At 70.8% G+C, this 227593-nt stretch carries 217 protein-coding genes, 1 tRNA gene, 3 rRNA genes and 2 pseudogenes (2 of these 223 cut by a window edge); 73 read left to right on the forward strand and 150 right to left on the reverse strand.

Going from position 1 to position 227593, the window contains the following annotated elements:
• The 4 genes from FHX45_RS11950 to FHX45_RS11965 form a co-directional block, all read left to right on the forward strand.
• On the forward strand, positions 1 to 1371 hold the 3' portion of the coding sequence (locus FHX45_RS11950) for an ATP-binding protein (protein ID WP_167100118.1). 432 nt of this gene lie to the left of the window's left edge; the window shows 1371 of its 1803 coding nt (coding positions 433–1803); the start codon falls outside the window, past its left edge; its stop codon occupies positions 1369 to 1371.
• Between the two features lie 9 nt (positions 1372 to 1380).
• Positions 1381 to 1869: a DUF1707 domain-containing protein gene (locus FHX45_RS11955; RefSeq protein WP_167100121.1), complete on the forward strand. Its 489-nt coding sequence runs from the start codon at positions 1381 to 1383 to the stop codon at positions 1867 to 1869.
• Positions 1866 to 2228, forward strand: a complete 363-nt coding sequence (locus tag FHX45_RS11960; protein WP_167100124.1) for a DUF1707 SHOCT-like domain-containing protein — start codon at positions 1866 to 1868, stop codon at positions 2226 to 2228. Before FHX45_RS11955 ends, FHX45_RS11960 begins: the two co-directional genes overlap by 4 nt.
• Positions 2229 to 2509: 281 nt before the next feature.
• A complete protein-coding gene (locus FHX45_RS11965; RefSeq protein ID WP_208405897.1) occupies positions 2510 to 3148 on the forward strand; it encodes an AMP-binding protein in 639 nt (212 codons plus the stop codon).
• 57 nt (positions 3149 to 3205) lie between these two features.
• On the opposite strand, the gene FHX45_RS11970 is transcribed toward FHX45_RS11965, so the two are convergent.
• A complete protein-coding gene (locus tag FHX45_RS11970) occupies positions 3206 to 4918 on the reverse strand; it encodes an FAD-dependent oxidoreductase (protein ID WP_167100127.1) in 1713 nt (570 codons plus the stop codon).
• Positions 4919 to 5064: 146 nt separating this feature from the next.
• Here FHX45_RS11970 and FHX45_RS11975 point away from each other — a divergent pair, with 146 nt between their 5' ends.
• On the forward strand, positions 5065 to 6063 hold the full coding sequence (locus tag FHX45_RS11975) for an MIP/aquaporin family protein (RefSeq protein WP_167100130.1): 999 nt from the start codon (positions 5065 to 5067) through the stop codon (positions 6061 to 6063).
• Positions 6064 to 6099: 36 nt separating this feature from the next.
• Positions 6100 to 7605 (forward strand): glycerol kinase GlpK, encoded by a 1506-nt coding sequence (glpK, locus tag FHX45_RS11980; RefSeq protein WP_167100133.1) that lies wholly within the window; start codon positions 6100 to 6102, stop codon positions 7603 to 7605.
• An 82-nt stretch (positions 7606 to 7687) separates the two neighbouring features.
• Here the strand turns inward: glpK and FHX45_RS11985 are convergent, their stop codons facing one another.
• Positions 7688 to 9091, reverse strand: coding sequence for an NAD(P)H-quinone dehydrogenase (locus FHX45_RS11985; RefSeq protein ID WP_167100136.1), 1404 nt, complete (start codon positions 9089 to 9091; stop codon positions 7688 to 7690).
• Positions 9092 to 9191: 100 nt separating this feature from the next.
• Between FHX45_RS11985 and FHX45_RS11990 the strand changes: the two genes are divergently transcribed.
• On the forward strand, positions 9192 to 9644 hold the full coding sequence (locus tag FHX45_RS11990; RefSeq protein ID WP_167100139.1) for a gamma-glutamylcyclotransferase: 453 nt from the start codon (positions 9192 to 9194) through the stop codon (positions 9642 to 9644).
• 448 nt (positions 9645 to 10092) lie between these two features.
• Here FHX45_RS11990 and FHX45_RS11995 read toward each other — a convergent pair whose 3' ends face one another.
• The 5 genes from FHX45_RS11995 to FHX45_RS12015 all read right to left on the reverse strand — a co-directional run bounded on the left by FHX45_RS11995 (position 10093) and on the right by FHX45_RS12015 (position 16942).
• Positions 10093 to 11388 (reverse strand): amidohydrolase, encoded by a 1296-nt coding sequence (locus FHX45_RS11995; RefSeq protein WP_167100142.1) that lies wholly within the window; start codon positions 11386 to 11388, stop codon positions 10093 to 10095.
• A 164-nt stretch (positions 11389 to 11552) separates the two neighbouring features.
• Positions 11553 to 11846 (reverse strand): hypothetical protein, encoded by a 294-nt coding sequence (locus FHX45_RS12000; protein ID WP_167100145.1) that lies wholly within the window; start codon positions 11844 to 11846, stop codon positions 11553 to 11555.
• Positions 11847 to 11896: 50 nt separating this feature from the next.
• Complete coding sequence (gene meaB, locus FHX45_RS12005) at positions 11897 to 12880, reverse strand: methylmalonyl Co-A mutase-associated GTPase MeaB (RefSeq protein ID WP_167100148.1); 984 nt, start codon at positions 12878 to 12880, stop codon at positions 11897 to 11899.
• 4 nt (positions 12881 to 12884) lie between these two features.
• Positions 12885 to 15053 carry a methylmalonyl-CoA mutase gene (scpA, locus tag FHX45_RS12010; RefSeq protein ID WP_167100151.1) on the reverse strand — a complete coding sequence of 723 codons (2169 nt, stop codon included), beginning with the start codon at positions 15051 to 15053 and terminating at the stop codon, positions 12885 to 12887.
• A complete protein-coding gene (locus FHX45_RS12015) occupies positions 15053 to 16942 on the reverse strand; it encodes a methylmalonyl-CoA mutase family protein (protein WP_167100154.1) in 1890 nt (629 codons plus the stop codon). The genes scpA and FHX45_RS12015 overlap by 1 nt, the downstream gene beginning before the upstream one ends.
• A 121-nt stretch (positions 16943 to 17063) precedes the next feature.
• Here FHX45_RS12015 and FHX45_RS12020 point away from each other — a divergent pair, with 121 nt between their 5' ends.
• Genes FHX45_RS12020 through FHX45_RS12030 form a run of 3 tightly spaced genes read left to right on the forward strand, consistent with a single transcriptional unit; the run spans position 17064 to position 21283 of the window.
• Positions 17064 to 18794, forward strand: a complete 1731-nt coding sequence (locus tag FHX45_RS12020; RefSeq protein ID WP_167108800.1) for a protein kinase domain-containing protein — start codon at positions 17064 to 17066, stop codon at positions 18792 to 18794.
• 60 nt (positions 18795 to 18854) lie between these two features.
• On the forward strand, positions 18855 to 19646 hold the full coding sequence (locus tag FHX45_RS12025; RefSeq protein WP_208405899.1) for a purine-nucleoside phosphorylase: 792 nt from the start codon (positions 18855 to 18857) through the stop codon (positions 19644 to 19646).
• Positions 19643 to 21283, forward strand: a complete 1641-nt coding sequence (locus FHX45_RS12030; protein ID WP_167100160.1) for a phospho-sugar mutase — start codon at positions 19643 to 19645, stop codon at positions 21281 to 21283. The genes FHX45_RS12025 and FHX45_RS12030 overlap by 4 nt, the downstream gene beginning before the upstream one ends.
• A gap of 102 nt (positions 21284 to 21385) precedes the next feature.
• On the opposite strand, the gene rrf is transcribed toward FHX45_RS12030, so the two are convergent.
• From rrf to FHX45_RS12045, 3 genes are all read right to left on the reverse strand, one after another.
• Positions 21386 to 21502: ribosomal RNA gene (gene rrf / locus FHX45_RS12035) — 5S ribosomal RNA — on the reverse strand.
• Between the two features lie 70 nt (positions 21503 to 21572).
• A 23S ribosomal RNA gene (locus tag FHX45_RS12040) occupies positions 21573 to 24691 on the reverse strand.
• A 286-nt stretch (positions 24692 to 24977) separates the two neighbouring features.
• A 16S ribosomal RNA gene (locus tag FHX45_RS12045) occupies positions 24978 to 26502 on the reverse strand.
• The 16S, 23S and 5S rRNA genes sit together here, the layout of an rRNA operon.
• A gap of 456 nt (positions 26503 to 26958) precedes the next feature.
• Here FHX45_RS12045 and FHX45_RS12050 point away from each other — a divergent pair.
• Both FHX45_RS12050 and FHX45_RS12055 read left to right on the forward strand, forming a co-directional pair.
• A complete protein-coding gene (locus FHX45_RS12050; protein ID WP_167100163.1) occupies positions 26959 to 27411 on the forward strand; it encodes a flavodoxin family protein in 453 nt (150 codons plus the stop codon).
• Positions 27412 to 27475: 64 nt separating this feature from the next.
• Positions 27476 to 27865, forward strand: coding sequence for a hypothetical protein (locus FHX45_RS12055; RefSeq protein WP_167108803.1), 390 nt, complete (start codon positions 27476 to 27478; stop codon positions 27863 to 27865).
• A 24-nt stretch (positions 27866 to 27889) separates the two neighbouring features.
• Here FHX45_RS12055 and FHX45_RS12060 read toward each other — a convergent pair whose 3' ends face one another.
• Complete coding sequence (locus FHX45_RS12060) at positions 27890 to 28870, reverse strand: aldo/keto reductase (RefSeq protein ID WP_167100166.1); 981 nt, start codon at positions 28868 to 28870, stop codon at positions 27890 to 27892.
• On the reverse strand, positions 28867 to 29268 hold the full coding sequence (locus tag FHX45_RS12065) for a MerR family transcriptional regulator (RefSeq protein ID WP_167100169.1): 402 nt from the start codon (positions 29266 to 29268) through the stop codon (positions 28867 to 28869). Before FHX45_RS12065 ends, FHX45_RS12060 begins: the two co-directional genes overlap by 4 nt.
• Before the next feature lie 82 nt (positions 29269 to 29350).
• Here FHX45_RS12065 and FHX45_RS12070 point away from each other — a divergent pair, with 82 nt between their 5' ends.
• On the forward strand, positions 29351 to 29941 hold the full coding sequence (locus FHX45_RS12070) for a TetR/AcrR family transcriptional regulator (RefSeq protein ID WP_167100172.1): 591 nt from the start codon (positions 29351 to 29353) through the stop codon (positions 29939 to 29941).
• Here FHX45_RS12070 and FHX45_RS12075 read toward each other — a convergent pair.
• Positions 29938 to 30519: a methyltransferase domain-containing protein gene (locus tag FHX45_RS12075; protein ID WP_167100175.1), complete on the reverse strand. Its 582-nt coding sequence runs from the start codon at positions 30517 to 30519 to the stop codon at positions 29938 to 29940. The genes FHX45_RS12070 and FHX45_RS12075 overlap by 4 nt on opposite strands.
• Complete coding sequence (gene upp / locus FHX45_RS12080; protein ID WP_167100178.1) at positions 30520 to 31143, reverse strand: uracil phosphoribosyltransferase; 624 nt, start codon at positions 31141 to 31143, stop codon at positions 30520 to 30522.
• A gap of 105 nt (positions 31144 to 31248) precedes the next feature.
• On the opposite strand from upp, the gene FHX45_RS12085 reads away from it, so the two are divergent.
• From FHX45_RS12085 to FHX45_RS12100, 4 genes are all read left to right on the forward strand, one after another.
• Positions 31249 to 31839 (forward strand): DUF1707 SHOCT-like domain-containing protein, encoded by a 591-nt coding sequence (locus FHX45_RS12085; RefSeq protein ID WP_167108806.1) that lies wholly within the window; start codon positions 31249 to 31251, stop codon positions 31837 to 31839.
• Between the two features lie 61 nt (positions 31840 to 31900).
• Positions 31901 to 32854 carry a deoxyribose-phosphate aldolase gene (gene deoC / locus FHX45_RS12090; RefSeq protein ID WP_167100182.1) on the forward strand — a complete coding sequence of 318 codons (954 nt, stop codon included), beginning with the start codon at positions 31901 to 31903 and terminating at the stop codon, positions 32852 to 32854.
• On the forward strand, positions 32854 to 34287 hold the full coding sequence (locus tag FHX45_RS12095) for an aldehyde dehydrogenase family protein (protein ID WP_167100185.1): 1434 nt from the start codon (positions 32854 to 32856) through the stop codon (positions 34285 to 34287). The genes deoC and FHX45_RS12095 overlap by 1 nt, the downstream gene beginning before the upstream one ends.
• On the forward strand, positions 34280 to 35146 hold the full coding sequence (locus FHX45_RS12100) for an aldehyde dehydrogenase family protein (RefSeq protein ID WP_167100188.1): 867 nt from the start codon (positions 34280 to 34282) through the stop codon (positions 35144 to 35146). The genes FHX45_RS12095 and FHX45_RS12100 overlap by 8 nt, the downstream gene beginning before the upstream one ends.
• Here FHX45_RS12100 and FHX45_RS12105 read toward each other — a convergent pair.
• On the reverse strand, positions 35143 to 35772 hold the full coding sequence (locus FHX45_RS12105; protein WP_167100191.1) for a GNAT family N-acetyltransferase: 630 nt from the start codon (positions 35770 to 35772) through the stop codon (positions 35143 to 35145). The two genes, FHX45_RS12100 and FHX45_RS12105, sit on opposite strands and share 4 nt — an antisense overlap.
• A gap of 122 nt (positions 35773 to 35894) precedes the next feature.
• On the opposite strand from FHX45_RS12105, the gene FHX45_RS12110 reads away from it, so the two are divergent.
• Both FHX45_RS12110 and FHX45_RS27790 read left to right on the forward strand, forming a co-directional pair.
• Positions 35895 to 36086, forward strand: a complete 192-nt coding sequence (locus tag FHX45_RS12110; RefSeq protein ID WP_167100194.1) for a ferredoxin — start codon at positions 35895 to 35897, stop codon at positions 36084 to 36086.
• A gap of 84 nt (positions 36087 to 36170) precedes the next feature.
• The gene (locus tag FHX45_RS27790; RefSeq protein WP_208405900.1) at positions 36171 to 36296 is read left to right on the forward strand and encodes a nucleotidyltransferase domain-containing protein; all 126 of its coding nucleotides are present in this window, start codon (positions 36171 to 36173) and stop codon (positions 36294 to 36296) included.
• A 187-nt stretch (positions 36297 to 36483) separates the two neighbouring features.
• On the opposite strand, the gene FHX45_RS12120 is transcribed toward FHX45_RS27790, so the two are convergent.
• Positions 36484 to 37746, reverse strand: coding sequence for a cytochrome P450 (locus FHX45_RS12120; RefSeq protein ID WP_167100197.1), 1263 nt, complete (start codon positions 37744 to 37746; stop codon positions 36484 to 36486).
• A gap of 142 nt (positions 37747 to 37888) precedes the next feature.
• On the opposite strand from FHX45_RS12120, the gene FHX45_RS12125 reads away from it, so the two are divergent.
• Positions 37889 to 39085 (forward strand): hypothetical protein, encoded by a 1197-nt coding sequence (locus FHX45_RS12125; RefSeq protein WP_167100200.1) that lies wholly within the window; start codon positions 37889 to 37891, stop codon positions 39083 to 39085.
• Between the two features lie 67 nt (positions 39086 to 39152).
• Here FHX45_RS12125 and FHX45_RS12130 read toward each other — a convergent pair whose 3' ends face one another.
• The gene (locus tag FHX45_RS12130; RefSeq protein WP_167100203.1) at positions 39153 to 41657 is read right to left on the reverse strand and encodes a DEAD/DEAH box helicase; all 2505 of its coding nucleotides are present in this window, start codon (positions 41655 to 41657) and stop codon (positions 39153 to 39155) included.
• 108 nt (positions 41658 to 41765) lie between these two features.
• Between FHX45_RS12130 and FHX45_RS12135 the strand changes: the two genes are divergently transcribed.
• Positions 41766 to 43034 (forward strand): primosomal protein, encoded by a 1269-nt coding sequence (locus tag FHX45_RS12135; protein ID WP_167100206.1) that lies wholly within the window; start codon positions 41766 to 41768, stop codon positions 43032 to 43034.
• A 146-nt stretch (positions 43035 to 43180) separates the two neighbouring features.
• Positions 43181 to 43543 carry a MerR family transcriptional regulator gene (locus FHX45_RS12140; RefSeq protein WP_167100210.1) on the forward strand — a complete coding sequence of 121 codons (363 nt, stop codon included), beginning with the start codon at positions 43181 to 43183 and terminating at the stop codon, positions 43541 to 43543.
• Here FHX45_RS12140 and FHX45_RS12145 read toward each other — a convergent pair.
• Positions 43509 to 44702, reverse strand: a complete 1194-nt coding sequence (locus FHX45_RS12145; protein WP_167100212.1) for an MFS transporter — start codon at positions 44700 to 44702, stop codon at positions 43509 to 43511. The two genes, FHX45_RS12140 and FHX45_RS12145, sit on opposite strands and share 35 nt — an antisense overlap.
• Positions 44703 to 44780: 78 nt before the next feature.
• Positions 44781 to 45881, reverse strand: coding sequence for an adenosine deaminase (locus FHX45_RS12150; RefSeq protein ID WP_167100215.1), 1101 nt, complete (start codon positions 45879 to 45881; stop codon positions 44781 to 44783).
• 205 nt (positions 45882 to 46086) lie between these two features.
• Here FHX45_RS12150 and FHX45_RS12155 point away from each other — a divergent pair, with 205 nt between their 5' ends.
• Both FHX45_RS12155 and FHX45_RS12160 read left to right on the forward strand, forming a co-directional pair.
• Positions 46087 to 47235 (forward strand): PA containing protein, encoded by a 1149-nt coding sequence (locus FHX45_RS12155; RefSeq protein WP_341771436.1) that lies wholly within the window; start codon positions 46087 to 46089, stop codon positions 47233 to 47235.
• 73 nt (positions 47236 to 47308) lie between these two features.
• Positions 47309 to 47683 carry a VOC family protein gene (locus FHX45_RS12160; protein WP_167100218.1) on the forward strand — a complete coding sequence of 125 codons (375 nt, stop codon included), beginning with the start codon at positions 47309 to 47311 and terminating at the stop codon, positions 47681 to 47683.
• A 108-nt stretch (positions 47684 to 47791) separates the two neighbouring features.
• Here FHX45_RS12160 and FHX45_RS12165 read toward each other — a convergent pair whose 3' ends face one another.
• The 6 genes from FHX45_RS12165 to FHX45_RS12190 all read right to left on the reverse strand — a co-directional run bounded on the left by FHX45_RS12165 (position 47792) and on the right by FHX45_RS12190 (position 54531).
• The gene (locus tag FHX45_RS12165) at positions 47792 to 49072 is read right to left on the reverse strand and encodes a thymidine phosphorylase (RefSeq protein WP_167100221.1); all 1281 of its coding nucleotides are present in this window, start codon (positions 49070 to 49072) and stop codon (positions 47792 to 47794) included.
• Positions 49069 to 49458 carry a cytidine deaminase gene (locus FHX45_RS12170; RefSeq protein WP_167100224.1) on the reverse strand — a complete coding sequence of 130 codons (390 nt, stop codon included), beginning with the start codon at positions 49456 to 49458 and terminating at the stop codon, positions 49069 to 49071. The genes FHX45_RS12165 and FHX45_RS12170 overlap by 4 nt, the downstream gene beginning before the upstream one ends.
• The gene (locus FHX45_RS12175; RefSeq protein ID WP_167100227.1) at positions 49455 to 50726 is read right to left on the reverse strand and encodes an ABC transporter permease; all 1272 of its coding nucleotides are present in this window, start codon (positions 50724 to 50726) and stop codon (positions 49455 to 49457) included. Before FHX45_RS12175 ends, FHX45_RS12170 begins: the two co-directional genes overlap by 4 nt.
• Positions 50723 to 51814, reverse strand: coding sequence for an ABC transporter permease subunit (locus FHX45_RS12180; RefSeq protein ID WP_167100229.1), 1092 nt, complete (start codon positions 51812 to 51814; stop codon positions 50723 to 50725). Before FHX45_RS12180 ends, FHX45_RS12175 begins: the two co-directional genes overlap by 4 nt.
• On the reverse strand, positions 51811 to 53352 hold the full coding sequence (locus tag FHX45_RS12185) for an ABC transporter ATP-binding protein (RefSeq protein WP_167100232.1): 1542 nt from the start codon (positions 53350 to 53352) through the stop codon (positions 51811 to 51813). The genes FHX45_RS12180 and FHX45_RS12185 overlap by 4 nt, the downstream gene beginning before the upstream one ends.
• 75 nt (positions 53353 to 53427) lie before the next feature.
• Complete coding sequence (locus FHX45_RS12190) at positions 53428 to 54531, reverse strand: BMP family lipoprotein (RefSeq protein ID WP_167108812.1); 1104 nt, start codon at positions 54529 to 54531, stop codon at positions 53428 to 53430.
• Between the two features lie 505 nt (positions 54532 to 55036).
• On the opposite strand from FHX45_RS12190, the gene sdhC reads away from it, so the two are divergent.
• From sdhC to FHX45_RS12210, 4 genes are read left to right on the forward strand one after another with little or no spacing between them, the layout of a single operon-like run.
• Positions 55037 to 55486: a succinate dehydrogenase, cytochrome b556 subunit gene (gene sdhC, locus FHX45_RS12195; RefSeq protein ID WP_167100234.1), complete on the forward strand. Its 450-nt coding sequence runs from the start codon at positions 55037 to 55039 to the stop codon at positions 55484 to 55486.
• Positions 55487 to 55493: 7 nt separating this feature from the next.
• Complete coding sequence (locus tag FHX45_RS12200) at positions 55494 to 55913, forward strand: succinate dehydrogenase hydrophobic membrane anchor subunit (RefSeq protein ID WP_167100237.1); 420 nt, start codon at positions 55494 to 55496, stop codon at positions 55911 to 55913.
• Positions 55914 to 55941: 28 nt separating this feature from the next.
• Complete coding sequence (gene sdhA / locus FHX45_RS12205; protein WP_167100239.1) at positions 55942 to 57729, forward strand: succinate dehydrogenase flavoprotein subunit; 1788 nt, start codon at positions 55942 to 55944, stop codon at positions 57727 to 57729.
• Between the two features lie 49 nt (positions 57730 to 57778).
• A complete protein-coding gene (locus FHX45_RS12210; RefSeq protein WP_167100242.1) occupies positions 57779 to 58552 on the forward strand; it encodes a succinate dehydrogenase iron-sulfur subunit in 774 nt (257 codons plus the stop codon).
• A 55-nt stretch (positions 58553 to 58607) separates the two neighbouring features.
• Here FHX45_RS12210 and FHX45_RS12215 read toward each other — a convergent pair whose 3' ends face one another.
• Entirely contained in the window at positions 58608 to 60467 is a 1860-nt protein-coding gene (locus FHX45_RS12215) for a vWA domain-containing protein (protein WP_167100245.1), read from the reverse strand.
• A gap of 106 nt (positions 60468 to 60573) precedes the next feature.
• Entirely contained in the window at positions 60574 to 60813 is a 240-nt protein-coding gene (locus FHX45_RS12220) for an SCO4848 family membrane protein (RefSeq protein ID WP_167100247.1), read from the reverse strand.
• A 73-nt stretch (positions 60814 to 60886) separates the two neighbouring features.
• On the opposite strand from FHX45_RS12220, the gene FHX45_RS12225 reads away from it, so the two are divergent.
• Positions 60887 to 62083 (forward strand): D-alanyl-D-alanine carboxypeptidase family protein, encoded by a 1197-nt coding sequence (locus tag FHX45_RS12225; RefSeq protein WP_167100249.1) that lies wholly within the window; start codon positions 60887 to 60889, stop codon positions 62081 to 62083.
• 30 nt (positions 62084 to 62113) lie between these two features.
• Here FHX45_RS12225 and yhjD read toward each other — a convergent pair whose 3' ends face one another.
• The 7 genes from yhjD to FHX45_RS12260 all read right to left on the reverse strand — a co-directional run bounded on the left by yhjD (position 62114) and on the right by FHX45_RS12260 (position 67746).
• Entirely contained in the window at positions 62114 to 63118 is a 1005-nt protein-coding gene (yhjD, locus tag FHX45_RS12230) for an inner membrane protein YhjD (protein ID WP_167100252.1), read from the reverse strand.
• 65 nt (positions 63119 to 63183) lie between these two features.
• Positions 63184 to 64212 (reverse strand): tryptophan--tRNA ligase, encoded by a 1029-nt coding sequence (gene trpS, locus FHX45_RS12235; protein WP_167100254.1) that lies wholly within the window; start codon positions 64210 to 64212, stop codon positions 63184 to 63186.
• A gap of 86 nt (positions 64213 to 64298) precedes the next feature.
• Positions 64299 to 64598 (reverse strand): hypothetical protein, encoded by a 300-nt coding sequence (locus FHX45_RS12240; RefSeq protein WP_424923802.1) that lies wholly within the window; start codon positions 64596 to 64598, stop codon positions 64299 to 64301.
• Positions 64599 to 64874: 276 nt separating this feature from the next.
• On the reverse strand, positions 64875 to 65033 hold the full coding sequence (locus tag FHX45_RS28055) for a hypothetical protein (protein WP_243869015.1): 159 nt from the start codon (positions 65031 to 65033) through the stop codon (positions 64875 to 64877).
• A 131-nt stretch (positions 65034 to 65164) separates the two neighbouring features.
• Entirely contained in the window at positions 65165 to 65980 is an 816-nt protein-coding gene (locus FHX45_RS12250; protein WP_167100256.1) for an exodeoxyribonuclease III, read from the reverse strand.
• A 29-nt stretch (positions 65981 to 66009) separates the two neighbouring features.
• Entirely contained in the window at positions 66010 to 66330 is a 321-nt protein-coding gene (locus FHX45_RS12255; RefSeq protein ID WP_167100259.1) for an SH3 domain-containing protein, read from the reverse strand.
• A gap of 192 nt (positions 66331 to 66522) precedes the next feature.
• Positions 66523 to 67746, reverse strand: a complete 1224-nt coding sequence (locus FHX45_RS12260) for an NADP-dependent isocitrate dehydrogenase (protein WP_167100261.1) — start codon at positions 67744 to 67746, stop codon at positions 66523 to 66525.
• Between the two features lie 200 nt (positions 67747 to 67946).
• On the opposite strand from FHX45_RS12260, the gene FHX45_RS12265 reads away from it, so the two are divergent.
• Complete coding sequence (locus FHX45_RS12265; RefSeq protein WP_167100263.1) at positions 67947 to 68519, forward strand: HhH-GPD-type base excision DNA repair protein; 573 nt, start codon at positions 67947 to 67949, stop codon at positions 68517 to 68519.
• Here FHX45_RS12265 and FHX45_RS12270 read toward each other — a convergent pair whose 3' ends face one another.
• The gene (locus FHX45_RS12270) at positions 68520 to 68780 is read right to left on the reverse strand and encodes a Prokaryotic metallothionein (protein WP_167100266.1); all 261 of its coding nucleotides are present in this window, start codon (positions 68778 to 68780) and stop codon (positions 68520 to 68522) included.
• 133 nt (positions 68781 to 68913) lie between these two features.
• Here FHX45_RS12270 and FHX45_RS12275 point away from each other — a divergent pair, with 133 nt between their 5' ends.
• Together FHX45_RS12275 and FHX45_RS12280 are read left to right on the forward strand one after the other, a co-directional pair.
• Positions 68914 to 69114, forward strand: a complete 201-nt coding sequence (locus FHX45_RS12275) for a DUF1918 domain-containing protein (RefSeq protein ID WP_167100269.1) — start codon at positions 68914 to 68916, stop codon at positions 69112 to 69114.
• 155 nt (positions 69115 to 69269) lie between these two features.
• Positions 69270 to 70445, forward strand: a complete 1176-nt coding sequence (locus FHX45_RS12280; protein ID WP_167100271.1) for an MFS transporter — start codon at positions 69270 to 69272, stop codon at positions 70443 to 70445.
• Positions 70446 to 70449: 4 nt separating this feature from the next.
• Here FHX45_RS12280 and FHX45_RS12285 read toward each other — a convergent pair whose 3' ends face one another.
• Together FHX45_RS12285 and FHX45_RS12290 are read right to left on the reverse strand one after the other, a co-directional pair.
• Positions 70450 to 70746 carry a DUF3017 domain-containing protein gene (locus FHX45_RS12285; protein WP_167100274.1) on the reverse strand — a complete coding sequence of 99 codons (297 nt, stop codon included), beginning with the start codon at positions 70744 to 70746 and terminating at the stop codon, positions 70450 to 70452.
• Positions 70727 to 71593, reverse strand: a complete 867-nt coding sequence (locus tag FHX45_RS12290; RefSeq protein ID WP_208405901.1) for a bifunctional methylenetetrahydrofolate dehydrogenase/methenyltetrahydrofolate cyclohydrolase — start codon at positions 71591 to 71593, stop codon at positions 70727 to 70729. Before FHX45_RS12290 ends, FHX45_RS12285 begins: the two co-directional genes overlap by 20 nt.
• Positions 71594 to 71755: 162 nt before the next feature.
• Here FHX45_RS12290 and FHX45_RS12295 point away from each other — a divergent pair, with 162 nt between their 5' ends.
• Positions 71756 to 74962, forward strand: coding sequence for a glycohydrolase toxin TNT-related protein (locus FHX45_RS12295; protein WP_341771437.1), 3207 nt, complete (start codon positions 71756 to 71758; stop codon positions 74960 to 74962).
• 21 nt (positions 74963 to 74983) lie between these two features.
• Here the strand turns inward: FHX45_RS12295 and FHX45_RS12300 are convergent.
• The 5 genes and pseudogenes from FHX45_RS12300 to FHX45_RS12315 form a co-directional block, all read right to left on the reverse strand.
• Positions 74984 to 75567, reverse strand: a pseudogene (locus tag FHX45_RS12300) (pentapeptide repeat-containing protein).
• A gap of 76 nt (positions 75568 to 75643) precedes the next feature.
• Positions 75644 to 78985, reverse strand: coding sequence for an error-prone DNA polymerase (locus tag FHX45_RS12305; protein ID WP_167100280.1), 3342 nt, complete (start codon positions 78983 to 78985; stop codon positions 75644 to 75646).
• Positions 78985 to 79116, reverse strand: a complete 132-nt coding sequence (locus FHX45_RS28390; RefSeq protein WP_279588860.1) for a hypothetical protein — start codon at positions 79114 to 79116, stop codon at positions 78985 to 78987. Before FHX45_RS28390 ends, FHX45_RS12305 begins: the two co-directional genes overlap by 1 nt.
• Positions 79116 to 80687 carry a DNA polymerase Y family protein gene (locus tag FHX45_RS12310; RefSeq protein ID WP_167108821.1) on the reverse strand — a complete coding sequence of 524 codons (1572 nt, stop codon included), beginning with the start codon at positions 80685 to 80687 and terminating at the stop codon, positions 79116 to 79118. The genes FHX45_RS28390 and FHX45_RS12310 overlap by 1 nt, the downstream gene beginning before the upstream one ends.
• Before the next feature lie 250 nt (positions 80688 to 80937).
• Positions 80938 to 81627 carry a hypothetical protein gene (locus tag FHX45_RS12315; RefSeq protein ID WP_167100282.1) on the reverse strand — a complete coding sequence of 230 codons (690 nt, stop codon included), beginning with the start codon at positions 81625 to 81627 and terminating at the stop codon, positions 80938 to 80940.
• Positions 81628 to 81789: 162 nt separating this feature from the next.
• Here FHX45_RS12315 and FHX45_RS12320 point away from each other — a divergent pair, with 162 nt between their 5' ends.
• The gene (locus tag FHX45_RS12320; RefSeq protein ID WP_167100285.1) at positions 81790 to 82620 is read left to right on the forward strand and encodes a PhzF family phenazine biosynthesis protein; all 831 of its coding nucleotides are present in this window, start codon (positions 81790 to 81792) and stop codon (positions 82618 to 82620) included.
• 4 nt (positions 82621 to 82624) lie between these two features.
• On the opposite strand, the gene purH is transcribed toward FHX45_RS12320, so the two are convergent.
• The 7 genes from purH to FHX45_RS12355 all read right to left on the reverse strand — a co-directional run bounded on the left by purH (position 82625) and on the right by FHX45_RS12355 (position 92050).
• Positions 82625 to 84193, reverse strand: a complete 1569-nt coding sequence (gene purH / locus FHX45_RS12325) for a bifunctional phosphoribosylaminoimidazolecarboxamide formyltransferase/IMP cyclohydrolase (RefSeq protein WP_167100288.1) — start codon at positions 84191 to 84193, stop codon at positions 82625 to 82627.
• Positions 84190 to 84807, reverse strand: a complete 618-nt coding sequence (gene purN, locus FHX45_RS12330; protein WP_167108823.1) for a phosphoribosylglycinamide formyltransferase — start codon at positions 84805 to 84807, stop codon at positions 84190 to 84192. The genes purH and purN overlap by 4 nt, the downstream gene beginning before the upstream one ends.
• 94 nt (positions 84808 to 84901) lie before the next feature.
• Entirely contained in the window at positions 84902 to 86452 is a 1551-nt protein-coding gene (locus FHX45_RS12335) for a cell division protein PerM (RefSeq protein ID WP_167100291.1), read from the reverse strand.
• A gap of 140 nt (positions 86453 to 86592) precedes the next feature.
• Positions 86593 to 87321: a DUF5336 domain-containing protein gene (locus FHX45_RS12340; protein ID WP_167100294.1), complete on the reverse strand. Its 729-nt coding sequence runs from the start codon at positions 87319 to 87321 to the stop codon at positions 86593 to 86595.
• A 201-nt stretch (positions 87322 to 87522) separates the two neighbouring features.
• Positions 87523 to 88413, reverse strand: a complete 891-nt coding sequence (sucD, locus tag FHX45_RS12345; protein WP_167100297.1) for a succinate--CoA ligase subunit alpha — start codon at positions 88411 to 88413, stop codon at positions 87523 to 87525.
• Positions 88414 to 88418: 5 nt separating this feature from the next.
• The gene (gene sucC, locus FHX45_RS12350) at positions 88419 to 89588 is read right to left on the reverse strand and encodes an ADP-forming succinate--CoA ligase subunit beta (protein ID WP_167100299.1); all 1170 of its coding nucleotides are present in this window, start codon (positions 89586 to 89588) and stop codon (positions 88419 to 88421) included.
• 155 nt (positions 89589 to 89743) lie between these two features.
• A complete protein-coding gene (locus FHX45_RS12355) occupies positions 89744 to 92050 on the reverse strand; it encodes a hypothetical protein (protein WP_167100302.1) in 2307 nt (768 codons plus the stop codon).
• A gap of 638 nt (positions 92051 to 92688) precedes the next feature.
• Between FHX45_RS12355 and FHX45_RS12360 the strand changes: the two genes are divergently transcribed.
• Entirely contained in the window at positions 92689 to 93369 is a 681-nt protein-coding gene (locus FHX45_RS12360) for a peptidoglycan DD-metalloendopeptidase family protein (protein ID WP_167100305.1), read from the forward strand.
• 19 nt (positions 93370 to 93388) lie between these two features.
• Here the strand turns inward: FHX45_RS12360 and FHX45_RS12365 are convergent, their stop codons facing one another.
• Together FHX45_RS12365 and pcrA are read right to left on the reverse strand one after the other, a co-directional pair.
• Positions 93389 to 93640: a hypothetical protein gene (locus FHX45_RS12365; RefSeq protein ID WP_167100308.1), complete on the reverse strand. Its 252-nt coding sequence runs from the start codon at positions 93638 to 93640 to the stop codon at positions 93389 to 93391.
• A 161-nt stretch (positions 93641 to 93801) separates the two neighbouring features.
• On the reverse strand, positions 93802 to 96207 hold the full coding sequence (gene pcrA, locus FHX45_RS12370) for a DNA helicase PcrA (protein WP_167100311.1): 2406 nt from the start codon (positions 96205 to 96207) through the stop codon (positions 93802 to 93804).
• Positions 96208 to 96317: 110 nt separating this feature from the next.
• Between pcrA and FHX45_RS12375 the strand changes: the two genes are divergently transcribed.
• From FHX45_RS12375 to FHX45_RS12405, 7 genes are all read left to right on the forward strand, one after another.
• A complete protein-coding gene (locus tag FHX45_RS12375; protein WP_167100314.1) occupies positions 96318 to 96713 on the forward strand; it encodes a DUF1707 SHOCT-like domain-containing protein in 396 nt (131 codons plus the stop codon).
• A gap of 164 nt (positions 96714 to 96877) precedes the next feature.
• On the forward strand, positions 96878 to 97183 hold the full coding sequence (locus FHX45_RS12380; RefSeq protein WP_167100317.1) for a chorismate mutase: 306 nt from the start codon (positions 96878 to 96880) through the stop codon (positions 97181 to 97183).
• A 63-nt stretch (positions 97184 to 97246) separates the two neighbouring features.
• Entirely contained in the window at positions 97247 to 97552 is a 306-nt protein-coding gene (locus FHX45_RS12385; RefSeq protein ID WP_167100319.1) for a hypothetical protein, read from the forward strand.
• A 227-nt stretch (positions 97553 to 97779) separates the two neighbouring features.
• Positions 97780 to 98949 carry a hypothetical protein gene (locus FHX45_RS12390; RefSeq protein WP_243869017.1) on the forward strand — a complete coding sequence of 390 codons (1170 nt, stop codon included), beginning with the start codon at positions 97780 to 97782 and terminating at the stop codon, positions 98947 to 98949.
• A 163-nt stretch (positions 98950 to 99112) separates the two neighbouring features.
• Positions 99113 to 99955 (forward strand): hypothetical protein, encoded by an 843-nt coding sequence (locus tag FHX45_RS12395; protein ID WP_167100322.1) that lies wholly within the window; start codon positions 99113 to 99115, stop codon positions 99953 to 99955.
• Between the two features lie 183 nt (positions 99956 to 100138).
• Positions 100139 to 101668, forward strand: a complete 1530-nt coding sequence (locus FHX45_RS12400; protein WP_167100325.1) for a protein kinase domain-containing protein — start codon at positions 100139 to 100141, stop codon at positions 101666 to 101668.
• Between the two features lie 81 nt (positions 101669 to 101749).
• Positions 101750 to 102691, forward strand: coding sequence for a protein kinase domain-containing protein (locus tag FHX45_RS12405; protein WP_167100330.1), 942 nt, complete (start codon positions 101750 to 101752; stop codon positions 102689 to 102691).
• Here the strand turns inward: FHX45_RS12405 and FHX45_RS12410 are convergent.
• Positions 102669 to 103580, reverse strand: coding sequence for a LysR family transcriptional regulator (locus FHX45_RS12410; protein WP_167100333.1), 912 nt, complete (start codon positions 103578 to 103580; stop codon positions 102669 to 102671). The genes FHX45_RS12405 and FHX45_RS12410 overlap by 23 nt on opposite strands.
• An 83-nt stretch (positions 103581 to 103663) precedes the next feature.
• Here FHX45_RS12410 and FHX45_RS12415 point away from each other — a divergent pair, with 83 nt between their 5' ends.
• Positions 103664 to 104584, forward strand: a complete 921-nt coding sequence (locus FHX45_RS12415; RefSeq protein ID WP_167100336.1) for an EamA family transporter — start codon at positions 103664 to 103666, stop codon at positions 104582 to 104584.
• Here FHX45_RS12415 and FHX45_RS12420 read toward each other — a convergent pair.
• Together FHX45_RS12420 and FHX45_RS12425 are read right to left on the reverse strand one after the other, a co-directional pair.
• Positions 104542 to 105216 (reverse strand): response regulator, encoded by a 675-nt coding sequence (locus FHX45_RS12420; protein ID WP_167100339.1) that lies wholly within the window; start codon positions 105214 to 105216, stop codon positions 104542 to 104544. The two genes, FHX45_RS12415 and FHX45_RS12420, sit on opposite strands and share 43 nt — an antisense overlap.
• Positions 105213 to 106553, reverse strand: coding sequence for an ATP-binding protein (locus FHX45_RS12425; RefSeq protein WP_167100342.1), 1341 nt, complete (start codon positions 106551 to 106553; stop codon positions 105213 to 105215). The genes FHX45_RS12420 and FHX45_RS12425 overlap by 4 nt, the downstream gene beginning before the upstream one ends.
• A 115-nt stretch (positions 106554 to 106668) precedes the next feature.
• Here FHX45_RS12425 and FHX45_RS12430 point away from each other — a divergent pair, with 115 nt between their 5' ends.
• Both FHX45_RS12430 and FHX45_RS12435 read left to right on the forward strand, forming a co-directional pair.
• Complete coding sequence (locus FHX45_RS12430; protein ID WP_208405903.1) at positions 106669 to 107901, forward strand: PspC domain-containing protein; 1233 nt, start codon at positions 106669 to 106671, stop codon at positions 107899 to 107901.
• Positions 107894 to 108133 carry a hypothetical protein gene (locus FHX45_RS12435; RefSeq protein WP_167100345.1) on the forward strand — a complete coding sequence of 80 codons (240 nt, stop codon included), beginning with the start codon at positions 107894 to 107896 and terminating at the stop codon, positions 108131 to 108133. The genes FHX45_RS12430 and FHX45_RS12435 overlap by 8 nt, the downstream gene beginning before the upstream one ends.
• Before the next feature lie 44 nt (positions 108134 to 108177).
• On the opposite strand, the gene guaA is transcribed toward FHX45_RS12435, so the two are convergent.
• Positions 108178 to 109737, reverse strand: a complete 1560-nt coding sequence (gene guaA, locus FHX45_RS12440) for a glutamine-hydrolyzing GMP synthase (RefSeq protein WP_167100348.1) — start codon at positions 109735 to 109737, stop codon at positions 108178 to 108180.
• 461 nt (positions 109738 to 110198) lie between these two features.
• Between guaA and FHX45_RS12445 the strand changes: the two genes are divergently transcribed.
• Positions 110199 to 111644 carry an aldehyde dehydrogenase family protein gene (locus tag FHX45_RS12445; protein WP_167100351.1) on the forward strand — a complete coding sequence of 482 codons (1446 nt, stop codon included), beginning with the start codon at positions 110199 to 110201 and terminating at the stop codon, positions 111642 to 111644.
• Here FHX45_RS12445 and FHX45_RS12450 read toward each other — a convergent pair.
• Positions 111616 to 113349 carry a GMC family oxidoreductase N-terminal domain-containing protein gene (locus FHX45_RS12450; protein WP_167100354.1) on the reverse strand — a complete coding sequence of 578 codons (1734 nt, stop codon included), beginning with the start codon at positions 113347 to 113349 and terminating at the stop codon, positions 111616 to 111618. The genes FHX45_RS12445 and FHX45_RS12450 overlap by 29 nt on opposite strands.
• Before the next feature lie 140 nt (positions 113350 to 113489).
• Between FHX45_RS12450 and FHX45_RS12455 the strand changes: the two genes are divergently transcribed.
• Positions 113490 to 116102 (forward strand): HAD family hydrolase, encoded by a 2613-nt coding sequence (locus FHX45_RS12455; protein ID WP_167100357.1) that lies wholly within the window; start codon positions 113490 to 113492, stop codon positions 116100 to 116102.
• The gene (locus FHX45_RS12460) at positions 116099 to 117097 is read left to right on the forward strand and encodes a class I SAM-dependent methyltransferase (protein WP_167100360.1); all 999 of its coding nucleotides are present in this window, start codon (positions 116099 to 116101) and stop codon (positions 117095 to 117097) included. Before FHX45_RS12455 ends, FHX45_RS12460 begins: the two co-directional genes overlap by 4 nt.
• A gap of 68 nt (positions 117098 to 117165) precedes the next feature.
• Here FHX45_RS12460 and FHX45_RS12465 read toward each other — a convergent pair whose 3' ends face one another.
• Positions 117166 to 118299 carry a GuaB3 family IMP dehydrogenase-related protein gene (locus FHX45_RS12465; RefSeq protein ID WP_167100363.1) on the reverse strand — a complete coding sequence of 378 codons (1134 nt, stop codon included), beginning with the start codon at positions 118297 to 118299 and terminating at the stop codon, positions 117166 to 117168.
• Positions 118300 to 118372: 73 nt separating this feature from the next.
• Entirely contained in the window at positions 118373 to 119875 is a 1503-nt protein-coding gene (guaB, locus tag FHX45_RS12470; protein WP_167100366.1) for an IMP dehydrogenase, read from the reverse strand.
• 173 nt (positions 119876 to 120048) lie between these two features.
• On the opposite strand from guaB, the gene FHX45_RS12475 reads away from it, so the two are divergent.
• Entirely contained in the window at positions 120049 to 120438 is a 390-nt protein-coding gene (locus FHX45_RS12475) for a DUF5319 domain-containing protein (protein ID WP_341771439.1), read from the forward strand.
• 77 nt (positions 120439 to 120515) lie between these two features.
• Here the strand turns inward: FHX45_RS12475 and FHX45_RS12480 are convergent, their stop codons facing one another.
• The 5 genes from FHX45_RS12480 to FHX45_RS12500 form a co-directional block, all read right to left on the reverse strand.
• Positions 120516 to 121463 (reverse strand): anti-sigma-D factor RsdA, encoded by a 948-nt coding sequence (locus FHX45_RS12480; protein WP_167100372.1) that lies wholly within the window; start codon positions 121461 to 121463, stop codon positions 120516 to 120518.
• Positions 121464 to 122036, reverse strand: coding sequence for a sigma-70 family RNA polymerase sigma factor (locus tag FHX45_RS12485; protein ID WP_167100375.1), 573 nt, complete (start codon positions 122034 to 122036; stop codon positions 121464 to 121466).
• Between the two features lie 251 nt (positions 122037 to 122287).
• Complete coding sequence (locus FHX45_RS12490) at positions 122288 to 122884, reverse strand: response regulator transcription factor (RefSeq protein WP_017986686.1); 597 nt, start codon at positions 122882 to 122884, stop codon at positions 122288 to 122290.
• Positions 122885 to 123025: 141 nt separating this feature from the next.
• The gene (locus tag FHX45_RS12495) at positions 123026 to 123865 is read right to left on the reverse strand and encodes a hypothetical protein (protein WP_167100378.1); all 840 of its coding nucleotides are present in this window, start codon (positions 123863 to 123865) and stop codon (positions 123026 to 123028) included.
• A gap of 1 nt (position 123866) precedes the next feature.
• The gene (locus FHX45_RS12500) at positions 123867 to 124772 is read right to left on the reverse strand and encodes a MerR family transcriptional regulator (RefSeq protein ID WP_208406972.1); all 906 of its coding nucleotides are present in this window, start codon (positions 124770 to 124772) and stop codon (positions 123867 to 123869) included.
• A gap of 267 nt (positions 124773 to 125039) precedes the next feature.
• Between FHX45_RS12500 and FHX45_RS12505 the strand changes: the two genes are divergently transcribed.
• Positions 125040 to 125342: a WhiB family transcriptional regulator gene (locus FHX45_RS12505; protein WP_167100381.1), complete on the forward strand. Its 303-nt coding sequence runs from the start codon at positions 125040 to 125042 to the stop codon at positions 125340 to 125342.
• 39 nt (positions 125343 to 125381) lie between these two features.
• On the opposite strand, the gene FHX45_RS12510 is transcribed toward FHX45_RS12505, so the two are convergent.
• Complete coding sequence (locus FHX45_RS12510; RefSeq protein WP_167100384.1) at positions 125382 to 125933, reverse strand: TetR/AcrR family transcriptional regulator; 552 nt, start codon at positions 125931 to 125933, stop codon at positions 125382 to 125384.
• Between the two features lie 72 nt (positions 125934 to 126005).
• On the opposite strand from FHX45_RS12510, the pseudogene FHX45_RS12515 reads away from it, so the two are divergent.
• Positions 126006 to 126745, forward strand: a pseudogene (locus FHX45_RS12515) (SDR family NAD(P)-dependent oxidoreductase).
• A gap of 89 nt (positions 126746 to 126834) precedes the next feature.
• Here FHX45_RS12515 and groL read toward each other — a convergent pair.
• The 3 genes from groL to FHX45_RS12530 form a co-directional block, all read right to left on the reverse strand.
• Positions 126835 to 128454, reverse strand: a complete 1620-nt coding sequence (groL, locus tag FHX45_RS12520) for a chaperonin GroEL (protein ID WP_167100387.1) — start codon at positions 128452 to 128454, stop codon at positions 126835 to 126837.
• A 77-nt stretch (positions 128455 to 128531) separates the two neighbouring features.
• Entirely contained in the window at positions 128532 to 128825 is a 294-nt protein-coding gene (gene groES, locus FHX45_RS12525) for a co-chaperone GroES (protein WP_026153773.1), read from the reverse strand.
• 436 nt (positions 128826 to 129261) lie between these two features.
• Positions 129262 to 130116 (reverse strand): NADP-dependent oxidoreductase, encoded by an 855-nt coding sequence (locus FHX45_RS12530; RefSeq protein ID WP_167100389.1) that lies wholly within the window; start codon positions 130114 to 130116, stop codon positions 129262 to 129264.
• Between the two features lie 67 nt (positions 130117 to 130183).
• Between FHX45_RS12530 and FHX45_RS12535 the strand changes: the two genes are divergently transcribed.
• On the forward strand, positions 130184 to 130567 hold the full coding sequence (locus tag FHX45_RS12535) for a winged helix-turn-helix transcriptional regulator (RefSeq protein WP_167100392.1): 384 nt from the start codon (positions 130184 to 130186) through the stop codon (positions 130565 to 130567).
• Positions 130568 to 130622: 55 nt separating this feature from the next.
• On the forward strand, positions 130623 to 132542 hold the full coding sequence (locus FHX45_RS12540) for an N-acetylmuramoyl-L-alanine amidase (RefSeq protein WP_167100395.1): 1920 nt from the start codon (positions 130623 to 130625) through the stop codon (positions 132540 to 132542).
• A gap of 23 nt (positions 132543 to 132565) precedes the next feature.
• Here the strand turns inward: FHX45_RS12540 and tsaD are convergent, their stop codons facing one another.
• The 4 genes from tsaD to FHX45_RS12560 all read right to left on the reverse strand — a co-directional run bounded on the left by tsaD (position 132566) and on the right by FHX45_RS12560 (position 135512).
• Positions 132566 to 133618 carry a tRNA (adenosine(37)-N6)-threonylcarbamoyltransferase complex transferase subunit TsaD gene (gene tsaD / locus FHX45_RS12545; protein WP_167100398.1) on the reverse strand — a complete coding sequence of 351 codons (1053 nt, stop codon included), beginning with the start codon at positions 133616 to 133618 and terminating at the stop codon, positions 132566 to 132568.
• Entirely contained in the window at positions 133618 to 134088 is a 471-nt protein-coding gene (gene rimI / locus FHX45_RS12550) for a ribosomal protein S18-alanine N-acetyltransferase (protein WP_167100401.1), read from the reverse strand. The genes tsaD and rimI overlap by 1 nt, the downstream gene beginning before the upstream one ends.
• A complete protein-coding gene (tsaB, locus tag FHX45_RS12555) occupies positions 134085 to 134738 on the reverse strand; it encodes a tRNA (adenosine(37)-N6)-threonylcarbamoyltransferase complex dimerization subunit type 1 TsaB (RefSeq protein WP_167100404.1) in 654 nt (217 codons plus the stop codon). The genes rimI and tsaB overlap by 4 nt, the downstream gene beginning before the upstream one ends.
• A gap of 66 nt (positions 134739 to 134804) precedes the next feature.
• Positions 134805 to 135512, reverse strand: a complete 708-nt coding sequence (locus FHX45_RS12560) for an FCD domain-containing protein (RefSeq protein WP_167100407.1) — start codon at positions 135510 to 135512, stop codon at positions 134805 to 134807.
• Between the two features lie 206 nt (positions 135513 to 135718).
• Between FHX45_RS12560 and FHX45_RS12565 the strand changes: the two genes are divergently transcribed.
• Positions 135719 to 137158, forward strand: a complete 1440-nt coding sequence (locus FHX45_RS12565) for an AMP-binding protein (protein ID WP_167100409.1) — start codon at positions 135719 to 135721, stop codon at positions 137156 to 137158.
• Entirely contained in the window at positions 137151 to 138473 is a 1323-nt protein-coding gene (locus FHX45_RS12570) for a carboxyl transferase domain-containing protein (RefSeq protein ID WP_167100411.1), read from the forward strand. Before FHX45_RS12565 ends, FHX45_RS12570 begins: the two co-directional genes overlap by 8 nt.
• Before the next feature lie 32 nt (positions 138474 to 138505).
• Here FHX45_RS12570 and tsaE read toward each other — a convergent pair whose 3' ends face one another.
• From tsaE to glmS, 6 genes are all read right to left on the reverse strand, one after another.
• On the reverse strand, positions 138506 to 138964 hold the full coding sequence (gene tsaE / locus FHX45_RS12575; protein ID WP_167100413.1) for a tRNA (adenosine(37)-N6)-threonylcarbamoyltransferase complex ATPase subunit type 1 TsaE: 459 nt from the start codon (positions 138962 to 138964) through the stop codon (positions 138506 to 138508).
• Positions 138961 to 140058, reverse strand: coding sequence for an alpha/beta fold hydrolase (locus FHX45_RS12580; protein ID WP_167100416.1), 1098 nt, complete (start codon positions 140056 to 140058; stop codon positions 138961 to 138963). The genes tsaE and FHX45_RS12580 overlap by 4 nt, the downstream gene beginning before the upstream one ends.
• Positions 140058 to 141182, reverse strand: a complete 1125-nt coding sequence (gene alr, locus FHX45_RS12585) for an alanine racemase (RefSeq protein ID WP_167100419.1) — start codon at positions 141180 to 141182, stop codon at positions 140058 to 140060. Before alr ends, FHX45_RS12580 begins: the two co-directional genes overlap by 1 nt.
• Positions 141183 to 141283: 101 nt before the next feature.
• Positions 141284 to 142702 carry a xylulokinase gene (gene xylB, locus FHX45_RS12590; RefSeq protein WP_167100423.1) on the reverse strand — a complete coding sequence of 473 codons (1419 nt, stop codon included), beginning with the start codon at positions 142700 to 142702 and terminating at the stop codon, positions 141284 to 141286.
• A gap of 57 nt (positions 142703 to 142759) precedes the next feature.
• Positions 142760 to 144193 carry an NAD(P)H-hydrate dehydratase gene (locus tag FHX45_RS12595; RefSeq protein ID WP_167100426.1) on the reverse strand — a complete coding sequence of 478 codons (1434 nt, stop codon included), beginning with the start codon at positions 144191 to 144193 and terminating at the stop codon, positions 142760 to 142762.
• 41 nt (positions 144194 to 144234) lie between these two features.
• The gene (gene glmS, locus FHX45_RS12600; RefSeq protein WP_167100429.1) at positions 144235 to 146097 is read right to left on the reverse strand and encodes a glutamine--fructose-6-phosphate transaminase (isomerizing); all 1863 of its coding nucleotides are present in this window, start codon (positions 146095 to 146097) and stop codon (positions 144235 to 144237) included.
• A 121-nt stretch (positions 146098 to 146218) separates the two neighbouring features.
• Between glmS and FHX45_RS12605 the strand changes: the two genes are divergently transcribed.
• Positions 146219 to 147031, forward strand: coding sequence for a dienelactone hydrolase family protein (locus FHX45_RS12605; protein ID WP_167100432.1), 813 nt, complete (start codon positions 146219 to 146221; stop codon positions 147029 to 147031).
• A 240-nt stretch (positions 147032 to 147271) separates the two neighbouring features.
• Here the strand turns inward: FHX45_RS12605 and FHX45_RS12610 are convergent, their stop codons facing one another.
• The 6 genes from FHX45_RS12610 to rplM all read right to left on the reverse strand — a co-directional run bounded on the left by FHX45_RS12610 (position 147272) and on the right by rplM (position 153194).
• Positions 147272 to 147643, reverse strand: coding sequence for a hypothetical protein (locus tag FHX45_RS12610; RefSeq protein ID WP_167100435.1), 372 nt, complete (start codon positions 147641 to 147643; stop codon positions 147272 to 147274).
• The gene (locus tag FHX45_RS12615) at positions 147640 to 150303 is read right to left on the reverse strand and encodes a WXG100 family type VII secretion target (RefSeq protein WP_167100438.1); all 2664 of its coding nucleotides are present in this window, start codon (positions 150301 to 150303) and stop codon (positions 147640 to 147642) included. The genes FHX45_RS12610 and FHX45_RS12615 overlap by 4 nt, the downstream gene beginning before the upstream one ends.
• Positions 150303 to 150611, reverse strand: a complete 309-nt coding sequence (locus FHX45_RS12620; RefSeq protein ID WP_243869019.1) for a hypothetical protein — start codon at positions 150609 to 150611, stop codon at positions 150303 to 150305. The genes FHX45_RS12615 and FHX45_RS12620 overlap by 1 nt, the downstream gene beginning before the upstream one ends.
• Positions 150612 to 150678: 67 nt before the next feature.
• A complete protein-coding gene (gene glmM / locus FHX45_RS12625; RefSeq protein ID WP_167100441.1) occupies positions 150679 to 152013 on the reverse strand; it encodes a phosphoglucosamine mutase in 1335 nt (444 codons plus the stop codon).
• Positions 152014 to 152223: 210 nt separating this feature from the next.
• A complete protein-coding gene (gene rpsI, locus FHX45_RS12630; RefSeq protein ID WP_341771441.1) occupies positions 152224 to 152727 on the reverse strand; it encodes a 30S ribosomal protein S9 in 504 nt (167 codons plus the stop codon).
• Positions 152728 to 152741: 14 nt separating this feature from the next.
• Positions 152742 to 153194 carry a 50S ribosomal protein L13 gene (gene rplM, locus FHX45_RS12635; RefSeq protein ID WP_017986650.1) on the reverse strand — a complete coding sequence of 151 codons (453 nt, stop codon included), beginning with the start codon at positions 153192 to 153194 and terminating at the stop codon, positions 152742 to 152744.
• A gap of 241 nt (positions 153195 to 153435) precedes the next feature.
• On the opposite strand from rplM, the gene FHX45_RS12640 reads away from it, so the two are divergent.
• Both FHX45_RS12640 and FHX45_RS28605 read left to right on the forward strand, forming a co-directional pair.
• On the forward strand, positions 153436 to 154293 hold the full coding sequence (locus FHX45_RS12640; protein ID WP_167100444.1) for a hypothetical protein: 858 nt from the start codon (positions 153436 to 153438) through the stop codon (positions 154291 to 154293).
• A gap of 382 nt (positions 154294 to 154675) precedes the next feature.
• Positions 154676 to 155248, forward strand: coding sequence for a DUF4333 domain-containing protein (locus FHX45_RS28605; RefSeq protein ID WP_341771442.1), 573 nt, complete (start codon positions 154676 to 154678; stop codon positions 155246 to 155248).
• Between the two features lie 50 nt (positions 155249 to 155298).
• On the opposite strand, the gene FHX45_RS12650 is transcribed toward FHX45_RS28605, so the two are convergent.
• The 4 genes from FHX45_RS12650 to eccCa all read right to left on the reverse strand — a co-directional run bounded on the left by FHX45_RS12650 (position 155299) and on the right by eccCa (position 162133).
• Positions 155299 to 155592 (reverse strand): WXG100 family type VII secretion target, encoded by a 294-nt coding sequence (locus tag FHX45_RS12650; RefSeq protein ID WP_167100447.1) that lies wholly within the window; start codon positions 155590 to 155592, stop codon positions 155299 to 155301.
• A 56-nt stretch (positions 155593 to 155648) separates the two neighbouring features.
• Positions 155649 to 155963 carry a WXG100 family type VII secretion target gene (locus tag FHX45_RS12655; protein ID WP_243869021.1) on the reverse strand — a complete coding sequence of 105 codons (315 nt, stop codon included), beginning with the start codon at positions 155961 to 155963 and terminating at the stop codon, positions 155649 to 155651.
• 163 nt (positions 155964 to 156126) lie between these two features.
• Positions 156127 to 158037 (reverse strand): type VII secretion-associated protein, encoded by a 1911-nt coding sequence (locus FHX45_RS12660; RefSeq protein WP_167100450.1) that lies wholly within the window; start codon positions 158035 to 158037, stop codon positions 156127 to 156129.
• Between the two features lie 85 nt (positions 158038 to 158122).
• A complete protein-coding gene (eccCa, locus tag FHX45_RS12665; protein WP_167100453.1) occupies positions 158123 to 162133 on the reverse strand; it encodes a type VII secretion protein EccCa in 4011 nt (1336 codons plus the stop codon).
• Positions 162134 to 162412: 279 nt separating this feature from the next.
• Here eccCa and eccD point away from each other — a divergent pair, with 279 nt between their 5' ends.
• Together eccD and mycP are read left to right on the forward strand one after the other, a co-directional pair.
• The gene (gene eccD / locus FHX45_RS12670) at positions 162413 to 163804 is read left to right on the forward strand and encodes a type VII secretion integral membrane protein EccD (protein WP_167100456.1); all 1392 of its coding nucleotides are present in this window, start codon (positions 162413 to 162415) and stop codon (positions 163802 to 163804) included.
• Between the two features lie 23 nt (positions 163805 to 163827).
• A complete protein-coding gene (mycP, locus tag FHX45_RS12675) occupies positions 163828 to 165294 on the forward strand; it encodes a type VII secretion-associated serine protease mycosin (RefSeq protein WP_341771443.1) in 1467 nt (488 codons plus the stop codon).
• A 56-nt stretch (positions 165295 to 165350) separates the two neighbouring features.
• On the opposite strand, the gene eccB is transcribed toward mycP, so the two are convergent.
• Positions 165351 to 166955: a type VII secretion protein EccB gene (gene eccB / locus FHX45_RS12680; RefSeq protein WP_167100462.1), complete on the reverse strand. Its 1605-nt coding sequence runs from the start codon at positions 166953 to 166955 to the stop codon at positions 165351 to 165353.
• Positions 166956 to 167138: 183 nt separating this feature from the next.
• On the opposite strand from eccB, the gene FHX45_RS27795 reads away from it, so the two are divergent.
• Genes FHX45_RS27795 through FHX45_RS12695 form a run of 3 tightly spaced genes read left to right on the forward strand, consistent with a single transcriptional unit; the run spans position 167139 to position 169344 of the window.
• The gene (locus tag FHX45_RS27795; protein ID WP_208405906.1) at positions 167139 to 167492 is read left to right on the forward strand and encodes a hypothetical protein; all 354 of its coding nucleotides are present in this window, start codon (positions 167139 to 167141) and stop codon (positions 167490 to 167492) included.
• The gene (eccE, locus tag FHX45_RS12690; protein ID WP_167108844.1) at positions 167447 to 168625 is read left to right on the forward strand and encodes a type VII secretion protein EccE; all 1179 of its coding nucleotides are present in this window, start codon (positions 167447 to 167449) and stop codon (positions 168623 to 168625) included. The genes FHX45_RS27795 and eccE overlap by 46 nt, the downstream gene beginning before the upstream one ends.
• Positions 168622 to 169344 carry a hypothetical protein gene (locus tag FHX45_RS12695; RefSeq protein ID WP_167100465.1) on the forward strand — a complete coding sequence of 241 codons (723 nt, stop codon included), beginning with the start codon at positions 168622 to 168624 and terminating at the stop codon, positions 169342 to 169344. Before eccE ends, FHX45_RS12695 begins: the two co-directional genes overlap by 4 nt.
• A 159-nt stretch (positions 169345 to 169503) precedes the next feature.
• On the opposite strand, the gene truA is transcribed toward FHX45_RS12695, so the two are convergent.
• From truA to rpsL, 38 genes are all read right to left on the reverse strand, one after another.
• On the reverse strand, positions 169504 to 170340 hold the full coding sequence (truA, locus tag FHX45_RS12700) for a tRNA pseudouridine(38-40) synthase TruA (protein WP_208406985.1): 837 nt from the start codon (positions 170338 to 170340) through the stop codon (positions 169504 to 169506).
• 68 nt (positions 170341 to 170408) lie between these two features.
• Positions 170409 to 170987, reverse strand: a complete 579-nt coding sequence (rplQ, locus tag FHX45_RS12705) for a 50S ribosomal protein L17 (protein WP_167100469.1) — start codon at positions 170985 to 170987, stop codon at positions 170409 to 170411.
• Between the two features lie 79 nt (positions 170988 to 171066).
• Entirely contained in the window at positions 171067 to 172134 is a 1068-nt protein-coding gene (locus tag FHX45_RS12710; protein ID WP_167100472.1) for a DNA-directed RNA polymerase subunit alpha, read from the reverse strand.
• 91 nt (positions 172135 to 172225) lie between these two features.
• Entirely contained in the window at positions 172226 to 172831 is a 606-nt protein-coding gene (gene rpsD / locus FHX45_RS12715) for a 30S ribosomal protein S4 (protein WP_017986634.1), read from the reverse strand.
• A 23-nt stretch (positions 172832 to 172854) separates the two neighbouring features.
• On the reverse strand, positions 172855 to 173256 hold the full coding sequence (gene rpsK / locus FHX45_RS12720) for a 30S ribosomal protein S11 (RefSeq protein WP_017986633.1): 402 nt from the start codon (positions 173254 to 173256) through the stop codon (positions 172855 to 172857).
• Between the two features lie 18 nt (positions 173257 to 173274).
• A complete protein-coding gene (locus tag FHX45_RS12725) occupies positions 173275 to 173481 on the reverse strand; it encodes a hypothetical protein (RefSeq protein ID WP_167100475.1) in 207 nt (68 codons plus the stop codon).
• Positions 173478 to 173858 carry a 30S ribosomal protein S13 gene (gene rpsM / locus FHX45_RS12730; RefSeq protein ID WP_017986631.1) on the reverse strand — a complete coding sequence of 127 codons (381 nt, stop codon included), beginning with the start codon at positions 173856 to 173858 and terminating at the stop codon, positions 173478 to 173480. Before rpsM ends, FHX45_RS12725 begins: the two co-directional genes overlap by 4 nt.
• Before the next feature lie 208 nt (positions 173859 to 174066).
• Positions 174067 to 174180, reverse strand: a complete 114-nt coding sequence (gene rpmJ / locus FHX45_RS12735; RefSeq protein WP_004558882.1) for a 50S ribosomal protein L36 — start codon at positions 174178 to 174180, stop codon at positions 174067 to 174069.
• A gap of 32 nt (positions 174181 to 174212) precedes the next feature.
• A complete protein-coding gene (gene infA / locus FHX45_RS12740; RefSeq protein WP_005443304.1) occupies positions 174213 to 174434 on the reverse strand; it encodes a translation initiation factor IF-1 in 222 nt (73 codons plus the stop codon).
• Between the two features lie 237 nt (positions 174435 to 174671).
• Positions 174672 to 175484: a type I methionyl aminopeptidase gene (gene map / locus FHX45_RS12745; RefSeq protein ID WP_341771444.1), complete on the reverse strand. Its 813-nt coding sequence runs from the start codon at positions 175482 to 175484 to the stop codon at positions 174672 to 174674.
• Positions 175481 to 176035, reverse strand: a complete 555-nt coding sequence (locus FHX45_RS12750; RefSeq protein WP_167100478.1) for an adenylate kinase — start codon at positions 176033 to 176035, stop codon at positions 175481 to 175483. The genes map and FHX45_RS12750 overlap by 4 nt, the downstream gene beginning before the upstream one ends.
• Positions 176032 to 177339: a preprotein translocase subunit SecY gene (gene secY / locus FHX45_RS12755; RefSeq protein WP_167108853.1), complete on the reverse strand. Its 1308-nt coding sequence runs from the start codon at positions 177337 to 177339 to the stop codon at positions 176032 to 176034. The genes FHX45_RS12750 and secY overlap by 4 nt, the downstream gene beginning before the upstream one ends.
• Positions 177340 to 177633: 294 nt before the next feature.
• Positions 177634 to 178371 (reverse strand): hypothetical protein, encoded by a 738-nt coding sequence (locus FHX45_RS12760; RefSeq protein WP_167100481.1) that lies wholly within the window; start codon positions 178369 to 178371, stop codon positions 177634 to 177636.
• Positions 178372 to 178473: 102 nt separating this feature from the next.
• Positions 178474 to 178920, reverse strand: a complete 447-nt coding sequence (rplO, locus tag FHX45_RS12765; protein ID WP_167100484.1) for a 50S ribosomal protein L15 — start codon at positions 178918 to 178920, stop codon at positions 178474 to 178476.
• Complete coding sequence (rpmD, locus tag FHX45_RS12770) at positions 178917 to 179102, reverse strand: 50S ribosomal protein L30 (RefSeq protein WP_017986623.1); 186 nt, start codon at positions 179100 to 179102, stop codon at positions 178917 to 178919. The genes rplO and rpmD overlap by 4 nt, the downstream gene beginning before the upstream one ends.
• Before the next feature lies 1 nt (position 179103).
• Positions 179104 to 179733 (reverse strand): 30S ribosomal protein S5, encoded by a 630-nt coding sequence (rpsE, locus tag FHX45_RS12775; RefSeq protein ID WP_167100487.1) that lies wholly within the window; start codon positions 179731 to 179733, stop codon positions 179104 to 179106.
• Between the two features lie 37 nt (positions 179734 to 179770).
• A complete protein-coding gene (gene rplR, locus FHX45_RS12780; RefSeq protein WP_167100490.1) occupies positions 179771 to 180196 on the reverse strand; it encodes a 50S ribosomal protein L18 in 426 nt (141 codons plus the stop codon).
• Between the two features lie 2 nt (positions 180197 to 180198).
• Positions 180199 to 180738 (reverse strand): 50S ribosomal protein L6, encoded by a 540-nt coding sequence (rplF, locus tag FHX45_RS12785; RefSeq protein ID WP_167100493.1) that lies wholly within the window; start codon positions 180736 to 180738, stop codon positions 180199 to 180201.
• Between the two features lie 17 nt (positions 180739 to 180755).
• On the reverse strand, positions 180756 to 181154 hold the full coding sequence (gene rpsH, locus FHX45_RS12790; RefSeq protein ID WP_020417564.1) for a 30S ribosomal protein S8: 399 nt from the start codon (positions 181152 to 181154) through the stop codon (positions 180756 to 180758).
• A gap of 74 nt (positions 181155 to 181228) precedes the next feature.
• Positions 181229 to 181414, reverse strand: coding sequence for a type Z 30S ribosomal protein S14 (locus tag FHX45_RS12795; RefSeq protein ID WP_091505019.1), 186 nt, complete (start codon positions 181412 to 181414; stop codon positions 181229 to 181231).
• Entirely contained in the window at positions 181414 to 181977 is a 564-nt protein-coding gene (rplE, locus tag FHX45_RS12800; RefSeq protein WP_017986617.1) for a 50S ribosomal protein L5, read from the reverse strand. The genes FHX45_RS12795 and rplE overlap by 1 nt, the downstream gene beginning before the upstream one ends.
• On the reverse strand, positions 181977 to 182291 hold the full coding sequence (gene rplX, locus FHX45_RS12805) for a 50S ribosomal protein L24 (protein ID WP_017986616.1): 315 nt from the start codon (positions 182289 to 182291) through the stop codon (positions 181977 to 181979). The genes rplE and rplX overlap by 1 nt, the downstream gene beginning before the upstream one ends.
• On the reverse strand, positions 182291 to 182659 hold the full coding sequence (gene rplN, locus FHX45_RS12810; protein WP_017986615.1) for a 50S ribosomal protein L14: 369 nt from the start codon (positions 182657 to 182659) through the stop codon (positions 182291 to 182293). The genes rplX and rplN overlap by 1 nt, the downstream gene beginning before the upstream one ends.
• Before the next feature lie 77 nt (positions 182660 to 182736).
• A complete protein-coding gene (rpsQ, locus tag FHX45_RS12815; protein WP_208400287.1) occupies positions 182737 to 183048 on the reverse strand; it encodes a 30S ribosomal protein S17 in 312 nt (103 codons plus the stop codon).
• Positions 183048 to 183296 carry a 50S ribosomal protein L29 gene (rpmC, locus tag FHX45_RS12820; protein ID WP_017986613.1) on the reverse strand — a complete coding sequence of 83 codons (249 nt, stop codon included), beginning with the start codon at positions 183294 to 183296 and terminating at the stop codon, positions 183048 to 183050. Before rpmC ends, rpsQ begins: the two co-directional genes overlap by 1 nt.
• Complete coding sequence (gene rplP, locus FHX45_RS12825; RefSeq protein ID WP_017986612.1) at positions 183296 to 183715, reverse strand: 50S ribosomal protein L16; 420 nt, start codon at positions 183713 to 183715, stop codon at positions 183296 to 183298. The genes rpmC and rplP overlap by 1 nt, the downstream gene beginning before the upstream one ends.
• A 3-nt stretch (positions 183716 to 183718) precedes the next feature.
• Positions 183719 to 184564 (reverse strand): 30S ribosomal protein S3, encoded by an 846-nt coding sequence (gene rpsC / locus FHX45_RS12830; RefSeq protein WP_167100496.1) that lies wholly within the window; start codon positions 184562 to 184564, stop codon positions 183719 to 183721.
• Entirely contained in the window at positions 184564 to 184965 is a 402-nt protein-coding gene (gene rplV / locus FHX45_RS12835; RefSeq protein ID WP_026153758.1) for a 50S ribosomal protein L22, read from the reverse strand. Before rplV ends, rpsC begins: the two co-directional genes overlap by 1 nt.
• 31 nt (positions 184966 to 184996) lie before the next feature.
• Positions 184997 to 185278 (reverse strand): 30S ribosomal protein S19, encoded by a 282-nt coding sequence (gene rpsS / locus FHX45_RS12840; RefSeq protein WP_017986609.1) that lies wholly within the window; start codon positions 185276 to 185278, stop codon positions 184997 to 184999.
• 18 nt (positions 185279 to 185296) lie between these two features.
• Positions 185297 to 186130, reverse strand: a complete 834-nt coding sequence (gene rplB / locus FHX45_RS12845) for a 50S ribosomal protein L2 (RefSeq protein WP_167100499.1) — start codon at positions 186128 to 186130, stop codon at positions 185297 to 185299.
• A 15-nt stretch (positions 186131 to 186145) separates the two neighbouring features.
• On the reverse strand, positions 186146 to 186457 hold the full coding sequence (rplW, locus tag FHX45_RS12850; protein ID WP_167100502.1) for a 50S ribosomal protein L23: 312 nt from the start codon (positions 186455 to 186457) through the stop codon (positions 186146 to 186148).
• On the reverse strand, positions 186454 to 187149 hold the full coding sequence (gene rplD, locus FHX45_RS12855) for a 50S ribosomal protein L4 (protein ID WP_167100505.1): 696 nt from the start codon (positions 187147 to 187149) through the stop codon (positions 186454 to 186456). Before rplD ends, rplW begins: the two co-directional genes overlap by 4 nt.
• Positions 187146 to 187802, reverse strand: a complete 657-nt coding sequence (gene rplC, locus FHX45_RS12860) for a 50S ribosomal protein L3 (RefSeq protein WP_167100508.1) — start codon at positions 187800 to 187802, stop codon at positions 187146 to 187148. The genes rplD and rplC overlap by 4 nt, the downstream gene beginning before the upstream one ends.
• Before the next feature lie 31 nt (positions 187803 to 187833).
• Complete coding sequence (gene rpsJ / locus FHX45_RS12865; RefSeq protein ID WP_003883485.1) at positions 187834 to 188139, reverse strand: 30S ribosomal protein S10; 306 nt, start codon at positions 188137 to 188139, stop codon at positions 187834 to 187836.
• Positions 188140 to 188504: 365 nt separating this feature from the next.
• Complete coding sequence (tuf, locus tag FHX45_RS12870; protein ID WP_167100511.1) at positions 188505 to 189698, reverse strand: elongation factor Tu; 1194 nt, start codon at positions 189696 to 189698, stop codon at positions 188505 to 188507.
• Positions 189699 to 189828: 130 nt separating this feature from the next.
• On the reverse strand, positions 189829 to 191928 hold the full coding sequence (gene fusA / locus FHX45_RS12875) for an elongation factor G (RefSeq protein ID WP_167100514.1): 2100 nt from the start codon (positions 191926 to 191928) through the stop codon (positions 189829 to 189831).
• Between the two features lie 64 nt (positions 191929 to 191992).
• A complete protein-coding gene (gene rpsG, locus FHX45_RS12880) occupies positions 191993 to 192463 on the reverse strand; it encodes a 30S ribosomal protein S7 (protein ID WP_017986602.1) in 471 nt (156 codons plus the stop codon).
• Positions 192463 to 192837, reverse strand: a complete 375-nt coding sequence (gene rpsL, locus FHX45_RS12885) for a 30S ribosomal protein S12 (RefSeq protein ID WP_003102113.1) — start codon at positions 192835 to 192837, stop codon at positions 192463 to 192465. The genes rpsG and rpsL overlap by 1 nt, the downstream gene beginning before the upstream one ends.
• 507 nt (positions 192838 to 193344) lie before the next feature.
• On the opposite strand from rpsL, the gene FHX45_RS28065 reads away from it, so the two are divergent.
• The 6 genes from FHX45_RS28065 to FHX45_RS12915 all read left to right on the forward strand — a co-directional run bounded on the left by FHX45_RS28065 (position 193345) and on the right by FHX45_RS12915 (position 197796).
• On the forward strand, positions 193345 to 193953 hold the full coding sequence (locus FHX45_RS28065; RefSeq protein WP_167100517.1) for a YbaB/EbfC family nucleoid-associated protein: 609 nt from the start codon (positions 193345 to 193347) through the stop codon (positions 193951 to 193953).
• Positions 193950 to 194297, forward strand: coding sequence for a type VII secretion target (locus FHX45_RS12895; RefSeq protein ID WP_341771445.1), 348 nt, complete (start codon positions 193950 to 193952; stop codon positions 194295 to 194297). Before FHX45_RS28065 ends, FHX45_RS12895 begins: the two co-directional genes overlap by 4 nt.
• Positions 194290 to 195339 carry a WXG100 family type VII secretion target gene (locus FHX45_RS12900; RefSeq protein ID WP_167100520.1) on the forward strand — a complete coding sequence of 350 codons (1050 nt, stop codon included), beginning with the start codon at positions 194290 to 194292 and terminating at the stop codon, positions 195337 to 195339. The genes FHX45_RS12895 and FHX45_RS12900 overlap by 8 nt, the downstream gene beginning before the upstream one ends.
• 225 nt (positions 195340 to 195564) lie before the next feature.
• Positions 195565 to 196140 (forward strand): YbaB/EbfC family nucleoid-associated protein, encoded by a 576-nt coding sequence (locus FHX45_RS12905; RefSeq protein WP_167100523.1) that lies wholly within the window; start codon positions 195565 to 195567, stop codon positions 196138 to 196140.
• Positions 196140 to 196484, forward strand: a complete 345-nt coding sequence (locus FHX45_RS12910) for a WXG100 family type VII secretion target (protein WP_167100526.1) — start codon at positions 196140 to 196142, stop codon at positions 196482 to 196484. The genes FHX45_RS12905 and FHX45_RS12910 overlap by 1 nt, the downstream gene beginning before the upstream one ends.
• A gap of 1 nt (position 196485) precedes the next feature.
• Positions 196486 to 197796, forward strand: a complete 1311-nt coding sequence (locus tag FHX45_RS12915; protein ID WP_167100528.1) for a WXG100 family type VII secretion target — start codon at positions 196486 to 196488, stop codon at positions 197794 to 197796.
• Positions 197797 to 197851: 55 nt separating this feature from the next.
• On the opposite strand, the gene FHX45_RS12920 is transcribed toward FHX45_RS12915, so the two are convergent.
• The 16 genes from FHX45_RS12920 to rplJ all read right to left on the reverse strand — a co-directional run bounded on the left by FHX45_RS12920 (position 197852) and on the right by rplJ (position 218845).
• Positions 197852 to 197998: a hypothetical protein gene (locus FHX45_RS12920; RefSeq protein ID WP_167100531.1), complete on the reverse strand. Its 147-nt coding sequence runs from the start codon at positions 197996 to 197998 to the stop codon at positions 197852 to 197854.
• Positions 197999 to 198113: 115 nt separating this feature from the next.
• On the reverse strand, positions 198114 to 202025 hold the full coding sequence (locus tag FHX45_RS12925; protein ID WP_167100534.1) for a DNA-directed RNA polymerase subunit beta': 3912 nt from the start codon (positions 202023 to 202025) through the stop codon (positions 198114 to 198116).
• Between the two features lie 84 nt (positions 202026 to 202109).
• Positions 202110 to 205610, reverse strand: coding sequence for a DNA-directed RNA polymerase subunit beta (rpoB, locus tag FHX45_RS12930; RefSeq protein WP_167100536.1), 3501 nt, complete (start codon positions 205608 to 205610; stop codon positions 202110 to 202112).
• 605 nt (positions 205611 to 206215) lie between these two features.
• Positions 206216 to 207211: a hypothetical protein gene (locus FHX45_RS12935; protein WP_167100539.1), complete on the reverse strand. Its 996-nt coding sequence runs from the start codon at positions 207209 to 207211 to the stop codon at positions 206216 to 206218.
• Between the two features lie 17 nt (positions 207212 to 207228).
• On the reverse strand, positions 207229 to 207822 hold the full coding sequence (locus tag FHX45_RS12940; protein WP_167100542.1) for a hypothetical protein: 594 nt from the start codon (positions 207820 to 207822) through the stop codon (positions 207229 to 207231).
• 36 nt (positions 207823 to 207858) lie between these two features.
• Complete coding sequence (locus FHX45_RS12945; protein WP_167100544.1) at positions 207859 to 209118, reverse strand: MCE family protein; 1260 nt, start codon at positions 209116 to 209118, stop codon at positions 207859 to 207861.
• Positions 209118 to 210344, reverse strand: a complete 1227-nt coding sequence (locus tag FHX45_RS12950; protein WP_167100547.1) for an MCE family protein — start codon at positions 210342 to 210344, stop codon at positions 209118 to 209120. Before FHX45_RS12950 ends, FHX45_RS12945 begins: the two co-directional genes overlap by 1 nt.
• The gene (locus FHX45_RS12955; RefSeq protein WP_167100550.1) at positions 210341 to 211525 is read right to left on the reverse strand and encodes an MCE family protein; all 1185 of its coding nucleotides are present in this window, start codon (positions 211523 to 211525) and stop codon (positions 210341 to 210343) included. The genes FHX45_RS12950 and FHX45_RS12955 overlap by 4 nt, the downstream gene beginning before the upstream one ends.
• Positions 211522 to 212508, reverse strand: a complete 987-nt coding sequence (locus FHX45_RS12960) for an MCE family protein (RefSeq protein ID WP_167100553.1) — start codon at positions 212506 to 212508, stop codon at positions 211522 to 211524. Before FHX45_RS12960 ends, FHX45_RS12955 begins: the two co-directional genes overlap by 4 nt.
• The gene (locus tag FHX45_RS12965; RefSeq protein ID WP_167100556.1) at positions 212505 to 213536 is read right to left on the reverse strand and encodes an MCE family protein; all 1032 of its coding nucleotides are present in this window, start codon (positions 213534 to 213536) and stop codon (positions 212505 to 212507) included. Before FHX45_RS12965 ends, FHX45_RS12960 begins: the two co-directional genes overlap by 4 nt.
• Positions 213533 to 214867: an MCE family protein gene (locus FHX45_RS12970; RefSeq protein ID WP_167100557.1), complete on the reverse strand. Its 1335-nt coding sequence runs from the start codon at positions 214865 to 214867 to the stop codon at positions 213533 to 213535. The genes FHX45_RS12965 and FHX45_RS12970 overlap by 4 nt, the downstream gene beginning before the upstream one ends.
• Positions 214868 to 214874: 7 nt before the next feature.
• On the reverse strand, positions 214875 to 215714 hold the full coding sequence (locus FHX45_RS12975; RefSeq protein WP_167100560.1) for an MlaE family ABC transporter permease: 840 nt from the start codon (positions 215712 to 215714) through the stop codon (positions 214875 to 214877).
• A 2-nt stretch (positions 215715 to 215716) separates the two neighbouring features.
• Positions 215717 to 216511, reverse strand: coding sequence for an MlaE family ABC transporter permease (locus FHX45_RS12980; RefSeq protein WP_167100562.1), 795 nt, complete (start codon positions 216509 to 216511; stop codon positions 215717 to 215719).
• Entirely contained in the window at positions 216508 to 217683 is a 1176-nt protein-coding gene (locus FHX45_RS12985; protein ID WP_167100565.1) for an ABC transporter ATP-binding protein, read from the reverse strand. Before FHX45_RS12985 ends, FHX45_RS12980 begins: the two co-directional genes overlap by 4 nt.
• A gap of 187 nt (positions 217684 to 217870) precedes the next feature.
• The gene (rplL, locus tag FHX45_RS12990; protein ID WP_167100567.1) at positions 217871 to 218263 is read right to left on the reverse strand and encodes a 50S ribosomal protein L7/L12; all 393 of its coding nucleotides are present in this window, start codon (positions 218261 to 218263) and stop codon (positions 217871 to 217873) included.
• A gap of 45 nt (positions 218264 to 218308) precedes the next feature.
• The gene (rplJ, locus tag FHX45_RS12995; protein ID WP_167100570.1) at positions 218309 to 218845 is read right to left on the reverse strand and encodes a 50S ribosomal protein L10; all 537 of its coding nucleotides are present in this window, start codon (positions 218843 to 218845) and stop codon (positions 218309 to 218311) included.
• Positions 218846 to 219149: 304 nt separating this feature from the next.
• Between rplJ and FHX45_RS13000 the strand changes: the two genes are divergently transcribed.
• Positions 219150 to 220199, forward strand: coding sequence for a hypothetical protein (locus tag FHX45_RS13000; protein ID WP_167100572.1), 1050 nt, complete (start codon positions 219150 to 219152; stop codon positions 220197 to 220199).
• Between the two features lie 54 nt (positions 220200 to 220253).
• Here the strand turns inward: FHX45_RS13000 and rplA are convergent, their stop codons facing one another.
• From rplA to FHX45_RS13025, 5 genes are all read right to left on the reverse strand, one after another.
• Positions 220254 to 220973, reverse strand: coding sequence for a 50S ribosomal protein L1 (gene rplA / locus FHX45_RS13005; protein ID WP_167100575.1), 720 nt, complete (start codon positions 220971 to 220973; stop codon positions 220254 to 220256).
• Positions 220974 to 221050: 77 nt separating this feature from the next.
• Entirely contained in the window at positions 221051 to 221482 is a 432-nt protein-coding gene (rplK, locus tag FHX45_RS13010) for a 50S ribosomal protein L11 (RefSeq protein WP_167100578.1), read from the reverse strand.
• A gap of 77 nt (positions 221483 to 221559) precedes the next feature.
• On the reverse strand, positions 221560 to 222387 hold the full coding sequence (gene nusG / locus FHX45_RS13015; RefSeq protein ID WP_167100581.1) for a transcription termination/antitermination protein NusG: 828 nt from the start codon (positions 222385 to 222387) through the stop codon (positions 221560 to 221562).
• Between the two features lie 55 nt (positions 222388 to 222442).
• On the reverse strand, positions 222443 to 222895 hold the full coding sequence (gene secE, locus FHX45_RS13020; RefSeq protein ID WP_167100584.1) for a preprotein translocase subunit SecE: 453 nt from the start codon (positions 222893 to 222895) through the stop codon (positions 222443 to 222445).
• Between the two features lie 27 nt (positions 222896 to 222922).
• Positions 222923 to 222995, reverse strand: a tRNA-Trp gene (locus tag FHX45_RS13025).
• A gap of 179 nt (positions 222996 to 223174) precedes the next feature.
• Between FHX45_RS13025 and FHX45_RS13030 the strand changes: the two genes are divergently transcribed.
• Positions 223175 to 224401, forward strand: a complete 1227-nt coding sequence (locus FHX45_RS13030) for a pyridoxal phosphate-dependent aminotransferase (RefSeq protein ID WP_167100587.1) — start codon at positions 223175 to 223177, stop codon at positions 224399 to 224401.
• Positions 224402 to 224477: 76 nt separating this feature from the next.
• Positions 224478 to 225389, forward strand: a complete 912-nt coding sequence (locus FHX45_RS13035) for a GDSL-type esterase/lipase family protein (protein WP_167100590.1) — start codon at positions 224478 to 224480, stop codon at positions 225387 to 225389.
• Positions 225390 to 225505: 116 nt separating this feature from the next.
• On the opposite strand, the gene FHX45_RS13040 is transcribed toward FHX45_RS13035, so the two are convergent.
• From FHX45_RS13040 to FHX45_RS13050, 3 genes are read right to left on the reverse strand one after another with little or no spacing between them, the layout of a single operon-like run.
• Positions 225506 to 225901 carry a MaoC family dehydratase gene (locus tag FHX45_RS13040; RefSeq protein ID WP_167100593.1) on the reverse strand — a complete coding sequence of 132 codons (396 nt, stop codon included), beginning with the start codon at positions 225899 to 225901 and terminating at the stop codon, positions 225506 to 225508.
• The gene (locus FHX45_RS13045) at positions 225901 to 226350 is read right to left on the reverse strand and encodes an FAS1-like dehydratase domain-containing protein (protein WP_167100596.1); all 450 of its coding nucleotides are present in this window, start codon (positions 226348 to 226350) and stop codon (positions 225901 to 225903) included. Before FHX45_RS13045 ends, FHX45_RS13040 begins: the two co-directional genes overlap by 1 nt.
• 13 nt (positions 226351 to 226363) lie before the next feature.
• Entirely contained in the window at positions 226364 to 227188 is an 825-nt protein-coding gene (locus tag FHX45_RS13050) for a helix-turn-helix transcriptional regulator (RefSeq protein ID WP_243869023.1), read from the reverse strand.
• 50 nt (positions 227189 to 227238) lie between these two features.
• Here FHX45_RS13050 and FHX45_RS13055 point away from each other — a divergent pair, with 50 nt between their 5' ends.
• Positions 227239 to 227593, forward strand: the 5' portion of a protein-coding gene (locus FHX45_RS13055) for a hypothetical protein (RefSeq protein ID WP_167100599.1). 74 nt of this gene lie beyond the right edge of the window; the window shows 355 of its 429 coding nt (coding positions 1–355); its start codon is at positions 227239 to 227241; the stop codon falls past the right edge of the window.

The raw sequence follows: 227593 nt of genomic DNA on the forward strand, positions 1-227593 counted from the left end.
ACCAAGGACCCCGTGGCGAACGCGGACGAGATCGTCGCCTTCGCCGAGGAGCACGGCCTGCCGGTCGCCATCAAGGCCGCCTTCGGCGGTGGCGGCCGCGGCCTGAAGGTCGCGCGCACCAAGGAGGAGATCCCGGAGCTGTTCGAGTCGGCCACCCGCGAGGCGGTCGCCGCGTTCGGCCGGGGCGAGTGCTTCGTCGAGCGCTACCTGGACAAGCCGCGGCACGTCGAGGCCCAGGTGCTGGCCGACCTGCACGGCAACGTGGTGGTCGTCGGCACCCGTGACTGCTCGCTCCAGCGCCGTCACCAGAAACTCGTCGAGGAGGCGCCCGCGCCGTTCCTGAACGACGAGCAGCGCCGCACCATCCACGAGTCGGCCAAGGCGATCTGCCGCGAGGCGGGCTACTCCGGCGCCGGCACCGTCGAATACCTGGTCGGCGTGGACGGCACCATCTCGTTCCTGGAGGTCAACACCCGCCTGCAGGTCGAGCACCCGGTGTCGGAGGAGACCGCGGGGGTCGACCTGGTGCGCGAGATGTTCCGCATCGCGCAGGGCGAGAAGCTGCGCTTCACCGAGGACCCGACCCCGCGCGGCCACTCGATCGAGTTCCGCATCAACGGCGAGGACGCCGGCCGCAACTTCCTGCCGGCGCCGGGCACCGTCACCAAGCTGGTCTTCCCCGAGGGCCCGGGCGTGCGGGTCGACTCCGGCGTGGTCACCGGCAGCGTCATCGGCGGCCAGTTCGACTCGATGCTCGCCAAGGTCATCGTCACCGGCACCGACCGGCAGAACGCGCTGGAGCGCAGCCGCCGCGCGCTGGACGAGATGGTCGTCGAGGGCATGGCGACGGTTCTGCCGTTCCACCGCGTCATCGTGCGCGACCCGGCGTTCGTCGGCGACGAGGACGGGTTCTCCGTGCACACCCGGTGGATCGAAACCGAGTTCGACAACCAGATCGAGCCGTTCACCGCGGCTGCCGAGGCCGAGGACGAGGACGAGCCGCGGCAGACGGTGGTGGTCGAGGTCGGCGGCCGCCGTCTGGAGGTCTCGCTGCCGGGCGACCTCGCGCTCAGCGGTGGCGGTGGCGGCAAGGGCAACGGTGGAGCCAAGGGCAAGCCGCGCAAGCGGGGCGGCGGCACCAAGTCGGCGGTCAGCGGCGACGCCGTGACAGCACCCATGCAGGGCACCATCGTCAAGATCGCGGTCGAGGACGGCCAGCAGGTCGAGGCGGGCGAACTGCTCGTCGTACTCGAGGCGATGAAGATGGAAAACCCGGTCACCGCACACAAGTCGGGCACCGTGACCGGACTTTCCGTCGAGGTGGGCACGGCCGTGACACAAGGCGCTTCCCTGCTCGAAATCAAGGACTAACCTGACGGTGTGACCGAGGTTCCCTCCCCCGATCTGCGCATCGGCGACCACGACCGGGAGTCCGCGCTGAAGGTGCTCGGCGAGCACCTGAGCGCCGGGCGTCTGGACCTCGACGAGTACGGCGACCGTTCGGCGAAGGTCACCGCCGCCCGCACGCGGCGGGACCTCGCCGGGCTGTTCGCCGACCTGCCCGAACCGCACCCGGTGTTCGAAACCCCGGTGCAGCCGGTGGCGGCTCCCGTCGTGAAGAAGCCGGACCAGCCGGTGCAGTGGTCCGACCGGCCGCTGCCGCAGCGGGTGGCGGCCGCCGCCGTGCCCTTCCTGTGGGTGGCGGCGGTCGTGTTGTTCTTCGCCGTCGGCGGCTGGTGGTGGTTTGCCCTGCCGTTCGTGTTCACCGCCGCCGGCAGCGCGTTCTGGGGCAAGGACTGGGAACGGGACCGGCAGGCCGCCTACGACCGGCGCAGCTACCGCCGGGACCGGTGGGACCGGCGCCCATGACCGACCGGCCGGATCTGCGGCTCTCCGATGCCGAACGCACGGAGGCCATGGACGCCCTGTCCGAGCACGTCCGCACCGGCCGCCTGGACATCGACGAGTTCGGCATCCGGTCGGCGAAGGTGGCGGCTGCCCGGACCCGGGGGGACCTGGCGCCGCTGTTCACCGACCTGCCCGCGCCGCGGCCACGCGTGCTCGACGTCGAGCCGGCCCCGGCTCGTCCGCCCGCGCGGAAGCTCGGGATGGGTCTTCTTCCGCTGCTGATCGTCGCGGCCGTGGCGTTGTTCGTGCTGACGCGCGGGATGTGGCTGGTGTTCCTGGTCCCGGTGGTCGCCGGAGCGGCCCTGACCTGGCGCCGCTGACCCCCACCGCCAACACACCGCCACAACCGGCCAACACACCGCCACGAGCAGCCAACACGGCGCCGGGCGCCGTGTTCGCCGCTCCTGGCGGCGGGTTGGCTCCCGCGGGACAAGGCCGGCGCGCGCGGGGAGCCCCGGCCGGGACCTCGGGTCGCTGATACGCCGCCAATAGGCGGGTGTGGCCCAGTCCTCTTGTGCCGGGCGACACAAATCCTCGCGCACCTCGGTGACCTTGTGGTGATCTGGTTTCAGATTCCGATTCAGCGCTGAACGGGGGGACCGTGGGCGAGTCCAGCGTCTTTCTGACCCGCATCCTCGACATGCTGCTAGATGGCGGCGACCAGGTCGCCTTTGCCCATCGTAGCCGGTCGACAACGTATCGGGAGACCTTCGACACATTACGGCGGCTGCATGCGACCCTGAAATCGGAAGGGATCGCGCCCGGTCAGCTCGTCGCCATTACCGGAGAAAATGCGCCGGAAACAATTCTTCTCCAGTTCGCTTCCCAGTTGCTCGGCGCTCGGGTGGTGCATGTGGACGGTGCGCGCACCGATCTGGTGGAGCTGCTCGAAGTGGACCACGTGCTGACGACGGATCCGCAAGGCCCGTTGGTGACCTCGCGCGTCGCCCGGGGCCCGCGCCGGGGCGAGGACGTCCCGTTGCCGCGCACGATCGAGACGATGTTCTCCGGGGACGGCACGAACCTGGTCTGCTACCGCGACGTCTACGAGGAGATGGCCCGCACGACGCAGCCCCACCTCGGTGACCCCCAGCGGGTGCTGCTGATCGCGCCCCTGTCCCACCCGATCGGCAACCGCCTGACGTGCAAGGCGCTGCTGGCCGGTGACACGGTGGTGCTGCACGAACGCACAGCGGGCACCGGCACCTTCGCGACGGCCAACCTCGCCGGCGAAGCCTGAGCGACCGGGTGGTGGTGCCCGCCCGCACCACCACCCGTCAGCACGACAGCCAGCCGGTCAGCCCACCGGAGCGGTCAGCCGTGCCCGTGCCTCGGGCGCGCTGGAGCGCCGTTCATCAGCCGCCTCGTCGCTGGGCTGGGTCTGCGAATCCCGCTCCGCCGCGACCCGTGCGGTGTACACCTCGACCTCGTGCCGGATCGTGTCCTCGGACCAGCCCAGCGTGTCCGCCACCATCCGCGCCACCGCCTCGGCGCAGTCCACGCCGCGGTGCGGGTACTCGATCGAGATGCGCGTGCGCCGGGCGAGGATGTCCTCCAGGTGCAGCGCCCCTTCATGGCTGGCGGCGTACACGGCCTCGACCCCGAGGTAGTCCGGCGCGTGCTCGATCGGGCGCAGCAGCTCGGGCCGGTCGTCACCGAGCGCCAGCACCTCGTGCACCAGCGAGCCGTACCGGTCCAGCAGGTGCCGCACGCGGTACGGGTGCAGGCCGTGCTGGGTGGCCAGATGGTCGGCCTGGTTGACCAGCGCGTGGTAGCCGTCGGCGCCGAGCAGCGGCACCTTGTCGGTGATGGAGGACTGCAGCCGTCCCGGCAGGTCGGGCGCGGCCGCGTCCACCGCATCGGCCGCCATCACCCGGTAGGTGGTGTACTTGCCTCCCGCGATGGCGACCAGGCCGGGCGCCACCCGCGCCACCGCGTGCTCCCGCGACAGCTTCGAGGTCTCCTCGCTCTCCCCGGCCAGCAACGGGCGCAACCCGGCGTAGACGCCCTCGATGTCGTCGTGCGTGAGCGGTGTCGCGAGGACCTCGTTGACGTGCTCGAGGATGTAGTCGATGTCGTTCTTCGTGGCCGCCGGGTGCGCGAGGTCGAGGTTCCAGTCGGTGTCGGTGGTACCCACGATCCAGTGGTTGCGCCAGGGGATCACGAACAGCACCGACTTCTCGGTCCGCAGGATCAGCCCGGACTCGGACACGATCCGGTCACGCGGCACCACGATGTGCACGCCCTTGCTGGCGCGCACCCGGAACCGGCCGCGGCTGCCGGACAGCCGCTGCAGCTCGTCGGTCCACACCCCGGTGCAGTTGATGACCGCGTTGGCGTGGACCTCGGTCTCGCGCCCGTCCTCGACGTCACGCACCCGCACCCCGGAGATCCGGTCGGCCTCGCGCAGGAACCCGACGACCTGCGTGCTCATCCGCACCACGGCGCCGTAGTGGGCGGCGGTGCGCGCGACGGTCATGGTGTGCCGGGCGTCGTCGGCCTGCGAGTCGTAGTAGCGGATCCCCCCGATCAGGGCGTCCCGTTTGAGCGCGGGGACGAGCCGGAGCGCACCCGCCCGGGTGAGGTGCTTCTGCCCCGGGACCGACCGCGCGCCGCCCATCGTGTCGTAGAGGAACAGGCCGGCCGCGGTGTAGGGGCGCTCCCACACGCGGTGCTGCAGCGGGTACAGGAAGCTGACCGGTTTCACCAGGTGGGGCGCGATCCGGGTGAGCATCAGCTCGCGTTCGCGCAGCGCCTCGCGGACCAGACCGAACTCCAGCTGTTCGAGGTACCGCAGCCCGCCGTGGAACAGCTTGCTGGACCGGCTCGACGTGCCGGACGCCAGGTCACGGGCCTCGACCAGGGCGACCCGCAGGCCGCGGGTGGCCGCGTCGAGGGCGGTTCCGGCGCCCACCACGCCGCCACCGATCACCACGAGGTCGAACGTCTCGGCACCGAGCCGCCGCCAGGTCTCCTCCCTCGCCTCCGGCCCCAGCTTCGCCTCAGTCACTCCGGCTCCTCCCTCACGACGTCCGTCCACGCCTCCAGCATGACACGTTTGCGCACGTCTTCCCTCCGCAAGCGCTTGTCCGGTCCGCGTCAACGGCGCACCATGTGACCTTCGAGGCATTGTCGTCTCGCACAGGGAGGTGTGTCATGGCCGACCGCACGTCTCGTCCGTGGACGAGACTCCGGCAGACCACGGTGGGTGAACTGCTCGCCGAGTTCCTGGGTACCGCGATCCTGATCATCCTGGGCTGCGGCTCCGTCGCCGTGGCGGTGGCGGGCCTGCCCGGTTCGGGCCGCCAGACCGGCGACTTCGGACCCGCCAACTGGCTCATCATCGCCTGGGGCTGGGGCTTGGCGGTGACACTCGCCGTCTACGTGGCCGGCGGGGTCAGCGGCGCCCACATCAACCCGGCGGTGACCCTGGCCTTCGCGATCCGCCGCAAGTTCCCGTGGGCGAAGGTGCTGCCGTACTGGGTCGCGCAGGTCGTCGGCGCGTTCGCCGGTGCCGCCCTCGTGCTGGGCGTCTACCACAACGCGATCAACGCGTTCCTCGCCGCGCAGACCCCGCCGACGGACCGTCCGGGGTCACTGCCGACGTTCTCGATCTTCGCGACCTTCCCGGCGAAGTACTTCGGCAACGGCGTGTGGGGGCCGCTGGTGGACCAGATCGTGGGCACGGCGATCCTCGTCGCCATCCTCGCCGCGATCATCGACTCGCGGAACCAGGCGCCCGCGTCGAACCTGGCGCCGTTCGTCGTGGGTCTCATCGTGGTGGCGATCGGTCTCACCTACGGCACGAACGCCGGGTATGCGATCAACCCGGCCCGCGACCTCGGACCACGGCTGCTGGCCTTCGTGGCCGGATGGGGGTCCAAGGCGTTCCCGGGGAACGGGGACTGGTTCAGCGGGTACTGGTGGATACCCATAGTCGGTCCGCTCGTCGGCGGTGTGGTCGGCGTGCTGGTCTACGACTTCTTCATCGGCACCGTGCTGGCGGTCCGGCCGGCACCGGGAGCCGAGCCTACGCCGGAACCGGGGCGGGTCCCCGGGTCGGCCGACGGGGCCGGCGACGGTGCCAGGGCCGAGGGGGAGGCACTGTCCGACGCGGACCGTGCGGGGTCCACTCAGGCGCAGAGATCCGAATAGCACCAACAAGGCAGGCAACCCATTCGGAGGAAACCCATGCCCTCATACGTCGCCGCGATCGACCAGGGCACCACGTCCACCCGGGCGATGATCTTCGACCACTCGGGGCGGGTGGTCGCCGTCGACCAGCGCGAGCACGAACAGATCTTCCCGCAGGCCGGGTGGGTCGAGCACAACGCCGAGGAGATCTGGGAGAACACGCGCGCCGTCACCGCGGGCGCGCTCGCCAAGGCCGACCTGCAGGCGGGTGACATCGCCGCCGTCGGCGTCACGAACCAGCGCGAAACGACGCTGGTGTGGGACCGGAAGACGGGCAAGCCGGTCTACAACGCCATCGTCTGGCAGGACACCCGCACCGACCGGATCGTCGACGAGCTGGGCGAGCTCGGCGGCGGCCAGGAGCGGTACCGCCCGAAGACCGGTCTGCCGCTGGCGACGTACTTCTCGGGTCCGAAGGTCAAGTGGATCCTGGACAACGTCGAGGGTGCGCGGGAGCGGGCCGAGGCCGGTGACCTGGCGTTCGGCAACATGGACACCTGGACCGTGTGGAACATGACCGGCGGCCCGGAGGGCGGGTTGCACATCACCGACCCGACGAACGCCTCACGCACCCTGCTGATGGACCTGGACACGTTGAGCTGGGACGCCGACAACGCCGCCGACATGGGCATCCCGATGTCGATGCTGCCGGAGATCCGCTCGTCGTCCGAGGAGTACGGCAAGGTCCGGCCGCGCGGTGTGCTGTCCGGGGTGCCGATCGCCGGGATCCTCGGCGACCAGCAGGCAGCGACCTTCGGACAGGCGTGCCTGTCCCCCGGCGAGGCGAAGAACACCTACGGCACCGGCAACTTCGTGCTGCTGAACACCGGCACGGACAAGGTGATGTCGGAGAACGGCCTCCTCACCACGGTCTGCTACAAGATCGGGTCGAACGACACGGTCTACGCGCTGGAGGGTGCCATCGCGGTCACCGGTTCCCTGGTGCAGTGGCTGCGCGACAACCTCGGCATGATCAGCAACGCCGCCGAGATCGAGGCGCTGGCCCGCTCGGTCGAGGACAACGGCGGGGCGTACTTCGTGCCGGCGTTCTCCGGACTGTTCGCACCGTACTGGCGCTCGGACGCGCGCGGCGTGATCGCGGGCCTGACGCGGTACGTGAACAAGGGGCACATCGCCCGCGCGGTGCTGGAGGCGACGGCGTTCCAGACACGCGAGGTGATCGAGGCCATGAACGCCGATTCGGGTGTGCCGTTGAAGTCGCTGAAGGTCGACGGCGGAATGGTCGTGAACGAGCTGCTGATGCAGTTCCAGGCGGACATCCTGGACGTGCCGGTGATCCGCCCGGTCGTGGCCGAGACGACGGCGCTCGGCGCCGCGTACGCGGCCGGCCTGGCGACCGGGTTCTGGGCGAGCGAGGACGACATCCGCAACAACTGGGCCCAGGACAAGGAATGGACCCCGTCGATGGACGCCCAGCACCGCGAGACGCAGTACCGCAACTGGAAGAAGGCGGTGACCAAGACCTTCGACTGGGTGGAGTGACCGAGCGGCGTGTTTCTCTTGGCTGACGGGGGAAACACGCCGTCCACACCGGACCGGCCCGCTGGCGGCGGGCGACGTGACCTCAGTCCAGGTCGTCGTGACGCATGAGCTGCCGGGCAGCCTCGGTGATCGAGCCGGACAGCGACGGGTACACCGCGAACGTGAGCGCCAGGTGGTCCACCGTCAGCTGGTTCTGCACCGCCAGCGCGATCGGCAGGATCAGCTCGCTCGCGGTCGGCGCGACGACCACGCCACCGACGATCACCCCGGTCGCCGGGCGGCAGAACAGCTTCACGAACCCGCGCCGCAGACCCTCCATCTTGGCACGCGCGTTCGTGGCCAGCGGCAGCATGATCGTGCGGGCCGGCACCGCGCCGGAGTCGATCGCGCTCTGGCTGATGCCCACGGTCGCGATCTCCGGGTGGGTGAACACGTTCGCGGCGACGGTCTTGAGCTTGATCGGCGCGACACCCTCGCCGAGCGCGTGCCACATCGCGATGCGACCCTGCATGCTCGCCACGGACGCGAGCATCAGCACGCCCGTGCAGTCACCCGCCGCGTAGATCCCCGGGACGGTCGTGCGGGACACGCGGTCGACCGTGATGAAGCCGCCGGGTCCCGGCTCGATACCGACCTTCTCCAGGCCGATGTCCTTGGTGTTGGGCACCGAGCCGACGGTCATCAGCGCGTGGCTGGCCTCGATCACCCGGCCGTCCTGCAGGTGGACCTCGACGCCCTTCTCCGTCCGCTCGACGCGCTCGGCGCGCGCGTGCTTGACCACGGTGTTGCCGCGCTGGGCGAACACCTCCTCGAGCACGGCGGCGGCGTCGGCGTCCTCGTGCGGCAGGACGCGGTCCCGACTGGAGACGAGCGTGACCTTGACGCCCATCTCGGTGTAGGCGGAGGCGAACTCGGCACCGGTGACACCGGACCCGACCACCACCAGGTGCTCGGGCAGCTCCGGCAGGTCGTAAAGCTGGCGCCAGTCCAGGATGCGCTCGCCGTCGGGCACCGCGCCGGGCAGCACGCGCGGGGTGGCGCCGGTGGCGATGAGGACGACGTCGGCGTCGAGCACGTCGACGTCGCCGGTGTCCTTGGTGACACGGACCTTGTGCGCGGCCAGACCCGGCTCGTCGTCGTCGAAGCGGCCGGTCCCGGTGAGGATCTTCACACCTTCGCGTTGCACGCGGGCGCGGATGTCGGCGGACTGCGCGAGCGCCAGGCCCTTGACCCGGCCGTGCACGGTCCGGAGATCGACGCCGGTGTCGGCCATGTCGGTGATGATCCCCAGCTCACCGAGACCGTGCATGTTCGCGCGGGCGCCGGAGGAGGCGATGAACGTCTTCGACGGGACGCAGTCGTAGAGCACGCAGGCACCGCCGAGGCCGTCCTTCTCGACGATCGTGACGTCGGCGCCGTGCTGCGCGGCCACCAGGGCCGCCTCGTAACCCGCCGGTCCGCCGCCCATGATCACGATCCTGGTCACGTGGCTCTCCTCCTCCTTACGCGCACCTCGCCCACAACCTTAGGCGGCGACACCCGGAGTGCGTCCGGTTGGGTGAGAGACGGGCAGCTAGGCTGTGCGCGTGCCGTTGTATGCCGCCTACGGGTCCAACATGGATCCGAATCAGATGATGGAGCGAGCGCCGCATTCGCCCATGGCCGGCACCGGCTGGCTGGAGGGCTGGCGGCTGACCTTCGGGGGCGAGGACCTCGGCTGGGAAGGCGCGCTCGCGACCATCGTCGAAGACCCGGGCGCCCGGGTCTTCGTGGTGCTGTACGACGTGACGCCGCTCGACGAGGCGCTGCTCGACCGCTGGGAGGGCGGCGAGCTCGGCATGCACAACAAGATCCGGCTGCGGGTCCAGACCATGGACGGCTCCGCGCTCGCCTGGTTGTACGTCCTGGACGCCTACGAGGGCGGCCTGCCGTCCGCGCGGTACCTGGGCGTGCTCGCCGACGCCGCCGAAGCGGCCGGCGCCCCCACCGACTACGTGGACGACCTCCGCACCCGCCCCTGCCGCGGCATCACCTCCTGACCCGCTCCCGGCGCCGTGTTCACCCCTCCGCGCGCCGTGTTCACCACCCCGGGGCAGCGAGGTCGCCCTTCCGGACGCGGATGATGCACCAGCCCCTGCTGGTGAGCCGGGCGTCTCGCGCGGCGTCCTGGGCCTCCCGGGCCCTCGTGCGCTTCGTACCCGTCGTACCAAGCCCGCCTTCGACCGCACCCAGGCGGGAGAGGGCACGCTCGCCGAGAGCGGCGATCAGGTCGCTACGGCGCGCCGCGCCGTGCTCCGTGTCAGGTATCCCGAACAGGGAGCCAGGCTGCACCCGTTCAACGACGGGTAGTGACCGTCCGTGGAATCTGTGGACAACTCAACGGCATGTGGACAACTCCGGGCAGCGCTTCCGCGACCGGCGCGGCCAACACGGCGCGCTGCGCGGCGGACACACTACCCGGAGCGGCGAAGACGGCGTCGGGAGGAGTCAGGCCAGAGCGGCCAGTGCGGTGTGGACCAGGACCCGGACGCCGACGTGCAGGGCGCGTTCGTCCAGTTCGAAGGTGGGGCGGTGCAGGTCGCGCTGTTCACCTTCACCGGACCACACGCCCAGCCGGCAGAAGGCGCCGGGCACGTGCTCCAGGTACCAGGCGAAGTCCTCGCCGCCGGACGACTGTTCGGTGCCGGTCACCGCGCGGTCGCCGAGCGCGGCCCCGATCCCGGCGCGCAGCAGCGCGGTGCTGTCCTCGTCGCCGACGACCGGCGGCACGCCACGGCGGTAGTCCAGCTCGAACCCGACCCCGGTGGGCGCCAGCAGCGACTGCACCGACGACGCGACGAGCGGCTCCAGCTGCTTCCACACCTCGTGCTCGGCCGTACGGAGCGTGCCGCGCAGCACGCCCTCCTCCGGGACGGCGTTGGCGGCCTGCCCGGCGTGCACCGCGCCCCACACCAGCACGGTGCCGGACCGCGGGTCGACGCGCCGGGACAGCAGCGACGGCAGCGAGGTGATCACCACGCCGAGCGCGTGGACCAGGTCGGCGGTCAGGTGCGGCCGGGACGTGTGGCCCCCGGGCGAGGTCAGCCGCAGCTCGATGAGGTCGGCCGCCGAGGTCAGCGCGCCGTTGCGGGTGCCGATCTTGCCGACCTCGACGCGCGGGTCGCAGTGCAGCCCGAAGATCCGGTCGACACCGTCGAGCACGCCGGCGTCGATCAAGTCCAGCGCGCCGCCGGGCATGACCTCCTCGGCGGGCTGGAAGATCAGCCGGACGCGGCCGGGCAGTTCGGGCGCCGACGCGAGGGCGTTCGCCACACCGAGCAGGATCGCGGTGTGCGCGTCGTGCCCGCACGCGTGCGCGGCGCCCTCCACGGTCGACGAGTACGGCAGGCCGGTCGCCTCGGTCAGCGGCAGCGCGTCGATGTCCGCCCGGAGGGCCACGCAGCGGTCGCCGGTGCCGATGTCGCACACCACGCCGGTGCCGCCCGGCAGGACCTGCGGGGACAGCCCGGCCGAGCGCAGGATGCCGACGATCAGCTCCGTGGTCGCGAACTCGTGGCGCGCCAGCTCCGGGTTGGCGTGGATGTGACGGCGCCACGCGACCAGGTCGGTTCCGCCGCGGTCGAGCCACTCGTCCAGCCAGAAGGGGCCGCGCCCCGCACCGAGATCGGTCACGGGAGCCATGCTGACGCCGTCCTTCGTGATCAGCGCGTCCGGCGCCTCGAACGAGGTAGGGCGACCGCCGTGATCACCGGGAACCTCCGGGCGGGAGTCCAGCACGGTCACGCCGCACCTCCATGCACACCGAGAACTACGTAACCCATTTGACGCAATCCTGCACCATGCAAGGAGCAATCTTCGAACCAGATCTCACTCTGCGCGACAGCCGGTAGTGGATCTGCGTTGAGCGGCGCTACGGAATACGGCGTAACCGAACCCCGCCGAACGGCTCAGCCGGCGGCCTTCCGCTTCTTCTTCCGGACGCTGCGTCCCCAGAGGACGATCAACGCGAGCACCGCGGCGAGCACGCCGACGATGATCTTGTTCTTCGTCTTCTGCTGGTTCGCCTTGCTGTTCTGCTCCGGGTCGATCCGCGGCCCCGGATCGGTGGCCTGTTGCGGCACCACCGCCGCGGCGGTGACGTGCGCGGTGACCGGGGTGGCCAGCGCGGGCGCGGCCGGCGTGGCGAGCACCACGAGCGTCGACAGCATCAGACCCGCCAGCAGCGCACGCACCTTGACCATGAAGCCCAGTGTGCCCGGTCGGTTACCGGTCAACAAGCGGACTCACGGACTCACGCGGTGAAGGCGTCGAGGATCTTCTGCGCGCCCAGGGTCGCGGTGAGCCGTCCTTCCCGGACGTCCTGTTCGACCTGCGGGACCAGGGCGCGCACGCCCGGGTGTTCGGCGAGCCGCGCCTGGAGCTGTTCACGGACCATCGCCCAGGTCCAGTCGACCTGCTGCTGCTTGCGCTTGCGGTCCAGTTCTCCCGATCCGGACAGCGCTTCCCCGTGACGCTCGATCTGCTGCCACACGACGTCGAGTCCGATGTCGTTGAGCCCGCTGCAGGTCAGCACGGGTGGCGTCCACGCGGCGTCCGGTCCGTAGATCATCCGCAGGGCACCGGCGAGCTCGCGCGCGGCACGTTTGGCGTCGCGTTCGTGGTCACCGTCGGCCTTGTTCACCGCGATCACGTCGGCCAGCTCCAGGACGCCCTTCTTGATGCCCTGCAGCTGGTCGCCGGTGCGCGCCAGGGTGAGGAACAGGAAGCAGTCGACCATGTTGGCGACGGTCACCTCGGACTGCCCGACGCCGACGGTCTCGACCAGCACCACGTCGTACCCGGCGGCCTCCATCAGCACGATCGTCTCGCGGGTCGCGCGCGCGACGCCGCCGAGCGTGCCGGAGGTCGGGGACGGCCGGATGAACGCGGCCGGGTCGTTCGCCAGCCGCGCCATCCGGGTCTTGTCGCCGAGGATGCTGCCGCCGGTGCGGGTCGACGACGGGTCCACCGCCAGCACCGCGACCCGGTGACCGGCCTCGGTCAGGTCGGTGCCGAGCTGGTCGATGAAGGTCGACTTGCCGACCCCGGGCACCCCGGTGATGCCGACGCGCCGCGCGCCACCGGCGTGCGGCAGCAGCTCGACCAGCAGCTCCTGGGCTTGCTGCCGGTGGTCCGGCCGGTGGGACTCGACCAGTGTGATCGCCCGGGACAACGTGCCGCGGTCACCCGCGAGCACGCCCTTGGCGTAGGCACCGACGTCGATCTTGCGCGGCAACGGCTCAGGACTCCTGCTGCTCGAGCTGGTCGAGCAGGTCCAGCGCGGCGTCCGCGATGACCGTGCCCGGCCCGAAGATCGCCGACGCGCCGGCCGCGCGCAGCTCGTCGTAGTCCTGCGGCGGGATGACCCCGCCGCACACGATCATGATGTCCTCGCGGCCGAGCTGGGCCAGCTCCGCACGCAGCGCCGGCACCAGCGACAGGTGCCCGGCGGCCAGCGACGACACCCCGACGACGTGCACGTCCGCCTCGATCGCCTGGCGGGCCACCTCGGCCGGCGTGGAGAACAGCGGGCCGACGTCGACGTCGAAGCCGAGGTCGGCGAACGCGGTGGCGATCACCTTCTGGCCGCGGTCGTGCCCGTCCTGGCCCATCTTGGCGACGAGGATGCGCGGACGGCGCCCCTCGGCCTCGGCGAACGCCTCGACCCGCGCACGTGCCTTGTCCACGTTCTCGGATTTCCCGACCTCGTCGCGGTACACGCCGGAGATCGTACGAATCTGCCCGGAGTGGCGGCCCCACACCTTCTCCAGCGCGTCGGAGATCTCCCCGACGGTCGCCTTCGCGCGGGCGGCGTCCACCGCCAGCTCCAGCAGGTTGCCCTCGCCCCCGGCCGCGGCGGTGAGCCGCCGCAGCGCGTCCTGCGTGGCGTTCTCGTCGCGTTCCGCGCGCAGCCTCCTGAGCTTCTCCAGCTGCTGGGCCCGCACCCCGGCGTTGTCGACCTTGAGCACCTCGATCTGCTGGTCGTCGACCACCCGGTACTTGTTGACGCCGATCACCGGCTGACGGCCGGAATCGATCCGCGCCTGCGTGCGGGCCGCGGCTTCCTCGATGCGCATCTTGGGGATGCCGGCGTCGATCGCGCGGGCCATGCCGCCCGCCGACTCGACCTCGCTGATGTGGCCCCACGCCTTGCGCGCGAGGTCGTAGGTCAGCCGTTCGACGAACGCGCTGCCACCCCACGGGTCGATCACCCGGGTGGTGCCGGACTCCTGCTGCAGCAGCAGCTGGGTGTTGCGGGCGATGCGCGCCGAGAAGTCGGTCGGCAGGGCCAGCGCCTCGTCCAGGGCGTTGGTGTGCAGCGACTGCGTGTGCCCCTGGGTCGCGGCCATCGCCTCGACGCAGGTGCGGACGACGTTGTTGAACACGTCCTGCGCGGTCAGCGACCAGCCGCTCGTCTGGCTGTGGGTGCGCAGCGAGAGCGACTTGTCCGAGTTCGGCGAGAACTGCTTGACCAGCTTGGCCCACAGCAGCCGGGCCGCCCGCATCTTGGCGACCTCCATGAAGAAGTTCATGCCGATCGCCCAGAAGAAGGACAGGCGCGGCGCGAACTTGTCGACCTCGAGGCCGGCGTCCAGCCCCGCTCGGATGTACTCGACACCGTCGGCCAGCGTGTAGGCCAGCTCCAGGTCGGCGGTCGCCCCGGCCTCCTGCATGTGGTAGCCGGAGATGGAGATCGAGTTGAACCGCGGCATCCGCTGCGAGGTGTAGCCGAAGATGTCGGAGATGATCCGCATCGACGGCTGCGGCGGGTAGATGTAGGTGTTGCGGACCATGAACTCCTTGAGGATGTCGTTCTGGATGGTCCCGGCCAGCTGCTCGGGCCGCACCCCCTGCTCCTCGGCCGCCACGATGTACAGCGCCATGACGGGCAGCACCGCGCCGTTCATGGTCATCGACACGCTCATCTTGTCCAGCGGGATGCCGTCGAAGAGCTGGCGCATGTCGTAGATCGAGTCGATCGCCACGCCCGCCATGCCCACGTCACCCGCCACGCGCGGGTGGTCGGAGTCGTAACCGCGGTGGGTGGCCAGGTCGAAGGCCACCGACAGGCCCTTCTGACCGGCGGCGAGGTTGCGGCGGTAGAAGGCGTTGGACTCCGCGGCCGTGGAGAACCCGGCGTACTGCCGGATCGTCCACGGCTGGTTCACGTACATCGTCGGGTACGGGCCGCGCAGGAACGGCGCGATGCCCGGGTAGGTGTGCAGGAAGTCCAGGTCGGCGGTGTCCTCGGCGGTGTAGAGCGGCTTGATCCCGATGCCCTCGGGGGTCTCCCAGGTGAGGGCGTCGGGCCCCTTGCCGGTGCTCGAGTGCAGCGCCTCGGCCCAGTCGGTCTGGCTGCCCGGGTCCGGGATGCCGAGCTCGACGTCTGCGAAGTCCGGGATGGCCATCACTTCACTCCCAGCGTGTCGAGGAGGCCGGTCAGGGCGGCGAGTGCGTCGCAGCCCGCGTGGACGTACGTGTCGACGCCCGGGTACTCCGGCTTGCCGGCGAGGATCACCCGGCGGGCGCCGGCCTCGGTGAGCCGCTTCGCGGTGTCCGCGGCGTGTTCGGCGTAGAGCTTGTCGGTGCCGCACAGGCACGCGACCTTCGCACCGCTCTCCCGGAACGCGGCGACCAGCTTCTCGGTGTCCGCCACCGCGCCGGGGTTGACCGGCTCGATGCCGCCGGCCTGCAGGAGGTTCGCGGCGAAGGTGGCGCGTGCGGTGTGCGCGGCCACCGGTCCGAGTGTGGCGAGGAAGACCTTCGGCCGCTCGCCGGTTTCCGCGAGGTGGGCGTCGGAACGGTCGCGCAGCGCCTCGTACGCCTGCGCGTACCGCACGCGTGGCAGGCCACCCTCGTCCACCACGGACGGCGCCGGCGTCCGCTCCACCGGCTTCTCGTGCAAGTCCGGGAACTCGCTGACGCCGGTGATCGGGTCCGCGCGGGTCGCCAGGCGCTGCTGCCGCTTCTCCCACGTGTCCGCGAGCCGCGCGGCCAGGGCACGCGAGTCCAGCACCGCCTCGATGCCGCCCTCGCGCTCGATCCCGGTGAACACGCGCCACGCCGCGTTGGCGAGCGCGTCGGTCAGGTTCTCGACGTACCAGGAGCCACCCGCCGGGTCGATCACGCCGGCGAGCTTGGACTCCTCCAGCAGGATCGACTGGGTGTTGCGGGCGATCCGGCGGGAGAACGCGTCGGGCAGGCCGATCGCGAAATCGAACGGCAGCACGGTCACCGCGTCCGCGCCGCCGATGCCGGCGGCGAAGCAGGCGACCGTGGTGCGCAGCATGTTCACCCACGGGTCGCGGCGGGTGAACATCGCGGGCGAGGTGACGGCGTGCTGCCGCATGCCGCGCCCGGCGCCGGCGCCGGCCACCTCGCAGACCCGCGCCCAGAGGCGGCGGGCGGCACGCAGCTTGGCGATCGTGAGGAACTGGTCCGCGGTCGCGGCGAACCGGAACTCCAGCTGGTCGGCGGCCGCGTCGACGCTCAGCCCGGCATCGGTGAGGGCGCGCAGGTACGCCACCCCCGCCGCGATCGCGGCGCCGAGCTCCTGGGCGTCGGATCCGCCCGCCTCGTGGTACGGCAGCCCGTTGACGACGAGCGTGCGCAGCTTCGGGTGCTTGCCGGCCAGGCGCGCGGCCAGCGCGGCGGCCGGTGCGATGTCGTGCGGGCGGCCGGTGCGGGCGCGCAGCGCGATCGGGTCCGCGCCGATCGTGCCGGTGACCTCGCTGTCCGGGATGTTCTTGTCGGCGAACAAACTCAGGAGGGCGTCCGCGGCGGCTTCGTAGTCCGCGCCGGGATCCAGGACGATCGGCGCGAGGTCCAGGTAGACCTCGTTGAGCGCGTCGGCGAGCGCATCCGGTGGCAGAGCGTCACCACCCACGCGCAGCCACACCGAGGTGGCGCCGTTCTCCAGGTCCGCGAGGATGGCCTTGTTGGCCTGCGCCGGGTCCGCGCCGCCGTGCAGCACCCGCACGTCCCAGCCGGTGCCGACGTGGCCCTCCGGCCGCGCGCCGCGCACGTACGGCGGCAGCCCGGGGTAGCCGGCGGACGCCGCCGCGGTGTCCACGCTGTCGGCGGTGTAGAGCGGCTGGATCTCGATGCCGTCGTAGGTCTTGCTGGTCAGGAGGCTTTCCGGGGCGCCGTCGAAGTCCTCGGGCAGCACTCCGCTCTTCGTCAGCACCCCCGCGACGAGGCGTTGCCAGTCCGCCCGCCGCGGAGCCGTGAACTCGGCGGCGAGGGCGAGCTCGTCCGGCGAATCCGGGGTGGGCGCCGTTGTCCCAGCCTGAGTCATAGCTCTGATGGTAGGGCGCGGGCAAGGGGGACGATTGTGACTCTGCTCGCGGCCGGGCAGTAGTCGCGATCACGCAGCGCGCATCCGCAAGAATGATGACGTGGCGAGCGAGGAGACCAGGGTGGTGGCCGGGCGGTACCGGTTGCGCTCCGTTCTGGGTTCCGGCTCGATGGGCACCGTCTGGTCGGCCTACGACGAGTTCCTGCACCGGCCGGTCGCGGTGAAGGAGATCCTGCTGCCGCCTGGTGTCACCGCGGGCCAGGCCGATGAGCTGCGGGAGCGGACGCTGCGTGAGGCGCGCGCCATCGCCGTGCTGTCCCACCCGAACGTGATCACCCTGCACGACGTCGCCCGTCAGGACGGCGAGCCGTTCGTGGTGATGGAGCTGCTGCCCTCGCACAGCCTGGCGGAGCTGATCCGCGACCACGGCCCGCTGTCGGTCGAGCAGGCAGCGGCGGTCGGGGACGCGGTCGCCGCCGCGCTGGGCGCCGCGCACAACGCCGGCATCACGCACCGCGACGTCAAGCCGGGCAACGTGCTCGTCGCGGAGGACGGGCGGATCAAGCTCACCGACTTCGGCATCGCCCGCAACGTCTCCGACGCCTCGATGACCCGCACCGGCATGACGCTGGGTTCGCCGGCCTACATCGCCCCGGAGGTGGCTTCCGGCCGGGCGGTGACACCGGCCGCGGACCTGTGGGGGCTGGGCGCGACGCTGTTCTGCGCCGTGGAGGGCCACCCGCCCTACGACGCGGACGGAGATCCGCTGGAGACGATCGGGCGGGTCGTCAGGGGCGACGTGCCGCGGCCCTCGCCCGGCCCGCTGGCGCCGTTGATCAGCGCGTTGATGGCGAAGGAGCCGCGGGACCGGATGCCGCTCGCGCAGGTGCGGCGGGAGTTGCACCCGATCCTGGAGAAGGCGCCGCGGGTGCTGTTCGGGCCGGAGATGTTCGCCGCGGCCAGTGGTCAGCGTGAGGCGGCGACCGACACGCGGGAGATCTCGGCGAGCCCGCAGCCGCCGGAGGACCCGCCGGCCGGTCAGCTGGCGGCCGACCCAGGTCCGTTGCCGTTCGCCGGGCCCGCCGCCACCGGTGAGCTGGCTGCGGACCCGGGCCCGCTGCCGTTCCGGGCGGCGGGGTCGGGTGGCACGCTGACCGCGGATCCCGCTCCCGCCCGGCCGGTGGGCGCACCCGTCACCGGCGGCCGCGGCACGAGGGCGACGGTGGTGCTGGTCGCGGTGTCGATCGTGGTGTTCCTGGCCGCCGCGTTCGGTGGTTTCGCGGCGGCCCGGGTGATCGGGGCGCAGCCGGTGGTGCCGCCGTCGAAGGAGCAGACGTTCGAGCCGTCGGCCCCGCAGCCGACGGTGTTCGAGCGGCGGACGGGTGAGGCGTCGAACGTGAAGGGCGCCCAGGGCGGGGCGTTCACCGTGGACGTGCCGGCCGACTGGACGCGGTTCACGAGTTCGCAGGCCGGGGACGGGCTGCCGCTGTCCACGCTGGTGCAGTTCGTGTCGGCGGACGGTTCGCAGATGCTCGCGGTGAACCACTTCCCGAAGTACTTCCCGGCCAACAGTCTCGACGACTACCTCAACGCCGTGGAGCGGAGCCGGTCCAACACCGGGTTCACGCTGGTGTACGAGGCGAGGCTGACCGAGCAGGACGGCGTGACGATGATGTACCGGACGATCGACCGTTCCCCGGCGGGATCGGTGAGCCGCACGACCTACGCGAACGTGTTCCGGCAGGGCACCAGCCTGTGGGTGGTCGGCGTGACGGTGCCGACGGACCAGGAGGAGACGGCGAAGACCGCACTCTACGAGCGCATCGTGCCGACCTTCCAGGTAACCGGCTGACGGCCGGACCGGCGGCGGGCGCTCGCCCGGTTCTGGCGCGCCGCTGGGAAGATGGTCGCCATGACGGAAAAGGACGTGGCGGCCGCTGCTGCCGCCACCATCGCCGAGCGCACCGGGTTCGCCAGGCACGACATCGCGGTGGTTCTCGGGTCGGGGTGGCGTCCCGCGGCAGACGTGATCGGCGAGCCGGAGGCGGAGATCCCGCTGGGTGAGCTGCCCGGGTTCGAGACACCGACGGCGGTCGGGCACGGCGGGACCGTGCGGTCGGTGGACGTGGACGGCAAGCGCGCTCTGGTGCTGCTCGGCCGCACCCACCTGTACGAGGGCAAGGGCGTGGGTCGCGTGGTGCAGAACGTGCGCACCGCTGCCGCGACGGGCGTGAAGTCCGTGCTGCTCACCAACGCCGCCGGCGGGTTGCGCGAGGAGTACCACGTCGGCCAGCCCGTGCTGATCTGCGACCACCTCAACATGACCGCGACGTCCCCGATCACCGGCGCGAACTTCGTCGACCTGGTCGACCTGTACTCGCACCGGCTGCGTGACCTCGCCCGCGAGATCGACCCCGGGCTGACCGAAGGTGTGTACGCGGGTCTGCCCGGCCCCCACTTCGAAACCCCCGCCGAGATCCGCATGCTGCGCACCCTGGGTGCGGACCTGGTCGGCATGTCGACCGTCCTGGAGGCGATCGCCGCGCGGGCCGCCGGTGTCGAGGTGTTCGGGCTGTCCCTGGTCACCAATCTGGCCGCGGGTATGACCGGGGAACCGTTGAGCCACCAGGAGGTCCTGGCGGCCGGACGGGCGTCGGCCGAGAAGATGGGCACCCTGCTGCGTGAGCTCGTGGCCCGGGCATGACTCGTCTGCCACCCGAGCTCCGGGACCGGGCGATCCGCTGGATCGCCGACGACGTCGACCCCGCCGCCCGGCACGAGCTGCAAACCGTGCTGGCGGCCGCGATGAGCGGTTCCGCCGACGGGGTGGCCGGTCTGGCCGACCGGATGGCGGGGCCGCTCGCGTTCGGCACCGCCGGGCTGCGCGGCCCGGTCCGGGCGGGGCCGAACGGCATGAACACGGCCGTCGTCGTGCGCACCACGGCCGGCGTGGCGAGCTGGCTGACCGCGCACGGCAAGGCGGGGCAGATCGTGGTCATCGGCCGGGACGCCCGGCACGGGTCCGCGTCGTTCGCGGCCGCGGCGGCCGAGGTGCTGCACGCCGCCGGGTTCGACGTGCGGGTCCTGCCCCGGCCGCTGCCGACGCCGGTGCTGGCCTTCGCGGCGAAGCACCTCGGGGCGGCCGCTGCCATCCAGATCACCGCGTCGCACAACCCCCCGTCGGACAACGGCTACAAGCTCTACGACGACAGCGCCATCCAGATCGTGCCGCCGGCCGACACCGAGATCGAGGCCGCCATCGCCGAGGCGCCCGGCGCGGTGAGCGTGCCGCGTCAGCCCGGTGCGACCGTGCTCGGTGAGGACGTCCTGGACGCCTACCTGGACCGCGTCGCCCAGGTGCCGCGGTCCACGGTGCGGGGGTTGCGGGTGGCCGCGACGGCGCTGCACGGGGTCGGGGCGGAGGTGCTGCGTGAAGCCCTCTCCCGGGCCGGGTTCACCGACGTGCACCTGGTCGCCGAACAGTCCGGTCCGGACCCGGACTTCCCGACGGTGTCGTTTCCCAATCCGGAGGAGCCGGGTGCGACGGACCTGCTGCTCGCGCTGGCCGCCGAGGTCGGCGCCGACCTCGCCATCGCCCTCGACCCCGACGCCGACCGGTGCGCGGTGGGTGTGCCGGACGCCGGCGGGCGGTGGCGGATGCTGCGCGGGGACGAGACCGGGGTCCTGCTGGGCGAGTACGTCCTGTCCACGACGACGAACCCGGATCCGCTGGTGGCGACGACGATCGTGTCCGCCGCGATGCTGCGGGAGATAGCCCGGGCCCATGGCGCCCGGTACGCGGAGACGCTGACCGGGTTCAAGTGGCTGACTCGTGCCGGGAACGGCCTGGTGTTCGCCTACGAGGAGGCGCTGGGGCTGTGCGTGAACCCGGATTTCGTACGGGACAAGGACGGCATCGCCGCCGCGGCTTTGGCGTGTGACCTCGCGGCGAAGCTGAAGGCGGAGGACCGCTCGCTGCTGGACGAGCTGGATCGGCTGGCGGTCGCGCACGGTGTTCACGTGACCGACCAGGTGTCGTTGCGGGTGACGGATCTTGCGGTGCGCGGGCAGGTGATGACCCGGTTGCGGAAGGCACCGCCGGCCGAGCTGGCCGGTGTGCCGGTCGGAGTGGAAGATCTCCTGCCGGAGACGGACGCGTTGCGCATCGCCGGTGGTGGGGTGCGGGTGGTGATCCGCCCGTCGGGGACCGAGCCGAAGTTGAAGTGTTATCTGCAGGTGATGCGGCCGGTCGGGGACGCGGCCGCGCTGGCCGCAGTGCGAGTGGATGCGACGGGGACGATGGCGGCGCTGCGCCGCGACGTCGAGGCCCTGCTGGGCTGATCGGGTGCCGCCCGCGCCGTGGCGTGGGCGGCACCTGGAGACAGCTCGAGGCCCCGGGAGAACCGTGACGGTTCTCGACCGGGGCCTCGAGTATCAAGTTGTGTTCGGCGGTGTCCTACTCTCCCACACCCGCGGGGGTGCAGTACCATCGGCGCTGGCAGGCTTAGCTTCCGGGTTCGGAATGGGACCGGGCGTTTCCCTGCCGCCATGACCACCGAAACTCTCCGAAACAACACCCGTTGCCTGGGTGTGGTGTCTCAGAGTTGCAGAGCGGATGCGTAGCAGCTTTGTGGGCAAGTCCTCGGCCTATTAGTACCAGTCCACTCAAAAACACATTACTGTGCGTCCATGTCTGGCCTATCAACCCAATCGTCTCTTGGGGGCCTTAACCCACAAAGGGGTGGGAGACCTCATCTAGGAACAGGCTTCCCGCTTAGATGCCTTCAGCGGTTATCCCTTCCGAACGTAGCTAACCAGCCATGCCACTGGCGTGACAACTGGCATACCAGAGGTTCGTCCGTCCCGGTCCTCTCGTACTAGGGACAGCCTTCCTCAAGTCTCCTACGCGCGCGGCGGATAGGGACCGAACTGTCTCACGACGTTCTAAACCCAGCTCGCGTGCCGCTTTAATGGGCGAACAGCCCAACCCTTGGGACCTACTCCGGCCCCAGGATGCGACGAGCCGACATCGAGGTGCCAAACCATGCCGTCGATATGGACTCTTGGGCAAGATCAGCCTGTTATCCCCGGGGTACCTTTTATCCGTTGAGCGACATCCCTTCCACCAGGAGATGCCGGATCACTAGTCCCTGCTTTCGCACCTGCTCGACCCGTCAGTCTCACAGTCAAGCTCCCTTGTGCACTTACACTCAACACCTGATTGCCAACCAGGCTGAGGGAACCTTTGGGCGCCTCCGTTACCTTTTAGGAGGCAACCGCCCCAGTTAAACTACCCACCAGGCACTGTCCCTGAACCCGATCAGGGCCCTAGGTTAGATTCCCAATCCGACCAGAGTGGTATTTCAACAATGACTCCACCCGAACTAGCGTCCAAGCTTCACAGTCTCCCACCTATCCTACACAAGCCGAACCGAAAACCAATACCAAGCTATAGTAAAGGTCCCGGGGTCTTTCCGTCCTGCCGCGCGTAACGAGCATCTTTACTCGTAGTGCAATTTCACCGGGCCTGTGGTTGAGACAGCCGGAAAGTCGTTACGCCATTCGTGCAGGTCGGAACTTACCCGACAAGGAATTTCGCTACCTTAGGATGGTTATAGTTACCACCGCCGTTTACTGGCGCTTAAATTCTCAGCTTCGCCCCACAAGGAGACTAACCGGTCCTCTTAACGTTCCAGCACCGGGCAGGCGTCAGTCCATATACATCGTCTTACGACTTCGCATGGACCTGTGTTTTTAGTAAACAGTCGCTTTCCGCTGGTCTCTGCGGCCAACTCACCCTAGCCCGCAAAGGGGCTTCAAGTGCTTTGGCCCCCCTTCTCCCGAAGTTACGGGGGCATTTTGCCGAGTTCCTTAACCACAGTTCACCCGACCGCCTTAGTATTCTCTACCTGACCACCTGTGTCGGTTTGGGGTACGGGCCGCACATGTTCTCGCTAGAGGCTTTTCTCGGCAGCATAGGATCACCCTACTTCACCTCAACGGCTACGCATCACGTCTCAGACACATAAGCAGCGGATTTACCTACCACTCGTCCTACACGCTTACACCAGTACAACCACTCACTGGCGGAGCTACCTTCCTGCGTCACCCCATCGCTTGACTACTACCAGCTCAGGCCCCACGCAGACCAACCTCAACCCGAAAGTCTCAGCCAGCCCGGGTGGTTAGTATCACCAGCCTCGTCATGGGCGAACATACGCGGGTACGGGAATATCAACCCGTTGTCCATCGACTACGCCTGTCGGCCTCGCCTTAGGTCCCGACTTACCCTGGGCAGATTAACTTGACCCAGGAACCCTTGGTCATCCGGCGGCAGAGTTTCTCACTCTGCATTCGCTACTCATGCCTGCATTCTCACTCCCACACCCTCCACCACTCGCTTCCACGGTGGCTTCCCCGGATGCAGGACGCTCCCCTACCCAACAACACCACTACACAACACTCACAAGGAGCGAAGTGGATGTACATGTGTCATTGACACGGCTTCGGCGGTGTACTTCAGCCCCGCTACATTATCGGCGCAGGACCACTTGACCAGTGAGCTATTACGCACTCTTTCAAGGATGGCTGCTTCTAAGCCAACCTCCTGGTTGTCTCGGCGACCCCACATCCTTTCCCACTAAGCACACACTTAGGGGCCTTAGCCGGTGTTCTGGGCTGTTTCCCTCTCGACGACGAAGCTTATCCCCCGCCGTCTCACTGCCGCACTCTCACGTGATGGTATTCGGAGTTTGGTTGACTTCGGTAACCCGGTAAGGCCCCTAGGCCATCCAGTAGCTCTACCCCCACCACGAAACATGCGACGCTGCACCTAAATGCATTTCGGGGAGAACCAGCTATCACGGAGTTTGATTGGCCTTTCACCCCTACCCACAACTCATCCCCCAGGTTTTCAACCCTGGTGGGTTCGGCCCTCCACGAGGTCTTACCCTCGCTTCAGCCTGGCCATGGGTAGATCACTCCGCTTCGGGTCTAGACCACGCGACTCACACGCCCTATTCAGACTCGCTTTCGCTACGGCTACCCCACACGGGTTAACCTCGCCACGCAGCACTAACTCGCAGGCTCATTCTTCAAAAGGCACGCCATCACAATCTCACGATCGCTCTGACGGCTTGTAGGCACACGGTTTCAGGTACTCTTTCACTCCCCTCCCGGGGTACTTTTCATCTTTCCCTCACGGTACTAGTCCGCTATCGGTCACCAGGAAGTATTTAGGCTTACCGAGTGGTCCCGGCAGATTCACAGCAAATTCCACGAGCTCGCTGCTACTCGGGAACACCAACACACCACACCAACACAGCTTTCGCGTACGGGACTCTCACCCACTCCGGTCCACCATCCCAGGCGGTTCCACTAGCCATGCAGCACGATGCCAGAAGTGTCAGCTCCTGGAAGTCAGGTCCCACAACCCCGCACACACAACCCCTGACAGGTATCACATGCGCACGGTTTAGCCTCCTCCGCTTTCGCTCGCCACTACTCACGGAATCACTAAGTGTTTTCTCTTCCTACGGGTACTGAGATGTTTCACTTCCCCGCGTTCCCTCCACGCACCCTATATATTCAGATGCGGGTAACACCTCATAACAGGTGCTGGGTTTCCCCATTCGGACACCCTCGGATCACAGCTCGGTTGACAGCTCCCCGAGGCTTATCGCAGCCTCCCACGTCCTTCATCGGCTCCTGATGCCAAGACATCCACCATGTGCCCTTAACAACTTGACCACAAAGATGCTCGCATCCACTCTGCAATTCTCAAACACCACACCCAGAAACAACACACGTGTTGCCTCAGGACCCAACAGCGTACCCATGAGCACCCACCGATCCGGCCAGCCATGCCGTTCCACACTCCCCGAAAGAAGCAGTACTAAACCATCACCACACCATCACGATGAGCATCAGCCAGCCGTCCACAATTCCTCGAGCAACCAGACAGCGCCACAGGCGGACACTGAGCCTGGCCACCCCACTCACCGAAACCGGTGAGCGGATGTGTTGTGCTCCTTAGAAAGGAGGTGATCCAGCCGCACCTTCCGGTACGGCTACCTTGTTACGACTTCGTCCCAATCGCCAGTCCCACCTTCGACCACTCCCTCCCCGCAAGCGAGGTTGGGCCATGGGCTTCGGGTGTTACCGACTTTCATGACGTGACGGGCGGTGTGTACAAGGCCCGGGAACGTATTCACCGCAGCGTTGCTGATCTGCGATTACTAGCGACTCCGACTTCACGCAGTCGAGTTGCAGACTGCGATCCGAACTGAGACCGGCTTTAAGGGATTCGCTCCACCTCGCGGTATCGCAGCCCTCTGTACCAGCCATTGTAGCATGTGTGAAGCCCTGGACATAAGGGGCATGATGACTTGACGTCATCCCCACCTTCCTCCGAGTTGACCCCGGCAGTCTCCCGCGAGTCCCCGCCATTACGCGCTGGCAACACAGGACAAGGGTTGCGCTCGTTGCGGGACTTAACCCAACATCTCACGACACGAGCTGACGACAGCCATGCACCACCTGCACACCGGCCACAAGGGGGCCGACATCTCTGCCGGTTTCCAGTGCATGTCAAGCCCAGGTAAGGTTCTTCGCGTTGCATCGAATTAATCCACATGCTCCGCCGCTTGTGCGGGCCCCCGTCAATTCCTTTGAGTTTTAGCCTTGCGGCCGTACTCCCCAGGCGGGGCGCTTAATGCGTTAGCTACGGCACGGACAACGTGGAAGTCGCCCACACCTAGCGCCCAACGTTTACAGCGTGGACTACCAGGGTATCTAATCCTGTTCGCTCCCCACGCTTTCGCTCCTCAGCGTCAGTATCGGCCCAGAGACCCGCCTTCGCCACCGGTGTTCCTCCTGATATCTGCGCATTTCACCGCTACACCAGGAATTCCAGTCTCCCCTACCGAACTCAAGCCTGCCCGTATCCACTGCAGGTCCGGAGTTAAGCCCCGGATTTTCACAGCAGACGCAACAAGCCGCCTACGAGCTCTTTACGCCCAATAATTCCGGACAACGCTTGCACCCTACGTATTACCGCGGCTGCTGGCACGTAGTTAGCCGGTGCTTCTTCTCCAGGTACCGTCACTTACGCTTCGTCCCTGGCGAAAGAGGTTTACAACCCGAAGGCCGTCATCCCTCACGCGGCGTCGCTGCATCAGGCTTCCGCCCATTGTGCAATATTCCCCACTGCTGCCTCCCGTAGGAGTCTGGGCCGTGTCTCAGTCCCAGTGTGGCCGGACACCCTCTCAGGCCGGCTACCCGTCGTCGCCTTGGTAGGCCATCACCCCACCAACAAGCTGATAGGCCGCGGGCCCATCCCGTACCGCCGAAACTTTCCACCCACCACCATGCGGTGCCAGGTCATATCCGGTATTAGACCCCGTTTCCAGGGCTTATCCCAAAGTACAGGGCAGGTTACCCACGTGTTACTCACCCGTTCGCCACTCATCCACCCAGCAAGCTGGGCTTCAGCGTTCGACTTGCATGTGTTAAGCACGCCGCCAGCGTTCGTCCTGAGCCAGGATCAAACTCTCCAACAATGCTAGAAAATCGATCCGGCTATAATTCATAGCCTCAAAGGAACCCACAAAGGGTTCTAGCTAATCAAACTGGCTTTAGCTCATCAATACACTGTTGAGTTCTCAAACAACACGTCTTGTTGTGTCACCCGACGACCCGTTCAGCGGCACAGAGTCTCCCGACTCCATTTCGCTGTGGCTTCGTCCGGCGGCGGTCACCCACTCTACCACCCCCAGGTGGGAGCTTGGTTCGTGACCCCCCGCCCGGTTTCCCGTTCCCGTGGGGCTTTTCTTCCCCGCCGGCCCGGTCTTCCTGGCGACGAAGAGAAGATTACATGCCCGGAAATGGGGTCCGCACAGGGGGGTCCCTTAACGGTAAATGCGCTGATCAACTGCCTGCCGAGGGCGTGGCGCCGTCGGTACGCGGGACCTCCGGGCGGTTGCACCGGCGCGCCGACCACGGCACGCTCCTCAGGCGTGCCCACGTTGCTGATCGTGCACCACACGCCCTCGCCGAACGTGCAAGCCATGTTCGAAGCCGTGGTGGACGGCGCGACGACCGACGAGATCACAGGGGTGACCGTGGTGCGCCGGGCCGCTCTCGCGGCCACCGCCACCGACGTCCTCGAAGCCGACGGCTACCTGCTCGGCACCACGGCGAACCTCGGCTACATGGCGGGGGCGCTCAAGCACTTCTTCGACCAGGTCTACTACCCGTGCCTGGACTCGACGCGCGGCCGGCCGTTCGGGTGTTACGTGCACGGCGGCAGTGACGTCGCCGGGACGGTCCGGGGCATCGAGTCGATCACCACGGGTCTCGGCTGGGTGAAGGCGGCGGAGTTCGTGACCGTTACCGGTGCACCGTCGAAGGCCGACCTCGAGAAGTGCTGGGAGCTGGGGGCGACGGTGGCGGCGGGCCTGATGGAATAACGAAGTTATGTAACGGTGTTACGATCCTCGTAGGTCTCCCCGAAAGGAACTCGCGATGATCGTCCTGTCCGGTCCCACCCAGCTGTTCACCGTGATCGCGCTGGTCTCGCTGCCGACCGTGATGTTCGGCGGGTACTCACTGCTCGCCCTGCTCCGCAAACGCGCGCTCACCGAGCAGCAACGGGCCTACTTCCGCGCCGGCCACGCACACGCCGGCGTGCTGCTCGTGCTGGCGCTGGTCACCCTGCAGCTCGTCGCCGCCGGCGGGCTCGGCACCGCCGGCCAGTGGATCGTGTCCGTCCTGCTGCTGATCGGGATCCTCGGTCAGTCGGGCGGGTTGTTCCTGCACCTGCTGCCCGGGCGGAAGGCGCTCGCGCACGGGGTGACGGTCGGCGGCGCCGTGCTGCTCGCCGCGGCGATGATCACCACCGCCGTCGGCGTGGCGGTGGCCTGAGCGGGATGCCCAAACCGGCGGACCTCACCTGCCGACGGTGCGGGCCAGGGCCGCCGGGTAGCGCTCCCCCGCCACGGCGTCGGCCGGGACCGCCGCCTCGATCCGCTCGACGTCCTCGCCGGACAGTTCGAGGGTCGCGGCGGCGACGTTCTCCTCCAGGTACCGGCGGCGCTTCGTCCCGGGGATCGGCACCACGTCGGCGCCCTGGTGCTGCACCCAGGCCAGCGCCAGCTGCCCCGCGGTCACGCCCTTCTCCTCCGCCAGCTCCCGCAACGCCTCGACGATGCGCAGGTTCCGGTCGAGGTTGCCCCCGGCGAACCGCGGCAGGTTGCGGCGCATGTCGTCGGCGGGCAACTCGTCCACCGTGGTGATGCTGCCGGTCAGGAACCCGCGCCCGAGCGGCGAGAACGGCACGATCCCGATGCCCAGCTCGCGGCAGGCCGGCACCACCTCGTCCTCGATCCCCCGCGTCCACAGGCTCCATTCACTCTGCAGGGCGCTCACCGCGTGGACGGCGTGCGCCCGGCGGATCGTGTCCGCGGACGCCTCCGAAATGCCGAGGTAGCGGACCTTGCCCTCGGCGACCAGCTCGGACAGCGCGCCCCACGTCTCCTCGACCGGGACGTCCGGATCGACCCGGTGCTGGTAGTAGAGGTCGATGTGGTCCACGTTCAGGCGGCGCAGCGACCGCTCGGCGCACTGGCGCACGTAGGCCGCGTCCCCGCGCACCTGCTGCCCCTCGTCGTCGCGGCGGATGCCGAACTTGGTGGCGAGCACGACCCGGTCGCGGTTGCCCGCGATCGCGCGGCCGACCAGCTCCTCGTTCGCGCCGTCGCCGTAGACGTCGGCCGTGTCCAGCAGGGTCACGCCCAGCTCCAGGGCACGGTGGATGGTCGCGATCGACTCCGCCTCGTTGTCGCGCACGCCGTACGCCTGGCTCATGCCCATGCAGCCCAGGCCCTGCGCGCCGACTTCCAGCCCGCCCAGCCTCCTCGTGCCGATCACGCGGAGATCTCCTCCCTGACCACACCGGCATCCGGGATGCGGGCACAGATCCGGTCGTAGTTGTCGATCTTGTAGTCGAGGACGTCCAGGCACGCCTGGAGCTCCGCGATGCGCCCGGCGACCGAGTGGCGCTGTTCGACGAGGATCGCGCGGCGGCGGGCCACCCCCGCGTCACCGGCCTGCCGCAGCTGCGCGTACTCCCGCATCATCTTGATCGGCATGCCGGTCGTGCGGAGCTTGGTGAGGAACTCCAGCCACGCGAGGTCGTCGTCGGAGTAGACCCGCCTTCCCGCCGCGTCCCGGGCGGGCGGCTCGACGAGCTTGATGCGCTCGTAGTAGCGGAGGGTGTCGATCGACAGCCCGCTGCGACGTGCGGCTTCCGCTATCGAGTAGCTCATAAGGCGACAGTACGACCTGGAGTGCGCTCCAGGTCAAATCCGGACCCCGGGATCGGTAACAGCGTTGCGATATCCTGGGAGCATGCCGAGACCCCGGACACACGACGAAACGCTCCGGCTGAAACTGCTCGACCGCGCCGGTGAACTCCTGTCCCGGGACGGGCCCGCGGCGCTCAGCCTGCGCCGGCTCGCCGCCGACGCAGGCACCTCGACCACCGCGGTGTACTCGCTCTTCGGCGGCAAACCGGAGCTGGTCAACGCGGTCTACCTGGAGGGGTTCCGGCGGTTCGGGGCACGGCTGCGCGGGATCGAGCGGACCGGCGACCCGGTCGAGGACTTCGTGCGGCTCGGGCTGGCGTACCGGACGAGCGCGCTGGCCGACCCGCACCTGTACTCGATCATGTTCACCAAAGCGGTCCCCGGTTTCGAACCGGCCGCCGAGGCCACCCAGGTCGCCCAGGACTCACTGGCGCCGCTGGTGGACACCGTGCGCACGGCGATCGCGGCCGGGGCGTTCAAACCGGTGGCACCCGAGGTGATCGCGGTCAGCGCGTGGGGCATCGTGCACGGGCTGGTCTCCCTGGAGCTGGCCGGCAACCTGCCGCCGGACTTCGACGTGGCCGCCTCGTACGAAGCGGCGCTGCGGGCGCACGCGGCCGGGTGGCGCGCCTAGGGTTTCCGCCAGGTCAGGGAGTACCGGCGGAGCACGTGCCAGCGGTAGCGCACGCCGGGCAGGAGCCGCTGCGCCGCCTCCCGCACCTCCCGGTAGGTCATCCGCGGCGTGGCGACGGGCATGTTCTCCGGTTCGCTCGCGCGGCGCAGGACCTTCACCACCCGCACGGCCGGCGCGGCGGCGATCCTCGCGATCCAGTCGCCCACGCTCGCTTCCCGGGCCAATCCGACCACCACCAGCGTGCCGCCCGGCCGCAGCAGCTCCCGCATGCGGGCCAGCGCCGCCGCGAAGTCCATGTGGTGGATCGCGGACACCGAGCAGATGAAGTCGTAGCCCGCGGCCAGGTCGGCGGTGAGGAAGTCGCCCTCGACGAACGTCAGGTCACCCTCGGCGAGCTCGCGGGCACGGGCGATCATCTCCGGCGAGCTGTCGATCCCGGTGACCCGCTTCGCCCGCCCCGTCAGCTTCCGCGCGAGCAGCCCGTCCCCGCAGCCGACGTCCAGCGCGTCACCGCATCCGGCGGGGACGGCGCGAAGGATGTCACCGTGGCGGGCGACGTTGGTGTTCCAATACGACACCTACCGGGCCCCGTACTGCCGGTCCCCCGCGTCCCCGAGACCCGGGACGATGAACCCGGAGTCGTTGAGGCGCTCGTCGACGCTCGCGGTGACCACCCGCACCGGCAGGCCGGAATCCGCCAGGTGCTTGAGCCCCTCCGGCGCGGCGAGCGCGCAGATCGCGGTGACGTCGGTGGCGCCGCGGCCGCTCAGCAGCCGGATCGTGTACGCCATGGAACCGCCGGTGGCGAGCATCGGGTCCAGCACCAGCACCGGGCAGTCGGACAGGTCGTCGGGCAGCGACTCCATGTACGGCGTCGGCCGCAGGGTCTCCTCGTCGCGTGCCAGCCCGACGAACCCCATGCGCGCCTCGGGAATCAGCTTGTGCGCCTGGTCGGCCATCCCCAGCCCCGCCCGCAGCACGGGCACCAGCAGCGGCGGGTTCGCCAGCCGGAACGCGTCGGTCCGGGCGACCGGCGTGTGGATGCGCTCGGTGCGCACCGGCGCCTCGCGGGTGGCTTCGTAGATCAGCATGACGGTCAGCTCGTGCAGGGCCGCCCGGAAGGCCGCGCTGTCCGTGCGGGCGTCACGCATGGTCGACAGCCTGGCCTTGGCCAGCGGATGATCGACGACATGCACGTCCATGACGCGTCACGGTAGTCGATCGACTCGGCGAAACGGCCCCTGTACCGGGGCGAAGCTCGGTAGGCTCGCGCGGTGGAACATCCTGCCAGTCCCGAGCACCCGCCGATGCGGGCCTCCGACGCGGACCGGGAACGGGTCGCGCAAATCCTGCACGCCGCGCTGGCCGAAGGGCGGATCACCGTGCAGGAGCTCGAAGAACGGCTCGACACCGTGTACGCCGCGAAAACCCTCGCCGAGCTCGGACCGCCCATCGCTGACCTGCCCGGCGTCTCCGCCGGTGCCGTGCAGCCCGCCACGCCCCGGACGCCCGCCCTGGACGACCGGATCGGCGGCGTGCCCGGCTCGAAGATGTCCGTCGCCATCATGTCCGGCGCCGACCGCAAGGGCGCCTGGACCGTGCCGGCCGAGCACAACAGCTTCGCGTTCTGGGGCGGCGTCGAACTCGACCTGCGCGCCGCCCGCTTCGCCGAGCGGCACAGCACCATCACCGCGGTCGCCATCATGGGCGGCATCGACATCGTGGTCCCCGACGACGTCATCGTCGACGTCACCGGCATCGGGTTCATGGGCGCGTTCGAGAGCCAGGACCGGGCCGGCGCCTCCACGCAGCCCCCGCCGCCGGGCGCGCCGGTGGTCAAGGTCACCGGGCTGGCGTTCTGGGGCGCGGTGACGGTGATCCGGAAGCCGCGCCGGTAGTGGGGACCACGGCCGGCACGGTCTCCACCCGGGGGCACGGCCCGGTACTAGCCTCTACGAGGTGAGCGCACCCACTCTGCCGGCCGCTCTCGCCGACGCCACCCGCGACGACGCGAGCCTCCGGCGCTTCCTGCACGGGCTGCCCGGTGTGGACCAGGTCGGGGTCGAGGCCCGGGCCGCCGCGCTGGCCACCCGCAGCATCAAGAAGGCCAGCAAGCTGTGGGCCATCGACACCGCGATTTCGATGGTCGACCTGACCACCCTCGAGGGCGCCGACACGCACGGCAAGGTCCGCGCGCTGACCGCGAAGGCCCGGCGTCCGGACCCGGACCGGCCGGACACACCGCAGGTCGCCGCGGTGTGCGTGTACCCCGACCTGGTCGCGGCGGCCGTCGAAGGGCTCAGGGGCACCGGCATCGGCGTCGCGAGCGTCGCGACAGCTTTCCCGTCCGGCCGCTCGTCGCGGCAGGTGAAGCTGGCCGACGTGGCGCTGGCCGTGGACTCCGGTGCGACCGAGGTCGACATGGTGATCGACCGCGGCGCCTTCCTCGAAGGGCGCTACGGCGCGGTGTTCGAGGAGATCCAGGCCGTCAAGGCCGCCTGCGGGAACGCGCACCTGAAGGTCATCCTGGAGACCGGTGAGCTGGTCACCTACGACAACGTGCGCCGCGCGTCCTGGCTGGCCCTGCTGGCCGGCGGCGACTTCATCAAGACCTCCACCGGCAAGGTCTCCCCCGCCGCGACGCTGCCGGTCACGCACGTGATGCTGCAGGCGGTGCGTGACTGGTTCACCGCGACCGGCGAGCTGCGTGGCGTGAAACCGGCCGGCGGCATCCGGACCACCAAGGACGCGATCAAGTACCTGGTGGCCGTGCACGAGATCGCCGGTGAGCAGTGGCTCACCCCGGAGCTGTTCCGCTTCGGCGCGTCCAGCCTGCTCAACGACCTGCTGTTGCAGCGGCGCACCCAGCACGACGGCCACTACGGCGGCCCCGACTACGTGGCGGTGGACTGATGCCCGCGTTCGAGTACGCACCCGCGCCCGAGTCGCTCGAGCTGGCCAACCTGAAGCCGGGCTACCGGCCGTTCATCGACGGCGAGTTCGTCGACGGCGGCGGCGAACCGCTCAAGACCGTCAACCCGGCCACCGAGGAGGTGCTCGCCGAGGTGAGCACCGCGAGCGCCGCGGACGTCGACACGGCGGTGAAGGCCGCGCGCAAGGCGTTCGAGAAGACGTGGGGCCCGATGCCGGGCAGCGAGCGCGCCAAGTACCTGTTCCGCATCGCGCGGCTGATCCAGGAACGGTCGCGGGAGCTGGCGGTGCTGGAGACGCTGGACAACGGCAAACCGATCAGGGAGTCCCGGGACTCGGACCTGCCGCTGGTCGCCGCCCACTTCTTCTACCACGCGGGCTGGGCCGACAAGCTCGGCTACGCCGGGTTCGGGCCGGACCCGAAACCGCTGGGCGTGGCCGGGCAGATCATCCCGTGGAACTTCCCGCTGCTGATGCTGGCGTGGAAGATCGCGCCCGCCCTGGCCACCGGCAACACCGTGGTGCTGAAGCCGGCCGAAACGACCCCGCTGACCGCCCTCGTGTTCGGCGAGATCTGCCAGCAGGCCGGGCTGCCGCCGGGCGTGGTGAACATCCTGCCCGGCGCGGGTGACACCGGCGCGCGGCTGGTGGAGCACCCGGGCGTGGACAAGATCGCCTTCACCGGCTCGACCGAGGTCGGCAAGCTGATCCAGCGTCAGGTCGCGGGCACGCCCAAGCGGCTCACGCTGGAACTCGGCGGCAAGGCCGCGAACGTGGTCTTCGACGACGCCCCGCTGGACCAGGCCGTGGACGGCATCGTCAACGGCATCTTCTTCAACCAGGGCCACGTGTGCTGCGCCGGTTCCCGGCTGCTGGCGCAGGAGTCCGTGGTGGACGAGCTGCTGGACAAGCTGCGGTACCGGATTTCCACGCTGCGGCTGGGTGATCCGCTGGACAAGAACACCGACGTCGGCGCGATCAACTCGGCCGAACAACTGGGCAGGATCCGCGAGCTGGCCGACTCCGGCGAGGCCGAGGGCGCGCAGCGCTGGACCAGCCCGTGCCCGGTGCCCGAGCGCGGGTTCTTCTTCGCCCCCACCGTGTTCTCCGGGGTGCACCAGTCGATGCGGATCGCCCGCGAGGAGATCTTCGGCCCGGTGCTGTCCGTGCTCACCTTCCGCACGCCCGACGAGGCCGTCGCGAAGGCCAACAACACGCCCTACGGCCTGTCCGCCGGAATCTGGACCGAGAAGGGGTCACGGATCCTGTGGATGGCGAACCGGCTGCGGGCCGGCGTGGTCTGGGCCAACACGTTCAACCGCTTCGACCCGGCCGCCCCGTTCGGTGGCTACCAGGAGTCGGGCTTCGGCCGCGAAGGTGGCCGCACCGGTCTGGAGGGATACCTGGATGTCTGAGCGGGTCACCGTCGCGAAGACGTACAAACTGTTCATCGGCGGCAAGTTCCCGCGCTCGGAGTCCGGCCGGGTGTACCCGGTGACCGACCGCAAGGGACAGTTCCTCGCCAACGCCGCGCACGCCTCGCGCAAGGACGTGCGGGAGGCGGTGGTCGCCGCGCGCAAGGCGTTCGGCGGCTGGTCGGGCGCGACCGCCTACAACCGCGGGCAGGTGCTGTACCGGGTCGCGGAGGTGCTGGAGGGCCGCCGCGACCAGTTCGCCGCCGAGGTCGGCGCGGCCGAGGGTCTGCCGTCGCGGCGCGCGGAAACCGTGGTGGACGCGGCGATCGACCGCTGGGTCTGGTACGCGGGCTGGACGGACAAGGTGGCGAGCGTCCTCGGCGCCGCGAACCCGGTCGCCGGGCCGTACTTCTCGTTCACCGTCCCGGAACCGACCGGGGTGGCGGGCATCCTCGCGCCGCAGGAGTCGTCACTGCTCGGCCTGGTGAGCGTGCTCGCCCCGGCGCTGGCAGCCGGCTGCACCGCGGTCGTGGTGAGCAGCGCGGACCGGCCGCTGCCGGCCATCACCCTCTCGGAGGTGCTGGCGACGTCCGACCTGCCGGACGGAGTGGCGAACATCCTCACCGGCCGGGCGGGCGAGCTGGGGCCGTGGCTGGCCTCGCACGGCGACGTCAACGCCCTCGACCCGACGGGCGCCGATCCGGAGATCCGGGCGGACCTGGCGCGCGCGGCGGCGGGCACCGTCAAGCGCGTGCTCGCGGTGCCGGCCGCGGAACCGGACTGGACGCAGCCGCCGGACATCGCGCGGCTGCGCCGCTACCTCGAGGCGAAGACCGTTTGGCACCCGATGGGTGTCTAGCGGTCCCGGTGCCGACCGCGGGGCCGCCAGTGACGGCCCCGCGCCCGTTCGACCGGGAAGTCGGGATGGATCCCGGCGAACTCGGTGTCCGCGATGCCCATCAGCACCAGATACTTGACGCCGTCGCGGGACAGTTCGGTGTCACGCACCCGGCCTTCCTCACGGAAACCGAGCCGGGCGTGCAGCGACAGCGACGCGACGTTGCCGCCGTAGATGCTGACCTGGCATTTCCGGTAGCCCTGCACGCCGAACATGAACCGCAGCAGGGTGATCACCGCGTCACCGGCGTACCCGCAGCGGCGGTGCCGCGGCCCGATCCCGATGCCGTAGCTGAACCGGTCGGGCACGTCCGCCTCGGTCGCCGACAGCGAGCCGACGACCAGGCCACCACGTAGCGTCTCGATCGCGAAGTGGAAGTCGGCCTCGGCGCGGTGCGCGGCCCAGTGCCGGTACTCGCCGACCCGGCGGGTCTCGGCCGCGTCCCGGTCGAACCCGGCCAGCGTGCGCCGGTCGGCGACCGTGACCTCACGCAACCGCACCTTCCGCCCGGCCATGCCCTCAGCCACCGACGAGCGGTCGCGCGCCGGGCCGAGACGGGGCAGGGGCATCACCATCGCGAGCACCATACCGGTACTCGCCACCGGTTTTGGAGGTCCGGAACGGTGATCGGCCGCCCCGGCTCCTGCCGGCCGGGGACGCCGCCGGTCTACGGTGGGCACGAGTTCCCGGCTACCTGGTAGGAGGACCCATGCGCATCGCCGCCGACACCGACCTCTGCATCGGCGCGGGCCAGTGCGTGCTGACCGACCCGGAGCTGTTCGACCAGGACGACGACGGCACCGTGGTCGTCCTGGACGACCACCCCACCGGCGACAAGGAGGACACCGCCCGGGAAGCGGTCAACCTCTGCCCCGCCATGGCGCTGTCCCTGCGGGACTGACCGCCGCACCTCACCGCCTGACATCCTCCGCCTGCTCGGCTACATTTGTGCTCCACAGCACAGACGTCCTGGCGAGGAGGCGGTGTGACCACGGTCGACGAAGCCGCGCTCCGGGACATCTGCGCGCGCTACGGGATCGCCGAGCTGCTCGTGTTCGGTTCCGCCGCGCGTGGTGAGGTTCGCCCCTCCAGCGACATCGACATCGTGTAGGAACTCCGGCTCGGCTGGGAGATCGAGGATCTGAACGAGGAACTGGCTGCACTGTTCGGTCGCCCGGTCGACCTCGTGGCGAAGCGGTACCTGAACCTCTGCTGCGCGATGCCGTGCTCGCCGAATCAAGGCCGCTCTATGCGGCGTGAGCGCCTGCTGACGGCTCGCCGCGCGGTGCTCGGCGAGCTCACCTGACCCGGACCGGGAGGCTGTCCACGCCGTAGACGATCGACGTCCGGCGGTAGCTCAACCGTTCCGGCTCGACGTCCAGCCGCAGGCCCGGGAAGCGGCGGACGAGCGCCGGGTACGCCGCACGCAGCTCCATGCGCGCCAGCTCGGCCCCGATGCACCGGTGCACGCCCCAGCCGAAGGCCAGGTGCTGCGCCGGCGGTCGGGCGGGGTCGAACGACTCCATTTCGGACCCCAGCGCGCTGTCCCGGTTGGCCCCGCTGAGCGACACGAACACGATGTCGCCCTTGGCGATCTCCTGCCCGCCGACCGTGACGTCCTCCCGGGCGAACCGGGGGAACGCCACCTGCACCACCGTCAGGTACCGCAGCAGCTCCTCGACGAACCGGTGCGCGGCGTCGTCGGAGTCGCGCACCAGGTCGAACGTCGCGCGGTCACGCAGCAGCACGATCGCACCCAGCGCCAGCATGCTCGCCGTGGTCTCCAGGCCGCCGGTGAGCACGCCGTCGGCGAGCCCGGCGAGCTCACGGTCGGAGATGTCGTCGCCGTGTTCCTTCACCAGCATCCCGAGCAGGCCGTCCCCCGGCGACTCGCGTTGCTTCCGCACGATCTCCAGCAGGTAGGACAGGGACTCGGAGATGGCGCCGAACGAGGCACCCGCACCGGCGAACAGGTCGAACCGCACCGTGCTCAGCCGCTGGAAGTCGTCCCGGTCCTCGTAGGACACCCCGAGCAGCTCGCAGATCGTCAACGACGGGATCGGCAACGCGAACGACTGCATCAGGTCGACCGGACCGTCCGCCGCGTCCATCGCATCGAGCTGGGCGGCGATGATCTCGTCGATGCGCGGGGTGAGCCGGCTCAGCCGCCGCATCGTGAACTCCGGGGTCAGCAGCTTGCGCAGCCGCGTGTGGTCCGGCGGGTCGGCGAACCCGAGCCCGCCCGGGTTCTGCTCGGCGGACAGGCCGGCCTTGCCGACCAGGTTCGTGTAGTCGTTGCTGAACTTGTCGGTGGCCGCGAGGACTTCCTTCGCCTCGCCGTACCCGGTGACGAGCCACGCGGTGATGCCGAACGGCAGCGGCAACCGGCGCACCGGCGCCTCCCGCCGGGCCGCGCCCAGCTCCGGCACCGGGTCCAGCCCGTCGCGGCGCAGCGGCATCAACGCCGAGTCGGGCAGGACCGACAGGTCGAAGCCCTTCTTCTGCGCCCTCGCCAGGTAGCGCCGGCCCACCCACGAAACCACACGCGCGCGAAGCCCCATAGCCGCAGGTTACACGCGGCCACCGGCGGTTCCCGCGTCACTCGCGCAGGTGGTGCTGGTCACCCACTAGGTCGGCGTGCGGTCTGGACCAGAGGGTGGCGGGTACATCGTGGCGTCACCACAACAAGGGGAGTGTGCCCAGATGCCCGACAAGGCCCGCCTCGGGATGGCCGCCGCGCTCGGCGTCCTCCTGTCATCCGGCTCCGCGGTGGCCTCCGCCGCGCCCGCCGGGAACCAGTACGCCCTCTCGCAAGAGCAGCTCAGCCACCTACCCCCGGGACTGTGGGGCTTGCTGGGGCTGCTCGGCCTGTTCGGGCTGGTGGGCGTGTCCCGGCGGGGGCCGAAGCGCAACGGCAAGAACCCGCTGGCCGGCTACTCCGGTGAGGACGACCTGACACGCCCGCAAGGGCGTCACCACGCCGCGCCGGGGCAACGGCCGATGGAGTTCCAGTCCGGCGCCGACCGGAACCCGCAGGCTGAGCGCCCGCCGACGATCGGGACGGACCCGGCGGCCGCCCAGATGCGTCCCGAGGCGGCGCCGATGCCCGACCCGCGGCGGCCGGTCACCCGCACGCCGTCGGATGTGCCCATGCCGTCCTACGCCTCGTTCGACGCGCCCTCCGGGAGTCCGTACGGGATGGAAGCACCGCCGGGGAACCAGTACGGGAACCAGTACGGCAGCCAGTACGCGACACCGGCCGGCGGTCAACCGTGGACGGACGCGTCCTCCGGTGGCCGGCCCTACGCCGCCGCGGACACGCCGTCGGGCAGCCAGCCGATCCCCGGCTACGGCACGGAAACCTCGTCCACCGGGCCGCAGCCGTACCCGATGGCGGAACCCGGCGGCGGGCAGAGCTACGGCACCGACACGCCCGCCGGCGTCCCGTCGTACCCATCGGCGGAACCGTCGTCCAACGGCCAGCCCTACCCGACGACCGTGTCCTCCGGCGACCAGCCGTACCCGGCGGCGGAAACGTCCTCCGGCGACCAGAGCTACCCGGGGGAACTGCCGGGCGGCCACCAGTCCTACAGCGGCGAAGTGCCGACCCAGTCGCGGATCTACGCCTCGCCCGACGGGCCGTCCGGCGCACAGCAGGCGTACGCCGCGGACGTGACGCCCGGCATGCAGGCCGGCTCGCCGATGGACACGGCCCCGACCGCGCCGACCCCGGCGCTGTACCGCCGCAACCCGGAGCCGTTCCCGCAGACCGACCAGGACCAGCCGCCGGCCGTACCGCAGCAGCAGGGGACGGGCACGTTCGCGGGCCTGCCCCGCTACCCCGACGCCGCCGCACCGGACGGCGGCCCGGTCGACGCTGTGCCCCGACACCAGCGTTGACCAGCACTCCTCGCCGCGGCGTCCCAACCCCCAGGACGCCGCGGCGAGGAGATCCGCCGCACACCACTCAGAGCTGGTCGACCGCCGTGACCCGCAGGACCGCACTGCCGGCCTCGTCGGAGGCGGCCAGGTCCACCTCCGCGCTGATGCCCCAGTCGTGGTCGCCCGCCGGGTCGTCGAAGATCTGCCGCACGCGCCACACCTCCGGCTCCTTCGAGATCATCAGCATCGCCGGTCCGCGCGCGTCCGGGCCGATCCCGATCGAGTCGTGCTGCTCGTAGTAGGACTCCAGCGCGGCTTCCCACTCGATGTCGTTCCAGCCGGACGCCGCGTCCAGCTCCCCCAGCTCCGCGTACGCGCGCCGGGCCGCCAGCTCGACCCGCCGGAACATCTGGTTGCGCACCAGTACCCGGAACGCACGCTCGTTGGCGGTGACCGGCGGCGGTTTCTCCGGCAACGCGGCGGCCGCGACCGGCTCCTCCCCCGGGTGCCGCAGCGCCTCCCACTCGTCCAGCAGGCTCGAGTCGACCTGGCGCACCATCTCACCGAGCCACGCGATCAGGTCCTCCAGCGGCTCGGTCTTCGCCTCGTCCGGCACCGTCCGCCGCAGCGCGTCGTAGGTGTCGGCCAGGTACCGCAGCACCAGGCCCTCCGAGCGCGCCAGCGAGTAGAAGTTCACGTATTCGACGAAGTTCATCGCCCGCTCGTACATGTCGCGGACGACCGACTTCGGCTTCAGCTCGTAGTCCGCGACCCACGGGTGCCCGCGCCGGTACGTGTCGTACGCCGCCTCCAGCAGGTCCTGAAGCGGCTTCGGGTAGGTGACGTCGTCGAGCAGCGCCATCCGCTCCTCGTACTCGACCCCCTCGGCCTTGAGCGCCGCGACGGCTTCGCCGCGAGCCTTGAACTGCTGCTGCGACAGCACCGGCCGCGGATTCTCCACTGTGGACTCGATCACCGACACCACGTCCAGCGCGTACGCCGGGGACCCGCTGTCCAGCAGTTCGATCGCGGCCAGCGCGAACGGCGACAGCGGCTGGTTCAACGCGAAGTCCAGCTGCAGGTCCATGGTCAGCCGCACGGTCCGGCCCTGGTCGTCCGGTTCGGACAGCCGCTCCACCACACCCGCGGCGACCAGCGCCCGGTAGATCGCGATGGCGCGGCGGATGTGCTTGCGCTGCGACGGCCGGTCCTCGTGGTTGTCCTCCAGCAGGTGCCGCATGTGGGCGAACGCGTTGCCCGGCCGCGAGATCACGTTGAGCAGCATCGCGTGGCTGACCTGGAAGCTGGACGTCAGCGGCTCGGGCGGCGACGAGATCAGCCGCTCGAACGTGCTCTCGGTCCAGTTGACGAACCCCTCCGGCGCGCTCTTGCGGACGATCTTGCGCTTCTTCTTCGGGTCGTCGCCCGCCTTCTGCAGGGCCTTCGCGTTCTCGACCACGTGGTCCGGCGCCTGCACCACCACGTACCCGTCGGTGTCGTACCCGGCCCGTCCGGCGCGGCCGGCGATCTGGTGGAACTCGCGGGCCTTGAGGTGCCGCTGGCGCACCCCGTCGTACTTGGTCAGCGCGGAGAACACCACCGTGCGGATCGGGACGTTGATGCCCACCCCGAGCGTGTCGGTCCCGCAGATCACCTTCAGCAGCCCGGCCTGCGCGAGCTGCTCGACGAGCCGCCGGTACTTGGGCAGCATCCCGGCGTGGTGCACGCCGATGCCGTGCCGGACCAGCCGGGACAGGGACTTGCCGAACCCGGCGGAGAACCGGAAGTCGCCGATGGCCTCGGCCAGTGCGTCCTTCTCGGCGCGGGTGGTGACGTTGATGCTCATCAGCGCCTGCGCCCGCTCGATCGCCGCGGCCTGCGAGAAGTGCACCACGTACACCGGGGCCTGCCCGCCGGCGAGCAGCTCGGTCATCGTCTCGTGCAGCGGCGTGAGCGCGTAGCGGTAGGTCAGCGGCACCGGGCGCTGCGCCGAGGTGACCACCGCCGTCGGGCGGCCGGTGCGGCGGGTCAGGTCCTTCTCGAAGAACGTGACGTCACCCAGCGTGGCCGACATCAGCACGAACTGTGCGTGCGGCAGCTCCAGCAGCGGCACCTGCCAGGCCCAGCCGCGGTCGGGCTCGGAGTAGAAGTGGAACTCGTCGGCCACGACCTGGCCGACGGGCGCGTCGGCCCCGTAGCGCAACGCGATGTTCGCCAGGATTTCCGCGGTGCAGCAGATGATCGGGGCATCCGGGTTGACGGCGGAGTCACCGGTCATCATGCCGACGTTGTCGGCACCGAAGATCTCGATGAGCTGGAAGAACTTCTCCGAGACCAGTGCCTTGATGGGCGCGGTGTAGTAACTGCGCTTGCCGTGCGCGAGAGCGGTGAAGTGCGCGCCCACCGCGACCAGGCTCTTCCCCGATCCGGTGGGGGTGGACAGGATGACGTTCGCACCGGAGACGACCTCGATCAGCGCCTCTTCCTGCGCCGGGTACAGCTCGAGCCCGCGTCCGGCCGTCCAGGCCGAAAACGTCTCGAACAGCGTGTCTGGGTCGGGATCCGCAGGCAGGAGGTCTGAAAGGCTCATCGTGGGTACCATCGTGCCATTCGCGGCCGCAGAGCGGATGGGGCCCATCGCGGCCGGTCCCGTCAAGCCGTAGGCTTCCCACACACAGGTGTAATCCGGAGGGCTGGCATGGCACAGGACATCGTCCCGATCGAACTCGGGCTGCCGCAGGGGGACCTGGTGACCCTTTGGGCCCCGCGCTGGCGGGAGGACGGTGAGGAGTGGGAGGCGTTCCTCGGCGACGAGGACGACCTGTACGCCTTCCCCGACGCCGCGCACCTGGCCGCGTTCGTCCGGACGGCCGAACAGCACGACCTGATCGACCACCCGGCGTGGGCCGCGGTGCCCGCGCTGAACGTGCCGGAGCTGATCCCCGACGACGACCACTCCTACGACCTCGTCGGCGTCCCGGAGCTGGTGGCCGAGGACCCGGATTCGTGGACGATCAGCGAGCTGGCCGAGATCGTCGGCATCGTGCGGTCGCTGGCCGACGTCTGCGAGCTGGACGAGGTACACGAGATCCTGGACGCCACCGAGGGCTTCTCGCTGCTGGAGCAGGGCAGATTGCCGTTCACCGGCCGCGAGGGCGAGCGGCTGTGGAACGACCTGTCCGAGGCGGTGTCCGAGAAGTGGGACACCGTGCTGGACGCGATCGACGGCCTGGTCACGGTGCCCGATGTGGACGCCGGCGTGCTCGAGCAGACCGCGGAGGAGCTGGCCACGTTCCTGGAGGAGTCCGCGGAGGCCGAGGTCGAGTCCGAGCAGGCCGACGAGGACCTGGACACGGTCGAGACCACCGACGGCGACCAGGACGAGGAGGAGGACGAGGAGGACGTGCCGACCGGTTTCTGGGCCGAGGTCGGCATCGACCCGATCAAGATCATCACCGTCGGCCACGAGTACTACTCGCTGCGGTGCTACCTCGACGACGAGCCGGTCTTCCTCGGCAGTGCGGGCAAGATCGACGTGTTCAAGTCGGAGAAGGCGCTGGGCCGCGCGCTGGCCGACGGCAACGCCTTCGCCGACAACGACCTGGCCGAGGTGTCCACTTGGGACGCCGTGCTGTCCCGGGCGACCGCGGGCGAGCTGGAGGTCGAGGTCGATCCCGAGAACACCTACGTGCTGGCGGGCCTGGACGAGGACCTCGCCGCCGGGCCGGACGCGATCGACCCGACCCAGCTGGACCTGGCGGTCGAGCTGCTCACCGACGCGGCGGACTGGGCCGGTGACGACTCGACGGCCGCCGCACTGTCCACTTCGGAGAGCCTGGGCTGGCTGGTGTCGTTCGTGCTGAAGCCGGACCCCGGCCGGCTCGCGCCGAGCGCACCGTTCGACACCGAGCAGAGCGAGTGGCGCAAGCTGGTCGAGGCGTTCGAGAACCGGCTACGGGTCCACTGAGTCACCCGGGTCCGAGCAGGCGCGCCGCGTTCCCACCGAGGACCGCGGCGCGCGCTGTGTCCGTCCGGCACCGACAATCATGATTCCTCCGGGAATCGTGGGTTCCCGGCCGGTGTTGGTGCCTGACATGGTGGGAAGGTCACGCGATGCTGATCGGTGAGCTGGCCCGGCGCACGGGCACGAGCGACCGGCTGCTGCGGTACTACGAGCGCGTCGGCCTCCTCGCGGCCGACCGGCGGGACAACGGGTATCGCGAGTACGACGCGGGTGCCGTCGAGCGCGTGCAGCAGATCCGCGAACTGCTCGCCGCCGGCCTGCCGACGCGGGAGATCCGGCGGATCATCGACTGCGCCCACCCGGACGGCAGGCTCGACGCCTGTCCCGGCGTGCTGGACACGCTGCGCGCCCGGCTGACCGAGCTGGACGCCCGCGCCGCGGAGCTCACCGCCGCGCGGGCCGCCCTGCGTCAGGCCATCACGACGACCGAGTCTCAGCGCGAACGGGCGTGAGGCCGATGGCCAGCACCGGGAAGATCGCGGCCACGCAGAACGCCAGCGCGTAGCGCGAGTCGCCGATCACCAGGCCCAGCAGCGGCGGGGTCAGGGATGCCGCGACGTTCTGGGCGGTGTTCTGCGCGCCCATCGCCCGGCCCGCCCAGTCGATCCCGGCCAGTTCGGCCGAGGCGGTGAACCCCAGCCCGTTGTCCGCGACCGTGATCACCGCGGCCAGCGCCAGGGCGAGCAGCACCACCCACGACCAGCTCACGTCCCCGACGGCGACCAGCAGCATGACCGCCGCGCTCGCCACCGCCAGCTGCCGCATCGGCCGCAGCCTGCTGCCCACGCGGTCGGACCAGTAGCCGGAGACGAGCCGCCCCGCCGCGCCCAGCACCTGCACCACCGCCAGGAACCAGCCCGCGGACAGTGCGCTCCACCCGTGCTCGGACACCAGGTAGATCGGCGCGAACGCGGACACCGCGAACTGCGGGACCACCAGCAACGTGCTGGCGCCGTGCAGCCGCCACAGGGCCGGCCTCCGGTAGGGGGACGCGGGTTTCGGAGCGCCCGCCTTCTTCACCGGCCGCGGCGGGTCGATCACCAGCCAGGCGACCAGCGCGGCCACCACCAGCCCGAAAACCCCGGGGAACAGCACCGCCGCCGCAAAGCCCGCGTGCTCCGCCAGCGGCGGCAGGGCCAGCGCCGCGATCCCGACACCGAGCGGCTGCGCGGTCTGCCGGATGCCCATGGCGGTGCCGCGTTCGTCCGGCCCGAACCAGCCCATGACCGCCCGCCCGCTGGCCGCGTTCACCGACGCGGTGAGCGCCCCGGCGAGCAGGAACAACCCGAACAGCACCCCGGTGGACGGCATGACCAGCCCCGTGACCAGCAGCAGCACCGACGACGCGCCCAGGCCCAGCGCCATCACCACGCGCTCGCCGTAGCGGTCGGCCGCCGCGCCCCACGCGATCAGCGTGAACAGCAGGCCGATGCTGGGCGCGGCGACGATGGTGCCGGCCTGCGCGAGCGTCAGGCCGGCCGTCCGCATCGCGGGCACCAGGAACGGGATGCCGAAGAGGAACGAGCAGCTCGCGGTCTGGGCCGCGAGGCCGAGCGCGAGGATGCCCCACCGGCGCCTACTCCTCGTGTCCACCGCTGCTGCTCGGCTCATCGCGACCGTCCCAAGATATGAGAAGAACTTCCTACATCTTGGACTTTACTTGCTGCGGCTAACGATCACAAGCGGCTTTCACAGCAGCTCCGCGTAGCCGGGTTTGATCACGTTGTTGATCAAGTCGAGTCGTTGATCGAAATCGAGGAACGCCGACTTCATCGCGTTGATCGTGAACCACTGGAAGTCGGCCCAGCCGTAGCCGAACGCCTCCGCGAGTGCGGCGAACTCACTCGACATCGTGCAGCCGCTCATGAGCCGGTTGTCCGTGTTCACCGTCACCCGGAAGCGCAAGTCCGCCAGTAGCCCGATCGGATGGTCGGCGATCGACGCCGCCGCACCCGTCTGGACGTTGGATGACGGGCAGATCTCCAGCGGGATGCGGCGGTCGCGGACGTAGCTCGCGAGCCGGCCCAGGTGGACCGTCCCGTCCGGATCGCGCTTGATGTCGTCGACGATTCGCACGCCGTGCCCGAGCCGTTCCGCGCCACAATGCTGAATCGCCTCCCAAATCGACGCGAGCCCGAACGCCTCACCGGCGTGAATGGTGAAATGCGCATTGTTGGTGCGCAGGTATTCGAATGCGTCGAGATTGCGGGTGGGCGGGAATCCCGCTTCCGGTCCGGCGATGTCGAACCCGGCCACACCGGCGTCCCGGTAACGCACCGCGAGCTCGGCGATCTCCGCCGCGCGCGCGTGCTGACGCATCGCACACAACAAAGTACCCATTCGGATGACTTTTCCCTGCTGAGCGGCTCGGCGCTCACCCTCCGCAAACCCGGCCTGAACGGCCTCGACGACGGCGTCGAGCGACAGCCCGCGCTCGACGAACAGCTCCGGCGCGTACCGCACCTCGGCGTACGCGACACCGTCCGCGGCGAGGTCCTCCACGCACTCCCTGGCGACCCTGACCAGGGCTTCTTCGGTCTGCATGACGCCACAGGTGTGCGCGAAGGTCTCCAGGTAGGACTCCAGGGACCCGGAGTCGGCCGCCTCGCGGAACCAGCGGCCCAGCTCGGCCACGTCGGTGGTGGGCAGATCGCGGTACCCCAGCGCGTCGGCCAGTTCGGCGACGGTCCCCGGACGGAGTCCTCCGTCGAGGTGGTCATGGAGCAGGACCTTGGGCGCGCGGCGGATGTTTTCCGTGGTCAGGGGCGCGGGAGTGGAGTTTCCGGACATGCTCCGACGGTACCCCGGAAGCGGTCACCCACCCGGTCTCGCGCGCTACCAACTCTCAGCCTCCACTCAAGCTTCAGGCCGCTTGTTTCGGGCCCGGCGGGCCGGGCTGGACGCGCCCGCCTTTACGGGGGCGATACCCCGGGAATTTCGGCAATGGTTAAGCTTCGCCCACGTCCCTCTTTCCCCGCCGACGAAGGACATCGAAGTGACCACTGATAACCACATTGGAGCTCCGTCCTTCGACCGGATGCGCAACATGCTGGTGCGCGCGGCCGAAGTCCGCGAGAGCGAGCAGCAGCAGATCTTCGACGCGCTCGATGACATCTACGCGCGGCTGGCTCCGGTCGACTCGCTGGGCGCCGTGCGCAAGCGCCTGTCGGAGCTGCCCGACCGCACCGAGGTCGGCGTGCTCGCCGAGCGCCTGGACGAGGCGATGTCCCGCCTGGAGGCGCAGGACAACGCGCTGGCGGACCTGGCGCGCGCGGTGGAAAGCATCGTCGACAAGCTGGCGAAGCCGTTCGCCCAGCTCGACGGTCGTCTGGACGGCGTGGCCGCCCGGTTCGAGGGCGTGGCCGGCCGGATGGACGGGCTCGAGGACAAGCTGGAGAACATCCACCGCCGCCTGGACGACCTCAACGGTCACCTGGACAAGCAGGACGCGAAGCTCGACGCGCTGCCGCAGGCCGTGCACGGCCCGGTCAAGGAGCGCATCGAGATGGCCGAGTCCATCCTGCGCGACCGGGTCGACTCGGGGCTGGGCGAGCTGCGCGAGCGGGTGGAGAACGGTGCCGGCGAGCTGCGGGAGCGGGTCGACAACGGCCTGTCCGCGCTGCGCGGCCGCGTGGACGAGGCGGACGCCCAGCACCGGGAACGCGTCGAGGCGGCCACGCAGTCGCTGCGCGGCGCGATCGACGAGACCGCCGAGATGCTGGACCCGACCGAGCGGCTGGAAGCGCTGTCCGCACGGCTGGAAGAGATCACCGGCCGCCTGGACAACCTGGCCGGCCGGGTCGACAAGGTCGACGAGGGCGTGGCCGCGCAGTTCGGCGACCTCGGCGGCGCGGTGAAGAGCGGCTTCTCGCGGGTCGAGGGCACGCTGGCCAGCCGTCCGGACACCGAGTCGGTCGGTTCGCTGGTGCGGCGCAGCAACGAGGAGTCCGAGCGGCGCATCGGCGGTCAGCTCGACGAGGCGATGGCGACGTTCGCGGAACTGATGCTCGGCGGCGGCCCGTCCGTCCCGCAGATCGCTCCGCCGCCCCCGGTGCAGCGCCAGCCGCGCCGCGCCCGCAACGGCCGGGCGCCGAAGAACGCGGACGTGAAGACCAAGCCCGAGGGCGACGACTCCGACGCCTGAGTACCGCTTCCCCGGAAAGCCCCGGCACGCTGGTTCGTGTCCGGGGCTTTCCGCATGTTCTAGGGTGAGCGCCATGCTGCGACTGGGGATCACCGTGCTCGGAGTGGACGACCTCGAGCGTGCGACCGCGTTCTGGTCGGCGGCGCTCGGCCTGACCAGAAGCAGCGAGTGGGAGAACGAGAACTGGCGCACGCTCAGCGACCAGCGCGGCCCGGTCCTGGGCCTGATCCGCAGTGAGACGCCCGTGCAGCGGCATCCCCGGCTGCACCTGGACCTGTTCGCCGACAACCGTGCGGAGCAGGTGGCCGAGGTCGCGCGCCTGGTGTCGCTGGGCGCGACCGAGGTGGACTGGGACAGCTACCCGGCCGACCCGGACTTCGTGGTACTGGCCGACCCGGAGGGCAACATCTTCTGCGTGGTGGACCTCAGCCACCCGGCGTCAAGCTGACCCCCACCCCCACAACGGCGAACACCCCGCCCACACCAGCAAACACGCCGCGCCCAACGGGTGGTGAGTTGGCCGGTCCGGTGGCTGAGCGCCGCGTGACGGTGGGGATCAAGGGGCGTGGACCCGGTCCAGGATCAGCGGGCCCGGGGTGGGTGGCGTCGCGGTGATGTCCAGAGCGCCGGCGAGCGCTTCGCGGGCGGCGGGGACCGCGTCCGGGGTGTTGGTGTGCAGCTCCAGCAGGGGCTGGCCGGCCGAGACCCGCTCGCCCGGCTTCGCCAGGCACCGGACGCCGGCGGCGTGCTGGACCGGGTCCTCGCGGCGGGCGCGGCCGGCGCCGAGGCGCCAGGCGGCGACTCCGACCGCATAGGCGTCCAGCCGGGACAGGTAGCCCGATGAGGACGCTTCCACAACCGCGACGTGCGCGGGCTTCGGCAACGGCGCGGCCGGATCACCACCCTGGGCGGCGATCATCCGGCACCACGTTTCGTACGCTTCGCCGGAGGCCAGCACCTCGGCCGGGTCCACCCGGATGCCCGCGAGGGCCAGCATTTCCCGCGCCAGTGCCAGCGTCAGCTCGACCACGTCGGCCGGCCCCCCGCCTTGCAGGACCTCCACCGCCTCCGCGACCTCGATCGCGTTGCCGACCGCCGCGCCCAGCGGCGCGTTCATGTCCGTCAGCAACGCGGTCGTGGCCACGCCGTGCGCCGTCCCGATGTCGACCAGCGTCCGCGCCAGCTCCACCGCGTCCGCACGCGATTTCATGAACGCACCGGAGCCCGTCTTCACGTCCAGGACCAGCCCGGCCGAGCCTTCCGCGATCTTCTTGCTCATGATCGAGCTCGCGATCAACGGGATCGACTCGACCGTGCCCGTGACGTCCCGCAGCGCGTACAGCTTCCGGTCCGCCGGCGCCAGCCCCTCGGTCGCCGCGCAGATCACCGCGCCCACGTCGTTGAGCTGCCGGGTGATCTCGTCCACCGGCAACGACGCCCGCCAGCCCGGGATCGACTCCAGCTTGTCCAGCGTGCCGCCGGTGTGGCCGAGCCCGCGCCCGGACAGCTGTGGCACCGCCGCCCCGCACGTCGCGACCAGCGGGGCCAGCGGCAACGTGATCTTGTCACCGACCCCGCCGGTCGAGTGCTTGTCCACCGTGGGGCGGTCCACCCGCAACGACAACCGCGCACCGGAGTCGATCATCGCGCCGGTCCAGGTCGCCGTCTCCCGCGCGTCCATCCCGCGCAGGAACACGGCCATCGCGAGCGCGGCCATCTGCTCCTCGGCCACCTCGCCCCGGGTGTAGGCGTCGACCACCCAGCGGATCTGCTCGTCGGTCAGCGCTTCGCCGTCCCGTTTGGACCGGATGACGTCGACCGCGGCAAACGCTTTCACGGCAGGTCCGCCGGCCCGAACGCGTCGGGCAGCACCGAGGTCATCGGCAGGATCCCGGACGGCGTGTCGACCAGGCAGGCACCGCCGCCCAGCTCGAACAGGATCTGACGGCACCGGCCGCACGGCATCAGCAGGTCCCCGTCGCCGGATCGGCACGCCACCGCCACCAGGCGGCCGCCGCCGGACAGCCGCAGCTGCCCGGCCATCGTGCATTCGGCGCACAGGCCCAGGCCGTAGGAGGCGTTTTCCACGTTGCAGCCGACGACCACCCGGCCGTCGTCCACCAGCCCGGCCACGCCCACGTGCAGGCCCGAGTAGGGCGCGTACGCGCTCTTCGCCGCGACCACGGCCCGAGCGCGCAGCGCCTCCCAGTCGATCTCGCTCACTGGTCCCCCTCCCCGCGGCGGTACCGCGCACCGGCGGCCTTCGGCGGCCGCAACCGTTGCGAAGCCACCGCGAGCACGATCAGCGTCACCACGTGCGCGGTGTACGGGGTCAGCTCGCTCGGCAGCGAGTCGTTGGACCAGTAGATCCAGTACAGGACCCCGGCCCCGGCGACACCCAGGGCCGCGGCGATCCACTGCCGCCGGATCAGCTGCACGACGACGATGACCACGAGCAGCAGCACCACGCCGTACAGCAGCGCCAGCACCGCCTTCCCGCCACCGGAGAGCTGCAGTCCGTCCGCGTACCCGAACAGCGCGGCACCGCCGAGCAGGCCGCCCGGCCGCCAGTTGCCGAAGATCATCGCGGCCAGACCGATGTAGCCGCGGCCGTTGGTCTGGTTCTCCAGGTAACCGCCGCCGCCCTGCAGCAGCACCAGCGCGGCGCCACCCATGCCGGCCAGACCACCGGAGACGAGCACGCCGAGGTACCGGTGCGCGTACACGTTGACACCGAGCGATTCGGCCGCCACCGGGTTCTCGCCGCACGAGCGCAACCGCAGCCCGAGCCGCGTCCGCCACAGCACCAGGTAGCTCAGCGGCACCAGCAGGATCGCGATCATCGTCAGCGGCGCCACCCCGGTCACCAGCCCGTTGAGCAGGCCGGCCGCGTCCGAGACGAACACCCGCTGCTGGTTCTCCAGGCCGGTGAGCCAGTTCGACAGGAACGTCGCCGAGTAGGTGTCGAAGGTCGGCACGGTCGGCGACTGCCGTGGGTTGCCGGACAGCGGCTCGAAGATCAGCGTCGCCAGGTACTTGGCCACACCGAGCCCGAGCAGGTTGATCGCCACACCGGAGACGATGTGGTTGACGTTGAACGTGACCGTGGCGATGGCGTGCAGCAGGCCGCCCAGCGCGCCGAACACGATCGCCGCGCCCAGCCCCGCCCACGGGCCGCCGTGGTAGGCGCCCCACGCCGCCCCCCAGGTCCCGAGGATCATCATGCCCTCGAGACCGATGTTCACCACGCCACCGCGCTCGGACCACAGGCCGCCGAGCCCGCACAGCAGGATCGGCAACGCGAGCCGCAACGCGGTCTGCGCGGTGTTGGTCGAGGTGAGCGTGTTGACACCGGTGAAGTACGACGCGGTGGACAGCACCGCGACGATCCCGATCGCCCACAGGACACCCCGCGCCCACCCGGGAATCCGGCGACGCCGCGGTGCGGGCGGCACCGTCATCGGCGCCTCGGCCTCGGTCGCGAGACTCATACCGCGCCCCCTTCACTCACCGACGCGGGCCGTCCGCCGGACAGCGCGCGCCCGACACGGCGCTGCGCGGCGGCCAGGTCGGCCCGCTTCACGATCTCGTACGCCACGACGACCGACAGCACGATCGCGCCCTGCATGATCGTCGCGATCTCCTTCGGCACGTCGACCTGCTCCAGCGACACCGCCGACTTGTCCAGGAACGCCCACAGCAGCGCGCCGAGCGCGATCCCGCCGGGGTGGTTGCGGCCCAGCAGCGCGACCGCGATACCGGTGAAGCCGTAACCCTGGGTCGAGGTGATGGCGTAGCTGTAGTCGCGGCCGACCAGCTCCGGGATGGCGACCAGACCGGCGACCGCGCCCGAGAGCAGCATCGCGATCAGCGTCATCTTCTTCGCGTTGACCCCGCCGGCGGCCGCCGCCGTGGCCGACTCGCCGCCGGCCCGCAACTCGAAACCGAACCGGGTGCGGTTGAGCATGAACCAGTACGCGAACCCGATCACCGCCGTGATGACCACGAACCCGAACAGCTCGCCGCCGCCGACCGGGATGTCCGGCACCCGGCCGGACGGCGCGATCTCCTTGGTCTTGAGGTTGTTCCCGGTCAGCACACCGAACTGGTCGGGGTTGATCAGGAACGCGACGATGCCGCCGACGATCGCGTTGAGCATGATCGTCGAGATGACCTCGCTGACCCCGCGGGTCACCTTCAGGATCGCCGGCACCGCCGCGTACAGCGCGCCGGCCACCAGGGCGACCGCGATGATGAACACGACGTGGATGACCGGCGGCAGGGCCACGGCGCCGCCGACGATCGCGGCGACGACGCCGGCGAAGCGGTACTGGCCCTCGACACCGATGTTGAACAGGTTCATCTGGAAGCCGATGGCGACCGCGAGCCCGGACAGGTAGTACACCGTCGCCAGGTTCACCGTGTCCACGGCGGTCGTGCCCTTGCCGAGCTGACCGATCATGGTGCCGTAGGCCCGCAGCGGATCGGCTCCGGAGATCAGCAGCGCGATCGAGCAGATCAGCACCGAGAAGACGATCGCGAGCAGGGGCGGGAGCACCTTGGTGCGCCAGGAGGTCACGCGGCTTCCTCCGCTCCGGTCATGGCCGAACCCAGCTCGGTGGGGGTCACCGTGGCCGGGTCGGCCTCGCTCACCAGACGTCCGCGCAGCATGACGCGGATCGTGTCGGACAGGCCGATCAGCTCGTCGAGGTCGGCGGAGATCAGCAGCACCGCGAGCCCGTTGTGCCGCGCCCTGCGGATCTGCTCCCAGATCAGCGCCTGCGCGCCGACGTCGACCCCGCGGGTCGGGTGCGAGGCGATCAGCAGCACCGGCTCGCCGGACAGCTCGCGGCCGACCACCAGCTTCTGCTGGTTGCCACCGGAGAGGGCGGCCGCCGGGACGTCGATCCCGGGTGTGCGGACGTCGTAGTCGGTCACGATCCGCTCGGTGTCCCGGCGGGCGCCGGGGATGTCGAGCAGCTGCCCCTTCGACACCGGCCGCCGGGTCTGGTAGCCGAGGATCCGGTTGGCCCACAACGGCTGGGTGAGCAGCAGGCCGTGCCGGGTGCGGTCCTCGGGCACGTAGCCGATGCCGGCCTCGCGGCGGGCGAGTGTGCCCAGCCCGGTGAGCCCGCGGGCGGTGCCGTCGGCGCCGACCAGCTCGATCGTGCCGCCGGTGGCCTTCCGCATGCCCATGATCGTCTCGACCAGCTCGGTCTGCCCGTTGCCCTCCACACCGGCGATGCCGAGCACCTCGCCCGCGTGCACGGTGAAGGTGACGTCGTCGAGCACCGCCCGCGCCGTGTCGTTGCCACCGCCGGCGACCAGCCGCAGCCCGGACACGCGGAGCACGTCCCGGTCGGTCACCGTGGACTCGCGCGTCTCCGGGCTGGGCAGCTCGGAGCCGACCATCATCTCGGCCAGCTCGCGGGAGGAGATCCGCTTCGGATCGGCCGTGCCGACGGTCGTGCCGCGCCGGATCACCGTGACCGTGTCGGCGATGGCACGCACCTCGTCGAGCTTGTGCGAGATGAAGATGAACGTGAAGCCCTCGGCCTTCATCGCCCGCACGGTGTCGAACAGCGCGTCGACCTCCTGCGGCACGAGCACCGCGGTGGGCTCGTCGAGGATGACGATCCGTGCACCGCGGTAGAGCACCTTGATGATCTCCACGCGCTGCCGGTCCGCCACGCCCAGCGTCTCGACGAGCGCGTCCAGCGGCGCGGACAGGCCGACCTGCTTCTCCAGGTCGGCCAGCTTCGCCCGGGCCGCGCGCCCGATGCCGTGCAGGTTCTCGGCGCCGAGCAGGACGTTCTCCCGCACGGTGAGGTTGTCGGCGAGCATGAAGTGCTGGTGCACCATGCCGATCCCGGCGCGGATCGCGTCCTGCGGGTTGCGCAGCCGGATCTGCTCGCCGTTGATCGCGATGGTGCCCTCGTCCGGCGGCTGCATCCCGTAGAGGATCTTCATCAGGGTGGACTTGCCGGCCCCGTTCTCGCCGCAGATGGCGTGGACCTCGCCGGATGCGACGGTGAGGTTGATGTCGGAGTTGGCGACCACGCCGGGAAAGCGTTTGGTGATGCCGCGCAGTTCGACGGCCGGTGGTGAGCTGGTCATGAGACCCCCGGAAACGGCGTACGGGGCCCGGGAAGGGGTCACCCTCCCGAGCCCCGGACGCGGCTGGACGATCGGTTACTTCTGCGGCGTGGTCGGGACCTTGACGGTGCCCGAGATGATCGCCTGTTTGTAGCCGTCGAGCTGCGGTTTGATGTCGTCGACCTGGCCACCGGAGGTGGAGTAGCCGACGCCGTCGACCGCGAGGTCGAACCGCTTGGGCAGCGAGCTCAGCGTGTTGCCGGCCAGTGCCTGGATGTAGTCGAACACGGCCACGTCGACCCGCTTGAGCATGGAGGTCATGATGACGTTCTTGTACTCGGCGACGGTCGCCTGGTTGTACTGGTCGGAGTCGACGCCGATGGCCAGGCCCTTGGCCGCGCTCGCGGCCTGGAAGACACCCTTGCCGGAGGCGCCGGCGGCCTGGTAGACGACGTCGGCGCCGGCGGAGAACTCGGCGGCGGCCTTGATGTTGCCCTTGGCCGGGTCCTGGAAACCGGTGTTGTCACCGGCCGGGGTCAGGTAGTCGCTGCTGATCTGGACCTTGTTCGAGGCGGCCTTCGCGCCCGCGATGAACCCGGCCTCGAACTTCTGGATCAGCGGGGTGTTCACGCCGCCGACGAAGCCCACGTGGCAGTTCTTGCTCTTGTAGACCGCGGCGACACCCACCAGGAAGGAGCCCTGCTCCTCGGAGAAGACCAGCGGGGTGACGTTCGGCGCGGTCACCGAGTCGTCGTCGACGATGGCGAACTTGGTGTTCGGGAACTTCGGCGCCACGGCCTGCACAGCGCTCGCGTAGGCGAAGCCGACCGCCACGATCGGGTTGTACCCGTCGGTGGCCAGCTGGCTCAGCCGCTGCTCCTTGGCGGCTTCGTCCTCGGTCGGGGAGGCGGTGCTCTCCCGGACGTCCTTGACGCCCAGTTCGCTCTTGGCCTTGTCCACGCCCGCGGCGGCGGCGTCGTTGAACGACGCGTCGCCCCGGCCCCCGATGTCGAACGCGAGCCCGACCCGCAGCGCGCTGGCGTCGACCTTGGCGCCGGCGGCGCTCGAGCTGGTCGACGTCGCGCTGGCCGCGGGGGCCTGTGCCGTGACGCAGGATCCGGCTGCGGCGTTGTTGTTGTTGCTGCTCCCGCTGGTGCCGGAGTCCTTCGCACACCCCGCCAGCGCGAGCGCCGCCGCCATGGCGGTGGCGGCCAGTGTGGTGGCACGCGTCTTACGCACCCTGTCTCTCCCTCCCCGCTGGTGTACCAGCGGACCCGAGAACGACCCGGCTCAGCTGCCGGGCTCGACGGGCGAACCGTACCCGCCGGTGAGCAAATAGCCATGCCAGAGCCACGCCACGTAACCTAAATGTTTGCTTTGCCGCCCGGCACGGCGATAGTTCAATCACACCGGGTCACCCCCCGGTTCGAGCGGGCGAGATCCACCTCACTCCGGGACGTTCGCTCACCGTGTTAATGCGGGTGAGAGCTACGACACGCGTACGGTGTCTGGTCGATCACACACACCAACCACAGGTTGAGTGCGGTATGGCGAGCAGGTCTAGCATCCCCTTTATCCAAGCTCGATGGCCTTGAACACCCCCCGCCGGGGCGCCTGCGAAGTCCCAGGTGGACGCTCTGCGCGGCCGGTGGATTCGCAGGTCAGCCGGGCACAGTCCAACCACGACGTTGGAGGCCGTACACCGATGTCCACCACGGCGAGCACCGCCGCCGACCAGACGGCGGCGGAGGCGAGCGATCGGGCGGGTGCCTCACGCCGGAGCGGGACCTTCTACCGGGGTGACCCGGGCATGTGGTCCTGGGTCCTGCACCGGATCACGGGCGTGCTCACCTTCTTCTTCCTGTTCGTCCACGTCCTCGACACCGCGCTGGTCCGCGTGTCCCCCGACACCTACAACCAGGTCATCGAGACCTACAAGACCCCGCTGGTCAACCTCATGGAGGTCGGCCTGGTCGGCGCGGTGCTGTTCCACGCGCTCAACGGCATCCGGGTCCTGCTGGTCGACTTCTGGTCGAAGGGCACCAAGTACCAGAAGCACATGTTGTGGACGATCGCCGTCGTCTGGGTGGTCGTGATGATCCCCGGCGCCATCTCGATGCTGTGGCGCACGGCGTCGGAAATGTTCGGAGGCTGAGCGAGAGATGGCAACCGAGACCCTCGCACTCGACAAGCCGCGCTCGCCGCGGCGCCCTGCCGCCCGCCGCAGCAACTTCGAGCTGTACAGCTGGCTGTTCATGCGGATCTCCGGCCTCGCCCTGGTCGTCCTGGTGCTCGGCCACCTGTTCATCATGAACATCCTCGACGGCGGCGTGCACCGGATCAACTGGGGATTCGTGGCCGGCCGCTGGTCCTCGCCGTTCTGGCAGGTCTGGGACCTGCTCATGCTGTGGCTCGCCCAGCTGCACGGCGGCAACGGCCTGCGCACGATCATCGACGACTACGCCCGCAGGGACAGCACGCGCTTCTGGCTGAAGATGGTGCTCTACGTCGCGATGGTCATCATCCTGTTCGTGGGCACGCTGGTGATCTTCACCTTCGACCCGAACATGGCCGGCAGCTGACCCACCACCACCCGAGGAAGAAGCGGACATGCAGTTCCACAAGTACGACGTGGTGATCGTGGGCGCCGGTGGCGCCGGGATGCGCGCCGCCATCGAGGCGGGCCAGCGCGCCCGCACCGCGGTCCTCACCAAGCTCTACCCGACCCGCTCCCACACCGGCGCGGCCCAGGGCGGCATGTGCGCCGCGCTGGCGAACGTCGAAGAGGACAACTGGGAGTGGCACACCTTCGACACGGTCAAGGGCGGCGACTACCTGACCGACCAGGACGCGGCGGAGATCATGGCCAAGGAGGCCATCGACGCGGTGCTCGACCTGGAGAAGATGGGCCTGCCGTTCAACCGGACGCCGGAAGGCAAGATCGACCAGCGCCGGTTCGGCGGGCACACCCGTGACCACGGCAAGGCCGCGGTGCGCCGGGCCTGCTACGCGGCCGACCGCACCGGTCACATGATCCTGCAGACCTTGTACCAGAACTGCGTCAAGCACGGGATCGAGTTCTTCAACGAGTTCTACGTGCTCGACATGATCACCACCGAGACCGAGAACGGGCCCGTCGCCACCGGCGCCGTCGCCTACGAACTCGCGACCGGCGAGATCCACGTCTTCCAGGCCAAGGCGGTCATCTTCGCCACCGGCGGCTTCGGCAAGGTCTTCAAGACCACGTCGAACGCGCACACCCTCACCGGCGACGGCATGGGCATCTACTACCGCAAGGGCCTGCCGCTGGAGGACATCGAGTTCTACCAGTTCCACCCGACCGGCCTGGCCGGCCTGGGCATCCTGCTGACCGAGGGCGCCCGCGGCGAGGGCGCGATCCTGCGCAACGCCTCGGGTGAGCGGTTCATGGAGCGCTACGCGCCGACGATCAAGGACCTCGCGCCGCGCGACATCGTCGCCCGCTCGATGGTCCTGGAGGTCCTCGAAGGCCGCGGCGCCGGTCCGCACAAGGACTACGTGCTCCTGGACTGCACGCACCTCGGTGCCGAGGTCCTGGAGACCAAGCTGCCGGACATCACCGAGTTCGCCCGCACCTACCTGGGTGTGGACCCGGTGAAGGAGCCGGTTCCGGTGTACCCGACCGCGCACTACGCGATGGGTGGCATCCCGACGAACGTGCACGGTGAGGCGCTGCTCGACAACGACACCGTCCTGCCCGGCGCCTACGCCGCCGGTGAGGTCGCCTGCGTGTCGGTGCACGGCGCGAACCGGCTGGGCACCAACTCGCTGCTCGACATCAACGTGTTCGGCCGCCGCGCCGGCATCGCCGCCGCGGAGTACGCCACGAGCCACGACTTCGTCGAGCTGCCGGAGGACCCGGCCAAGATGGTCGAGGGGATGGTCGAGCACCTGCGCACCGCGCACGGTGGCGAGCGCGTCGCCGACATCCGCACCGAGCTGCAGCAGACGATGGACACCAACGCGGCGGTGTACCGCACCGAGGACACGCTGAAGACCGCGCTGACCGACGTCCAGCGGCTCAAGGAGCGCTACGGCCGGATCTCGATCCAGGACAAGGGCAAGCGGTACAACACCGACCTGCTGGAGGCCGTCGAGCTGGGCTTCCTGCTCGACCTGGCCGAGGCGCTGGTGAACGCGGCGCTGGCCCGCAAGGAGTCCCGCGGCGGCCACGCCCGCGAGGACTACCCGAACCGGGACGACGTCAACTTCATGCGGCACTCGATGTCGTACAAGATCCTGCCGGACAAGCCGGACCCGGACGCCCCGCTGGGCATCAGCGGCTTCATGGCCGACATCCGGCTGGACTACAAGCCGGTGACCTTCACCCGGTACGAGCCGATGGAGCGTAAGTACTGATGGGACAAGCACAGCCTTCCGGCATTCCGGTCCCCGCGGAGGAAGCGAAATGACAGCCGTAGCCGAACCTAAGACCGTCAACGGGATTCCCGCGCCGGAGGGCTCGGTCACCATCACGGTGAAGATCCAGCGGTACAACCCCGAGGTCGACGACGCGCCGCACTGGGAGTCCTACGACGTCCCGGCGCTGCCGACCGACCGGGTGCTGAACCTGCTGTTCAACATCAAGAACTACGTGGACGGCACGTTGTCGTTCCGCCGGTCGTGCGCGCACGGCATCTGCGGTTCGGACGCGATGCAGATCAACGGGATCAACCGGCTGGCCTGCAAGGTGCTGGTCAAGGACCTGCTCGCCAAGGACGGCAAGGAGACCACGGTCACCGTGGCTCCGATCAAGGGCCTGCCCACCCTGAAGGACCTCTACGTCGACATGGAGCCGTTCTTCGAGGCCTACCGTGCGGTGAAGCCGTACCTGATCACCTACGGCAACGAGCCCACCCGTGAGCGGATCCAGTCGCAGGCGGACCGGGAGCGGTTCGACGACACCACCAAGTGCATCCTGTGCGCGGCGTGCACCTCGTCGTGCCCGGTGTACTGGAACGACGGGTCGTACTTCGGCCCGGCGGCGATCGTCAACGCGCACCGGTTCATCTTCGACAGCCGGGACGAGGGTTCCGAGGAGCGCCTGGACATCCTCAACGACGCCGAGGGCGTGTGGCGCTGCCGCACGACCTTCAACTGCACCGACGCGTGCCCGCGTGGCATCCAGGTGACGAAGGCGATCCAGGAGGTCAAGCGCGCGCTGCTGTTCAAGCGCGTCTGAGCACCCCGGCCCGCGAAGGCCCCTCGCCGGTGCGGCGAGGGGCCTTCGTCGTCGGTCAGACCCGGCGCCGCGCGAGCAGGATCACGACCCCGGCCAGGACGACGGCGACGACGACGCCCACGCCGACCCAGATCGGCCAGGTCGTGGACCCCCCGGCGATGGCGGTGAGCGCGGGCGCGGACGGGACGGGTGTCCGGGCGGCACCGGCGTAGGACGGGCCGTCCTCGCGCTGCCCGCCGACGGTGACGTCCAGCGTGACCGGCACCGGGACGTCGTCACCGGCCTGGACGGTGGCCCCCAGCTTGACCGCGATGTAGTACCAGCCGGCAACGGCCTCGGCGCGCACGGACGAGTTGTCGCCGTCGCGGTTGCGGTAGCGGACCGGGACCGTCGCGATGGCGTCCTTGCCGGTGGGCAGCGTGTGCGGGGTGCCGGTGAAAACCGTGGTGTCGGAGCCGATCTCCGCCCGGTACGGGTCGTACAGGCTGGTGGCGATGTTGGACACGTTGTCCACGCCGTTGCCGCCCGCCTGTCCGAAGTGGACGCGGTAGGCCAGGCCCTGGCCCCAGTCCAGCTTGACCCGGTAGAAGACGTACTCACCGCGCTGCAGGGTGTCGGTGTAGCGGCCGCTGCCGGGCAGGGTGGCGGCGACGTTGAACGAGCCGCCGCCGGTGGTGTCCCGCGTAACGGACGGTTCCGCGAGGGTGACCGGGGGCAGCACGGCCTTCGGTCCGGGATCGGTGACCGGCGGTTCGACGAGGGCCAGCACCTCCACCGGCAGCCGCTCCGGGACACCGGTGGACACGCGGTCCCAGGTGAGGGCGAAGTAGTAGCGGCCACCACCCCGGCAGGTCCCGTCCGTGCTGTCCACGGTGCGCGCAACGGTCAGCGCGACGCCGTCGCTGGACATGGTGGCCTGCTCGGACTGGAAGATGTGGCAGTCCTTGCCGCCCTCGCCGTAGACGCGCAGCTGGAGGGTGTTGAAGTCCTGCGTGCTGGAGACGCCGGGCACGCGCGGGAACGACACGGTGCCGCTGAAGTGGGCGGTTCCGCCTTCGGGCACGTCGAGTGCGTAGTAGCGCGTTTCATGCCGGCCCAGGGTGTCCAGGTGCTGGCCGGGCTCGGCGACCGGCGCGTTCGTCCAGGCCGGGGTGCCGGTGATGGGGGTTCCGGCAGGCTCGTAGGTGCGCAGCGCGGTCGCGGAGACGCGCGGCAGGATCCGTTCGAGGGTCTTGCCGTCGGGCGCGTCGTTGTAGGTGCCGCCGGTGACCTGCGCGATGCAGGTGAGCTGGCGGCGGGACCGCTCGTCGACGTCGAAGCCGACCGTGTGCACGACGAGCTGGGTGCCCTGGACGGTCAGTTCCTTGGCCACCTCGCACGGGTCGGGCGGGGCGCAGGTGTCCTCCCCGTCGGAGACGAGCACGATCGCGCGCGGGCCGGTGCTGGGGAGGGCGCCGGCGGCGGTGCGCAGGGCCGTGCCGATGGGCGTGTACCCGCTGGGCCGGATGCCGTCGACGGCCGCGGTGAGGGCGGGTTTGTCGACGGTCCGCGGCGGGGTGAGGACCTGGACGTCCTGGCAGCCCGCGGCCTTCTCGGCGTCGGACGAGCCGGTGCGGGTGCCGTAGACGGTCAGCCCCACCTGGGCCTGCACGGGGGCCGACCCGATGAACCGGCGCAATGCGTTCTTCGCGGCGTCCATCTTGGTGCCGCTGCCCGGGTCGGCCTGCTTCATCGAGCCGGAGCCGTCGAGCACCAGCATGGTCGGCGCGTACTGCGGCTGCCCAGTCTGCTCGGCCTGCCCGGTTTGCTCGATTTGCTCGGTCCGCCCGGTCTGCTCGGCGTGCGCCACGGGCGCGAGCCCGGACACCAGCAGACCGGCGACGGCCGCCGCGAGAAGTTTCGAGAGCCGGAACATGGTCCCCCATCCGTGTGATCGATGGGGGTTGGATGCGGTCGTGAACCGCTGGGTTCCCGGACTTCGGCGTGCGGCCTCGCCCGGGTCCGCCGTCCGCGGACCGTCCCTAGGCGTCGACCTTCCCGGTGCGCCTCGCGCGCAGCCCGCGGTAGCCGATGACCCCGATGATGGTGCCGAGGACGAAGCTCACGATCGCCAGGACGAGGTGCACGACGAAGAAACCGGTGGCCGATCCGTCCGGCGCCCACGAGTTGTCACTGGCCCACAGGTTCTTCACGAACGTGATCCAGATGATCCACGACCAGACTCCGAAAGCCAGCAGGAACAGCGCCACACGACGAGACATGGCCCGAGTATCCCCCGATCGAATCAGGGCGCCGCTGCGGGGAACCCGTGCGCGCGTCCTCTAGCCTGCTTTGGTGCGACGCGGTCTTCTGCTCTCCCTCGTTCTGGTCGTGCTGTCCGGTCTGGTGCCGTTCGCCGGTACCGCGGCGGCCGCTCCCGCGGTGTGCCCGGACAGAACCGCGCCGCCCCCGCCGGTCGACACCTCGGAACAGCCCCAGCCCGGTGTGCCCGCGCCCGCTCCCCTGCCGGTGCCGACCGCCCCGGTCGGTGGCGCGCGCATGGGCGAGTGCGGCGTGATCTATCCGTCCGGCGCCGCCGTCCCGCCCGAGACCACCGCGGCCTCCTGGGTGCTGCAGGACCTCGACACCGGCGACGTGCTCGCGGCGAAGAACCCGCACGCCAGGGAGCGGCCCGCGTCGCTGATCAAGACGCTGCTGGCGCTCGTGGTGATCCGGGAGCTGAAACCGGACCAGGTTCTCGTCCCGACGGCCGAGGACGCGAGCCAGGAGTGCACCTGCGTCGGGCTGGTCGCCGGCGGCCGGTACACGGTGGACCTGCTGCTGCACGGCCTGCTGATGCACTCGGGCAACGACGTGGCGCACACGTTCGCCACCGCGCTCGGCGGGGTTCCGGCGACGGTGCAGAAGATGAACCGGCTGGCCGCGTCGCTCGGCGCGTCGGACACCCGCACGGCGACGCCGTCCGGCCTGGACGGCCCGGGCATGTCCGCGTCGGCCTACGACCTGAGCCTGATCTTCAACTACGCGATGAAGCAGCCCGAGTTCGCCGCCGCGATCGCGACGCGGGCCACCCAGATCCCGGACCAGCCGGGCAAGCCGGCGTTCTCGATCGTCAACGACAACAAACTGCTCGGCACCTACCCCGGTTTCCTCGGTGGGAAGACGGGCTTCACGGACGACGCGCGCCACACCTACGTCGGCGGCGCCGAACAGAACGGCCGGCGCGTCGCGGTGGTCATGATGCGCGCCGAGCAACGGCCCGCGCCGGTGGTGAACCAGGCCAGGGCGCTGCTGGACTACGGATTCACCCTGGCGAGGACGAAGACGGCCCCGGTCGGGCACCTCGTGTCGCCCATGGTGTCGGAGGAGACGGAGAACGGTGGCACGTCCGGCGTCACCGGCGCCACCGCCGGCGCGAAGGACCCGTTCGGGGTGACCGGGTGGATCCTCACCGTGGTCGTCGCCCTGATCATCGTGGCCGGTTTCGTGATCGGTCACTACCGGAAGAAAGCGCACGGCCCGCAGAACTGACGGGCACTTTCCGGTGCGGAGACCCCGCGGTCAGCGGCGCCGCAGGCCCAGCCAGGCCAGCATGGCGCCCGCGCTGAACGCACCGGCCACCGCTCCCGCACCGGGGCCGCGCCGGACCTCCACGGTCGGCCGGATGACGGCCGGCTCGGGTGGCGGCACCGTCCGCACCACGTTCTCCTTCGCGGTCGCCGTCCAGGCGGTCACGAACAGCAGGAACCGCGACACCAGGTTCGCGAACACCAGCAGGCCGATGATCGGCCCGAACAGCACGCCGCTGGGCGACTTCGTGACGCTCGCCAGGTAGATCGACCCGACCTGTTTGAGCACCTCGAACCCGACCGACGCGATCGCCGCGCCCTTGATGGCGCTGCGGACGGACACCTTCTCCCGCGGCAGCCGCGACAGCACCCACAGGAACACCAGCATGTTCGCCAGCAGCGCCAGCACGATCGTCGCCAGGCGCAGGAGGAACAGCGCCCAGCCCTGGTCCTCCAGCCCCACCAGCCGGAGCAGCAGACGGCCCACCCCGCCGCCGACCGCGGTCAGGCCGAACGACACCACCAGCGCCAGCCCCAGCCCGCCGAGCGCGAGCAGGTCCTTGACCGTCGTCGACACCAGCGGGCGGCTCTTCTTCTCCTGACCCCACTGGGCGGTGAGCGCGTCCCGCAGGTTGCTCATCCAGCCGATGCCGGAGTAGAGGGCCAGCAGCAGGCCGAAGATCCCGACGCCGCTCCGCGAGTCGAGCGCCGCGTTGACGATCCTCGCGACGAAGTCACCGATGCCCGGTGGCGTCGAGGAAACAATCCCGTCGCGCAGCTCGTTGAGCGCCGTCTCGTTCCCCGCCAGCACGAACCCGGCGATCGAGAAGCCCACCATGAGCAGCGGGAACAGCGACAGGACGCTGAAGTACGTGATCGCCGCCGCGTAGTGGTTGCCGTAGCGCTCGCCGAACGCCTCGTTGGCCCGTACCAGGTGGTCGAGCCACGGGTACTTCCGGCGCAGCCGCGGGACCAGCTTTTCCTTCTCTTCCGCCACGGGAAGACGCTAACGATCCCGCGTCGGCGTCGCAATTCGGGGGCGGAATCCCTCCACTGTGGACGTCAGCGGGCGGGCGGCAGGAACCCGACGCGGTCGAACACCAGCTCCAGCGTGCCGGCCGACACCGCGCGCGCCTTCTCCGCGCCGCGGGCCAGGACCTTGTCCAGTTCGGCAACGTCGTCCAAATAGGACTGGACGCGCTGCTGGATGGGGGTGACCCAGTCGATGAGGACCTCCGCGAGGTCCTTCTTCAGGTCGCCGTACCCCTTGCCCGCGTAAGCGGCTTCCAGGTCGGCGACGGTGCGGTCGGTCAGCGCCGAGTAGATCGACAGCAGGTTCGACACACCGGCCTTGTTCTCGCGGTCGAACACGATCTCCCGGCCGGTGTCGGTGACCGCGGACCGGATTTTCTTCGCCGAGCGCTTCGGATCGTCCAGCAGCTCGATGATGCCGTTCGGTGAGGACGCCGACTTGCTCATCTTCACCGTGGGGTCCTGCAGGTCGTAGATCTTCGCCGTGCCCTGGACGATGTGCGGCTCGGGCACGGTGAACGTCTTGCCGAAGCGCTGGTTGAACCGCTGCGCGAGGTTGCGGGTCAGCTCCAGGTGCTGGCGCTGGTCCTCACCGACGGGCACGGCGTCGGCCTGGTAGACCAGGATGTCCGCGGCCATCAGGACCGGGTAGGTGAACAGGCCGACGCTGGCGTGGTCGGTACCCTGCTTGGCCGCCTTGTCCTTGAACTGGGTCATCCGGCTGGCCTCGCCGAACCCGGTCAGGCACTCCAGGACCCAGGACAGCTGCGCGTGCTCGGGAACCTGGCTCTGCACGAACAGCGCGCTGCGTTCCGGGTCGACGCCCAGGGCGAGCAGCTGCGCGGCGGAGACCCGGGTGCGCTGCCGCAGCACCTTCGGGTCCTGCTCGACCGTGATCGCGTGCAGGTCGACGACCATGTAGAAGGTTTCGTGCGTGTCCTGCATGCGCACCCACTGCCGGAGGGCACCGAGGTAGTTGCCGAGGTGGAACGAGTCGGCGGTCGGCTGGATCCCGGACAGCACGCGCGGGCGGGCGGTGGTTTCTGGCGCTTCGGACACGACCTGGATTCTCTCAGGCGCCGCGGCGGCGGTGCGGTCCGGGTTTGGGCGACCGCGGCGCGGGGAACCAGGGTGGTGCGGGCGGCTCAGGGCTGCGGGCGCCCGTAGGGGGCGAGAACGGGACCAGTGGGCTCCTCGACGACGACCGGAGCCTGGGCGGGCGCCGGCTCCGCCTGGACCTTGCGGCGCTGGCGGACGATGCCCAGGACCATGCCGAGGATGCCGAGCAGCACCGCGGCGAGGCCCACCGGGCCGAGCAGCCCGAACGAGACGCCGGTCGGCTCGGCCTGCGTGGCCGGCGCCGCCGTGGCGACGCCGGTGGTCGTGGTCGCCATGACCGCCAGGACCAGACCGGCCCGCAGTACGTGCACGGTTCGGTTGCGCACGGGTGTGCCTCCTGAGACGAGACTGCCGTTCCAAGGATGCTGTCACCCTCTCGGGTGAAGGCTGCCACGTGAAAACTACCGAGCGTGTCAAGCCCTGTCGTTTTGATCACCAGCGGGCCAGAGACTAGCGCCCGTCGGAGTGCCGGGGACACGGGGGCCGGACCCCGGGCCACCCGTTGGCAGCGGTGCAGGTCAGGGCTCAGCCAGCCGGTCTGCTTCGCAGCCCGGGATCGGCGTACACCTCGGCGGTGTGCCGCCAGGACGCGATGACCTGTGCTACTGGCGCCGGGTTCCCCAGCGCGTCGGCGCCTCAAGAGTGTCGACGAGTCCGACGACGAAAGCCTGCACGTCAGCGCGCGGCAGGAAGCGCACCCGGGGAAACGCTTCGAGCGCGACCTCCGTGACCAGCGTCCGCGCCTGGTCGTTGTGCTTCATCAACGCCAGCAACTTGCCAACTCGGCCCCTGGCAACCCGCCCACGAACCGCTGTCCCCGCATGCAGCCCCGCCACGCGGCCACGTCATCGCCGAGGACATCCGGGTGGTGGCGGGCCAGGCGAACCTGGGGTCAGGCCGGGTCGAAGTCGAACGTCGCCGTGACCGGGGCGTGGTCGGACCAGCGCAGCTCGTAGCTCGGCGCCCGCTCGACCACCACCGAGGTGCACTTCTCCGCCAGCCCCGGAGTGGTGACCACGTAGTCGATGCGCCAGCCGGTGTCGTTGTCGAACGCCTTGCCGCGGTAGGACCACCAGGTGTACGGGCCGGGCCCCTCCGGGTCGAGCTTGCGCTGCACGTCCACGTACCCGGCCTCGCCGAAGACGCGGCTCATCCACGCCCGCTCCTCGGGCAGGAAACCGGAGTTCTTCCGGTTGCCCTTCCAGTTCTTCAGGTCGATCTCGGCGTGCGCGATGTTCCAGTCGCCCCCGACGACCACCTCGCACCCGGCCGCCTCGGCCTTGCCGCGCAACTCCACCAGATAGGGCAGGAACGCGGCCATGAACCGTTCCTTCTCGTCCTGCCGCGGCGTACCGACGTCCCCGCTCGGCAGGTACAGGCTCGCCACGATCACGCCCGGCAGGTGCACCTCGAGGTAGCGCCCGCTGTCCTCGAACTCGGCGTCGCCGAACCCGGTCCGCACCTGCGACGGCTCGGCCCGGCTGTACACGGAGACGCCGTTGCGGCCCTTCACGGCCGACGGCGCGTGGTGGGCGTGCCAGCCTTCCGGGGCGACGACGTGCCGGGGCAGCTGGCCGGCCTCGGCCCGCACCTCCTGGCAGAGGATCACGTCCGACCCGCTGCCGGCGAGCCACTCGACGAACCCCTTCTTGGCGGCCGCGCGCATCCCGTTGACGTTGATCGTGGAGACGGTGAACACGTCCCGCACGCTACCGCCCGCCGCAGCCGCCGGAGGAGTCAGCAGGTGGCCCCGTTGACCGGCTTGAGGAACTCCGCCTTCGCCCACTTGTTGTCGGCGATCTTGCGGAACCCGTTCTGCACGTCGACCTGCGCCGCGGTCTCGGCGTTCTGGTTGAACTTGCCCACGATCTCCGCGCGCGGATCGGGGGCGGCACGCACGTTGAGCACATCGGCGGTCACGGTCACGCGGCAACCGCTCGAACCGCCGCCGGTGGCGCCCTCGGAGGGCCGCTTGTCGGTGCCCATCACGTAGATCAGGCCGACGCCGGCCAGGATCGCGACGATGATCAGTGCCCGCTTAGGAATGCCCAGGAACACGGGTGCTCCTCACCAGCTCAGTGGGTTCCGGGTAAGGGTAGCCACACTTCAGCCCTCCTCGACAGGTCCGCGCGGGCGAACCACCCGAGCGGCGTCACCACCCGAGCACAGTGGGTGATCGAACGGTGGCCCGGAAAAGCCCGGTCACCCAGGGGTGACCGGGCTGTTCGCGGTGGCCGGTGAAACGCGGGCTCAGCCCCGGGCGATCTTCGCCGCCAGGTTCTCGTCCAGCGTGGCGAGGAACTCCTCCGTCGTCTGGTACGGCTGGTCCTTGCCGACGAGCAGCGCCAGGTCCTTGGTCATCTTGCCGCTCTCGACGGTCTCGATGACGACCTGCTCGAGCTTGTTGGCGAAGCCCACCAGCTCGGAGTTGCCGTCCAGCTTGCCGCGGTGCTCGAGACCCCGGGTCCACGCGAAGATCGACGCGATCGGGTTGGTCGAGGTCGGCTTGCCCTGCTGGTGCTGGCGGTAATGCCGGGTGACAGTGCCGTGCGCGGCCTCGGCCTCCACGGTCTTGCCGTCCGGCGTGCGCAGCACCGAGGTCATCAGGCCCAGCGAGCCGAAGCCCTGCGCGACGGTGTCGGACTGCACGTCACCGTCGTAGTTCTTGCACGCCCAGACGTACCCGCCCTCCCACTTCAGGGACGCGGCGACCATGTCGTCGATCAGGCGGTGCTCATAGGTCAGGCCCTTGGCGTCGAAGTCGGCCTTGAACTCCTTGTCGAAGATCTCCTGGAAGGTGTCCTTGAACATGCCGTCATAGGCCTTCAGGATGGTGTTCTTCGTCGACATGTAGACCGGCATGCCGCGGTCCAGGCCGTACTGCAGCGAGGCGCGCGCGAAGTCCTCGATCGACTTGCGGTAGTTGTACATGCCCATCGCCACGCCACCGCCCTCCGGGTAGCGGGCGACCTCGAACTCCATCGGCTCGGAGCCGTCCTCGGGCACGTAGGTCATGGTCACCGTGCCGGGGCCGGGAACCTTGAAGTCCGTGGCCTTGTACTGGTCGCCGTGTGCGTGACGGCCGATGATGATCGGCTTGGTCCAGCCCGACACCAGCCGCGGGATGTTGGAGATGATGATCGGCTCACGGAAGACGACGCCGCCGAGGATGTTGCGGATGGTGCCGTTCGGGCTCCGCCACATCTTCTTCAGGCCGAACTCCTCGACCCGGGCCTCGTCCGGGGTGATGGTGGCGCACTTGACGCCGACGCCGTGCTTCTTGATGGCGTTCGCGGAATCGATCGTGACCTGGTCGTCGGTCCGGTCCCGCTCCTCGATGCCGAGGTCGTAGTACTCGAGGTTGATGTCGAGATAGGGGTGGATCAGCTTGTCCTTGATGAACTTCCAGATGATGCGAGTCATCTCGTCGCCGTCGAGTTCTACGACGGTGCCCTCGACCTTGATCTTGGCCATGAGCCGCGGTGCTCCTCTCGCGGATCTGCGCGTGTCCGTGCAGCACGTCTATGCGGTACAAGCGTACTGCTATTAGGAGACGAACGCCTTAAGTGGTGACGTACCTCAGTCTCCCAGGCACGGGAAGTGGCCGACGTCACCGCCCCGGCCCCGGGCACGCGGGAGTGCGGGCCACCCCGCGCGGGTGCGACGATGGGCGCATGCCGAAGAAGCTCCGTCTCACCGGTGACGCCGACGCGGACAAGCTCCTCTCCGAGGACCCGTTCGCCCTCCTCACCGGGATGTTGCTGGATCAGCAGATCGCGATGGAGACGGCGTTCCTGGGCCCGAAGAAGATCGCCGACCGGATGGGCGGCTTCGACGTCCGCAAGATCGCGGAGTCCGGCCTGGAGGAGTTCGTGGAGCTGTGCGTGACCCCGCCGGCCATCCACCGCTACGGCGGGTCGATGGCCCGCCGTGTGCACGCCCTCGCCAACCACGTCGTCGAGCACTACGACGGCAAGGCCGACCGCATCTGGAAGCGGGGCACCCCGGACGGCAAGGAGGTCCTGCGCCGTCTCAAGGAGCTGCCCGGCTACGGCGACCAGAAGGCCCGGATCTTCCTCGCGCTGCTCGGCAAGCAGCGCGGCGTGCAGCCCGAGGGCTGGCGCGAGGCGGCGGGCGCCTACGGCGAGGAGGGCTCGCGCCGGTCGATCGCCGACGTCGTCAGCCCGGAGACCCTCGCCGAGGTCCGCGCGTTCAAGAAAGCCGCGAAGGCCGCCGCGAAGAACTGATCAGCCGGGATGGGCGCCGGCCGTGTCGCGGATTTCGGTGCCGAGGCCAGACCCGCTCGCCCGCGCGCAGTGCGCGCAGCAGAAGAACCGGCCTTCGACCTCCACCCCGTGACCGAGGATCCGGCACCCGCAGTGCTCACACGACGGTGCGATTTTCTGCGCCGCGCACTCGATGCTGTCGAACGTGTAGGTGTCCCCGCTGACCGTGCGGACCTCGAACGACATCCAGTAGTCGTTTCCGCACACCACGCAGCTCGCCATCGTCGTCCTCCTTTTCCACCCGGACGAATCGAAGCGTGCTCGTCACCCGCGAGCGGGGCAACTCGATCAATTCGCCTCGGTGTGACAATCGGCGCCGGGCCGAATTACCCTGGTTCCCGCGGAGGTGGTTCTGATGCACGCAGCCGTAGGAGACCGGATTCTCGTCCACGGTCGTACCGTCGGAGCGGCCGAGCAGTCCGGGGAGATCGTCGAGGTCCGCGGGGAGAACGGCGGGCCGCCCTACCTCGTCCGGTTCGCCGACGGCCACGAGGGCCTGATCTTCCCCGGGTCCGACTGCGAGGTCACCCACGAGCGGCAGCAGAACAACGCTTGAGCGCGTGGGGCTTGTCACCCCGCGCCCGGGATGACACCGGCACCCCGGCCCGTTGAGACTGAACGAGGGCAGCTCGTGCCGCCATGGACGGCGATGGGCTGTCCTTCTTCATGCCGCTCGACTGTATCGATGCAGACCACCTGGAAAGGAGTACCGTGCCCATCGCGCTCCTCGCGCTCGCCGTCGGTGCCTTCGGTATCGGCACCACGGAATTCGTCATGATGGGTGTCCTTCCGCAGACCGCCGCGACCTTCGGGGTGGACATCCCGGCCGCCGGCCACCTCATCTCCGCGTACGCGCTCGGCGTGGTCGTCGGCGCGCCACTGCTGACCGCGGTCGCCGTCCGGTTGCCGCGCAAGATCATGCTGCTGGCGATGATCGCGCTGTTCACCGCGGGCAACCTGCTCTTCGCGCTGGCACCGGACCAGCGGTTCGGCCTCGTGTTCCGCTTCCTCACCGGGCTGCCGCACGGCGCGTTCTTCGGCGCCGGTGCGGTCGTGGCCGCGAGTCTCGTCAAGCCGGGCGACCGCGCGAAGGCCGTGTCGATGATGTTCCTCGGCCTGACCCTGGCCAACGTCGTCGGCGTGCCGCTGGGCACGCTGCTCGGTCAGCAGGTCGGCTGGCGCTTCACCTTCGGCGTGGTGGCGATGATCGGCCTGCTCGCGGTCCTGGCCATCGCGAAGCTGGTGCCGCACCAGGGCCGCCCCGAGCAGCCGTCGCTGCGCGGTGAGCTGGGCGCGTTCCGCCGCCCGCAGGTGTGGCTGGCGCTGGGGATCGTCACGTTCGGGCTGGGCGGCGTGTTCGCCTGCCTGTCCTACGTGACGCCGCTGATGACCGACGTCGCCGGCTACCAGCCGGGAAGCGTGACCCTGCTGCTCGCCCTCGCCGGTGTCGGCATGACCATCGGCAACCTGCTCGGCGGCCGGCTGGCGGACAAGGCGCTGATGCCGAGCCTGTACGTGGCGCTGGTCTCGCTCGCGGCCGTGCTGGCGGTGCTCACCGCCACCGCGCACAGCAAGGTCGGCGCCGCGATCACGATCTTCCTGGTGGGCGTGGCCGGGTTCATGATCGGCCCGATGATGCAGACCCGCGTCATGCTCAAGGCCGGTGGCACGCCGTCGATGGTCTCGGCCGCGGTGCAGTCCGCGTTCAACATCGCCAACTCGATCGGCGCCTACCTCGGCGGCCTGGTGATCGCCGGCGGGCTCGGCCTGGTCGCGCCGAGCTGGGTCGGCGCCGGGCTCGCCGTCGTGGGTCTGGCGATCGCCGTGGTGTCCGGTTCGCTGGACCGCCGCGAAGCCGCCCGGACCCCGGCGATGGCCGAGGCCTGAGGAGTCAGGAGCCGAACGGTCCGTCGGTGATCGTGAAGGCCAGGAAGAGGATGAGCACGCCGAGCCCGGCGTAGCTCAGGACGTCCACCGGGCGGCCGCGGATGGCCAGCAGGCCGGCCCGCACGCCCGGCAGGACGGCCCGCAGGATCGCCGCCACGAGCAGGGCGCCACCGATGATCGCGGCGCCCTGCCGCCAGTGGTACTGCCAGATCCGCAGGCCGGCGATCGCCACCAGCAGCATCACCAGGGCGAACGGGACCTGCTCCAGGACGGCCGCGCGGTTACGCCGTGGCGAGTGCACGCTCGGCCGCCTCGACGACGTTGGTGACGAGCATCGCCCGGGTCATCGGGCCGACCCCGCCCGGGTTCGGCGACAGCCACCCGGCGACCTCCGCGACCGCCGGGTCGACGTCACCGGCGAGCTTGCCGTGCACGTGCGAAACGCCCACGTCGAGCACCGCCGCGCCGGGCTTGACCATGTCCGGCTTGATCAGGTGCGGCACCCCGGCGGCGGCGATCACGATGTCCGCGCGGCGGACCTCGGCGGCCAGGTCCCGGGTACCGGTGTGGCACAGCGTGACGGTCGCGTTCTCGCTGCGGCGGGTCAGCAGCAGACCCATCGTCCGCCCCACGGTGACACCGCGGCCCACGACGGTGACGTTCGCGCCCGCGATCGGCACGTCGTGGCGCCTGAGCAGCTCGAGGATGCCGTACGGGGTGCAGGGCAGTGGCCCGGTCTCGTTGAGCACCAGGCGGCCGAGGCTGACCGGGGCGAGGCCGTCGGCGTCCTTCTCCGGCGCGATGCGCTCCAGGATCCGGCCGGCGTCGAGGTGCCCCGGCAGCGGGAGCTGGACGATGTAGCCGTGGCAGGCCGGGTCGGCGTTGAGCTCGTCGATGACGGCCTCGAGCTTGGCCTGGCTGATGTCGCCGGGCAGGTCACGGCGGATGGAGTTGACGCCGATCTTCGCGCTGTCCGCGTGCTTCATCCGCACGTAGGAGTGCGAGCCGGGGTCGTCGCCGACCAGGACGGTTCCCAGCCCGGGCGTCACGCCCCGCTCGGCCAGGGCGGCCACCCGCGGCTCGAGCTCTTCGAAGATGGCGTTCTTGGTCGCTTTGCCGTCGAGAACCGTCGCAGTCACGGCTCCCATTCTGGCAAAGGAATGAACGTGGCCTCCCGCGAGGACGCCCGAGGCCACTACGGGTAGTTCCGCTGAAACCCTTCGTACCCTAATCGATGTATCTGCACTGGTCATTGCCCCTATTGGTGCGGGTGGTGTGCAATCGGATCAGTGACCAGTCAAAATGGCCTGGTGGCGCAACCGACGACCCAGCTGAACGCGACCGAGCAGGACACCCTGGTCAAGCAGATCGGACTGGCCCTGCTGCGGGCCGCTCCGCGGGACTGGCGGCGGGTGACCGCGCACTACCGGGCGGTCGGCCGGTACCACGAGCTGACCGGTGAGGTCGTGCTCGAGGACGGGTCGGCCCAGGAGTGGATGGCCACCCACGACATCGCCACACTGTTCGGCCGGCTGCGAGCCGGGATGTACCGCGAAGGCCGCGGCACCTGGTTCAACGCGCGCTACCAGCTCGACCACCCGTCGAGCTACAACCTGGAGTACGACCGCGACGAGCCGCGGTGGGACCTGATGCCGCCGCCGCAGGCGTACGCCGACGAGCTGCGGATGTTCCCCCGCTCCGAGGACAACGTCCCGGAGTGGCTGATGCGCCGCATGGCCGGCCTCGCCCCCGAGCAGCCCGGCCCGCGGTTCCGCATCGCGCGGATCTTCGACGGCCACGAGCCGAACGGCCGCCCGGTGCTCAACCGGCCGGAGCTGGATGCCGACGAGCAGCAGCGGGTGCTCGAATACCTGAACAACGCGCCGGTCGTGCATGCCGAACGCGGCTTCGACCTGGACCGGCTGGCGCAGCAGCCCGCGCCGACCGTGCCGGTGGCCTTCCACACCGACGGGTCGTGGATCTGGCCCGCGGCCATCAACTACTACCTACAGGAATACGGCGTCGCACCGGAGGCGGAGCTGGTCTCGCACATCGCCGGGACCGGGTACGCGCTGCCGGAGGTGCCGGAGCAGATGGTGCAGGCCGCCGCTGCGTACCTGGGCCGCGGCACGCAGCAGCCGCCGCGGCAGGCGCCGCCCGCCGAGCCCGTGTTCGAGGCGCGGCCGGAGCCTGCTCCGCCCGTCGACCAGCCGACGACGTTGACCCCGGCGATCGAGGCGGACGCCGGGCCGCCGACGATGCTCGTGCCACCCGCCGTGCCCGGCGACGAGCCCCGCAACGGGCGGGAAGCGGTGCCGTCGGTGCCGGCGGTGCCCTCCGCGCCGGCCGGTGCCCCGGAGCCCGCGTCCGCCGTCGAGGAGACCCAGACCTGGGACGCCCGGGAGGCGTTCAGCGACGAGCCACCTGGTGGGCCGGACGCCCGCGAGTGGACCGAGCCCGGAACCGGCGGCGCATCGGCGGCGCCCGGGGGACGTGGCGCGGAGGACACCCGCGGCTGGGAAGACGCGGAGAGCCACGGCGCCGGGGCGCACGCCGGACCGGAGGGTCACGGTGCGGAGCCCTGGACCGGGCCCGAGGGACACGACGCCGAAGGTGCCGCCTGGGGCGGGCCGGAGGGGCACGGCCAGGAGCCGCCCGGGTTCGTGGACGAGGAGCCCACGGCGTCCTGGGACGGCCGCGCGCCGGAACGCGGCCCGGATCCGGCGGGGCCGCGTGGTCTCGCCGGTCCGGCGGCCCAGGGCTGGGAGTCGCCGGAGCCCCGGGGCGCCGCGGAGCCGGACGCCCAGGGGCAGGAGGGCATCCCCGGACAGCACCGTCCGGAAGCCCAGGGCGACGCGACCGGACCGGAGCAGTTCGCGGAGGGCCGGGGCCGGCACGACTTCGCCGGCCAGGCCGGTGCCGCGGGCCTCGCCGCCGGAGGCCAGGAGCAGTTCGCGCAGGAAGCCCCGGACGCCGGGCGTGACCCGCGCCGCCAGGAGCGCGCCGAGGGCCCCGAGGGGCGCGGTGCGGAACCGTTCCGCCCGGAGGGGCGCGGCGGCCCCCAGGGGCTGGACCCGCGCGTCCAGGCCGCTTTCGGCCAGGAAGCCCCCGGGGAACGGGAGCCCGGCCGGGCCGAGTTCGCGCAGAACGGCGTTGCGCCGGGCGAAGTGGACCCCCGCGTCCAGGAACACGCGCCGGGTCAGGCGCCCGGGCTGGCTCCGCACACCCCGGAAGCGCCGGGTCAGCAAGCGCTCGACCCCCGCCACCATGAGCGTCCCGAGGCTCCCGCGGCCAGCGGTCCGGAGCGCTTCGGCCAGGACGTGCCGCAGACCCGCGATCCGCGTGGCCTCGCCGCGCCGGACGCGCCCGAGTTCCGTGGTCCCCGTGGGTTCGCCGGGCCGGAAGGCTTCGCCGGGCCGGAAGGGCAGGAGCCGCGCGGCGGCTGGGAGAGCCCGGGAAGCGGCTTCGCCGGTCAGGAGGCTCCGCCGGAACCCCCGCGCGTGCGCGGTCCGGAGCGCGGCGCCCCGGCGGAACCCCGCGGCGGTTTCGCCGGGCCGGATCCGCGTGCCCTCGCCGGGCAGCAGCGGAGCGGCCGGCCGGCACCCGAGGGGCCCCCGACCGTGCTGGCCCGACCGGTGGCCCCACCGAGCGGCCCCACCGAGCCGGCGCTGGACAACCTGCGCGCGAAGCTGTCGGACCTCGGTGTGCCCGAGGGCGCCTACCGCATCGGCGAGCCCGCCGAACACGGCTGGAGCCTGGAGAAGATCGAGGACGGCTGGCGGGTCGGCTGGTACGACGAGACCCTGACCAGCCCCGCGGTGTTCGGCGACGCCGACGACGCGGCCGCGTTCATGCTGGGCAAGCTCCTGCTCGGCCAGGGTGGCCGGCCCACGCCGCCGGCGCGCCCGGAGATGGACGTCAACGAGATCCCGCGCACCCCGGCGCAGGAACCGGTGGAGCCCCAGCGGCACGACCTGCCCCCGCGGGCGTTGTCGGACCGCCTCGGCGAACCCGACCCGGCCGGCGCGCCCACGATGCTGGCCGCCCCGGTCGCACCACCTCCGCCCGCTCCGCCACGCCGGGAGCCGCCGCCCCGGCGGGTCGAAGCCGCGGCGCCCGCGGCCACCGCGTCCGCCGGGTCCGCGTCGTCCGGGGGCAACCAGCAGTGGCCGATCCAGCCGCTGCCCGGTGAGCCGCCGCTGACCCTGTTCCGCGGCAAGGAGATGCGGGAACTGCCGGCGGGCAGCGAGCTCGACCGGTTCGGCGGCCCGAACGGCAACCTGACCTACGCGGCCGGCACCCCGTTCGCGGAGCGGTCGCTGGTGCCGGAGTGGATCAACCGCCCCTACCACGTGTACCGGGTGCAGCGGCCGCTGGAGGCGCTGGCCGGGATCGCGATCCCGTGGTTCAACCAGCCCGGCGGTGGCGCGGCGTACCTGCTGCCCGCCTCCATCGAGGACCTGCTGGCCTCGGGTGACCTGATCGAACTCGACCCGGGCGAGCCGCCGATCGATTGACGATCGCGCGCGGTCTGGCGGTCAGCGGACCACCAGGCCGTGCGCGGCGGCGAAGGCGACCGCGGTGTCAAGGTCCACCCGGGCGCCCCGCAGGTTCGCCTGCACCAGCCCGTGCGCGTCGAGCTGGGCGCCACGCAGGTCGGCGCCCGTCAGGTCCGCGCCGTGCAGCCGCGCCCCGCGCAGGTCGCTGTCGCGCAGGTCGGCCCCGGCCAGGTTCGCTTCGGAGAAGTTGGCCTCCCGGAACCGCAACCCGGACAGCGCGCGGCGCCGCAGGTTCGCGCGGCTGAAGTTCGCCAGCGAGAAGTCGCTGTCCCGCGCGGACATCCCCGCAGCCCACTGTCGGCAAAGGACGAGCCGAGCAGCGAGCAGCCGTGGAACCCGCTGTCGGCGAGCACGGTCCGCTCGAACACGCACGACCGGAACGCCGACGCCCGGTGCCGGGACTGCCCGAGGTCCGCGCCGGAGAAGTCGCACCCGTCGAACGTGCAGCCGTGCGTGACCAGCCGGCGCAGGTCGGCCTCGCGGAAGTCACACCCGCTGAACTGGCGGTTCTCCCACGTGGTCCCGGGCAGCACGGCGTCACGGTAGTCCTCGGCTATCTCCATCCGGCGAGCTAACCACACCCGGCGGACCCGGTCGTCCATCCCGAACACCGCGCGCGAACCGGGATCGGCAGGCCGGTCACCGGAAGTCCCGCGACTTCGACGGCACCCGCATGGACAGGTGCTGCAACTTCTCCGCCCGCACGCTCACCACCCCGTCGGCCCGCTCGATCACCCCGCGGATCAGCATCGCCGCGCTGCCCCGCGCCACCCGGTGGTAGCGGCGCCACAACCCGGCCGAGCACACGACGTTGACCATGCCGGTCTCGTCCTCGATGTTGAGGAACGTGACCCCGCCCGCGGTCGCCGGGCGCTGCCGATGGGTCACCGCTCCCCCGATCAGCACCCGGGCGCCGTCGGCGAGGTCCGGCAGTTTTCCGGCGGGCACCACGCCCAGCGCGTCCAGGCGCTCGCGGATGAACTCGGTAGGGAAGCTGTCCGGCGACAACCCGGTCGCCCACACGTCGGCGATCGCCTCGTCGATCTCGTCCATCCCGGGCAGCGCCGGTGCGTGTGCCCCGGCCAGTGCGACCGGGAGTTTCTCCGGCCGTTCCTGCGCCACCGCACCGGCCGCCCACAGCGCGCGGCGGCGGTCGCCGGCGATCTCGGCGAACCGGCCGAACGCGCCGGCCGTGGCGAGCGCCTCGATCTGCGGCGTGGTCAGCCGCACCCGCCGCGCCAGGTCCGCCATGTCCCGGAATTCTCCGCCCCGCTGCCGTTCCGCGACGATCTCCTCGGCGAGCTTCTGCCCGATCAACCGCACCCCGGCCAGCCCGATCCGCACCGCCAGGCCATCACCGTGGGGTTCGAGCGTGGCGTGCTGCAGGCTCGCGTTGACGTCCGGGCCGTGCACGGTGACGCCGTGCCGCCGGGCATCGGCGACCAGCGACTGCGGCGAGTAGAACCCCATCGGCTGGGCACGCAGCAGCGCGGCGCAGAACGCCTCCGGGTGGTAGCGCTTGAAGAACGCGCTGGCGAACACGAGGTAGGCGAAGCTCAGCGCGTGGCTCTCCGGGAAACCGAAGTTGGCGAACGCCATGAGTTTGTGGAAGATCCGCCCGATCAGCTCGTCGTCGAGCCCGTTGCGCCGGGCGCCCGCGTAGAACCGTTCCCGCAGCCGCTCCATCTTCCGGGTGGACCGCTTCGACCCCATCGCGTGCCGCAGCTCGTCGGCCTCGGCGGCGGTGAAGTCCGCGACGTCGAGGGCGATCTGCATCATCTGTTCCTGGAACAGCGGCACCCCCAGGGTCTTGTCCAGCGCCCCGGCCAGCAGCGGGTGGTCGTGTGCCCACTTCTCCTTCTTCGTCGCCCGCCGGATGTAGGGGTGCACGGAGCCACCCTGGATCGGGCCGGGCCGGATCAGCGCGACCTCGATCGCCAGGTCGTAGAACGTCTTCGGTTTCAGCCGCGGCAAGGTCGCCATCTGCGCCCGGCTCTCCACCTGGAACACTCCGATCGCGTCCGCGCGTTGCAGCATCTCGTACACCTCGGTGTCCTCCAGATCCAATCTGGACAGATCGACGTCGGTGCCCTGGAACTCACGCACCAGGTCCAGCATGTAGTGCAGCGCGGAGAGCATGCCGAGGCCGAGCAGATCGAACTTGACCAGCCCCACCGACGCGCAGTCGTCCTTCTCCCACTGCAGCACGCTGCGCTCGGCCATCCGCGCCCACTCGATCGGGCACACCTCGCTCACCGGCCGGTGGCAGATCACCATCCCGCCGGAGTGGATGCCCAGGTGCCGCGGGAAGTCCTCCAGTGCGGCGGCCACCTGCAGCACCGGCAGCGGGATGTCAGAAACGACGGAGTCGGTGTCTCCTTGCACTTCCCTCAGCGGGCCCCAGCGGTCGATCTGCTTGCTCCACGCGTCCTGCTGGCCGGGTGAGTACCCGAAGGCGCGGGCGGCGTCCCGGATCGCGGACTTGGCGCGGTAGGTGATCACGTTCGCCACCTGCGCGGTGCGCAGCCGCCCGTACTTGCGGTAGACGTACTGGATCACCTCCTCGCGCCGGTCGGACTCGATGTCCAGGTCGATGTCCGGGTAGCCGTCGCGGTCCGGCGCGAGGAACCGTTCGAACAGCAGCTTCCAGCGCACCGAATCGACCTTGGTGATGCCCAGCGCGTAGCAGACCGCGGAGTTCGCCGCCGAACCGCGGCCCTGGCACAGGATGTCGTTCTTGCGGCAGAACTCGACGATGTCCCAGACGATGAGGAAGTAGCCGGGGAAGCCCAGCTGCTCGATGATCCGCAGCTCGTGCTCGATCTGCCGCAACGCGTCCGGATCGTTGTCGTAGCGGTGCGCGGCGCCGCGGTAGACCTCCTCGCGCAGGAAGGACGCCTCGGTGTAGCCGGCCGGCACGTCGTAGGGCGGCAGCTCGGGGGCGACCAGCTTCAGGTCGAACGCGCACTCCAGCCCGAGCAGCGCCGCCCGCTGCACCGCGCCGGGGTACCGCGCGAACCGCTGCGCCATCTCCTCGCCGGAACGCAGGAACGCCATGCCGGACGCGGGCAGCCAGCCCGCCATGTCGTCGAGGCCGCGGCGGCCGCGGATCGCGGCCATCGCACCGGCCAGCCGCCCCCGGTCCGGGGTGGCGTAGTGCGCGGCGGTGGTGGCGACGGTCGGCAGCCCCTGCTCGGCGGCCAGCGCGGCCAGGATGTCGTTGTGCACCCCGTCCTCGGGGTAGCCGTGGTCGGTCAGTTCGACGTAGACCGCCCCGGCGCCGAACCGCTCGGTGAGCCGTCGCAGTTCCCGCCCGGCCGCGTCCGGGCCGCCGCGGGCCAGCGCCCGGCGCACCGCGCCCTTGCGGCAGCCGGTGAGCACCACGACCTGGCCGGCGACCTCGTGCACGACGGCGTCCAGGTCGTAGACCGGGCGGCCCTTCTCCGCCCGGTCGGTACCCACGGCGTGGTCGTGCCCGGCGAGCTGGCCGGCGGTGATCGCCCGGCACAGGGCGGCGTACCCGTCCTGCTGCTTGGCGAGCAGCAGCAGATGCTCGCCCTCCGGGTCGGCGACGCCGTTCTGCGGTGCGGGCAGGCCGAAGCTCAGCTCGGTGCCGAACACCGTGCGCACGCCGAGCTCGCGGGCCGCGTCGGCGAACCGCACCACCCCGTACATGCCGTCGTGGTCGGTGAGCGCGATCGCGTCGAGCCCCAGCCGCGACGCCTCCTCGACCAGCTCCTCCGGGTGGCTCGCGCCGTCGAGGAAGCTGAAGTTGGAGTGGCAGTGCAGCTCCGCGTAGGGCACGCGGAGCCGGCCGCCCGAGTGGTCGTCCCCGCGTGGCGGGCCGACCGCGCTGGGCCGCACGTAGCCCTCCCGTTTCCGGCTCCAGGCGGGGCTGTCCCCGCCGTCGGCCGACTCGGGTTTGCCGGACAGCCTGCGTTCCAGCTCCGGCCACGGAACGGGCGGGTTGTGGAAACCCATCAGTCCGCCGGGCGGCGTGGCACCGGGATGGGCAGCAGCATCTGCTCGGCCCCGGCCGGGTCCAGCGACTCCACCACCTCGCGCGGCAGGGCCAGCCAGTGCTGCAGGTCCCGGAAGTACTCGTCGTCCATCAGTCGTACACTCCCTCCACTGTCCATTGCGGACTCGATCCGCCCACTCTCGTCAGCAGGACCGCCGTTTCGCCTTCCCCGGCCAGCACGACCTGCACCCGGGTGCGCACACCGTCGCCACCCGGCGTCCACCAGTGCGCGTCGACCAGCCACGGACCCGCCCAGTCGAGGACGTCCCGCAGCGGGCCGTCGCCCACCGCGACCCGGTGCGGCGGCGCGGACAGTTCCCGTCGCCGGGTGATCCGCACCTCGTGGCCCGCCGCGTCGAGGACCCGCGCGGGCAGCGGCTGGGCGTAGACCGTGGCCGGGGACGGCGCGGGCAGCCGCCCCGGCCACGGCAGGTCCGCCGGGTGCCGCGGTGTCCGCGGGTCGCCCCACGGCACCAGCCGGACACGTTCGGCCGGCCCGCGGCCGCCGTCGAGCACCGCGGTGACGACGCTGTCCGGGCCGAGCAGGCCCTGCACCCGGACCAGCGCGCGGCCGGCCCGCTCGGCGGCCGGCCCGTGTTCGTCCGCCAGGCCACGCACACCCTCCTGCCACAGGCCCAGCTGCAGCGAATGCCCTTCGACGGTTTCCTCGGGCGCCAGCCGGAGCTGCTCCACACCGGCGGTGGGGCGCTCGTCCGGCGCGGCACGCAGCCAGCCCTCGAACTGCCAGCGCACCCGGTCCGCGATGCCTTGCGGCGTCAGCGGTTCGGCGCAACGCCACACCCGGCTGAGCTCCTGGCCGTGCTCGGTGATGGCGTAGATGCCCAGGCGGGTGCAGGCCAGGCCGTGCCGCGCGAGACCACCGTGGAACTGCTCGGCGAGGGTGCGTGCCATGAACGCGGCGGCGTCGACCCGGTCCAGCGGCGGGTCGAAGGTCTTGGTGACGGCGAGTTCGGGTGGCGGCCGCCTGCGGTGCGGTGGCCGTTCGTCCAGGCCGCGTGCGAGCCGGTGGGCGACCAGACCGGCGCGGCCGAACCGCGCGGCGACGTCCCGTTCGGCGAGTTCCGCGAACGCCCCGAGGGTGCGCAGTCCCAAGCGGCGCAACAGGTCCACCAGCTCGGTGCGGCCGGTGCCCGGCTGGTCCAGTTCGGTGACCGGCAGCGGCGCGAGGAATTCGCGGGTCCCGGCGCGCTCGACGATGGCCGAGCGGTGGGCGGCCAGGGTCGCGGCGAACAGTCCGCCGGCGATGCCGATCTGGCACTCCACCTGCCGGGAGACGTGCTCGACGAGCAGTTCCGCGAGGCGCAACTCGCCGCCGAAGTAGCCGGACGCGCCGTCGGCGGGCACCGCGACGAGACCGGGACGGACCACTTCGACCCCGACGACCAGCTCCTCCACCGCGGCGGCGACGGGTTCGAAGAGGCGTGCGTCGCGATCCTCGTCCGGGGCGGAGACGTGGAGATCGGGACAGCGGGACTGCGCGTCGCGGCGACGCATGCCCCGGCGGATGCCCGCCGCCCTGGCGACCGCGGTGCAGGAGACCACGCGGTTGGCGTGGAACACCGCGGCGGGCAGGTGCAGCGGCACGCCCTCGGCCAGGCACGCGGCCACCGCCGGCCAGTCCGGGCACCAGAGGACCAGCATGCGAGCCGGGCTGTCTACTGTGGACATGGAGCGCTCTTCCGCCCGGCCGCGCCGGGGTCCCGGGCCGGCACTGGCACATCCCCCACGGCCATCCCGGTGCACCTGGTTGGCGCGCTGCGCCGAACCGCAGCCCTGGCCCCGCCGGTAGCGCCGCGCCGCGCCACCGCCGGAACCTCGCTCGCCGCCGACGCCCCGCACATCCCGCACCGGGCCGCCGCCACTGTCCCCGACGTCGTTGGGGCCGGGTACATCAGCCCGCCTCCCGCGCCAGGCTCAGCACCGGCTCGGGGGGTGCTGCTGCCGGGGCCCCCGCAGACCCCGGCAGCAGCAGATCCGCCCGCCGGGGGCGCGTCGCCGCGCCCCGGCCGGCACCCTGGACACGGACCCGCCGCTCACGCAGGTACCCGTGCCCGCCATCGAGGCCGGTCCACCGGCCGGCCTCACACCTCAGCTCCACCTCGGCGCCGGGCCACGGCCCGAGGGAGAGCAGCACGGCACCCCGATGCCGTGCCCGCGCCGACAGGCGCCGAGCCTCCGGCGGCGCCGCACCCCGCGCGGCGACCGCCACCACGTCCATCCCGTCCAGCAGCGCGCCGGTGACCGTGACGAACTCCGCCCCTGGTCGCGGCACCAGCGCGAGGCGGCTCACCTCGACGCCGAGCTCCGCCGCGGCCACCAGACCGAGGTCCGGCATCCCCACCGCCGCCGCCCACGATCCGGTTGCTGTCGCCTCGGCCAGCAGCGCCAGCAGCAACGACACCGATCCGCGCACGGCGACCGTGCTCCCGCGGCGCAGGCCCGCCCACGGCAGCAGCGGGCGCAACTCCGGCCGCACCGGCAGCACCCGCCCGGTCAGCTGGGCGTGCTCCGCCGCGGCGGCCACCCCACTGGCCGTCTTCACGCCGGGCAGGGCGGCGAGTGTCGTGACCGGTGCCGTCACCGCATGCCACCTCCCCACGACGCGCCTGGAAGACCCTGTCGACGTCACCGTGGGGAAGACGGCGACTTGTCGAACGCGTGTTCGACAAACTCAGTGTGCCTCGAACACCTGTGCGATGTCAAGAGGGTGCCGAGCAGCCCCGCGAACGGCAGGATCGTTGCCATGACCGAGGTTCTTCGCTACACCGCGTTCAGCACGGACCCCGCCGGCGGCAACCCGGCCGGCGTCGTACTGGATGCGCACGAGCTCACCGACACCGACATGCAGAAGATCGCGGCGGAGGTCGGCTACTCCGAGACCGCGTTCGCCACCAGCACCGCGGACCGCCACTACCGCGTCCGCTACTTCAGCCCGCTGGCCGAGGTCGCCTTCTGCGGGCACGCGACGATCGCCACGGCGGTCGCCCTCGCCCAGCGCACCGGCACCGGCGACCTGCGCTTCGAGACACCCGCCGGCCCCATCACGCTCCAGACCAGTGGCCAGGAGACGATCACCGCCGGGTTCACCAGCGTCCCCACCCGGTCCCGGCCGGCCACCGACGACGAACTGCGCCGCACCCTCGATGCGCTCGGCTGGTCCGGCTCCGACCTCGACCCGGCCTGGCCGGCGCACGTCGCCTTCGCCGGCAACGATCACCTGGTGCTCGCCGCCGCCACCCGGGACCGGCTGGCGCGCCTGGACTACGACTTCGACCGGCTGGGCGACCTCATGCGCGAGTACGGCTGGACCACCGTGCACCTGTTCCGGCCGGAGAACGAAACCACCGTGCACGCCCGCGACCCGTTCCCGGTCGGCGGCGTGGTCGAGGACCCGGCCACGGGCGCGGCGGCCGCGGCTTTCGGCGGTTACCTGCGGGCCCTGGGCAAGGTCACCGAACCCCGGCGCATCACGATCATCCAGGGCGAGGACATGGGGCGGCGCAGCGAACTCCTGGTCGACGTCCGCCCGGACGACGAGCGGGTGACGATCACCGGGACCGCCACCCCGCTCTGAAGCGTCAGTGCGTGAAGTGCCGCGTCCCGGTCAGGTACATCGTCACGCCGGCCTCTTCGGCCGCGGCGATGACCTCCGGGTCGCGGATCGAGCCGCCCGGCTGGACCACCGCCCGCACACCGGCGTCGATCAGCACCTGCAGCCCGTCGGGGAACGGGAAGAACGCGTCCGACGCGGCCACCGAACCCTTGACCCGGTCGCCCGCACGCTGCACGGCCAGCCGCGCGGAGTCGACGCGGTTGACCTGGCCCATGCCCACGCCGACCGTCGCCTGCCCGCTGGCCAGCAGGATCGCGTTCGACTTCACCGCGCGGATCGCCCGCCACGCGAACACCAGGTCCGCGAGCGTGTCCGCGTCGACGGCCTCGCCGGTGGCCAGAGTCCAGTTCTCCGGCGAGTCACCCGGCGCGTCGATCCGGTCGGCCGTCTGGACGAGCATCCCGCCGGAGATCGGCCGGAACTCGATCGGGTCCGCATCGGTCAGCGCGGGCAGTGTCAGCAGGCGCACGTTCTTCTTGCGCTTGAGCACGTCCAGCGCCTCGTCCTCGAACCCGGGCGCGAGCACGACCTCGGTGAACACCTCGGCGATCTGCTCGGCGGCCTCACGGGTGATCGGCCGGTTCGCCGCGATCACGCCGCCGTAGGCCGACACCGGGTCGCAGGCGTGTGCCTTGCGGTGCGCCTCGGCGATGTCCGCGCCCACCGCGATGCCGCACGGGTTGGCGTGCTTGATGATCGCCACCGCGGGATCCGCGAAGTCGTAGGCGGCCCGGCGCGCGGCGTCGGTGTCGACGTAGTTGTTGTAGGACATGGCCTTGCCGTGCAGCTGCTCGGCGTGTGCCAGCCCACCGCGCCAGTGCCGGTACACCGCCGCGCGCTGGTGCGGGTTCTCGCCGTAGCGCAGCACGTCGCCGCGTTCCCAGGTGCCGCCGGTGAAGTCCGGGAAGCCGGAGTCGGCCGCAGTGCTGTCCGGGGCGTAGACGCTGGCGAACCAGGAGGCCACCGCCATGTCGTAGCTCGCGGTGTGCGCATACGCCTGCGCCGCGAGCCGCTTGCGATCGGCGAGGTCGAAACCGCCGGCCCGAACCTGCTCCAGCACCCAGCCGTAGCGGGCCGGGTCGACCACGACGGCCACGTTGTTGTGGTTCTTCGCCGCGGCGCGGACCATCGCCGGGCCACCGATGTCGATGTTCTCCACGCAGTCCTCGGGGCTCGCGCCCGAGGCGACCGTCTCGCGGAACGGGTAGAGGTTGACCACCAGCAGGTCGAACGGCGCGATGTCGAGCTCGCGCAGCTGCTCGACGTGCTCGGGCCGGTCGCGGTCGGCCAGCAGGCCCGCGTGCACCCGCGGGTGCAGGGTCTTGACCCGGCCGTCGAACGACTCCGGGAAACCGGTGACCTGCTCGACCGGCGTGACCGGCACCCCGGCGTCCGCCAGCGTCTTCGCCGTGCCGCCGGTGGAGACGATCTCCACACCGGCCGCGTGCAGCGCGGTGCCCAGCTCCAGCAGGCCCGTCTTGTCCGAAACGCCGATCAGGGCGCGCTTGACCGGACGCCGACCTTCCACCGTCACCGCAACCTCACCTTCCGTCCCTCGACCGTGGCACCGGCCCGGCCGAGTCGTTCCACCACGTCCACGAGCAGCCGTCGTTCCACGACCTTGATGCGCTCGTGCAGCCTGTCCTCGTCGTCGTCCGGTTCGACCGGCACCGCTTCCTGGGCGATGATCGGCCCGGTGTCCACCCCGCCGTCCACGAAGTGCACGGTGCACCCGGTCACCTTGACGCCCAGCTCCAGCGCATCGGCCACGGAGTGCATCCCCGGGAACGACGGCAGCAGGGCCGGGTGGGTGTTGATCACACGGTTCGGGAAGCGGGCGAGGAAGTTCGTCCCCAGGATCTTCAGGAACCCCGCCGACACCACGAGGTCGGGCTCGTAGGCGGCGACCGCCTCGGTGAGCGCCTTGTCCCACGCGTTGCGGTCCGGGTGGTCGCCCAGGCGGACGGTGAAGTGCGGCACGCGCGCGCGTTCGGCACGCGCCAGCGCTTCCACCCCGGGCCGGTCCGTGCCCACGGCCACGACCTTCGCCGGGAAGCCCATGCGCTGGGTCGCGTCCAGGAGCGACTGCAGCAGCGTGCCCGACCCGGAGGCGAGCACCACCAGCTTGACCGGGACGGGCAGTTCCAACCGGCTGGAGTTCAACGCCTCTCCTTCGCCCGTGCCAACGTCGGACCGAGTCTATGCTGCGCCGCCGAGCGGCTCCGTTGCGGGCGGGGGGTGGCTAGCTGGGCTCGTCCGGCTTCCCGTCGGTGGGCGGCGGTTCCTCTGCTTCCGGCTCGTCCGCGGGATCCTCGTCCGGCTCGTCCTCGACGTCCGCTCCGGGGTCGGCGGTGCTAGCGGGGTCGGCGGTGTGGTCGGCATCTGCTTCCGTGGCCTCGGCCCGGACCTCCGCTTCGAGCTCCTCCAGCTCCGCATCGAGGTCCTCCAGTTCGGCCTCGATCTCGGCCGCCACCCCGAATTCCTCGGACCCCGCAGAGTCCTCGGTGTTCTCGGTGTTCTCGGTGGTCTCAACGTCCTCGGTGGATTCGGTGGATTCGGTGGATTCGGTGGATTCCGCGCTTTCCGCGGTCTCCGCCGGTTCCGGTCCGGGGCGGGCACGCGGACCGGCGAACCACGCCACCAGAGCACCGGGCACGGCGATCCACCCGAACGCGGCCACCGACAGCAGCCCGACCGGGATCGTCACCGGATCGAACGCGCCACCGCCGAGCCGCCCGCCGGCGAGCGTGCCGAGCACCACGCAACCGAACCCGACCAGCGCACCCGCGATGGCGACGATCCGCAGCCGCGCGAGCGGGTTGTCGTCCGCGCGGCGCAGCGTCCAGCCGAGCATCGCGCCGACCGCGGCCGGCAGGAACATCAGCACCGGCCACCAGGGCGCGAAGTGTTCCGGGACACCGGCGAGCACCGGCAGGCCCGGCACCGGGCCGCCCGTGAAGGAGAACGCGCCGATCGAGAACGAGCCGATCGAGAAGCCCGGACCGGTGGCGAAGGCCAGGCCACCGATCACCGCGTTCGGGAGGTAGCCCAGCGACAGCAGCAGCATCCCGGCACCACTGCCGAAGCCTGGCGCGTTCGACGCGAACAGCTCGCGGATCGTGCCCGACGCGAGCACCAGCGCCACCGTGTGCACGAGCGCGCCCGCCGCGAGCAGCCCGGCCAGGCCCAGCGCCCCGGCCCGCAGACCGCGCACCGCCTGGGGGTCCAGGTAGTTGCGCAGGGTCGCCACCAGCCCGGAACGCGACGCCGCTCCCGCCGCCGCGGCCACACCGGCGACGGCGGCGGGCACCGTGAAGGCCGGCAACGGCTCGACCCGCACACCACCGCTGTCGTCGAACAACGCGATGCCCAGCCCGCCCAGGGCGTGCGCGCCGGCCATGGCGGCGACCAACGGCACCGCCGCACCCGGCTCGCGATAGCCGAGACGGGCAGTGGCGTTCGCCGCCGCCCGGACGACCAGCGCGACAGCTCCGATCGTCGCCAGCAGCGGCAGCACGCCCAGCGGGCGCCCGGCGATCGTGACGGGCACCTGGTAGGCGGCGAGCCAGCCCGGCCCGGCCGCGCGCAGCACACCGCCGATCGAGAACTGCGCCACCGAAGCCATGGCCGTGACCAGCCCGAACAGGGCGGCGACCACGACGTAACCGGTGACGACGGGGCCGAGGACCGCCGCGGCGAACACCCGCGCCCGGACCACCGGAGAGCGCTCGCCCCGGTGCTCCGGGTCCGTCACCCCATCCCCGGACCGGCCGTACGAGGTGAGCACCTGCATGCCTGGCACCCTCGCACCAACACTGGGCCGACCGGGTGAGCCACGCCGTTCGTCCCTCATGCGGGTTAAGCCACAAGCGGCTGGTCCCGGAACACGAAGAACGCCCCTTCCCAGGCCGGGAAGGGGCGTTCGGCACGAAATCAGCTCTGCGGGCTGCCGCCGGGCGGGGTACCCGGCTGCTGGCCCTGCCGGCCCTCGGACCCGGGCGGGCTGTAGAACTGGCCCTGCTGCGGGGCGTAGACCGTGGACTGCTGCTGCGGCGGGGACACCGGCGGACCGTACTGCGTGCCCGACGGGCCGCCCTTCGGCTCACCGTGACCCGGCTGACCCGGCTGACCGGGCTGGCCGAACTGCTGCCCCGGCTGACCGCCGTAGGGCTGACCGTACTGCGGCGCCTGCGGCTGCGGCATCTTCAGGACACCCGCGTCGAACAGCAGCGCCGCGATCGCGACCAGCATCTGCAGGATGCCCAGGATCAGGATCACCGTGTAGATACCCGGCGTCTCCGCCTGGGACGGGACGTGCACGACCACCAGGATCGCGGTGAGTGCGCCGAGCACGCTGAACAGCACCGCGAACGGGAGCGTGCGCGGGCCCCGCGGCAGCACCGCCAGCGCCGCCAGCAGACCACCGACGAGCAGGAAGAGCACCGGCTGGTCGGCGCCCTGCGCCTCCTCGGAGAATCCGATGAAGTAGTTCACCAGGCCCAGCAGGCCGATGAACAGCGTCAGGATCATGCTCAGGTTCGCCGGCGACAGACCCGCCCCGGACTGCGCCGGAGGCTGCTGCTGCGGCAACCCGCCGGTCCCCGGGGGCTGGCCACCGCCGCCCTGCTGCGGGTATCCCGGTCCACCACTGGGGAACGTCATTACGCGTGCTCTCCTGTCTTCGCCCGAACCGGGGTGCCGTCGGGTCCGGGAACGGTTTAGCGCATTCCGGGGCTCCCGGCCACCCCATCCGGCTATCCGACGTGTCATCGCGGCGAACGGTTGCGTCGGATTTCGGAGGCCGGGTCGCACACCGGCCGGGCACCGCGAACGGTGCCCGGCCGGTGAGTGGACCATACGGGGTCAGTGCAGGTTCTCGTACAGCTCCCGGGCCAGCGCGGCGGTCTCGGACGGCGTCTTGCCGACCTTCACGCCCGCGGCCTCGAGGGCCTCCTTCTTCGCCTGCGCGGTGCCGGCCGAGCCGGACACGATCGCGCCCGCGTGCCCCATGGTCTTGCCCTCGGGGGCGGTGAAGCCCGCGACGTAGCCGACGACCGGCTTGGTCACGTTCTCCTTGATGTAGGCCGCGGCCCGCTCCTCGGCGTCGCCACCGATCTCGCCGATCATGACGATGACCTCGGTCTCCGGGTCGGCCTGGAACGCCTCGAGCGCGTCGATGTGGGTGGTGCCGATGACCGGGTCACCACCGATGCCGACGGCCGTGGAGAAGCCGATGTCCCGCAGCTCGTACATCATCTGGTAGGTCAGCGTGCCCGACTTGGACACCAGGCCGATCTTGCCGGGGCCGGTGATGTTGGCCGGGATGATGCCCGCGTTGGACTTGCCCGGCGAGATGACGCCCGGGCAGTTCGGACCGATGATGCGGGTCTTGTTGCCCTTGGCGACGTTGTGCGCCCAGAAGTAGGCCGAGTCGTGCACCGGGATGCCCTCGGTGATCACCACGGCGAGCGGGATCTCCGCGTCGATGGCCTCGATCACGGCGTCCTTGGCGAACTTCGGCGGCACGAAGATGACCGACACGTCCGCGCCGGTCTCCTTCATCGCCTCTTCGACCGTGCCGAACACGGTCAGGTCCTTGCCGGCGATGGTGACCGTCTGGCCGGCCTTGCGCGCGTTCACGCCACCGACGATGTTCGAGCCGGCCTGCAGCATCTTGGTCGCGTGCTTGGTGCCCTCGGACCCGGTGATGCCCTGAACGATGATCTTGCTGCTGGAATCGAGGAAGATCGACATGTCTCTTACGCTCCTGCCGCGGCCAGCTCGGCAGCCTTGTCCGCTGCGTTGTCCATGGTGTCCACCTGCGTGACGAGCGGGTGGTTGGCCTCGTTGAGGATCCGGCGGCCTTCCTCGACGTTGTTGCCGTCGAGACGGACCACGAGCGGCTTGGAGGCCTCGTCGCCCAGGATCTTCAGCGCCTCGACGATGCCGGTGGCGACCGCGTCGCAGGCGGTGATGCCACCGAAGACGTTGACGAACACCGACTTGACGGCCGGGTCGTTCAGGATGACGTCCAGGCCGGCGGCCATGACCTCGGCCGAAGCGCCACCACCGATGTCGAGGAAGTTCGCGGGCTTGACGCCGCCGTGCTTCTCACCGGCGTAGGCGACCACGTCCAGCGTGGACATGACCAGGCCCGCGCCGTTGCCGATGATGCCGACCTCGCCGTCGAGCTTGACGTAGTTGAGGTCCTTGGCCTTGGCCTTGGCCTCCAGCGGGTCCTCGGTCTGCTTGTCGACGAGCTCCGCCTGCTTGGGCTGCCGGAAGCCGGCGTTCTCGTCGAGGGTGACCTTGCCGTCCAGCGCGACGATCTTGTCCTGCGGGTCGCGGACCAGCGGGTTGACCTCGACCAGCGTGGCGTCCTCGGCGACGAAGGTCTCCCACAGCTTGACGACCACGTCGGCCGCCTGGTCGCGGATGGCCTCGGGGAAGTTGCCCGCGGTCAGGATCTCCAGCGCCTTGGCCTTGTCCACCCCGGCGATCGGGTCGACCGGCACCTTGGCGAGCGCCTCGGGCCGCTCCACGGCCAGCTGCTCGATCTCCATGCCGCCCTCGGACGAGGCCATGGCGAGGAAGGTGCGGTTGGCGCGGTCCAGCAGGAAGGAGAAGTAGTACTCCTCCGCGATGTCGGACGCCTCGGTCACCAGCACGCGGTGCGTGATGTGGCCCTTGATGTCGAGGCCGAGGATGGCTTCAGCCTTCTCCTTGGCCTCGGCCGGGTCCTTGGCGAGCTTCACGCCGCCGGCCTTGCCGCGGCCACCGGTCTTGACCTGGGCCTTGACGACGACCTGGCCGCCGATCTTCTCGGCGGCGGCCTGGGCTTCTTCCGGGGTGCTCGCTACGGCGCCGGGCAGTACCGGCACGCCGTGGGCGGCGAAGAGGTCCTTCGCCTGGTATTCGTAGAGGTCCACTACTCCAGTCTCCTGACGACACACACCGCCTGAGTCACCGGTCGTCTCGCGAGGGGCGATCCGCAGGCGGGTGCTTGTTGCAAACCATGCTGCCGGACGGAGACGACCCTAGCGACCTGCGCTTTGGCTCGGGGCGGCGCATCTGGTGAACTCGGTCACCGTATGGATCCAGAGCGTGGTTTCGGAGTGTGAGTCGTCCCACGCGCGGCCAGCACGGCGGCGACGACGAGGGCCAGGGCAGCCGCCAGCGCCAGCCACCAGCCGGGTCCCGCGTGGGCGCCGGCGATCTCGTGGCGGGCGAGGGGCAGCTCGGCCGCCCGCAGCGCGGCGACGCAGGCGGCACCGGCGAGCAGCGCGGCGGCCCGGGCGGGGCGGCAGCGCGGGGCGAGGACGCACGCGCCGAGGACCGTGAGGAGCGCGACCAGCAGGCCCCACGAGGGTGTGCCGAAGCTGGTCCAGAGGGCGGGCTCGACGTAGTCGGTCGCGAGGATCGACGGGATGCCGAAGGCGGCGAGGGCGAGGATCCCGGCCGCGGCGAGCGGGGCGAGCAGGGCGGTGCCGGGGACGGCCGAGCCGTTGCCGAGCGCGGTGGCCGGGTCGGTGGTCTCGTCGCGTTCCACCATGCCCGCGACGACGGAACAGCAGGCGGTGATGGCCGAGCCGGCGATCGCGAGCGCGGTCCACAGCACACCCGGGCCGGGGGTGAGGCCGGCGCCGAGTTCGGTGGCGGTGACGGCCATGGTGAGGACCGCGGTGCCGGCGAGGGGGACGGTGACCCAGGCGACGGAGAGGACGGGACGGACGTAGGCGGCCGGGCCGGCGGTGAACAGGACGAGACCGAGGACGCCGACGAGCAGCCCGGCGGCGAGCAGGGCCCACCGGGACGGGCTGGGCGGCCCGTCGAAGTTGCCGGTGACGACCACCTGCGGGGTGAGCGCACCGGCGACTGCGGCGGCCGCGGTGAGCACGGCGAGGGCACCGGTGACGATGCGCAGCCGCCGGATGCCGGGCAGGGTGATCTCGCCGGCGCTGCCGTCCGGGCTGTCGTCCGGTGCGGCGTCCGCCGCGGCGGTGGGCAGGAAGGCGGCGGCGATCATCCCGGCGGCGCCGACGAGGACGAGGATCGGGCCCGCGGAGAGCCGCACCCCGGGCAGGCTGAGGCCGGCGACGAGGTTCGGCAGCCCGACGACGGCCGCGGTGACGCCGAGGCCGAGCAACCCGCCCCGCGCGACCGCGCTGCCGGACCCGGCGAGCAGCACGGTGGCGACGGGCAACGCGAACGCGAGCAGGAGGCTGCCGGCGAGCACCAGACCGGGGCCCTCGAACGCGCCGGCCGCCGGCAGGAAGGCATCACTGGACGCGAAGGGCGCCATCATGAGCCCCACCGCCGCCACGACGGCCGCCGCGAGGCCGAGGATCAGTCCGGACCGCCGGGCCGGTGCGGGCTGCGCGGCCTCCGGCCAAGCCGGGGTACCGGGACCGGGCTCCCCGGCGACGGTGGCCGCCGGGCCGCTGGACCCGGCGCGACTCCGGGCGCCGTCGCGCTCGGCGGGACCGTCGGTGGCCGCGCGCTCGCCGCCGTCAGCGTTGGTAGCCGCACGCCCGGCACCGCCGGCGGTGGGGGCCGCCGGGCCGCCATTGGTGCCGGTGGCTTCGCCGCGGCCGGCCGCCGTGGGCTCGCCACCGGCAGCTGACTCGGGACCGCCAGAGGTGGTGCGCTCGCTGCCGGCGGTACGGGGCTCGGTGGGGCTGCTCGAGGTCGCGGGTACGCCGGCGGAGGTTTCCGCGTCCGTCGCGTGCGCGAGGGACGCCGTGACACCGTGACGCGCCTTGCTCGCCGGCACTGCGCTGGCACCCGGCTCACCCAACACCTCGGCGGGAGCGGATCGGCCGGCCGCTGGTCGGTTCTCGTTCCACCGGGCCTTCGCGGCGACCGCCTCGGCGGCGGCGGACGGCGGCGGGGGCCACGAAGCGTCCGCGCTCGGGGCGACGGCGCGGATGGCCAGCACACCGGCCGCGATGGCGACCACGTGCCCTGCCAGCAGCAACCACAACCCGGCACCGGTGGCGGGCTCGGCCAGTGCGTGCAGGCGGAACAGCTCCGGGCGCGCCGCGCGCAGGGGGTCCGTGAGCAGGATCAGGTCGAGCACCAGCCGCCCGGGGGCGAGGGCCGCCACCGCTGCCAGCACGCCCGCGGCCGCCTGGTGGCGGCCCCGCACCGCGAGCACGGCCACCACGACCATCGGCGCCACGGCGAGCACCACCAGCAGCGGGACGCTGGCGTAACCCCGCGGCACGCCCTCCACCACCGGCGCCACGCCACCCGCGGCGAGCAGCACGGCCGACACCGCCCCGGCCACGTAGGCCGCCGGGGACGGCGACCGGCCGCCGGGGACGGTGTCGGCGTAGGAGGTGGCGTCGAGCTGCACGGCAGCCGCGCCACCGGTGCTGTCAGTGTCCATGTGATCTCACGTCGTCGAGGGTCGGAGGAGCGGTCAGGACAGCCGGCCTCGGCGTCCGGAGCCACGGGCCCAGAGCCGCTGACACAGAGCCGCTGGCTCAACAGACCCGTGCCTGGCACCGGCGCCCGGCGCGGACCGCCTCACCCAGGTGATCACGTCCCGCGCGGCGTCGCCACCCACACCGGCGCCCGACGCTAGCAAGCCGGGAAGGTTGCCCTGGAAACCCCACGATCTAACAAACCGTGTCGCACATCACACAAATGGCGGAATATCGCGTCTACCCAGTGTCATCGACACTGATCGGCCGCGAGCTCCCGCGCCACGTTCGGCCCAGCGGGCGTCCGCTCCTTGCCGCCGACCACATCCCTTCGTTACTGTCCCCCGGGTCCCCATCACGGTCAGGTCACGATGTGGGCGGCGGGCAGCCACCCCGAACGGTTGCCCTCCGGGATCCCCCGCCCGGAACCCGCCCGCTGACCCCCTGAGTAACGGAAGGCCCCGACTTGGCTCGATACCGCTCCCCCGGCGGCCAAGCTCCTTCCCCGGTACTCGATGACGACGCTGCGGACGGCGGCGTCGTCCGGGTCCGGGGCGCTCACCGGCTCCCCGCGCCTTCCTCGGCGCTGCGTGGCCGGGTCGTGGTCGCCGCCGTTGCGGCCGGCGCGTTCGCCGCTGCCGCCGCCGGGCAGACCCTCCAGTCCACGCAGACTTCCGACGCCGACATGACTCCCCTGGCCGACACCGGAGACGCGAGCGCGTCGTTCGCCTTCGGTGGTGACGCCCCCACCGGCGCGCCCGAGATCCTTCCCGCGGCCAACTTCACCGACGCGTCGGCTGAGGTGCAGCGCCTCACCGACAGCGAGAACGTCACGATGGCCCGGCAGGCCCACGACGCCGAAGCCGCCCGCGCCGCGGCCCGTGAGGCTGCCCGGCCCAAGACCTGCCTGCCCGCGAAGGGCACGTTCACCTCCGGCTTCGGCGCCCGCTGGGGAACCAGCCACCTCGGCGTCGACATCGCCAACTCGATCGGCACCCCGATCTACGCCGCGACCGACGGCGTGGTGATCGAGGCCGGCCCGGCGAGCGGCTTCGGCCTGTGGGTGCGGATCCAGATGGACGACGGCACCATCCAGGTCTACGGCCACGTCAACACCTACTCCGTGCGCGAGGGCCAGAAGGTCAAGTGCGGTCAGCAGATCGCCGAGATCGGCAACCGCGGCCAGAGCACCGGGCCACACCTGCATTTCGAGATCTGGCAGAACGGCACCCGCAAGATCGACCCGCGGCCCTGGCTCGCCGCCCGCGGCATCAACCTCTGACGGCCCTTCCCGGGCCCGGTCACGGATCCGGCCGCCGCAGGAAGTAGGCCACCGCGACCTGCCAGACCCCGCACAGCCGTCGCGACGTGCCCCGGCACCGCAGGCACCGGCCGTCCGGCCCGCCGTGCCGCTCCAGGAGAGCCTGCCAGGCGGCGAGGACCACGAGCGCCTCGCCGGCCGGTAATGCCCCATCGCGGACCGCACGCGCGACCATGCGCTCGGTCCGCTCCAGGACGCCTGCCCGCACGTACGGGAACCACTGCCTGCCCACACCACGACCTCCCCCGGTTCGAACTTCCGTTCGAGACAGGTATAGCGGAGGGGTCCGACAATTCCGGGGCGGCCGGTGAGCCGGGCCCGCTGATCACCCGATCGGACCAGGCAGCGAGAGCCGGGCCGCCGGCGCGAGGACATAGCGGCCCGGGCCGGGACCTACAGCTTCACCATGGGGACGCTGCCGATCAGCATCAGCTTCACCTTGCCGGCGCTGCCGAAATCGATGGTGGCCGTGGCACGCGGACCCTCACCGGAAGCTTCGACCACCGTGCCGAGACCGTACTTGTCGTGGTTGACGCGGTCACCCACCTCGAGCTTCAGCGCCACGGTGTTCTGCCAGCCCTTGAACGGCGTCGACCGCATGCCGCGGGCCGCGATGCCGGCCTGCGCGGAGTCCTCGCCGAAGCGGGAGCGCCGCCCCCAGGTGGTCGCCGCCCGGGGCGAGCCGAACGACGGCTCCGCGGCCGACGACGGCTCCTCCCGGCGCCAGTCGAGCAGCTCGGACGGCACCTCGTCGAAGAACCGGGACGCCGGGTTCGTCATCGGCTGTCCCCACGCGGAGCGCGTGATCGCCCGGCTCAGGTACAGCCGCTTGCGCGCCCGCGTGATGGCCACGTACGCCAGCCGCCGCTCCTCGGCCAGCTCGGCGGGCTCGCCCAGGGCCCGCAGGTGCGGGAAGACGCCGTCCTCCCAGCCCGTGCAGAACACCACCGGGTACTCCAGCCCCTTGGCGGTGTGCACGGTCATCAGCGTGACCACCCCGGAGTCCTCTTCCTCACCATCGGAGTCCGGTGTGGGCACCGAGTCCGCGTCGGCCACCAGCGAGACCCGCTCGAGGAACGCCGCCAGCGAGCCCGGCTCGGGCACGCCCGCGTCGTCCTCGGCGAGCGGCGGCATCTCGGCAGCCTGCTCGGCGAACTCCCGCGCTACGGTGACGAGCTCGGTCAGGTTGTCCACCCGGGAGGCGTCCTGCGGGTCGTCGGACTCCTCCAGCTCGGCCCGGTAACCCGTGCGCTCCAGCACGGCCTCGAGCACGTCGGCGACCTCCGCGCCCTCCTCGACCAGCGCGATCAGCCCGTCGAGCAGCTCGACGAAACCGGCGATCGCCTTCTGCGAACGCGGGTTGAGCAGCGGCACCTTGCCGGCCACCGCGTCCCGCAGCGCGGCCGCGAACGAGATCCGCTCCCGCTCGGCGTGGGTGGCCACGCACGCCTCCGCCCGCTCACCGATGCCCCGCTTGGGCACGTTGAGGATGCGCCGCAGGCTGACCGTGTCCTCCGGGTTGGCCAGCACCCGCAGGTAGGCCAGCGCGTCCCGCACCTCGCGGCGCTCGTAGAAGCGGACGCCGCCGACCACGCGGTAGGGCAGCCCGAGCCGGATGAAGATCTCCTCGAACACCCGCGACTGGTTGTTGGTGCGGTAGAACACCGCCACGTCGGAGTACTTCGCCTCGCCCTGGTCGACCAGCGCGTCGATCTCGCCCGCGACGAAGGCCGCCTCGTCGTGCTCGTTGTCGGCGACGTAGACGCCGATCTTCTCGCCGTCGCCGGAGTCGGTCCACAGCCGCTTGTCCCGCCGGTTCGGGTTGCGCGAGATGACCGCGTTGGCGGCGGACAGGATGGTCTGGGTGGAGCGGTAGTTCTGCTCCAGCAGGATGGTGCGGGCGTCCGGGAAGTCCCGCTCGAACTCCTCGATGTTGCGGATGGTGGCGCCGCGGAACGCGTAGATCGACTGGTCGGCGTCACCGACCACGCACAGCTCCGCCGGCTCGACACCGCCCTCGGTCCGAGTGGTCCCCACCAGCTCCCGGACCAGCGTGTACTGGGCGTGGTTGGTGTCCTGGTACTCGTCGACCAGGACGTGCCGGAACCGGCGGCGGTAGTGCTCGGCCACGTCGGGGAAGGCCTGGAACAGCTCGACCGTGCGCATGATCAGGTCGTCGAAGTCGAACGCGTTCGCCAGCCGCAGCCGCCGCTGGTACTCGGTGTAGACCTCGGCGACCCGGCGCTCCAGGTCGTTGGACGCCTTCGCCGTGGCGTCCTCCGGGTCGGTCAGCTCGTTCTTGTGGTTGGAGATGTGCACCGCGAGCGCGCGGGCCGGGTAGCGCTTGGGGTCGATGTCCAGGTCCCGCGCGACGAGGGTGACCAGGCGGCGCGTGTCGTCGGCGTCGTAGATCGAGAAGTTCGACGACATGTCGAGCGTCTTCGCCTCGCGCCGCAGCAGCCGCACGCACATCGAGTGGAACGTGGACACCCACATGGCGTTCGCGCGCCTGCCCACCAGCTCACCGACGCGCTCCCGCATCTCGGCCGCGGCCTTGTTGGTGAACGTGATCGCCATGATCTCGCCGGGGTGCACACCGCGCTCGGCCAGCAGGTAGGCGATGCGCCGGGTCAGCACCCGGGTCTTGCCGGAGCCCGCGCCGGCGACCACCAGCAGCGGCGCCCCGGTGTGCGTGACCGCTTCCCGCTGCGCGGGGTTGAGGTCGGCGAGCAGATCGGCGTGGCGGCCCGGCGCGGGACGCGCGGGCGGCTCGGCGGGGAGGTCGAACAGGGTGCTCATCGGTTGTCCACGCTACTCGGGGGCTCCGACGGTTTACCGCGGTGGACGTACGGCGAGGTGTCGTCACCGGATGGACGCGCGGCGCGCCGCCGGGGCGGACCATCGACGGCATGAACACACCATCGAAACGGATGCGGGCCGGTGACCAGGACCGGGAGCGCGTGGCGGGCCGGCTGCAGCAGGCCGGCGGCGAGGGCAGGCTCTCGCTCGCCGAAACCGAAGACCGGATGGGTGCCGCGTACGCGGCGACCTACCTCGACGAACTGGCCGCGCTCACGCAGGACCTGCCGCGGCCGGCGCCGCCGGAACCACCGAGGCCGCCGCGCTTCCCCGTGCCGCTGCGGGTGCACGCCGCGGTCGTGGCCGTGTTGTCGGCGCTGCTCATCGTCCGGTTCGTCGCGTCGGGCGCGCCGTTCTTCTGGCCGGCGGTGCCGTTGTTCTGGCTGGGTGTGAGCCTGCTCGCGCACGCGGCGATCCGTTACCGGCGGCGAGCTGTGCCATACTGATCCCGTGCAGCACCACGCGTACCGATTTTTCTACGGGATCCGGACTCCGGCTCCCGTGATCGCGTAGGTGCCCACACCACCGTCACTGCAAGCCCCGGAGTCCGCGGACCCGGGGCTTTCGTCGGCTTCGGGGCCGCGCGGTCCGGAACCGACCGGAGGGCCCGATGAACGCACAGACACATGAGAAGGACACCTCGCCGGAGTCCTCGGGGGAACCCGTGGCGACGGCCGAGGAGATCGCCGAGCTGCGCAAGGAGATCGACTGGCTGGACGCGGAGATCCTGCGGCTCGTCAAGCGCCGCGTCGAGGTCTCCCGCCGCATCGGTGCCGCGCGGATGGCCGCGGGCGGCACCCGCATCGTCTACAACCGCGAAATGGACGTGCTCGCCCGCTACCGCGAGCTCGGCCCGGACGGCCGTCAGCTCGCCATGGCCCTGCTGAATCTGGGGCGTGGACGGCTCGGCCGCTGAAAACATTGGAATCCGGGGGTTTCCCGGAGGCCGGACAGCGTGGCGGACGGGCACACTGGAGACATGATTAACGTCATCGCGGTGATCATCGCGATCGCCAGTGTGCTCGCCTCGCTGGCCCACGTGGGCTACCTGGCGCTGCTGAACAACGCGGCGAACAAGCGCGCCGGCGGTGCACCGGTGGCGCAGTACGTGCGCAGCCGGTGGGCGCTCGCCGGCGGCACCACCGCCGCGTCGCTCCTCGCGTGGCTGTTCACCTCGGGCAACACCGGGATGGACATTCTCGCGATCATCGTCGCCGCGGGTAGCGGCGCGGTCGCCACCAAAGCCCTGCAGTCCACCCAGGCGCGCTACCGAAACGGTGGCTGACGAAGCGCGAAAGCCCCGACTGAGTGAACTTGCGGGCTCACGCTTTGACAACTGCCGCCTGCTCTTACCCTGGATGGCGTGGAACGGCCTGGATTCGCCTCCACGCGCCCGGCGCAATGCCGCGCGCGTGCAGGTGAACGTGCACCAGCACTTGCACCGGCTGCTCCATCCGGTCGAATTGGCTCGGGTCCGGCGTCAGAGCGCGCGCAGGGCGGTGTCCACACGGCATGACGCGCGGGGCCGAATTCACGGACAGTTCTCGTTCCGGGACCGGCCGGCACCGACGTGGTGCCGGAACCTGGACCCCGGTCGTTCCGGCACACCGGGCGGGCGCCGGGCGCGCGCCCGAGCCGGCCGACCCGCCCGCCCACGGCTCGCTCGCGCTCACCGGTCTGATCCCGGACACCCGCCCCGCGACCGAGGTGTTCCCGCCCGCGCACGGTGAGCTGCCCGTCGCCGGGCCCGCGGCACCGTCCCGGCAAACGCCGGAGCAGCCGCCCCGGCGCACAAAGGTCAAGCTGACGCCGCCGCGCTGCCGGAACGACCCCGACCGCGTCGAGGACACGGATGTGCGGGTCTACGAGGTCGCCCCGGCGACCGGCCTCGGTTCGTTCGACCTCGGTAACGTGCCCGCGTCGGTGACCCCGCCGCGCAGCTGGCGCAAGGCCGCCTGGTTCGCCACCGCCTCGTCCGGTGGCGTGGTCGTGGCGCTGATGTTCGCCGGCTCGGCGTTCGTCGCCAAACCGGCGCCCGACCAGGCCGGCGGGGGCTGGATCCCCGGCCTCGGTGGCGGCGTGCCGACCCTCTCCGGCGAGCAGATCGCGCCGCCCGGCCCCGGCGGCGACGAGAGCCGCACCACGGCGAGCACACCCCACGGCGAAGCGACGTCCCCGGATCCCGAGCCGGTCTCCGCGGATGCCGGGCCGACCGGGAGCGCCGGCGTGCGCGCACCCGGCCGGAGCACGGTCGAGAGCACCTCGTCCACCGGCCCGGCGACCGAACCGGCCACCGCGCCGCCCGCTGCCACCACCCCGGCCGTCCCGCGCAAGCCGCCGCCGTCGCCCGCGCCCTACGACGCGGACCCGACCCGGTTCACGTTCACCCAGGAGGACCCGAAGAAGCTGGCGAGCACATCGCAGAGCTACCTCGACACGGTCACCGAGAACGCCGAGGCAGCGCAGGAGATGACCGGCGGTGAGCTGCGGCAGGAGGGCGCCGAGGGCCTCCAGCGCAAGTACGCGCAGGTGGCCTACTTCGAGGTCAAGCACATCCGGGTGCACCAGTACGACGGCAAGACGGTGTGCACCGTGCAGACCGTCTACAAGGACGGCCGGCAGGTCACCGAGGAACGCACGCTCGAGTTCGCCGGTGGCAAGATCACCAGCGACGATGCCTGAAGCCCGACTGCGCCAGGTGGGTGACGACCGCTACCGTTCGTCGTGCCGTGACTGCCCTCCACCGATCGTGGGTGGCCGGTAACGCGCGGCCGGGGTTCGCTGATGAACAGCACGACAAACCCCGGCCAGTCCCCGCGACACGGAAGATCCAGACGACAGGTCCATGAGAGTCGCACACGAACGGCGGCGCGAAACCCGCGCGCCGGAGGCCCTCCGCGTCGAGGAGCTGATCTCCCCCGAGATCCTCGACAACGAGATGGTCGACCGCGAGTACCTCACCCAGGTGTTCCGCGAACCGCGGAAGTACCTGCCGCCCCCGCGCGTCCGGAACAGGACCGAGCCGCAGCGGGAGCCGGAGAGCCGGGGCGCGAAGCTCGCCAAGCTCACCGGGCTGACCATGGCAGGCACGTTGCTCGTCGGCGCCGTCGTCGCGTCGTCGGTCCTCAGCCGCGGACGGGACCAGTCGGCGGCACCAGCCGCACCGGTTCCGCCGCAGATCACCGGAGTCGCAGCGCTGGGCGGGTTCGTGTCGACCGGGACGCCGCAGGCGCGCCGCGGCGGTAACGCCGCCGGTCACGCACCGGTCGGGACCAGCTCGGCCGCTCCGGCGCCGGTGGCCCAGACGCAGACACCGGCGGCCGGTGCCCTGGCCGCACCGGGTGACTCCGCCGCGCCGACGACCACGGCACCCGCGCCGACCGCGGGGCAGAAGCTCGCGGTGGTCCGCGAGTTCTACCGGCGGGTGGACAACGCGCCGGAGAAGGCGCTGGACCTGCTCAGCCCGGCACTGGCCGGGGAGGAGGCCGGGGACCTCGTGCGGGCGTGGAGCACCATGCGCCAGGTCGAGGTGACCGACGCGCACGTGCAGCCCGACGGGTCGGTGCTCGCGGTGGTGCTGATGCGCCGCGACGACGGCACCCGGCTGCGGGTGACGCAGCAATTCGGCCTGGACCGGACCGGCCGCAGCATCTCGGAGGCGGTCCTGCTGGCCGCCGAGGAGCTGTAGCGGCTGCTATACCAGGCGTGGTCTTCCCACGCCAGACAGTGCCGGATGCATGTGCGCAGAGTGAGCACCCTAGCCTTGACCGAAACGGATCTGGCCAAACCGGCCTACGGGCCGAGCTACGTGCAGAGGCTCCCAGGCGTGCGGCACTGCGTCACGCCCTGAAACAGCCCCGAAGGAGGTCGCGTGAGCGACGAGGGTCGCCTGGTCGCCGGCCGGTACCGGATCGAACGGCGAATCGGCACCGGCGCCATGGGTACGGTGTGGCAGGCGCACGACGAGCTGCTCGGACGAGCGGTCGCGATCAAGCAGCTGCTCCTGCAGCCGGGGCTGGACCCGCACGAGGCCGAGGACGCCAAGCAGCGCACCATGCGCGAGGGCCGGATCGCCGCGCGGTTGCACCACCCCAACGCGATCTCCGTGTTCGACGTGGTCACCGACGACAACGGCCACCCGTGCCTGGTCATGGAGTACCTGCCGTCGACCAGCCTCGCCGAGCTGCTGCGGGAGCGGAAGACCCTGCCGCCGCGTGAGGTCGCGCGCGTCGGCGCCCAGATCGCCGCAGCGCTCAAGGAGGCGCACGCCGTCGGCATCGTGCACCGCGACATCAAGCCGGGCAACATCCTGCTCGCCGACAACGGCGTGGTGAAGATCACCGACTTCGGTATCTCGCGGGCCAAGGACGACGTCACGGTCACCAAGACCGGGATGATCGCCGGCACCCCGGCCTACCTGGCGCCGGAGGTCGCGATCGGTGGCGACCCCGGCCCGGAGGCGGACGTCTTCTCGCTCGGCTCGACGCTGTACGCGGCGTGCGAGGGCCAGCCCCCGTTCGGGCTGAGCGAGAACACCCTGAGCCTGCTGCACGCGGTCGCCGCGGGGCAGATCAACCCCCCGCGGCAGTCCGGCCCGCTGGCGAGCGTGCTGGCCGTGCTGCTGCACCCCGAGACCCGGCACCGGCCGACCGCCGCGGAGGCGGAGGAGCTGCTCGCCGCGGTGGCCCGCGGTGAGACCCCGCTGGGCGGTCCGGCGGGCGAGACCCGGTTCGCGCCCTCGGGCGGGGCGCTGGCGGGCGGTGCGCTGGCCGCCGGAGCGCTCGGCGCGGCGGCGGGTGCCGGTACCACGCGAGCGTTTCGTGGTGACAACTTCGGCCAGCAGGCAGGCACTCTGGGTGCGGCGGGCAACCAGTTCTACGACGAGTACGACGACTACGCCCCCACCTCGGCCTACCCCGAGGAGGACTACGACCGCCAGGGCGCGACCCGTGCGGCCCCGGCCGGCTACGACGACGAGCCCGCTCCTGCCACGGACGAGGACGACGAGGCCAAGCCGGGCAAGTGGAAGGTCCCGGCGGCCATCGGTGCCGTGGTGGTGGCCGGGCTGGTGGCCCTCGGATTCTGGTTGTTCGGCGACTCGCACGGCAACACCGCCAACACCACCGGGACCCACCAGCCGGAGGTCCCGGCGCCCCTGACCAGCTCGTCGACGTGGAAGACGGAGGACTGGACGCCGACCGCGGGCAGGCCGAGCCAGTTCGATGACGTGCCGACGAAGTCCCCCGGTTCGCGCCGCAGCAGCTCGGAGGGGAGCGTCGAGGAGCGGCCCACCTCGCCGCCCAAGTCGAGCGCGTCGAAGACGGTGGTCCAGACCTCGACGCCGGAGAAGTCGTCGATCGAAGACGTGCCGGCGCCGTCGTCGTCGAACGGCAACCCGTAACAACGACCGCCGGAAACCTTCAGGGTCAGTCAGTAGGGTGGTGGGGAACCATCCGACACGCCGGGACGACGAGAGGGTGTAGTGGGTACTGAGGACGCACTCGTCGGCGGCCGGTACCGGCTGGATCAGCCGATCGGTCGCGGGCGGGCCGGGATTGTCTGGCTGGCGTACGACACACAGCTGAACCGCACCGTCGCCGCGAAGAAGATGTCCGTCGCGCCGGGGCACAGCGAGCAGGCCGTCGCCACCGCGATGGACGAGGGCCGCGCGGCGATGCGGATCCAGCACAATTGCGCGATCGGTGTCTACGACGTGTTCCGGGACGGGCCGGACCCGTGGCTGGTCATGGAGTACGTGCCGTCCCGCAACATGGCGGATTTCCTCACCGAGTACGGCACCCTGACCCCGGAGCAGACCGCGTTCCTGGGTATCCAGCTGGCGTCCGCGCTGGCCGCGGCCCACCAGGCCGGCGTCGTGCACCGCGGTCTCGAGCCGGGCAACGTGCTGCTCGCCGACGACGGCGGCGTCAAGGTCACCGACATCGGGTTCACCGGCGCGGGGTTCAACCCGGCCTACCGGGCGCCGGAGCTGTCCCGCGGAGCGACCGCGGCACCGGCCACCGACGTGTTCTCCCTGGGCGCGACGCTGTACACCGCTGTCGAGGGCGTGCCGCCGTACGGCGAGCACGGCAACGGGCCGCTGCGGCAACCCGAGAAGGCCGGTGTACTCGCCCCGGCCCTGATGAAGCTGCTGCGCGAGGACCCGCTGAGCCGCCCGACGCTGGGCGACAGCATCACCTCGTTCCAGGCCATCACCCAGGGACGGCAGACGGCCTTCATCCCGCCGACCGCGCCCGCGTTGCCTACGGTGCCCGCGTTCCGGGCCCAGCCGCCGCCCCCGCCGCCGCGGCAGCCGGTGGTCAACCTGTCCCCGGCGCGGGTGCGCCAGCTGATCCTCGCGACCATGGCGGTGCTGGCCGCCGCCGCGATCGGGATCGGGGTCACCCAGCTGCTGTTCCTCTAGGGGCCCCGCGGGTTTTGAGCACCTCGATGAGGTGCCGGACGGCCGGTTGGTCGCGCGACCGGGTCGCGACGACGGCGTGGATCGGGCGGATCGGTTCCGGGTTGCGGATCCGGCGGACCACCGCGCCCGGTTGCGGCGCGCCCAGGCCGAGCACGGGAACCAGGCTGATTCCCAGCCCGGCCGCGACGAAGCCCTGCGCCGTGGCGTAGTCCTCGCACTCCATCGCGAAGTTCGGCACGAAACCGGCGGCTCCGCAGGCCGCCATGAGCACGTCCCGGCAGGGGCCGGGGGTGACTTCGTTGTTGATCCACGGCTCGTCCGCCAGGTCGGTGAGGTCCACCACCTTCTTGCGCGCGAGCGGGTGCGTCTTCGGCAGCGTCACCCGGTACGGGTCGTCGAGCAGGTGGTACTGCTCGACCCCGGCCTTGCGGTACTCACCGTGGAACACCACGATCGCCACGTCGGCGTCACCGTTTTCCACCTGCGACAACGCCTCCCCGGGTTCGAGGAGCCGCAGGTCCAGCTGCACACCGGGATACTCGCTGCGCAGCGCCGCCACCGCCGGGGGCACCAGCGACGCACCGGCGGTCGCGAAGTAGCGGATCGCCAGGCGACCGGTGCGGCCCGCCTTCAGATCGGCCAGCTCCGCCTCGGCCTTGGACAGCTGGACGGACAACGCCTCGGCGTGCGCGGACAGCAACGCGCCCGCGGGCGTGGGTCGCACACCGCGGCCGACCCGTTCCAGCAGGAGCGCGCCCGCCTCGCGCTCCAAAGTGGACAGCTGCTGGCTGATCGCGGACGGGGTGTAGCCGAGGTTCCGGGCGGCGGCACTGATCGAGCCGCCCGCTATCACGGCCCGCAGCACCTGGAGTCGCCGGACGTCGAGCATGACCCGATCCTACAGTTTTGCTAACGCCGACGTGTAGCAATTTTCGCTTGTCCTTACGGGTCCCCGCCCGCGATGGTGGAGTCGTGGGTGAACTGAAGACTCTGCTGCGCCTGGGTGCGCTGGCGCTGATGTGGGGATCGAGCTTCCTCTGGATCAAGATCGGGCTGACCGCGTTCACGCCGGTGCAGCTCGTGCTCATCCGCACGGCGCTGGGCAGCGCGGTCCTGGTCGGGCTCTGCTACGGCGCGGGCGACCGGCTCCCGGCCGGCCGCCGGATCTGGCGGCACCTGCTCGTCGCGGCGTTGTTCCACAACGCGCTGCCGTTCCTGCTGATCGCGGTCGGCGAGCGGACCGTCAGCTCCGGCATCACCGGTGTGCTGAACGCGACCGTCCCGCTGTGGACGCTGGTCATGGCGCTGTTGGTGGGCACCGAGCGCCGGCTCGGCCCACCGAAGCTCGCCGGGCTGCTCGTCGGCCTGGCCGGCAGCGTGCTGATCTTCGCGCCGTGGCAGGAGTCCGGCCTGCTCAGCTGGGGCGCTCTGGCCTGCGTCGCCGCCGCGGTGAGCTACGGTTTCGTGAACGTCTACGAGGGCAAGTACCTGTCCGCCACGGGCTCGTCGCCGGTCGCGGTCGCGGGAGCCCAGATGAGCGCCGCCACCGGACTCACGGTGCTCACGATGCCGGTCGGCGGGACGGCACCGGTCCACTTGTCCCCCGCGCCGGTGATCGCCGTGGTCGTCCTCGGGGTGTTCTCGACCGGGGTCGCGTTCGCGCTGAACTACCGGCTGCTGGCGACCGAGAGCGCGGTCACGGTGTCCGTCGTCGGCTACCTGCTGCCCGTGGTGTCCCTGGTCCTCGGCACGCTCGTCCTCGGCGAATCCCTCAACCCGCGTGTGCTGACCGGAGTGGCCGTCGTGCTGGCCGGTGTCGCGCTCACCCGCGTGCGGCGCCGGGTCGTGGTTCAGACCAGCCTGCGGTCGGAGGCCCAGCGGGAGAGCTCGTAGCGGTTCGACATCTGGGTCTTGCGCAGGACGCTGGAGACGTGCGTTTCGACGGTCTTCACGGAGATGAACAGCTCCGAGGCGATCTCCTTGTAGGCGTAGCCGCGCGCGAGCAGGCGCAGGACGTCCCGCTCGCGCGGGGTCAGCAGATCCAGCTCCGGGTCGCTGATCGGCGCGGAACCCGGCCGGTCGGCGAACGCGTCCAGCACGAACCCGGCGAGCCGCGGCGAGAACACCGCGTCGCCCTCCGCGACGCGGGCGATCGCGCGGACCAGCTCCTTCGAGGAGATCGTCTTGGTGACGTACCCGCGCGCTCCGGCACGGATGACCGCGATGACGTCCTCGGCCGCGTCGGACACCGACAGCGCCAGGAACACGACGTCCGGCAGCTCTTTGCGCACCCGGCGGAGCACCTCGGCGCCGCCGCCCTCGGGCATGTGCACATCGAGCAGCACGACCTGCGGCTTCGTGCGGACGATGCCGGCGACCGCCTCGGCGACCGAACCGGCCTCACCCACCACCCGCACCTCGTCGGTGATCGAGTCCAGTTCGGTGCGCACCCCGGCCCGGAACAGCGCGTGGTCGTCCACCAGGAACACGCTGATAGGGGCTTTCGGCTGCGGTGTCTCGCTCAACGCGTCCCTCCGGATTCGGCTTTGATCGGCATTTCCAGCTGCACCTCTGTCCCGTCCCCCGGCGCCGTGCGCAGCCGTACCGTGCCGCCGTTGCGCTCCATCCTGCCCCGGATCGAATCGGCCAGGCCATGCCGGTCCTCCGACACGCTGTCCGGGTCGAAGCCCTTGCCCCGGTCGCGCACGAACACGGTCACCGCGGTGGGCTCCACCTCCGCGTACACGCTCACCTCGTCGACGCCCGCGTGCTTGGCCGCGTTGACCATCGCCTCGCGAGCGGCCAGCACCAGCGCGACGAGGCGGTCGTCCAGCTCGGCGTCACCCACCACGACCTGCGAAACCGAGATCGCGAAGGTGTCCTCGACCTCGCCGCACGCGGTCGCGACGGCCTCCGACAGGCGGCCGCCGCCGACGTTCTTCGGCGCGCCGTAGCCGGCCGGGCCGTACAGCCAGCCGCGCAGCTCGCGTTCCTGGCTGCGCGCCAGCCGGGCCACCTCCTTCGGCGCCTCGGCCTGCTTCTGGATCAGCGCGAGGGTTTGCAGCACCGAGTCGTGCAGGTGCGCCGCGATCTCCGCGCGCTCCTCGGTGCGGATCCGGGCGCGCCGCTCCTCCCCCAGGTCCCGCACCATCCGCAGCCAGAACGGCACGGTCAGCACGGCCACCCCGACCAGGGTCGCGAGCACCGAGATCAGTGCGAACTGCACCTGGCCGAGCGTGCCGCTGCGCAGCACCACGACGGCGATGCCGGCGATCACCAGCGCCACGCCGGCCAGGACGCGGATCGCGGCCGACCACCCGCCGCCACCCAGGACCACGCCCGCGACGCTGGAGCGCGCGCCTTCCCGCCAGCGGCGGCGCTGGGACTCGTCCGCCTCTCGCCAGACGACGGCGGCACCGACGAGGGCGAGCGCCAGCGGCACCGCGACCCACCCGTTGATCGCGCCGGTGATCGCACCACCGGCGACCAGCAGGCCGATGCCCAGGACGAGCAGGCCGATCGCCTGCTGCTTCTCCTTGGGCGTGGACGGCGCGTCGGCCTCCTCGCGGCGCTGCTGCGGCACGAACACCCACAGCAACCCGTAGGCCACCAGGCTGGCCCCGCCGAAGGCGGCCAGCACCGCGAAGACCGCGCGCACCCACAGCACCTTCACGCCGAGGTGGTCGGCGAGGCCGGAGGCCACGCCCGCGACGATGCGGCTCGACCGGCGGCGGTACAGCTTGGGCCGCTCGTCGGCCTCCGCCAGCTCCGTCCCGGCAGCCGCCGTCACGGCCGTCTCACCCGCGGGACGCGGTAGCGGCATGACGGTCTCGGTCCGGGACTCTTCCTGCACGTGATCCATGGTGGCACGGCGGCGAACACGATCCATCGGGGAATTCCCCCGGGATCGCCACCCGCGAAATCTCAGGGTCGTTCCCCGATGTGCGCGGGCGGCCCGCTGCACCATCCTCGTCACCATGAACGACACGGCAGAGGCTCCGAAACCGCACGGCCTGAGCGGTTTCGAGGAGACCGTGAAGGACTTCTGGGCCAGCCGCCCGCGCCGTCCCGCGCGGGGCGGCAAGATCGGCGGTGTGGCGGCGGCCATCGGCAACCGGTACGGCATCGACCCGGTGATCGTGCGGGTGGCGTTCGTGACGGCGACCGTCTTCGGCGGTGTCGGCGCCTCGCTCTACCTGCTGTGCTGGCTGCTGTTCCCGGCCGAGGGCGACGAGGTGTCGCCGGTCGAGTCGTTGTTCGGCCAGGGCCGCAGCTCGATGAGCAAGGCACTGACGATCGTGCTGGCGGTCCTGTTCTTCCCGCTGTCCAGCTGGGCGTTCGCCGGGGGCTGGTTCGACGGGGGCGGCATCATCGGGGCGGCGATGATGGTCACGGCGCTGTACCTGCTGCACCGCGGGCGCGGGCACCTCTACCGGCCGGTGCCGGTGACCCGCTCGGCCACGGCGGCGTTCTCGATGTCCGGCCCGGGCGCCACCCGGACGAGTGACTCAGGCTGGGATCCGCTGGCCGCGGACCCGATGGCCTGGGACCTCCCGGATCCCATCCCGGCGCCGGCCCCGCCGCCACCGCCGCGCGTGCCGCATCGGCGGAGCAAGATCGGCGTGACCGCGTTCGCGCTGGCTTTGCTGGTGGCCGGTGCGGGAACGGCGCTCGGCTCGACCGGCGCCACGTGGTTCTCCGCGCCGCACGTCATCGGCCTGGTGCTCGGTGTGCTGGGTGTCGGAATGGTGGCCGGCGCGTTCGCCGGCGCCGGGCGCAAGCTGGTGCTCCTGGCGGTGCCGCTGTCGATCGTGGGTGTCGTGCTGACGTCGACGTCGCTGAGCGGCTACTCGGGCGGGATGGGCGGCCTGACGGCCCGGCCCGCGACCGCGGCGCAGGTGCTGCCGAGCTACCAGCACACGGCCGGGACGATCGACCTGGACCTGACCGGCCTGCCCGCGGACGTGCCGGTGGCGACCGAGGTGCACCTCGGTGCGGGCGACACGACGGTCCGGGTGCCCGCCACGGCCGATGTGACCTACACGTGCCAGTCGCAGGCCGGGACCGTGGACTGCTTCGGCCGCGAGAGCTCCGGCCTCGGGGTCAGGTCGCTGACCGGCGTCGACTACGGCCCGGACGGCCCGGGCGGGTTGCAGCTCACCCTGAAGGTGGACCAGGGTGCGGGAACAGCGGAGGTGCGTCGTGGCTGACCAGGAAAACCCGTACTCCTACAGCACGGAGACCGCACCGGAGCGGCGGCGCGGCGTGGATGTGTTCACGCTGATCCTCGGCGTCGCGACGCTGCTGGTCTCGGCCTACGTCCTGTCCGACGGCGCGGGGTGGCTGCCGTCGTTCGACCTGAAGTGGGTGCTGGCCGGCGGCGCGGTGTTCGTCGGGGTAGTGATGCTGGCCGCCTCGATGCGCGGCGGCCGGCGCAAGTGACCAGAAACGGAAAAGGCGGGAGCCGCGGCTCCCGCCTTTTCCGGTCACTCCCACTCGATGGTGCCCGGTGGCTTGCTGGTCACGTCCAGCACGACCCGGTTGACCTCCGCGACCTCGTTGGTGATCCGGGTGGAGATGCGCTCCAGCACGTCGTAGGGCAGACGGGTCCAGTCGGCCGTCATCGCGTCCTCGCTGGACACCGGCCGCAGCACGACCGGGTGGCCGTAGGTGCGGCCGTCGCCCTGGACGCCGACGCTGCGGACGTCCGCGAGCAGCACCACGGGGCACTGCCAGATGTCCCGGTCCAGGCCGGCGGCGGTCAGCTCCTCGCGTGCGATGGCGTCGGCCGCCCGCAGCGTCTCCAGCCGGTCCGCGGTGACCTCACCGATGATCCGGATGCCCAGCCCGGGGCCGGGGAACGGCTGGCGGTGCACGATCGTCTCCGGCAGGCCCAGCTCCAGCCCGACGCGGCGGACCTCGTCCTTGAACAGCAGCCGTAGCGGCTCGACCAGCTCGAACTGCAGGTCCTCGGGCAGGCCGCCGACGTTGTGGTGGCTCTTGATGTTGGCCGCACCGGTGCCGCCACCGGATTCGACGACGTCGGGGTACAGCGTGCCCTGCACGAGGAACCGGTAGTCGCCCACGGCCTTGAGGTCGCGTTCGGCCTGCTCGAAGACGCGGATGAACTCGCGGCCGATGATCTTGCGCTTCTCCTCGGGATCGGTGACGCCGGCGAGGGCGTCCAGGAAGCGTTCCCGGGCGTCCACGGTCACCAGCTTCACCCCGGTGGCCGCGACGAAGTCCCGCTCGACCTGGGCCCGCTCGCCGGTGCGCAGCAGGCCGTGGTCGACGAAGACGCAGGTCAGCCGGTCGCCGATGGCCCGCTGGACCAGCGCGGCGGCCACCGCGGAGTCGACCCCGCCGGACAGCCCGCAGATCGCGCGGCCGTCCTCGCCGATCTGTTCGCGGATGCGGGCGATCTGCTCCTCGACGATGGAGGCCGTGGTCCACTCCGGCTTGAGGCCGGCGATGTCGTGCAGGAAGCGGCGCAGCACCTCCTGGCCGTGCGGCGAGTGCAGCACCTCCGGGTGGTACTGGACACCCGCGATGCGGTCCTCGACGTTCTCGTACGCGGCCACGGCCGCGCCCTCCGAGGTCGCGGTGACCTGCGCTCCGGCGGGCGGCTTCGTGACGCTGTCGCCGTGGCTCATCCACACCTGGTGCCGCTCGGGCAGCTCGCGGTGCAGGACGCCACCGTCGGCCGCGATGTGCACCTCGGTGCGGCCGTACTCGCGCCGGCCGGTCGCCTCGACCGTGCCGCCGAGCGCCTGGGCGAGGACCTGGAAGCCGTAGCAGATGCCGAAGATCGGCACCCCGGCCTTGGCCAGCTCCGGGTCCATCCCGGGCGCGTCGGGCGAGTAGGCGCTGGCCGGGCCGCCGGACAGGACGATCGCCGACGGGTTCTTCGCGAGGATCTCGTCGACCGGCGCCGTGTGCGGCACCACCTCGGAGTACACCTGCGCCTCGCGGACGCGGCGGGCGATCAGCTGCGCGTACTGCGCGCCGAAGTCGACGACGAGCACCGGACCGCTCGGATTGGACACCGGACCTCCATCAGGACGACGTGTGTCTTCCATCGTCCCAGGTGGGCTGAGTCACGTGCACCCCGGGACGGGGCCGGGGCGGCTTCCGCGCCAGCCAGAAGAACACCGGCGGCAGCCCGACCTCGATCCCGGTCAGGACCAGCCTCCAGGCCGGCGGCTGTAGCAGGCACGACGAAGGCCCCGGACGCGTGGTCCGGGGCCTTCGCGGCTTGGGTGGCCGGCACGGCGGTCGCCTCTCGGCGAAAGGTCCGAACAGGGCTCCGGCCGAACCGGTATTCCCTGACGGCTGAAATGGTGAGGCCCGGGGGACACGGACCGCACCGACCGCTCTGTACAACGGACCTGCCACCGAAGTTGTTCCCGGCTCCGCCGGTGCGGGCATCCCGGGCGCCGATTCACCCGATGCGGTGGACGCGGCGAGACCCGAACCACGCTCCGTCAGGCGTTCTAAGTTGTTCGGCATGGACACCATCACGCCGGAACCGCGGCCGGCCTGGATCGCCGGCCGGCCGGAGCAGGGCACGAGCACCTTGACCGTCCATCACCCGTTCGACGGGAGCGAGGTGGCGACCGTCGCGGTGCCCGGGGCGGACCAGGTCGAGCGCGCGGTGGCCGCGGCCGTCGCCGTCGCGCCGAAGCTCCGCGCGGCGCCCGCCCACCAGCGGGCCGCCGCGCTGGACCACACGTCGCGGCAGCTCGCCGAGCGCGCCGAGGAACTCGCCGAGCTGATCACCGCCGAGAACGGCAAGCCCCTGAAGTGGGCCGAGGCCGAGGTGCGCCGTGCGGTGTCGGTGTTCCGCATCGCCGCCGAGGAGGCCCGCCGCTTCTCCGGGGACCTGCAGCGGCTGGACACCGACAGCGCGGGCGAGGGGCGCCTCGCGCTGGTCCGCCGGGTGCCCCGCGGCCCGGTCCTGGGCATCGCGCCGTTCAACTTCCCGCTCAACCTCGTCGCCCACAAGGTCGCCCCCGCGCTCGCGGCCGGCGCACCGATCATCGTGAAGCCCGCGCCGCGCACGCCGCTGTCCGCGCTGGTCCTGGGCGAGATCCTGGCCGAGACGGGGCTGCCCGAGGGTGCCTTCTCGGTCCTCCCCCTCGGCAACGACGACACCGCGAAGCTCGTCACCGACCCCCGCCTGCCGGTCGTGTCGTTCACCGGTTCCGGCCCGGTCGGCTGGTCGCTGGCCGACGCCGCGCCACGCAAGCACGTCGTCCTCGAACTGGGCGGCAACGCCGCCGCGGTGGTGCTCGCCGACTGGCCGGATCTCGCCGGCGCGGCGCAGCGCATCGCGACCTTCGGCAACTACCAGGCCGGCCAGTCGTGCATCGCGGTGCAGCGCGTCATCGTCGAGCGGTCCATCGCCGGCGAGTTCGTCCCGGCGCTCACCGACGCCGTCCAGGCCCAGCGCACCGGCGACCCGTACGACTCCACAGTGGACGTCGGGCCGGTCGTCGACGAGGCCGCCGCGGCGCGGATCACGGCCTGGATCGACGAGGCCGTCACGGCCGGCGCCAAGCTCCTGACCGGCGGCGGCCGTGACGGCGCGACCGTCGAGCCGACCGTGCTCACCGACGTCCCAGCCGACGCGAAAGTCTGGTCGGAGGAGATCTTCGGGCCGGTCCTGGCCGTCTCGGTGGTCGACGACGCCGACGCGGCGTTCGCCGCGGTCAACGCCTCCGCCTACGGCTTGCAGGCCGGCGTCTTCACCCGCGACGTGCGGCTCGCCTTCCGCGCCTCCGCCGAGCTGGTGGTCGGCGGGGTGATCATCGGCGACGTGCCGTCCTACCGGGCCGACCAGATGCCCTACGGCGGGGTGAAGGGTTCCGGGGTGGGCCGCGAAGGCGTGCTCGCCGCCATGCACGACCTCACCGAGGAGCAGGTCACCGTGTTCGCCGGGATCGACTTGTAGCGGTCAGCGGCAGCCGCAGGGCGGCCGGGGCTCCGGCCGGCACCGCCGCGTGCTCCGGCGGGACCGGCTGGATCCGCCGGTAGCCCTGCGACTGGCCGGGCCGCGCGTCCGGCTCGCCCTTGTTCGGCCAGAACGAGAACGCGCGCTCGGCCTGCGCGGCGATCGTCAGCGACGGGTTGACGCCGAGGTTCGCGGTGATCGCCGTGCCGTCCACGATGGACAGTCCGGGGTAGCCGAACACCCGGTGGTAGGGGTCGATCACGCCGTCCTCGGCGCTGGTGCCGATCGGGGCGCCGCCGATGAAGTGCGCGGTGAGCGGGATGTCGAAGATCTCGCCCCAGGTGCCACCCGCGATGCCGTCGATGTGCTTCGCGGTCAGCTCGTTGGCCCGGTGCCCGGCCGGGATGAACGTCGGGTTCGGCTCGCCGTGCCCCTGCTTGGACGTGTACTTGCGCTGGCCGAACAGGCCGCGCCTGGTGTACGTGGTGATCGAGTTGTCCAGGCTCTGCATCACGAGCAGGATCACGGTCCGTTCGCTCCACCGGTACCCGTTGAGCAGCTTCGCGCTCTGCACGGGGTGCTTGGCGATGAACCGCACGGCCTGCAGCCACCGCGGCGCCGGCGCGGACCCGTCGGTGGCGATCGTCTGCAGCAGGCTCATCGCGTTGCTGCCCTTGCCGTAGCGCACCGGCTCGATGTGGGTGGACTCGTCAGGATGGAACGACGAGGTGATCGCGACACCCTTGCTGAAGTCGCGTGCCGGGTCCACCGCGGGACGGCCGGCGCCGATGATGGCCTCGGAGTTGGTGCGGGTCAGCTCGCCGAGGCGGGGCGAGAGGCGGGGCAGCACGCCGCGGTCGCGCATGTCGTGCAGCAGCCGCTGGGTGCCCCAGGTGCCCGCGGCGAGCACGACCTGCCCGGCGGTGAGGGTCGTCCGGAACCTCTTCGACCGCGTGCCGGTCTTGTGCACGTCGACCTCGAACGACCCGTCCCCGCGCGGGCGCACCGCGGTGACGGTGGTGAGCGGGATGACCTTCGCGCCGCCCTGCTCGGCGAGGTACAGGTAGTTCTTGACCAGCGTGTTCTTCGCGCCGACGCGGCACCCGGTCATGCACGAGCCGCATTCGGTGCAGCCCGTCCGCTCCGGCCCGGCGCCGCCGAAGAACGGATCGGGCACCCGCTCGCCCGGCTTGTCGAAGAACACCCCGACCGGTGTCGGGTGATAGCTGTCCGCGACTCCCATGTCGGCGGCGACCTTCTGGATGACCTCGTCGGACGGGGTCACGCTCGGGTTGGTGACCACCCCGAGCATCCGGCTCGCCTGGTCGTAGTACGGCGCGAGCTCGGACTCCCAGTCGGTGATGTGGGCCCACTGCTTGTCCTGGTAGAACGGCTTGAGCGGCCGGTACAGGGTGTTGGCGTAGACCAGCGACCCGCCGCCGACCCCGGCGCCGGCGAGGATCATCACGTCCCGCAGCAGGTGGATCCGCTGGATGCCGAAGCAGCCCAGCGCGGGCGCCCACAGGTAGCGCTTGAGGTCCCAGGACGTCTTGGCGAACTCGTCGTCGGCGAACCGGCGGCCCGCCTCGACGACGGCCACCCGGTAGCCCTTCTCGGTCAGCCGGAGCGCGGCGACGCTGCCGCCGAACCCCGATCCGACCACGATGACGTCATAGTCAGCCGCATTGCTGTTACGCGTGGTCACAGGTAAAGCGTAACCACGACCGGGCGGATGTGACCAGTAGTAAGTTACCGATCAGTTGGGGCAACCTCCGGGTGATTTGTGACGTCTCGTACGGGCTAGTGGTTATCGTGCAATGGCCACACCACCCTGGGGAGTCCCACTTGTCGCCACCGCCATCCCTCGAGCGGGTCCGCCGGCTGATCACCGACGGCTCGTGCGCGGCGCTCTCGCTCGATGTTTTCGACACCATCCTGTGGCGGCGGACGCCCCGCCCCACGGACGTGTTCGCCGTGCTCGGCGCCCGGCTCGTGCGCGACGGCCGCTGCCCGGAGTGGGTCACGCCCGCCGCGTTCCGGCGCATGCGGATCACCGCCGAACAGGACGCGCGGCGCAGTGACACGGCCCTGGGGCCCGAGGTGTCGTTGGCCGACATCTGGCAGCACATGCCGCTGGCGATCTTCGATGCCGGCCTGCCCGAGCTGGTGCGCGCCGAGGTGTCCTGCGAACGGGACTTCACCGTGCCCGACGCCGACATCGCCGAACTGGTCGAGCTGGCCGCGAAGCACCACGTGCCGACAGTGCTGGTGTCCGACACCTACTTCACCGAGGAGCACCTCGCCGAACTGCTGGACCGGCCCGGCCTGGGTGCCCTGCGCGACGCGCGGATCTTCCGCTCCCACCAGCACGGCCTCGACAAGGCGTCCGGGCTGTGGAAGATCGTGCTGGACAACTTGGGCGTGCGCCCCGAGCAGGTCGTGCACATCGGGGACAACGTGGTCGCCGACATCGAGGTGCCCGGGAAGCTGGGCATCCGGACCGTGCACTACGAGCGGCTCGACGAGCAGTTCCACGCGGTGCTCGAGCGGGAACGCGAACCACTCGGCCTGGAGGACCCGCTCGGCGAGCACCTGGACCTCGGCCACGGCGACTTCGGCCTGACGAGCCTGCGCGCGAAGGCGCTCCTGCGTGCGGATCCGGCAGCGCACACGCCGATCCGCACCGCGTGGCGCTACGGCGCATCCGTGCTCGGCCCGGTGCTGACCGGGTTCGCGGAATGGGTGGCGCGGCGTGCACACGAGTCCGGCATGCCGGTGGTGTGGTGCCCGATGCGCGAGGGCACGATGCTCTCCGCCCTGATCAACAACGCCGCGCAGGCCCGCGGATGGCAGGTGGAGGCCCGGCCGGTCTGGCTGTCCCGGCACGTCACCTCGCTGGCCGCGCTCGACCCGGCCGACCCGGGCTCGCTGCGCGAATTCATCCGGCCGCGGCACGCGTTCACCGTCCGCCACCTGCTCCAGGCCCTGCACCTGCGGCCGGGCGACGTGCCGCCGCTGGCCGAGATGCTGGACGCCGTCCTGGACAACGACCCGGCCATCGGCCTGGTCTGCGGCGTGCTCACCGAGACCGCCCACCTGCGGAACCGGCTGACCGTGACGGTGACCCGGATCCGCGAGCGCGTGCTGGCCGAGCTGCGCCGCGCCGGGATGCTGGACGCGCGGGAACCGGCGCTGGTCGACCTGGGCTGGGGCGGGACGATCCAGTACTTCCTCGGCCGGGTGCTCGACGTGTCCGGTACCGGCGTCCAGCCCGCCGGCTTCTACCTCGCCACCGACGACCGCTCCACCCGCGTGTTCCGGGCGGGGCTGCGCATCGAGGGCTATCTCAGCCAGGGCGGGCACCCACCGGAGATCGCGCGCACCATCAGCCGCAGCCCGGAGGTGCTGGAGCAGTCGGTGAACGACTTCTGCGGGTCCCTGCTGGACTTCACCGCCGACGGCTCACCCGTGCTCGGCCCGGCCTCGGACGGCGAGGCCCAGCTGGCGCAGCGGCGCGCGGTCCAGGACGGCATCCGCGAGTTCCAGGCCCAGTGGTACCGCTACGCCGACGACGGCCGGCCGGACCTGACCGGTACCGCCCGGCACCGGCTGGCGAACATCCTGGTGTCCGCGCTCAAGGCGCCGACCGCCGAGGAGGCCGCGGTGTTCGGCAACTGGGCGCACGAGGACAACTTCGGTTCCGCGCTGGTCACGCGGGTCGTCCCGGAGGACCTCGTGCCCGCGATCCCCTACCTGTCCCCCGCCGATCTGGGCGACCTGGCGATGCGCGACGCGTTCTGGCCGGCCCTGCTGGCCGCCTCGGACACGCGCCTGGCCGCCGGGGCGCGGGCGCTGGCTGAGCGGCGGGTGGACCCGGACCTCTTCGAGCCGTCCACTGCTCCGGCGCAGACGCGGCTGACCTTCCGCACGCGCGACGGGGAATGGCACGAGGGGCCGCGGCGGCCGGTGCGGATCAACCACAACGGACTCTCGTTCGCCAGGCTGGACTTCCGCTCGGCCGACATCACCGACCTCGCGGTCGCGATCCCCGGCCGGCCGGCGCTGGTGCGCATCGACTGGGTCGAGGTGCGGGCGCTCGTGCCCGGCCAGAGCGTGCCACGTGTCGAGCGATGGGAGCGACCCGAGGACTTCGCCGGGCTGATCCACGCGGCCTGCCGCTGGCTGGGCGGCACGCTGTTCGAGTTCGAGGCCGACGAGTCGGCGATCTGGTTCCCGGTCGCCGCGCGGATGGGCGCGCCGGTGACGTCCGGGCAGGTGAGCGTGGCGTTCGCGACGTTGCCGAAGTCGCGAACCGGGCTCGGCGGGCACCCGCCGTCGGCCTCGCGCGTGGCGCGGGTGACCAGCCGGGTGCGTGAGGAGATCCGGGTGCGTGGGACGGTCGGCCTGGCCACCTCGGCGGCCCGCATCGCCGTGCGGCAGTTGCGGAGCGGCAAGTGAACTACGGCACCCGCACCGACCCGCACGCCCAGGCCCGCGCCGCCCGGCAGGGGCCCCTGCTGCTGCATTCGCTGTCCTGTTTCCGGGAGATCTTCGAGATCGTCTACGCGAGCCGTCCAATCAGGACGGTAGTCGAGGTCGGTGTGGAATCCGGGCAGGTCAGCGGCATCTACACGGAGCTCGGCGCGACCGCGGTGTACTGCGTCGACCCGGAACCGACGGACCGCCTCCGCGCCGCGCTCGCTGGGAACCCGGCCCTGCACCTGGTCGAAGCACACTCCCCGGACGTGCTGCCGGAGCTGCCGGTCGCCGATCTGTACGTGCTCGACGGCGACCACAACTACGCCACCGTGCGCGCCGAGCTGGACTGGGTGCTGGCGAACGCGCCGGACGCCGTGGTCGTGCTGCACGACCTGCTGTGGCCGTGCTCGCGGCGGGACCAGTACTACCTGCCGTCCCGGCTCGCGCCCGAGGACCGCCATCCCTCCAGTGCGGACGGTCCGACGGTGTGGCACGACGAGCTGACGCCCGCCGGGTTCGTCGGCCTGGGCGCGTTCACCGCCGCCCAGGAGGCCGGTGGCGAGCGCAACGGCGTGCTCACCGCGGTCGAGGACGCGCTGACCGCGAACGACGGCTGGCACCTCGCGATGATCCCGGCGATCTTCGGCGTCGGTGTGGTGACCCGGCACGAGGCGCTGCTCGGCGCGCTGGCGCCGTACCGCGACTCGCGGTTGCTGTACACCATGGAGAACAACCGTCTCGCGCTCTACACGCGCCTGCTGCAACTCCAGTTCGAGGCCGTCGCGCACGCGGAGGACGCCGACACCATGGCGGAGACCGTCAACCGGCAGCGGCAGGAGATCGAGCGGCTCACGGCCGAAACCGCGGACCTGCGCGCCCAGGCCGACGACCTGCGCCGGCAGAACGAACGGCTGCGCGCGATGGTCGACGCGCGTTCCCCCTCGCTCGCCGACCGCGTCCTGCGGCGGCAGTGAGCCGGCCCCGCTGACGACCCGGGTGGTGGCGCGCCTCGTACGGCCACCGCCCGGGTACAGCCGTGGCCCTAACCGCGCACCGAGAGGCCGACGCGCTGGAACTCCTTCAGATCGGAGTACCCGGTCTTGGCCATCGCCCGCCGCAGCGCGCCGAACAGGTTCACCGCTCCCTCGGCATCCGACGACGGGCCGAACAGCAGCGTCCTGAGATCCACTTCGATGTCCGGGCCCGCGGCGACCCGCGAACGCGGCAGCGACGGGTGCGCGGCGGCCGCCGTCCAGTACAGGCCGTGGCCCGGGGCCTCGGTGGCCGCGGCCAGGGGCGAGCCGAGCACCACGGCGTCCGCACCGCAGGCGATCGCCTTCGCGATGTCACCCGAGCTGGTGATCCCGCCATCGGCGAGGACGTGCACGTACCGGCCGCCGGTCTCGTCCAGGTAGTCGCGGCGCGCGGCGGCGGCGTCGATGATCGCCGTCGCCATCGGCACGCCGATGCCCAGCACGCGGTCGGTGCTCGTGACGCCCGGCGTGTAGCCGTGGCCGACGATCACGCCGGCCGCGCCGGTGCGCATCAGGTGCATCGCCGTGCGGTAGTCGGACACGCCACCGGCGATCACCGGCACGTCCAGGCCACCGATGAAGTCCTTGAGGTCCAGCGGGTCGGCGTCGTCGTGGGCGACGTGCTCCGCGGAGATGATCGTGCCCTGCACGACGAGGATCTCGACGCCGGCGGCGATCAGGTGCGGGGTCAGCTCGGCCGCGCGCTGGGGGCTCACCCGCGCCGCGACCGTCACACCCGACTCGCGGACGCGGCCGATGGCCTCGGCCAGCAGCTCCGGCCGCACGGGTGCGGAGTGCAGCTCCTGCAACGTCCGGGTCAGCGCGGTGCGGTCCTCGTCCTTCGCGGCGTCCAGCAGGCGGAGCAGCGCCTGCTCCGTGTTCGCGTGACGGGCCCACAGACCCTCGGCGTTGAGCACGCCGAGGCCGCCCAGCTTGCCGACCTCGACCGCCGTGTCCGGCGACACCACCGCATCCGTCGGATGGGTGACCATCGGGATGTCGAACCGGTAGGCGTCGATCTGCCACGCGGTGGACACGACCGCCGAGGAGCGGGTCCGCCGGGACGGGACGATCTCCACGTCATCGAGGTCGTACGCCCGTCGCGCGGTGCGTCCCATGCCGATCTCGACCAGATCGCGCACGTCAGGTCCCTTCTCGCCGCCAGTAGTTGACGGCCCATTGTCGCTAGGCCACGAGTGTGACCTGCGCGCAGGGTCAGCGCGAGGTGTAGTTGGGCGCCTCGACGGTCATGGTGACGTCGTGCGGGTGGCTCTCCTTCAGGCCCGCGGCGGTGATCCGCACCAGCTGCGCCCGCTGCAGCTGCTCGATCGTCTCCGCGCCCGCGTACCCCATCCCCGAGCGCAGCCCGCCGACGAGCTGGTGCACGACGCTGGCCAGCGGCCCGCGGAAGCCGATGCGGCCCTCGATGCCCTCCGGCACCAGCTTGTCCTCGCTGAGCACATCGTCCTGCGAGTAGCGGTCCTTGGAGTACGACTTGCGCCCGTCGCGCGACTGCATCGCGCCCAGCGACCCCATGCCGCGGTAGGTCTTGTACTGCTTGCCGTTGACCAGGATCAGGTCGCCCGGCGACTCGGCGGTGCCGGCCAGCAGGCTGCCCAGCATGACGGTGGACGCGCCGGCGGTGATGGCCTTGGCGATGTCCCCGGAGTACTGGATGCCGCCGTCGCCGATCACCGGTACCCCGGCGGGGCGGCACGCCTTGTCCGCCTCGTAGATCGCGGAGATCTGCGGCACGCCGACACCGGCGACGATCCGGGTGGTGCAGATCGAGCCCGGGCCGACGCCCACCTTGACCGCGTCCGCGCCCGCGTCCACCAGCGCCTGAGCACCCGCCCGGGTGGCGACGTTGCCGCCGACGACGTCGACCGTGTCGCCCAGCTCCTTCTTCAGGGTGGCGACCATGTCGATGACCGCCCGCGAGTGGCCGTGCGCCGTGTCCACCATCAGCACGTCCACGCCCGCGTCGGCGAGCGCCATCGCGCGCTGGTGACCGGCCGCGCCGACGCCGACCGCGGCGCCGACGACGAGGCGGCCGTCCGGGTCCTTGGTCGCGTGCGGGTACTGCTCGGTCTTGACGAAGTCCTTCACGGTGATCAGCCCGCGCAGCTTGCCCGCGCCGTCGACGATCGGCAGCTTCTCGATCTTGTGCCGGCGCAGCAGGCCCAGCGCCGCGTCCGCGGTGACGCCGACCTGCGCGGTGATCAGGTTCTCCTTGGTCATCACCTCGCTGACCGGCCGGCTGTGGTCCAGCTCGAAGCGCATGTCGCGGTTGGTGATGATGCCGACGAGGGCGCCGGACGCGTCGGTGACCGGGAGGCCGGAGATGCGGAACCGGGCGCACAGGGCGTCGACCTCCGCGAGCGTGTCCTCCGGGGAGCAGGTGACCGGGTCGGTGACCATGCCGGCCTCGGAGCGCTTGACGACCTCGACGGCCGCGGCCTGCTCCTCGATCGGCAGGTTGCGGTGCAGGACGCCCACCCCGCCCTGCCGCGCCATGGCGATCGCCATGCGGGCCTCGGTGACGGTGTCCATGGCCGCGGAGACCAGCGGGATGCGCAGGGTGATGTTGCGGGAGAGCCGGGTCGACGTGTCGACGCTGCTGGGCACGACATCCGATTCGGCCGGCAGCAGCAGCACGTCGTCGAAGGTCAACCCGAGCATCGCGAACTTGTCTTCCGGGGCGAACTCGCTCGTCATCTGGGGGGCTGACCTTCCTGGTGGTGGCGGGTGAACCTGCACTCGATGGTATCTGGCCGCCGCCCGGATACGGCCCGGGCACGGGCCAGACGTGACCGGGGAAACTCGCTGCCCGCCCAGGGGACTGAAAGCCCCTGGACACGCAACCGGGTCGGACGGGTACGGTGCCACGCGTGCCGCACGAAGTGTTGCCCCCCGACCCGTTCGCCGACGACCCGGACGATCCCGCACGTGAGCTCGCCGGCTTCGGGGACGACGAGCTGGCCGAACCGATGGATGAGCAGGCGCGCGCGGAGCTCCTCGCGGACCTGTCCGACCTGGCCGTCTACCAGGCACTGCTGGAGCCGCGCGGGGTGCGCGGCATCGTGGTCGACTGCGGCGAGTGCGACCAGCCGCACTACCACGACTGGCACCTGTTGCGCGCGAGCCTCGAGCAACTGCTCGCCGACGGTCGGATGCGTCCGCACGAGCCGGCCTTCGACCCCGACCCGGCCGACTACGTCAGCTGGGACTACTGCCGCGGTTTCGCCGACGGCATCACGACCACCGAAAGCGCCTACTGAGCCTACTGACCACACGACGAAGGCCCGGCCGGAAGCGGCCGGGCCTTCGTCGTACGAGCCTGTTCTCGCGGATCCGGTCAGTTCGAGCTGGTGCTCGAGCCGGTGCCGGTGCCCACCCCGGAGGACTTCTGACCGGTGCCGTTCGTGGTGTCGGGCGGGTCGTACCGCACGCCGCCGGAGGTGCCGTCAGTCGCCGGCGGAGTTGTGCTGCTCGGTGACGTGGTGCTCGGCGGAGGCGTGCTGCTCTCCGACGGGGTCGTCGTCGTGGTGGGCAGCGGCGTGGTCGTGGTGGACGAGGCCGCCGGCTTGGTCGAGCTCGGCGGCGGCAGCGCGGCCGACGTGGGCAACGACACCGACGAGCCCGGCGTGGTCGTGGTGGAGCTCGGCAGCATCGAGGCGAGCTGCTGGTGCTCGGCCATCAGCTGGCTGAGGTTCTCCTCCTCGGTGACCTGGCTCAGCTTCGCGGCGGCCTGGGCAAGCGCCTGCTGCGCCTCGGCGATGCGGCCCTGCGACAAGGCGATGCTGGCCTGCTGCAGCTCGATCCGGGCCGCGGAGGCGGCCTCGACCGACCGCGCGTGGTCGGCGTAGAGGACCTTGGTGAGGCCCCAGAGCGTGTCACCGGGCTGCGCGTCGCGCGCGGCGACGCTGGTGCCGGTGAAGCCGATGGCGAGGACCGCGGCGGCCGCGGCGACCGGCACGAGCAGGCGGCGACGGCGCGCCTGCTGCCCGTGGCGGCGAGCCAGCGCGGCCGTCCTGATCGTGGTGACCGCGGTGTCGGTGTCGATGAGCTCGGCGAGCGGTTCGCTGTCGATGTCCCGCCGCCAGGACAGCAGCAGCGCGTTGAGTTCCTGGTCGCCCAGGTCGTCGGCGATGCCGGGGTCGGACCCGCCCAGCGCGTCGAGCAGAGCGTCGTCCGCCCGGATCGCCGTGAGGTCCGCCTCGAACTCCGCCTGTGACGAACTCAGCATGGTCGAGTCGAACTCGAGCTCGTCGAGCTCACGTCTACCGTCTTCGCGATCGGTCACTCAGGCCACCTCCTCGGACGCCAGCGCCTTGCGGAGCCGGGCCAGCGCACGGTGCTGGGCGACGCGGACGGCACCCGGCGTCGAGCCGACCGCGTCCGCGGTCTCCTCGGCCGACAGGCCGACCACCACGCGCAGCACCACGATCTCGCGCTGCTTGTCGGGCAGGACCCGCAGCAGTTGTGCCATGCGCTCGTTCAACTCCCCCTGCAGAGCACGCTGTTCCGGCCCGATGTCGCCCTCGATCTCGTCGGGGAGCTCGGCGACGGGCTCGGCTCGGTTGCGCGCGGCGGCCCGATGCGCGTCGGCCACCTTGTGCTGGGCGATGCCGTACACGAAGGCCAGGAACGGGCGCCCTTGGTCACGGTACGAAGGCAACGCCGTGAGCACCGCTAAACACACCTCCTGGGCCACATCGTCTGCCGAGGCGAACGACCGCTCCTGTCGTCCGACCCGGGCGCGGCAATACCGCACCACCAGGGGACGGATAGCGGCCAGCAGCCGCTCGACCGCCTGGGGATCCCCCTCGACAGCGGCGGCGACTGGCTCGTCCAGCCCGTCCCCCACATTGGCCATCGCAGACAACAGTCCCAGCGTTACGTGTAGGCGTGCAGAATCAACGGCGCGGCAACCCCCATATCGCTCACGCCGGTGATGCCTACCGTACCTGCCGACGCCGGCGCCGCGTGTGCGCGGTCGGCTATGACCCGTCGCGGCCCCGGAACGCCGAGGGCGCCCAGTATCGCACGAAGACGGCCTCTCGGAGTGCCCATGAGCGAAGCAACGCGCGGATTCGCGAAGAATTTTCGCTGGATCCGCGCGTCGCGTCAGGAGACCAGGCCGCGACGGAAGCCGTGGGCGACGGCCTGCGCACGGTCACGCACACCCAGCTTGCGGAACAGCCGGCGGGCGTGGGTCTTGACGGTGTCCTCGGACAGGTAGAGCTCACGGCCGATCTGACCGTTGCTCTTGCCCTGGCTCATGCCGCGCAGCACCTGCAGCTCGCGCTCGGTGAGCTGGACGCCCGGGTCGGCCGGCTGGCGCGGCGCGGGCACGGAGGTGCTGGCGAGGGTGTGCGCGAGGGCGGCGACCAGTTCCGGGCGGGACGCGTCCCAGCGCAGGTAGCCGCGAGCGCCGCCGGCGATGGCGGCGGCGATGCTGCCGGCGTCGTCCGGCGCGCCGAAGACGATCACGTTGGCCTGAGGGTTGGCGGACACCAGCCGCCGAGTCGCCTCCACCCCGGCCGGCATCGCGCGCTGGGTGCCGACGAGCACGACGTCGACCGGCTGCCGCGAGTACCGGGCCAGCAACTCGTCACCGTGCGCTACACAGTCGATGCGACTGACACCGGGGACAGCAGACATCACGCGGGTGAGCCCTTCGCGGACACTGCGTCGGTCGTCGCAGATCAAGACCGTCGTCACGGGTGTTCCTTCCTGCAGCCGGGTGACATTCCATATCCCCTATCGGACGCTTGAGGCCGTACCTTGACACGATCCGGTGGCTTTTTTTGGGAACTTCTTCGCCCGGATGTCGGTATGGCCGGCTGATGGCCGCGCCGGGGATCAGACAGGCACCCACGGTGATTCACGGGCGAGCCGCCTCCCCTCCGGATCGGACCCTAGTAACACTGCGTGTAACACCGCGGCGGTGCGCGATCGGTGGCGGTCCGCCTCGGCGGGCCACAGATCGGCCGCGATCAGCCCCGCGGGCCAGGACAACGAGGACAAATCATAGGCGTCCGCGTCCGCCTGCGCGCCGGAGACGAGCTCCCGGGCTCTTCGCTTCTGCCCGATGGTGCCGAGCGCGGCAGCGAGCACGAGCCGGGACTTGACGGTGTGCCGGACCGAGCCGGCGGCGATGGCCTCGGCCAGGGCCGCCTCGGCGGGCTCGACGGCCGCCGGGCCGTCACCCGAGGCGAGCGCGAGCTCGGCGGTGACCCAGCCGAGCCGGGTCCGGGTGCGCCAGCTCGCCGCGGCGGCGGCCGCCCGGCGAAGCACGCGCCGCGAGGCGGTGAGCCGACCGGTGCCGAGGTGATCGGCCGCCAGACCCAGCAGCGCATCGGCGAGCGCGCCGGGCGCGTCGAGGCCGTCCGGATCGGTGTCGGTGCCCAGCCCCTCCGCCGCGCAGGCGTGGCGGAGGGCGGTGCCGTCGAGGGCGCGCGCGGCGGTGTGCCCGCCGAGCTGCCGGCGGTGCGATGCGAGGGTGGTCAACGCGAGTGCGGCGATCACCGGGTCGCGGTCACGGGTGAGCGGGTCCAGCAGGGTGGCCGCGGCGGCGTAGCGGGCCCGTGCGCCGAGCACGATGGCGGCCAGCAGGCGGTGCACCGGTGGCCCGTCGGCCGGGAGCAGGCCCGGCGGCGGCCGGTCGCCGAAGGCCGCTTTTCGCAGTTCGATCTCGTGCACGTCACTTCCCCACCAGAACGTACTCGATGCGGTCCGCGGCGGTGCGCAGGCCGGGCAGCAGTTCGACCCGGTCCGGCAGTTGCACGTCCGCCCAGCCCGGCCCGGCCGCGAACAGGCGGCTGCGCAGCCCGCCGCGGGACACCTCGGGGAACAGCCCGGCGTCGGCCTCGGCGGGACGGCTCGCCCAGAGCACGACCGCCGCGGGCGAGCTGCGCCGCACGGCCGCGGCCAGCGCGGGCGCGGGCAGCGGCAGGCCGAACAGCTGCGTGCCGATGCGGCGGCCGGCCAGGCCGGCACCGAGCACGTGCAGCGGGAGCGGGTCCGGCTCGTCCGGCACCCGGACGAGCAGGACCGGGCGCTGGTTGCGCGGATGGCCGAGGACCGGGGTGGCCCGCACGACGGCGGCGAGCACGCACTCCGTCAGCAGCGCCTGCACCTCGACCCCGGCCGGAGTGCCGGGCCAGCCGTTGCCGCACGCGTCGAGGACCGGGGCGATCACGCCCTCCCAGGCCTCGAGCACCCCCGCGGCGCCGATCGCGTCCCCGAGCGTCTGCTGCACGGCCCGCCCGTCGAGCGCGACCGCCGCCGCCCGGAGCCGCCGCGCCGCGGCGCCGTTCCGCGCGGCCGCCGTGTGCTCGGCGGGCGGCGGCAGCGGCTGCGCCGGGGTCTGCGGAACCGCGGAGTACGACTTCGGCATCTGCTGGAGCGCGTAGCGGGCGGCTTCCGCCGTCGACGCCCCGCGCAGCAGCGCGCGTTGCATCAGTTCGAGGCGGCCGATGTCGGCCGCGCAGTAGCGGCGGTGCTTGCCGCCGGTGTGCCGGCTCGGGCCGAGCCCGTAGCGGCGGTCCCAGGTGCGCAGCGTCGAAGGCGCGACCCCGAGCCGCCGGGCGACGGCGGCCACGGGCATCGTCGGCTCGGTCTGACCGGCACCCCTCGGACGGCTCACCCGGTCCAATATCCCGGCGCCACTCGAACGGGGCAACTTGAATCGGTTTCGTTATTTTGCCTGTTTACGGCCCTGATCTCACGCATCCGGGGGAACCTGACGGCTGAATCACCCGGATTCCCTTGAACAACTATTGGCGCGCTTCTAACGTTACCGCCGTTGCGCCATTCGGAGTAATCGCCGGGCAACACAGCAGGGGTGGCACGACCGAATCGGAGGGCGGTCACGATGGCAGACACGCGCAGGCTCCCGGGCCCGAACGCCGATATCTGGGATTGGCAGCTACGGGGGTCGTGCAGGGGGATGGACAGCGGCGCGTTTTTCCACCCGGATGGGGAGCGGGGGCCGGCGAGAGCACGGCGGGAGGCCCGTGCGAAGGCGATCTGCCAATCCTGTCCGGTGCTGCGGCTGTGCCGGGAGCACGCGCTCGCGGTGCACGAACCGTACGGGATCTGGGGTGGGCTCTCGGAGGCCGAGCGGGAAACCATCATCCGCACCGGAAAACCACAGTTGACCCTTTCCGGGCACTAGCCGGACGGGAAAAACCGGACGGCACCCGGGGCGCACGCGTCAGCCGGGTGCCGTCTTTTTTCCGGCGAATCGCGGCCACAGCGACATCGCGGTGTCGATGACCGCCTCGAGGTCCGCGAGTTCCGCGCCATCGCGGGCCTGAATCGACATTCCGTGCAAAATCGTTCCGTAGAACCGGACGATCCCCGCGATGTCGGCATCCCCGGGCAGATCACCCTCGGCGACCGCATGGCGCAGCCGCTCCTCCAGCTCAGCCAGATTGCCCCGGCGCTTCTCCGCGAGGAAATCCTGCACCGGCCGGTTCTGCTCGGTGCAGTTGACCGCGGCGAGCACGACCATGCATCCGCGTGGATGGTCACTCGCCACGAACTCCCGCGCACTGTCCCGCAGCCACGTCTCCAGCGCCTCGCGCACCGCCGTTCCCTCCGGCAGGTGGTGGGCGAACCGCTCGCGGTACCGCTCGACCGCCTCCCGGAACAGGGGCTCCTTCCCGCGGAATGCCGCGTACAGGCTCGGCGACCCGATACCCATCGCGGCGGTCAGATCGGACAGCGAGGTGCCCTCGTAACCGCGCTCCCAGAAGACGTACATCGCCTGGTCCAGAGCCGCGTCCCGATCGAAGGCGCGTGGACGGCCGCGTGGTGACATGCTTCGCAACGGCGCATGGGTTCGCTGGACGGCAAGGTGGCACTGGTGACCGGGGGCAGCCGCGGCATCGGCGCCGCGATCGCGCGGAAGCTGGCCGCGGAACGGGCGGACATCGCGCTCACCTAGGAACGGGCGGCGTCGCCGGCCGCCGAGGTGGTGGCCTCGGTCGAGGGGCTGGGCCGGAAGACGCTCGCGATCCAGGCGGACGGCGCCGACGCGGACGCGCTCACCGCCGCCGTCGACCAGGCCGCCGAGGCGCTGGGCGGACTGGATGTGCTGGTCAACAACGCCGGCATCTTCCCGCTCGGCACGGTCGAAGACCTCAGCCTGGCCGACTTCGACCGCGCGCTCGCGGTGAACGTCCGGGCGGTGTTCGTGGCGACCCAGGCGGCGGTACGGCACCTCCCGGCCGGCGGCCGGATCATCACGATCGGCAGCACCCTGGGCGAGCGGGTGACCCGGCCGGGGCTGAGCGCGAACTCCGCGTCGAAGGCGGCCGTGGTCGGGATGAGCCGCGCGTTCGCACGGGACCTCGCTCCGCGGGGGATCACTTCGGTGGTGGTGCAGCCGGGACCGACGGACACGGACATGAACCCAGCCGACGGGCCGCACGCCGCGAGCATCCTCGCGTTGTCGGCCGCCGGGCGGCACGCGACGCCGGACGACATCGCGGCGACCGTCGCCCAGTCGCGGGGCCAGCGGGGGCGTTCATCACCGGGTCGACGATCACCGTGGACGGTGGCGTGAACGCGTGACACGCCACAACTGAACCGGAGCGGCACCGGCGGTTCCGCTCCGGGAAAAGAAGAAGGCCCCCGCTGGTGGCGGGGGCCTTCTGCCGTGGTCAGTGTGCGTGACCGTGACCGTGGCCGGTGTCCTCGGACTCCTCGGCCGGCTTGTCCACCACGGTGCTCTCCGTGGTCAGGACGAGACGGGCGATGGAGGCCGCGTTCGCGACCGCGGAGCGGGTGACCTTGACCGGGTCGACGATGCCGGCCTGCAGCAGGTCGGTGATCTCGCCGGTCGCGGCGTTGAAGCCGTAGCCCCAGCCCTGCTCCTGCACCTTGGACACGATGACCGGGCCCTCGTAGCCGGCGTTCGCGGCGATCCAGTTCAGCGGCGCGGTCAGGGCGTCCCGCACGATGCGGACACCCGTGGCCTCGTCACCGGAGAGTTCGGCCTCGAGCGTCGCCAGTTCCTTGACCGCGTGCACGATCGCCGAGCCACCGCCGGGCACGATGCCCTCCTCGACGGCCGCCTTGGTGGAAGCCACGGCGTCCTCGATGCGGTGCTTGCGCTCGTTCAGCTCGGTCTCGGTGGCCGCGCCGACCTTGATCACCGCCACGCCGCCGCCCAGCTTCGCGAGCCGCTCCTGCAGCTTCTCGCGGTCCCAGTCGGAGTCGGTGGTCTCGATCTCCTTGCGGATCTGCGCGATGCGGGCCTCGATGTCGGCCTTGGTGCCGGCACCGTCGACGATCGTCGTGTTGTCCTTGGTGATCTCGATGCGCCGGGCGGTGCCCAGCGAGTCGAGGCCGATCTCGGACAGCTTCAGGCCCACCTCGGAGGAGATGACCTGGGCGCCGGTGACGACGGCCAGGTCGTCCAGGAACGCCTTGCGGCGGTCACCGAAGAACGGCGCCTTCACCGCGACCGCGACGAGGGTCTTGCGCAGGGCGTTGACCACCAGGGTGGACAGCGCCTCGCCCTCGACGTCCTCAGCGATGATCAGCAGCGGCTTCTTGGACTCGGCGACCTTCTCCAGGACCGGCAGCAGGTCGGCCAGCGCCGAGATCTTCTCCCGGTGCAGCAGCACGTAGGCGTTCTCCAGGATCGCCCGCTGCTCCTCCGGATCGGTCGCGAAGTGCGCCGACAGGTAACCCTTGTCGAACTGCACACCTTCGGTGATCTCGAGCTCGGTGGCCAGCGTGGAGGACTCCTCCACGGTGATCACACCGTCCTCGCCGACCCGCTCCACGGCCTCGCCGAGCAGGGCGCCGATGGTGGCGTCACGCGAGGTGACCGTGCCGACCTGGGCGATGTTGTCGCGGCCCTTGACCGGGGTGGCCCTGGACTTGAGCACCTCGATGACCTTCTCCGCGGCCGCCTCGATGCCCTTGCCGAGGCCGGCCGGGTTGGCGCCGGCGGCCACGTTGCGGAGGCCGACCTTCACCAGCGACTGCGCCAGCACGGTGGCCGTGGTGGTGCCGTCGCCGGCGACGTCGTTGGTCTTGGTGGCCACGTTCTTGGCCAGCTGGGCACCCAGGTTCTCGAACGGGTCCTCCAGCTCGATCTCCCGCGCGACGGTGACCCCGTCGAGGGTGATGGTGGGGCCGCCGAACTTCTTGTCCAGCACGACGTGCCGGCCACGCGGGCCGAGGGTGACCTTGACCGCGTCGGCCAGCTTGTTCACGCCGCGCTCGAGCGCTCGACGAGCGTCCTCGTCGAAGTTGATCTGCTTGGGCATGGAAGTCCTCTCAGACAGCAGAACGCCCCGTCCCCGGCTTTCCAGCGGGGCCCGGGGCGTTCACCGCAGCGCCGATGTCAGTTGACGACAGCCAGCACGTCGCGAGCGGACAGGATCAGGTAGTCCTCACCGTTGTACTTGACCTCGGTGCCGCCGTACTTCGAGTAGATGACGACGTCCCCGACGTTCACGTCGACGGGGATGCGGTTGCCCTTGTCGTCGACACGGCCCGGGCCCACGGCCAGAACCTTGCCCTCCTGGGGCTTCTCCTTGGCGGTGTCGGGGATGACGAGGCCGGAGGCGGTCGTCTCCTCGGCCTCGCTCGTCTGGACAACGATCTTGTCCTCGAGCGGTTTGATGTTCACGCTCACCGGGTTGACCTCCACGGGTCGTCGAAAGCGTTGGCAGGTACTTACTTGGTTTCGGCGCCTACCACCCCCGCCGTCGCGGGTGCCGGGGCGTGTGCGGTGCCTTCGATTAGCACTCTAGCCACGGGAGTGCTAGCCGCGCAAGGAGGGTCCCCCGGTACGGCACGGACCGTCGGGCGAGGCGCCTGACCGGCGACTTTACCGGCGTGGTCACGGAGCGGGGTCACCATCTCACTCGTTGAGCGGTGTCGGCGTTCCGGGCCGCTCCCTACCGTGGGAACCGGCCCGGACGCGACTGGAAGGGATGGTGTTCCGATGGGTGGTTGCAGCTGTTGCAGCTCGTGCAGTGGCTCCGGATGCGGGTGCTGCGGAAGCTGCTAGCGCCGGCCTCGACCTGAGCGGCCCGGGAACCACGGTGTGGTCCCGGGCCGCTCGCCGTCTACACGGTCAGCACGATCTTCCCCCGCACCCGGCCGCTCTCGCTCAGCTCGTGGGCCTTCGCCGCGTCCTCCAGCGGCAGCACCTGCGACACGTGCACCCGGACGCCCTCCACCGCGCTCGCCAGCTCCGCGCCGGAGGGCTGCACGTAGAACCGCCGGTAGCGCGGGTCCTCCGTCGCGTCGTTGCCCTGCGCGTCGATGAGCACGCCGTCCGGCGTGAGGACCTCGAGCGAGCGTGACCCGTAGGAACCGCCCACCAGGTCGTACACCACGTCCACCCCGGCGACCGCCGTCGTGAAGTCCACCGCCGTGTGGTCGATCAGTTCGTCCGCCCCGAGCGCGCGCAGGAAGTCGTGGTTAGCCGACCGCGCCGTGCCGATCACGTACGCGCCCCGCGCCTTCGCCACCTGCACCGCGACGTGCCCGACCCCGCCGGCCGCCGCGTGGATCAGCACCCGTTGTCCCGGCCGCACGCCGGCAAGCGCTTGGGTCGCCGTCAGCACCGCTGTTGGCGACGCGGCGGCCGCGACGTGGTCCAGCTCAGCCGGCTTGGGCGCCAACGCCGACGACGGCACCGCCACGTACTCGGCGTACGCGCCCCACTGCGACATCACCAGCCCGAACACCTCCTCCCCCGTCTCCTCGACCACACCGGAGAAGTCCAGCCCGAGCCGGAACGGCGGCGCGAACGGCCACTGCTCGATGAGTCCACGGCGCAGCATCCAGTCCGCCGGGTTCACCCCCGCCGCGTGCACCCGCACCAGTACCTCGCCCGGTCCCGGCACCGGACGCGGCGCGTCCACGACCTCCAGCACCTCGGGCCCGCCCAGGGCCCGCACATCGACAGCTCTCATGCCGAAGATCGTCGACTCGCACGGTATCCGTTGTAAAGAAGGCACCTTCCTGATATCCAGGTACCTCATGGATACCGTCCAGTCCTACCTGAAGGCCTGCCCGGCCCGCACCGTGCTCGACACGCTCGCCAACAAGTGGAGCCTGCTGGTACTCAGCTCACTGCGCCGCCACGACGGCCCGATGCGGTTCAACGAGCTGCGCCGCCTGCTCGAGGGCATTACGCAGAAATCGCTCACCCAGACGCTGCGCGTCCTGGAGCGCGACGGCCTGGTCGACCGGGCCGTCTACCCGACCGTGCCGCCGCGGGTCGAATACGCGGTGACGGACCTGGGCGCGCAGGTCGGGGACATGTTCTCCGTCCTCGGCGACTGGGCCCAGGAGCACGTGGACGAGATCCTGGCGGCCCGGGAGGCGTTCGACAACCGGCCGACACCCGGACCGGTCCGGTAGTTCCCAACCGGGTTGACCGTCGGTAGTTTCCTCGCTACAGGACGAGGGAGGCTGCATGACGTCGATCACCCGCCGCCACGCGCTGCGCGCGTTCGCCGCCGGAACCGCGGGGGCCACCGTGGTCTCCGGCGCGTCGCTCAGCACGCCGCCCGGTGCGTTGGCCGCCACGGGCGGGGCGCGGCAGCGCGCCTTCGCCGCCGCGGCCGCGGAGTTCGGCGTCCCGGAACCCGTGCTGCTCGCCGTGTCGTACCTGAAGTCCCGCTGGGACTCGCACGGCGGCGCGCCGAGCACCGGTGCCGGTTTCGGCCCGCTGCACCTGACCGACCTGCGTGCCGTCGCCGCCGGCGGCAGCCATCACGACCACGGCGCCGAGGACCCGCGCGGGGACAGCGCGCGCCGGGTGCTCGCGCCGCACACGTCGCCGGCGTTGCAGACGGTCGACCTCGCCGCGTCGCTGACCGGGGTGGACGCCGAGACGCTGCGGACCGACCCGGTGCAGAACATCCGGGGCGGCGCCGCGGTGCTGGCCCACTACCAGCGCGAGCTGGGTGTGCGGGCGGACGGGCCGGACGGCTGGTACGGCGCGGTCGCCCGTTACAGCGGGGCGCCGGACACCGGGACAGCGACGTTCTTCGCCGACGAGGTGTACGCGACGATCATCTCCGGCGCGAGCCGCACCACCGACGACGGCCAGGTCGTCACGCTCCCCGCGACGCCGGTGTCGCCGCGCCGCGAGCAGGTGCTCACACTCGGGTTGACCACCATCGCCGAGGGTGCTCCGGAAGCGCCACCCGGGCTGCCCGTCGAGTGGATCCCGGCCCCGTACCAGGACCTCGGCAACGGCGACCACGGCAACTACGACCAGGCCGACCGGCCGAACTCCCAGCGCATCACGCACATCGTCATCCACGACACCGAATGCACCTACGACGAGGCGATCGGCCTGGTGCAGGACCCGACGTACGTGTCCTGGCACTACACGCTGCGCTCGACCGACGGGCACGTCGCGCAGCACGTGCTGACCAAGGACGTCGGCTGGCACGCAGGGAACTGGTACCTCAACGCGAAGTCGATCGGCATCGAGCACGAGGGGTTCGCCGCGCAGGGCACCTGGTTCACCGAGGCGATGTACCGGACCTCGGCCACGCTGGTGCGGTACCTGGCCGAGACGTACCAGATCCCGCTGGACCGCGAGCACATCGTGGGCCACGACAACGTGCCCGGCCCGACGCCGTCGAACGTGGCGGGGATGCACTGGGACCCGGCGCCGTACTGGGACTGGGCGCACTACTTCGACCTGCTCGGCGCACCGCTGAACCGGCGGCCGCTGCGGCAGCCGACCGGGATGGTCATGATCAAGCCGGACTTCGCGTCGAACACCACGGGCTACACGGGATGCGACACGTCGGCGCCCGCCGCCGCGTGCCCCGCACGCGGGTCCTCGGCGCTGTTCCTGCGCACCGAGCCGCGCGACGATGCACCGCTGTTGCCCGACCCCGGCCTGCACCCCGACGGCGGGCCCTCGACCACCGGGATTTCCGACGTGGGCAGCCGGGTGTCGACCGGCCAGCGGTACGCGGTGGCGGAGACGCGCGGCGAGTGGACCGCCATCTGGTTCCTCGGCCGGCAGGGGTGGTTGCGCTCCTCGGGCGTGGTGCCGGTGCTGGGTCAGGTGGTGACGCCGCGTCCTGGCCTCGACTCGGTGCCGGTGTACGGACGGGCGTATCCGGAGCCCGAGGCGTACCCGGCCGACATCCCGCCGCAGGAGATCGTGCCGCTGCAATACACGCTGCCCGCGGGCCAGAAGTACGCGGCGGGCCCGGCACTGCCCGGCGAGTACTTCTGGGCGGCGACCTTCGACCCGGCGCAGCACGTCGTGGTGCGCGGCACGACGCAGTACGTGCAGATCCAGTTCGGCCACCGCGTGGCCTTCGTCAAGCTGGACGATGTGCTGCTGTCACGCACGCGCCCCTGACCACCGCGTCCCGGCCGGGCGGTCTACGCCTCGATCGAGACGATCTCCACCGGCAGCGCCGGGTTCGCCGACAGGTCCAGCGCCGACGGCTTCCGGCCGGCGGCGACCACGTGCGCACCCAGCGCGGCGATCATCGCACCGTTGTCGGTGCACAGCCGGGGCCTCGGCACCCGCAGTTCGATCCCCGCGGCCGCGCACCGCTCACGCGCCAGGGCCGACAGCCGGGAGTTCGCGGCGACCCCGCCGGAGATCACCAGCGTGCCGATGCCCTCCTCCCGCGCCGCGCGGACCGCCTTCGCGGTCAGCACATCGGCCACCGCCTCCTGGAAGGACGCCGCGACGTCGTCGACCGGGATCTCCTCACCCCGGCGCTCGGCGTTCTCGACCCACCGCGCCACCGCGGTCTTCAGCCCGGAGAACGAGAAGTCGTACTTCGCGTCGCGCGGCCCGGTCATGCCACGCGGGAAGGCGATCGCCGACGGGTTGCCCGCCCGCGCCGCCTGGTCGATCGGCGGCCCGCCCGGGTACGGCAGGCCCAGCACGCGGGCGACCTTGTCGTACGCCTCACCGGCGGCGTCGTCCACAGTGGATCCCAGCTCGGTGATCCCGCCGGCGATGTCGTCCACCCGCAACAGTTGCGTGTGGCCACCGGACACCAGCAGTGCCAAGCACGGCTTCGGCAGCGGGCCGTGCTGCAACGTGTCCACCGCGATGTGCCCGGCCAGGTGGTTGACGCCGAAGAGCGGAACGTCCAGCGCCGCCGCGTACGCCTTCGCGGCCGAGACCCCGACCAGCAGTGCACCGGCCAGGCCCGGCCCGGCCGTCACCGCGATCGCGTCCACATCGGACAACCCGAGCCCGGCCGTGGCGAACGCGCGCTGCGCGGTCGGCACCATCGCCTCCAGGTGGGCGCGGCTGGCGACCTCCGGCACCACCCCGCCGAAGCGCGCGTGCTGCTCGACGCTGGACGCCACCTCGTCCGCGAGCAGCTCGACGGTGCCGTCGTCGTGCAACCGCACGAGACCGACACCGGTTTCGTCGCAGGAGCTCTCGATGCCGAGGACGACACGGGACATCAGCCCACCTCCTGCTCGCTCGCGCCGGGGCGCATCATCGTGTACGCGTCCGCCCCGGACGGGTGGTAGTAACGCTTGCGCAGGCCGATCCGCTCGAAACCGTGGCGCCGGTACAGCTCCTGCGCGCGGTGGTTGTCCGTGCGGACCTCCAGGAACACCGGCGCGCGCAGCTCGTCGGCCCGGTCCAGCAGGGCACGCAGCAGCGCGGTGCCGACACCCTGCCCCTGGTAACCCGGGTCGACGCCGATGGTGTGGATGCTCGCCTCGTAGTCGCCGCGGGGGCCGACGACCGCCAGGCCCGCGTAGCCGATCAGGACGTCCTCGGAGCTGTACGCGCCGAGGTAGTAGGCCCCGGACTCCAGCTCGCTGTGGAACGCCCGGGCACTCCACGGGTCGTCGACGGCGAACAGCACCTTCTCGATCTCCACGCAGCGCGGGACGTCCTTGCGGCGCAGCTTGCCGAGCTTCACGACGCGGTCACCCGCTTCCGCGCGCCGGGCTCGACCGCGTCCGGGCGACGCAGGTACAGCGGCGTCAGCGGGGCGGGCTCGGCCCCACCGAGCAGGGCGTCCCGGGCGGCTTCGGCCAAACCGGCGGTGCTGGGGTAGTACGGCTCGACCACACGCGCGCCGAGCTGCTCGGCGTACCGGCGGGCGCCGTCCCCGGCGGCGACGGAGAAGGACAGCTCAGCGGGCGCCTGGACGTGCGGGCCGTCGGTGCGGGTGCCGTCGGCGGCGTAGGCCGCCCAGTAGACCTCGCGGCGCCGCGCGTCGGTCACGACGTGGAAGGGCTCGCCCACGGTGACCTGCCGGGCGATCGCGTCGAGGCTGCACACCGGGTGGACCGGCACGCCGAGCGCGTGCCCGAGGGCGGCTGCGGTGGCGAGACCGGCGCGCAGCCCGGTGAACGGCCCGGGCCCGGCGCCGACGACGATCGCCGCGACGTCCGTCACCGCGGCACCCGCGTCCCGCGCGGCCTCCAGGGCGTGCGGCGTGATCAGTTCGCCGTGCGCCCGCGCGTCGAGCGTCACCCGCTCACCCAGCACGGCGACGCCCGCGCCGAGCTCGGCGACCCCGGCGGTCACCGCGGGCGTCGACGTGTCCAGAGCCAGTACCAGCACAGCTCTCCAGCGTACGGCGTGCGCGCCGACCTGCGGTTACCGGGTTGGCCGGGCTGGTGGAACACCTCAGGTGTCCTCGGGATCCCAGCTCAGCAGGCGCACCTCGGCGACCGTGCGCAGGTGCTGCCGCATCGCGGCGGAGGCGGTTGCCGGGTTGCAGTCGCGGATCGCCTCCGCGATCGCGATGTGCTGCTCCAGCGAGCGCGGTGGGCGGCCCGGCTGCCGCAGCGATTCGGTGCGGCTTTCGGTGATCTGGTCGGCCATCGCGTCCATGAACTCGGCCAGCAGGGCGCTGTGCGCGGCCGCCGTCACCGCGGCGTGGAACCGCCGGTCGCCCTCGACGCCGGCGCCGCCGTCCGCCAGTTCGGACGCCATCAGCTCCAGCGCCGACTCCAGCGCGCGCAGATCGTCCTCCGTCCGGCGCATCGCCGCCAGCTCGGCCAGCTTCGTCTCCAGCGCCTCGCGCGCGTCCAGCACGTCCGGCAGGCGCCGGCGGCGATCGACCAGCCGCTCCACCGGCTCGGTCGCGTCCAGGGTGTCCCGCACCAGGTACGTCCCGCCGCCGTGCCGGGTCTCGACCAGGCCCTGCACCTCCAGCACCACGATCGCCTGCTTCACCGACGCCCGGCTCACGCCCAGCCGCTGCGCCAGCTCCCGCTCGGCCGGCAACCGGTCGCCGGTGCGCAGCCCGGCTTCCGCGGCGTACGCCCGCACCCGCTCCAGGACCTGCTCGTACAGCCGCGGGCGGGCCATCGGACTCAGCGCATCGGACACGAACCGCAGCCTAGCCCTTGACAGGCTGAGGTGGCTGAGCCGCAAAGTGGTTCAGCCACTCAGCCAGTTGTCGGCCGCGGTGTGGGTCCAGCGGGTTTCCTTCTTCCGGCACCGCTCGTCCGCGGCGGATCATGGGCGCGTGGTACCCGCCGTCGTCCGGCTCGTGTGCATCGTGCCCGGGCGCGGCTGATCTGTGAGGAGTTGACGTGACCGAACGGCTGTTCCCGGCTCTGGCGGAGCCGCCCGAGAAGGAGGCCCTGCGCTTCGGCGAGGTCTCGCTCGACTACGCCGAACTGGCGGTGATCGCCGGTTCGCTCGCCCGGGAGATCCGCGCCCAGTCACCCACCCGCGTCGCGGTCTGGGCGACGCCGACCGTCCACACGAGTGTCGCGGTGGTCGCGGCGCTGCTCGCCGGGGTCGCGGCGGTTCCCGTCAACCCCAAGATCGGCGAACGCGAACTGGACCACATCGTGAGCGACAGCACTCCGTCGCTGGTGCTCACCGAACCCGGCGCGAAGCTGCCCGAGCGGCTCGCCGCCCTGCCGCGTCAGCAGGTCCCGCTGATCGGCAGCCCGGGCGACCTGCCCGAGGAGCCCGGAGACGAGGCGCCCGCCCTGATCGTCTACACCTCCGGGACCACCGGGCCGCCCAAGGGTGTGGTCCTCCCGCGCCGCGCGATCTCCAGCACCCTGGACGCGCTGGCGGACGCGTGGCAGTGGACCGCCGACGACGTGCTCGTCCACGCGCTGCCGCTGTTCCACGTGCACGGGCTGATCCTCGGCATCCTCGGCCCGCTGCGCCGCGGCGGCACCGTGCACCACACCGGGCGGTTCGCCACCGAGGTGATCGCCCGTGAGCTGGCCACCGAGGCCACGATGATGTTCGGCGTCCCCACCATGTACCACCGGATCGCCGAGGAGGTCGGCGGCAACCCCGAGCTGGCGCAGGCGCTGAGCGGGGCCCGGCTGCTCGTCTCCGGGTCGGCGGCCCTGCCGGTGCACGACCACGAGCGCATCCACGCGGCCACCGGACAGCGCGTGGTCGAGCGGTACGGCATGAGCGAGACGCTGATGAACACCAGCGTGCGCGCCGACGGCGAGCGCAAGCCGGGCACGGTGGGCGTGCCGCTGCGCGGGGTCGAGGTGCGGCTGGTCGACGAGTCGGGCGCGGTCATCGAAGCCGGTGACGGCGAGACGGTCGGCGAGATCCAGGTGCGCGGGCCGAACCTGTTCACCGAGTACCTCAACCGCCCGGACGCCACCGCCGAGGTGTTCACCGACGGCTGGTTCCGCACCGGCGACATGGCCACCCGGGACGCCGACGGCTACTACCGGATCGTCGGGCGCAAGGCCACCGACCTGATCAAGAGCGGCGGCTACAAGATCGGCGCCGGGGAGATCGAGAACGCATTGCTGGAGCACCCGGGCGTGGCCGAGGCCGCGGTGACCGGCGAGCCGGATCCGGATCTGGGTGAGCGGATCGTGGCGTGGATCGTGCCCGCCGGTGAGCGACCCGCGGAGCGGGAACTGGCCGACCACGTGGCCCGGCTGCTGTCGCCGCACAAGCGGCCGCGAGTGGTGCGGTTCCTGGATGCCCTGCCGCGCAACGACATGGGCAAGGTCATGAAACGGGCCCTGCATGCGTGAGGGTGCCCGCGCCGTGATCGGCGCGGTGTGCTCCGGGTTCACCGAGCTGCCCGCACCACCGGAGGGCGGGTCCGCCGCGGACGGCCCGATCGGCTGGCCCGGTTACGACGACGCGCGTGCCCGGGCGGCCGAGCGCACCGGTGAAGCGGAATCGGTGGTGTGCGGGGTCGGCGACTTCGGCGGCACCGCGGCCGTCGTGATCGCCTGGGAGTTCGGGTTCCTCGGCGGCTCCGTCGGGCGGCGCACCGGTGACCGGATCGAGGCCGCGTTCACCCGGGCGCGGGAGCTGCGCACGCCGGTCGTGTCGATGATCGCGACCGGCGGCAGCCGCATGCAGGAAGGCATGGCGGCACTGTCCCAGCTGCAGCGGATCGCGCGGCAGGCGGCATTGATGCGCGACGCCGGGTTGCCGCAGATCGCCGTGGCGCGCGACCCGACGACCGGCGGCGGCTGGGCGACGCTCGGCGCGGGTTCGGACGTGACGCTGGCCCTGCCGGGCGCGCAGATCGGGTTCGCCGGATCGCGCGTGCGACCGCCCGGCGACACCTCGGCGTACACGGCGGAGTCCCAGCTGGCGTCGGGACACGTGGACCAGATCGTGCCGGCCGCGGAGCTGGGCGAGCGGCTCGGCCGGTGGCTGTCGCTGCTCACCGGCGCGGACGGCCGGCCGGCTGCGCCTCCGGCGGCGCTGGGCTCGGTGGATCTGCCCGCGGACGGCTGGGCGGCGGTGCGGGCGGCCCGCGCTCCCACCCGACCACGCGCGGAGTCCTATTTGGACGCCTACTTCGACTGGCGGGAAGAACTCGGCGGCGACCGGTGTGGCGGCGTCGACCCGGGCGTGCGGTGCGGGTTCGGGATGCGTTCCGGTGCCGCGATCGCCTATGCGGCCCAGTGCGGGACCGCGACGTTGCCCTCCGGCTTCCGGACCGCGGCGCGGCTGATCCGGCTGGCGGACCGCCTCGGGATCCCGGTGCTGACCCTGGTGGACACCCCCGGCGCGGCGAACGACCCGGACGCCGAGCGGTCCGGGGCGGGCGCGGCCATCGCGGAGGTGTTCGCGGCGGTGGCCGGTGCGCGGGTACCGGTGACGACGCTGGTGATCGGCGAGGGCGGGTCGGGCGGCGCGCTGGCGTTCGCGCACCCGGGGCGGACGTGGGTGACGCCGGACAGCTACTTCTCGGTGACCTCACCGGAAGCGGCCACCTCCATCCTCAAGCGACCGTCCGAAGAGGTCCCGGCGACCGCGAACCAGCTGCGGTTGCGGCCGCAGGACCTCGTGGAACTGGGTGTCGCGCGGGGCATCGTGGGCCGCTGACCCCGCGCCGGACGCGGGACCCCGCGAGCCGGTCAGGCAGCCGGCCCGGGCACCCGTCCGACCCACGAACCGTGCGGCTCCAGGGTCAGCTCACGCACGTCGTCGGGCCGGCGTTCCAGCCGCACCACCAGGTGGTCCGCGGACAGCCGGCCGGCGGCACCCTCCCCCCATTCCACCACCACCGCGGCGGACTCGAGGTCGGTGTCCAGGTCGAGGTCGTCGAGCTGGGTCAGATCGCCGCCCAGGCGGTAGGCGTCCACGTGCACCAGCGGGACACCGCGCTCCCCCGCCGGGTGCACGCGCGCGAGCACGAAGGTCGGCGAGCTGACCCGCCCGGACACGCCGAGTCCGGCCGCGATCCCGCGCGTCAGCACGGTCTTGCCCGCGCCGAGCGGACCGGCGAGCAGAACCAGGTCACCCGCCCGCATCGTGCGGCCCAGCGATTCGCCGAACGCCACCGTGTCCTCGGCCGTCTTCAGTTCGACGCTCATGGGTTCAACCACCGCCACTTCCCCCGCGCGCCGGACTCCTCGGTCACGCCCGCGCATCGCTGTACCAGGTCGATGAGGTGGCTGTCGACCACCTCGGGCTGTTCGAGCTGCACCATGTGCCCGGCACCGCGCACCCGCACCAGCTCGGCGTCGGGCAGTTCGGCCGCGATCCGCTCGGCGTGCGAGTACGGCGTGAACCGGTCGGTGTCACCGCCGATCACGAGTACGTGCGCGTGCTTGAGACCGGCCAGCGCGGCGTACCGGTTGTGGCTGCCGAGCGTGTCGACGAACCCCACCAGCTCCTTCACCGACGTCACCGCCAGCATCTCCAGCATGAAGTCGACCAGCCGCGGGTCGACGTCACGGGAGCCGAACGCGAGCAGCCGCACCGCCTGCCGGGTCAGCTGCCCGCCGGCCGCGCGCACGAACTCGACCAGCCCCGGCTGCCACCCGGCGAGCTCGCCGACCCCGCGGGTGAGCGGGTTGTACTTGGAGAGCAGCCCCCGCGGCAGGCCCTTGCGGCCGACCTCGCCGGCGGCGGTGGCGATGAACGCGACACCGCAAATGCGGTCGGCGAACAGCTCCGGGTTCTGCTGGGCAAGCTCCATGATCACCATGCCACCCAGGGAGTGGCCCACGAGCACGATCGGCCCCTCGGGCGCGACCGCGCGCAACACCGCGTCCAGGTCCCTGGCGAGCTGTTCGATGGTGCTGGCGTTCTCGCTCGCCGGGCCGGACGTGCCGTGCCCGCGGTGGTCGTAGTAGACCTGACGGACGCGGGGCAGCGTGAGCGACGCCAGGTCGCGGCGCTGGAAGTGCCAGCTCAGCTGCGACAACGCGAACCCGTGCACCCCCACCACGGTCAGCTCCGGCTCACCGCCGTCCGCCGGGTCGATCTCGGACACCGACAGCGGGGTGCCGTCGTCGGCGGCGACGGTGGAGGTGCGGTCCGGGGCGAGGCTGCCCAGCGGTTCGGCGTCGAGCTGGTCGCGCTGACGCTGCTGCTGGGCGGTTACCGCGATGGTCGCCGCGGCGGTGCCGGTCACGAGCGCGACCGCGCCACCGAGCACGGTGAGCATCCGGCGGGACGCCATCAGGCGTCCTCCCCCACGTACCGCCGGTGGATCCGCGGCCGGTACATGCCGGTGACGATCTCGTAGTCGATGGTGCCGATCTTGTCGGCCCATTCGCGCGCGGTCGGCTCACCGCGGTCGCCGTTGCCGAACAGCACCACCTCCGCGCCCAGCGGCGGCTCGTCGTCACCGCAGTCGACGACGAGCTGGTCCATGCACACGCGCCCGGCGACCGGGCGGCGCTTGCCGTGCAGCCACACGTCCATGCGGCCGGACAACGTGCGCGGGACACCGTCGGCGTAGCCGGTGGGCACCAGAGCCAGGGTGGTGTCCCGCTCAGCGGTCCACGTGTGTCCATAGGAGACGGACTCGCCGGCGCGGATCCGTTTGGTGTGCACGACCGAGGACCGGAAGGTCATGACCGGCCGCAGGTCCTCGGGCTCCGGGTTGGGGTTGAGTCCGTACGCCGCGATGCCCGGCCGGACCAGGTCGAAGTGCAGGTCCGGCCGGTTCAGCGTCGCGGCCGAGTTCGCGATGTGCCGCAACGGGTCCAGACCCGCGTCGCGCGCGATCCGGTAGGCGGCGTGGAAACGTTCGGCCTGCCGGTCGATCGACGGGTGGCCCGGCTCGTCCGCGCACGCGAGGTGCGACCAGATCGCGACGACCTCGACGTGCGGCTCCGCGGCGGCTTCCTTGACCAGGGCGGGCCAGTCCTCGGCGGGACAGCCGTTGCGGGACAGGCCGGTGTCGATCTTCAGGTGGACGCGGGCACGGGTGCCGGTGCGGCGGGCGGCGTCGGCGATGCGAGACAGCTCGGTCAGCGAGCTGGCGGCGAGATCGACCCCGGCGGTGACGCCCGGCGCGAAGTCCATGGTGGGCAGGTCGAGCCAGCTCAGGATGGGCGCGGTGACACCGGCCTCGCGCAGCGCGAGGGCTTCGCCGAGGGAACACGCACCGAGCCAGGTCGCACCGGCCTGGAGCGCGGCGCGCGCGACGGGCACGGCGCCGTGACCGTAGCCGTCGGCCTTGACGACGACCATCGTGGCGGCGCCGGAAGCTGCCGCCCGGCTCGCGAGCAGGGTGACGTTGTGCCGCAGGGCAGTCAGGTCGACGACGACCTCGGCGCGGGGGAGGTGAGAGCTCATCGACCCCCATTTTCCCACGTCGGCGACAACACCGCGGCAGCGGCCGGGAACCGCCGTGAGCGGCCCGGGCGGCGGTCACCCAGCTGGTGCGGCACCCGAGGTCAGGCCCCTTGAACCGGCACGTCGTGCACCAGCTGCCGCACCGCCAGGTGCCGTCCCCTGATCTCCTCGCCCACCTCGGGCGAGGCGGGCCGCTCCAGGGTCACCTGGGTCTTCGCCTCCCACGCCGGCGGTTCGGCGCCGCCCGCGAGGGCCCATGCCGCCTGCCGCGCGGCGCCCAGCGCCACGTGCTCCGCCGGATCCGGCACCACCACCGGCGCCCCGAACACGATGGGCGCGACGGCCCGCACCGCTGCCGACTGGGCCGCACCGCCGATCAGCAGCACGCGCCGCACCGGCACACCCTGCGCCGCCACCGCGTCCAGGCCCGCCGACAACCCGCACAACATGCCCTCGACCGCGGCGCGGGCCAGGTTCTCCGGCGTCATGTTGCTCCGCCGCAACCCGTGCAGCGAACCGGCCGCAGACGGCAGGTTCGGGGTGCGTTCGCCGTCCAGGTACGGCAGCAACGTCAGGCCCCCGGCCCCCGGCGGCGCGGACAACGCCAGCCGGTCCAGACCCGCCAGGTCGGTGCCCAGCATGCCGGCCGTGGCGGTCAGCACACGCGCCGCGTTCAGCGTGCAGGCCAGCGGGAGGAACCGCCCCGTGGCGTCCGCGAACCCGGCGACCAGGCCGGACGGGTCCGCCGGTGCCGTCCCGCTCACACCGAACACCGTCCCGCTCGTGCCCAGCGACACCACCACGTCACCGTCACCGAGGCCCAGTGCCAGCGCCGCGGCCATGTTGTCGCCGGTGCCCGCCGACACCAGCACGCCGGTGGGAGTGCGTCCCGCCGCCTCCGCCGGACCCAGCACCCGCGGCAGCTCCGGGTCGCGGCCACCGAACGCGTGCTTGAGGATGTCCCGGCGGTACACCCCGCCGGCAGGTGAGAAGTAGCCGGTGCCCGACGCGTCACCGCGGTCGGTGACGGCATCGCCACCGGTCAGGCGCCAGGTCAGCCAGTCGTGCGGCAGCAGCACGCGCGCGACCCGGTCGGCCGGCCCGGGCTCGTGCTCCGCCAGCCACCGCAGCTTGGTGACCGTGAAGCTGGCGACGGGCACCGACCCGACCGCCTCCGTCCACGCGGCCGGCCCGCCCAGCTCCCGCACCAGGTCCCCGGCGGCCCGGCTGGACCGCGTGTCGTTCCACAGCAGCGCCGGGCGCACGACCTCGCCGTCCTCGTCGACGGTCACCATGCCGTGCTGCTGACCGCCGACCCCGAGCGCCACGACCCCGTCCAGCAACCCGTCGCTCGCCTCGGTGAACGCCCGCCACCACTCGCGCGGGTCGACCTCGGTCGCGTCGGGGTGGGCCGCCCGGCCGGTGCGGACCACGGCGCCGGTCCCGGCGTCGCAGACGACGACCTTCGTGGACTGCGTGGAGGAGTCGATCCCGGCCACGAGTGCGGGCTTGCCCGTCATGCGTCCTCCCGAAAGTTCGGCGACCAGCACTTCCACACTCAACACGAAATCCGGTGACTAGAGAGCCCGTATCCGCCGGATGGCGGCCGGGAGCGCGGCGACGATGCCGGACGCCGACACCGGCACCCCGCGCGCCGCGAACTCGCCGGCGAGCGAGTGCACGTGCGCGGCGCACCCCGCGGCGAGCCAGGGATCCAGGCCGCTCGCCAGGAGCGAACCGATCAGGCCGGACAGCACGTCGCCGGACCCGGCGGTGGCCAGCCACGATCCGCGCGCCACGTTCACCAGCACCCGCCCATCCGGGTCCGCGACGATGGTGACGTTGCCCTTGAGCAGCACCACCGCATCGAACTTCGCCGCGGCCTCGCGCACGGACGCCACGCGGTCCTCGCCCGGCGGGCGTCCCATCAGCCGTTCGAACTCGCCCGCGTGCGGGGTCAGCACCAGGGGCGTGCCCGGGTCGCGGGCGTCCAGCACGTCCGGCCGGTGAGCCATCAGCGTGGTCGCGTCGGCGTCCGCGCAGACCGGCACCCCGGCGCCGAGCACCTGGGCGAGCACGTCGAGCCCCTCGCGGCCGGTGCCGGTACCCGGCCCGACCACCCACGCCTGCACCCGTCCGGCGTCGGTCACCGAACCGGTGGCGATGACCTCCGGCCACCGGGACCGCACCACATCTGCCGCCGGGCCGGCGTAGCGCACCATGCCGGACGTAGCCAGCACCGCGGACCCGGTCGCGAGCACCGCGGCCCCCGGGTAGGTCGCCGAACCGGCGGCGATACCCGTCACGCCCTGGCTGTACTTGTTGTCCTCGGGACCGGGCACCGGCCAGGCGAGACCGACGTCGACGGCGTCCAGCTGACGCAGATCCGGGTCGTCGAGCTCCAGCCCGATGTCGACGAGCTCGACCCGCCCGCAGCGGGACGGGTTGAGCACGTGCACCGGCTTGCGTGCGCCGAACGTCACCGTCCGGGTGGCCGTGACCGCCTCGCCCGGCACCACTCCGGTGTCCGGTTCGACACCGCTGGGCAGGTCGACCGCCAGCACCGGCGCGGCGATGCGCGCGACCAGCTCCGCCGCGTCCGGACGCAGCCCACCGTGCGCGGACAGGCCGACGATGCCGTCGATCACCAGGTCGGCGGCCGCCAGCACGGCCGGACCGTCGTCGGCGGCCACCACCCGGCCCCGCGCGCGGCGCAACGCGGCCAGCCCCGCGGGGTGCGCCTTGCCGGGCTGGAGCAGGATCGCGGTGACGCTCACGTTGCGCCGTCGGAGGAACGCACCGGCCCACAACGCGTCACCGCCGTTGTTGCCCGCCCCGACCAGCAGCGCGACGCGGCGGCCGGACACCTTCCCGGTGTGCTCGGCCAGCATCTCGGCGGCGTGCACGGAGACCGCGAACGCGGCCTTGCGCATCAGCGCCCCGTCCGGGGTGACGGCCAGCAGCCGTTCCTCGGCCGCGCGGATCCGGTCGGTCTTCCAGAAGCCTCGCATCGCTCGAATCTAGCGGCGCGCGGCGCCGCGGGTGCGGTGATCTACTCGACCGTCACCGACTTCGCCAGGTTCCGCGGCTTGTCGACGTCGTACCCGCGGGAGCGCGCGATCTCGGCCGACAACACCTGCAGCGGCACCGTCGAGACCAGCGGCTGCAACAGGGTCGGCACCGCCGGCACCTCGATCAGCTCGTCGGCGAACGGGCGCACGGTGTCGTCGCCCTCCTCGGCGATGACGATGGTGCGCGCGCCACGGGCCTGGATCTCGCTGATGTTGGACACCAGCTTGGCGTGCAGCACCGCGCGGCCCTTCGGCGACGGCATGACGACGACGACCGGCAGGCCCTCCTCGATCAGCGCGATCGGGCCGTGCTTGAGCTCACCGGCGGCGAACGCCTCGGCGTGCATGTACGCCAGCTCCTTGAGCTTGAGCGCACCCTCCAGCGCGACCGGGTAACCGACGTGCCTGCCGAGGAACAGCACCGCCTTCGAGTCGGCGATACCGCGGCTCACCGCACGCACCTGGTCCACAGTGGACAGTACCTTGTGCACGGCGGCCGGCATGGCCTCCAGCTCGGCGAACTCACGCGCCACCTCGTCCGGGTACTTGGTGCCGCGCGCCTGCGCGAGCGCGAGGCCGACGAGGTAGTTCGCCGCGATCTGCGACAGGAACGTCTTCGTCGCCGCGACACCGACCTCCGGGCCGGCGTGCGTGTAGAGCACGGCGTCGGACTCGCGCGGGATCTGGGCGCCGTTGGTGTTGCAGACCGCCAGCACGCGGGCCTTCTGGTCGCGGGCGTGGCGGATCGCCTCCAGCGTGTCGGCGGTCTCCCCGGACTGCGACACGGCCACGACCAGCGTGTCGCGGTCCAGCACCGGGTCCCGGTAGCGGAACTCGCTGGCCAGCTCGACCTCGACCGGCAGGCGGCACCAGTGCTCGATCGCGTACTTCGCGACCAGCCCGGAGTGGTAGGCCGAACCACAGGCGACCACGAACACCTTGTCGACCTCACGCAGGTCCTGGTCGGAAAGGCGCTGCTCGTCGAGCACCACGCGGCCGCGGTCGAAGTGCCCGCGCAGCGTGTTCGCGAGCGCCTCCGGCTGCTCCTCGATCTCCTTGAGCATGAAGTAGTCGTGGCCGCCCTTTTCCGCGGCGGAGAGGTCCCAGTCGACCGTGAACGGCTTGCCCTGCGCGGGTTCGCCGGCGAAGTCGGAGATGTCGTAGCCGTCTCGCGTGATGACCACGACCTGGTCCTGTCCCAGCTCCACGGCCTCGCGGGTGTGCTCGATGAACGCCGACACGTCGGAGGCGACGAAGTGCTCACGCTCGCCGACACCCACGACCAGCGGGGACGACCGGCGGGCCGCGACGATCATGTCCGGCTCGTCGGCGTGGGTCACGACCAGCGTGAACGCACCCTCCAGTCGGCGGCAGACCGTGCGGACACTGGCGGGCAGGTCACCGGCGGTGGGGCCGTCGGCGTAGGCACGGGCCACCAGGTGGGCGGCGGTCTCGGTGTCGGTGTCGCTGGTCATCTCGACACCGTCGGACTCCAGCTCGGCGCGCAGGGCGGCGAAGTTCTCGATGATGCCGTTGTGCACCACGGCGACGCGCTGGGTGGCGTCCCGGTGCGGGTGCGAGTTGCGGTCGATCGGCGCGCCGTGCGTGGCCCACCGGGTGTGGCCCATGCCCGCGGTGCCGGCGAACCGGCCGAGCCCGGTTTCGGCGAGGGCGCCCTCCAGGTTTGCCAGGCGACCGGCCTTGCGTTCGACGGTCAGCGCTCCCGTGCCGTCCAGCACGGCCACACCGGCCGAGTCGTAGCCCCGGTACTCCATCCGGCGAAGCCCGCCGAGCACGACGTCCAGCGCCGGCCGGTGACCGACATATCCCACGATTCCGCACACACCACCAGCCTAACGAGGGATGCGCGGGACGCTCCCCCGGCTCATCTCCGCTCCGGTGAAACCGCGCTTCCGATGGATGTTGCGCGGCCGGGACGGGGTGGGCTGCCCTAAGCTGCCGACCATGGTCAGCAAGCCCAAGGAGCTGCTCGAAGAGCTGTCGCACGCGGGACCGCACGAGGTGCTGCGCGGCAACCTCGCGCTCGCCGGATTGCCGGGTGTGGTGTTCACCCCACGAACCGGCCTGAACCTGCCTGCGGTGGCGTTCGGCCACGGGTGGCTCCAGCCGCCCGGCCGGTACCGGGGGCTGCTGAGCCACCTGGCGAGCTGGGGTGTGATCGCGGCCGCACCGGCGACGCAGCAGGGACCGCTGCCGTCGCACCGCCTGCTGGCCGCCGACCTGCGCACGACCCTCGACGTGGTCACCGGCGTGCGCCTCGGGCAGGACGACATCAGCGTCGACGCCGAGCGGCTCGGGCTGGCGGGCCACTCCACCGGCGGCGGCGCGGCGGTGCTGGCCGCCGCTTCGGGAGGTGTCCGGGCAGTGGCCACCTTCGCCGCCGCGCAGACCCTGCCGTCGGCGAGCGCGGCGGCGGTGAAGATCACCGCGCCGGGGCTGCACCTGGCCGTCGACGGCGACCTGGTGGCCCCCGCGGGCGGCAACGCCGAGGCGATCGCCCAGGCATGGGGCGGACCGGTCCAGTTCCGCAAAGTCGGCAAGTCGACCCACCTCGGGTTGACCGAGGGCAGCCACTGGAGCCAGCGGCTGCTGCACGGCAAGCCGAACCACCGGACGCAGGTGCTGGTCCGCGCGCTGTTCACGGCGTTCTTCCTGACGCACCTCACCGGGACCGACAAGTACCGCCCCCTGCTGGAGTCGGATGTGAAACGCGCGTCGATCGGCTTCGAGCGCGGCCCGGAGCCGGTGGCCGCCTAGCCGGGGCGATCCCCTGACCGCTCACGTGCCGGCAGGGCGGCCCCGTCGCAGCTCGCCCGCAGACGCGGCGGCCCCGTGACCGCTCGACTCGTAGCCCGGCCCAGTCCGGCCCGGCCGTGCCCTAGCGTGGCCGGCGGGCCGGAAACCGCCCCTCCCGGCGAGCATCCGGTCCGGTTGTCGGCGAACGTGAGAGCACGGCCCCGCACCACCCGCTCCGGGTGGCGTCCGCCCGATCGGGCCTCAGCCGAGCCAGTCCTTGGTGGAGTAGTCGTCCTCGGCTTCCTCCGGGCGGGCGTGGCGGCCCCGGCGACCCGTCGGCCGGGGCGGGGACGCGTGGCGGTTGGTCGGCTCGGTGGACATCTCCGGATCTTCGAAGGCCATGCCGAGTGCGGCGTTGGGGTCGGGCTTCTCCCGCAGTTCCCAGCCCGCGGCGGTCTTCGCGCGAGCGGCCTGCTCGACGAGGCGCTGCACGGTGGCCGCGGCCGCCGCCGTCAGGTCGTCGGTGCGGGTCCGGCTGTCCGCGAGGCTCGCGGCGACGCGGCGGCTGATCAGGTCCTGGCGGGCGACCCGCTCGGCCGCGATCGCGTCGAGCCTGGCCTGGAACTCACTCACCTTCGGCTCTCCTCGTCGTCCAGGGAGCCGCTGATGCGGCCACCGGAGTGGGCGGTGTCGAAGATGCCGCCGTCGATGCGGTAGGCGCGGGACGTCCGTTCGTGGTCGTCGCTGTCCTGGTTGCCGCCGGCCGCGGGCAGGCCGCCGAGCATGCTCATCGCGCTCGGATCGCCGGGCACGCCGCTGCCGACCGGATCGAGCCCCGGCGCGGCACCGAGAGTGGCACCGGATTCCGCGGGCGCCGTGGAGTGGCTCAACGAGCCGGCGTGCCCGAGCCCCCCGCCGGCCGGGATCCCGTCCGCGACACCGCCGAGCTCGTGCACCGGGGCGGTCCGGTCGGAGCCGCCGCCGAGGCCGTGACCGGTGGGCGCCGGCCCGGCGGCAGCGGCAACCGAATCGGGCGGAGCGCCGGGACCACCGCTTCCAGCGGGAGATGGCCCGGGCGGGCTTGCGGCAGCCTCGCCACCAGCGTCCGCAGCTGCGACACCCCCAGCCCCGGCGGCACCACCAGCACCACCAGTGGCACCATCGCCCGAGTCCGCGGCACCAGCAGCACGCCGGGCGCCGACCGGGCCAGGCACGTCATACGAGTCGCCCGCTCCGCCACCACCAGCGGCACCGATCCCCGGATCCCCAGCGCCGGCAGCGCCTGCCCGGCCGGGCACGTCGTCCGGGCCACCACCCCCGGGGCCCGCGGCGCCGCCGGCATCCCAGGCCCCCACTCCGCCAGGCACGTCGAACGCACCACCGGCGGCGCCCCAAGCCCCCACCCGGTCGGCAACCCCGCCAGCGTCCACCGTCCCGGCCGCCCCATCGACGGCCGGGAAAGCGCCAGCGGCGCTGACGGCGTGCGCACCGCCGATGCCGAGCGCCGGCTGACCCGTGCCACCGCTCACGGCACCGCCCTGCCCGGCGCGGTAGGCAGCCTCCGTCAGGCGACCGCCACGCGTATCGGCCGGCCCGGCGGCGGGGTCCGGCTTCTCACCCAGGGTGTACGTGGTGGGGGCGGCCGTGCCGTCGTCGACGGTGACCACCGTGGGACCGGTCTCGCCTCCCGGGCGTTCCGCCGTGATGTGCAGCGCACCGTCGTCGACGTGGATCTTGCCGTCGGCGCCGGGGGTGTAGGCGGGGCGGGCCGGGTCGGCCGCGCCCCAGTCGAGCTGGTAGTCCTTCGCCGCGCCGGGACCGGAGTCGATCTTGATGTTCATCCGGCCGGTCCGGTCCGGCTCGGTCATCTCCAGCGTGCTGTCGCCGCGCTGAACCGTCAGCGTGTCCAGGTCATCCGCCGCCGGAGCGGTCACCGGTGGGATCACCGGGGGCACCGCGGCCGCCGGTACGGCCGATGGCGCAGCGACCGGCGGCACGACCGGTGGCGCACCAGCACCGCCGCCACCGGCGCCCCCGCCCGCCGCGCCACCGCCGTTGCCCTTCGCGGAACCCGGCCCGTGGGAATCCTGCCCGGAACCGCCGCCGGAGCGAGGCGGCACGGCCTCGCCGACTCCCGAGAACGGGTTGTCCGGCACCTTCTGCAGTTCGGCGTTCAGCGCCGCCCACTGGCTCGCCACGGCGACGCGGGTGTTTTCGCACATCGCCTGGAACTCGCCCATCAGCCCGGCGAACCAGCCGCAGAATTCGGCCAGCCAGCTCTTCGCCCAGGACTGCACCGCGTCCAGCAGCTCGTCCGACAACCCGAAGTAGGCAGAGCTGACCAGCTGAGCGGCCAGGGGCGACTGCTGACCGGCCAGGAACGGGATGAAGTGCTTGAAATCGTCCGCGCTCGCGTTCCGGCCCAGCTGGGCGATCCGCGCCAGCCGGTCCGTGTCCTGCGCCGTGAGGCCCTGCTGCTGCGGCCACGACTGGAACGAGTGCTGCAACACCCAGGAAGCCTTGTCGCGGCACGATCCGGCGATCGCGGCGATCGTCCGGTTGATCACGTCGGCCGCGTGGTCGAGCGCCTGCTCGACCACCTTGACCCCGTCCCCGAACTTCGCCCAGGACGCCGCCGCGGCGTTCTTCCCGTCGCCGTCCCACTGGCCGAACAGGCTTTGCACCGCCGAGTTCTGCGCCGGCGCGGCGTCGGCCACCGACTCCCGCACCTGCACGATCTCGCCGGCCCCGGCGGTGAACTTGTCGAACGGGATGTCGCGCTGCTCGTCGTACCGGTCGATCAGCTCCTGGAGCCGGAAGTCGGGCAGGCCCGGCGCGGCGACCGCCCGCGCCGCGCCGTACACCGGCAGCCAGGTGCGGAAACAGTCCAGCCCCGGCACTCCGGTGTCCAGGATCTCGTTGGAATTCCGCGCCCCCGGGCTCGTTTCCGACCCCTTGAGCGAGTCGAGCCGCGCCTTGCCGTCCTCGACCGCGCGCTGCTGCTCCTCGCGCAACGCGTTCATGTTCGCGTCGTGCCGGCCCTGCGCCCGGGAGTAGGCGTCGTAGGCGAGGTGGCCGTCCTTCAGGTCCCGCTCGGCGAAGCCGAACCTGTCCGCGAAGGACTTCAGCAGCTCCTGCTTCTCGTTCTTGTTCTGGAACCCGTAAACGACCGGGTCGACGTTGTCGATGGCATCGAAGTAGCGCACGAGGAGGGTCCGTTTGGTGTCGTCGTCGATCTTCGGATCGTCGACGAGCTGCTGGACCTCCTGGATCGTCGGCAGCCGCTCCGCCATCAGCTCGCCGCCTTCCGGACGTCCGACCCGGACTGATCGTCCGCCCCGTGGTAGGACTTGCCCGCGCCGGACAGCCGGTCGGCGAACTCACCCGACGCGCGCACGTAGCTGTCCACACAGGCCACCAGCCGCTGCACACCCGCCTGGTAGCCCGCGAAGGACTCGTGGTGCTTGCGGCCGAAGTCCTCGGCCCGGATCTGCACGTCCTTCAGGTTGGGCAGCGTGTACTTCAGCTGCGACCCGGGCTCGTCCCGGACCGTTCCCGCCGCGGCGGTCACCTGCTGCGGATCCACCTCGTACCCGGCCACGACCACTCCCCCTCGCTCAGCGTCGTGCACCGAATGTACCGAGCGGGTACGACAGTTCGCAGTCGGTTCAGGAGACGGACGACACGACTCCGGCAAGCCGGTCGGCCGCGGCCTGCGCGATCTCCTGCGCCGGCGCCTCGACCATCACGCGCACCAGCTGCTCGGTGCCGGAGGGCCGCAACAGGACGCGGCCCTCGTCGCCCAGCTCGGCCTCCACGGCCTCGACCGCCTCACGCACCACGTCGGACTTCGCGACCGTCGCCTTGTCCGACACACGCACGTTGACCAGCACCTGCGGCAGCTTCCGCATCACCCCGGCGAGCTCGGCCAGCGGCTTGCCGGTCGAGGCGACCCGGCTCATCACCCGCAGCGCCGTGAGCAGGCCGTCGCCGGTGGTGGCGAGCGCGGGGAACACGACGTGACCGGACTGCTCGCCGCCCAGCGCGTAACCACCGGAGCGGAGCTCCTCCAGCACGTACCGGTCGCCGACCGCGGTCGTGCGCAACGTGACGCGGTGGTCCCGCATGGCCAGGTGCAGGCCGAGGTTGCTCATCACCGTCGCGACCAGCGTGTCGTGCGCTAGCTCACCGGCCTCGGCCATCGCGAGCGCCAGGATCGCCATGATCTGGTCGCCGTCCACCAGCTCGCCCGAGGCGTCCACCGCCAGGCAGCGGTCGGCGTCGCCGTCGTGCGCGATGCCCAGGTCGGCGCCGTGCTCGACCACCATCGCCTGCAGCATCTCCGGGTGCGTGGACCCGCACCCGTCGTTGATGTTGATGCCGTCCGGCTCGGCGTGGATGGCGATGACCTCGGCCCCGGCCTTGCGGTAGACCTCGGGCGCGGCGAACGACGCCGCACCGTTGGCGCAGTCGACGACGATCCGCAGGCCGGTCAGCGGGTGCGGGGTGGCGGCCAGCAGGTGGTCGGTGTAGCGGTCGACGGCGTCCGGGACGTCGCTGACCCGGCCGATGCCGGCACCTGTCGGGCGGGGCGCGTCGCCGGTCAGTCCGGCTTCGATCTCGTCCTCGATACCGTCCGGCAGCTTGTGCCCGCCGGAGGCGAACAGCTTGATCCCGTTGTCCGGCATGGGGTTGTGCGACGCGGAGATCATCACGCCGAGGTCGGCCTCCAGCGCGCCCACCAGGTAGGCGACGGCGGGGGTCGGCTGGATCCCGGCGCGCAGCACATCCGCGCCGGCCGAGGCGAGTCCGGCCACCACGGCTGCCTCCAGCATCTCGCCGCTCGCGCGGGGGTCGCGGCCGACGACCGCGACGGGGCGGTGCGAGCGGTCGTGCGCGGCGAGCACGCGGGCCGCACTGGCCGCCACGGACAACGCCAGCTCGGGCGTCAGCTCCCCGTTGGCCAGACCACGAACCCCGTCGGTGCCGAAAAGGCGAGCCATGTCATCCTCTCCTCGAGCCGAGCAACCCCGACAACCTAGCGTCCTGGAGCGTCGACCGTAGCGCCCCCCACACGGTCGCCGGAGGGGTGCACAACGCTGGACGAACGCGGTTTTCGCACGTTACATAATGCGCCCGCCTGTCACTTGGCGGGAACGACGAAGGCGCCCATCCGGACCGGATGGGCGCCTTCGAAACAGCCTGGGCGCAGGTCAGCGCTTGCTGTACTGCGGAGCCTTGCGGGCCTTCTTGAGGCCGTACTTCTTGCGCTCGGTGGCCCGCGCGTCCCGGGTGAGGAACCCGGCCTTCTTCAGCGCGGGACGGTCGTCGGCGTCGACCTCGACCAGGGCGCGGGCGATCGCCAGGCGCAGCGCGCCGGCCTGACCCGAGATGCCACCACCGGTGAGGTTGCCGAAGATGTCGAACGAGTCCGGCTTCTCGACGGTCACCAGCGGCTCGCGGATGAGCTGCTGGTGGACCTTGTTCGGGAAGTACTCCTCGAGGCTGCGCCCGTTGAGCTTGAACTTGCCGGTGCCGGGGACGAGCCGCACGCGGACGACGGCCTCCTTGCGACGGCCGACGGTCTGGGCGGAGCCACCGGCAGCGCGCGACGGCCGCGGCGCGGCGGGCGTCTCGCTGGTCACGACCGCCTCGGTGGCCTCAGGGGCCTGGGAGGCCTCGGGGGCCGCGGGGGCCTCGGTCTCGGTGCTGGTCACAGACACTTCCTCACTCACTTGGCGACCTGCGCGATCTTGGTGATCTGGAACGGCTGCGGCTGCTGCGCGGCGTGCGGGTGCTGCGGGCCGGCATAGACCTTCAGCTTCTTCGCCTGAGCGCGACCGAGCTTGTTCTTCGGCAGCATGCCCTTGACGACCTTCTCCAGCAGCCGGTCCGGCCGGGTGTCGAGAAGCTCGCCGAAGGAGCGCTTGCGCAGACCGCCGGGGTAACCGCTGTGCCGGTACGCGAACTTCTGGTCGCGCTTGTTACCGGTCAGCCGGACCTTCTCGGCGTTCACGATGATGACGAAGTCACCGGTGTCCACGTGAGGTGCATACGTGGGCTTGTGCTTGCCGCGCAGCAGCGTAGCGACCTCGGTCGCGAGCCGGCCGAGCACGACATCCTCGGCATCGATCACATGCCAGGCACGGGTGACATCGCCAGGCTTAGGGCTGTACGTGGGCAAGGGTCTACCTCGTGGTCAACGGTGCGTTTGGGGTCGAGTGCGTACCCAGCGCGGACGCTTGCTGCACGCACAACGACATATAAAGATACCCGCCGGGTTCGGCGACCTTGTAGGCGGGGTGTCCCCGGCCTACATACTAGGGTTACGCGGAGTCGACGACGTCGACAACACGGGCAATCACCTGGAGGGGACCATCCGCGTGTCCGCGCGTGCGAAATCCAGCCTACCGAGGTTCATCGCCGTGCTCGCCACGGTGGGCCTGCTCACCGGGTGCGGCAGCGCCCGGGCCGGCAGCCCGGTCGCGAACGGCGAGGACGCGGCCGCCTACGTCAGCGCGAAGTTCGACGACACGCTGGACGCACTGTCCGACCAGTTCAGCGCCAACGACACCCGCAAGACACGGCTGGACCAGGTCGTGCGGTTCGACCAGAAGCGCATGAACTCGACGGTCACCGCGGTGCAGCTGGGACACCCACCGGCCCGGCTGAGCCGCAACCACTCGAACCTCGACTCGAACGAGTACCTGGACGTCTACCACCCCGCCAACAGCCCGGTCGAGTACATGCTGCTGGGACCGGTGTACGCGAGCCTCGCGCCGACGCCGTGGGTGCAGATGCCCTACACCGAGGGCGCGTACAACGAGTGCGTCTGGCCGGGCGCGCGCACAGTGTGCAAGATGCTGGGGGCCATGCAGGACTCGGCGCAGGCGGGGCGGGCCGCGAAGAGCGCCAACCGCAAGCCCGACGGCAGCGTCGAGCTCATCGCCGAGGTCACCCTGACGGCGTTCATCCACGCCGACGTGATGACCTTCCCGGCGGCGATCGGGAACGAGCTCACGCCCGAGATGCGCAACCAGACGCTGCGCACCCGGGTCGCGCTCGACCCACGCGGCAAGCTCACCGAGATCGAGATGTCAGGCAAGATCAGCGGCAACGGGCACGAACTGGAGATCGACTACCACTACCAGCTCGACGGCACCCCGAGCGACGTCGATCTGCCCAAGATCCCGGACCCGTCGCAGGTCACGGTGCTCTCGAACAGCGCCGCGGTGGACGACTTCTACGACCGCCTGGGCGACATCCAGAGGCAGGGCAAGTGAGCGCGTACGAACCGGGACGGGCTCCCCTGGCTGATCACCTGCGGTCGCGCACGGCGGGCGGGGATGGCGTGCGAGGCTGCCGTCGGCCTGGATCGCAGTTCTCGGCGAGCGGGGTGAGCGGTCGGTGAACCAGCCGGAGTGGCAGCGCCAGAGCGGGTGGGGCAGGCAGGGGGCTCCGCAGAACGAGGGGGCCCACGGGTCGCCGAACACACCCGGGCAGCAGGGTGGTGCGCCGCACGGCCCGGCCACACCGCCCGCGCAGCCCGGCACCCACCCGGCGTCGGGGCAGGCGGGGCCTGCCGGACCGCCGCCCGCCGGCCAGCCGGCCGCCTGGGGTCGACCGGTTCAGCCGATCGGCGCATCCGGCTCCGGGAGCGGACCGGTGCCCCAGCCGTGGAGCCAGACCGGCCGGCCGGGCACCACCAGCGGACCCGTGCCCCAGCCCTGGGGCCACGCGGGGCGTGCCCCTGGCCAGGTCGGCGACCCGCGGAGCGGGCCGATTCCCCAACCCTGGAACCAGGCGAGCCAGCAGACCTGGGCACCGCCCCCCACCTCGGCACGGCAGCATCCGGCCGGAGCGGGTGGGCAGCCGTGGCAATCGACCTACGGCGGGTTCGGCGCGTTCGACGAGCGGACGCCGAAGCGCTCGCGCAAGCCGCTCCTCGTCGGCGTCGTGGTCGTCGTTCTGCTCGCCCTGGGTGGCGTCGGCGCGTGGCTGCTCGGCGCCTTCCAGGGTGACACCCTCGACCAGGCCGCGGTGCAGGACGGGGTCGCGCGGATCCTGCACGAGGACTTCGGCGAAGGGGATGTCGCGAACGTCCAGTGCCCCGACGACCAGCCGGTGAAGACGGGCACCACCTTCGACTGCACGGTGACCGTCGCGGGGCAGCCGAAAAAGGTGACGGTTCGCGTGCTCAACGAACAGGCCCAGTACGAAGTGGGCATGCCGCGCTGACGACGAAGGGCCCCGGCGGGACAGCCGGGGCCCTTTCCGCACAACCGGAATCAGCCGCCGAACATCCTCGTGACACCCTTGTCCGTCTCCTGGTAGCCGTCCGCGATCTGCGGCAGTGCGGTGGCGATCCGAGCCAGCAGACCCTTCAGGTCCTCCAGCGCGCGGTTCCACTCGTCCTGACGCGCGTGCCACGCGTCCTTCGCTTCACCGGACCAGCCATCGGTCAGCGGCCTGATGTCCGACTTCAGCTTCTCGAACAGGTTCCCCAGCTCGCCACCGGTCTTGTTGCAGTCCTCCGCCGCCTGGTGGATGGTGGCGTAATCGACCTTCATCGGGCCCGACATGATTGTCCTTTCTGGTCAGGGAAGTCTCAACGGGAATGACGGCGCGCAGGCCGCGATCACAGACCCTCGAGAGCGGCCTGGAGCGGGCTCAGCGTCTGCTGAACGTCCTGGTCGTGCGTCTCGTACTTGATGCCAGAGGACTTCAGCAAATCGGCGATGTGGTCGAGCGCGTCGTTCAGCTTCTTCGACTTTTCCGCGAAAGCGTCCATTACCTGGGTGAAGACCGTCGCCGCCGGTCCGGTCCAGCCCGCACGGGTGGCGTCGATGTTGTTGGCCAGCTGCATCAGGTTCTGATCCATGGCGAGCTTGGTCTCGGTCACCTTCGAGTGCGCGTCCGCGAACTGTGCCGGGTCCCCGGTAAATCCGTCCATCAGGAGCTACCCCCTTCGTCGTGGTGTCGTCCGCAACGTTCCCAACCGCCTGCGGATCTCCGACGATGACCTTGCCACGGCCGGTTCCGCCTTGTCCTGGGCTACGTGGAAGTAGTTGCGAGAGTGAATGCCAAGCTCACCCGGTCGAGTGGGAAAGATCCACTCATCCGCTGATGTTCAGCGTGCCGATGACCTGGGTACAGGCCGCGTTCACCCGCTCGCGCACGGGTTCATTCGCGTACACGCATCCCACGTTCACCTGGACATTGCCCTGGGCGAGGGCATACCAGTCGATCGACGCGTTCCGGTCCGGCAGGGCCTGGTGGTAGAAGACCACCTTCCGGCCGGCGTAGGTCGCCGCCGGGTTGAACCCGGAGTACTGCGCGGGATTCTGCTGAACCTGCGCGCGCAACTCGGACACGAGCCGGCCCGGATCCGCGGACGCGTCGTAGGACAGCGGATGCTCCTGCACCGACACCGCATCGAACTGCTGCGGCGCATCGGCCGGCTTGATCAACGTCTCCCGCCACTCGGGAGAACCGCCCGTCTGCGTCCAGTCCTGCGGCGCGGTGAACTGGTAGTGGTACTGCGCGACGACCTTCCCGGGCGGGGGCTGCTGGTCCCCGTCGGCGTGCAGCGCCAGCAGCAGTCCGGCCACCGCCGCGGCGACGAGAACCACCACACCACCGGCGATCCACGGCAGTTTCCGCTTCCGCGCGGACGGCGGCGCGGGAATCCCTCCCGGCGGTGACGGCGGATGCGGCGGCCGCGGCGGCCCGGGCGGCGGACGGCGCACACCCTGCGGACCCTGGCGCGGCATGGCCGGACCGCTGAACCCGCCCGGCGGTGTCGGCGGGCGCGGCGCGAAACCGGGGCGCGGCGCGTTCGGGTTGCGCACCACCTCGGTGCGCTGGTCCGCGAGCTGCCGCGCCGGGACGCGCGGCGGCGGCGCGGACGGGCGCTCCGGCGGCTTCTGCACAGCCAGCAGCGCACCACGCGCCACCACCGTCTCCGGCTGGTCCAAAGTGGTCGGCACCACCCCGGTGCGCTCGTGGATCAGCCGCGAGATCATCGGGATCCGGCTCGACCCGCCGACCAGGAAGATCGCGGTGAGCTGCTTCGGACGGAGCCCGGCGTCCTCGATCGCGGCGCAGGTCAGCTCGACCGCCCGGCCCAGCGGGGCGGCCACCAGCCGCTCCAGGTCCTCGCGTGTGACGTGCGCGTCCGCGAACGGCGGCGGCATCGGGACGTCCGTGTAAGCGTGCCGGGAAAGCGTTTCCTTCGCCCCCCGGACGTCCTGACGCAGCACGCGCCGGCGGCGCCGGTCGGTCAGTTCCCGGCCCTCGACGAGCTGCCGCCACGCCGACTGATCCACAGAGGACACCAGACCACCGACGTGCTCCAGCAGCAACTGGTCGACGTCGGCACCGCCGAAGCTCGGGTCACCGCGCGTGGCGAGCACCTGGAAGCCGCGGTTGCCGGAGACCCGGCTCACCACACTCACGTCGACGGTGCCGCCGCCGAGGTCCAGCACGGCCAGCGTCGCGCCCGGACGGGTGCTGATCTCGACCGTGCGATCGGAGTTGATCTCCTCCGGCGCGAACGTGGCGGCGTGGAACACCGCGGCCGCGACCGGCTCCGGCACCAGCGTGACCTCGCGGGCCAGCCCGCTCGCGGCCTGACGCAGGAGCCGGGTGCGCACCGCACCCCACTCCGCCGGGTGCGTCAGCACGAGCAGGTCGACCTCCGCGTTGCTCGCCAGCCGCCGCGCCTCGGCGACGGCGCGGCCCAGCACCGTGCGCACCACGTCGGTGACCCGCAGGACGCGGTCACCGAGCAGCAGTTCGCCCTCGTCGATGCGGCGCTTCGGGTTCGGCTCGTACCGCGACGGGTCCATCGCCGCCTGCCGGTCCGCCTCCTGACCCACGAACACCGTGCCGTCCGGCGCGGCGTACACCGCCGACGACATCAACGGCTGCCCGTCGACCACCACCACCTGCGGCGGCCGGCCGTTCAACGCGGCCACCACACAGGTGCTCGAGGTGCCGAAATCCACGGCGACACGCAGAGTCACGAGACGCCCCCGCGGCGCGCGCGCACTCGAGCCGGGCCGTGGCCCTGGTACCCCTGACGGACCGGCCCTGGACGGACCCCTTCGATCACTCCGGCTGGATCCACGACACCTGCATCAACTGCTTGCCGACCTTGCGGCTCACCAGCACTCCACGGCCCGGCGGCATCGCGGACGGCTTGACGTTGCCCAGCAGCTGGCCCTCGTCCTTGCTGCCGTTCATGACGAGGCCCGGAGCGACGATCTCCTTCAGCTTGCCGATGATCGGGTCGTAGGAGGCCCGGGAGGCACCACCCGTGCGCCGCACGACGATCATGTGCAGGCCGACGTCCTTGGCCTGGGCCAGGAACTCCGACAACGGCTTGAGCGGGTTGGACGTCTGCGTGGCCACCAGGTCGTAGTCGTCGACCACGATGAACAGCTCCGGACCCTTCCACCAGGACCGGTTGCGCAGCTGCTCCTGCGTCACGTCCGGCCCGGGCAGCCGGCGGGTCATCGAGCCGACGATGTCCTTGACCATGCCCTCCAGCTGGTTGGACGACACCGCGTAACCGAGCAGGTGGTCGCCCTCGACGAACCCGAGCATCGTGCGCCGGTAGTCGACCAGCACGATGACCGCTTCCTTGGCCGTGTACCGCTCGGTGATGCCGCGCGTGATCTGCCGCAGCAGGTTCGTCTTGCCGGACTCGCCGTCGGCGAACGCGAGGAAGTGCGGGTCGGCGTCGAAATCCAGGTACACCGGCGCGAGCTCGTCCTCGTTGATGCCGATCGGGATGAGCCGGGTGTGCCGCTGCTTGTCCATGGACAGCACGTCCGCGTAGGACACCATCTCCGGCAGCAGCCGCACCTGCGGCGCCGGCCGGCCGGGCCAGGCGGCCCGGATCTTGGCGACCGCGTCGGCCACGCCCGCGCCGATGGTCTGCGGATCGCTGGACCCGTCGATGCGTGGCAGGCCGATCAGCATGTGCAGCCGGTCCCGGGTGAGACCGCGGCCGGGCCGCCCCTCGGGCACGTTCACCGCGACCCGGCGGTCGATGTCGGACTCGCTCGGATCACCGAGGCGCAGCTCGAACCGCGTGCCCAGCATGTCCTTGATCGCCGGGCGGATGTCGGCCCACCGGTTCGCCGAGACGATCACGTGCACGCCGTAGGCCAGGCCGCGCTGGGCCAGCGCCGTGATCTGCGGCTCCAGCTCCTCGAAGTCGTCGCGCAGCGCACGCCACCCGTCGACGATCAGGAACGCGTCGCCGAACGGGTCCTGCTCCGGCGTGATCTCACCGCGGCGCTTGCGGTTGCGGAAGTCGCTCATCGAGTCGATGCCCAGCTGGCCGAACAGGCCCTCGCGCTCGTTGGCGAGCGCGTTGAGCTCCGCCACGATGCGCCGGGCCTTGTCCGGCTCGCGCCGGGCCACCGCCACCCCGCCCACGTGCGGTAGGTCGGACAGACCGGCGAGGGTGCCGCCACCGAGGTCGATGCAGTAGAACTGCGCCTCCTCCGGGGTGTTCGCCAGCGACAGCGACATGATCAGCGTGCGCAGCAGGGTGGACTTGCCCGACTGGGGACCACCGACGATGACACCGTGCCCGGCGGCACCGGAGAAGTCCGCCCACAGCGGGTCGCGCCGCTGCTCGAACGGCCGGTCCACGATGCCGATCGGCACCTGCAGCTTGCCGTTGCCGAAGAAGCCCACCGGCGACAGACCGCGGTCGTCGGTCGGGTTCAGGTTCGGCAGCAGGGTGTCCAGCGAGTTCGACTCGTCCAGCGGTGGCAGCCAGACCTCGTGCGCCGGCGGGCCCTGGCCGACCAGCCGGTCGACGACGACCTCCAGCTCGGTGGGCTCGGTGCCCTCCTGCTGCTGCGGCTGCTTCGGGGCGTCCACCCGCGCCGCCTCGGGCTCCGGCGCCGGCGGCAGTTCGACGTAGTCCGGGACGAACAGCTGCGGCCGCTTGTCCGCGCGGACCACGTTCGCCACCGGACCGGCCGCCTGCATCCCGGCCGGCCGGTAGGGACCGGACACGTAGGACGCCTTGAAGCGGACCATCGTGTTCGTGTCGTACTTGAGGTAACCGGAGCCCGGGATCGACGGCAGCTCGAACGCGTCCGGCACCCCGATCGCGGCACGGGACTCCGCCGCGGAAAAGGTCTTCAGGCCGATCCGGTAGGACAGGAACGTGTCCAGACCACGCAGCTTGCCCTCCTCCAGGCGCTGCGAGGCGAGCAGCATGTGCATCTGCAGCGACCGGCCGACCCGGCCGATCTGCAGGAAGATGTCGATGAAGTCCGGCTTCGCCGTCAGCATCTCGGAGAACTCGTCGATGCAGATGAACAGCGCGGGCATCGGGTCGAGGTCCGCGCCGTTCTCGCGCGCCTTCTCGTAGTCCCAGACGTTCTTGTAGTTGCCCTTGGCGAGCACTTCCTGGCGCCGCGCGACCTCCCCGGCGATCGCGTCCTTCATCCGGTCGACCAGCGTCAGGTCACCGGCCAGGTTGGTGATGGTGGCCGCGACGTGCGGCGCCTTGTCCAGGCCGAGGAAGGTCGCGCCGCCCTTGAAGTCGACCAGGATCATGTTCAGCGTCGTGCTGGAGTGCGTGGCCAGCAGGCCGAGCACCAGCGTGCGCAGGAACTCCGACTTGCCGGAACCGGTGGCGCCGATGCACAGGCCGTGCGGCCCCATGCCCTCCATCGCCGCTTCCTTGATGTCGAGCTCCACGGCCTGGCCGAACTCGCCGATCCCGAACGGGACCCGGTAGCGGTCGCGCACCGGGCGCGGGCGCCACGCCTGCTGCACGTCGAACGTCATCGGGTCGCCGGGGATGCCGAGCAGCTCCAGCAGCGTCGGGTTGGACAGCAGCGGCTCGTCGTCGCCGGCCTCCTGCGCCGCACCGCCGACGCGGTACGGCGCCAGCTTGCGGGCCAGCGCCTCGCACTCCACGGCGCTCAGGCTGTCCGGCTTGCCGAACCACTCGATGCCACCGCCGCTGCGCGCGCCGACCCGCTCCTTCTCCACCACCAGGCGCAGGCCGCGGCGCGCGGGAAGGTTGCCCAGCGAGTCCGACAGGTCGATCAGCGTGACCCCGACGAGGCCCTCCTCGAGGATGATCTGCTCCTCGCGGGTGATCTCGGCGTCGTCGAGCACGATCACGATGTGCGGCTGGTCCGGCGACGGCGTGGCGTTGCGGGAGAACCGCGGCCGGTCGCGCAGCTCGGCGTCCAGCCACTGCTCGATCTGCGCCAGCGAGCCTGCCATCATCCGCAGCTGGCCGATGCCGTCGGACAGCTCCGGGTGCTGGACGTGCGGCAACCACTTCGCCCATTCCCACTCGGCCTTCGCGCGACCGGTGGTGGCGAACGCGAGCAGCACGTCGTCACAGCTGTGGAAGGTGACCAGCTGGGCCAGCATCGCCCTGGTCAGCCCGCGGGTCAGCTCCTTGTCGCCGCTCACGCTGACCGCCGCGAAGCCGCGCAGCGTGATCTGGGTGGGCAGGTCCGGGACGATGGAGTGGGCGCGCACGAACCTGCGCAGCGCGAGGGTGGCGATCGGCTCCAGCTCGTCGACCGGGCCGGTCTGCGGCGGGACCAGGCGCGTGGCCAGCCGGTGCGAGCTGCGGCCCACCCGCAGGTGCAGGAAGTCCTGGTCGTTCTGACGGCGCTCCCACATGCGGCGGCTCGCGGCCAGCGACCACAGCGACTGCGGGTCCGGGTGCACCCACTCCAGCGAGGCGCGCTGATCGGCCATCGCCTCGCGGGCGCGCTCCCGCATCTGGCCGAGGTACCGCAGGTAGTCCTTGCGGTCCTCGTTCATCTCGGCCTTCTTGGCGCCGCCGCTCTTGCCGCCGCCGGCGAACATGCCACCCATCGACATGAGCATCATCAGCGGGAACATCAGCGTCAGCGGGCTGCGCGCGGCGGCCCCGCCGGTGGTGAACATGACCACGACCATGCCCAGCGTGGCCACGATCATGACCACGGGCATCATCTTCTGGACGATGTTGCCGGGGATCGTGCGGGGCACCTCCGGTGGCGGTTCGAGGTGGACCTCACCGCCCGGTGGACGCGGTGCAGCAAGCCGTGGTGACCTCTTGAACTGCAGCGTGCTCACCGAAGGGTCCCCTCTTCACACTCGATGTCGCCTGCTCCTCCAGCGCCCACACGGTAGCGAACACCAGCCCTGTCCAGGGTCGAGACCGCCCAGCCCGGCACCGATCGCCCGAATCCACCCCCGTGGCAGAGCCAGGTGCAGTAATACTAGGACCGCCCACCGACAGTCCGGAACGATCCGCGGGCACGCGTCGGGCAGGATTCACAGGCAGCGGCTGCCGCGGACGAGGGCGTTCGGTATAAGTAGCCCGCAGCATTCTCTCGGGTAGGGGGCAGGCAGGTGGCAACGGGCACGACGGTGTTCAGCAGGGTGACGGTGGTCGCGCCCCGCACCAGGATCGACGTGGCGCTGCCCGCCGACGTCGCGGTCGCCGACCTCATGCCGATGCTGCTCGAGATGGCCAGGGAAACCTCCCCGGACGGTGGCGCCCGCCACGGCGGCTGGGCGCTGGCCAAGCTGGGCGACGCCCCGCTCGACCCGAGCCGCACGCTCGCCTCGCTCGGCATCGTCGACGGTGACCTGCTCCAGCTCCGCAAGCGCAACGACAACCCGCCCCCGCCGCTGTACGACGACGTGGTCGACGCGATCGCCGACGCGCAGCCGGACACGTTCCGGCCGTGGACCAAGGAAACGGCACGGCGCATCGGGCACATCGCGGGCGGGCTGGCCCTGTTCACCGCGGCCGTGGCGCTGTTCACGGGCGGCCCGCTGTTCGGCGGGAACGCCCTGGCCGCCGCGCTCACCGCCGGTGTCGCCGCGATCGCGTGCCTCGCCGTCGGCGCGACCCTGGCCAAGGCATACCAGGCCGAGGCGACCGGTGTGGTGATCGCCGCCGCGGGCGGGCTGCCGTTCGCGTTCGTCGCCGGCTTCTCCGCCGTGCCCGGCCTGACCGTGCGCGCCAACCTGCTCCTGGCCAGCGGTCTGGTGGTGATCCTGGCCGCCGTCGCGATCATGATCATGGGTGCGGGTATCACGACGTTCATCGCCGCCGCCACGGCCGGGGTGATCGGGGTGGTCGCGTTCACCGTCGCGACCCTGATCGCCCACCCGGCCCCGGGCATCGCCGCGGGCACCGCGGCCGGTGCGCTGGCGCTGATCTCCCTGCTGCCGCGCGCGACGATCTGGCTGGCCAAACTGCCGCTGCCGCACGTGCCCAGCACCGCCGAGGAACTCAAGGAAGACACCGCGTTCCCCGACTACGCCGAGATCGAGCGCCGCACGGCGGTGGCGCACAAGTACATGACCGGGCTGCTGATCGGTTGCGGCGGCGCGACCGCGATCGCGGCGATCATCACCGCCACCGCGCCCGGCGTGTGGGGCATCCTGACCGCCGCCGTCGCGACGATGGTCCTGCTGCTGCGGGCCCGCTCCTACGCCAACGGCAGCCAGGCCGTCGCGTTGCTGACCACCGGCATCGTCTCCGGCGCGGGCATCCTGATCGGCTGGCTGGGCACGCAGAGCCCGGCGGGCCGGCTGCTGTGGGTGTTCGGGGTGCTGGTCATCATCGGCGCGGGTGCGCTGGTGGCCGGCGTGGTGTTCCCGAACCAGCGGTTCTCGCCGCCGTTGCGCCGCACCGTCGAGATCTTCGAGGCCGTCTGCATCGCGACCGTGCTGCCCCTCGCGCTGGCCGTCATGGACCTCTACGCCACGCTGCGGCACATCTCGTTCTGAGCATGACCCGAGGGGGAACTCGCGTGCGGAGATTCGGGGCGCCCGGACGGACGGTCACCGTCCTGCTGGCGGCGTCGATCGGCGTCCTGGGGACCGGTTCGGCCGAGGCGCAGACGGACGGCACCGGTTCCGGTGGTTCGTGGGCCGTGCCGCCCCCGTTCGTCGCCGGCTACCTGCCGACCGACAACGGCGGCCGCAACGGCTTCGACTACCAGCCCAAGAACGCGTGCGTGACCCGCGATCTCGGGCAGAAGAACGTCGTCCTGCGGGAGAAGCCGTGGGGTCAGCAGTACCTGCAGATCGAAGAGGCCCAGCAGCTCGCGCGGGCGAGGACCGGTTCCGCCGGCGGCGGGATCCGGGTGGCCGTGATCGACACCGGCGTGACGCGGCACCCGTACCTCCCCCGGCTGGAGGGCGGCGGGGATTACGTCGTGGCAGGCGACAACGGCCTGAACGACTGCGACGGCCACGGCACCGAGGTGGCCGGGATCATCGCCGCGCAGACCCCGCAGGACCAGATCGGGTTCACCGGCGTCGCCCCGGACGCCACGATCGTGTCGATCCGGCAGTCCAGCCAGAACTACGCCAAACCGAACACCGCGGGCGGCACCAGCGGGCAGCAGACCGGTGGCCGCCAGCAGAACGACGCCAACGGCGCGGGCACCACGACGTCGCTCGCGCAGGCGATCGTGCGAGCGGTCAACCTGCACGTCAACGTCATCAACATGTCGGTGGACAACTGCCGTCCGGCGGACGGCACGATCACCGACGGCGAACGAGCCGTGCAGGCGGCGGTCCGCTACGCCGTGGACCAGAACGTGGTGGTGGTCGCTGCCGCGGGCAACACCTCCGAGACGTGCCCGCAGAACGACCAGGCCGACCCGAACGAGCCGCGGTCGATCGTGACCCCGCCGTGGTTCTCCGACGACGTCCTGTCCGTGGCGGCGATCGACGAAACCGGTGGGGTCGCACCGTTTTCGGTGCACGGTCCGTGGGTGAGCGTCGCCGCGCCGGGCACCAACATCATCTCGCTGGACCCGTCGAAGGGTTCGAACCAGCTGGCGAACCAGACGATCGAGAACGACAAGGCCATGCCGATCCAGGGCACCAGCTTCGCGGCGCCGTACGTGGCCGGGGTCGCTGCGCTGGTGGCCGCGCAGTACCCCGGGCTCTCGGCGCGGCAGATCATGAACCGCATCCGGGTGACGGCGCAGCACCCGGGTGCGCAGGACGGACGGGACAACTTCACCGGCTACGGCGTGGTGAACCCGGTGGCGGCGCTCACCGCGATCGTGCCGTCCGAGGAGAACGTGGCCGCGCACGCGCCGCGGCAGCTGCCGTCCGGGCTGCCCGACGCGTCACCGAAGAACTGGACGCCGATGGTCGTCGCACTGGCCGGCACCGGCGGCGGCCTCGTGGTGCTGCTGGTGGTGATGTTCGTGATGCGGACGATCCGCCGCACCCGCGAAGGCGCACCACGAACACAGTGAGCCGGGTGTCCTCCCGGAGCCTGCGCGGCGGGCGCCTCGCGGTTGTCGCTTGTGGACTAGTTGCCCGCCGCTCGCTGTTGCCGGCTGGGGAAGCTGCCCGCGTCCGGTGAGACCGGGACCGAGTCGTAGCTTCGCTGCGCGTCCTGCACGTTGAGGGATGCGCCGGTCGGCAGCAGGCGCACGATGGCGTCCGGGGCGGGCCGCGGGTCGGTCAGGCCCAGGGCGTTCGCGGTGTTCGCGTCGGGCACTCCGTAGCGCAGGCCGCGGTCGGTCACCAGGGAGATCGGTCCCGTGGCGAAGGACTGCTTCGACGTCGCCGAGCGGACGACGGCTCCGCGGCCCGGCGGCAGGTAGAAGTTGTCGATCTTCAGGCCGTCCGGGCTCGGCTGTCCGATCTGGATGAGTTTCGCGTCGGCCGGGACCGGGAGCTGCGTGCCCATGTACACGGCGGTGTGCTGGTCCTCGGTCGTCGGATCGCCCGGGTTCACCACGTTCCAGCCCAGGCACGTCACCGGCGTCTGCGTCGGGTCCAGGACCGTCGGGATCGTGTTCGGCATGGTGTCGACCTTGAGCGCGTCGGCGTCGCCGGACTGGATCTGGCGGATCGCGGTGATCGTGTTCGGCGGCAGCTCCTGGGGGCGGGGCGCCGCGGCCGAGCTGCCCGAGAAGCGGATCAGGTCCGCGACCGCGGGCGAGACGCGCTGGATCCCGTTCTGCAGCACCACGTAGCTGCTGCGGGTGCCGTCGGAGAACGAGACGACGAACACGTCGCCCACCGCGAGCCCGGCCGTGCCGAGCGGCTGGAACTGCGACGCGCTGCCCTTGCCCGGGATCGCGGGCGGCGTGAACGGCGTCACCTGCGGGATGGCGTTCAGCAGACCGATCGAGATGCGCCGCGCGTTCTGCGGGTTCAGACCGAGTGCCGTGTAGACGCCCGCGCGCGACGGGTCGAGCTCGGCCCGGACGGTGTTCGCGTTCGGCTGGTTCGGGTTCCGCTCCAGCCGGTAGATCAGGTACGGCTTGCCGTTGTCGCCGACGGCGAGGACGGCCTCGTTGCCGCCCAGCTCACGTCCGGGGTTGGGCACTCCGGCGAGCACCGTCGTGGCGTTCGTGGCCTGCTGCAACGCGAGCTGGCTGGGCAGGTCGGAGCGGATGGTCAGCCGGTCGCACACCGCCCAGTCGTCGGAAACCCGCTGCGACGTGGTCGGCAGCAGCTGCGGACCGTCCACAATGCCCGTCAGCCGCCCGCGCGGGATGTCCTTGAGCTGGTCGTCCGGAACCACCGACGGCTGCACCGCCGCGGTCGCCGCACCGCCGTTCTGCCCCTGCTGCGCCATGAGCAGCAGGCGCGCCGACGCCAGGTTGAACGTCGGGACGAGCTGCTTCGGGTTTCCGGTCACGACGTAGATCGCGCCGGACTCCTCACCGATCACGATGTTGCCCGAACCCGGCACCGCCGGTTTCGGGCTGATCAATCCGAAGATCGCGAAGCCGACGATCCCGAGCAGCGCCACGAGGAAGCCGACGATCGTCGCCCGGCCGTGTGTCCGCATCGGATCGTGGAGCATGACCGAGTCACGCCGGACCAGCGCGGACTGCATCCGGCGCAGCACGAACTGGTAGGCGTGAACCTGGGATTTCGTTGTCGGTGTTGACGGCATTCTCGACCTGCTGCTCCCCGAGTCGCGGTACGGTTCCGCAGGATAGCGGTACGGGAACAGGGGCGGTGTGGGTTTCTCCCATCTCCGGCTAGGGTCAGGTTCCCGGCCGACCGGCTTGCCGGGATCGCTGTAGGCACGAGGGGAAGAACGCGCGGATGTCCGTCACCACTCCGCCACGTCCGGGTGGGCCTCCGGGTCCGCCGCCGCCGGGAGGTCGTCCGCCGGGCCCGCCGCCGCACCAGGGGCGACCGGGCGGCCCCGCCGGACCGCGCATCCCGCAAGGACCTGGAGGCCCGGGAGGACCTGGTGGACCAGGCGGCCCCGGCGGTCGTGGCCCCGGCGGACCCGGTGGACCTGGTGGACCCGGTGGACCCGGTGGACCTGGTGGACCGGGCGGGCCACCACCCGCGCAGCCGCCGCCCGAGCCGCCGGCGCCGGTCGCTCCCCCGGCTCGCCGCCGCGCCCGGAACACCCGGCTCGGGCCGGTTCCGGTGGCGAACCTCGTGGTGCTCGAAATCGGCCTGGCGGTCGGGCTGATCCTCGTCGCCATCAACCAGTCGCTGCTCTACGCCGGCGTCGGGGTGCTCGCCGCCGCCCTGATCGTCGCGGTGCTGCGCTGGCGCGGTCAGTGGTTCACCCAATGGGTTGGACTGACGCTGCGTTATTCGTTCCGCGGCCACGACCGGGTGGCCACACCGCCCTCGCCCGACACCCGCGAGACCGCCCCGGGCGAGGTGTCCGTCACCGGACCCGACGACGTGCGCGTCAGCCTGCTGCGGCTCGTCGTGCCCGACCTCGTGGTCGCCCACGGCAAGGACCACGAGCTGCAGGAGGTCGGGCTCGCCTGGCACGAGGGCACCTGGACCGCCGTGCTGCTGGTGGAGCCCGCGCCCGCGCTGATCACCCAGGCCGGCGGCGCGCCGAGCCTGCCGCTGTCGGCGCTGGCACCGTGCCTGGAGGACCGGGGCGTGGTGCTGGACTCCATCCAGATGATCTGGCACTGCTACCCGGGCAGCGCCGCGCTGCCCGCCGACTCCCCCGCGCTCACGTCCTACCTGGAGGTCCTCGGGCCGCTCCCGGCGGCGGCGCGCCGCACGACGTGGGTCGCCATCCGGCTGGACCCGCGGCGCTGCCCGACGGCGATCCGGGAGCGCGGCGGCGGTGTGGTCGGTGCCCACCGTGCCCTGATCGGCGCGTTGTCCCGCGTGCGCAACGCCCTGGAGTCGCAGGGGGTGCCGACGCGCCCGCTGAACCCGGACGAGCTGCTGCGGGCGGGGATCTCGGCCGCCGAGTTGACGGCGGCGGTCGCCGGCGGGTCGGCGGTGAACCTGAAGGAGAACTGGACCAGCGCGACCGCGGCCGGCATCGGGCACGCCAGCTACGCGATCACCGGCTGGCCGAAGGGCCGGGTCACGGCCACGCTGAACGCGTTGACCAGCGTGCGGACCCTGTCCTCGACGGTGGCGCTGTCCATGTCACCGTCGGACGACGAGGGCAAGATCGGGCTGCGCGGCGTGGTACGGCTGAGCGCGCGCAGTCCGCGCGAACTGGACGCCGCCGACGAGCGGCTGACCGCCCTCGCCGAGCGCATCGGGGTGTCGCTCACCCCACTGCGGGGAGTGCAGGTCGGCGGTCTCGCCGCCACCATGCCGATGGGAGGCACCGCATGAGCCTGCGGCTTCGTGATCCGGGCCGGAACACCGGCGTGGCGCCGGAGTTCGTCGTCGACCCGGCGCTGCTCGACGCGATCAGCCCGTCCGGCGACCGCGGCGGGATCGTGGTCGGCTCCGGGCTCAAGGGCGAGCCGCTGACGATCTCCGCCCTGCGTGCCGCGCCCACCCGGATCGTGCTGGTGGGCGGTCTCTACCTGGCGCGCCAGGTCGCGTTGCGGGCGGTGGCCGTCGGAGCGTGGGTGACCATCGCGACCGGACGGCCCGCGGCGTGGCAGGTGCTGCCGAAGGCGGCCGGGAACCAGCCGAACGGACGGCCGTCGCCACTGGTGACGATCCGCCGGCTGTCCCCGGTCGAGCTGCCGCGCCCGTCCGAGGACGCGCCCCTGCTGGTGGTCACCGATGGCGGGCCGACGCCGCAGGACCTGTTCCCGCCGCGCTCCCCCTGGCACACGACGATGTACGTGCTGCCGTACCTGCACCCCCAGGCAACGACGATCGCCAACGCCGCGGACGTGGTGCTGATGCAACGGCTGCCGGTCGGGCAGGCCGAGCTGGCGGCCCGCATCTGGCGACTACCGCCGCAGATGATGCGCCAGCTGACCACGCTGAAGGACGACCAGGTGGTGGCACTGGGCCAGAACCTGTGGCGCCCCCTGCGGCTGGTCACCACACCGAAGGAGCAGGCTCTCCTGGGCCCCGTCCGCCGCGGTGACTGACCCACCGAGCCCGCCGAAGCACCTGCGCCGGGTGAGCCGGACGGCTTTCGCTGATCCCGGAGGCTGATCGTCGGGCGAGGACTCTTGTGGTGGCGGTGGCAAAAGCTCTCCACAGGCACGCTCCGACCTGTGGACAACTCCTGTGGATTGTGGATAACCCTAGGAAGCCTCGGAGGCCGCGCGCATGTTGCGGGTCTGTTCCGCGCGGGCCGCGAGCTCCTCGTCCGCGGGGTAGTCGACCCCGATCAGGGTCAGCCCGTGTGCCGGGGCCACCGCGCTGTCCCGCACTCCCCCGCTCAGCAGCTCGGCCGGCCAGGACACCGGCCGACGCCCGTCGCCCACCAAGAGCATGGCGCCGACCAGGCTGCGCACCATCGAGTGGCAGAAGGCATCGGCGGACACCGACGCCTCCACGACGTGCGTGCTGATTCGCCGCCAGGCGAACCGCTGCAACTCGCGGATCGTCGTGCCACCCGCGCGCTGCTTGCAGAACGCGGCGAAATCGCGCAGGCCCAGCAGCTTCTCCGACGCCTCGTTCATCGCGGTCAGCGACAGCGGTCGTCCCCACCCCAGCGTGTCGAAGCGGTGCAACGGGTCGACGCCCCACGGCGCGTCCGACACCCGGTACCGGTAGTGCCGCCGGATCGCGGAGAACCGGGCGTCGAATCCCGCCGGCGCCACCCGCGCGTCAAGCACCCGTACATCCCCCGGCAGGAACCGGTTCCACCGGTGCCGCATGCGCTCGAGATCGGGGATACCGCGGGCATCCACGGCCAGGCGTCCGGACGGCGCGGACAGCGGCACCACGTCCACGTGCACGACCTGCCCGGTGGCGTGCACCCCGGCATCCGTGCGCCCCGCCACGACGACCGGCTTCGGCACCGCGGCACCGGGCGGCTGCTTCGCGAGCGCGTCCTCGAGCAGGCCCTGGACCGTCCGGCGCCCCGGCTGCCGGGCCCAGCCCGAGAACGCCGTGCCTTCGTAGCTGACGTCCAGGCGCAGACGAACGAGCCCGCCCTCCCCAGAGGGAGCAGCGGGCTCGTTGCCTGGACCGAACGCAGCCGTCAGGACTCGTCCTTCTTGTCCTCGGCCGGGGTCTCCTCAGCGGCACCCTCGGCCGGTTCGGCGGTCGCCTCGGTCGTGGCCGACACGGGCGCCTCGGCGTCCTGGTCGGTCACCTCCGCGGCGGTCTCCTCGGCCTTGCTCTCCTCAGCCGCGGGCGACGCCTCGGCCGAGTCCTTGGCGAACTTGGTCCGGCGCGCCTTCTCGGCCTCCGAGGTGACGGTCTTCTCGGACACCAGCTCGATGACCGCCATCGGGGCGTTGTCGCCCTTGCGCGGCAGCGTCTTGGTGATCCGGGTGTAACCGCCCTCGCGGTCGGCGAAGAACGGGCCGATCTCGGCGATCAGCTTGTGAACCACGTCCTTGTCGCGGATCACACGCTGGATCTGCCGCCGGTTGTGCAGGTCACCGCGCTTCGCCTTGGTGATCAGCTTCTCGGCGAGCGGCCGCATCCGGCGGGCCTTGGCCTCGGTCGTGGTGATCTTGCCGTGCTCGAACAGCGACCTGGCGAGGTTCGCCAGCATCAGCCGCTCGTGGGCCGCGGATCCACCGAGACGGGGGCCCTTCGTGGGGGTGGGCATTGCTTCTCCTCGTAAATCCGGCCGCTTTCAGGCCGGCGCCCGCCCCGCACGCATCACCGAGCGGGGCGGGCCGCCGTCCTTACAGCTGCTCCGTCTCTGCGTAGTCCTGGCCGTCGTCGTGGCCGTTGTCCGACAGACCGCCGACACCCTCGGCGGACCAGCTCTCGCCGCCCTCGTAGGACGCGGCAGCCGCGGTCGGGTCGAACCCGGGCGGGCTGTCCTTCAGCGAGAGGCCGAGACCGACGAGCTTCATCTTGACCTCGTCGATCGACTTCGCACCGAAGTTGCGGATGTCGAGCAGGTCGGCCTCGCTGCGCGAGACCAGCTCGCCGACCGTGTGGATGCCCTCGCGCTTGAGGCAGTTGTACGACCGGACGGTCAGGTCCAGGTCCTCGATCGGCATCGCGTAGGCGGCGATGGTGTCCGCCTCCTGCGGCGACGGCCCGATCTCGATGCCCTCGGCGTCGACGTTGAGCTCCCGGGCCAGGCCGAACAGCTCGACCAGCGTCTTGCCGGCGGAGGCGACGGCGTCGCGCGGGGTGATCGACGGCTTGGTCTCGACGTCCAGAATCAGCTTGTCGAAGTCGGTGCGCTGCTCGACACGGGTCGCCTCGACCTTGTAGGTGACCTTCAGCACCGGCGAGTAGATCGAGTCGACCGGGATCCGGCCGATCTCGGCACCCGCCTGCTTGTTCTGCTGAGCAGGCACGTAACCGCGGCCGCGCTCGACGACCAGTTCGATCTCCAGCTTGCCCTTGCCGTTCAGCGAGGCGATGTGCAGATCCTGGTTGTGCACGGTGACACCGGCGGGCGGGACGATGTCCGCCGCGGTGACCTCACCCGGGCCCTGCTTGCGCAGGTACATGGTGACCGGCTCGTCCTCCTCGGAGGAGACGACCAGTTCCTTGAGGTTCAGGATGATGTCGGTGACGTCTTCCTTCACCCCGGGGACCGTGGTGAACTCGTGCAGCACGCCGTCGATGCGGATGCTGGTGACCGCCGCGCCCGGGATGGACGACAGCAGCGTGCGCCGCAGCGAGTTGCCGAGGGTGTACCCGAACCCGGGCTCCAGCGGCTCGATGGTGAACCGGGACCGGGTCTCGTTGATCGGCTCCTCGCTGAGGGCCGGTCGCTGGGAAATCAGCACTTTCTTCTCTTCCTTTCCTGCCGGCGCCCGCCATATGACGCCGAAAGGGATGGCGAAGCGGCGGCGCGCGGGTGCGCGCCGCCGCTGCCGATCACTTCGAGTAGTACTCGACGATCAGCTGTTCCTGGACCGGAACGTCGATCTGCGCCCGCTCGGGGAGCTGGTGCACCAGGATGCGCAGGTTCGACGGCACGACCTGCAGCCAGCCGGGGATCGGCCGGTCGCCGAAGGACTCCTTGGCGGCCACGAAGGGCAGCATCTGGAGCGACTTCGGCCGCACGTCGATGATGTCGAACTTCTCGACCTGGTAGCTGGGGATGGTCACCTTCACGCCGTTGACGGTGAAGTGACCGTGCGCCACCAGCTGACGCGCCTGACGGCGGGTCCGGGCCAGACCGGCCCGGTACACGACGTTGTCCAGGCGCGACTCGAGGATCTGCAGCAGGTTCTCACCGGTCTTGCCGGGGCGCCGCGCGGCCTCCTTGTAGTAGCGGCTGAACTGCCGCTCCAGGACACCGTAGGTGTAGCGCGCCTTCTGCTTCTCCTGCAGCTGGAGCAGGTACTCGGATTCCTTGACCCGGCCGCGGCCGTGCTGGCCGGGCGGGTACGGGCGGCGCTCGAAAGCCTGGTCGCCGCCGACGAGGTCAACCTTGAGGCGCCGCGAGATGCGAGTCGCGGGGCCGGTGTAGCGAGCCATGTGTTGTTACTCCTCCCCGTTCCTCAGACCCGGCGCCGCTTGGGCGGGCGGCAGCCGTTGTGAGGCTGCGGGGTCACGTCCTGGATGGTGCCGACCTCGAGACCGGCGGCCTGCAGCGAGCGGATCGCCGTCTCCCGGCCGGAACCCGGGCCCTTGACGAACACGTCGACCTTCTTCATCCCGTGCTCGGCGGCCTTGCGGGCCGCGTTCTCGGCGGCCATCTGGGCGGCGAACGGGGTGGACTTGCGGGAGCCCTTGAAGCCGACGTGGCCGGACGAGGCCCACGAGATCACGGCACCGTTCGGGTCGGTGATCGACACGATCGTGTTGTTGAACGTGCTCTTGATGTGCGCGTGGCCGTGGGCCACGTTCTTCTTTTCCTTCCGCCGGACCTTCTTGGCCCCGGCGCGAGCCTTGGGTGGCATGTGGGTGGTGTCTCCTGCCTAACGCGAGTTTTCGGTCTGTGCGGCGGCCGCGGCGGCCTCGCGGGCCTCCTGCTGGCCACGCCGGATCAGCGAACCGGCGTCGGTGTAGAGCTGGCGAAGCGCCATCGGGCGGGCATACAGGGCCTTCGGCGAGACGCACGAATTGTTGCGGCGGCGCATCTGCCCGGCGCCGGTCCGCACGACCTTCTTGCCCTGGACGCTCACTTCTTGCCAGCCTTCTTCTTGCCGGCGACCGTCTTCTTGGGACCCTTGCGGGTGCGGGCGTTGGTCTTGGTCCGCTGACCGCGGACGGGCAGACCGCGGCGCCACCGCAGGCCCTCGTAGCAGCCGATCTCGATCTTGCGACGGATGTCGGCCTGCACCTCGCGGCGGAGGTCACCCTCGACCTTGAAGTTCTCTTCGATGTGATCCCGCAGCTTGACGAGGTCGTCGTCGGTGAGGTCGCGGACCCGGGTGTCCGGGTTCAGCGACGTCGCCGCGATGAGCTCCTTCGAGCGGGTACGACCGATGCCGTAGATGTAGGTCAGCGCGATCTCCAACCGCTTCTCGCGGGGGAGGTCGACGCCGGCGAGTCGTGCCATGGCGCTTGATGCTCCTTGTCGGTGTTCGTCGCTCCAGGTGTTCTCCCCGCCCGGTTCCGGGACCGACTCGCACGTCGTCCGGTGCACTTGCGTGCCCGGTGTCCCGGCCCCGGCCTGGAGTCCGGGGGTCGGCCGGTTCGCTCACGCGACCCGGCAGGTGCGGGGAGGGTGTTCAGCTGTCCGTCCGCTCTGCGTGTGCAGGCGGTGATCAGCCCTGCCGCTGCTTGTGCCGCAGGTTCTCGCAGATCACCATGATCCGGCCGTGGCGGCGGATCACCTTGCACTTGTCGCAGATCTTCTTGACGCTCGGCTGGACCTTCACGTCTCCTGCTTCCTTATGCGTTGCTCACCGTGTCACTTGTAGCGGTAGACAATGCGCCCGCGAGACAGGTCGTACGGCGACAACTCGACGACAACCCGGTCCTCCGGGAGGATGCGGATGTAGTGCTGCCGCATCTTGCCGCTGATGTGCGCCAGGACCTTGTGACCGTTCTCCAACTCGACTCGGAACATCGCGTTGGGGAGTGGCTCGATGACCCGACCCTCGACCTCGATGGCCCCGTCTTTCTTAGCCATGTCCTCCGCGTTTCGTGACTTGGTAGAGAGCGTTCGGCTTCTCTCGGTGTAAGCGCACACGCCACACCGACCCCTGAGAACCCGAACATTTACGAGCACGTTGGAACCGGCGTGATGAGTACGCCGACTAGACAGTGTACGCAGCCGGTGTCGCACCTCGCGAGGCGGGGTGGGATGTGGTAGGCGATGTCACCCCTACGATACCCCGCGCCGCGGGCGACGGGAGGAAACCGCAGGTCAGGCGTCTTCGGGGAGGGTCAGGACGCGGGGGCCGTCCTCGGTCACCGCGACGGTGTGCTCCCAGTGGGCGGCACGGGAGCCGTCCGCGGTCACGACGGTCCAGCCGTCCTCGAGCTCGACCGTCTCGGCGCTGCCGCCGGTCAGCATCGGCTCGATCGCCAGGGCCATGCCGGGCTTGAGCCGCGGCCCCTTGCCGGGCTTGCCGACGTTCGGCAGGAACGGCTCCATGTGCATCTCGGTGCCGATGCCGTGCCCGCCGTACTCGACGATCTGGCCGTAGTCGATGCCGTCGGCGGCGGCCGACGTCTCCGCCGAGGTCTGCACCGCGTGCGAGATGTCGGTGAGCCGTGCGCCGGGCACCGCGGCCTCGATACCGGCGAGCATCGCCGCGCGGGTGGCCGCGGAGAGGGCCTGGTCGGCCGGTGCGACGGTGCCGATCGCCAGGGTCACGGCGGAGTCGCCGTGCCAGCCGTCGAGGATGGCGCCGCAGTCCACGGACAGCAGGTCCCCGTCGGCGAGCACCGTCGACGAGGCGGGGATGCCGTGCACGATCTGCTCGTTCACGGAGGCGCAAATGGAGGCCGGGAAGCCGTGGTAGCCCTTGAACGAGGGCACCGCCCCGGCCGCCCGGATGGTTTGCTCGGCGATCTCGTCGAGGTCGGCCGTGCTGACGCCGGGCTTGGCGGCCTCGGCGACCGCCGCGAGGGTGCGGGCCACCACGATCCCGGCGGCCCGCATCGCGTCGAGCTCGCCCGGCGTCTTGATCTCGATGCCGCGGTGGCGGCGGAGCACGGAAGGCACCAGGTTCACGCGCGCGCGTCGAGGGCGTTCACGATCCGCGAGGACACCTCGTCGACCTCGCCGACGCCGTCCACCTTGACCAGGATGTCCCGGTAGTAGTCGAGCAGCGGGGCGGTCTCCGACTGGTAGACCTGCTGCCGCCGACGGATGACCTCTTCGGTGTCGTCCGTGCGGCCGCGGCCGAGCAGGCGCTCGACCAGCACGTCCTCCGGCACGTCCAGCTGGATCACGGCGTCGAGCTCGCTGCCCGACTCCGCCAGCATCTCGCCGAGGACCTCGGCCTGCTTGGCGTTGCGCGGGAATCCGTCCAGCAGGAAGCCGGCCTTGACGTCGGACTCGGCCAGGCGCTCGCGGACCATCTCGTTGGTGACGCTGTCCGGGACCAGCTCGCCGGAGTCGAGGTAGCGCTTCGCCTCCTCGCCCAGCGGCGTCTGCTCCGCGACGTGGGCGCGGAAGAGGTCACCGGTGGAGATGTGCGGGATGGAGAGCCGCTGCGACAGCGCTACCGCCTGAGTTCCCTTTCCTGCTCCGGGCGGGCCGACAAGAACCAGGCGCGTCATCGCAAGAACCCTTCGTAATTCCGCTGCATCAGCTGGCTTTCGATCTGCTTCACCGTGTCCAGTCCGACGCCGACCATGATCAGCACGGCGGTACCGCCGAACGGGAAGTTCTGGTTGTTGCCCTCCTGCGTGATCGACAGGAAGAAGTTCGGCAGGATCGCGATGATGCCGAGGTAGAGCGACCCGGGGAAGGTGATCCGGCTGAGCACGAAGCTCAGGTATTCGGCGGTCGGCCTGCCGGGCCGGATGCCCGGGATGAAGCCGCCGAACTTCTTCATCTCCTCCGCGCGCTCGTCCACGTTGAACGTGATGGTGATGTAGAAGTACGTGAAGAAGATGATCAGCGCGAAGTACAACAGGATGTGCACCCAGTTGGACTGGCTGACCAGGTAGGTCTTCACGAACGCCTGCCAGCCCGACCCGCTCGTCGGGTCACCGAACAGCCGGCTGATCAGGTCGGGCAGGTACAGCAGGGACGAAGCGAAGATGACCGGGATGACGCCGGCCTGGTTCACCTTGATCGGCAGGTAGGTCGACGTGCCGCCGTACATCCGGCGGCCGATCATCCGCTTGGCGTACTGCACCGGGATCCGGCGCTGGCCCTGCTCGACGAAGATGACGCTGGCGATGATCACCAGGCCGAACACGCACACCAGCGCGAACACGATGCCGCCCTGGCCGCTGAGGATGGCGCCACCCTCGGCGGGGATCCGGGCCGCGATGTTCAGGAAGATCAGCACCGACATGCCGTTGCCGACGCCGCGCTCGGTGATGAGCTCGCCCAGCCACATCATGACCGCGGTACCCGCCGTCATCGTGACGACGATGAGCGCCAGCGAGAAGATGCTGTTGTCCGGGATGATCGCCTGCTCGCACGAGGGGAACAGCAGGCGGCGGTCGGCGAGCGCCACGACACCGGTCGCCTGCAGGATCGCCAGCGCAATGGTGAGGTACCGGGTGTACTGCGTCAGCTTGTTCTGGCCGGCCTGGCCTTCCTTCTTCAGCTCCTCGAACCGCGGGATGACGACGGTGAGCAGCTGGATGATGATGCTGGCCGTGATGTACGGCATGATGCCGGTCGAGAAGATCGACAGCTGCAGGAGCGCCCCGCCGCTGAACAGGTTCAGCAGGGAGTAGATGCCCGACTGGTCGGCACCGGCCTGGCAAGCCTGCACATTGGGATAGGAGACCCCGGGCGCCGGCGTGACCGCACCGATCCGGTAGACGGCCACGATCAACAGCGTGAACAGGATCTTCTTGCGCAGGTCCGGCGTGGCGAGAGCCGAGCGAAAGGCGCTGAGCACGCGGGGGACCTCCTCGGCGTCGCCGGTGGGTGTCACCGGCGATCGGCTTGGCCGGCACAGGGGCCGGCAGGAACACCATGTCGCTGGCAAGCCAGCAGCGCTCCGGGGCACGAATTACCCCGCAGCGCGTTCGTCCGACTCTAACAGCCGGGCGTTGCAGGCCTGTGAGGTAGGCCGTGTTATGCGGTGGCACGGCCGGCGCTCCGGCCATCCGGAGCAGGACGGCTTCCCGCGGACGCGGGCGGTGGCTGAACGGCGCGAGCCGGTTCCGGCCGCGGAACACCGCCCCGGCGGCTACCGGTCGCCGTGGGGGAACCCGGGCGACGGCGGATAGTGCTGGTAGCCCCCGCCGCCGGGCGGCTGCGGGGCGCGCCGGTACGGGTCGGCCGTGGGCCACTGGGGCGGCGCGGCGAACGGCGGCTGGTGCCCCTGCGGCAACGGAACGCCGTACCGCGGAGTGGTCACGTCGGACCGGGGCGCGCGGCGGAGCGCGGCCAGGACCGCCGACGCGATGCTCGCCACCGCAGCTCCCCCGACGAGCCAGAACCCGAGCCCGAAGCTGTCCGCCGTCGCGAAACCACCGATCCCGGCGGCCGCGCCCGTCGGCCGGAAGCTCTCGTGCAGGCTGACCCCCTGCAGGGCGATCCCCAGGGCCGTCGCCATCAGGAACGCCGATCCCACCGCCGTCAGCAGCGCCGCGGCGAACTTCCGGCCGGGCGGCGATGCCCGCCGCGCCGCCGCCAGCCCCACCACGGCCGCGACGAGCAGCAGCAGCCCGGCCACGGCCAGCGGGTACCCGTTCCGCACCGGGCTGCCGAACGTGCCGGCCGGCACACCGGGCCGGACCGTCTCCGCGGACAACCCCCACCCGGTCACCGCGATCGTCAACTGGGTCTCACCCTGGAACAGCAGCGAACCCTGGAACAACGGCAGGAGCGAACCCGTCACCGCCGAGGCGGCGGCCAGCAGCGCCAGCACCGCCCCGGCGACCCGGCCGCCCTGGCGGCCGCTCGGCGCCGGTGGACGAACCACGGGTGGCCCCGGAACCGACATCATCCGATGGTGACACCCGGGCCGGACAAAAGGAACGGCCCGCCGGTCACGAAGACCGGCGGGCCGTGCCCGTCGAACAGGTCAGAGCTCGGTGGCCGAGCCGCCCGCCGCCTCGAGCTTCTCCTTCGCGGACGAGGAGAACTTGTCGGCGGTGACGTTCAGCTTCACGCCGTTCAGGTCACCGTTGCCGAGGACCTTCACGAGCTCGTTCTTGCGGACCAGCCCGCGCGCGACCAGCTGCTCCTTGGTGACGTCGCCACCGTCCGGGAAGGCCCGGGCGATGTCACCGACGTTCACCGGCTGGTATTCGGTGCGGAAGCGGTTCTTGAACCCACGCAGCTTCGGCAGCCGCATGTGGATGGGCATCTGCCCACCCTCGAACCCGGCGGGCACGTTCTTCCGGGCCTTGGTGCCCTTCGTACCGCGACCGGCGGTCTTGCCCTTCGAACCCTCACCACGACCGACGCGGATCTTCTCCCGCTTCGAGCCCGGGGCCGGGCGCAGGTGGTGGATCTTGATGGCCGTCATGCCTGGACCTCCTCAACAGTCACGAGGTGGCGGACGGTGTGGATCAGACCGCGGACCTCCGGGGTGTCCTCGCGCACCACGGACTGCCGGATCTTGCGCAGCCCGAGGGTCCGCAGGGACTCCCGGTGGTTGTGCTTGGTGCCGATCTTGCTCTTGACCTGGGTCACCTTGAGCTGAGCCATGTCAGACCCCCTGTCCCGCGCGCTGACGCAGCATCCGGGCCGGGGCGACGTCCTCGAGCGGCAGACCGCGACGAGCCGCCACCTCCTCCGGGCGCTGGAGACCCTTCAGGGCCGCCACCGTCGCGTGCACGATGTTGATCGCGTTGTCGGAGCCGAGCGACTTCGACAGCACGTCGTGCACGCCCGCGCACTCCAGCACCGCACGCACCGGGCCACCGGCGATGACACCGGTACCGGCGCTGGCCGGGCGGAGCAGGACCACACCGGCGGCCTCCTCACCCTGGATCGGGTGCGGGATGGTGCCGGCGATCCGGGGCACGCGGAAGAAGTTCTTCTTCGCTTCCTCGACGCCCTTGGCGATGGCCGCGGGAACTTCCTTGGCCTTGCCGTAGCCGACGCCGACCTGACCGTCGCCGTCACCCACGACCACGAGGGCGGTGAAGCTGAAGCGACGACCACCCTTCACGACCTTGGCGACGCGGTTGATCGCGACGACGCGCTCGAGGTGCGGGGTCTTCTCCTGGCCGGCCCCGCCACGGCCACCGTCGCGACGGTCGCGGCGGTCACGACGGTCGCGGTCGTTGCCGCCCGGACCGCCCTGCCCACCGGACTGCCGTGTACGTCCCGGCATCAGGCTTTCCTTCCATTCGCGAGCATGTGCATGGTTCTCAGAACTCCAACCCCGCCTCGCGAGCGGCGTCGGCCAGCGCGGCGATCCGGCCGTGGTAGCGGTTGCCACCGCGGTCGAACACGACGCTGGAGATGCCCGCACCCTTCGCGCGGGCGGCCACGAGCTCGCCGACCTTGGCGGCCTTGGCCTTCTTGTCGCCCTCGAGCGCACGCACGTCGGCCTCGAGGCTCGACGCCGAGGCCAGGGTGTGCCCGGCCACGTCGTCGATCACCTGGACCGTGATGTGCCGCGAGGACCGGTGGATGACCAGCCGGGGCCGCGCAGCGGTCCCGCCGACCTTCTTGCGAAGCCGGAAGTGACGGCGCGCCTTCGCGACGCGGCGCCGGGTCGAGATGTCCTTGCCGACCGGCTTCCGCTTCTTCGTCGACGGCTGAGCCGTCAATGTGCTCTGCGTTTCGCTCATCACTACTTACCCGTCTTTCCGACCTTGCGACGGATGCGCTCACCCTCGTAGCGCAGCCCCTTGCCCTTGTACGGGTCCGGACGGCGAAGCCGGCGGATCACCGCGGCGATCTGGCCGACCTTCTGCTTGTCGATACCGGACACCGAGAACCGGGTCGGGGTCTCGACCTTGAAGGTGATGCCTTCCGGCGCCTCGATCAGCACGGGGTGGCTGTAGCCGAGGGCGAACTCGAGGTCGCTGCCCTTGGCCTGGACGCGGTAACCGACACCGTGGATCTCGAGCTTCTTCTCGTAACCCTCGGTGACACCCACGACCAGGTTGTTGACCAGCGTGCGGGTCAGCCCGTGCAGGGCACGGCTCTCCCGCTCGTCGTCCGGGCGCTTCACCAGCAGCGCACCGTCCTCACCGCGCTCGACCCTGATCGGCTCGGCGACAGTGTGGGAAAGGGTCCCCTTGGGCCCCTTCACCGAGATGTTCTGGCCGTCGATGGTCACCTCGACCCCGGAAGGGACGGTGATCGGCTGCTTACCGATGCGCGACATGCCTGCTCTCCCTTCCGTTACCAGACGTAGGCGAGGACTTCCCCGCCCACACCGTTGCGCTTGGCCTGCCGGTCGGTCTGAAGGCCGCCCGACGTCGAGATGATCGCGATGCCCAGCCCGCCCAGCACGCTCGGCAGCTCGGTCGACTTGGCGTACACCCGCAGACCCGGCTTGGACACCCGGCGCAGACCGGCGATGCTGCGCTCGCGGTTGCGGCCGTACTTCAGTTCCACGATGAGGTTCTTGTGCTTCTCACCCGGCTCGTCCCGGTAGCCCGAGATGTAACCCTCGCGCTTCAGGATCTCGGCGATGTTCGCCTTGAGCTTCGAGTGGGGCACCACGACCTCGTCGTGGTACGCCGAGTTGGCGTTGCGCAGACGTGTCAGGAAGTCTGCGATGGGGTCGGTCATCGTCATGGTGACCTTCAACCTTTCTCGCCTGGTTCCCCCTGCTCAGAGGGCCTGTGGCGAAGTGGGAGCTTCTGTCGTTCCTACCAGCTGGACTTGGACACACCGGGCAGCTCGCCCGCGTGCGCCATCTCGCGCAGGCAAACCCGGCACAGTCCGAACTTGCGGAACACCGAGTGGGGCCGGCCGCACCTGTTGCAGCGCGTGTAGGCACGCACCTTGAACTTCGGCTTGCGGGCCGCCTTGGCGATCAGAGCCTTCTTGGCCATCAGTTCTCCTTGAACGGGAAGCCGAGCTTGCGGAGCAGCGCGCGGCCCTCGTCGTCGGTGGTAGCGGTGGTGACAACGGTGACGTCCATGCCGCGCGGGCGGTCGATGGAGTCCGGGTCGATCTCGTGGAACATCGACTGCTCGTTGAGACCGAAGGTGTAGTTGCCGTTGCCGTCGAACTGCTTGGCCGACAGCCCGCGGAAGTCACGGATACGCGGCAGCGCGATCGTCAGCAGCCGGTCCAGGAACTCCCACATGCGGTCGCCGCGCAGGGTCACGCGCGCACCGATCGGCTGGCCCTCACGCAGCTTGAACTGCGCGATGGACTTGCGGGCCCGGCGCACCTCGGGCTTCTGACCGGTGATGGCCGCGAGGTCGCGGATCGCACCGTCGATCAGCTTGCTGTCCCGCGCGGCGTCGCCGACACCCATGTTGACGACGACCTTGACCACGCCCGGGATCTGGTGGACGTTCTCGTAGCCGAACTCGCTGCGGAGCTCGCCCTTGATCTCTTCGCGGTACCGCGTCTTCAACCGCGGCACGATCTTCTCTGCGGTCGTCATCAGATGTCCTTACCGGTCCGGCGCGAGATGCGAACCTTCTTGCCGTCCTCGCCGATGCGGTAACCCACGCGGGTCGGCTTGCCGTCGGAGTCCACGACCATCACGTTCGACACGTGGATCGGGGCCTCCTGGGTCACGATGCCGCCGGACTGCGCGCCGCGCTGGGTCTGCGAGATCCGGGTGTGCTTCTTGATCCGGTTCACGCCCTCGACCAGCACCCGCTGACGCTCCGGGTAGGCCTTGATGACCTTGCCCTTGGCGCCCTTGTCCTTGCCGGCGATGACGACGACCGTGTCGCCCTTCTTCACCTTCATCAGAGCACCTCCGGCGCCAGCGAGATGATCTTCATGAACTTGCGGTCACGCAGCTCGCGGCCGACCGGTCCGAAGATGCGGGTGCCACGCGGCTCGTTGTCGTTCTTGATGAGCACCGCGGCGTTCTCGTCGAACTTGATGTAGGAGCCGTCCGGGCGACGCCGCTCCTTCGTCGTGCGGACGACGACGGCCTTGACCACGTCACCCTTCTTCACCCCGGCAGCCGGGATGGCGTCCTTGACGGTGGCGACGATGATGTCGCCGATACCCGCGTAGCGCCGTCCCGAGCCACCGAGCACGCGGATGCAGAGGATCTCCTTGGCACCCGTGTTGTCGGCGACTCGCAGCCGCGACTCCTGCTGGATCACGTCAACTCCTGTATGTCGCGCCGGTTCTCAGCTGACTGAGCCTGGCGGAACGGAGGAGGCCCGAGATGGGCCTCCGATTACTTGGCCTTCTCCACGATCCGCACGAGCCGCCACCGCTTGGTGGCCGAGGTCGGGCGGGTCTCCATGAGGATCACGCGGTCACCGATACCGGCGGTGTTCTCCTCGTCGTGCGCCTTCACCTTGCTGGTGGTGCGCAGGACCTTGCCGTACCGGCGGTGCTTCTTGCGGTCCTCGAGCTCGACCACGATCGTCTTGTCCATCTTGTCCGAGACGACGTAGCCCTCACGGACCTTGCGGTAGTTGCGATCGGTCGCGGAAAACACAGCGCTCTGGTCCGTGCCCGCGAGCTCTGGGGTCTGCTCACTCATCAGGCAGCACCTTCTTCATTCTCGGCGTCGGGGGAAACGGACAGACCGAGCTCGCGCTCCCGCATGACCGTGTAGATCCGAGCGATGTCGGCACGGACGGTGCGGAGGCGGCGGTTGTTGTCCAGCTGCCCGGTAGCCATCTGGAAGCGGAGGTTGAACAGCTCCTCCTTGGCCTCCTTCAGGCGCAGCACGAGCTCCTCGTTGGTGAGCTCACGCAGCTCTGCGGCGGCGACACCAGCCTGCGCCATCAGAACTCACCACCTTCACGGGTCACGATGCGGCACTTCATGGGCAGCTTGTGGATCGCGCGGCGCAGCGCCTCCCGAGCCTGGGCCTCGTTCGGGAAGCTCAGCTCGAACATGACGCGGCCCGGCTTGACGTTCGCGACCCACCACTCGGGCGAGCCCTTACCGGAACCCATGCGGGTTTCGGCCGGCTTCTTGGTGAGCGGGCGGTCCGGGAAGATGTTGATCCACACCTTGCCGCCACGCTTGATGTGCCGGGTGATGGCGATACGAGCGGACTCGATCTGCCGGTTGGTCACGTAGTGGTGCTCAAGCGCCTGGATGCCGTACTCACCGAAGGTGACCTTCGTGCCGCCCTTGGCGGCACCGGCGCGCTTCGGCGAGTGCTGCTTGCGGTGCTTGACCTTGCGTGGGACGAGCACGCCTCAGCCCTCCGTCTTCTCGGCCGCGTCCGGCGAGCCCTGCGCGGGCGCCTCGCTGGTCGCGACATCCGTGTCGGCCTTCGCGGCGGCAGCGGCGCGGCCGGCTTCGGTCGAGGTCGGCGTCGTGCCCTGGGCGCCGGACCGGCGCGGGCGCGACGGACGCTCCCGGCGCGGACGCTCGTTGGCGGCCGCGGCGTCCCGCTCGGCCTTGGCCTTGAGGCCGCCGACCAGGTCGCCCTTGTAGATCCACACCTTCACGCCGATGCGGCCGAAGGTGGTGCGGGCCTCGAAGAAGCCGTAGTCGATGTCCGCGCGCAGCGTGTGCAGCGGGACCCGGCCGTCGCGGTAGTGCTCCGACCGCGACATCTCGGCACCGCCGAGACGGCCGCTGCACTGCACGCGGATGCCCTTGACCTGCGACGAACGCATGGTCGTCTGGATCGCCTTGCGCATCGCGCGGCGGAACGCCACGCGGTTGGACAGCTGCTCGGCGACGCCCTGCGCGACGAGCTGGGCGTCGGCCTCGGGGTTCTTCACCTCGAGGATGTTCAGCTGCACCTGCTTGCCGGTCAGCTTCTCCAGCGAGCCGCGGATCCGGTCGGCCTCCGCGCCGCGGCGGCCGATCACGATGCCCGGGCGCGCGGTGTGGATGTCGACGCGCACGCGGTCACGGGTGCGCTCGATCTCGACCTTGGAGATGCCGGCGCGCTCCATGCCGGTGGAGAGCAGCTTGCGGATCTTGACGTCCTCGGCCACGTACTCCGCGTACTGCTTGTCGGCGTACCAGCGCGACTTCCAGTCGGTGGTGATTCCCAGCCGGAAGCCGTGCGGGTTGATCTTCTGGCCCACTAGCGGCCACCTGCCTTCTTCTTACCGCTCTTCTTGGCCTCGGGACGCGACTCCACCTCGACGGTGATGTGGCTGGTCCGCTTGCGGATCCGGTACGCACGGCCCTGGGCGCGCGGCTGGATGCGCTTGAGGGTCGGTCCCTCGTCGGCGTACGCGTTCTTCACGAACAGCGTGTCCGGGTCCAGGTTGAGGTTGTTCTCGGCGTTGGCCACGGCGCTGGCGAGCACCTTCGCCACCGGCTGGCTCGCCGCGTACGGCGAGAACCGGAGCACGGCGAGGGCTTCGGCGGCGCTAAGACCCTTGATGAGCTCGATCACCCGGCGCACCTTCGTCGGCGAGTCCCGGACGAAGCGAGCCCGCGCCACGGCCACCTGGGCCGGAGCGGTTTCTGGGGCTGTCATCGCTTGCTTTCCCTAACTCTCGTGTGCCCGCTCAGCGGCGGCGCGACTTCCGGTCATCCTTGACGTGACCCTTGAAGGTCCGCGTCGGAGCGAACTCACCCAGCTTGTGGCCGACCATGGCCTCGCTGACGAACACCGGCACGTGCTTGCGGCCGTCGTGCACCGCGATGGTGTGACCCAGCATGTCCGGGATGATCGTGGACCGGCGGGACCAGGTCTTGATCACCGTCTTCTTGCCCGACTCGTTGAGCGCGTCCACCTTCTTGAGCAGGTGGTCGTCCACGAACGGGCCCTTCTTCAGGCTACGCGGCATGTTGTCTTACCTCCCTGCTCAGCGCTTCTTGCCGGTACGCCGGCGGCGGACGATCAATGCGTCGGACGGCTTGCGACGGCGGGTGCGGCCCTCCGGCTTGCCGTTCGGGTTGACCGGGTGGCGACCACCCGAGGTCTTGCCCTCACCACCACCGTGCGGGTGGTCGACCGGGTTCATGACGACACCCCGGACGGTCGGGCGCTTGCCACGCCAGCGGTTGCGGCCCGCCTTGCCCCAGTTGATGTTCTGGTGCTCGGAGTTGCCGACCTCGCCGACGGTGGCGCGGTTGCGCACGTCCACGTTGCGGATTTCGCCCGAGGGCATCCGCAGCTGGGCGTACGGGCCGTCCTTGGCCACCAGCTGCACGCGGGCGCCGGCCGAGCGGGCGATCTTCGCGCCGCCGCCGGGGCGGAGCTCGATCGCGTGCACCACGGTGCCGACCGGGATGTTGCGCAGCGGCAGGTTGTTGCCCGGCTTGATGTCGGCGCGCGGGCCGGCTTCGACCTTGTCGCCCTGCTTCAGCTTGTCCGGCGCGATGATGTAGCGCTTCTCGCCGTCGGCGTAGTGCAGCAGCGCGATGCGGGCGGACCGGTTGGGGTCGTACTCGATGTGCGCGACCTTGGCCGGGATGCCGTCCTTGTCGTTGCGCCGGAAGTCGATGACCCGGTAGGCCCGCTTGTGGCCGCCACCCTTGTGGCGGGTGGTGATCTTGCCCGAGGAGTTGCGGCCGCCGCTCTTGCTCAGCGGGCGAAGCAGCGACTTCTCCGGCTCCGACCGGGTGATCTCGGCGAAGTCCGACACGCTCGAGCCACGGCGGCCCGGGGTGGTCGGCTTGTACTTACGAATACCCATGACAGCTTCCGTCCCTTACGCGGCGGGTCCGCCGAAGATCTCGATCGGCTTGCTCTCGGCGGACAGCGTCACGACGGCGCGCTTGACGGCCTTGCGCTTGCCGAAGCCGTAGCGGGTCCGCTTGCGCTTGCCCTGCCGGTTCAGCGTGTTCACGCTGACCACCTTGACGCCGAAGATCTGCTCGACGGCGATCTTGATCTGCGTCTTGTTGGCGTCCGGCCGGACCTCGAACGTGTACTTGTGGTCCTCGAGGAGCCCGTAGGACTTCTCGGAGATCACCGGCGCGAGCACGATGTCACGAGGGTCCGGGATGGCGACGCTGCTCACTGCGCTTCACTCCCTTCAACCTCACTGGCCCGAGCGGAAGCCTTGGCCGCCTTGCCCTTGACCGGGCCGGCGATGAAGGCGTCGTACGCGGCCTTGGTGAACACCACGTCGTCGTTGACCAGCACGTCGTAGGTGTTGAGCTGGTCGGGGTTGATCAGGTGCACGTTCGGCAGGTTGCGGGCGGACAGCCAGCCCTGCTCGTCCTCGCGGTGCAGCACGACCAGCAGGCGCTTGGCCTGGGTCACGGCAGCGAGGGCCTTCTTCGCCTCCTTGGTGTTGGGCTTCTCACCCGACACCAGCTCGGTGATGACGTGCACCTGGCCGGCGCGCGCCCGGTCGGAGAGGGCACCGCGGAGGGCGGCGGCCTTCATCTTCTTCGGGGTGCGCTGCGTGTAGTCGCGCGGCGTGGGGCCGTGGACGGTGCCACCGCCGGCGAACTGCGGGGCGCGGGTCGAACCCTGGCGGGCGCGGCCGGTGCCCTTCTGGCGGTACGGCTTCTTGCCGCCGCCGGAGACCTCGCCGCGGGTCTTCGTGTCGTGCGTGCCCTGGCGCGCGGCGGCCTGCTGGGCCACCACGACCTGGTGCATCAGCGGCACGTTGGCCTGGACGTCGAAGATCTCCGCGGGGAGCTCGACGGTGCCACCGGAGACGCTGCCGCCGCCGGCCGGGTCTTTCAATTCGATCGTGGTCATGCGGTCGCACCACCCTTCGCGGCGGTCTTGACGAAGACGAGGCCGCCCTTGGGACCGGGGACGGCGCCCTTGATCAGCAGCAGGCCATCTTCGGCGCGCACGTCGTGGATCGTCAGGCCCTGGGTCGTGACCTTGGCGCCACCCATGCGGCCGGCCATCCGCAGGCCCTTGAACACACGGCCCGGGGTGGCGCAGCCACCGATCGAACCGGGGGCGCGGTGCTTGGCCTGGTTACCGTGGCTGGCGCCCTGGCCCTTGAAGCCGTGGCGCTTCATGACACCGGCGTAGCCCTTGCCCTTGCTGGTGCCCGTGACGTCGACGCGGGAGCCCGCGGGGAACACCTCGGCGGTGATCTCCTGGCCCACCTCGTAGCTGTCGACGTCGGTCGTGCGCAGCTCGGCGAGGTACCGCCGCGGGGTCACGCCCGCCTTCTGGAAGTGGCCGGTCTCCGGCTTGTTGACCTTGCGCGGGTCCACGGCGCCGAACGCCAGCTGCACGGCCTGGTAGCCGTCGTTGTCCTGGGTACGGATCTGGGTCACCACGTTCGGCCCGGCCTGGACGACGGTCACCGGGACGATCCGGTTGTCCTCGCCGAAGACCTGGGTCATGCCGAGCTTGGTGCCCAGGATGCCCTTTACTTGCCTGTCAGACATGAGTCTCTTATCTCCGCCGCTCGCCCAACGCTTACTGGATGTTGACGTCGACGCTCGCCGGGAGGTCGATGCGCATGAGCGCGTCGACCGTCTTCGGCGTCGGGTCGAGGATGTCGATCAGCCGCTTGTGCGTGCGCATCTCGAAGTGCTCGCGCGAGTCCTTGTACTTGTGCGGCGAGCGGATGACGCAGTAAACGTTCTTCTCGGTGGGCAGCGGCACAGGTCCGACGACCGAGGCGCCGGTGCGCGTCACCGTCTCGACGATCTTGCGCGCGCTGGCATCGATCGCCTCGTGGTCGTAGGCCTTGAGCCTGATGCGGATCTTCTGTCCCGCCATGGTCGCAGCTCGTTCCTTCGTCTTGTGCCGCTATCTCTACCCGCGCTTTCGCGCCGGTTTCCGCACGTCAACGCCCTCGCGTCCGATCCACGCGGTCGGGCGTGTCGCGCCCGCTGCGCAGACTGATCCCGCAGGAGGATCGTCGTCGTGCCGGTTGGTCTTCACCGCGAGACGGCCGTGCCGGCCATCTGACGCGCCCGCGGTCTCCCCCTTGGAGAAACCCACGGACCAAGGCCACTCGCGCCGGGGCGGCCGATTTCTCTGCAGATATCGGCCGCCCCGCAACGAGCAACTCAACTAGTGTCGCACACGTGCTTTCGCAACCCGGCCCCGGGGTGCTATAGCGCCCCGGGGCCGGTACGAAATCACTTGATGATCTTGGTGACCTGGCCCGCGCCGACGGTCCGGCCACCCTCGCGGATGGCGAACCGCAGACCCTCGTCCATGGCGACCGGCTGGATGAGCGACACCTTGATCTCGGTGTTGTCACCCGGCATGACCATCTCGGTGCCCTCGGGGAGGGTCACGACGCCGGTCACGTCGGTCGTCCGGAAGTAGAACTGCGGGCGGTAGTTGTTGAAGAACGGCGTGTGTCGGCCACCCTCGTCCTTGGACAGGATGTAGACCGAACCCTCGAACTCCGTGTGCGGAGTCGTGGTGCCGGGCTTCACGACGACCTGGCCGCGCTCGACGTCCTCGCGCTTGATACCACGCAGCAGCAGACCGACGTTGTCACCGGCCTGGCCCGAGTCGAGCAGCTTGCGGAACATCTCGACACCGGTGACAGTCGTCTTCTGCGACTTCTCCTTGATGCCGACGATCTCGACCTCTTCGTTGACGTTGATCTGGCCGCGCTCCACGCGACCGGTCACGACGGTGCCGCGGCCGGTGATGGTGAAGACGTCCTCGATCGGCATCAGGAACGGCTTGTCGAGGTCACGCACCGGGTCCGGCACGTTGTCGTCGACGGCCTGCATGAGCTCCAGAACCGACTCCGACCACTTCGGGTCGCCCTCGAGGGCCTTCAGGCCGGAGACCTTGACCACCGGGGCGTCGTCGCCGGGGAACTCCTGCGAGGACAGCAGCTCGCGGACCTCCAGCTCGACCAGCTCGAGGATCTCCTCGTCGTCGACCATGTCGGCCTTGTTCAGCGCCACGACGATGTAGGGCACACCAACCTGGCGGGCGAGCAGCACGTGCTCACGGGTCTGCGGCATCGGGCCGTCGGTCGCGGCGACCACCAGGATCGCGCCGTCCATCTGGGCGGCACCGGTGATCATGTTCTTGATGTAGTCCGCGTGACCGGGGGCGTCCACGTGGGCGTAGTGGCGCTTCTCGGTCTGGTACTCGACGTGCGAGATGTTGATCGTGATACCGCGCTGCTTCTCTTCCGGCGCGTTGTCGATCTGGTCGAACGCCCGGGACTCGTTGAGCTCCGGGTACTTGTCGTGCAGAACCTTGGTGATCGCCGCGGTCAGCGTGGTCTTGCCGTGGTCGACGTGACCGATGGTCCCGATGTTGACGTGCGGCTTGCTCCGCTCGAACTTCGCCTTCGCCACTGGAATGTCCTCCTGGACTCTTGCTTTGCTTCACCGGACGGCGTGGCAGCCGAACGGCGACTCAATCTGGTCGGTTGTGCGGACCCTAGGGGAGGCCCCTGTGCGCGCCCGCGTTGGGTGCTGCGGGGTGTTACTCCCCCGTCGCCTTCGCGATGATCTCCTTCGCGACGTTCGACGGAACCTCGGCGTAGGAGTCGAACGTCATCGAGTAGTTCGCCCGACCCTGGGTACGAGACCGCAGGTCGCCGACGTACCCGAACATCTCGGACAGCGGAACCAGTGCCTTCACGACCCGGGTGCCTGCCCGCTCGTCCATGGCCTGGATCTGGCCACGGCGCGAGTTGAGGTCGCCGATGACGTCACCCATGTAGTCCTCGGGGGTGGTCACCTCGACAGCCATGACCGGCTCCAGCAGAACCGGGCTGGCCTGGCGCGCGGCCTCCTTGAGCGCCATCGAACCGGCGATCTTGAAGGCCATTTCCGACGAGTCGACCTCGTGGTAAGCGCCGTCCAACAGGGTCACCTTCAGCCCGACCAGCGGGTAACCGGCGAGGACACCGTACTGCATGGCGTCCTGGGCACCGGCGTCCACCGACGGGATGTACTCCCGCGGCACGCGGCCACCGGTGACCTTGTTGTCGAACTCGTAGAGGGCGCCGTCACCGGTGGACAGCGGCTCCAGCTTGATGATCACGCGCGCGAACTGACCGGAACCACCGGTCTGCTTCTTGTGCGTGTACTCGTGCTTCTCGACCGTGCGGCGGATCGTCTCGCGGTAGGCGACCTGCGGCTTACCGATGTTCGCCTCGACCTTGTAGTCGGACTTCATGCGGTTGACCAGCACCTCGAGGTGCAGCTCGCCCATGCCCGCGATGATCGTCTGACCGGTCTCCTCGTCCAGCTGGACCTGGAAGGTGGGGTCCTCCTCGGCCAGCTTCTGGATCGCGGTCGACAGCTTCTCCTGGTCGGCCTTCGTCTTGGGCTCGATGGCCACCTTGATGACCGGCTCCGGGAAGGTCATCGACTCGAGCACGATCGGGTTCTGCGGGTCGCACAGGGTGTCACCGGTCGTGGTGTCCTTCAGGCCGATGACCGCGTAGATGTGGCCGGCCTGGGCCTCGTCGACCGGGTTCTCCTTGTTGGAGTGCATCTGGAAGAGCTTCCCGATGCGCTCCTTGCGCTCCTTGGTCGAGTTGATGACCTGCGCGCCGGCGGCGACCTTGCCCGAGTACACCCGGACGTAGGTCAGCTTGCCGAAGAACGGGTGCGCGGCGATCTTGAACGCCAGAGCCGCGAACGGCTCGTCGACCGACGGCTTGCGCGACGCCGGGGTCTCACCGTCGGTGAGGGTGCCCTCGACGGCCGGGACGTCCAGCGGCGACGGCAGGTAGTCGATCACCGCGTCGAGCATGGGCTGCACGCCCTTGTTCTTGAACGCGGAACCGCACAGCACCGGGTACGCCTCGCGGGCGACGGTCAGCTTGCGGATGCCGGCCTTGATGTCGGCCTCGGACAGCTCCTCGCCGCCGAAGTACTTCTCCATCAGGGCGTCGTCGGTCTCCGCGACGGCCTCGATCAGCTTGTCGCGGTACTCCGCGGCCTTGTCGGCGAGGTCGGCCGGGATCTCCTCGACCTCGTAGTCCTCGCCCTTCTTGACCTCGCCCCGCCAGGTCAGCGCCTTCATGCGGACCAGGTCGATGACGCCCTGGAAGTCGCTCTCGGCACCGATCGGCAGCTGGATGACCAGCGGGCGGGCACCGAGGCGCTCCTCGATGGTGCGCACGGTGAAGTAGAAGTCCGCGCCCAGCTTGTCCATCTTGTTGACGAAGCAGATGCGCGGGACCTCGTACTTGTCGGCCTGGCGCCAGACCTGCTCGGACTGGGGCTCGACACCCTCCTTGCCGTCGAAGACGGCGACCGCACCGTCGAGCACCCGCAGCGAACGCTCCACCTCGACGGTGAAGTCGACGTGGCCGGGGGTGTCGATGATGTTGATCTGGTGGTCGGCCCAGAAGGTGGTGGTAGCAGCCGAGGTGATGGTGATACCCCGCTTCTGCTCCTCCTCCATCCAGTCCATCGTCGCGGCGCCGTCGTGCACCTCGCCGATCTTGTAGTTGATCCCGGTGTAGAACAGGATCCGCTCGGTGGTGGTGGTCTTACCGGCGTCGATGTGAGCCATGATGCCGATGTTGCGGACCTTGTTCAGGTCGGTCAGCACGTCGCGTGCCACTGCACTGTTCCCCTGTCTCGAAGCTTGGGGCCCGGCCTGGCTTGTCTCGGCAGCCGGGCTACGTTCACCACCGGTAGTGGGCGAACGCCTTGTTGGACTCGGCCATCTTGTGGGTGTCCTCGCGGCGCTTCACGCTGGCCCCGAGGCCGTTGCTCGCATCGAGCAGCTCGTTCTGCAGACGCTCGATCATGGTCTTCTCGCGGCGGGCCCGCGAGAAGCTGACGATCCAACGCAGCGCAAGGGTGGTCGAGCGGCCGGGCTTGACCTCGATCGGCACCTGGTAGGTGGCACCACCGACGCGGCGGCTCTTCACCTCGATGCTCGGCTTCACGTTGTCCAGCGCACGCTTGAGCGTGACGACGGGGTCCGTGCCGGTCTTCTCCCGGGCACCTTCCAGCGCGCCGTACACGATGCGCTCGGCCAGCGATCGCTTGCCGTCGGTCAGCACCTTGTTGATCAGCTGGGTGACCAGCGGGGAACCGTAGACCGGGTCGGAGATCAGCGGCCGCTTCGGGGCCGGACCCTTGCGGGGCATTAGCTCTTCTCCTTCTTCGCGCCGTACCGGCTGCGCGCCTGCTTGCGGTTCTTCACACCCTGGGTGTCGAGCGAACCGCGGATGATCTTGTAGCGAACGCCGGGCAGGTCCTTCACACGACCACCGCGCACGAGCACCATCGAGTGCTCCTGCAGGTTGTGGCCCTCGCCCGGGATGTAGGCGGTGACCTCGATGCCGCTGGTCAGCTTCACACGCGCGACCTTGCGCAGCGCCGAGTTCGGCTTCTTGGGCGTCGTGGTGTACACGCGAGTGCACACGCCACGCCGCTGCGGACTCCCCTTGAGGGCCGCGGTCTTCTGCTTGGCAGCCTTGTCCTGGCGGCCCTTGCGGACCAGCTGCTGGATCGTGGGCAATGGACCAGCCTTCTGTCGCGTCTTGCTTGTTCCGTCTTTGTTTCTCCCCGGTCCCCGAGGTCGGGCGTGTCGGCCCGCGTCTGGGCCTTCCGGCCGTTAACGTTCCCTCGGATTTTCCGCGGAGCTCCGCTTCGCCGCGGCCGTCGCCACGATGCCGGAGCATCCCCGCTTGGCCGAAAAGCACGCAGAGCGGCCCGACACATGCCGGGCACAGTCGTCAAAGATACCCGCCCGTGGACAAGGGGACGACTTGGGGGTCGTTTCCGGCACGAGGAGGGCGCAGATGGCGCTGTCCCAGCTTATCCGATCGAACCCGCCCGCGGGGCTCGCCGGAGATCATGTTCCACCGCGCACCTGCATGGGGTGCAACGCGCGACGGCCCGCGACCATTCCCCCGACCAGGGGTCCGGCGGGCATTTTCGGAGATTTCGCCCACCCGGTCGGCGACTGCCGCCATGCTTGGACCACGCGACCCCGGAGTCGCGCGACATCGTGGGGAGGTTCGTCGTGTCACCCGAGTTCGATCGGCTCGTGGCCCAGTTCGAGCAGTTCCGGTCCCGGTTGCGGCGGGCCGACGAGCGGTTCGCCGCCGTCGGCCGGATGAGTCAGGAGCTGGCCGGGCTGGAGGTGGTCGCCACCTCGCCCGACCGCGCGGTCACGGTCGTCGCCGGCCCGTCCGGCGCGATCAAGGACATCCGGCTCACCGAGCAGGCGATGCGCCGGCCGCCGCAGGCGCTGTCCACCGCGCTGATGACCACCCTGCGGCAGGCCGTCGCCGAGGCCGCGCGGCGACAGGCCGGAATCGTGGAGAACGCGGTCGGTGGCGAGATGAACCTCACCGACCAGGTGCTCGAGACCCAGGCCCAGCTGTTCGGGACCACCGCCGAGGAGCTGCGCGCCACGATGGGGCGGACCACGCCCGCACCGGCCTCCCCGGCTCCGCAGGCGGAGACTGCGCCCGCGGACCCGGCTCCCGCGCGCCGTCCCGGCCACGAGGAAGGCGAAGACTTCTCGCAGGAGGACTTCTTCGACGACAAGGCGTCACCGGCTCCCCCGCCCCCGCCCGAGGACCACCAGGACGACGACTTCCTCGGCCTCGACGAGGAGGACCGGTGAGCGCGGGCGGCTACTCGGTCGATCCCGCCGCGCTGACCAGGTACTCCGGCGAACTGAACGCCAACCGGGCCGCGGTCGCGCAGGTCACCGGCAAGGTCGGCCAGGCCGACGTGGGCGACAGGTCGTGGGGCCTGGTCGGGCTGTTCGTCAAGCACCAGTACACCGAGCTGCTGACCGATCTGAAGGGCCTGCTCAAGGACATGGAAACCGGTCTGGGCTCCGCCTCGGCCAAGATCGCGGACGCCGCCCGGGCGTACCGGGAGGCGGACGACACCCACGGGCGTGCCCTGGCCGAGATCGCCGAGCAACTGGACGACGTCATCGTGGGTGATCTCAATGGCTGAGGGGGAAGTGGCGGACCCGCTGGGCGCCATCGAGATCGAGCCCGAAAAGACCTACGGCGAGAAGTTCGCCGAGGCGCTGCCGGTCGCCGGCGCCGCGATCAAGACGTTCGACAGCGGCACGAAGGCTTTCGAGGACGGCAACTTCCAGTTCGCCGAAATCCGGAACGTGGCCGCGGAGGGCGGCAACTTCGTCCAGTCCTGCCTGGACGTCAAGGAGATCGCCACCGACCCGATCGGGTGGCTCGTCGGTGAGGGCCTGGACTTCCTGGTGTCGGTGTGCGGACCGCTGCAGGACGCGATCCACTTCGTGAGCGGCGACGGCGAGGAGCTGTCCCGGGCCGCGGACAACTTCAACTCCATCGCCGAGGGACTCGAGGAGTTCGGCAAGCTGTTCGCCGACCAGGCGGAGACCGCGTTGTCCGGCTGGGAAGGCCAGGCGGCGAACACGGCCGCGGACAAACTGGGGCAGTTCGCGGGCGGCGTCGGCGGGGTAGCCGCGCAGGCCGGGAACATCGCCCAGCTGCTGCAGATCTCGAGCATGGTGATGACCGTCGTCGAGGAGTTCGTGAAGGGCCTGCTCACCGAGCTCATCACGTGGCTGGTGATGATCTGGGTACCCGCGCTGGCCTCGGCGATCGTCACCTGCGGCGCGTCCACCGCGGCCGCGGGTGCCGCCACCACCGTCCGGGTCACGCAGGCCGGCGGCCGCGCGACCCGGCAGATCGGCAAGCTCCAGCAGATCCTCGACCGGATCAGGGAAATCCTCGCCGATCTGAAGACCTTCGTGACCGACGTGCGCGGAGTAGCCGGGAGGGCGCTGGACGCCAGGCGCGTGGAGACGGCCGCGCGAGGTGCGGTCGGTGAGCGTCTGCACGACGGGTTCGGCCGGTCCGTGCTGCGCAAGGTGGGCCAGACGTCCGCGGACCAGGTCAAGCTGACCAAGATTCCCGAGCACTTCGACGGTGTGAGCAAGGCCGTCGAGTACGGCGGCGTCGGCGAGCAGTCCACGACCGAGGAGACGAAGCAAGACCTGGACTTCTAGCCCCGGCGCGACCCACCGCAACCCGCCAATTCACCGCCCCCAACGGCGAACACGCCGCCCGCACGGGCGAACACGGCGCCCGCAGGGGCGAACACGCCGGCGGCGACCGGCGCCGGCGTGATGGCTGGCCCGGGCGGCGTGTTGGTCGTCGGGCGCCCGGGTTGAACACCGGTAGTGCATGATCCGGTACCGAAGGTGCGTTTTTTCCACCCGGGGAGGGACCGGATGCCCTACGGCAGCCACGGCGATCTGATCGACCACCTGCACCGCAAGCTCGGCGAGGCCGAGCAGCGCAAGCGCGACGGCGCGCGGCGGATGGCGGCGCTCACCCAGATGAAGGACCAGCTGAGCGCCCTGTCGGTCACGGTCTCGTCGCCGGACCGGTCCGTCACGGTCGTCGCGGGAGCCGGCGGCGGTGTGCGGTCGGTCCGCGTCAGCCAGGACGCACTGGACGGTAGCGCGATCCAACTGTCGTCCACGATCACCAGCACCATCCACGAGGCGGTCGCCGCGGCCGCCCGGCAGCAGGCGGTGATCGTGCAGGAGGCGCTCGGCGAGCAGAGCACCGTGCTGGAATCGGTGCTCCAGACGCAGGCCGAGGCGTTCGGCACGACGGTCGCCGACCTCAAGGCGAAGCTGGCCGACGAGCGCCCGGTCGTCCCGCCACGCCCGATCGACCAGGGCGCGGACTTCACCGAGGAGGACTTCCTCGACGAACGGCCGGAGGAACGCCCCGCTCAACCGGCGCCCCGTCGGGAGGCGGGCGACGAGGACTACATCGACCCGTTCGCGGACGCGTGATGGCCGACGGGTTCCAGGTCGACGTCGACGCCCTCCGCAGGACGGCGGCGCAGCTGAGTGGCCGCACCGAGAAGGTGTCGGAGCTGCAGCAGGCGGCGGCCGGGGCGGACGTGCCGCCGGTGTCGTGGGGTCTGCTCGGCGCACCCGTGCACGCGTTCTACGGACAGATGCTCGGCCACCTGAAAGACCACCTGAAAGAGATGTCCGACGGCTATACCGCGATCGGCACGAAACTGACCGGCGCGGCCGACGCCTACCAGGGGATGGACGACGAGGTGGTGGGCGCGTTCGGCGACCTCGGCGAACAGCTCGCGGAGACCGGCACCGGACCGGAGGTGAACTGACGTGCCCACGAACGCGGAGGCGCTGGCCGAGAACTTCGGTTCCGGCTACGACGCCGAAGACGTCCAGGAGAAGATCGACGACACGGCGCCGGTCAAGCTGTACTCGGGCGCCGCCGACACCGTCGAGGCCGGGTTCCGGCTCGGCGAGGACCTGGCGCAGGGCGACGTCCAGGCGCTGGTCTCGGACGCCGCGGACGCGTTCGGCACGGCCACCTCGTTCGTCGACGAGGCCACCGACACCATCGGCGGCATCGTGTCCGACCCGCTGGGCTGGCTCATCTCCAACGGCGTCGGCTTCCTGGTCAGCTGGATCAAACCGCTCGAGGACGCGCTCGAACTCGTCACCGGCGACCCCGACGCCCTGGAGGCCGGTGCGACCGCGTTCAACGAGCTCGGCGCGCAGATCGAGGCGCTGCGTCAGGAGACCGAAGAGCTGCTCACCACCGGTCTCGCCGACTGGCGGGGCGACGGCGCCGACGCCGCGAGCAAGCGGCTGAGCGACTTCCGGGACGGCCTGTCGGGCACCGCCGGCGCGACGACGGAACTGGCCACGCTGCTGGCGGTGAGCTCGGCGGTGATGAGCATCGCGAAGGACGTCGTCCTGAGCATCATCAGCGACTTCGTCGAATGGCTGATCGTCACCTGGCTCGCCGCGCTGGCCGCCACGTTCGTCACCTTCGGCGGCTCCGAAGCGGCGGCGGCCGCGGCCACCGCCGCCCGCGCCGGGACGGAAACCACCAAGGTGAGCCGCTGGGTGCAGAAACTCACCACGGTGCTCGACAAGATCAAGGGCCTGATCGACAAGATCAAGGCGTTCCTGGACAAGATCCCGGGGTTCCGCAAGATCGCCGATTCGGTCGGCAAGGCCGCGGACGGCCTGGGCACCAGAAAGCTCACCGACAAGGTCGGCCGTCAGCTGACCGACGGCGTGCTGACGGACAACCTCGGCGAGGAGGCGGCGGCCGCGATCCGCGAGCGCGCGAAGGACGCGGCCGGCCACGCGATCGGCCGCGGGAACACGCCCAGCCTGACCAGGGACCTCCACGAGGCGGTCAGTGACACCATCGGCGGCCAGGCCGCTGGCAAGCTCAAGGAGTTCGCCGTCGATGCGGTGAAGGACAAGGTCTACGCGACGAGCGAAACCGGCAGCGACGAGGTCCCCGGCGGCAAGCGGGAGACCCCGGACATCCCCGGCACGATCGAGAAGACCCAGGAAACCGTGGACGAGTTCACCGAGGCCGTCGAGCAGGTCGAGGACCACGGCGACCGCGGGATGCCGGATCGCGACATCAGCGGCAAGCTCGGCTTCTGACCGGAACGCGAACGGGGCCCCAGGCTCGTGCCCGGGGCCCCGTCACGTGTGCGAGCTATTCGTCCTCGTCCGGCTTCGCGTGGTCCGGCTTGCCCGGATTGGGGTCGCGGGACAGGTCGATGGCCGGGTGGCGCGGGGCGCCCTCCGGTGCCGCGTGGCGGCCGGTGGCCGGCGTGTCCTGCGGCGTGTGCTCAGCGTTCACAACGCCCTCCTCGTGTCGCTCCGGTGTGAACCCGGGGCTCACGCTACCGCCGCGCCCCGGCCCGGACACGACGAAGCCCCCGGCTCCGGAAGAGGAGCCGGGGGCTTCGCGGCTGTCAGCGGAAGTCGCGACCGAAGTCGTAGTCGTCCAGCGGAACGGCCGCACCCGTGCCGGTGCCGAAGACATCCGGGGTGTAGTAGCCGTCGTCGTAGGACGGGATGGCGTACGCCGCCACCCGCGCCTCCTCGGTCGGCTGCACCTGGATGTTGCGGTACCGGTTGATGCCGGTGCCGGCCGGGATCAGCTTACCGATGATCACGTTCTCCTTGAGGCCCACGAGCTTGTCGCTGCGGCCGTTGATCGCCGCATCGGTCAGCACCCGGGTGGTCTCCTGGAACGACGCCGCGGACAGCCACGAGTCCGTGGTCAGCGACGCCTTCGTGATACCCATCAGCACCGGACGGCCCGAGGCCGGCTCGCCGCCCTCGGCCACGACCGACCGGTTCGTGCTCTCGAACTTGGTCCGCTCGGGCAGCTCGCCCGGCAGGAAGTCCGTCGAACCGGAGTCGATGATCGTCACCCGGCGCAGCATCTGCCGGACGATGACCTCGATGTGCTTGTCGTGGATCGACACACCCTGGGCCCGGTACACCTTCTGGACCTCTTCGACGAGGTGCATCTGCGCCTCGCGCGGGCCCATGACACGCAGCACCTCGTGCGGGTCCGGCGTGCCCTCGAGCAGCAGCTGGCCGACCGACACGTGGTCACCGTCCTGCAGCGGCCCGGTCGGCGTGTTGGCCAGACGCTGGCGCTTCGACAGCTTGTCGAAGACGATCTCCTCGCCACCGTCGTCCGGGATGAGCGTGATCTTCCAGAACCGCTCGCTCTCCTCGATGCGCACCCGGCCGTCGACGTCGGCGATCGGCGCCTTGCCCTTCGGGACCCGGGCCTCGAACAGCTCGGTGACACGGGGCAGACCCGTGGTGATGTCGTCACCGGCGACACCACCCTGGTGGAAGGTACGCATCGTCAGCTGGGTACCGGGCTCACCGATCGACTGGGCGGCGACGATACCGACGGCCTCACCCACGTCGACCAGCTTGCCGGTCGCCATCGAGCGGCCGTAGCACATCGCGCAGACCCCGACGGCCGACTCGCAGGTCAGCACCGAGCGGACCTTGACCTTGGTGATGCCGAACGAGATCAGCTTCTCCATGGCCGGGTCGGACAGGTCGTCACCCGCGTTGAGCACGACGTTGCCCTGCTCGTCGGTGACGTCCGAGGCGAGCGTCCGGGCGTACACGCTGGTCTCCACGTGCGCGCCGCGCAGCACGGTGCCGTCCGGCTGCTTCTCGCCGATCACCCGGGTCACGCCGCGGCTGGTGCCGCAGTCGGTCTCCCGGACGATGACGTCCTGCGACACGTCCACCAGACGACGGGTCAGGTAACCCGAGTCGGCGGTCCGCAGCGCGGTGTCGGCCAGACCCTTCCGCGCACCGTGGGTGGCGATGAAGTACTCCGCCACCGACAGGCCCTCGCGGAAGTTCGACTTGATCGGGCGCGGGATGTACTCACCCTTCGGGTTCGACACCAGACCACGCATACCGGCCAGCGACCGCACCTGGGTCATGTTGCCCGCCGCCCCGGACTTCACGATCATCGAGATCGGGTTGTCCTCGGGGAAGGCGTCCTCCATGATCTCCGCGACCTCGTCGGTCGCCTGGGTCCACACCTTGACGAGCTCGTTGTTGCGCTCGGCGTGCGAGAGCTGACCACGCTGGTAGCGCTTCTCCACCTGCGCGGCCTTGGCCTCGTACCGGTCGAGGATCTCCTTCTTCTCCGGCGGCACGATGACGTCGAACATCGACACCGTGACGCCCGAGCGGGTGGCCCAGTAGAAGCCGGCGTCCTTGAGCCGGTCCAGGACCTGCGCGACCTGCGTCATCGAGTACCGCTCGGCGAGGTCGTTCACGATCGCCGCCTGGCGCTTCTTGGGCAGCGGCTCGTTGATGAACGGGTAGTCCGCGGGCAGCAGGTCGTTGAACAGCACCCGGCCGAGGGTGGTCTCGGCCAGCCACGGCTGACCGGGCTCCCAGCCCTTCTCCGACAGCTGCGCGAGCTGCTCCTTGTTGGGCTGACGGTCCTTGACGCGGATCTTGATCGGCGCGTGCAGGCCCAGCGTCTTGCGGTCGAAGGCCATGATGGCCTCGGCCGGCGAGCTGAACGCCTGGCCGGCCCCGATCGCGTTCTCGTCGAGGCGGGTCAGGTGGAACAGACCGGTGACCATGTCCAGACGCGGCATGGCCAGCGGGCGGCCGGACGCCGGCGACAGGATGTTGTTCGCCGACAGCATCAGGATCCGGGCCTCGGCCTGCGCCTCGGCCGACAGCGGCAGGTGCACCGCCATCTGGTCACCGTCGAAGTCGGCGTTGAACGCCTCGCAGACCAGCGGGTGCAGCTGGATGGCCTTGCCCTCGACCAGCTGCGGCTCGAACGCCTGGATGCCGAGGCGGTGCAGCGTCGGCGCCCGGTTGAGCAGCACCGGGTGACCGGTGATGACCTCTTCCAGCACGTCCCACACCTGCGGGCGGGCCCGCTCCACCATCCGCTTCGCGGACTTGATGTTCTGCGCGTGGTTCAGGTCGACCAGCCGCTTCATGACGAACGGCTTGAACAGCTCCAGCGCCATGTCCTTGGGCAGACCGCACTGGTGCAGCTTCAGCTGGGGACCGACGATGATGACCGACCGGCCCGAGTAGTCGACGCGCTTGCCGAGCAGGTTCTGGCGGAACCGGCCCTGCTTGCCCTTGAGCAGGTCGGACAGCGACTTCAGCGGCCGGTTGCCCGGGCCGGTGACCGGACGGCCGCGGCGGCCGTTGTCGAACAGCGCGTCGACGGCCTCCTGCAGCATCCGCTTCTCGTTGTTGACGATGATCTCGGGCGCGCCGAGGTCGATCAGCCGCTTGAGGCGGTTGTTCCGGTTGATGACCCGGCGGTACAGGTCGTTGAGGTCCGAGGTGGCGAAGCGGCCACCGTCGAGCTGCACCATCGGGCGCAGGTCCGGCGGGATCACCGGGACCGCGTCGAGGACCATGCCGCGCGGGTCGTTGCCCGTGGCCTGGAAGGCCGCGACGACCTTGAGCCGCTTCAGCGCGCGCAGCTTCTTCTGCCCCTTGCCGTTGCGGATGGTGTCGCGCAGCTTGTCGGCCTCGGCGTTGACGTCGAACTCGGTGGCCAGCTTCTGGATGGCCTCCGCGCCCATGCCGCCGGTGAAGTACTCGCCGTAGCGGTCGTACAGCTCGCGGTACAGCGTCTCGTCCGCGATCAGCTGCCGCGGCTCGAGCTTGGTGAAGGTCGTCCAGACCTCCTCGAGCCGGTCCAGCTCACGCTGGGCGCGGTCGCGGAGCTGCTTCATCTCGCGCTCGCCGCCCTCCTTGACCTTCCGGCGCACGTCGGACTTGGCGCCTTCGGCCTCGAGCTGGGCGAGGTCGGTCTCGAGCTTCTGCGCGCGCGCCTCGATGTCGGCGTCGCGCTTGGCCTCGATGTTCTTCCGCTCGACGCTGATCTCGTTCTCCAGCGTCGGCAGGTCGTTGTGCCGCAGCTCCGTGTTCACCCCGGTGATCACGTAGGCCGCGAAGTAGATGATCTTCTCGAGGTCCTTCGGCGCCAGGTCGAGCAGGTAACCCAGGCGCGACGGGACACCCTTGAAGTACCAGATGTGCGTGACCGGCGCGGCCAGCTCGATGTGGCCCATCCGCTCACGGCGCACCTTGGCGCGAGTCACCTCGACACCACAGCGCTCGCAGATGATGCCCTTGAAGCGGACCCGCTTGTACTTGCCGCAGTAGCACTCCCAGTCCCGGGTGGGACCGAAGATCTTCTCGCAGAAGAGCCCGTCCTTCTCCGGCTTCAGGGTGCGGTAGTTGATGGTCTCCGGCTTCTTGACCTCGCCGAAGGACCACTGGCGAATGTCGTCCGCGGTCGCCAGGCCGATCCGGAGCTCATCGAAGAAGTTGACGTCCAGCACGTGGGTGCATCCCCTTTGGGGTTGATTCGGCTAGAGGAAGCGGGGACCCGGGCGGGGCGGTGCGGCCCCGCCCGGGTTCCTACGTCATTGCACGACGTCGTCCACCGAGGGCGACTCGTTGCGGGACAGGTTGATGCCGAGGTTGGCGGCGGCGCGCTCCAGGTCCTCGTCGTCGGAGTCGCGCATCTCGATCGCGGCGCCGTCGCTGGAGAGGACCTCCACGTTCAGGCACAGCGACTGGAGCTCCTTGAGGAGAACCTTGAACGACTCGGGGATGCCCGGGTCGGGGATGTTCTCGCCCTTGACGATGGCCTCGTACACCTTCACGCGGCCGACCACGTCGTCCGACTTGATCGTCAGCAGCTCCTGCAGCGTGTAGGCCGCGCCGTAGGCCTGCATCGCCCAGCACTCCATCTCACCGAAGCGCTGGCCACCGAACTGCGCCTTACCACCCAGCGGCTGCTGGGTGATCATCGAGTACGGGCCGGTGGAGCGGGCGTGGATCTTGTCGTCGACCAGGTGGTGCAGCTTGAGGATGTACATGTAGCCGACCGCCACCGGGTACGGGAACGGCTCGCCGGAGCGGCCGTCGAGCAGCGTCGCCTTGCCGTTCTCCTTGACCATGCGCTCGCCGTCCCGGTTGGGCCGGGTCGACGCGAGCAGGCCGGTGAGCTCCTCTTCCTTGGCGCCGTCGAACACCGGGGTGGCGGTGTTCGTGCCCGGCTCCACGTCGTAGAGCTCCTCGGACAGGTTGCGTGCCCACTCCGGGTTGCCCTCGATCTGCCAGCCCTGCGAGGCGAGCCAGCCCAGGTGCAGCTCGAGGATCTGGCCGATGTTCATCCGTCGCGGCACACCGTGCGTGTTCAGGATGATGTCGACCGGGGTGCCGTCCTCCATGAACGGCATGTCCTCGACCGGCAGGATCTTGCCGATGACACCCTTGTTGCCGTGCCGGCCGGCGAGCTTGTCGCCCGGCTGGATCTTCCGCTTCTGCGCCACGTAGACGCGGACCAGCTCGTTCACGCCCGGGGGCAGCTCGTCGTCCTCCTCGCGGGAGAACACGCGGACGCCGATGACCTTGCCGGTCTCGCCGTGCGGCACCTTCAGGGAGGTGTCGCGGACCTCGCGGGCCTTCTCGCCGAAGATCGCGCGGAGCAGGCGCTCCTCCGGGGTCAGCTCGGTCTCGCCCTTCGGCGTGACCTTGCCGACCAGGATGTCACCGTCGCGGACCTCGGCACCGATGCGCACGATGCCGCGCTCGTCGAGGTCGGCCAGGACCTCCTCGGAGACGTTCGGGATGTCCCGGGTGATCTCCTCGGCGCCGAGCTTGGTGTCCCGGGCGTCGATCTCGTGCTCCTCGATGTGGATCGAGGTGAGCACGTCGTCCTGCACCAGGCGCTCGGAGAGGATGATCGCGTCCTCGTAGTTGTGGCCCTCCCACGGCATGACCGCCACGAGCAGGTTCTTGCCGAGCGCCATCTCGCCCTCGTCCGTCGACGGGCCGTCGGCGATGACCTGGCCGGCCTCGACGCGGTCGCCCTCGGACACGATCGGACGGTGGTTGAAGCAGGTGCCGGCGTTGGTGCGGCGGAACTTGTGCAGCCCGTAGCTCTTCCGGGTGCCGTCGTCGTGCATGATCGTCACGAGGTCGGCGGAGAGCTCCTCGACCACACCGGCCTGCTCGGCGACGAGCACGTCACCGGCGTCGACCGCGGCACGCAGCTCCATGCCGGTACCGACGAGCGGCGACTCGGCGCGCAGCAGCGGCACCGCCTGGCGCTGCATGTTGGCACCCATCAGCGCGCGGTTGGCGTCGTCGTGCTCGAGGAACGGGATCATCGCGGTGGCGACCGACACCATCTGACGCGGCGACACGTCCATGTAGTCGATCTCCAGCGGGTCGAGCAGCTCGACCTCGCCACCCTTCCGGCGGCCCAGCACCTTGTCCTCGGCGAAGTGACCGTCGTCGGTCAGCGGCGCGTTGGCCTGCGCCTTGACGTACCGGTCCTCCTCGTCCGCGGTCAGGTAGTCGACCTGGTCGGTGACCCGGCCCTCGACGACCTTCCGGTACGGGGTCTCGATGAAGCCGAACGGGTTGACCCGCGCGTAGGAGCACAGCGACCCGATCAGGCCGATGTTCGGGCCTTCCGGCGTCTCGATCGGGCACATGCGGCCGTAGTGCGACGGGTGGACGTCACGGACCTCCATGCCGGCACGCTCACGGGACAGACCGCCCGGGCCCAGCGCGTTGAGGCGGCGCTTGTGGGTCAGGCCCGACAGCGGGTTGTTCTGGTCCATGAACTGCGACAGCTGCGAGGTGCCGAAGAACTCCTTGATCGCCGCCACGACCGGACGGATGTTGATCAGGGTCTGCGGCGTGATCGCCTCGACGTCCTGCGTGGTCATCCGCTCGCGGACGACGCGCTCCATCCGGGACAGACCGACCCGGATCTGGTTCTGGATCAGCTCACCGACGGTGCGGATGCGGCGGTTGCCGAAGTGGTCGATGTCGTCGACCTCGACCGGGACCTCGTTCTCACCCTCGCCCATCGTGGTCTCACCCGCGTGCAGGCGGACCAGGTACTCGATGGTGGAGACGATGTCCTCTTCGGTCAGCGTGCCGGTCTCGTACGGCAGGTTCAGGCCCAGCTTCTTGTTGAGCTTGTAGCGGCCCACCTTGGCCAGGTCGTAGCGCTTCTCCTTGAAGAACAGGTTCTCCAGGAGCGTCTGGGCGCTCTCCTTGGTCGGCGGCTCGCCCGGGCGCAGCTTGCGGTAGATGTCGAGCAGCGCCTCGTCGGTGCCGGCGGTGTGGTCCTTCTCGAGCGTGGCGAGCAGGGTCTCCGAGAAGTGGAACCGCTCGCGGATCTGCTCGGTGGACCACCCGAGGGCCTTCAGCAGCACCGTGACGGGCTGGCGGCGCTTGCGGTCGATGCGGACGCCGACGGTGTCGCGCTTGTCCACGTCGAACTCGAGCCACGCGCCACGGCTCGGGATGATCTTGACGCTGTAGACGTCCTTGTCGGTCGTCTTGTCGACGCTGGTGTCGAAGTACACGCCGGGCGACCGGACCAGCTGGGACACCACGACACGCTCGGTGCCGTTGATGATGAAGGTGCCCTTTTCGGTCATCACGGGGAAGTCGCCCATGAAGACCGTCTGGCTCTTGATCTCGCCGGTCTCGTTGTTGATGAACTCCGCGGTCACGAAGAGCGGGGCCGCGTAGGTCATGTCCTTGTCCTTGCACTCCTCGACCGAGGCCTTGACCTCGTCGAAGCGCGGGTCGGAGAAGGACAGCGACAACTTGCCGGCGTAGTCCTCGATCGGGGAGATCTCGTTGAGGACCTCTTCGAGGCCGCCGACGGGGTTCTCCTCCCCCTCGTTCACGCGGCGTTCGAACCACTTCTCGTCACCGGTGAACCACTGGAAGGACTGGATCTGCACGTCCAGCAGATTGGGGGTGGGGAGGGGCTCGCGAATCTTCGCGAACGAGACCCGCTTGGGGGCTCCGGGAATTCCCGTCGGGTTCGGCTCCGTGACAGCCGAGGTGGTCGCAGCAGTGGCCTGGTTCGCGGGAGAGACTGCCAAGATGCGTCCTTCCGGGGACAATGAGCGGTGCGCAGCCGCGATAGCAACAGCTATAGCGACTGTCAAGGGTGCCGTGTGCCCACTATCCTAGCTTCCGTCTTCGGGCAGCCTGAAAGAGGGCAGCGCAAAGAAGCAGTCTAGCCCGAACGACGCGTTCTGTCGAGGGGGCCGCTCGATGGGGCCCGCACCTCGATCACGACGTCCTCAGGCATCGCCTCCCGGCAGTCCCTCCCGCAGGGTGCTGCCGTTGGCGATAAGCGTGAACCCCCGGCGCCGAAGAGTCAAGATGCCACGCGGCGAACCCGCCGGTTGGCGCAACGGGACAGCCGCCCGAAGACCGCCATGACCTGCGGTTTTTCCTTGTCCGGACCGTCGGGCGACGGATCCGATCACGGCGGGTTGCGGCCGGGGTCACGGCGGTTCAAGATCGTTCCGGGCGCCGGTGCGGAGCCTCGCGAAGCGGTGCGCGGGGCGCCGCGAGCGGGCCGTGGATCACGACGGGGAGTGGTGCGCTTCACCGGCAACGAGGGTCCGGGAGCACCCGGTTACGACGACGGCCCGCCGGGCAGGGCTCGGCGGGCCGTCGGTGCGCGATGTCGGCGCCCTCAGCGGGACGGCGCCGGGGACGCCGGCGGCGCGGGGCTGGACGGCGCCGGGGTCGCGGCGGCGGGCGGCTGCTCGGCCTGGTAGGTGTTCAGCGCCGAGACCTTCCACTTGCCGTCCGCGTACTGCATGTTCAGCCACAGCTGGGCGCTGCCGCTGGCGGTCTGGTTCTGGTCGGTCCGCGTCGAGGTCTGGTCGACGAACACCATCACCTTCGCGCGGTCGTCCTGCAGCGTGAGCACCGCGCTGCGGGTGGCCTTCACGGTGACCACGATCTTCTGCTGCGGGGCCAGCCGCTCGACGTCACCGAAGATCGCGTTGTAGGTGTTGCGGACGTCGTCGTTGAGCAGCAGGTCCTTGGCCGCGTTCTGCGTCTTGGCGATGTTGTTGTAGTCGTAGGAGAACAGCGACTCCACGGCGCCGGACGCGGCCTTGCCCACCTCGGCGGTGCGGGCGGTGTCCAGCAGGGCGGTGTTCGAGGTCAGGGCCTCGACGCGGTTGTCCTCGATCTTGAACCACACCGCGAACCCGGCCAGCACGAGTGCCAGGCCGAACAACGCGCCGGCCAGGACGTACGGGCTCGCCTTCCGCCGGGGCGCGGCCTCGTCCGGTTCGCCGGCCTCCTCGGGCTCAGTCGCGGCGGCTTCGGCCTCGGCGTAGCTGCCCGGCCTCGGCTCGCCCGCGTCGCGTGTCTTGGGCCGGGGGCTCGGGCGGCGCGGCGCGGCCTCCTCCGGCGCCTCGGCGACCTCCGGGGCATCGACAGCCGCAGCCGCGGGCGCCGCGTGCCCGTCGGCGGCCTCCGCGGTGTCCGTGGCCTCGGCTGTGTCTGTGGTGTCGGCCTCGGCGGTGTCGGCGGTGTCGGTGGTCTCAGCGGTCTCAGCGGTCTCCGGATGGTCCTCATCCCGGGGCCGCGGGCTCGGCGAGGGCCGCCGGATCCCGGCACCGGCGATCTTGGGACGGCGGCGCACCGGCGGCGTCTGCCGGCGAGACGGTGGCATGACTGGTCCTCTCCTCGTTACTGCCCGCTCACGAGCGGCACGGACCCGATCCCGGACACCTTCCAGTCGTCCCCGACCCGGGTCATCTGGACCTCGAGCCGCAGTGACTTGGCGGCGGGCTGCGCGCCCTCCTTGGTGATCGTCGTGCTGATCGCGGCCAGCACGCTCGCCTTGCCCTCGTGCAGGTTCAGCTCCTCCACGCCGACGTCCTGCACGGTGGTGGTCACCTTGGTCCTGGCGTCGGCCATCGCCTGGCGGTAGTTCTGCTCAGTGGCGCTGATCTGGTCGGCCAGCTCCTGCGTGGACACCGCCTTCTGCTGGGCGAAGTAGGCGTCCGGGTTGGTGTAGTCCAGCTCGGTGTACGCCTTCACCGCCGTGGTGCCGGCCTTGGTCACATCGTCGCGGGCCTGGGCCAGCGCCAGGTTGTCGTCGGCGGAGGCGACCCACCACTGGATGCCGAAGATCGCCGCGACGATCAGGGCCGCGGCGGCCAGCGCGGCGCTGCCCAGCACCAGGTAGCGGCCCCGCTTGGCCTCGGCTGCGGGGTCCTCGGCCGGCGGGCCCGGGACGCCGGCCTCGCCGGTTTCCTCGCGCGGCTCGTCGGAACTCATGATTCTCCAGACTAGGTCGGCCGGGTGCGGGCGGCGTCAGCCGGGCAGGCCCAGCAGTGCGGTCAGGCTCGTGATCGTGACGCCGGGCGAGCCGACGACACCGGGGGTGCCCCGCATGTACGCCAGCTGCTGCTCGTCGCGGTCGGCATTCTGCTGCACGTCCTGCGGCGTCGGCGCGACCGGCACCCCGTTGTACGGCGCGTTCTGCGCACCGCGCACGTCGATCGGGCTGCCCTTGGGCTCGGCGCAGTAGGAGTTGAAGTTCGGGTCCCGCGGCGTGGTCTCGTTGCCGGGCCGGTACTGCTCCGGGCTCATGTAGCCCTTCGTGCAGGCCGGCGGGTCGAACAGGTTGAGCGCCAGCCCGAGGTGCGCCGTGCCGTCCCCGGACACCACGCTGCGGGCGCCCACCGCCAGCACCGGGTAGCTGACCAGCACCTGCTGGATGCCGTCCTGCCGGGTCAGCAGCAGGTTGGAGGTCGTCAGCAGGTTCGCGGTCAGCTCGCCGAGACCGGGCCCGAGGTCGGTGACGAACTGGTTGAGCGTCTGCGCGGCACCGGGAGCGACCTCGATCAGCCGCCGGATGTCGGCGTCGGAGCCCTTCAGCGTCGCCGACAGCTGGTTGAGGTTGCGGCTGAACTCGGTCAGGTTGCCCGCCTCCGCGTTCTGCGTGGCGAGCACCTTCTTGCCCGAGTCGAGCAGCTGCACGGTCTGCGGCAGGTACTGCTGCGCCGTGGCCGTGAAGTCGCGCGCGGTGTCCAGCAGCTGCTGCAAGCCGGGGCCGGTGCCGTTGAACGCGTCGTAGGACTCGTCGACGACGGTCCGCAGCGCGTCCTTCGGCACCGACGCGGCCAGGTTGTCCAGGTCGCTGATGATCTGGTCGGTGCCGATCGGGGTCTGCGTCCTGGCGGCGGGGATGACCTCGCCACCCCGCAGGTACGGCCCGCCGTCGGCGACCGGCCGCAGGTCGACGAACTGCTCGCCGACGGCCGACCGGTTGGCGATCACGGCCCGCAGGTTCGCCGGCACCTGCGGCGATTCGGGCGAGATCTGCAGCTCGGCCTCCAGCCCCTGCGCGGTGAGCCGCAGCTGGCCGACCTTGCCGATGTTGAAGCCGCGGTAGGTCACCTCGGCGCCGGTGAAGATGCCGCCGGACTGCGTCAGCTCCAGCTTCACCGTGTAGCCGTGCTGGCCGAACACCTGCCCGAGCCCGGCGAACCGGATCAGCGCGTACACCACGGCCACCACGGAGATGACCAGGAACGCGACCAGTTGGATCTTCGTCCTGCGAACCAGCATCACGCACCTCCCGCGAGCAGCCCGAAGATGCCCGCGACCCCGGTTTGTTGCGGTTGCGCCCCGGTCGCGCCCGTGGCACCACTGGCGGCCGCGCTCTTGGCCGCGGCGCCCAGCGGCAGCGGTAGCGGCAGCGGGGGCGGCTGGTTGGCCTGCTCGCCGACGACCCCGCCGGTGAGCCCGTCCAGCGCGGGCGGCAGCAGCCCGCCGAGCGGGTTCTGCCTGCTGCGGCTGAGGTTCTGCAGCACGTTCTGCAGGTTCAGGTCGACCTTGGCGTAGAGGTTGAAGTAGTCGCCCTTCACGCCGTTGATCGCCGCGTCGGTGAACGGGTAGGTCAGCAGGATCTCCAGCGACTTGGGCAGGTCGGCGCCGGCCTCGCCGAGCTTCTGCAGCGTCGGTAGCAGCGCACGCAGGTCGGCGACCAGATTCTCCTGGCTCCGGTGCAGCGTGTCGACGGTGACACCGGACAGGTTCCGCAGCGCCTGGAGCATGGTGACCAGCTGCGAGCGCTGCTGCTCCAGCACGCCCAGGCCCGGCCCGAGGTGGTCGATCGCGTTCACGATCTGGTCCTTCTGCCCGGCCAGCGTGCTGGACAGCCGGTTGAGACCGTCCAGGGCGCGGGTGATGTCCGCCGATTGGGCGTCCAAGGTGGACACCAGCTGGTCGGCGTTGTCCAGCAGCCGGCGGATGTCCGGTTCACGGCCCGCGGTGGCGGCGTTGAGCTCCTTGGTGATGGTGTTCAGCTGCTCCACCCCGCCGCCGTTGAGCAGCATGGACAGGGCCCCGAGCACCTCCTCCACCTCGACGCTGCGGTTGGTGCGGGCCAGCGGGATCTCCGCGCCGTCGGTCAGCGTGCCCTGCGCCAGGTCGTCGCCCGGCGAGGTCAGCTCGACGTACTTCTCGCCGAGCAGGCTGGACTGGCGGATGTTGGCCAGCGCGTTGGCCGGCAACTTGACACCCCCGTTGAGCCGGACGGTGACCTCGGCGTGCCACCCGTCCGGGGTGAGCCCGATCTCCTCGACCCGGCCCACCGGCACCTCGTCGACCTTGACACCGGCCTGCGGCACGAGGTCCAGCACGTCGGCGAACTGGACCTTCACCGTGTACGGGTGGTCGCCGAGATCGGCGCCACCGGGCAGCGGCACGTCGTAGATACCGCCGAACGCGCAGCCGGACAGCGTGAGGGTGCCGGCCACTCCGGCGGCGACGAACGCGAGCGCCTTCTTCACCGTCCCGCCCCCGTTCCGTAGACGGTCTGGGCCAGCGGGAGCGGCAGCGGGGGCAGCTCGCCCTTCTGCAACGCGTGCACGGTCTGCGCGACCGACGGCAGCGGCACCGCGCCGTCCACCAGCGGCGCGACCGAGCTGCACAGGTTGCCCAGCGCGTCCAGCGCCTTCGGGGTCTGCTTGAGCAGGTTGCAGATCATCACGATCGGCGGCTGGGTGAGCTCGTTGAGGTTGGGCCGGGCATCCAGCGTGCCCGACGAGCCGTTGTAGGCGTTGATCACGTTGTTCAGCCCGACCGGGGCGACGTCGAGGATCTCGGCGAGCGCGCTGCGCTGGTCCACCAGCACCCTGGTCACGCTCGCCAGCTTGTCCACGTTGGACTTGAGCCGGTCGCGGTGGTTGTCGATGAACTGCTGCACCGTGGCGAGCGTGGTGCCCAGCTGCCGAACGGTGGCGGCGAGGTTGTCCTTCTCCCCCGCCAGGTACCCGGACACGTCGGCCAGGCGCTGCTCGAACTGCCGGACCTGGCCGTCGCTCTGCGCCAGCGCGGTGGTGAAGTCGGCCAGGTTGCTGATCGTGGCGAACAGGTCGTCCTTGTTGCCGGCGAGCGTGCGCGACGCCTGGCTCAGCTTGGTGATCGTGTCGTGCAGCGCCTCGCCGTTGCCGTCCAGGTTCCGCGCCAGCGTGGTGAGCAGGTCCGACAGCGAGCCGTTGGAGTTGACCCCGTTCGGGCCGAGCGACTGGCTGATCTTGTCCAGGCTCGCGTAGAGCTGGTCGACCTCGATCGGCACCGCTGTCTTCTCCAACGGGATGACCGCGCCCTCACTGATCACCCGGCCACCGGTGTAGGCCGGCGCGAGCTGCACGTACCGGTCGCTGACCAGCGACGGCGCGACGATCGCGGCCTGCGCGTCGGCCGGCACCCGGACCGCCCGGTCGTACTCCATCTCGACCTTGACCCGGTCGCCCATCGGCTGCACCGCGGTCACCTTGCCCATGTCCACGCCGAGCACCCGCACGCTGTTGCCGACGTAGAGGCCGGTCGCGTTGGTGAAGTACGCGGTCACGTGCTTGCGGTCGGCGTCCTTGAGCGTCCACCACAGCACGCCGGCCACGACGAGACCGAGCACGCACGCGGCGGCGACGCCACGCGCGAGGGAACGTCCGAAGCGGGTTTCCGTCATTTCTGATTGCACCCCTCTTCGTTCAAGGGGCCGACCGACGGCAGGATCAGGCCGCAGATGTAGTTGTCGAACCAGTGCCCGTTGCCGACGGTGTTGGTGAACACCCGGATGTAGGGCGCGAAACGGGCGATGCCCTGGGCCAGGTTGTCCTGGTTGCGCTGCAGCATCGAGGTGAGCTGGTCCAGCGACGTCAGCACGGGACCGAGCTGCGCGTCGTTGTCGCTGATCAGCCCCTGCAGCTGCCGGGACAGCTCCTGCGAGCCGGTCAGCAGCGTGGAGATCGCCTGCTCACGGGCCGCGACCTCCTGCAGCACCAGGTTGCCGTCGGACAGCAACCGGGTCAGCTGCTGGTCCCGGTCGGCCAGCGTCCGCGAGATCTGGTTGGTGTTCTGCAACAGCTCCGACAGCTGGCTGTCCCGCTTGGCGATCGTGTCCGACAGCTGCGACAGGCCGTTGAGCGCGCCCCGGACGTTCTGCGGGGTGCCGGACAACGTCTGCGACAGCACGTCGAACGAGCGCGCCAGCTGGTTGGTGTCGATGTCGTTCACCGTGGTGGACAGGTCCCGGAACGCGTCCAGCACGTCGTAGGGCGCGAGCGTCCGTTCCCGCGGGATCGGGGTCCCGGGGTCCAGGGTCTTGTCGCCGACCGGGTCCAGCGCCAGGTACTTCTGGCCGAGCAAGGTCTTGATCTTGATCGCGGCCGCGGTCTTGTCGCCGAGCCAGGCGTCCTTGACCTTGAACGTGACCTTCACCGAGGCGCCGTCCAGGGCCACGTCGGTGACCTTGCCGACCTTCACGCCGGCGACCCGCACCTCGTCGTCGGGCTTGAGCCCGGCCGCCTCGCTGAACTCCGCCTGGTAACTGGTCCCGGCGCCGATGATCGGCAGGTTGTCGGCGTTCAGCGCCGCGACGAGGCCCAGCACCATCAGCACGAGGCCGACGACCGCGATGGGCACCGGGTTGCGTGACTGGAAGCTCCTCATGATCCGCACCGGTCCCTGGTCTGCGGCAGGATCGGGATGTTGATCTCCTGGTTGATCAGCGGTGGCAGCGACACGCTCCCGGAGGCCGAGCAGAGGTAGAAGTTGAACCAGGAGCCGTAGTCGGCCGTGCGCGTGAGCGTGGTGACCTTCTGCGGCAGGAACTGGATGAAGTGCTCCACCAGCGGCTCGCTGTCGTCGAGGTTCCGGGCGAGCCCGCCCAGCGCCGAGATGTCGTTCTTCAGCGGGTCCCGCGCCTGCTGCACGAAACCCGCCGTGGTGTTCGCCAGCCCGCCCAGCGCTTCGATCGCGTCACCGATCGCACCGCGGTCCTGCGCCAGACCGGTGGTCAGCCGCTGCAGCTTGTCGATCAGGTCGGTCAGCTGCGGCGTGTGCGCGTTGACCGCGTCGAGCACCGTGTTCAGGTTGGTCACCACCTGGCCGATCACCTGGTCCTTCTGGGCGATCGTGGTGGTCAGCGACGCGGTGTGGGCGAGCAGGCTGTCGATCGTGCCGCCCTCGCCCTGCAGCACCTGGATCAGCTCGTAGGACAGCTTGTTGACGTCCTCCGGGTTCAGCGCGCGGAACAGCGGCTTGAACCCGTTGAACAGCTCGTCGAGGTCCAGCGCCGGGCGCGTGTGCTCCAGCGGGATCGTGCTGCCCGGCTTGAGCGTGCCCTTGTCGGCACCGGTGCCCTGCGCGAGCGAGAGGTACCGCTGGCCCACCAGGTTGCGGTACTTGATCTGCACGGTGACCCCGGCGGGCAGGCTGCGCCCGGAGTCGACCTGGAAATCGATCTGGGCCTGCCGGCGGTCGACGATCTTGACGTCGGTGACCTGGCCGACCTTCACCCCGGCGATCCGCACGTCGTCACCGGGCAGCACGAGGGTCGCGTCGGTGAAGCGCGCGCTGTAGCCGGTGGTGTTCTGCGTGTTGATGTTGGCGATGCTGATGCCGAGGATCGCCGTGAACAGCACCGTGATCACGATGAAGATCGTCAGCTTGATCAGCGGCGCGAGCAGTCCCCTCACTTGACCGTCACCTCCGCGCCCCGGTACAGCGGCCCGACGAGCAGGCTCGACCAGCCGGGCATGTCCGCGGGGTCGACGCCGACCTGCGGGCCGACGAGCTGGGACAGGAAGTCCAGCTCCGCGCGGCTGTTGGCCGGGTTGCCGCCCGCCGCGCCGCCACCGTTGTAGCCGCCGGCGTTCGCGATGGTGTTGGCCGGCACGAGACCGTCACTGGCGGCGCGCGAGCCGGGTGTCGGCTGGGCGCCGTCCTTGATCGGCCCCTCCGGCGGGTACTGCGGGAACGGCTGCGGGAAGTCCTTGACGTCATAGCAGCGCGGACCGCGCTTGTCCGCGAAGCGCGGCTCGTCGCGGCCCGGCTGGTAGGGCCCGCGGTTGGTGACGATCTCGATGGTCGCGTGCAGGCCGGGCTGGCTGGTGCCCTTGCCGAGCGCCTGGTCCACCAGCGGCACCAGCTGGGCCATCGACCCGAACAGGCACGGGTACTCCGGTGCGTACCGGGCCAGCAGCTCGGCGGTCGGGCGCGAGTTCTCGGCCAGGCTGATCAGGTTGCTCGCGTTGGCGCGCACGAACGATTCCAGGGTCTGCGACGCGGCCGTCACGTTGCCGTAGAGGGCCTGCAGGTTCTGCTGCTCGTCGAAGACCGTCCGGGTCGTGGTGGTCAGGTTGTCCAGTGTCTGCACCAGGTCCGGGGCCGCGGTGCTGAGGTTGTCGGAGAACTTCGCCAGCTCGCGCAGGTTCTGCTGCAACTGCGGCAGGTGCGGGTTCAGGTCACCCAGGTAGGTGCCCAGCTCCGACAGCGTCTTCCCGAGCGTCTCGCCGCGGCCCTGCAGCGCGGTGGAGATCGCGGTCAGGGTGGTGGACAGCTTCTCCGGCTGCACGGCCTGCAGGACCGGCAGCAGGTCGTCCAGCGCCTTCGCCAGCTGAACCGCGTCCTGGGTGCGGTCCTCCGGGATCACGTCACCGGGGGCCAGCGTCCTGGCCGAGGGCCGGTCCGGGATCTCCAGCGACACGTACCGCTCGCCGAACAGCGTCTTCGGCAGGAAGCGGGCGCTGACGTTCTCCGGGATCAGCTTCGCCGACCCCGGGTCCAGCGCGAGGGTGAGCGTGGCGCCCTCGGCGCCCGCCTCGATCGACTTCACCGAACCGACGATGAGTCCGCGCACCTTGACGTCGGACTGCGGCAGCAGCTGGTTGCCGACCTCACCGGCCTGCAGCTTCACCTCGACCGTCGGCGTGAAGGCGTTGTCGTACATCGCGATGGACAGGGTCACCCCGCCCACCAGCACGGCGATCAGGAGCAGGCCCAGCAGCCTGCGGCGCAAGGTCACCATGGTGTCCTCACCCTGCGATCCGGACCGTCACCGAGGTCCCCCAGAGGGCGAACCCGATGAAGAAGTTGATGATGGCGACCGTGACGATGCTCAGCCGCACCGCGCGGCCCACCGCCACACCCACGCCGGCCGGGCCGCCCGAGGCGCGGTACCCGAAGTAGCAGTGGGTCAGGATGATCACGACGCTGAATATCAGCACCTTGATGAACGAGTAGAAGACGTCCTGCGGTGGCAGGAACAGGTTGAAGTAGTGGTCGTAGGTCCCGGCCGACTGCCCGTAGATGTAGACGACCACCAGCCGCGACGCCAGGTACGACGACAGCAGGCCGATCACGTACAGCGGGATGACCGCGACGAACCCGGCGATGATCCGCGTGGTCACCAGGTAGGGCAGGCTCGGCACGCCCATCACCTCGAGCGCGTCGATCTCCTCGGAGATCCGCATCGCGCCCAGCTGAGCGGTGAACCCGGCGCCGACGGTCGCCGACAGCGCGAGCCCCGCGACCAGCGGCGCGATCTCGCGGGTGTTGAAGAACGCGGTGAGGAACCCGGTGAACGCCGAGGTGCCGATCGAGTTCAGGGCCGAGTAGCCCTGCAGGCCGACCAGCACACCGGTGAACAGGGTCAGGCCGATCATCACGCCGACCGTGCCGCCGATGACCGCCAGCGAACCGGAGCCGAAGCTCACCTCCGCCAGCAGCCGCAGCACCTCCTTGGTGTAGCGGCGGATCGTGCGCGGTGTCCACGCCAGCGCCCGGATGTAGAACGACATCTGGTCGCCCAGGGTGTCCAGGACCTCCAGCGGACGGTGGACGATCCGCTTCGCCGTCTGACCGATGCTCGCCATGATCAGCTCAGCTTTCCGGGGACGATCTGCAGGTAGATGAGCGTGATCACGAAGTTCACGACGAACAGCATGAGGAACGTGATGACGACGGACTGGTTCACCGCGTCACCCACGCCCTTCGGGCCGCCGGCGGGGTTCAGCCCGCGGTAGGCGGCGACCACGGCGGCGATGAAGCCGAAGATCAGCGCCTTGATCTCGCCGACCCACAGGTCCGGCAGCTGCGCCAGGGCCGAGAAGCTCGCCAGGTAGGCACCCGGGGTGCCACCCTGGAGCACGACGTTGAAGAAGTAGCCGCCGAGCACGCCGATGACGCTGACCATGCCGTTGAGCAGCAGCGCGACGAGCATCGACGCGAGCACGCGCGGCACGATCAGCCGCTGCACCGCGGAGACGCCGAGCACCTCCATCGCGTCGATCTCCTCGCGGATCGTCCGCGCGCCGATGTCCGCGCAGATCGCGCTGCCGCCGGCGCCCGCGACGAGCAGCGCCGTCACCAGCGGCGCGGCCTGCTGCACGGTGGCGAGCACGCTGCCGGCGCCGGTGTAGGACTGCGCGCCGAGCTGGCGCGCGAGCGAACCGAACTGCAACGAGATGACCGCGCCGAACGGGATCGCGACCAAGGCCGTCGGCAGGATCGTGACGCTCGCGATGAACCACGACTGCTGGATGAACTCCCGCAACTGGAACGGCCGCTGGAAGAACCCGCGGATGATGTCCAGCCCGAGGGCGAACAACTTCCCGGTTTCACGCAGCATCCCGAGGCCGGGAACCTTGGCCGAGTTGGCCGTCGAGCTCATGCCTCACCGGCCCCCGGGCCGCGCGACCCGTCGGTGCTGTCGGATCTGCCGGGCCACGCCGACTGCGGCAGGCGGGCGATGTCGTCCTCCGGCAGCTGCCCCTGGTGGTGCGCCGGCATCGGCTGGGTGGCCGCCGCGTGCCGGCTGCCGGTGGACACCGCGCGGCGCGGGCTGACGCCGTAGTGGCGCTGCTCGTCCGGGGTGAGGGACTCGATGATGCCCTCCTGCGCGGCGGGCGGCAGCGTGTGCAGGATCTTCATGACCCGGTCCTTGCGGCGGATCGCGCCCTGCCGGGTCGGCACGCCCGGGGTGGGCTGCATCTGGGCCGGGATGCCGGTGACGTCCTCCACACCGCCGGCGTGGTGACCGGCCTCGAACATGGCGCGCTCGGCCGCGATCTGTGCGGTGTCCTTCTCCTCGGACATGCCGATCGGCCCGTCCATGCGACCGTTGAGGAACTGCTTGACGACCGGCTCCTCACTGGTCAGCAGCACCTCGCGGGGCCCGAACATGACCAGCTCCTTGCGGAACAGCATCCCCAGGTTGTCCGGCACGGTGCGCGCCAGGTTGATGTTGTGCGTGACGATCAGGAACGTCGCGTCGATCTGGGCGTTGACGTCGATGAACAGCTGGGAGATGTAGGTGGTGCGCACCGGGTCCAGGCCGGAGTCCGGCTCGTCGACCAGGATGATCTCCGGATCCAGGACGAGCGCGCGGGCGAGCCCGGCGCGCTTGCGCATACCGCCGGAGATCTCGCCCGGCAGCTTCTTCTCGGCACCGGCCAGACCGGTCATCTCGAGCTTTTCCAGCACGATCCGGCGGATCTCGGTCTCGGATTTCCTGGTGTGCTCGCGCAGCGGGAAGGCGACGTTGTCGTAGAGGTTCATCGACCCGAACAGCGCGCCGTCCTGGAACAGCACCCCGAAAAGCTTTCGCGTCTCGTAGAGCTTGTGCTCGCTGCACCGCACGATGTCGACGCCGTTGATGACGCACTTGCCCCGGTCCGGCTTGAGCAGCCCGATCATGGACTTGAGGAACACCGACTTGCCGGTGCCCGACGGGCCCAGCATCACCGACACCTCGCCCGGGGGCAGCGTCAGGGTCACGTCCCGCCAAATGGTCTGCCGCCCGAAGGACTTGGTCAGCCCTTCGATGACCACCTCGGCACCCATCGAACCTCCCGCAGCTCCGACGCCGTGGATCAACACCCTGGCACACGCCTGCCCGGCGTCAACAGGGTGCAACGAGTCAAGTCCCGAGCAGGTTACTCACCGGTTTTTCAAGCCACAATCCAGGTGAACGAAAAAAGCGAACCATCCGCTGGGGATGGTCCGCTTTTTCGAGATGCGAAATGCGTGACTACTTGACGCTGACCTTGGCGCCGGCAGCCTCGAGCTTCTCCTTGGCCGCGTTGGCGGCGTCCTTGTCGACCTTCTCCAGGAGCGGCTTCGGGGCGCCCTCGACGAGCTCCTTGGCCTCCTTCAGGCCCAGACCGGAGACGACCTCGCGGACGACCTTGATGACCTGGATCTTCTTGTCGCCGGCACCCTCGAGGATGACGTCGAACTCGTCCTTCTCCTCCTCGGCCGGGGCGCCCGCGGCACCGGCACCCGGGGCGGCCGCGACGGCGGCGACGGGGGCGGCAGCGGTGACGTCGAAGGTCTCCTCGAACTTCTTCACGAAGTCCGAGAGCTCCAGCAGGGTCAGCTCCTTGAACGCGTCGAGCAGTTCATCGGTGCTCAGCTTCGCCATGATGGCGTTCCTTTCCTAGCGGGTGGTACGGGGTGGGTGGGTACTTCAGCTCTCGGCGGGTGCCTCGTCGCCCTGCTGCTTGTCGGCCAGGGCCTGCGCGAGGCGGGCGACCTGGGACGCCGGGGCCTGGAACAGCGCCGCGGCCTGGGACAGCTTGGCCTTGAACGCGCCGGCCGCCTTGGCGAGGAGAACCTCGCGGCTGTCGAGGTCGGCGATCTGGTTGACCTCGTCGACGGACAGCGGGCGGCCGTCCATGTAGCCACCCTTGATGACCAGGGCGGCGTTGTCCTTGGCGAAGTTCTTCAGGGCCTTGGCGGCGTCGACCGGCTCACCCTGCACGAAGGCGATCGCGGTCGGGCCGACGAAGAGGTCCTGAAGACCCTCGACGCCGGCCTCTTCCGCGGCCCGCTGCACGAGGGTGTTCTTCGCGACCCGGTACTTGGCACTGGTGCCGAGAGCGCGGCGCAGCTGGGACAGCTGGGACACGGAGAGGCCGTTGTACTGCGTGACGACGGTGGCCGAGCTGTTGCGGAAGTGGTCCGCGATCTCGGCGACGGCCGCCACCTTGTCCGGCTTCGCCATGGGTCGCCTCCTCTCTTTGGCTGGGTCGACCGCCTGTGAGGAGTCCCTGGGAAGAAGAAAACGCCCACGCGCAGCAAGCACGGGGCGTCATGGGCACACCAGTGGTGCGCCTGCCTCGTTCCTCCTGCGCAGGCCGCCCCTCTTCGTTCGGGGCACTTCGCTTCACGCCTGAACGACGTGAAGAACCAGCGGTCTTCGGTAGAACCGTCATCCATCGTACCTGCTGGTTTCGACCGGGTGCCGGTGGCCCCGCTTTTCGCGGTCCGTGCTGACCCGGGCACGCGGGGGCAGGCATCATGGGCGCGTGGTGGAGCAGCGACCAGCCCGACAACCCGACGAGCCCGCCCCGGACGGCAACCAGCCTGCCCCAGCCGATGGGGGGCCGGCGGCGACCGGCGGCGGGCCGAACCCCGGCGGCCAACCGCAGCTGGATCCGGAACAGCTTCGTCAGTTCCAGCAGTTCCAGCAGTTCCAGGACTTCCTCCGCTACACCGAGGCCCAACGGCAGGCCGGCAGCCGGCCTGCCGCTCGGCAGGACGCGCCGATCCAGAGCGCCCCCGGGTACGGCCCGCAGCCAGGCGGTGACACCTCGGGCCAACTCGGCCCGGCTCAGCCCGGCCGCCTGACGCCATGGCAACCCGGCACCGCTCAGCCCGGCCACCTGACGCCGACGCAGAGCGGCCACCTGACGCCGGCTCACCACGGCGGTCCCCCAGCCCCACCACCACCGCACGGTCAGCTCCAGCCGGCCCCGCTCCCCCAGCCGGGACCGAAGATCAAAGCCCCCCGATGGGCGAAGCGCCTCGCCGGCAAACTGCTGTCGGCCCTGTTGTTCCTGCTGGTCCTGATCATCGCCGGCAAGCTGGCCTACGACCACTTCTTCCCCAGCGACGACCCCGACCTCCCCGCCTCCCAAACCGGGGGCGGCACCTACCACACGAACAAGATCTTCTCGACGTCGCCGTACGAATCGGTCCGGATGGTCTACGCCCAGATCGCGCAGAACCGGCCGGACCTCGCCTGCGGTTCTTTCGACATCCCGGTACAGCAGAAGTTCGCGGAAGACCTCGGCTATCCCGACTGCCGTCAGGCGGTGTTAGCGGTGAAGGCACAGGTCACCAACATCAACGACTACGCCGAGTCGATTCCCAGCTCGGTCTCGGAGCCGCCGGCAAGTGACACCGTAACGATCGATTCCTGCCGTTTTGTGGTGCGTGGCGGGCCCGCGCTGGGTGTGTTCACGGCGCAGCGCGTGGAGAAAGGCCAGTGGCTCATCACGGCGCACCAGCCAGGGCCCCGCACCTGTCCACTGCCGAGTACCCCGGCCAGCGCGGCGACGCCGAGCAGCCGGTAGAACGGCAGAAGGGCCCCGGCGCGGTCAGCGCCGGGGCCCTTCTCAGCGGTCAGCTTAGACGGTCGCTTCCTCGGCGAGGAGGTTGCGCGTCCGGGCCGGGTCGACCGGGATGCCGCGGCCCATGGTGGTCGAGACGACGACCTTCTTGAGGTAGCGGCCCTTCGCGGCGGACGGCTTCGCCCGGAGGATCTCGTCCAGGGCAGCCGCGTAGTTCTCCACCAGCTTCTCGGCGTCGAACGAGGCCTTGCCGATCACCAGGTGCAGGTTGGCCTGCTTGTCGACCCGGAAGTCGATCTTGCCGCCCTTGATCTCGGTGACCGCCTTCGCCACGTCGGGCGTCACGGTGCCGCTCTTCGGGTTGGGCATCAGGCCACGCGGGCCCAGGATGCGGGCGATCCGCCCGACCTTCGCCATCTGGTCGGGCGTCGCGACAGCGGCGTCGAAGTCGAGCCAGCCACCCTGGATTCGCTCGATCAGGTCGTCGCTGCCGACGGCGTCCGCGCCGGCGGCCTCGGCCTGCGCGGCCTTGTCGCCGACCGCGAACGCGATGACGCGGACGGTCTTACCGGTACCGTGCGGCAGGTTCACGGTGCCGCGGACCATCTGGTCGGCCTTACGGGGGTCGACGCCGAGACGCATCGCGACCTCGACCGTCTCGTCCATCTTGGACTTGGCGAGCTCCTTCGCCAGCTTGACGGCCTCCAGCGGCGCGTACAGCCGCGTGCGGTCGACCTGGTCAGCGGTCTGGCGGTAAGCCTTGCTGCGCTTTGCCATGTCTGTCCTTAACTAGAGAGTGGATCAGTTGTGGTGACGAGCCAGCGCCTGGCTCTCCCACGCCCGGAGACCGGGACTTACTCGACCGTGATGCCCATCGACCGGGCGGTGCCGGCAATGATCTTGGCTGCCTGGTCGATGTCGTTGGCGTTGAGGTCCGACTTCTTGGTCTCGGCGATCTCCCGCACCTGGTCCCAGGTCACCTTCGCGACCTTGGTCTTGTGCGGCTCCGCCGAGCCCTTGTCGATACCCGCGGCCTTCAGCAGCAGCCTCGCGGCCGGCGGCGTCTTCAGCTTGAAGTCGAACGACCGGTCTTCGTACACGGAGATCTCGACCGGCACCACGTTGCCGCGCTGCGACTCGGTCGCGGCGTTGTAGGCCTTGCAGAACTCCATGATGTTGACGCCGTGCTGACCCAGCGCGGGGCCGACCGGCGGAGCCGGGTTCGCGGCACCCGCCTGAATCTGCAGCTTGATGATCGCTGCAAGCTTCTTCTTCTTGGGTGGCATTCCTAGTTCCTATTCAGTACCGAGTACCCCGCGCACCTGCCTGCGCACGAGGGCCAACGATCCAGTGTACTGGGTCGTCAGATCTTGGAGACCTGGTTGAACGACAGCTCGACCGGCGTCTCGCGGCCGAAGATCGACACCAGGACCTTCAACTTCTGCGCGTCCGCGTTGACCTCGCTGATCGTCGCGGGCAACGTCTCGAACGGGCCGTCCATGACCGTGACCGACTCGCCGACCTCGAAGTCGACCTCGACCGCGGGCGCGCCCAGAGCGGCCGCGTCCGACGCGGCTTCACCCCTGGCCTTCGCCGGGGCGGGCTTCTCGACCTCGGGGGCGAGGAACTTCACCACTTCTTCGACGGTCAGCGGCGAGGGCTTCGAGGTCGCGCCCACGAAGCCGGTGACACCGGGCGTGTTGCGGACCGCGCTCCAGGAGGCGTCGTTGAGCTCCATCCGGACCAGGATGTAGCCCGGCAGCACCTTCTCCTGGACGATCTTGCGCTGACCGTTCTTGATCTGGGTGACCTCTTTGGTGGGCACCTCGATCTGGAAGATGTAGTCCTCGACGTCCAGCGTCTGGGTGCGGGTCTCGAGGTTGTTCTTGACCTTGTTCTCGTACCCGGCGTAGGAGTGCACGACGTACCAGTCGCCCGGCAGCGAGCGCAGCTCCTTGCGGAGCTTCTCGACCGGGTCCAGGTCGTCGTCCTCGGCCGGAGCGGCCTCGGCGGCGGGCTCGTCCTCACCGGCGGCCTCGGCCGGCTCGGCGTCGAGTTCGGCGACCGCGCCGTCGGCGTCCTGGTCGGACCGCGCGACGTCAGACTGGGCGGCCTCGTCCTCGGCCACGGTGGCCGCCTCGACCGGCTCGTCGTACTCGTCGCCGGCTGCGACGCCGTTCTCGGAGGTCACGTTCCGTCCTCTCGTTTGATCGCTTGTCGTGTCGGTGCCGGCCCCGCAGACGCGCTCAGCCGAACAGCCAGAACACGCCCTTGCGGAACACGAAGTCCAGCAACGAGACCAGCGCGACCATGAAGGCCACGAAGACCAGCACCACGGTGGTGTAGGTGATCATCTGCTTGCGCGTCGGCCAGATGACCTTGCGCAGCTCGGCCCACACCTCGCGGATGAACCGCACCAGCCTGGCGAACAGCGACGGCTTCTTCTCCGTGCGGGTCCGCTTCGGCGTCGCCCGGCCCTTCTTGACCTCGCCGGCCTTGGCCTTGCCGTCGGCCGACGGGGCGGCGCTGACCGAAGCCTTGCCCGAGGGGCGCGCCTTGTCGCCGTCCTTGGCGGCCTTGCCGGCAGGGCGCGCGGAGGCACGGCGTTCGCGCCGCGCCGCGGCCGTGACCGGACGCGCAGCCCGCTTGGGCTCCTGCTCCTGGCCCTTGCCGCCGGCGTCGTTGTCGCTCACGACCACTCCTCCGCTAAGGCACCTACATCGACGCAGGGGTGACAGGACTTGAACCTGCAACCTGCGGTTTTGGAGACCGCTGCTCTGCCAATTGAGCTACACCCCTTCGAGCAATCCAGCCGCTCGCTGGACGCCCTTGACCCTCCCCGCATGCCCTGCGGGGTCAGGCGCCGGACGTTCCAAGTTCGGAAGTCTACGGCAAGCCCCGGACAGCCCCGCAACCGAGGGGCGCGGAACGGGCTCCCGCGTGCTTCTCGACACACGCTACGTGCGAACATGAAGGCCATGAGCGCACCTGCAACCGTCACTGCCAGCTCCCGCATCTCGGCCCGCATCGCCGGCATCACGCCGTCGGCCACCCTCGCCGTGGACGCGAAGGCGAAGGAGCTGAAGGCGCAGGGCCGCCCGGTGATCGGCTTCGGTGCGGGGCAGCCGGACTTCCCCACCCCCGACTACGTCGTCGAGGCCGCCGCGAAGGCCGTGCACGACCGGTCCAACCACGGTTACACCGCGGCCGGCGGCCTGCCCGAGCTCAAGGAGGCCATCGCGGCGAAGACCCTCCGCGACTCCGGCTTCGCGATCGAGCCCAGCCAGGTCCTGGTCACCAACGGTGGCAAGCAGGCCGTCTATTCCGCGTTCGCGACGCTGTGCGACCCGGGCGACGAGGTTCTGCTGCTCGCGCCGTACTGGACCACCTACCCGGAGTCGATCAAGCTCGCGGGCGGGGTGCCGGTGCAGGTCACGGCCGACGAGTCGACCGGCTACCGGGTCACCGTCGAGCAGCTCGAGGCGGCGCGCACCGACCGCACGAAGGTGCTGCTGTTCAACTCGCCGTCCAACCCGACCGGCGCGGTCTACACCCGGGAGCAGATCGAGGCCATCGGCAAGTGGGCCTACGAGCACGGCATCTGGGTGATCACCGACGAGATCTACGAGCACCTGGTCTACGACGGTGCCGAGAACCACTCGATGCCGGTCGTGGTGCCCGAGCTGGCCGACCAGACGCTGATCCTCAACGGGGTCGCCAAGACCTACTCGATGACCGGCTGGCGGGTCGGCTGGATCGCCGGCCCGAAGGACGTGGTCAAGGCCGCGACGAGCTACCAGTCGCACCTGTGCGGCAACGTGTCGAACGTCGCGCAGCGGGCCGCGCTGGCCGCCGTCGCGGGGCCGCTGGACGTGGTCGCCGAGATGCGTGCCGCGTTCGACGCGCGCCGCAAGAAGATCGTCTCGCTGCTGTCCGCCATCCCCGGGGTGACCTGCCCGACGCCGGAGGGCGCGTTCTACGTGTACCCGTCGTTCAAGGACCTCCTGGGCAAGGAGATCCGCGGTGAGAAGCCGTCCGACACGCTGGAGCTGGCCGACCTGATCTTGCGGGAGGCCGACGTGGCCGCGGTGCCGGGCGAAGCGTTCGGGACCCCGGGCTACTTCCGGTTCTCCTACGCCCTGGCCGAGTCCGACCTCGTGGAGGGCGTGCAGCGGCTCGGTGCCCTGCTGTCCGAGGCCAAGTAACCCGATCCGGGTGTTCGAAGCGCCACTTCCACTCCACGGAAGTGGCGCTTCGGCGTTTTCGGGGTAGTCCGGGTGCGTGGGGAAGACGAAGGTGCTGATCGGGGTAGTGGTGGTGGCCGCGCTCGTGGGGGCGGCCACCGCCGGTGTCATCTACTGGCGCGGTGACCGGGGCGAGTCGGCCGCGCCGCCCAAGCCGGCCGGCTCGGAGATCGGCCCGGGCACCGGCCGGTACGTCGCGCTCGGTGACTCGTACACGTCGGCACCGCGGACCGGTGCGCCCGTGGGCGACCCGCCTGGTTGCGCCCGATCGGACAACAACTACCCGCACCTGGTCGCGGCGGAGCTGCGACCGGCGTCGTTCGCCGACGTGAGCTGCGGCGGGGCGACGACCCAGCAGCTCACCGAGCCGCAGACCACGCCGAACGGCACCAACCCGCCGCAACTGGATGTGGTCACCCGGGACACGACCCTGGTCACGCTCGGCATCGGCGGTAACGACGTGGGGCTGGTTGGCCTGGCCCGGGAGTGCCTGACCACGAACCGGGCGGTGTCGCTGTGCCGGCCGCGGCTGACGGCCGGCGGGCGGGACCTGCTGGCGGAGCGGATCGCGGAGACGGCGCCGAAGATCAGGGACACGCTCACCCAGATCCACCAGCGGGCACCCCGGGCGCAGGTGGTCGTCGTGGGCTACCCGACCGCGCTGCCGGACGGCACCGGGTGCTGGCCGTTCCTCCCGATCGGACCGGACGACGTGGCGTACCTGCGGTCGTCGCTGGCGAAGCTGAACACGATGCTCGCCACCGAGGCGAAGGCCAACCAGGCCGGGTACGCGGACACGGCGACACCGAGCAAGGGGAAGGACATGTGCGCCAAGGCGAAGGTCAAGTGGGTCGAAGATGTGGTGCCCTCCTCACCAGCGATGGAGCTGCACCCCAACGCCGTCGGCGAGCGCGGTATGGCGGACGTGGTGCTGCGGCTGGTGACGTGACCGCTCAGCGAGCCGCAACCGGAGCCAGGCGCCGAACTGCCCGCCGTGACCGGGCGACCCATCGAACCGGTCTCGCCCCAAAACCCCAACGCCGATGGTCGGGGTGCGCACTCCGCTCAGCGAACGACGGCCTGCGCCTTCCCCAGCACCGTTTTCCCCTCGAATTTCGCCGTGATGTCCACGCGCGCCGTGCCGTCCTCGCGGACCTCCGCGACCTTGCCGGTGAACTCGACGTCCGCGCCGTCGGGTGAGACCACCACGGGACGGGTGAACCGCACGCTGTACTCGACCAGCTTCCCGGGGTCACCCAGCCACTCGGTGACCAGCCGGCCGCCGAGGGCCATCGTCAGCATTCCGTGCGCGATCACGTCCGGGAGGCCGACCTCCTTGGCGAACCGCTCGTTCCAGTGAATCGGGTTGAAGTCGAGCGACGCGCCCGCGTAACGGACCAGCTGGTCACGCGTCACGTGCACCGTCAGCGGGGGCAGTTCGGTGCCCTTCTCGTACGCCATCAGGCTCCCTCTCCCCGCACCACGAGCTGCGCCCGCGTCGTGCACACCAGTTGCCCCTCGGCGTCGACGACCTCGCCGCGCACGGTCAGGAAGTCGTTGCCGGCGCGGGCCATGATGTCCTCGACCGTCGTCGTGATGCGGAGCTGGTCGCCCGCGTGCACCGGACGGGTGTAGCGGAAGCTCTGGTCGCCGTGCACCATCCGGCTGTAGTCCAGGCCCAGCTCCGGGTCCTCGGCGATGGCGTTGATCGCGTCGAGGTTGATCACCGTGAGGAAGGTGGGCGGCGCGATGACGTCCGGGTAGCCGGCCGCGCGGGCCGCCTCCGAGTCCGTGTAGAGCGGGCTGGCGTCACCGATCGCGGCGGCGAACTCGCGGATCTTCTCGCGGCCGACTTCGTACGTGGCGTCCGGCGGATACGTCCGCCCGACGAACGAGGGGTCCAAAGGCACCCGAGCAGCCTACCTAGCGGGCGAGCGCGCACAGCGCCTGTCTGCTGACCTCGTCGAGCGGGTAGAACAGCTCGATCGCGAGCTCGGACAGCGTGACGTCCGCCGGCGCGCCGAACGTCGCCATCGTGCTGAACAACGCGAGCTCCCCGTGCGGCGTCCGGAGCCGCAGCGGCACCTCGATCGGGCTCCGGCGGGTGACCGCATCGTCCGCGCCTCCGTCGGGCGGAGCGTAGGCACACACCTCCTCGTACAACGCACGCAACTCGCCGTCGCCGGTGACCTGGACCTGGCGGCGGAGGCGGTCGAGGAACAGCCGGCGCACCTCACGCAGGTTGACCAGCCGGGAGGCGAGACCCTCGGGGTGCAGGGCGAGGCGGAACACGTTGGGCCGGGGAAGCAGCAGCTCGGGCGGCACCCCGGCCATCAGCAGGGCCATGCCCCGGTTGGCGGCCAGCACGGTCCAGCACCGGTCGACCACGACGGCCGGGTAGGGCTCGTGCGTCTCCAGCATCGTGTCGAGCGCCGCGCGGACGCCGGTCATCTCCTCATCGTCGAGGCTGCTCTCCCGGTAGGCCGGTGCGTATCCGGCGGCGAGCAGGAGCGTGTTGCGTTCCCGCAGGGGCACGTCGAGCGCGGCGCAGAGGCGGAGCACCATCTCGCGGCTGGCCCGGGCGCGACCGGTTTCGACGCACGACAGGTGCCGCGCGGACGTCTCCGCCTGGAGGGCGAGGTCGAGCTGGCTGAGCCTGCGGCGCCGCCGCCAGTCCCGCAGCAGCCCGCCGATCCGCGCCTCCGTCGCCATGACGTCACCGTATGCGCCCGCGATCATGTCAGCCATGACCTCTCGGGTCATTGATCGGTCGTGACCACGCTGCCAGCGTGGCGGGCATGAACGCCACGACCACCAAACCCGCGATGCTCCGCGCGACCCTCCGCGCCGATGGCTGGGGCACCGCCGCCTTCGGTGTCCTCATGCTGACGGGCAGCGGGTGGCTGGCGAAGCCGCTGGGTCTGCCGCTGTCCTGGTTCGCGCCGATCGGCGCCGTGATGATCGCGGGCGGCGCGGCGCTCGGCTACCTTGCGGAACGTCATGCAATCCGAGCGTGGGCGGTCCGGGCCGCGGTGCTGGTCAACACGGCGGCCGCGGTCGCGATCCTGGCGCTGCTGGTCCTGCTGCCGCTCACCGCGGTGGGCGTGGTGTTCCTGCTCGCCGGGGCCGCGTGGGTGACCGCCTTCGCGGTCC

It is taken from the genome of Amycolatopsis granulosa (genome assembly GCF_011758745.1).
GTDB classification, from domain to species: domain Bacteria; phylum Actinomycetota; class Actinomycetes; order Mycobacteriales; family Pseudonocardiaceae; genus Amycolatopsis_E; species Amycolatopsis_E granulosa.

What these genes read in the sequence shown, in the direction of transcription:
- FHX45_RS11960 (WP_167100124.1), top strand. Translation starts at nt 1,866, where the DNA reads ATGACCGACCGGCCGGATCTGCGGCTCTCCGATGCCGAACGCACGGAG.
- FHX45_RS11975 (WP_167100130.1), top strand. Translation starts at nt 5,065, where the DNA reads ATGGCCGACCGCACGTCTCGTCCGTGGACGAGACTCCGGCAGACCACG.
- glpK (WP_167100133.1), top strand. Translation starts at nt 6,100, where the DNA reads ATGCCCTCATACGTCGCCGCGATCGACCAGGGCACCACGTCCACCCGG.
- FHX45_RS12000 (WP_167100145.1), bottom strand. Translation starts at nt 11,846, where the DNA reads ATGGTCAAGGTGCGTGCGCTGCTGGCGGGTCTGATGCTGTCGACGCTC.
- scpA (WP_167100151.1), bottom strand. Translation starts at nt 15,053, where the DNA reads ATGGCCATCCCGGACTTCGCAGACGTCGAGCTCGGCATCCCGGACCCG.
- FHX45_RS12015 (WP_167100154.1), bottom strand. Translation starts at nt 16,942, where the DNA reads ATGACTCAGGCTGGGACAACGGCGCCCACCCCGGATTCGCCGGACGAG.
- FHX45_RS12025 (WP_208405899.1), top strand. Translation starts at nt 18,855, where the DNA reads ATGACGGAAAAGGACGTGGCGGCCGCTGCTGCCGCCACCATCGCCGAG.
- FHX45_RS12030 (WP_167100160.1), top strand. Translation starts at nt 19,643, where the DNA reads ATGACTCGTCTGCCACCCGAGCTCCGGGACCGGGCGATCCGCTGGATC.
- FHX45_RS12065 (WP_167100169.1), bottom strand. Translation starts at nt 29,268, where the DNA reads ATGAGCTACTCGATAGCGGAAGCCGCACGTCGCAGCGGGCTGTCGATC.
- FHX45_RS12070 (WP_167100172.1), top strand. Translation starts at nt 29,351, where the DNA reads ATGCCGAGACCCCGGACACACGACGAAACGCTCCGGCTGAAACTGCTC.
- upp (WP_167100178.1), bottom strand. Translation starts at nt 31,143, where the DNA reads ATGGACGTGCATGTCGTCGATCATCCGCTGGCCAAGGCCAGGCTGTCG.
- FHX45_RS12085 (WP_167108806.1), top strand. Translation starts at nt 31,249, where the DNA reads ATGCGGGCCTCCGACGCGGACCGGGAACGGGTCGCGCAAATCCTGCAC.
- FHX45_RS12095 (WP_167100185.1), top strand. Translation starts at nt 32,854, where the DNA reads ATGCCCGCGTTCGAGTACGCACCCGCGCCCGAGTCGCTCGAGCTGGCC.
- FHX45_RS12100 (WP_167100188.1), top strand. Translation starts at nt 34,280, where the DNA reads ATGTCTGAGCGGGTCACCGTCGCGAAGACGTACAAACTGTTCATCGGC.
- FHX45_RS12105 (WP_167100191.1), bottom strand. Translation starts at nt 35,772, where the DNA reads ATGGTGCTCGCGATGGTGATGCCCCTGCCCCGTCTCGGCCCGGCGCGC.
- FHX45_RS12110 (WP_167100194.1), top strand. Translation starts at nt 35,895, where the DNA reads ATGCGCATCGCCGCCGACACCGACCTCTGCATCGGCGCGGGCCAGTGC.
- FHX45_RS12120 (WP_167100197.1), bottom strand. Translation starts at nt 37,746, where the DNA reads ATGGGGCTTCGCGCGCGTGTGGTTTCGTGGGTGGGCCGGCGCTACCTG.
- FHX45_RS12125 (WP_167100200.1), top strand. Translation starts at nt 37,889, where the DNA reads ATGCCCGACAAGGCCCGCCTCGGGATGGCCGCCGCGCTCGGCGTCCTC.
- FHX45_RS12130 (WP_167100203.1), bottom strand. Translation starts at nt 41,657, where the DNA reads ATGAGCCTTTCAGACCTCCTGCCTGCGGATCCCGACCCAGACACGCTG.
- FHX45_RS12135 (WP_167100206.1), top strand. Translation starts at nt 41,766, where the DNA reads ATGGCACAGGACATCGTCCCGATCGAACTCGGGCTGCCGCAGGGGGAC.
- FHX45_RS12140 (WP_167100210.1), top strand. Translation starts at nt 43,181, where the DNA reads ATGCTGATCGGTGAGCTGGCCCGGCGCACGGGCACGAGCGACCGGCTG.
- FHX45_RS12145 (WP_167100212.1), bottom strand. Translation starts at nt 44,702, where the DNA reads ATGAGCCGAGCAGCAGCGGTGGACACGAGGAGTAGGCGCCGGTGGGGC.
- FHX45_RS12150 (WP_167100215.1), bottom strand. Translation starts at nt 45,881, where the DNA reads ATGTCCGGAAACTCCACTCCCGCGCCCCTGACCACGGAAAACATCCGC.
- FHX45_RS12160 (WP_167100218.1), top strand. Translation starts at nt 47,309, where the DNA reads ATGCTGCGACTGGGGATCACCGTGCTCGGAGTGGACGACCTCGAGCGT.
- FHX45_RS12175 (WP_167100227.1), bottom strand. Translation starts at nt 50,726, where the DNA reads ATGAGTCTCGCGACCGAGGCCGAGGCGCCGATGACGGTGCCGCCCGCA.
- FHX45_RS12185 (WP_167100232.1), bottom strand. Translation starts at nt 53,352, where the DNA reads ATGACCAGCTCACCACCGGCCGTCGAACTGCGCGGCATCACCAAACGC.
- FHX45_RS12190 (WP_167108812.1), bottom strand. Translation starts at nt 54,531, where the DNA reads ATGGCGGCGGCGCTCGCGCTGGCGGGGTGTGCGAAGGACTCCGGCACC.
- sdhC (WP_167100234.1), top strand. Translation starts at nt 55,037, where the DNA reads ATGTCCACCACGGCGAGCACCGCCGCCGACCAGACGGCGGCGGAGGCG.
- FHX45_RS12200 (WP_167100237.1), top strand. Translation starts at nt 55,494, where the DNA reads ATGGCAACCGAGACCCTCGCACTCGACAAGCCGCGCTCGCCGCGGCGC.
- sdhA (WP_167100239.1), top strand. Translation starts at nt 55,942, where the DNA reads ATGCAGTTCCACAAGTACGACGTGGTGATCGTGGGCGCCGGTGGCGCC.
- FHX45_RS12210 (WP_167100242.1), top strand. Translation starts at nt 57,779, where the DNA reads ATGACAGCCGTAGCCGAACCTAAGACCGTCAACGGGATTCCCGCGCCG.
- FHX45_RS12215 (WP_167100245.1), bottom strand. Translation starts at nt 60,467, where the DNA reads ATGTTCCGGCTCTCGAAACTTCTCGCGGCGGCCGTCGCCGGTCTGCTG.
- FHX45_RS12220 (WP_167100247.1), bottom strand. Translation starts at nt 60,813, where the DNA reads ATGTCTCGTCGTGTGGCGCTGTTCCTGCTGGCTTTCGGAGTCTGGTCG.
- FHX45_RS28055 (WP_243869015.1), bottom strand. Translation starts at nt 65,033, where the DNA reads ATGAAGCACAACGACCAGGCGCGGACGCTGGTCACGGAGGTCGCGCTC.
- FHX45_RS12260 (WP_167100261.1), bottom strand. Translation starts at nt 67,746, where the DNA reads ATGGCCAAGATCAAGGTCGAGGGCACCGTCGTAGAACTCGACGGCGAC.
- FHX45_RS12265 (WP_167100263.1), top strand. Translation starts at nt 67,947, where the DNA reads ATGCCGAAGAAGCTCCGTCTCACCGGTGACGCCGACGCGGACAAGCTC.
- FHX45_RS12270 (WP_167100266.1), bottom strand. Translation starts at nt 68,780, where the DNA reads ATGGCGAGCTGCGTGGTGTGCGGAAACGACTACTGGATGTCGTTCGAG.
- FHX45_RS12275 (WP_167100269.1), top strand. Translation starts at nt 68,914, where the DNA reads ATGCACGCAGCCGTAGGAGACCGGATTCTCGTCCACGGTCGTACCGTC.
- FHX45_RS12290 (WP_208405901.1), bottom strand. Translation starts at nt 71,593, where the DNA reads ATGGGAGCCGTGACTGCGACGGTTCTCGACGGCAAAGCGACCAAGAAC.
- FHX45_RS12305 (WP_167100280.1), bottom strand. Translation starts at nt 78,985, where the DNA reads ATGGGTTTCCACAACCCGCCCGTTCCGTGGCCGGAGCTGGAACGCAGG.
- FHX45_RS28390 (WP_279588860.1), bottom strand. Translation starts at nt 79,116, where the DNA reads ATGGACGACGAGTACTTCCGGGACCTGCAGCACTGGCTGGCCCTGCCG.
- FHX45_RS12310 (WP_167108821.1), bottom strand. Translation starts at nt 80,687, where the DNA reads ATGCTGGTCCTCTGGTGCCCGGACTGGCCGGCGGTGGCCGCGTGCCTG.
- FHX45_RS12320 (WP_167100285.1), top strand. Translation starts at nt 81,790, where the DNA reads ATGACCGAGGTTCTTCGCTACACCGCGTTCAGCACGGACCCCGCCGGC.
- FHX45_RS12335 (WP_167100291.1), bottom strand. Translation starts at nt 86,452, where the DNA reads ATGCAGGTGCTCACCTCGTACGGCCGGTCCGGGGATGGGGTGACGGAC.
- FHX45_RS12340 (WP_167100294.1), bottom strand. Translation starts at nt 87,321, where the DNA reads ATGACGTTCCCCAGTGGTGGACCGGGATACCCGCAGCAGGGCGGCGGT.
- sucD (WP_167100297.1), bottom strand. Translation starts at nt 88,413, where the DNA reads ATGTCGATCTTCCTCGATTCCAGCAGCAAGATCATCGTTCAGGGCATC.
- FHX45_RS12355 (WP_167100302.1), bottom strand. Translation starts at nt 92,050, where the DNA reads ATGGACACTGACAGCACCGGTGGCGCGGCTGCCGTGCAGCTCGACGCC.
- pcrA (WP_167100311.1), bottom strand. Translation starts at nt 96,207, where the DNA reads ATGAGCACCCTGTTCGACCTCCCCGCCGAGCCGCCCGCGCGTCCCGCG.
- FHX45_RS12375 (WP_167100314.1), top strand. Translation starts at nt 96,318, where the DNA reads ATGAACACACCATCGAAACGGATGCGGGCCGGTGACCAGGACCGGGAG.
- FHX45_RS12380 (WP_167100317.1), top strand. Translation starts at nt 96,878, where the DNA reads ATGAACGCACAGACACATGAGAAGGACACCTCGCCGGAGTCCTCGGGG.
- FHX45_RS12385 (WP_167100319.1), top strand. Translation starts at nt 97,247, where the DNA reads ATGATTAACGTCATCGCGGTGATCATCGCGATCGCCAGTGTGCTCGCC.
- FHX45_RS12390 (WP_243869017.1), top strand. Translation starts at nt 97,780, where the DNA reads ATGACGCGCGGGGCCGAATTCACGGACAGTTCTCGTTCCGGGACCGGC.
- FHX45_RS12395 (WP_167100322.1), top strand. Translation starts at nt 99,113, where the DNA reads ATGAGAGTCGCACACGAACGGCGGCGCGAAACCCGCGCGCCGGAGGCC.
- FHX45_RS12410 (WP_167100333.1), bottom strand. Translation starts at nt 103,580, where the DNA reads ATGCTCGACGTCCGGCGACTCCAGGTGCTGCGGGCCGTGATAGCGGGC.
- FHX45_RS12425 (WP_167100342.1), bottom strand. Translation starts at nt 106,553, where the DNA reads ATGGATCACGTGCAGGAAGAGTCCCGGACCGAGACCGTCATGCCGCTA.
- FHX45_RS12430 (WP_208405903.1), top strand. Translation starts at nt 106,669, where the DNA reads ATGAACGACACGGCAGAGGCTCCGAAACCGCACGGCCTGAGCGGTTTC.
- FHX45_RS12445 (WP_167100351.1), top strand. Translation starts at nt 110,199, where the DNA reads ATGGACACCATCACGCCGGAACCGCGGCCGGCCTGGATCGCCGGCCGG.
- guaB (WP_167100366.1), bottom strand. Translation starts at nt 119,875, where the DNA reads ATGACGAGCGAGTTCGCCCCGGAAGACAAGTTCGCGATGCTCGGGTTG.
- FHX45_RS12485 (WP_167100375.1), bottom strand. Translation starts at nt 122,036, where the DNA reads ATGGCCAATGTGGGGGACGGGCTGGACGAGCCAGTCGCCGCCGCTGTC.
- FHX45_RS12500 (WP_208406972.1), bottom strand. Translation starts at nt 124,772, where the DNA reads ATGCCCGTGGCCGCCGTCGCCCGGCGGCTCGGGGTCGCGCCTTCGACG.
- FHX45_RS12505 (WP_167100381.1), top strand. Translation starts at nt 125,040, where the DNA reads ATGGCAGACACGCGCAGGCTCCCGGGCCCGAACGCCGATATCTGGGAT.
- FHX45_RS12510 (WP_167100384.1), bottom strand. Translation starts at nt 125,933, where the DNA reads ATGTACGTCTTCTGGGAGCGCGGTTACGAGGGCACCTCGCTGTCCGAT.
- groL (WP_167100387.1), bottom strand. Translation starts at nt 128,454, where the DNA reads ATGCCCAAGCAGATCAACTTCGACGAGGACGCTCGTCGAGCGCTCGAG.
- FHX45_RS12530 (WP_167100389.1), bottom strand. Translation starts at nt 130,116, where the DNA reads ATGAGAGCTGTCGATGTGCGGGCCCTGGGCGGGCCCGAGGTGCTGGAG.
- FHX45_RS12535 (WP_167100392.1), top strand. Translation starts at nt 130,184, where the DNA reads ATGGATACCGTCCAGTCCTACCTGAAGGCCTGCCCGGCCCGCACCGTG.
- FHX45_RS12540 (WP_167100395.1), top strand. Translation starts at nt 130,623, where the DNA reads ATGACGTCGATCACCCGCCGCCACGCGCTGCGCGCGTTCGCCGCCGGA.
- tsaD (WP_167100398.1), bottom strand. Translation starts at nt 133,618, where the DNA reads ATGTCCCGTGTCGTCCTCGGCATCGAGAGCTCCTGCGACGAAACCGGT.
- FHX45_RS12570 (WP_167100411.1), top strand. Translation starts at nt 137,151, where the DNA reads ATGCGTGAGGGTGCCCGCGCCGTGATCGGCGCGGTGTGCTCCGGGTTC.
- tsaE (WP_167100413.1), bottom strand. Translation starts at nt 138,964, where the DNA reads ATGAGCGTCGAACTGAAGACGGCCGAGGACACGGTGGCGTTCGGCGAA.
- FHX45_RS12580 (WP_167100416.1), bottom strand. Translation starts at nt 140,058, where the DNA reads ATGGCGTCCCGCCGGATGCTCACCGTGCTCGGTGGCGCGGTCGCGCTC.
- alr (WP_167100419.1), bottom strand. Translation starts at nt 141,182, where the DNA reads ATGAGCTCTCACCTCCCCCGCGCCGAGGTCGTCGTCGACCTGACTGCC.
- xylB (WP_167100423.1), bottom strand. Translation starts at nt 142,702, where the DNA reads ATGACGGGCAAGCCCGCACTCGTGGCCGGGATCGACTCCTCCACGCAG.
- FHX45_RS12595 (WP_167100426.1), bottom strand. Translation starts at nt 144,193, where the DNA reads ATGCGAGGCTTCTGGAAGACCGACCGGATCCGCGCGGCCGAGGAACGG.
- FHX45_RS12605 (WP_167100432.1), top strand. Translation starts at nt 146,219, where the DNA reads ATGGTCAGCAAGCCCAAGGAGCTGCTCGAAGAGCTGTCGCACGCGGGA.
- FHX45_RS12615 (WP_167100438.1), bottom strand. Translation starts at nt 150,303, where the DNA reads ATGGCGGAGCGGCTGCCGACGATCCAGGAGGTCCAGCAGCTCGTCGAC.
- glmM (WP_167100441.1), bottom strand. Translation starts at nt 152,013, where the DNA reads ATGGCTCGCCTTTTCGGCACCGACGGGGTTCGTGGTCTGGCCAACGGG.
- FHX45_RS12650 (WP_167100447.1), bottom strand. Translation starts at nt 155,592, where the DNA reads ATGTCGGGCCCGATGAAGGTCGATTACGCCACCATCCACCAGGCGGCG.
- FHX45_RS12655 (WP_243869021.1), bottom strand. Translation starts at nt 155,963, where the DNA reads ATGGACGGATTTACCGGGGACCCGGCACAGTTCGCGGACGCGCACTCG.
- eccB (WP_167100462.1), bottom strand. Translation starts at nt 166,955, where the DNA reads ATGCCGTCAACACCGACAACGAAATCCCAGGTTCACGCCTACCAGTTC.
- FHX45_RS12695 (WP_167100465.1), top strand. Translation starts at nt 168,622, where the DNA reads ATGAGCCTGCGGCTTCGTGATCCGGGCCGGAACACCGGCGTGGCGCCG.
- rplQ (WP_167100469.1), bottom strand. Translation starts at nt 170,987, where the DNA reads ATGCCCACCCCCACGAAGGGCCCCCGTCTCGGTGGATCCGCGGCCCAC.
- rpsD (WP_017986634.1), bottom strand. Translation starts at nt 172,831, where the DNA reads ATGGCTCGCTACACCGGCCCCGCGACTCGCATCTCGCGGCGCCTCAAG.
- rpsK (WP_017986633.1), bottom strand. Translation starts at nt 173,256, where the DNA reads ATGCCACCCAAGGCTCGCGCCGGGGCCAAGAAGGTCCGGCGGAAGGAA.
- rpsM (WP_017986631.1), bottom strand. Translation starts at nt 173,858, where the DNA reads ATGGCACGACTCGCCGGCGTCGACCTCCCCCGCGAGAAGCGGTTGGAG.
- infA (WP_005443304.1), bottom strand. Translation starts at nt 174,434, where the DNA reads ATGGCTAAGAAAGACGGGGCCATCGAGGTCGAGGGTCGGGTCATCGAG.
- FHX45_RS12750 (WP_167100478.1), bottom strand. Translation starts at nt 176,035, where the DNA reads ATGACGCGCCTGGTTCTTGTCGGCCCGCCCGGAGCAGGAAAGGGAACT.
- rplO (WP_167100484.1), bottom strand. Translation starts at nt 178,920, where the DNA reads ATGACGGCCATCAAGATCCACCACCTGCGCCCGGCCCCGGGCTCGAAG.
- rpmD (WP_017986623.1), bottom strand. Translation starts at nt 179,102, where the DNA reads ATGGCTCAGCTCAAGGTGACCCAGGTCAAGAGCAAGATCGGCACCAAG.
- rpsE (WP_167100487.1), bottom strand. Translation starts at nt 179,733, where the DNA reads ATGCCGGGACGTACACGGCAGTCCGGTGGGCAGGGCGGTCCGGGCGGC.
- rplR (WP_167100490.1), bottom strand. Translation starts at nt 180,196, where the DNA reads ATGAGCGAAACGCAGAGCACATTGACGGCTCAGCCGTCGACGAAGAAG.
- rplF (WP_167100493.1), bottom strand. Translation starts at nt 180,738, where the DNA reads ATGTCGCGCATCGGTAAGCAGCCGATCACCGTCCCTTCCGGGGTCGAG.
- rpsH (WP_020417564.1), bottom strand. Translation starts at nt 181,154, where the DNA reads ATGACGATGACCGACCCCATCGCAGACTTCCTGACACGTCTGCGCAAC.
- FHX45_RS12795 (WP_091505019.1), bottom strand. Translation starts at nt 181,414, where the DNA reads ATGGCCAAGAAGGCTCTGATCGCCAAGGCGGCCCGCAAGCCGAAGTTC.
- rplE (WP_017986617.1), bottom strand. Translation starts at nt 181,977, where the DNA reads ATGACGACCGCAGAGAAGATCGTGCCGCGGTTGAAGACGCGGTACCGC.
- rplX (WP_017986616.1), bottom strand. Translation starts at nt 182,291, where the DNA reads ATGAAGGTGAAGAAGGGCGACACGGTCGTCGTCATCGCCGGCAAGGAC.
- rpsQ (WP_208400287.1), bottom strand. Translation starts at nt 183,048, where the DNA reads ATGAGTGAGCAGACCCCAGAGCTCGCGGGCACGGACCAGAGCGCTGTG.
- rpmC (WP_017986613.1), bottom strand. Translation starts at nt 183,296, where the DNA reads ATGGCGCAGGCTGGTGTCGCCGCCGCAGAGCTGCGTGAGCTCACCAAC.
- rplV (WP_026153758.1), bottom strand. Translation starts at nt 184,965, where the DNA reads ATGACAGCCCCAGAAACCGCTCCGGCCCAGGTGGCCGTGGCGCGGGCT.
- rpsS (WP_017986609.1), bottom strand. Translation starts at nt 185,278, where the DNA reads ATGCCGCGTAGCCTGAAGAAGGGCCCGTTCGTGGACGACCACCTGCTC.
- rplB (WP_167100499.1), bottom strand. Translation starts at nt 186,130, where the DNA reads ATGGGTATTCGTAAGTACAAGCCGACCACCCCGGGCCGCCGTGGCTCG.
- rplD (WP_167100505.1), bottom strand. Translation starts at nt 187,149, where the DNA reads ATGACCACGATCGAATTGAAAGACCCGGCCGGCGGCGGCAGCGTCTCC.
- rplC (WP_167100508.1), bottom strand. Translation starts at nt 187,802, where the DNA reads ATGTCTGACAGGCAAGTAAAGGGCATCCTGGGCACCAAGCTCGGCATG.
- rpsJ (WP_003883485.1), bottom strand. Translation starts at nt 188,139, where the DNA reads ATGGCGGGACAGAAGATCCGCATCAGGCTCAAGGCCTACGACCACGAG.
- rpsG (WP_017986602.1), bottom strand. Translation starts at nt 192,463, where the DNA reads ATGCCCCGCAAGGGTCCGGCCCCGAAGCGGCCGCTGATCTCCGACCCG.
- FHX45_RS12900 (WP_167100520.1), top strand. Translation starts at nt 194,290, where the DNA reads ATGGCTGAGGGGGAAGTGGCGGACCCGCTGGGCGCCATCGAGATCGAG.
- FHX45_RS12905 (WP_167100523.1), top strand. Translation starts at nt 195,565, where the DNA reads ATGCCCTACGGCAGCCACGGCGATCTGATCGACCACCTGCACCGCAAG.
- FHX45_RS12910 (WP_167100526.1), top strand. Translation starts at nt 196,140, where the DNA reads ATGGCCGACGGGTTCCAGGTCGACGTCGACGCCCTCCGCAGGACGGCG.
- FHX45_RS12935 (WP_167100539.1), bottom strand. Translation starts at nt 207,211, where the DNA reads ATGCCACCGTCTCGCCGGCAGACGCCGCCGGTGCGCCGCCGTCCCAAG.
- FHX45_RS12940 (WP_167100542.1), bottom strand. Translation starts at nt 207,822, where the DNA reads ATGAGTTCCGACGAGCCGCGCGAGGAAACCGGCGAGGCCGGCGTCCCG.
- FHX45_RS12945 (WP_167100544.1), bottom strand. Translation starts at nt 209,118, where the DNA reads ATGCTGGTTCGCAGGACGAAGATCCAACTGGTCGCGTTCCTGGTCATC.
- FHX45_RS12955 (WP_167100550.1), bottom strand. Translation starts at nt 211,525, where the DNA reads ATGACGGAAACCCGCTTCGGACGTTCCCTCGCGCGTGGCGTCGCCGCC.
- FHX45_RS12960 (WP_167100553.1), bottom strand. Translation starts at nt 212,508, where the DNA reads ATGAGGAGCTTCCAGTCACGCAACCCGGTGCCCATCGCGGTCGTCGGC.
- FHX45_RS12970 (WP_167100557.1), bottom strand. Translation starts at nt 214,867, where the DNA reads ATGGTGACCTTGCGCCGCAGGCTGCTGGGCCTGCTCCTGATCGCCGTG.
- FHX45_RS12975 (WP_167100560.1), bottom strand. Translation starts at nt 215,714, where the DNA reads ATGGCGAGCATCGGTCAGACGGCGAAGCGGATCGTCCACCGTCCGCTG.
- FHX45_RS12980 (WP_167100562.1), bottom strand. Translation starts at nt 216,511, where the DNA reads ATGAGCTCGACGGCCAACTCGGCCAAGGTTCCCGGCCTCGGGATGCTG.
- FHX45_RS12985 (WP_167100565.1), bottom strand. Translation starts at nt 217,683, where the DNA reads ATGGGTGCCGAGGTGGTCATCGAAGGGCTGACCAAGTCCTTCGGGCGG.
- rplL (WP_167100567.1), bottom strand. Translation starts at nt 218,263, where the DNA reads ATGGCGAAGCTGAGCACCGATGAACTGCTCGACGCGTTCAAGGAGCTG.
- rplJ (WP_167100570.1), bottom strand. Translation starts at nt 218,845, where the DNA reads ATGGCGAAGCCGGACAAGGTGGCGGCCGTCGCCGAGATCGCGGACCAC.
- rplA (WP_167100575.1), bottom strand. Translation starts at nt 220,973, where the DNA reads ATGGCAAAGCGCAGCAAGGCTTACCGCCAGACCGCTGACCAGGTCGAC.
- rplK (WP_167100578.1), bottom strand. Translation starts at nt 221,482, where the DNA reads ATGCCACCCAAGAAGAAGAAGCTTGCAGCGATCATCAAGCTGCAGATT.
- FHX45_RS13030 (WP_167100587.1), top strand. Translation starts at nt 223,175, where the DNA reads ATGAGCGCACCTGCAACCGTCACTGCCAGCTCCCGCATCTCGGCCCGC.
- FHX45_RS13040 (WP_167100593.1), bottom strand. Translation starts at nt 225,901, where the DNA reads ATGGCGTACGAGAAGGGCACCGAACTGCCCCCGCTGACGGTGCACGTG.
- FHX45_RS13050 (WP_243869023.1), bottom strand. Translation starts at nt 227,188, where the DNA reads ATGGCTGACATGATCGCGGGCGCATACGGTGACGTCATGGCGACGGAG.